Origin of the sequence: Ochrobactrum sp. MYb379 (assembly GCF_037479515.1) — a bacterium.
Lineage (GTDB): Bacteria > Pseudomonadota > Alphaproteobacteria > Rhizobiales > Rhizobiaceae > Brucella.
The window spans coordinates 1-230,686 of record NZ_JBBGYW010000004.1 but is presented as its reverse complement, the minus strand read 5'-3'; the positions used below and the strand labels follow the sequence as shown (position 1 = coordinate 230,686).

Genomic DNA, 230,686 nt, shown 5'->3' with positions numbered 1-230,686 from the left:
CTGCTGCTCGTTTTGCACATTGCCTATGCCTTTGTACCTCTTGGTTACATTGCGATCGCTTGCTCAGCGCTTGGCCATCTCAATCCATTTTCCGCACTTCACATCATGACGGTGGGTGTTATCGGTTGCATGATGTTAGCCGTCATGACGCGAGCCACACGCGGACATACAGGCAGACCATTGACGGCAACTCTAACAACACAAATTGCCTATCTCTGCATTATTCTCGCGGCACTTACTCGCCCATTTGCAGAAATGATGCCGAACTTCTTCCATACATTCCTCGCAGGCTCAGCACTGCTATGGATGCTCGCCTTCGGTCTCTATGTTCTCGAATATGGCCCAATGCTCTCACGCAAACGAAAAACGTGAATATAAAACTGGATTGAAGAACGACTGTATTATGAAACTGTCGCTTCTGCATCACTATTATGTTCGGTGCATCAATTTGAGAATGATCGAGTTTAGCGATAACTTATCGTCTGCTCGTTTCAAATCACGAACCAGTAAGCAGCTTTGCTGCTTTAGTGTCCTGGCGGCTTTGAGCAATCACATGAAACAATTATGCGTTCTGATCAATTGAGTGGCATGACCATCATTTTTACGCTTTTTGCCGACGGAGGTTAGAAAGAAACTATCTTTGCACATCGGGACTTGCTTATTCATTAGCATCAACTATCAGGATCACCTTGTGCAATATGAGTGTGACTGACCCAGCACAGTGCTTATTATAAAATAGTACCGCCCCCAAATCAGATCCGCTTAAGATTTATGGGGAGCTGGGAGGATTTAAATTCCAAGTCTAGAAACTAACACAGCGACGTCACTTTGGTACACCGAGGAACAATTCTGGATTGGAGTGCTGTAACCGTAAATATATTACAGCCAATCTCCCAAAGCATTCCCTCGAGAAATCACTGCCTTATCAATGATGGATCAGATTAATTTGCAGTTTCGACCCTGTGGCCTCTGCGTACCGACGCAATGTCGAAATGGACGGAGAAACTTTACCACCTTCAAGTCTAGCAATGGCCGATTGGGTCGTGCCAATACGTTTCGCTACATCGGCTTGCGACATCTTTGCGTCGGTTCTCGCCCTCACAAGAGCTTCGACAAGAGCAAAATCTGCATCCGCTTTTTCATATTCCTTCTGAAATTCCGGATCGCTCATAAGGCGCTTTTTAAGGTCTGCTATCCTGGTCATGGCTTTACCTGCTTCATTCGCTGCCTCGCTAAATTTAAGGCGCTCTTAGGTGTTTTCTGCGTTTTCTTGACAAAAACATGAAGAATGACAACGCGGCGTCCGGCAACAGTAACGTAAAAACCCCGCGCAATTCCTTCCATTGCTTTAGCGCGAAGCTCCCAGAGCTTTCCCTCTAGGTGCTTAACATGAGGTTCATGCAGTTGTTCTAAACCAACATTCTCGACCATTTCCATTAAACGGATGAGTCGTGCCTGCAATCCAGCGGGAAGCTCCTCGATTTCAGCATCCACAGTGTCGTCAAGCGTTTCAACTATCCATCGCATATTTGCTATATAGCGCAAAAGAGATAGTCTTTCAAGCCGAAATGGACGCATTCAACCAATGCAGAATTCAATGCCCGAGTTTTCCAATCGTACTGCTCCGCATAGTTTGGAATATTTGATCGCCAGTCAGGATTCTCAATCGCCACCTACCGCACTAACGACTACAATGAACCATGCAAAAAGAAGTTTACCCAATAGGTTTGGCCGTATGTCTTTTCAAAGATCTGATGTCAAAACGGCTTACCACTACGCTCACTTCAATCGTCAATGGCCATAAGCAGAGCCAGATCGACCAACTATTACCATGAAATTATACCGGCGCGGTGGGAGTGAGACACACTTACCATTAAAGACCTTGCTGCACCATTTGCATGCTGCATCACTGGGTTTGACTTGCTTTCCCCACTGGGAAATCTCGGATCCGTGAGATTTGAGCGATGCGTCCGGCGTGCTTGATTGCGGATTTAAAACATGGCCTTATCTGCATCGGCGATACTCAAATGGCCGATTTTAGCATTGGGTTTTTAGCTTGTCAGTCTACTTACGTTCTTCCAAAAGCTTGATAAGGCGCTCGTGCGTTTTCTTCATATCGTAGAGATGCTCTATAACCATGCCGAGGCAGATCAATACCAAGCCTGATAAACATAAGCTCATGCCGCAAGACAGCAGAACAAGCCTGTCACTCCCCGTCGTCGCAACGCCGAAAACAGCAATCGTCAATCCGGGGATTATTGCCAGTATTCCGATAATTTTTATGAACATGCCCATAATCACCCCCTGTTTGCCGTAAGCTGGCAGAGGCGCGGCGGGTGGTCAAGCACAAGCTTATGGTTTCAGGATAGTTCGAAAGTGAGTCTGCATAAAACTATGCGCCTCTCGCTATTGTTCAGGCGACCCGTGCTAGCATCTTGCCTGCGGTCTAAATCTGGTTACTACTAACTGGATTGGCGATGAGGGGTTCATATGCAGCCGTTGGATATATTGTGGGTCGGCCTCGGAGGCGGGCTTGGCTCGTTGTTTCGGTGGTGGGTTGGTAAACTGGCTGGTGAAAGCTATCAGGGGAAATTTCCGCTCGGAACATTCTTGATCAACGTAACAGGCGCGTTTGCCATAGGTTTTCTGTCAGTGTTGTTTTCTGTCGAGTGGTATGAGCGCTTTGGCGATATCTTGAAAGCTGGCATTCTAACCGGCTTTCTCGGCGGTTATACGACGTTCAGTTCGATGCAGCTCGATGCAGTGAAGCTGGCGCGTGAACAATACCAGAGTTTGGCCATCGTTTATCTTTTCGGATCTGTTATTGCCGGTTTGGCCGCAGCAGCCTTCGGTGCCTTGTTAGCAAGATGGATAGGGTGAGGGTGTCGCGATGATTAATACAATCATATTCGTTTTCGTCGGCGGCGCTGTGGGTGCCATGCTCCGTGAATTTCTAATGTTGGGCGTGCCAAACCTTTCAGATGGCATTCCGATGTCAATCCTTGTCGCTAACGTCGTTGCTTCTTTTGTGCTCGGACTTACGACCAGCCTTTATCAGAAAGGCACGCTCAGCCAAGGCGTTAACACATTAGTAGCGACGGGCATAATGGGTGGGCTTTCGACCTTCTCCAGCTTTGTTTACGGGGCATATGTGCTCATGTCAGGGTCGACAGTCGGAATGATGTCAGCGTTGCTCTATTTGGCGTTGAGTATCGTGCTCGGTTATATCGCTGTCACTCTAGGCTTGCGCTTGGGTAATCGTAGTTAGGCATTGCGCTTCCCAGTGAGGAGTTTCCCAAGTGAAGCGGCGTGAACAAGGATTCTGATGTCAATATAAGACAACAACCATCACCTCGAAAAGGCCTTGCCGGTGCATGCCGTCCGGCAATATTAGCAGAAAAGGATTCCAGTTTATTGCCAGTCTCAATCTTGCGGGAGCCCGTAGGATGAACGCGGTCTGCCAATTTCCGCGAGCAGGTTGCTCCGGTCTAAGCAAGGTCTCCAGCCTGCGTCTCTCGTGCGTCCACAGCGAATGACTGCCGATTTACATCATGGCCTTATCTGCGTCCGCAACGGTCAATACGGCTCCATCTGATCAACGTGAATGTTGCCATCATTGTAGATTTGGATTGTCAAATCAGGATTGCCTTCGATGATTTCATATTCAACCCCCTGCCGCATTTTCCATTGATAGCCCTTTTCAGGATGGCCCGAAGAAACAGGCTCCCATTTCATTTCAGAAATTGGCTTGCCTTCGCCCCACCTATTTTCTTTGCTGGCAAATACTTTGCTCGGAGTGTCGCCCTTATCCCGCAGGTTGAAATCGTAATAGTTCTTACGGTCTTGCAACAGAATTGCTTTTGCATCGGTGAGCTTAACGCCCTTGCTATCGACCTTATCCTTCTCACTGATATGAGCAGTGTAGCTATCAATGAGCTTAGGTTCAGCCGTTTGCTGCGTGCGTCGGTATATGTGGTGAACTGCTGCCTTTGGACGCATCATTTGTTGTACATGCCGTGATCGATGCAACTGCGCAGATGCCTACAGTGATTAGAACCAATTGCTTCATGGTAGCCCTGTTTTCCACAAGCTGGCAGAGGCGCGGCGGGTGGTCAACGGTGAAAGATAGCTCCAAACCAGCGAGGGCTGGGCTGGTCCGCGGGTCTATTTTGCCACTGAAATGCTTAATCGCTCATGACCACCTTGGAAAAACAAGCCGCGAGTTTCTCGTTGGCGCCGAGGTCCTTTGCAAATTTCACCAGCTTAGGCCCGTCCCCGTCATCAGCCATACCGCCCCAAACATCTTTGAACGTCGGCTTGCCAGAGGAATTGTCAAAGAAAAAATATCCGGGATCGGCCAAAGGCGTTGTGGCATAAACTACAGTCCAGTCACCCGACTGCATAAAACTGTCAACTTCGACCTTGGCTGGTTTGACCTTTTCTTTGAGGCTTTCAGAGATAAGTTTCGCGTATTTGGTCTTTCGGTCTTTCGTCAGTTGTTGATCTACTCCTGTGCAATCCACTGCTGCGGTCGCCGGGTGTGTGAACAGTGAGCCAGCCAAGACAATTAAAGCGAACCTCGTTATTGTGGACATATTCCGACCTCCTAAAATGCCTTTAAAGCGAACAGACTTGAGCCTACCGCTTGTTCGGTCGGATGAGCAATCGAAAAACCAAGCCAAAACAAAACCCCGGTGATTGGGCTGGGGCTTGTTTTATCAGGGGGGGTATAATTGGTTTTGTCGCAAACTTTTCATGTCTTATGATCTGTGCAACGAATTTTGTGGATTTCAGATTGAAGCGAGGCATTGGGAATGGTCGATTTCAAGGGGGCGCATCTCCCTTCAAGTGTCATACTTCATGCCGTGTTCTTTTACGCACGTGACCTGGTTTCCTATCGTGAACTTCAGGAAACAACGGCTGAACGTGGCGGAGAGATTGACCATACAACATTGAACTGATGGGTTGTTAAATACTCGCTGCAGATTTCGGCTCACGCACAAAGACGTAGACGGCCAACACTGGGTTGGTGGCGTTTTGATGAGACCTATAAAGGTCAAAGGGAAATGGACTTATCTCTAGCGAGCTGTTGATCGGGATGGCCAAACCCTTGATTTTATGCTCTCTGAGCGCCTGAACCTCGGCGCTACATGGTATTTCTTTAGAAAAGCCATCGTAAGCAATGATGTTCCGCACAAGATCGCCATTGATAAAAGCGGGGCCAATTTGGCTGGCGCACAGGCCATAAACACTATCCTGAAGATCGCGGGTACGGACAAGCTGATTGAATCCTACAGGTCAAATACCTCAACATTCTTGAGCAGGATCAGCGTTTCATCAAACAGATCATCAACCACATGTTGGGCTTCAAAGCCTTTCCGTCAGCGTCAGCTACAATCGCTTGCATCAATGTTGCTCAAATGATCCGCGAAAAGCAATTCGCAAACGACAATCGTTCGCCATTCGAGGTTTTTGCCGAGCTCGCAGCATAACTGTGTCCAGAGATAAGACCGCTTATAACACAATCAAAAATCTGCGACAAAACCCCACTGGCCCGCCTATCGGAACGCGACCTGCCCAAATTGTCGTGCCCGCTCGTCGAGGAAAACACCGCTTGATAACTGTGACCACAGTTTGGGTGACGTCGACCCATGTTCTCAGTGCGCGACAACACATAAGCGTTGCCGCTGCGGAAGATACCGACTTCGTTACAACGAGCCCGGTGTTGCCGGTTTGACGGGGATGGTCTATCGAAGATAGCTCGGACGCCTGCTGACACACGATAGAAAGACAATAGTTCTATGGCACGCAAGAACAGAGAAGATTTAGCTTCGCAGGACGTGGAGGCGGAGCCCGTCATCTGTGCATTGTGCGAGCGATCAATACCAGCCGAACAGATCGAGGACCACCACCTTATTCCCAAGAGTAAAGGTGGTAAAATTAAGGTTCCGTTGCACCGCATATGTCACAGCCACATCCACGCTGCCTTTACCGACGCTCAATTGGCGAAGAAGTTCTCGACGATTGCTGCTATTCTTGAGGACCCCACAATTCAGAAGTTTGTCGTTTGGGTGAAAACAAAATCGCCCGGCTTCGAGGACGAGGCAGAGAAGCGTGACCGCCGTCGCTGAAAGTTGGCCGCCAGACGACGCTGGATGATCATTTAGCTGAACTCTCGGCAAGTGACTATTCGGGGTCATCATATCACCGGAAGATATTCCCCACGCGCGAAACCGCCCCTGCCCGCTAATTCGGGAGGTTGAGTTCTTCGACGAAGGCGCAGCGCTGCGCGGCGTGTGATGTCAAGCTCTGCAGAAACAGGGGAAGGGGCAAGAGCCTTTCTACCGAATCTCAGGGGCGACAACAGGTAACCGAGGTAGATTTATAGGCGGTGATTTTGTTTTTGAGTCAAAGTCAAGAACATCGCTCGCGCAACCGCAAAAACAGAGTTTTGGCTAACTTATGAGCCAACCCGTTACTTCCATTGGCAGCGACGCCACTATTTGGCCTAAGGCGGACCATTGTCAGACGGATACTACGCGATTGCTGATGCCTCCCTCCCCGACTTGCGTGGAATACCCCCTTAAATATGTCGTGAACCAATCAATGAAGACGCGTGTCCGTCCGTTGAGCCTTCTCGATGGAGGATAGATGACCGAAACAGGTTCAGACAAGGTTGACCACTCATCCAACACAGTGATTAGCTCGCCGGATGCTAAAAGAGATTTCACCGTCGATTGGAAAGTCTGACCGATCCCCAGGCCGGTACGGATCATGTTGACCTGACCAGTGCTCTCGTTCGCCTGAATGTTTACCTTTCTGATTTCGATGCGCTCCCCTTCCTTCTCAAAAACGAGAGGCCGAGATTCCCCTGTTAGAGCGGAAAAGTATCCGATCAGCGTATGGTCCTTTTTAAGATCGGCGGGAGTGGAAGGTACCCCTTGATCTTTAAGGTAAGCGGCACTTGCGCAAGTTATTATACGGTCATCGTATATTTTACGGGCAATTAGAGTTGAGTCATGCAGTTTGCCCATGCGTATAACGCAATCAACACCTTCTTCGATAAGGCTGATGGGGCGGTCGCTGATGCCCACAGCAATCTGGATATCTGGATACAGAGCCTGAAACTCAGAAAGGGCGGGTATGAGCACCATATTTGCCATTGATGAATGTAAATCGACACGAACGCGACCACTTAAGCGATGACCTCGATTGCGCAGAGTTTCATCGACCTCTTCAAATCGAGAAATCAGAGGTGCGATGAGAGCATAATATTCCTCGCCTTCCTCCGTAAGTGACAGCGACCTGGTAGATCGCTGAATGAGGTTGGTTCCCAAGTCGGCCTCCAGGTCCGCGAGAAACTTGCTTGCAGTGGATTTTGGCATGTCCAACGTGCTGGCTGCGCGGCTCAATGACCCGGCTTCGACGGTACGAATAAATATACGAACAGCATTGTAACGATCCATCACGTTAACTTAAACCGCCACCGAGTAATTGTCCATACTCATGGATATAGAGTCCATCTGTTCGATCTTGTGGATAGTTCATGCAACTTCTACCTCTGCACCAACGAGTATTGGAGCAGTTATGTCTATGTCACACGATCACGACGCACTCTTATTTCAACGCTACGGCGACCAGTCCAAGCCCCACAATATTATCTGGAATCCGGTCACAGAATTACAGATCGCTCACAAGTCTGTCCGCACCTTCCTTCCCAAGCCACTGCCAGAAGGAGCGCTGGAAACGATGGTGGCTGCCGCTCAGTCGGCGTCAACTGGCTCAGCATTACAACAGTGGAGTCTGATATCTGTCACGGACAAAGCATTGAAGCAAAAGCTTTCCGACACCATCGCCCGAACCGTGCCAACGGATCGCATCCCATGGATTGAAGAATGTTCCGCCCTTCTTTTGTGGGTAGCCGACGGTTCACGAAGTGCGGAGATCACGGAGGAGAACGGTGAAGATGCCGTGGTTCTTGATCATCTGGATTCCTTCTTGATGGCGACAGTAGATACATCGCTCGCAGCGCAAAACGCTGCCTTGGCAGCGGAGTCCATGGGACTTGGCTTTGTCTATCTCGGTGTCATGCGAAACGCAGCGGAGGAAGTTGCGGACATCGTCGGCCTCCCACCTAACAGTTTTATCCCTTTTGGTATGGCTTTGGGCATCCCCGATCCGGCACGGCAAAGTGTACAACGTCCGCGACTGCCACAGTCTGTCGTGCTTCATGAGAACACTTATAACACAGATGAAGGCGGTGAGATTTTGGCTGACTACGAAGAGGCTTATCTGAGCTTCCGTAGCGGTCAACGCATGCGTCCACGAACATGGGCCGCAAGTGTAGTCGAGGCGATGACCAGTATGGATTACATGGGAGGCCGACAAAACTTGCGACGTTTTGTGGAGAAGGCCGGATACAAGCTGAAATAGCTTGACCGTTGCAACGTTCGCTACTTTTTTAAAAGGAATACAATAGTGAAAACTCTCTTCGATGAAGTGCAACTGGGCGATCGCCGCCTGAAAAACCGGGTTGCAATGGCTCCACTGACCCGTGCGCGGTCCTCTATACCCCTGGGATTTACACAAAGGAGCAAATTAATGGCTGGCGCTTGGTGACTGACAGTGTTCATGCGCTGGGAGGAACAATTTTCGCACAGCTCTGGCATGTAGGTCGCGTCTCTCACGTCTCAATCCAGGAAGATGGTAAATGTCCGGTAGGCGCGTCTGACAAAATCGCAAAGCCTGCGTGGACCTACGCCTATCAGAGCGACGGTACACCGGGTAAAATCGCTGCGTCGGAACCACGGGCGCTGACAACGGACGAAGTCAAGCGTGTGGTTCGTGACTTCGCAAATGCTGCCGCAAACGCGATTGAAGCAGGTTTTGATGGTGTCGAAATTCACGGGGCAAATGGGTACTTGCTTGAGCAATTCATGAACCCAAAAGTCAACGATCGAACAGACGAATATACCGGCGCAACCGTGGATGACCGACTAAAGTTCCCCCTTGAAGTTGTTGACGCAATCATCGAGCGCGTCGGTCGAAATCGAACTGCGATCCGAATCTCACCATATGCTAGATTTCGGCATGCCTCTATTTAATGATACAGAGGAAACTTTCGCCGTTTTTGTGAAAGAATTGGGAGCAAGGGGTATCGCCTATGTCCACGTCATGGATCATACTGAATCGAGCGTCAACGCTCCCGAGCCGTCGCCGCTCGCAAATCGGATCGAAATAATATTAAGGAATTACCGTTCACTGCTGCCGAAAGAAACTGTTCTCATGGTGGCAGGCGCCATGACTCGCGAGCGTGCAGATCGGCTTTTGGCTGAAGGTACGGTCGATATCATCGTGTTCGGTCGTTGGTTTATCTCTAATCCCGATTTAGTTGAGCGACTTCGCAATCATTGGCCGCTTAACGAGCCCAAACCTGAGATGTTCTACCCAAAGCCTCGAACATCCACGGATAAGTTGGGTGAGGGATACACCGACTACCCTCCCTTTATTCCTCAGAGCGATATGCGCTCGACTTAGAGAGAGTCGAGACGTGAATACCAAAACACACTAAAACCAGATACGATCACAGCGCGCATACTTGTTCGGCCGTGTTCGGTAAACGCGAAGGCGGAATTTCGCTCAAAGCAGAAGCAATTTATGTTGCCGGCTCCAAAAGCTGGCTTCATTGCACGAGCTACGATCTGTCAGCAGATCGCTTACGGTTTCCTTTGATTGATCAGTGTGTCAATGCATTAGCTTTGGCTGGAAAGCCAGTCGTGAAAGACATTGACTTCATATCGACGCAGGGCTTTAGTCGATGCGACGACATAGTAAGCCCATTTGACGGGCCAGCGGATGTTGGGCATGAGATGCCTTACCTTCGTTGGAAATAAGAAAACGTTCAACGTCTCCCTTCCAAGGCTCAATCTTAGGAAAAGGTTGATGTTCCCGTTTGTAAGAAAACTCCGTCGCATCAGATCGCAGTATTTTGCGAACCGTATTACGAGAAACATGAAGCTCTCTGGTGATCTTCTTTACCGTCCAGCCTTGAACATGGACGGCGCGGCGGACACGAGCAATCGTATCCACTCTTTTCAACTCCCTACTCCATCCGCTGACTAAAAGTCGGATACTCGGTTGAAATCTAGCAGGGGTCAAAATTGAATAAGTATTCGCCCGCTAGTGGGGTCAATATTCCCCGCCGAAACACAACCTACGCACAGCCAATCTATTTCCGTACCGGACGCGGTCAGGATCCTGCCGTCTACGAGATAGGAGAGGAATTCAAGATCGGCAAGGCAAAGGTTCATGAACTGGGCCAAGACGTCACCATCATCGCTTGTGGTATGGCCGTCCATGGTGCCAAGGCTGCGGTCCAAGCTCTGAATGAAATGGGCCATTCTGTGGGTCTTATTAATATGCATACGATCAAGCCGCTTGATGTCGACACTGTGCATGAAGCCGCGAAATATCCAAAAATTATCCTGTCCGTCGAAGAGCATAATATCCTTGGCGGACTTGGCTCGGCAGTTGCTGAAGTATTGGCTGAACAGCCTTCAAAGGCAAGGCTGGTACGTCACGGAATCATGGACGAATACAGCCTCATCGTTCCTCCGACCCACCTCTATCGCCATTATATTAGATGCTGTGGGGATTGAGGAAATCGCAAAGCTGCATCTTTAAGTAGCGCTTGATTTTAAGGTATGAATATAACACCGGTGAGCTATCATCTCACCGGAAATGAAACTGATTATTTTGCAACTTTTTCGCCAATTAACTGCGCCAAAATTCACGTGCTCCCGTTAAATTAGGCCACTCAGAGCTGGAATTTTATACCTATGATCCCTAATCTGGGAGAAGAAAGTTCCATGAAAGCATCAAATTTCTCGGAAGCGCAGATTGCGTTCGGTTTAAAGCAGACAAATGAGCTTACGACTATCTGGTTGCTTTCCCGTCGTTTACAGAAATAAATGAGCCCGTAATATGAACATGCTTTCCGCTGATTAGAATACGTTACTGCCTGCCATTCCTAAGTTCTTTCGTTATCAAGATGTCAGTTTCTGTGATCGCGCGCATTCAAGATGATTTATGACGTTTTAAGTCGGTGGTTTCGCTATCTGGAACACCAACGAAGCCGCCTGAATTCAATTCTATATCGCGTAAAACAGTGACGTAGGAATTATGACCAATAATCGTTATTGTAACATACCTAATGGAATCCATTCTTTGCTTTAATATATTTCTCCTATATGGGCAAATTGCGTAGCACAATATGCGATAAAATATGAGGAATTTAAAAAGTAAATTTTAACTCTCTAAATTATATGAGATAATTATACTTCAGAACGAGAGGATTAATTAGAAATATGTCGGGAATTCTTTATTATTATCTTGAGAAACAAAAAGAGGAAGCGGGAATGGATCTTCTAGCGCACAATCATTCAGAAAGTGATAAAGTTGTTGTAATATCGCATCCACCAGCATCTGAAAATGGTGCATTTGATGTCAAAATGAATGAAAATGGAATCTATGTAGAAACTATTATATCAAAAAATACCGAGGATAATAAAGAATAGATCTCAAAATAATTATTTACCTTCAGATTTGATGTCATAACAGATGTTAATTGGCCTGAGCCCAAGTTCCTTCCAGTTTTTGGTAGCAAAATAGCACCAGAAGAAGGTGCCCCCGCCATGCCATATGCCTGCGGGGGTATAACTAGCGATCAGAACCTATAATTTAATCCTACTTTAAACGTATGCATATCAAGCGAATTGGCCGCCTTTCGACCATTTGTGATACTCGATGAACCTTGGTGGTTGACCTGTTCATAAACTGGCTGTGTATATGGCTTACAGAAAAAGTCGTCAGGATCTGAAACGCATATTTCATTATCAGGTGGCAGGATCGGGGGCTTAACCTCTTCCCCAATTGGGTTATTAGTTGTGTAATCTTTGCTGGTACCTGCTTTTGCTGTGTCGAATTTAATATTTGTTTTGCCAAAGCGACTGTAGGAGTAATCTCCACGGATAGACCAATGCTCATTTAGGGCGTATTCCAGACCGCTACCGAGCGTATAACCAATCCTTGTTTTGGAAGCGCTTTCAACGCCAGACGCATCTGTTTCATAACCAAATGGCTGGTCTGATGAGTAAGCATTGGATTTATACTGCGTTCGATACTGAGACTCTTTCAAAAGAGCCAGACCACCTGAAGCGTATGCCATAAATCTGTCGTTGAACGCATACCCCACCTTAGGCTGTAAAGTAGCTATCCAGTCGATATCGTATTTTATGCTGGCATCTCGATAGTTGTCCTTAGCAAGTGTTGGATCCAGCGAGAACACATCCTCTTTGGTTGGTTTACCATAAAACTTGCTGGCATTAGCTTCGAGGCCAAGAATAACTCCATTTTTGAACTGCCAGTTATACCCAGCCTGCAATCCAAACATTGCGCCATTCAATGCTACGTCATCAGCGGACTCTCGCAAAGCATTGTCGGCATAAGATCCATCGAAACTCGTCGTCCTGCCCCATGTCGTACCAAAGCCGCCGCCCGCATGGGCCCCAACATACAGACCTGTCCAGTCAATCTGTTTGGATTCGGAGTTCCTATTGCCACGAAGGTTCGGCAGGAACGAAAGAGCGGACATAAAGTTTGTCTCGCCGCCAAATGATCCGGTTAGACCCGCATAGAATGTGCGCCCAGGCCCTGGCTGTGTGACAAGACCAAGCGGATCAACATAAAAGCGATCAAACAAGTTCTCGACCCGGAAGTCAGCAGTCAGGCTATCGCTGACCTTGTACTGCGCAAAAAGGTCAACGAGCGTGTAAGGCTCCCAACGCGTTTGTGCAATAAACTCTAGCGCTCCCGTTACAGTTACATCGCCATGACCCACTGCACGCGGTCCAATATGTGTTACACGTCCGCCGAGTGTTAACCTCTCCTCTAGCAACTTTTGCGACAGCGAGAGGTTAACCATGTACTTTGGCTGCACATGATTTGTCGCGTAATCAGCATATGTTGTTTTGTTAACGCAGCTATTCGCGGTCTTACAGTACTCTACGCCGAGAAAATAATTAGCAGACAGGTCAGCCGTAAATCCATCGTTCTCATATCGGCTCGAAAACTCCAGACCAGAAAAGCGAGCACGATCAAAATTCGAAATCTTCAGTATGGAGGCACCACCATCGGCCTCACGACCGATATAGTCTTTAACATCCCAGTTGAAGTAGCCAAATTTAATCATTGCACGATCGGAAGAAGCAACGACGTCCTCTCCGGTCAGATTCACGCCTAGCTCCCAGTTGTTGGAACGCTCTGGACGAACATCCAGGTTTGCTGGCGTGCTAAATGCCGCCACAGTTTCCATAATACTTGGCGCGCGCATTGTACTTGAATAAGTGGAGTAGAGTTGCACACCTTCCAGGGGATCAAGTGTCAGACCAACGGAAGGGCTAAAGCCACCATCGCTAAAACGTGAGCCTAGTCCACCCAGTGCAATTCCGACTTTCTGTTCAGGATCAATCCTATCTTCGGTCCAGAAATGCGAATAGCGCAGGCCACTGTTTACCTTTAGCCAATCGGTGGGTGACCAGACAGACTTTATATATGCCGCGGCTTCATGCCGGATAGCATCTCTGGCTGGTGACAACTTGTCCAGAACATCTGAATATTTGCTGCCGCGTGTATTTTCTCCACGATAAGAGACGCCGTAAGTCAGATCGATATCGCCGTATGCGCTGTAGAATTTCGACAGGTTATTGATATCAGCGCCCCAGAGATCGCTATCGGAACCCACACGAAATGTTGAAGGTAACCCCAGGGTTTCTGGCTTCAGTGCCGTAAATTCCACTCGGATTGGATTGCGTAATGTCAGATGCGTCCAATATGCATTGGCGTTCAGATGAATAAGATCATTATCCTCAGGATCCCAGTTATATCGCGCTGTGAAACTGTCAACACTGGTCCCTGCGGTCTGCGATTGCTGTGTCGCCTGACCCTTTTCTCCCGTTAAACGAGATGCGGTGCGGTCGCCAGCTTCGCTGCGAAAGTTCGTATATCCCAGTTGCAGTTTCTGACTTTCAGTGAGCTGCGTTGAAATCTTCGCGAGCCAAGAGCGCGTTTCAAGCTGCGTGTTGAGGACTTCTTCACCGCCACGATAGTTCACGAGGCCTTTATTAATGTAGTAATTGTCCCACTGATACCAACTAACCTTCTGCGGACCAGTTCCAAAGGGCTCTACACTTGGGCCATATTTTCCAGCATGATAATTGCCTTGCTTGCGCTGAGCATAACCCACCAGAAGCTCAAGACGGTCATCATCCTTGTAAGCGGCAATCATACTTCCCGATCCACGTGTCGGCGAGAACGCTGACGGCCTGTCCATTCCGGTTGCAGATAGGATAGGGATCTTACCCAATGAATCATAAGGCGTCGCGGGCCAATAATATCCGGCTTTATCACCAGCATGGGGTGTGGAGCTATTCGTTCCAACTTCACCTTTTACTCTTATACCCCAATTATTGCCCGGTTTGATAATGTCGTCAGCATTGACAGTGCGCATGGCGACTGAACCTGCATTCCCCCAGTTCTGCGTATCCGAACCCTTGGTAATATCAATGCCACCAATAAAATCAGGATCTACATATGTTCTGTTCGATACACCCTGATAACCTTGATAAACACTCAGCGAGTTTTCAGCGCCGTCGACCGTTGTCGTCACGCGCCCCATCCCTTGCATGCCGCGAATGTTAACGTCGATAGCACCGGCACCATTTCGCGCCTCGCCAGACATTACGCTCGGCGTGCCACGAAAAATATCTGCAGGGCTCGAACCGCGATAGCGCTCAATCGTTACGGAAGAAATGTAATCTGCCGGTGCAGCCGTATAATATGGCTCCTCACTCGGTGTTACGCTCGCTCCACCAGTAACTGTAATCGTGTCGAGGATTGTGCCGCCGCCATCATCAAGCTGTGCATCATTCTTCTGCCCCGTTGTAGATGTAACCAAGGCTGCGGTGGAAGCACCAGAGATGCTTGCACTAACACCCGTGCCTTGAAGCAATCTATGCAAAGCTTGTGCTGGAGCCATTGAACCGTTAACGGCAGTCGATCGTTTTCCCTTCACTGCTTGAGAAGTGAAACCTACTTCCCATCCAGAAATACGAATGAAAGTTGCTATCGCTGAAGACAACGGCTGAGCTGGAATATTGTAATTACCCGGAACGGTCGCTTGCTGCTGCGTATAGCCTGCAGTTGGTACTATCAGACCCAAGCTCGCGAGGCACGAGGACGCGATTAATAGCCCGACAAAACGTTTTCCCGTAGAGTATTTGGCTGAACTATTTGCAACTTTTGTGCTCAGTAGGAACGCCTTATGCCTCATCGCAAGCCCTCATGCATGAATTAATTGACCAATCTGCTTTGCAGAATTTTGGCCTCTAATCCTTTGACAAACGAGCTCAGCAAATCTTGCAAAAAAAGTTGAATATTTAATGCAAGATTATAATTCCACCCGGAATTTGCGTTATATCGGCCCCGGCAGCCTCTGCTAGAGACTGAATCACACGCACCGGATCATCGATGCGATAAGTACCATTGATCTTCAAACTACGAAGGTCTGAGTTAGCGATTATGATCGTGTGCGCGTAGTATCGAGCGATTTCATCGATCACATCGCCAAAGGGTTGATCGTCAAACACAAACCGTCCCTGTTGCCAGGCTAGAGCAGTTGTTAGATCAACTTTCTCCACTGACGAAAGCTGTGTTACCGACGCAGTGATAGTCTCACCAGCTTCCAGATTTGCCGTATCGCTCACTGTTCCACGATGGGTTACACTGACATGCCCATGCTCAAGCACAATAGTATCGTGGTCTGATTGCTTGCGCACCGAAAATGCTGTGCCCTTAACTTCAACGTCAGAGAATGCAGAAGCAACTTTAAAGGGCCTTGATGCATCGGGAACAACGTCAAAATACGCCTCACCTTGGAGCAAACGAACCCCGCGCTTACCTTCTTCAAAGTCAAGAGCGACTGCTGAGCCGGTGTTCAATGTCATGCGCGAACCATCAGGCAATGTCACTTCTTCACGGGTACCGACTGCTGTTAGATAATCAGCCTGCCATTGCAGCATCATCTCTGGATATTTTTGCACGCCAATGGCTATGAGTATGAGTATGACGGCAGCAGCGGCAATAGATGCTTGAAAAAACCTATTTCGATTGGCTTTTTTGAGACGGGCGGGCGCGATTGAAATAATCGGATTTTGCTTTCGGTAGCCTGAGGCAAGCGCAATATCTTGTGCGATGATCTCCATTTCAGGCAGCTTCCAAGCCTCCGCAACAACTTCGAAAGCTTTTGCGTGTGCAGGATCAGCTTTTTTCCAGTTTTCGAATTCTTCCAATACCACATGATCATCGCTGGAAGCCTGAAGACTAAAAAACCAATGAAGGGCTTCCTCCGTCGCTTGATCGCTATGATCGGAGCCATTTTGGTTAGAACGGTCTTCTTTTTTCTCTTCTGTCACTCAGTCGGTCCGGTCCAAAAACACGCCAGTTGATGCCTATAATATATAAGACAAGTGACGGTGTTAAATCTTACAAAAATAAATTCTCAGCCGAGTGAATTTAGAAATCCAATAAAGCTTCATCGATCTCGGCGCATTACCGATCAACTTTTGCCAAAGCCTCCAAACAAACTGCATGCGCCTTTTTCAGATCGTTGAACACAGTATGTGCAGAGACTCCGAGATGCTCGGCAATTTTTGTATGGGTCCACTTCTCAATATGGCTCAGCATCCATGCAGTCTGTGTCCGTTGAGGAAGCTTGGCAATGGCATCACTTATACTTTGCAATCTCTGCCGTTGAATTAAACTCGCTTCCTGAGAAGGTACAGCGGAGGGAACTTGAGCGAGCTCCGCATCATCAATATTCTCAAGTTCAAATCTACCCCGCATCTTTTGGCGACGCTTGTGATTAAGCGCAAGATTTCGTGCCGTCACATAGAGGAATGCCTCAAGGTGCTGAATGGATCCTCCCTCTAGCGCCTTTTTTACTTGAACATATGATTCTTGAATGATGTCTTCAGCCGTCTGTGGATCGCCAACAATACTCATGACGCGCCACATTAATGGCTTGCGATTTGTCATAAAAATATCAGTTAGACTCTGGCGCACAGCTATAACAAAAGACCTAAAAAGCTCGCTTCGTGATGCGAACGGACATCGATGGCTTGGCAAGCCAATAACTGAATTGACAGATTGTCGCAACCAAAAAGTGTCATTGTCCCACGGCGAGCCGCAAGCGCTTCTTTCAAGATTTAGCCCTGTGAAAGAGGGAGAAACGTCTAACAATGTGCACAGCAGTGGACACCATGTCATTGAGTGGCGAGTTTATTATTTAAACGCAGAAAGTATCGACTGCCTTTAAACAGAACGACGCCTTATTGTCATTAAGTGTCGGACGATACTGATCTGGAGCGTGTCGCGCCTATTTATATTCACTACACTCACTCTTACTCTTTATTGTTGGGTATGTCGTTGTCGGTAAGCTGTTTCCTACTTTTCCGTGACTTGCTTTAGATTTCAAGTCAAGAACATGATGTTCGGCACCATGCCAGGAGAACGTCGATGCCTTTTGCACAGATTGCAAGTCAAGAAAATACAACTGCAAAACTGAACTCTCTGTCGTCTTAGATGACACACTCTATAGACCTTTTCCAACTGTACGCTTTAAGCGTGCCCTTGGGGCTAGCCGTCCATTGGTATTGCCATCACGCCCTAATGCGCAGTGGAGCCTGGATTCCGTCAGCGGCGCTTTCTCCGATGGCAACAGTTTCCGCATGCTGACGGTCGTTGATGATTTCACACAAGTGTGCATGGCGTTGTTTGCGGAGACATTTCCGTCGCGTCGGAGGTTTATCAGGAATTGGGATGCAATCATCACAAGAAGGGGCTGGCCTCGAACGACTATTTCGGACAAAGGCACGGATATGACAAGCTGGGACCGCTTGAAAGGGTGTAAGGATATTCATGTCCAATGGCACTAAATCGCACCCGGCAAGCCGATGCAAAACGAAATTGTGGCAAGCTTCAACGGCAGTTTTTACGATGCATACCACAATGAGACTCTGTTCTTGATACGGGTATTGAGATCGCCGCATTGAAGGAGGATTACAAACCCAAGACTCTCCCCAAAAACTGGAGAGAGCCTGGGGCTGGGGTCAAGGTTTGAGAACACTATTTTCAGAACGACAAGGCTAAAAAAAGCCATAGCATGAAATGTCAAATCCGAGCTTTGCACGAACCCGGATTAAGTGTTAGAATTTTGCTGTCAAACTGGCCCGCACCGTTCTGCCCGGCGACGGCATGAGACCAAGCGTCAATGCATCCATGTAATAGACATCGGTTGCGTTATCGACCGCAAAATCAAACGTCGTTTTATCATTGATCTTATAGCTGCCGAACAAATCGAGCAGAGTGTAGGATGTCCAGTTGACCGCAGCAGTATAGAACCCGCTATTTGCACTTGAAGTGTCTGTCGCACGTTTTCCAGTATAAGATACACGCCCGCCTAGTTCGAGTTTTTCGTCAAACCAGCGGGTGCCCAGCGTTATTGAACCCGTCATCTTTGGTGGAAGATGCAATTGCGCAAAACCATTGGATACACCACCCGGACGACACGCTATGATGCTATAGATTTCTTCTTCCTTCGTGCAGAATTCCATGTGCTTGTAATAAATACCGGATGCTTGCGTGAAAAAGCGCCCGTTGTCATATTCAGCAGACGCCTCAAAGCCACGGAATTTGGCATATTTCAGATTGCGCATAGCAACTGATGGCACATTGGCGCCTTCGGTAACGGTTTGCGTGGTTCGCGTGAGATAATTATCAATCGTGTTGTTGAAATATGCCGCCTTAAAGCGAACCTTATCGCCACTGGTGAAGACGTCATCTTCAAGAACGTTGAAGCCAAACTCCCAGTTTTTGGCATGTTCTGGCTTTACATTGAGTGTTGGTGCTGCGCCGAATGACCAGCCAGAGGTCGATTCAAACAGGCTCGGAGAACGGATTGCTTCCGCATAGCGGCTGTAGAATTGAATACCCTCTATTGGCTCAACAGTAACCGCAAAAACCGGCGCAAAACCAGAATTCGACTGGTCATTATTCATGTAGGTATCAGTTCGGACAATCCGTTCGGGATTGTTGTCGTAGCTATGGCTCCAAGTATATCGAAGTGCAGCTTCCAGCTTCAGCCAGTCCTGCGGCTTACACTCAGATGCAACAAAGCCGCTAGCCTCGCGACGCCAGCCGTCGCGTGTCGTTTGAAGTGCCGTAACACCAGATGCTCCCAGATCAATATCGTCTGGCGGTGCAAGCGTTTCATAGGTGTACGATCCACCATAATTCAGGGTGACATCACCCCATGCGGTCGAGATCAGGCTCTTGTTAGAAAGGTCAAAGCCTGTTCTCTTGGCGATGTCCCAATAACCATCGCTCATATCAATGCCGAAGAACTCGTAGGGTGTCAGAATCTGCGTTTCGGTATTGGTATGCCAGAGATTAGCCGTTAGATTGATGAGATCAGTATTATCCGGGTTCCACTCATAGCGCGACGTAAAGGTATTTACCGTCACTTCACTCAACGGTGCCTGTACAACGCCTTCGCCACGTACAATAACCGATGGCATCAACTCACCAAAGTGGCTGTTATAACGCATATAGCCGAGTTTAAGCGAATGGCCGCCCTCAAATGTCATTTTGCCTTTAAGAAGGTATGACGTGTTGTCTTGCGAAGTGTTGAGCACTTCTTCGCCACCACGATAACGATTGAGCCCCGTGAGACGGAAAACCGTGTTCTCGACCCAGCGCCCTCGTGTGGCCGGAACACGTTCAACGATGCGCTCAATCTCTGGAACGTCCCCATGTGTGCCGGAATAATAATTGCCCGTCTTACGTCGCGTATAAGCGGCAACGATTTCAGCATTTTCCCAGCGCGCAGCAAAAGCTACACTGCCAGAGCCCGATGTCGGCTCTAAAAATGCCGGACGATCCATGCCAGTCGGTGACATATAATCGTTGATATTTGGCAGCGTTTCCGGTGCAACGACCGGATTGCATGCCCAACTACAATCTGTGCGGTAAGATTTGTCCGAGTAACCATAAATGCCACCGGTCGTACCTTCAGGTGGAGGACTTGAGGTGTTTGACATGACACTGCCACGAACACGGATACCCCAGTTTTTATCACCCGTAATAATGTCGTCAGCTTCAAGCGTGCGCATCACTGCGAGACCACCTGTAGCTCCAACACCATAAACACCAGTAGTTGGCCCTTTTTCGATCATCACGCCGCCGATCATGTCAGGATCGACGTAATTCCGCGAGGCAACACCAGAATAGCCACGATAGACAACATTCTGCTGTTGAGCGCCATCAATAACCACCGGCACACGACCAAAGCCTTGCATACCACGAACATTAATATCAACGGCACCGCTGTTGCGGTTATCGCCCGAAAGAACGCCAGGTGTCCCTTTCAGGAAATCGCCAACAGAAGTCCCACGAAAGCGTTCAATCTCCTTTTCGGAAATATAATTGCTGGAGCCTGCTGTCTGATAAGGCGCATCAGCAAGTGTTGCACCCAATCCGGTTGTAACTGTAATTGTGTCGAGCAGCGTCGTACCTTCGGCACTCATCGTCTGAGGCAATGTGGGCTCTTTGCTGCGAATGGTGACAGTGTTGACACCTGTGAAGCCATAGGAAAGACCGCTACCATTCAAGAGGCGCGCAAGCGCTTCTTCACTGGTCATTGTTCCCGAAAGTGCCGGGGAATTTGTGCCCGATGCGACCGATGTCTGATAGGCAAGCTGAATGCCGGACTGATCAGCCAGAAGCCTTAAAGCGCGATTGAGCGGCTGGCTCGGAATATTGAACCGATGCGTCTGTGTTGTCTGCGCATAAGCGGCCTTGGGCATTGAAGCGGGCACGACTGCAAGACAAAGCGCTGTACTTGTCATCAAACTCGCAAGCAGGCCACGACGCATGTGCCAAAAACCTGCAGAAACTGCTTCAGTAACTATCATCGAACGTCACAATCCTTCTTACAGACGTCAAAGTTCCGGGCCGAAAAGCCCGTTGTAAGGATTGTGGGTGAAATGCTGCCTGAACCCTCTGATATGTAGACGCGCTACAGCGCGATTTGCCCAAAGACAAAAATGTACAATTTAAAAAATTATATCAGGCAATAAGAATAACGACGCCGGGAACACGATGAACGGAGAGTCCCTGCGTCTGTGATAAGGCACGAATGGCGGGCAAAAGCTCACTTGTCGCGAAAATTCCGCTGACCGGCACGTCCGAATTGACACCCGGACCAAAAACAATCCGTTCAGGCAGATAACGGCCAATATCAGCGACCACATTGCCAAAAGGACGACCTTCAAAAATCAGTCGCCCAGTTGTCCATGCAAGCTCTGTATCCAGATCAACACGATGCGTGCGCATTGGCAAACCACCTATGTCATAGCTTGTTTGCTCACTGGCGGTCAGCAAGACACTACCTTTGTCACTCGCGGTTGAACCAGAAGATACGCGAACTTGTCCCTTGCTAACAGTCACTGTGGTCGTCTTATTCGTTGCATGAACCGTGAATACGGTTCCTAGTGCATCACTGTTACCATCTTGCGAAGTGACCCGAAACAGTGTCTTTTCCTGAGCAACACGGAAATCGACTTCACCTTTGAGAAGGTGAACGAGACGAAAATCCGGACGAAAATCGACAGAAATTGCACTGTCTGTATTCAGGAAAGCTACAGAGCCGTCTGCAAGAGGCACTTCTGCCTGTTGTCCAACACCCGTTGCGAAATCAGCTTGCCACCATGTCCGTAACGTTGGAAGATTAAATGCTGCTGCAGATGCAGCGAGCGCCATACCTCCTCCAGCCAAAAACGCTCTGCGTCCGATCCGTGGTTGCGATAGAGCTATTTGATCTGGCTTGAGAACAGGCGCTACAGGCTTTGCATCCAGCACCTGCAACTCCTGCCAGAACACACGCTCACGTTCAAATACCTGCCGGTTTACGTCTGATGCATCCCGCCATACCTTGAATCGCTTCAGGTCCGCTTCACTCACATCGCCTGAGGTCAGCCGCACGATCCAGTCGCGCGCATCCATGGCGGTATGACGTTCATTGTCGGAGCGTTGTTCAGGTTCGGCCATTATAACTTTGCAATCTGGTCCCACACAAAACGTAGGAAATTGAATACTCTCATACTATAGACGTTTAAACGCGGCATTTATCAAAGAGAAATTCAAAAAAATCAGCAGTTAAACTCATCACGAAATCTGGCAAGATGTTCAAGCGCGCGCCTTATATGATAATAAACTGCATTGTCGCTCATTCCCATCTGCTCGGCTATCTTGCGATGAGGCACCCCTTGCATACGATTGAGTAGAAAGATTTCACGTGTCTTGTCAGGAAGCTCATCAAGTGCGTTGCAAAGCAAGGCAAGGTTTTCCTGGTCGATCAGCATCTTTTCAGGCGAGATTGTATCAACGCTCTCCCATAATATCTCGGAAAGCTCCTGATCAATTTCAGAGCGTCTGCGCTCTTTTCTGAAATGATCGGTAACGGCATTATTGACGACACGGGATAGATAACCGCCGACATTATCAACGGGAGTACTAGCGTTGGCAGCTTCAAGCTTCAGCCATGCATCTTGCACAACATCTTCAGCGATTGAGCTATTGGATGTCCGCATCCGCGCGGCCGCCTCAAGACGTGGTCGAGCCTTCATAAAGGCTGAAAGAAGATTGCCGAGTTTCAACTTGTCCACATTACCTATACGTAAACTAACACGCACCTGTATTATTGAGGATGCGCTCGACTTAGTGGATCAAAAAAACATATGCAACTAAAATCATTTAGAGTCATTCTAAGTCAATGATCTTGCGCTATTTTACCAACCATTCCCTATATTAAGCAAATCGTTCTAACAACCGAAATTGCATATACCAGCCATTTTCGGAGAGCGAGCATTTAGCATCCTCTCTTCTTTTCTCCTTCCTGATTTCTACGCAACTCTGACAGTCTTGATTTTCGCCGATCAGAGTGATTAAGGTGTACCGAACTAACCGTATTGCCCTAAAGTTTTATTACGAGTGAAAATTATTCCGTATTCTACGACTTAGATAATCAGTCAAGGGTCGGAGCGGTTGTCCCTTACTGACGACAACGTGGTACCTTATATTTTTGAAGGGAACTGATCCTACAACCAGCCAGTGATAGGGATAGTTAAACAATTACTGACTATCAATAGCCCACGAACTGTTGTTAGAAATCAAACAGCCCAGTCTTCTACCCGTAAACCAGGAACACGATCAAACTCTCTGCGATTGTTCGTAACCACAATCAGACCACGTGAGCGGGCGTGGCCAGCTATCAATTGATCGTATGGGCCTATAGGAGTTCCATGACGCGCCAATTCGGCACGTAATTGGCCCGTATGGTTTGCTGCCGGTTCATCATACGATAATACTTCAAGGCGAGCTGCGAACCCCTCTACGACTGCAAAGTTTTTTTCGGGATTGGCGGATTTTTCCGCCCCGTAAATCAATTCCATCAAGCTAATCGAGCTAATGCACAATTGATCGTGGAAGCGGTTAAACGCTTCCCGAACTTGCTGTGGTCGGTTCTTAATCGTAAAAATACATATATTAGTATCCAGCATGTACTTCAGCATTACAGCGCCTCGCGTTCCTGCGATGCAGGCTGATCACGCTCAATCATAAAGTCGGATGTCGGCTCAATACCTTCAAACCAGCTATCCCACACTTCACCAGCAGGTGCAATAATTCGAGTGCGCCCCACAACAACAATATCAACGCGCTTCACGTCGGCAGGCAAAGCTACTGACTTTGGCAAGCGGATAGCTTGACTTCGGTTGCTCTGGAATACTGCTCCCTGTTCCATTTTCGTAATTCCTCATTATCCAAACTGATATCATATCGATAGCTTACTGTCTGGGATATGTCAACGGGATATACTTTTAGATGTCAATGAGGCTGCCTTTTTGAAACTTAAGGCCATCAATGAAATTCCCATATGCGCGTACAAGGCCGGAAAAACCTGGCCTATAATCCAGTGGGTATCCGCAGCATTCAGAGTGCCAGTTAAGAACATTCTTAATGAGACTGATTGGTTCACTGGAGGAACTTCTCCAACCTAGCCACAATCCCAAGGATAACCAAAGCAAGTTCGTTGGATTTAAAACAACGCCAAAATCTTTGTTACTCTTTTGCGAAAAACAGCATAATTAGCTACCCTCAGCAGAAGCATGTAGCGTACAGAGTAGCTTCTCCACCCGTACATTACCCTGGGCGGCGTGGAGGACGGCAACTACACCATCTTGCGTACCGCACATTGCTATCATTATATTGTAGGCGAGCGGTTATAGTCCCGGCCATCCTGCCCCCATCCTATGTCAGCAATCCAATGAAGCACATCTATAGATCGAATAATTCGAGTTAGAAAAAACACTCGAGAAATAGATGTAAGAGAAATTGAAGTGGTTCTATACGTGATGCGTTAAAATAAAAAATTGTATCAGTTAACTAGATTTATGAACATTTCCTATCAATAATTACTCCATTTGAGTTTAATTATTATTGCTATCTTGTTAATTGGCCCAAATTCTCGCCGATAATGGGCAGTTCGAGGAATGTTGTCAAAGGTCACAATGACCGCGACCAGACCTTTGACTTTCGCTTGGATCGCTTCTCATGTCACTCAACTTGTCACACCAATAAGCAGATGGACGGATATGATGTCAGACTATCCATTCGAGCATGTCAGAAAAGGCAATGCCAAGTGTGACAATTAATAAGAGACAATCAACACAGTGCCAATATGACCGGAGTTTTGGGCATTGAGCGGGCTCGCATGGTCAATGAGAACCAATTGCAAATCATAATCGCTTTTAAAAGTGTGTGGGGCTATCAGTATAATTGTAGTGTGCAACAAGGCAGCTATTAGTAGCATAAATTTTTGCGATAGAGCCACTCAAACGCATTAAACAAGCCCCGGATTTCCGGCTGTTCTTTCTTACAGTTTGGCCACTTTTTTCAAATCACCCACCGCGCCTGGTGCAGCAACGAAAACCTTGCTACCCTTGGTCAGTTGCTCGCCTTCCGTTGGAAATGGATGCGTATAACCGCCTGCCTCACGCACAAGACAGAAGCCAGCCATGCAATCCCAGGCGTGCATATATGGCTCGTAATAGCCCACCAGACGTCCCGCTGCCACATAGGCAATCATCAGCGCGCCAGAGCCATTGCGAATAAATGTGCCGCCTGCTTCAAGCAAATCTTCGACAATCTTCGCAACTACCTGTGGCGTTACGTAATTATTGGCACCAATACCTGTCACCGCGTTACGAATTGTACGCGTTTCATCAAGCATCAGCTTCTTGCCGTTGAGTGTTGCGCCCTGCCCCTTGGCGGATGCGTAAAGCTCATCAAAGCAAGGCGCCTTGATCACACCGATCACCGGCTCGCCATCTCTCAGCACGGCAATGGAAACGCACCAGTTCGGCATTCCGTTCACAAAGGGGCTGGTGCCGTCAATGGGATCAACCACCCATGTATAGCCTGAACTACCCGCATTCAGTCCATATTCTTCACCCAGAAAACCATCGTCGCTGAAAGCTGCCGATACACTTTCATTGATCAGCTGTTCCACATTGCGGTCAGCAATGGACACCACATCCTGCGGGTCGCGCTTGGTTTCAATCACCAGCGTCTCGCGGCGATTGAAATAGTCGAGTGCCAGCGCACCAGCCTCGCGCGCAATGTCCTGCGCAAGCTTAAACCGTGCTTCAAGCTCTTTTGAAATGTCTGAGGTCATGCCTGGTTTCCAGTTAGAGGGAATGAAGATGCATGGTTCATGTGCTCAATTGTTGATGATGGCAAGGCCGCGCGGCTTGAAATGTATAGCCACATCCGTTTGTGGCGGAAGCGCTTCTTCCACGGCCGGATCGACAATGAAAAGCTTGCCGTGTTCAGTGTCGATTTCATATTCGATATGATCACCGAGATAAGCGGAATGGGTCACGCGTCCCGGGAAGTCTCCGCCTCTCTGGGCTTTCAAGCTGACCGCATTTGGTCGGATCGCAAGCTGTGCGGGTCCCAGCCTTACATGTGACGATGCCAGTCGATGACTGAGTTTTCCAATACGAATGACAGCTTCTCCATTTTCTGCGCTGACGACTTCACAGGGCACGACATTGGCCTCACCCATGAAGTCTGCAATGAAGGCAGATGCGGGAGACTCATAAAGGTCACGCGGACTGCCTTGTTGCGCTATATCGCCGTCTTTCATGACAATAATTGTATCAGACACAGCCAAAGCTTCGTCCTGATCGTGTGTGACATAAACTGCAGTAAAACCGAGCCTTTGCTGGAGTTCCCTGATTTCCGTTCTCACACGGCGGCGCAGACGCGCATCAAGATTGGAAAGTGGCTCATCAAGCAGCAGTACCTGTGGTTCCAGCACCAATGCGCGTGCAACTGCAACGCGTTGTTGCTGTCCACCTGAAAGCTCTGCAGGCAGGCGATGCCCCATGCCAGCGAGGCCAACGAGCTTGAGTCCGTCCTCGGCCCGTTCGCGCGCTTCTCTCTTCTTTAACCCGGAAGATTCAAGCCCGTACGCAACATTGTCGAGTGAAGTCATATGTGGAAACAGCGCATAGGATTGAAACACCATGGACACGTCGCGCTCATTGGCAGGAAGCATGGTCACATCCTTTCCACCGATCAGAATACGACCCGATGTCGGATGTTCAAGCCCTGCCAGAAGGCGCAGGGTCGTGGTCTTGCCACAACCCGACGGACCAAGCAGCGTAACAAGCGTTCCGGGTTCGACTGTCAGCGACAAATCAGGCAGAGCGGTGAAATTGCCAAATTTCTTGGTAACATTTTGAAAGGTAACGGAGCCGGGACGGATCTTGGTCATACGGCTTTCTCCTGTTGAACAGTTTTGATCGGCGTGAGCGTGGCAACGCGGTTTTCACGTCGTAACCGGCGTTCGCCGACAAGAAGCTGGAAGCCGGCAATTACGACCACCATCACCAGAATGAGTGCAGAGGAGTAAGCAATCGCCACGCCGAATTCGCCGTTCTCAACGAGGCCAACGATGTAAGAAGTCGCCATATTATACTCCGCCGAAACAAGGAAGATCACGGCGCTGATTGATGTAATGGCACGCACGAAGGAGTAGACGAGCGCGGCTCTAATGGCAGGCCGCAACAGCGGAAGAATTACTTTGCGGATCGTGCGGAAACTGCCTGCACGCAACGTAAGCGACGCTTCATCAAGGCTTTTGTCGAGCTGGCTCATGGCAGCGATACCTCCGCGCACGCCAACCGGCATATTGCGGAACACAAAGCAGGCAATCAGGATCAGCGCCGTGCCGGTCATTTCAAGCGGCGGCAGGTTGAATGCCATGATGTAGCTGACGCCAATCACCGTACCAGGAATGGCAAAGCTCAGCATCAGTGCAAACTCAAACACGTTGCGTCCGAAGAAGCGCTGCCGTACGATCAGATAGGCGGTGAGCAATCCTACTCCAGCAGTGAGAGGTGCCGAGATCAGCGATATTTCCATGGTCGTCCAGAAGGAGTTCCAGGCAACACCGGTCCATGCAAAACCACTATCGGTCCATGCCACCGAGAAAGCACGGCGATAATGATCGAACGTCAGCGAATTATCGAGACCCCAAGTGCGCACAAAACCACCGACAAGGATCATGAGATAAACGACCACGGTGAAGATCATCCATGGAATGACAAGGGCATAAACGCCGATCTTCAATTGTTTTGGCAAACCGGCATGCATACCTGAATCGCCTTTACCGGTGACCGTCGCAAAGTTCTTGCCCGATAGCCAGAGCCGCTGAATAAGGAATGCCGACAGTGTGAAACTGAGCAAAACAATCGCGAGAACAGCAGCACGCGATGGATCGTTTTGTGCACCGACCACGGCAAAGAATATCTCGGTTGAGAGCACTCCATGACTGCCACCCAGCACCATTGGATTGCCGAAATCGGCCATGCTTTCAATAAAAGCGATCAGGAATGCATTGGCCAGTCCCGGTGCCATCAACGGCAGTGAAACACGGTTGAAAGTACGCCAGCGGTCAGCACGCAAAGTTTGTGATGCTTCTTCCATGGAAGGCGATACACCTTCTACGACGCCGATTAGAACCAGAAATGTGATGGGCGTAAATGACAACACCTGTGCAATCCAGATGCCTGTGAGACCATAAAGCCAGCGGCCCGGCTCGACGCCAAAAATATTTGAAATCTGCTCTGTCACCACCCCAGCGCGACCAAACAGCAAAATTAGCGCCAGACCGATAACGAATGGCGGCGTGATGATCGGCAGCACCGTAAGAATACGCAGCCCTTTTTTAAAGGGAAAGCCCGTCCGCGTCGCAACAAGTGCAAATGAAAGCCCAAGCACGGTTGAGCCAGTTGCGGTCATCAGAGCGAGCCAAAGTGTGCGCCATGCCACACCACAACGCCCATCCCCGATCACACAAGCAAGGCTCCAGATCGAAGAATCCTGTATATTTCCAATGAAACCATCCGGCTTGAAGGAACCGTCGAAATCCTGAACGGAAGCGCTAAACATGCTGAAAATCGGATAGAACACAAAGACGCTGACAAGTGCTACCAGCAGGGTGATGGAGGAAACGACAAAAGCATCACCTTTCATCACACCACGTTCGGCAAGAGCGAACGAGAATATCAGCAGAAAACAAAGGCCTGTCAGGACGGCGCCTGCGCCAAAAGCCGGTTGTCCGACGGCTAGCTGACCAAATAATATTTCGCTAAAGGCCCAGTTCCAACCTGTGAAACCAATGGCCAATCCTTGCAATGCGAGAAGTCCAGCGCCGAGAAGACTTGCACTGATCAAAACGGACGTTCGTTTTTCGGCAGACATTGCAAAGCGAGCAAAACCACAAACGAGCATCAGCACCGCAATAACAGCAAGCCAAGGTCGGCCATAAACGAATATTTGCAGAATACCCGGAGCATCTTCCGCCTGACTGAAAATCCCTTGCAGCCAGTTGAAATTGAAGAACCCTTGCTCAATGCGATACCAAGGCAGGATAAAGAACGCAGCAAAAGCAAGCGCCAAAACTACATCAAGCCGTCGATTATGTTGTTTCATATTCTATCCGCTTTTCTGCTCAGTTTTTGCTCTTGGCCTGCAAAGTGGATGCAATTAATTGTTCTTCCGCCAAACAACCGGCGGAAGGTTGATAAAAATGAAGGCTTGCTTACCGCAAATGCGGCTATGTTTTAGTTGGCCTTTGCGCCGATTTCCTTATCCCAACGCTCAAGGATTTCCTTGCGCTTGGTCGGTTCGCCATAGGTTTTGAAATCGTAGTCGATCAGCTTGATGTCTTCAAAGCGTGGTGACTCTTTCGGCACTTCAGCGTTCTTGTTGGAAGGAAGCTGAAAGGATTTCGCATCTTTCATCTTTGACTGCACATCTGCTGTCAGAGCCCAGTCATACCATTTCTTGGCGTTATCGAGGTTGCGAGCGCCCTTGATGATTGACATAGAGCCGATTTCATAACCTGTGCCTTCACAAGGTGCGACGGATTTAATGGGGAAGCCTTCGGCAGTCATCGCAACCGCATCATGCATAAACACAATACCGATGCCGTTTTCGCCACGCGCAGCAGACTTTACGGGGGCAGATCCCGACTTGGTGTATTGCGAAACATTGGAGTTGAGCTTCGACATATAATCAAAAGCCTTATCCTCACCCATCAACTGAACCAGAGTGGCCAGCGCCGTGTAGGCCGTACCAGATGAGTTCGGATTGGCCATCTGGATTTCGCCCTTATAGGACGGGTCGAGTAAATCAGCCCAACAGAGTGGTTCTTTCAAGTTTTTTTTCTTTAAAAGATCGGTGTTATAACCCCAGCCAAGCGCGCCGGCATAGACACCCACGGTGCGAAACTCTGAGCTTTCGGCCTGCTTCTTCGCCCAATCCTGCAGCTGGTCAAGCATCGGTGATTTATATTCAAGTGTCAGACCTTCTGAAGCGGCTTGCAGGTGTGGATCACCCGTACCCGCCCACCAAATATCAGTCTTCGGATTGCGTGCTTCAGCGCGAACCTTTGCATAGGTTTCGCCAGACGACAGTCGCACCATATTGACCTTGATATTGGTTTCCTTCTCAAAATTATTCTTCATCTGCTCGCAAATTACGACATCCGCCGAACAGATAAGATTGAGATTACCAGAAGCCTGTGCCGAAACCGCAAATGATGAAACGCCAGCGGCAAAAACCGCGGCCAGAAGTGCTGAACGCATCATTATTCCTCCCTGTAGAGCAACTTAGATCTGTTTGAACCCAATCCGCGCTCTAACTCATTTGTTTTACAGCGCCTCCACGCTGCGGCTTCTTGCAAGCCTGTGCACAATCTTTGCCTTTTAAGCTTATGTGTCAACGTCTGATGTAAAATTTATTCTGAAAATTATAAAATTAAACCAATAATTCCATATCTCAGTTTCTTATAAGAATTTGATGTGCTCGGGCATGCCTAAAAAGCGAAACAGTAGATGATGGGTGAGAGATACACCTTGCCAGCTGGCATATGGAATTCAGTGATATCAGTTAGCCATTTCTCATTCGGCGTTGTGGCCTGGAAGTCGCGATTAATAAGGTTCCCGGGTGCCGGACTGATTTCTCCCAGATAGGAGCGGTATCGCCGCCGCTTTGGCGTGGCAACGATCAGGTTCTCCTGTTTCCTCAAGCGCTGCAAAACCTTCTTTGAGATTGTAACGCATTGTTTGGCCAAATGACGCCTGTAGCCTGCGGTAGCTATAGCATCGACGGTTGGCTTCGACGATTTTGGTGATGGTTTGTTGAATAGTGATGTACTTGTCGGTCATCCTCATGCGGGCTTGATGATAAAAATATGAGCTGCGCGCCAGTCCCAACAGAGCAAGCAGATCGCAGAGTTGATAAAGATTTTTTTGGATGTCAACCAACAGCGTTTTCTCCCGATTACTCAGAAGTTGCAGATCGACGCCCAGGTCTGCATACGCCGAGCTTTTCGGCCAGAGCCTGAGCACTTTCTTGCCGATTATAAAGTCCAATGACGCCAGCCTTCTTCAATGCGTAAGGGTATCGTGGACATCCAGTTTTTCCCGTGACAGCTTTGCTCGTTTCGGGAAACGCCTCACGAGCCCATGCTGTCAACGTTGCACAACCGGGATAGCCCTAAGCGCGCATCGTTGCAGAAACACAACGACCATGCGTGCGGTAGTGCTCAACAGCCACTTCCATCTGCGCCTGTGTGAACTTGGGGGTTCGGGGCACAAATCCTAAACACAGATCAAGATGGTGCTCATATTCGTGGTACCAGCCCTCCAAAGAATTCTTGCTTGGATAGCCCAACTGGCGAATAGCCGCGTTTGGGCGCTTGCTCAGCTTGATGTAAAGCGCAACAGCTCGCATCCGATCTTCGTAGGAATACATGAGGTCGGAGTATCCAGAAGCCGCACAATTCCAGATAACCAGTCAAGATTCTCGGTAGCTGCACTTCGCCGTCGGCCAAGAGATTGATAACACTTGATGGGATTTGGACCTTGCAACCGTTGCTATTTTTTCGGCTGGAATCACGTGCCAAGCTGTCCGATTGCTATCCTCGCGTCCCGGCAAAAAATGGCGAACCTGCCTATAACAATACAAACAAAGTCATCTAGCCCATATCATTCATTCATAAAAAAATACTGTTGAACAGGGATGATATTGACTATAAATTTGTGATAATTACGTTTTTTCCATTTGCGGGATTCTGCCATGGGAGATCTTACCGCCGCAATACTGAAAGTATATGATTATTCGACTACGTGTACTGACTGGTCAGGGGCACAATCAGCACTTTACAATCTATTCCGCGCTAATCACGGAACACTTCGAATAGGCCGAATAGACGGCAGCTCAGTAAATTTATTAAATCCTTTTGCGCAGTTTGAAACGCTTTATGCTGAAAAGTATCAGTTGATTGATCCAGTTCGATCTGCTGCGAACCGTCTTTATTCAAATATGCCTTCAACTTTTCAAGCTTATACTGCGACTGATTTGGTTGCAGAAACGACTTACAGTCGCTCTCAGTTTTACCGAGAATTTGCCGTTGAGCACGGACAAAATCACATGTTGCTGGCACCGGTTGGAGATAAGGAAAAGACCATAGTTTCGTTCTTTCGTGACGATTTAGCGTTTGCGGAAACGGATAAGCAGCTACTTGTCGGACTGTTGCCTCATCTTCAGAGAGCAGTTCAAATCAATCGTCAGTTTCAGCAAAAGCAGTTAGAAGCTGCTTTAGGGACAGCTACAATTGAATCCTTATCGGCGAGTGCTGTTGTCGTCGATGTTAATTTGAACGTCCTTCTTGCAAATAACGCGGTTCTATCGATGGTTTCTGCGCGAAATCATCCACTGAGTTTTACTAATCCAAGCAGGCCGACAAAAGTCGGGAAAACTGTCCTTAGTCTCAATGACCGTGATGCCAGTCTGAAGTTAAATGTATTGGTGAAAGACGCTGCCACAGGCGGAAGTGGCGGCTCAATGCGCGTTGAGTACCTGGATGAATGGGAAAATCAGCGTCAGCTGGCTATACTAGTTTCCCCGAATCCGACTCAAATTGCTGGTTTGTTCGGCGTGCAGAATACAGTTGTGATATTTTTTCGAGACCTGTCCGAAATTAACCTCCCTTCAGACGACCTTCTGTGCGCTTTGTTCAATCTGACAAAAACTGAAGCTGCGGTCGGTTTAGCTTTATTGGGTGGAAATAGTGCTGAAACTGTATCTCGTATACGTAACGTTTCACTAGAGACCATTCGAAGCCAAATTAGAGTTATACTGCGAAAATCTGGCGCCAATAATCTGCGGGATTTCGAACGAATTGTCTCGTTAGTTACGATCCGTAATAACTCATGAGTTCCGGACATCCGCGTGTTACCGAAACGCCTCACCATTTCTGGTGATGTCACGTAGTTCGTGAAGTCATACCGTGTAATTGAAAATTAACTGCTCTTCCAAAAACTCGAACAAGATTTTTTCACTAATTCGCACGGAGATAAGTATGAACTCTGTAATAAAGCTTATGGCGTTGAGCCTTGCAGTAGCAGTTGCCTCCCCTGCAGGCGCTGTCACAATGAAAATAGTTGTTCCAGCCACACAAAATAACAATATCATTCAGATTGCGCAGGGATGTCCTGCAGGAATGTGGCGTGGTCCATGGGGCCACTGCCGCGATACGCCTTACTCGGGTCCGCTGCCAAACAATACGTGGGTTGGCAATCCACCTCCTGCTTTCAACTATTTGGGTAACGGATGTCCTCCCGGTATGTGGCATGGTCCATGGGGGCATTGTCGCGACACGCCTTATCAAGGAAGGCTTCCTGACGGTCAGTGGAAAAACTAAGCCAACAAGTTTCAATCCATTTTATTGTGAGCAAGTAATATGACCATGAGATCTCTGACTTCATTAACTCTCTCCACTTCAGTCGCACTGTTTTCCTTGCCCACCTTTGCCCAAGACAAACCTGCTGAAACCGCTCGTCAACAAGCACCTGAAATTGTTGAAATATATACCGCAGATGATGCAGCCGCAGTACTCGATGCCCGGATTATAGCGCTAAAGACAGTTCTGGCGCTGAATGATGATCAGCTAAAAAATTGGGACACTGTTGAAAAAGCAATTCGGGATATTGCTGCTAAGGCTGCTGAACGTAAGCATGAACGATCAAAAGCAACACCACCTGGTAACATTGCGGATATATTGGAACGCACTGCAGATGCTGAGATTACACGCGGTGAAGAGCTTAAGAAACTTACGGCTGCTATGAAACCACTCGTTGAGAGCCTGACATTTGAACAACAGATGAGAATTCCATCATTCCTGGGAATGAAAGAAAGCTCAAATGGTTTAGCTCAGCCGACGTCGGAACTCTGGATTTTCGAAGAAGAACAATGACAATCTTAATTGGGTTTCTACCGTTTCTAATTTTCGCTGTAGTATCCACAACCCACGGTGCGTTTGCTGGTCTTCTGGCAGGCGCAGTTGTGTCTGCGGTACTCACTGTTAAAGCTTTCCGGAATAAAAATGAGGTTAGAATTCTGGAAGTCGGGACACTCATACTGTTTCTTGTCCTTGCTATTTATGTAAAGCTTCAAGGTCAGGATCTTTCGATATTCATCGTCAAATTTTGGGTAGATATCGGCCTCTTTGTCATAGCAGTAGCTTCAATGGGTTTAAGACAGCCATTCACGATGCAATTTGCCCATGATCAGATTGACGCCAAGTATTGGGGGTCACCAGAATTCCAACGCAAAAATTACGTTATGACTGGAGTGTGGGCACTTATATTTCTCGTAATGGCAGGTGTCGAAGCAATTGTTGGTTTCGGCTCAGATCTGTCTGTAAATATGGGAACTGTGCTGGTTCTGACTATTCTGGGATTTGGTATATGGTTCACAAAGTGGTTCCCAACCAGATCAAGTTCATGATCGGTCACGACAATAATAACACAAAAGAGCGCAAAATTTTAGTTCATTTCGCCAAGTGAGGACGTGCGGTCCAAGGCTGCGTGCTATCAGTCCGCGTGGCATTTCAATGCCACGCGAAAAGGCCGGAGATATCATAATTATGAAAACCTTAATCGACGGTCTTCCCCAAGGTGTCGGCCACGAACGCGCCGCGGTTTCCCATAGGCTGCGGCGTCCCCGTGGTAGAGTCGCAAGCGGTTTGGTGCTCCAGCTCTGCGTTAAGTTCAGCACCGACAATCAATATAATCACTGAGAGCCAGATCCACACCATCATGCCTATAAGTGCGCCGAGCGCGCCGTAGGTCGCGTTGTAATTCGCGAAGTTTTCAATGTAAAATGAGAACAGGATTGATGCAGACATCCAGAGCAGTGTGCTAAACACCACGCCCCAGTTTAACCACCTGAATTTTGCCTGTTCGCGGCTGGGACCAAAGCGGTAGATTACGGCGATACCACAGCCGACCAGAACAAGAACGAGAGGCCAGCGCGCGAACCGCGCCAGGAGCTCCTGCCATCGATCCAGCGAAAGATAAGACAGAGCCGCTGGAAGCACTCCGATGGCCACGATAAGAACGATGGCGATAATAAGCCCACCGAATGTAAATGTCAGAGAGAGGAAGTTCAGGCGTACAAAGCTCCGTTTCTCCTTTTCTTGATATGCAACGTTCATAGCATCGAATATCGCCTTCATGCCACTGTTGGCACTCCAGATCGCTACAACAAGACCAGTAAGGAACGCAAAGCTCAGCGTAGATGTTTTTTGCTGTGTGAGAGCAGTCAACTGATTGAGTATGACGTCGAACGATCCAGGTGGAAAGACACTTGCCAGGAAGCCAATGTGTCCCATAATTGTTGAGGGGTCGGCGACGAATCCGTAAAGAGCAACAAGTGCAGCCAGCGCCGGAAATAGTGAGAGCAACAGATAATAGGTCACACCTGCCGCGATAAGCGTTACGCGATCGACCATCACAGCCTCAATGACGCGCCAAAAGACGTCCCTAAGGCCCCTTGGCGGTATATCTCCAGGCGATTTGGCATCCCGTCCACGATCAGAACCCACACTCTCTGGTAAAATACGCTCCTGGCTATATTTCATTCTTAAGGATCCTGTTTCAGCTGAACCCTTAACGTGCAAAACCGCATGATGTTTCCGTCTGTCTTCGGGAGAAGTTCTTTTTATTTGAGCACCGATTGCGGGGATGTCAGGGGGTCTTGCTGTCGTGGCATAGGCCAACCATGTTGAGTTTTTTACTAGTCTTCGTCCACACCCCCATGGGTCAGTTCACAGCGGCAATCAACACGCGAGGCCTGTAAAGACCACTTAGGCATTCTCGAAGCCATCGAGAACAAAGCTTTCGAATTCGCGTCAGCTTTACTAAGACGCCATATCAGCCGCTCGGGTGCTGAGAACGTTTAACGTTTATAGTTGGCAAGAATACCTAATTTAAGCATTTTCTATGAAATTCAATCACCAAGCATCTGGTGTGAGACGTAAATCGCAAAATTGAAACATTTCCACTTCGATTTACGCAGATACCAACCGGCTATCACTCAACAGTCCCGCCTCTTCGAGTATTGGATGCGCGACCGAAACAATATGAGCATTAATACGCTTTAGATCGCGTAGCATATCGAGATGGATAGAGCTTGTGCGAAGGCTTTCGATCCTTCCGTCACGAAGTCTCGCAAGATGCTGTTCGGAGGATAATTTTTCCATACGGCGAACTTCGATTTTAATCTCCATAAGTCGCTTAGCGAGATGAAAGTCTCTCGTCGCAAAAATAGTCTGAGCAGTACGTATATTTTCGACGGTCAGATCAAATAATCGCTCGAGTTCGCCAAAGCCATCGTCAGAAAAATGCAGGCCAAGTGCCGCTTTCTTCGCTAATGAAGGCACCAACCCCTTCTCGACTATGTCGCCTATATGTTCAAGATTGACGGCATAGTCGATGATTTCCAGTGATCGACGGTCATTTTCTTCAGTCAAACTTTGGCGACCGAGATTGGACAAATAGACTTTCACTTCCTGCTGGAGAAAGTCGACACGCTTTTCAAGTAAAGAAATATCAGTTGAGGCAGAAGGATCGTTTTTCTGAAAAGCTGAGGACATCCGCATCAGCATGCGCTCCACGAGATCGCCTATACTCAAAACTTCGCGCGTTGCTCCAGCCAATGCCATCACTGGCGTCGAAAGTTGCTGAACATCGAGAAACTTCGGGCCCATATCTGACTTCTGCGGATCAGGAAGTAACCGGATCATCAAATCGGATAACAAGCGCGAGAATGGCCATGCCACGACCGCCAATATTAAATTGAACGCAAGATGTGCATCCACGGGCAGTTTACTCGCTGGAAGTGATAATGCCGCCGCCAAATCGGCCCCGTATTGAGCGAGTGGAAGTGCAATCAAACATCCAATTCCCCGAACAATTAGATTGCCCAATGTAACTCTTTTTGCCGCAACCTCTCCTCCCACAGAAGCGATCACCGGTGGAATTGCTCCGCCAAGGTTCGCGCCAAGGACAAGGACGATGAGGAGTGCCGAAGGTAATACGCCGGTAGTGGCAAGGGAAAGGATCAGGACAACCGCTGCCAGACTTGACGATGAAATGAAGGCAATCCCCGCCGAAAAAAGCAATGCCACGGGCCATGCATTATTCAGCATACTCACGAAGCTTGCTATTGCGGGTGAATGGCGGATTGGCTCTGTGGCCAAACCAAGAAGGTGCAGCGAGAGCAACATCAGCCCTATGCCAACCAGCATAGTCCCAATACCACGGCGATTTCCGGCTCCTTTTTTCAGAAGTACTATGCCAGACAATATCAATAATGGCGACAACCACTCTATTCCGGTAGCAACAATCCAGGCGGTTACTGCGGTGCCAACATTTGCGCCCAAAAGCACAATTTGAGCCATACGCTGTTGAATGAAATCACGTTCAACAAATGAAGCTACCATCAAGGCGGTTGCTGTCGAACTTTGGAGACCAATTGTAGCCACAAAACCAGAAATGAAGGAACGGGGGCCATTGCTCGTGCCACGGGCAAGCCCCGATCGAAGGCTGGCGCCAAATGCTCGCTGAACGCCATCCTTAACCTGCGCAAGCCCAAATAACAGCAGAGCCACGGCACCGCACAAATTGATTATGACGATTGTGGATTCCATCATAAGGCTCCGATGGTTTTATCTGCAAACAATTGGTGCTTATTTCATCAGACGGAGCCGAAACCTCCGTGGCGATACGCCTCTATTCAAACTTCAAGGCGAAGAGGCTTTCATCGTCTAAAGGCGTCTGGCCGAACCAATTCAACCGGCTGACACAAACATTGCCACGATCCAGCAGATCATTATCATCTCCATCGGAAGCGCTATGTGCACGGCCACGAGGGATTATAATCTCCGTGTTTTGCCCGTCAGATGACAATATATCAGCCCGAATGCCAATTTTGTCACGACCGATCCGTGGTTGTGCAATCGCTGCCGGCAGACGCTCAGGCAAATTGACACTGAGCCAATGCCCTTCCAGAAATATGGTATCGCGCTTGTTGAGTATCTGTCTGACGAAGTTTACAAGCCAGTCAATATCGCTGTCAGCTTCTGCGGCTTGCTTAACGCGCGAAAATCCAATCGCCGGAACACCCCAAAACGTTGCCTCTCTGGCAATTCCGAGTGTGCCAGAGTACACAAGGTCTTCAGCGACATTACGACCATCATTGATGCCCGACAACACAAGGTCTGGCTTCTTCTGACCATCGAAGAGCCATGTCATCGCAGCAACCACGCAATCCGCAGGCGTGCCTGAACAAGAATAGCGACGAATTCCCTTTTCCACCATAGTAAGCGGGCGGGCAATCGTGATGGAGCCACTCGCTGCTGTGCGCTTGCCATCAGGTGCAACAACCCACACATCATCGCTAAGCCGTTCCGCAACTTGCGTTAGCCGCGCAAGTCCAGGGGCATCAATGCCATCATCGTTTGCTACGAGTATTCTCATTTCATCTCCATTCAGATTGAAAACTGCAAACCAGTTAAAGCTGTCGTATTGAGAGTTGTCAGATAAGGTTTGAGTTCTTCAAGCTTATCGAGTGCGCAGGAGTGACCAAGTGCGGCGGGCTTTCCCGCATTTTGCCAGAGTTCTAAGTTCTCCGACCGGGTGGGATGGGTAGGAAGTCGTATCCAATTCGCCAGACCTTGTTCCAACAGAGATTGCGCCGGTGTGTTTTCTGGTACATGCCCCGTCAGCAGCACAGGCACATTTTGCTCTGCCGCTTGTCGCAATGCTTGTATAGAGGGGCCCACACTACCCATGCCGTCAAAGGTCAATAAAGGACAATCAGGCAAATCAGCGTCTTCACTCCAATCAGTTGCCCCTTTGAGTTTTGATCGCAACGACCGGGCAACCTGTGATGAGAACGCATTTGGGACATCAAGCTGCGCTTCCAGTGAACGACGCATCGCGTGATGGATTGCAAAACGGTCTGGAAGAATTGCCATCAATTCGAGTGGCTTCCCGGAAACCGGCACAGGGATCACCAGTTTACCATTATGCGCGTCAATAAAGCTCTCGATCTGGCAAACACGGTCCTTCGCAGAAACCGGATCACCACCATAGGACGCATCGAGGATGACAAGATCACAATGCGGTAGCGGGTCCATCAGAAAAACATCGCTTTTGGGGACGACATCCGCACAATAAACAACGCGTTTCGACTGCGTTGTTACCGAAAACCAAACACCTCCCGCTACATGCCCCGATCGCCCTGACGCAACCTCTGTCTGACCGACACGAATGGTTTCGCCCGGGACGAACACTTTGATTGAAATGTCGGCCAACGAGTTGGCTTGCTTATGCAATGGGTCAGCATATTGACTAAGCATTGACCCTGCATCGTCAAGGGTTTCCTGCGTCATATAAAAGGTGCCCTTGAACCCATTGGAATTCAGCCAATACAGCGCACCAATGTGGTCTTCATGTGCGTGGGAAATAAAGGCTGCATCAAGTGCTGAGACAGCCTGTTCCGCAATGGCCGGATAATAGTCACGCCCCTTCGCACCTACTTTAATGCCAGCATCGAATAAGAGTTTGCTATCAGTGCTTATGCCAACACTGGTTCGGCCCTTTTCTCCAAAGCCACCGTACAGATCGATCAACATTTCTCTACTGCTCCCTCTGGAATTACCCAACCGGAGTTAATGGCTATGTTAATCGTATCGCCTTCCTGTCCACCGGCCATATCCGGCAAATCAAAAGTGAGTTCGACGGAAGGATGATTTACCGGGTGCGCTTCAATACGAGCCCCACCGCCACGATAGATGCGACGCTTGACTGTGAGTGCTATGCCATCACTGTCCCGCAACTCTATGTTCTGAGATCGTATGCATATCTTTGCTTCAACATTTGACCTCTGCCCCGGAGCGCAGCGCAACGCTGCTTTTTGCCCGAACACTTCAACTTCACAGTGCCCATTATTTTCAGCGCTCAAGACGCGTGCAGGCAGAACCATTCCATTGGCGATAAACGACGCCACCATCTCGCTCTGAGGTCGCTCATAGAGCTCCCGCGGAGTGGCAAACTGGATCAGCTTTCCTTTATCCATCACCGCTATACGATCAGCCAGAGCCATCGCTTCCGCCTGATCATGCGTAATATAGACAATCGTGGTGCCCGTACGTTTATGAAAAGAGGCAAACTCATCCTCCATCGAAGCGCGCAAGTGCACGTCCAGATTGGCAAGAGGTTCATCAAACAAAACCAGTGATGGCGTAGCAACCAGACATCGTGCAAGCGCCACACGCTGACGCTGACCGCCCGATAAATTAGCGGGTCTGCGGTCTCCAAGTCCGGTGAGATCAACAAGCGCAAGTGCCTCTTTTACCCGTCGCTCCAGTTCCGGTTTCGCGACCTTTGCCACACGAAGACTGTAACCGACGTTTTCAGCAACAGTCATATGGGGCCAAAGCGCATAGTTCTGAAAGACAATACCAACACGGCGGTTTTCAGGTTCGACGTGACTATCGATAGCTGACATTACCTTATCACCAACACAAATTGTGCCGTTGGTGATTTTCTCAAAGCCAGCAATTGCCCGTAGCAGAGTTGTTTTTCCGCAGCCTGATGGCCCAAGGACAGCTACAAACTCTCCGTTCTTGATATCAAGCGTGACATCAGAAAGGGCGTCGAAATTGCCGAAGTTTTTAGTGACATTTTTAATGTTTAATCCCGCCATGGGAGCACTCCATCAGGCAGACGCCGCGCGAAAAGGTTCGTCGACAGCATGAGAAAAATCGTTACCAATATCGTTACAATCGATGTGGCAGCGGCATATGTGGAATCCCCTCCCTGCTCGAAGGAGAAAATAACGACTCCAATGGTTTCAGATCCTGACGCCCAAAGAAGAGCCGAGACGGTCAGCTCGCTAAATGCCGTCAAGAAGATCAGAACTCCGCCAGCAAGTGTAGCTGGCGCGACCAATGGAAATATTATAGTTCGCAAGCGCATGAACAGGCTGGCACCAGCCACCTGTGCAGCTTCTTCAAGCGAGCGATCAATCTGGTGAAGTCCACTAACGGTCGGCCGTAAAGCGAGAACAAAGAACCGAGCCAGATAGGCATACAAGATAATCCAAATCGTATTGTAGATGTGAAAGCCAAATATCGGCATCGGCTTTAGAAATAGCAGCAAAGAGGCAATCGCCATGACCACACCCGGCAGGGCGTAAGGGAGTTCGGCAGTAAGATTGAACAGCCTCGTCCACCAACGTTTACGCCATGTTGTGATATAAGCCAAAGGCACAGCAATCACGACAGCGAAGAAAGACGCCGCCAGCGACAACCCAAAGCTGTTCAGGAAAGCGCGTTCGGTGGCTGCGTGTTCAAAGAGGATGAAACTGTAATTGGCAAGCGTCGCAGTTTCCCATGTCAGTGGCGTGCCATAGGCGCTAACCAAAGACGTCAAAGCAAGACCCAGAACAGGTAGCCCCAATACTGCAACAACAATCAGCAACATGACGGCTTCGATCCAAATACGCCAACGTCCGAGCTCAAACGGGCTTGCGGGGAGCGACGTTGAGGCAATTCTATAATCGCGCCAGCGTGAGACATATTCTTGAGCGACTATACCAACGATTGCTATCACGCCGATCAAAGTAGACAAGGTTGCCACATCTGTAAGAACAGCTGGCCCGCCACCGCTCAGACGCTGGTAAATCAGTGTCGGTAAAACAAGATAGTTGGCCGGGATCCCCAGGAAGGCTGGGATACCGAAATTACCAACACAAGAGACAAATGTGAGTGCGGTCGCTCCAATGATTGAGGGCGCCATCAGGGGAACGATGATGGTGCGCAAAACTGTCATTTTTTTCGCTCCGCTGCTCAACGCGGCCTCTATGAGTTCGCGTGGCAACTTGCGCAGTCCCGCACGCACAATGAGAAACACAAGTGGCCCGTATTGCACCCCAAGCAGCAGAATGATCCCTGTGCTTGAATAAAGCGGGTTACGCGATCCCAATGGCGGCGCCATTCCGATCATCTTGAGGAAAGGGCTCGCAGGGCCAAACAACTGTAGCCATGCGAGCGCTGTAACCTGCGGCGCAATCAGCAATGGTGTTACGTAGAGAAATATAAAAACGGACCGCCCGCGAATATCCGTGAGGCTAACCAGCAAGGCCACACCTGTTCCCAGAATAACAGCGAAAATCGTCCCGAAAACCCCGACATACAGTGAATGCCAAGTCGCGGTCCAAGTCGCTGAAGAGGAAAAGACGCGCCCAATTGCCTCAACCGCCGTACCTTTGGCGGGCATGGCGACTTCAAGGAGAAGCCGTCCCATTGGGAGAAGCGACAGCAGAGAAACGATAATAATCGTCCCTGCAATCAGAGCCTTATCCCGGCTCTGATTGTTTGTCTCGGATATTTTTTGCATAGGTCTCTAGGCCCTAACCGCCAAACATTTCTGTGAAACGCGACTTGTCTTCGTCAGTTTTTTCCAGAACCTTTTGCGTATCTATCGGCATAATTTTAACGGACAGCCCCTCAGGCATCCAAGCAGGCTTCCCTACAGATGACTTGGCGGGCAGATAGCCCTGCCTCAGAGCAAGATTTTGGCCTTCATCCGAAATGATGAAGTCAATGAACTTCTTCGCGTCATCAGCGTTTTTGGTCGTTGACATGATAGCGACCGGCTCAGTCACAGCTGGTACGCCTTCTTCAGGAAAGACGAACTCTACAGGTGAGCCTTTTGCTTTAGCATTTAGCGCCATAAAGTCGACAAGGACACCATAGGGTTTCTCGCCGCTGGCAATAGACTTAAGAACCGCACCATTGCCTCTGACGCTTACGACCTCATTTTCTTTGAGAGCGTCAAAAAACTTCCAGCCGAGACTATCATTAGCCACAAATCCACTCAGCAGATATGCTGCGGCACCCGAATAAAGGGGACTAGGCATAACAATCATGCCTTTATATTCTGACTTTTCAAGGTCCGACCAGTGCTGTGGTTTTTGTTCAGCCGCAGAATTGTAAGCGATACCAGTCGTAATCAGCTTGCTGCCAAAATAGTATTTTTCCGGATCAATTGTTCCAGCCTCAAAACCGTCGACGTTTGCGTCAGAATACTGCATCAACCGGTTATCGGCTTTTAAGCTCTCCATGCTGACAGCATCAGCAATGAGCAGCACATCAGCCTGTGGTGCGCCAGCTGAAAATTCTGCCGCTAGTTTGCTCATGATATCGCTCGTGCCCGAACGGTATACCTGAACATCGACGTCCGGATTGAGTTTGCGGAACTCTTCAACGGTCTTGGCCGCATCAGCGTCGGGCTGTGAAGTGTAAAGCGTAAGTGTTCCAGCCAGAGCTGTCCCGGCAAACATAATGCTCGCAAAGCAGGCCGTGAGGACACCTATCCTCCGGGTTAAATCCTTCATTTATTCCTCCCATAGGAACGCCATCGCGGGCTGTTCCTGTTCCTCCCAGTAGTCGGGCAGTTTGATGCCCTTAAATGATATAATAATGTTCATTTGTTCTTTGTCAAATACATTTGAACAGTTGACGCAAGGGGCACTTTTTTTGCTATAACTTATGCAGGTTTAGAAATTTGTGGGGGGAGCGAGACAAAGATGACGAGCAAAAGCTGGCCGTTGAGATCATCAGACCTCAAGGTGAAGACAGTCTGGCTGTACTATGTAGAGGGCATGACGCAGGAGCAGATCGCCGAACAGCTGGGTGTCAGTCGCGTCAAGATAATGCGTACACTCGCCGCCGCAACTGCCGAAGGAATTGTCGTTACACGTATTAATGCAGCCACGACCGCCCAGATCGAGCTTGAGCGCCGTCTTGAAGAAAAATGGGGGCTGGCATCTGCAATTGTCGTCCCTACTCCCGAAAACAGCGAGAACCTTGAGAAAGCGCTCGGTAATGCCATTGCCGCATATCTGGATCAGGAAATGCAAGATGGAATGACGCTTGCGATCGGAGGAGGTGCAACACTCTATGCCAGCGTCCAGTTCTTGGAGCATCGTAAGCTTCAAGATGCATCCGTTGTCGCCCTTGTAGGAAGCCTTCCACACTCACGCTGGATCAACCCTTCTGTTGTTGCCGCGCGAGTAGCGGAGGTCTACGAAGTGGACAGCTATCAGATTACAGCGCCGGTCGTTCTCGATGAACAAGGGTTACGGGAGACTTTATGGCGCCAATCGGAACTACGTAATCTCCAGCAACGTGCAGCTCAGGCAGATATTGCATTACTGACAGTAGGTGCAGTTTCGGAAGACGCCACGATCTTTCGGCATGGGATCGTTTCGTCTGATCTCATAAAGCCGTTACATGATTGCGGAGCGGTCGCCAACATACTCTGCTATTTCGTCGACAAGCACGGAAAACTGGTTGATCACGAGATCAATCAACGTGTGATGTCGATCGACCTGCACACGGTAGCAGCAATCAGCCGCGTCGTATTAGCAGCCGGCGGCACCTCTAAAGTTACGGCAATCCACGCCGCACTCAAAATTGTTCCGGCAAGCGTCCTCATTACCGATAGTCAAACGGCAATAGCCCTCCTTGATGACTGACGGTCCTCGAGGGGAAATTCTGTAGCTCTTAATTCAAATGTCAGGCTTTACGGCTGCGCAAGAAATCTAACAGGCCTACATGTGTAATTGCCTCGAACTCATTGGTGACTTGCTCAAAATGTCGTTTCTGAGCTTGCATCATCAACAAGACGGCACGCATTTCTGCAGAAACGCCGAAGCGCTCCCAGCGTTTGGCGACATGCACAGGAATATCGGCGGCCTCACAAAAATTCGATATATCGCTGTACCCAAGCTCATTCAGCACCACGCCTAGATCGGTCGCAGACATACGCTCTTCTACAGCATGATCATGAAGGCGCTCAGCAACAAGCTGAATATCGCGTGGCGAAGATTCAGCAAGTCGCGTTAAAATCCCTCCAACTTCAGTCAAAAGTTTTGACACTTCAGGTTCTCCTCAGCATGCCGGCGAGCCTTACCGGCTCTTATTATCGCGTGCTAAACATTGATTGATTGATAATTTTAATCAAGCGTCTTTCGAAAATCCAATCCAAAACGTCACCCTTACAAGGTTGCGTCATAAGATTTTCATGTCTGATCCAATGTGTACCAGTGTTGTTGACCCAGTTTTTGTGCCGTGGAATAACAAAGATTGTAGGAGAGGGCGGCTTTCCGCCCTCCATTCGTGACCTGCGAAATAGTTAACGGGAGTTGATCGTCCAGAAATCCTGCCAATCCTGAAGCTTTGAGTAATCGCTTTCGGCTGTTTCGGAATGCGGGACGTAAAGCTGGTCAATGACATTGACGATTCCGGACACTTCACCTTCAGGAATTTTCGCGCCCTTATTCGACGAGATTTTACCATCAGCCAATTGTGGTGCCATGCCTTCTCCGGTCATCATATAATGCACGAAAAGTTTTGAGGCATTCGGGCTTTTTGTGCCGGATGCGATGACGGCAACGCGTGGCGTAAGCTGCCCTGCCCAAGGCTTCATGCCCGCACAGATACCCATCGTATAGCCATTCTTCTTGGCATCGCGGAAGATCGAAGTGCTGAGGAAGCCCATAAAGGGCTTTTCCTGTCCTTTTGCACCAATGATCGGACCAACTTCGGTATCACTGCGGGTAACGCTTGGACGGTTCTTAGCGAAACGCTTGACCCATTCCGCGGTCGCGCTTGCTTCATCGGTTTTCAATGGCTCACCGAAGAACTCTTCATATGCCTTGCGCATGGCTTCATCGTCATGCTCGGCAATCTGATTGAACCAGAACATGGTTTCGTTGCGCAGAAGCGGATCTGGAATAGCAATGCGGCCCTTCCATTCTTCCGTGGTCAATGCCCAAATATTGTCGATTGGGCACTTATCGCCATGGACATCCGAGTTATACGCCCAGACCCATGGGTTAAGGCTGGTGATGGCCGGGTTCTGATATTCCGCGGGCACCTGATCTTTGAGATCGACAGGAAGCCAGCTGAGACCTGCGCCCTGAACGATGATTTCCGACGTAACCGATGGCAAATTGCTCATGTTGAAGACGTCCGTGCGAACATTGTTCGCAGTAGCTTCACGCAGAATGACCTGCTCCTGGTTTTGGCCGTTCATCTTCACGCCCGTAGCCTTCACACCGTATTTTGCGGTGAAGGCTTCGGCCATTGTCACGATCTTGCCAGTGGCGTCCACAACGGTAATGCCCGGCTCTTTTTTTGCGGCTTCAATAAGAGCTTCGAGCGAGTAATCCGCATCCTTGATGCCGATTTCAGCCACAGGCTCTGCGAAGGCAGCCGTGCTTGCCAGAAGTGCGGCGCTCAATGAAAGAGCCGCACAGGTGCGCAAATATACAGTCATCGTTTCCTCCTAGTTGATACTTTTTGAGAATATGTTGCTCAGCGATTAGCCACTGATGCGCATGCCTTCTTTGTCAAACACATGGACGTGGCTGCGTTCGACATGGAACCAGATTTCATCACCGGCCTTACGGATTGGAGCATCTGCAGCGATCGCAAAAAGCTGCTCGCCATGAACTGACAGCTCTACAATCCAGCTACCGCCAGTGGGCACGATGTCGATTACTTTGGCCACACACCCCTGCTCGACAGGCGTATCGCTGAGACGCACCGATTCCGGCCGGATACCGACAGAGCCAACACCGTTTGTGGTGAAGTCTTGTGCTTTCAGATAATCGCGTGCCCATGTGGCCATCGCGCCGTTATTATTGTCGTTAAGCTCGGTGATGTTGATTGGCAGATTGCCAATGAACTCCGCCACAAAGCGATTAGCGGGACGCTCATAAATATCGTCAGGCGTGCCAAGCTGCTGCAACTCACCTTCGCTCATCACCGCAATCGTAGTTGCCAATGTCATGGCCTCCCACTGATCATGGGTCACGAAGACAACCGTCGAACCTATTTCCTGATGAATACGCTTGAGTTCCGCACGCATTTCCAAACGCAGTTTCGCATCGAGATTGGAAAGCGGTTCGTCGAGCAGAATAATATCGGGCTTAAGCGCCAACATACGCGCCAGTGCTACACGCTGCTGCTGTCCACCCGACATTTGTGCGGGTAAGCGATCACGGTAGCGCTCGATTCCAAGCTTTTGCAGCACATCATCAATGATCTGGTCACGTTCGACTTTTGCTACCTTGTGCAACTTCAAACCGAACTCGACATTCTGCTCAACTGTCATATGCGGCCAGAGTGCATAGTTCTGAAAAACCAGACCCATGCCACGCTTTTCTGGCGGCACGTAGATACCGTCATCGACCGAGACGATCTTCTTGCCATCAACGAGTATCTGGCCTTCGGTTGGATATTCAAGGCCAGCAATCATGCGCAGCGTGGTGGTCTTGCCGCAACCTGATGGCCCGAGCAGGCAGAGAAATTCCGACTTTGGGATTTCAAGTGAGAGTTTTTCAACGGCAGCACGGGTGGCTTTGCCGTAGCTCTTTCTGACATCGCGAATAGTAATGCTCGACATTATTTGCCTCCCAATCCGTCAGACAATTTGCTGTTGGTGAGTTTTTGAACGATGACCGTGCCGCCGAAGGCGATAACGCAGATCATCAAAACGACTGCATTTGCGGCCTGACTGTAGCTGTAATCAACAAGGCGCAATGCATAGGTGGTGAGAACGTCTGTGCCGGGAACAGCCAGCACGACGACAAGGCTCAGACCTTTGATGCCAGAGATAAATGGCAGCAGAATTCCTGAAACCAGCGAACCTTTCTGAATGGGGGCGACAATCAAAACGAGCCGACGCCAGAAACCAGCACCCACAACCTGAGCAGCTTCCTCCGGCGCTTTGCCAAGCTGCATCATCGCCGAAATACCTGCACGTGATGCAAAAGGCATCTGATCAGCAAGGATGGCGAGAACCAACAAGATCGGGGTTCCGTAAAGAGCCGGAAGTGGTCCGCGTTGCACGGCAAACATTGTGAGATAGGCGGCAGCAAAGGCAATGCCGGGAACCAGATATGGCAGGAATGTCACCTGACGCAGGAATGTTCCAACAATTGCCACCGGCGTGCGCGCCACAACATAACCGACCAGCAGACCAAGAATACCGGCACCCAATGCAGCCGAGCCGACGATCCAGAGCGTGTTCCAGGTCGCTTTCCAAAATTCACCTGTCAGCAGAATCCCATTGCTCATCGCGGTGGTGTTGAGATTAGTCCCGATCCAAAAATCCAGGGTAAAATTATCCAGCGCGAAAACGCCCGGCACACGCATAACCGTCGTCAGCAGAAGCGCCATCAGTGGAATGAACGCGCTGACAACGAACATCAGTGCAGCAAAGCTGAATGCAGGTACACGGAAACGTCCGAGGTCAGTCTCGCGGTTCATCGAACCCTTGTTGCCAATGGTCACAAAGCGGCGTGCTTCTTTGAGCAGATACATATCGAGAAAGATCGAAATACTGCCAAGAACGACAATCGTCGCCGCGAGAACTGCACTCATGCCAGCCTGACTCGTCGAGATTGCGCGAAACAGAGACGTTGCCAGAACATCGAAGCCGACCGGCACGCCAAGAATATAGGCAACACCAAAGTCACCGAGGCATTTTGCAAAAATCAGTGTTGAAGCAGACACAAGCGAGGGCAGCATTAGCGGCAAAATGATGCGACGCGCAATCAGTAATTTTCCTGCACCCATCACACGGGCTGAGTCTTCCAGTGTGGAATCAAACTGCCGCAACGCATTGCCGAAAAGTAGGATCACAAACGGCGTATAGTGCATGGCCAGAATGAGCGTGATTGGCAACATGCCATACGCAAGCCAATCAGGTGGCGAGAAACCCAAGGCTTCCATCCAGCTTGGCTGACCACCTGTGGTACGGTTTTTAAACAGGGTCAGCCAAGCCAGTGCGAAGGTCCACGAAGGCAGCATGTAAGGAACGATCAATGCTGTCGAGAACCACTTCTTGCCCGGTAAATTTGTGCGGCTCAAAAGCCATGCCAGTGGAATACCCGTGACAAGCGCAAAGACAATCGAACCAACAGCAATCATAATTGTGTTGGAAAGCGGTCGCCAGAACACATCTGTTGCAATTGCGGAAAAGAATGCACGATTGAAGTAGTAGAAGGTCAGTTCGCCAATTTGCTGGCCCGAGCGTGCCCGATCAGCAAATTGGACAATCACTGCATCTGACAAGAGCAGCACGATTGGCGCCGCGATCAGATAGGCAAAAGCGATTGCCAGCAAAACCCCGATCAGTGTCGTAGGGTCTGCATTGTAGACCTTATATTTGTAGGTTAGTTGCTTGTAAAAACTCATTATTTTATCCACTTTGAGCCGAAGTGATCCCTACTGAAACCCATATGGATTGCAGTTGACTGTGTTCTGGCTTGCTGCGGGATCTGGCATCCGAAAATGCCGCGCGAATTGTCCGCTTGATTTGAAGTGAATTATGGAGGCGGTGCGCCAGCCTTCTCGCTCACCTCACGCACCACGGACCATGCGGGGCCATATTCAATGGAGATGAAGTGATCATCGCCTTGAAACTCGGATCTCATTTCAGGCGTGAATGAGAAATTGAAGAAGCAGCGCTTCATCTCCGCCACGAGGGACGGCGCGAGATTATGAGCATAGGCAAATGAGGAAGTTGGAAACAAATCGCTCTGATAGATCAGACGAACACCATCACGCTTCACAAGCCCTCGCTCGATCATGCGTTCAAGCACATCGGAGGCAACAGCCGCCATATCGTAATCACCAGCAACAACACCGAGGATCGATTTATCGTGCCCGCCCGACATGATGGGCACATATTCCTGCCCCGGCGTAAGACCTTCTTTTGGAAAGAGCGCGCGTGGTGCGACATTGCCGGAATTTGAGAATAGTGAAGCATGGGCGATGCGACGCCCTTTAAGATCATCCAGCTTTTCATAGGGTGAGTCCGCGCGCACGACAGCAACCAGCCGATAACCGCGCATCTGATCACCAGTGCCTTTGGCGGCAAAAGGAACGGCACCTGCGCGATTGACCGCCTCAATAGTCGGCCCGGTCGAGAAGCCCGCAAAATGCAGGCGTCCTGAACGCATCGCCTCAACTTCATCGGCACTGGACTGGATCGGATAATAGACAATCTGCCGTCCGAGGCAGGCTTCAAGATGCTGGGTGAACGGTTTGAAGAGCCGCGCATAAACCGCCGGATCTTCTATAGGCGTATAAGCCCAGACAAGCGTTTGCGGGTTGCGCAGTTGCGATGGATCAAGGGGAGCGTCAGCGACAAGGTCGCGGTTCTCGTCGCAATAGCGCTCATCCAGCGCACCACGATAAGCGCAAGCAGCTCCAGCGGCATTCGCGCAAGCGATGCTCAACAGTAGCCCAAACAAAGCTATGCCTAAGCGGCATACCAACTCGCGCCAAAACATTTTCTCTCCCCTGCACTCTTGCTATGATACAAGTGCTGCAGCCTCTTCCGTTATTTTGAAGACTATCAATTCTAGCTGTCAGAATCCTGTCATCGCCAAAACGCTAAATCGAAACATTGAAAACAACATGCGCATCCTTCTCGTAGAAGACACTATCGACATTGCGTTCGCTATCGCATCGAAGCTTGAGAAGGAAGGCTATGTAGTCACAACTGCTTATGATGGCGTGCAGGGCGAAGACTTGGCCGTGAATGGTTCTTTCGATGTCGTCGTACTTGATATAAATCTTCCCGGCCGCGATGGGTTTGCAATTTTACGCAGCATGCGCGAGCGGTCATTGTCCTGTCCTGTGCTGGTCATTACAGCGCGCAACCAGATTGCCGACAAACTCGATTTGCTAGAACTTGGTGCAGACGATTATCTGGTGAAACCTTTTGACCTGCGAGAGCTTGTAGCGCGCATTAGAGCCGTTGCACGGCGCCATATGGGTGTATCGCAGCCACTCCTGCACATCGGCGATTTATCGATCAACCTTACTCAAAGATCGGTGATGCAGGGTGATGAGCCGTTGGATTTCGGGCGACGTGAATTCGACGTTCTTGAAATGCTGGCAACCCGTATCAATGTCGCTGTGCCCAAAGATATGCTTGTTCTCAAGCTTTTTGGTCATGATGACACCGGAACCCCCAATGCGATAGAATTGCTGATTTCCCGCGTCAGAAAAAAGCTGGAGAGCAGCAATTTGGAAATCGTAACGCAGCGTGGCGTTGGCTATTTGCTACGCCCGAAATTACAGCATCCGTGATGGTTCGCACATCTGAACACAAAGAATACTCGATCCAACGCCGCATTCTGGTGGGCAGTGGATTAACGCTGCTTGCAGTGACTATCCTATTGTTTTTTCTTGGGCGCTGGTATGCCCATCGGGCAGCCGACGAGGCGTTTGATCGTGTTTTAGGTGCCGCCGCACTCTCGATAGCTGACACAATAACTTTGCAGGATGGAGCACTCAGCGTCGATCTTCCCCACTCTGCATTTTCAATTCTTGGCACCTCACGGCTTAACCGGATTTTCTATCGTGTCGTCGCCCCTGATGGCAGTCTGTTGACCGGCTCGCCTATTCTGGGGCTGGAAATTCCACATGGCAGCAACAATCATGTTCGCCTGAGCGACAGTATTTATCGCGGTGAAAAAGTCCGCGTAGCTGCTGTTGCCCGTTATCACAGCGACGCGAAAGGCGGTGGCTGGGTTGATGTTTTGGTGGGTGAAACCCGTGAGGCGCGACAACAACTTACGTTGCAGCTAAGCCTCAACACAATATTGCCAGCACTTGGAGTTGCTATACTGGCTTTGGTTCTTATCTTGTTGGCGATCCGGTTTGCATTCCGTCCATTGCGTACCGTTGAATCTGATCTTCGCCGGCGATCATCATCCGACCTTAACCCTGTTTCAGGCCCCATTCCTAAGGAAGTCAGCGCACTCGTTGCAGCGCTTAACGATTTCATGGATCGGCTGAATAATGTTCTTGCCGGATTAAAGCTCGTAACGGCGGACGCCGCGCATCAGATTCGCACGCCGCTTACTGCTTTACGTGCGTTGACGGAATTGTCGCTCGAAGAAACAGACCCGGGCAGAAAACAGGAAATACTTTCCCGCATTCACGCGAATTCCATCAGTGCAAGCTTGCTCGCAAATCAGCTTTTATCAGAAGCAACAACGCTACACAGCATCCAGTCGCGAAAACTCGAAATTCTTGATCTGCGTCAGGTGACCCAAGACGCCATCAGACGATTGCGTGCTGAGGGAAGCTATCAGGACTTATTGCAAACGCTCAGTTTCGATAATGCCAATGAGCCGGTTTATGTGAATGGCGAAACCATCAGCCTGCGCGAAATGATCCGAAACATCATCGAAAACGCGCTCATTCACGCTCCCAGCCCGATTACCATCAATCTCTCTCAAAAAGATGGCATCATAACGCTTGGTATTCACGACCGAGGCGCGGGACTTACGCCTGAAATGAAAGATATAGCCTTCGAACGCTTTGTACGCGCAGATCAGAGCAGACCAGGTTCGGGGCTTGGTTTATCGATTGCAAAAATGGTTGCGGAAGCACTCGGCGGGCATATTGAATTGAAAGATAGGCAAGGCGGCGGGACGAGTGTTCTGGTAGCTTTGCTGGCGGCAACCCCGGATCAAAATCCATGAAACATCTGTTCTCTTATTTTTTTTCCGTTGTGATTGTCATGATATCGTCGTCATATAACGCACAAGCGCAGAACAACTCTCCTCCAAAACCTCAGTTCAGAATTGTTGGCGATATTGCAGCTGAAACGTTAGCACCTATCAAAAAGGGGCTAGCTGAACACTTATCCGGAGTTGATATAACATATCAGCAGATCCGGCCAAGTGAATGGACATCCCGACTTCTCGCTGGTGCAGCTGAGGCAAATGCTGCCGATCTTGTTATCCTTTCAACACCAGATCTTGCAGTCCTGATCGCGAATGAGGGGAGTGCGCAGCAAAGAAGCCGGATTGCCCGTAATGCTGGACTTACGCCACAGGCACACTGGCGCAGTGAATTATTCAGCTTCGGTTTTGATCCAGCGGTTAGTGTTGTCAGACGTAGCGCCATTGATAAAAATTTGCCCACAACCCGCATTGAACTTGCGCGACTGCTTGAGCAGAACGCCGTGCGCTTTCAAAAGCGCGTTGGCATTGTTAATATTGGCATCGATAATGTCAGCTATACACTAGCTGCGCAGGACTCTATCCGGTCGCCGTTGTTCTGGCGAATTGTCCGCGCCTTCGGTGCTTCACAAGCACGTATCTTTGATACAAGTGAAGAGCTATTAGGGGCCTTATCGGCTCGCAATATCGATCTTGCCTATAACGTACCCTTGTCTGAAGTCAGTAAATGGAAATATGACGTCGAGGATTTTTCAGTGATCGTTCTGAAAGATTACGTCGTCGCTTTACCTTGGACTTCCCTCATCCCAAACAAAAGCAAACACGCAAATATCGCCGAACAAGCGATCACGTTTCTCTTGTCGACTGACGGACAAACCATCGTTCGACAGACGGGGTTGGTAGCAAAAGCCAGCCAATCTGGCGGTAGGCCGCTGCAAGCTGTCGAACTTGGGCCGGAGCTTCTGGTTTATCTCGACGCGTTGAAACGCAGCCGCTTTCTTGATACATGGTTTCAGCTCGTCGTACATGAGTGAATATCGTTACGTTGACATTTTTGCAGATCAGACATTTGAGCGGACCTGATCGACACTTCGCGATAGTGGCTATAGAATAACTTTTGCAAACCGCCACTTAGCGAACCGACTTGCTGTCCGCCCCACCTCCTCAAGTGGCCAGCCGATGAGTACCGAGCTTTTCGCACTGCTTTTGGGGGTAGCTCGACGTTGGCGTGATGCTGGATCGTTGCTATGATTGCGAAGGTGAGCATAATGATCAAGACATGGCTACGCCACCCAAGCTCGGAACGGGCTGCGGGATGTTCGAGATCGAAGTCATTCTTTGCCGTTTCGAAGCTGCAGTCGATCATAGACCGGTGCTTATCGACCCTTTCCGAGTTTGCAATAGACGTGCCCCTTTCTGCCTACGAGTTGCATACAGATCTGGGCTGAATGCTGATAACTATGCGCATGGAAATATTGGATCGAAGAAGTATCTCTTACGCCACAACTGGAACTTGGCGAGAGTCAAGCGCGCAACCAATCATTCGATCGATAAAGATCTTCTTTTTAAACGGGGCCGACATAATACAATAATATATATGTTTCGCGTGCACCCGAGAGGGTGATTGTGCAGGAGCTAGCTGCTGCCAAGTCAGCAGTTTGGAAAGAAGATAATCGGCCAGCGATGCAAAGTTCTAATGTTTACGCCAAAGCAAATGGCTACCGCTCGAACGTTATCGTCAATTCTAAAGGTGAGGTATGACGTTTATACCAATTCGAGTGGACACTATGCATTGCGCTAACAACATTGATTGCCAGCAAGAGCTGCCTCTATTTGTGCATAATTTTGTTAAAGTCAGCCACGCCAGCAAAGCGTGCGGCACGCACTTTTCCAAGCTTACTCTCATCAATAACCAGATATTTCTGTAAAGCGCGTTGCATTGCCATCTGCTTGACCGGCACTTCATGAAAATGGGAACAGGTTACGCCGTGCTGTTCATCAACGCCGCCTGCGGACAAAAATGCTTTGTTTATATTCAAGCGCTTAAGCACCTCAATGCCTTCATCACTCGAAAAAGACGCTGCTTCCGGATGGTAGATGCCACCGAGAACAATCAACCGAACATCGTTCCGGCGTGAAAGAATCTCCGCGACATTCAGCGAATAGCAGACAACCGTCAGGTGCTGGTTTTGTGGGATAAAATGCGCGAGATGTGGTGTCGTAGTGCCGCAATCAATAAAGATAGTATCGTGTTGCTCAATAAGAGCTGCAGCCGCAGTACAGGCCTCAATCTTACCGCTGGCATGACAATCTTTTTCAAAATCAAAGATATAATCGCTGCCATTTACGCCATCTTGCACGGGAATAATGTAACCACCCAAACAATTGAATGGTCCCGCATCGCGACTAATATCGCGCCGGATCGTCATTTCGGAAACGCCCAGTTTTATAGCTGCATCCCGAAGACGTAACACCCCGACCTCTTCAATGAGAGCTGCGATTTCAGCGATCCGCTCATCTTTTCGACTGATCCTGCTCACTGATTCCCCATTTCCGTTGTGGTGCGGTTTGATTTAGCCCGCCCCCCGAGTTTATGCAATTGTGATGGATTACACTTGACAGGTCAAACAGTAATATGAAACGATCCAAACATAATGATGCGATCATAACATTATGGTCTGTTTTTATGTGGAGGATACGACAACAGCTTTGGTCGCAAGCACTAGGATGTCTTGCAGCCATTGTCGGAAAGAGGATTTTGCAGCTAACCGAAAATGGCGGCTGCAATGGAGGAGACTCTGATGTGAGCATCGCATTGCGGAGCATCAGCGTAAAATCAATGGTCACCAATCCCGTTTGCGCAATTGCGTTCCAGCGGGAACTATCGTTTCCAGGGAGGAAATACCGGTGAAGAAGTTTATCGCGTCCATGGCTATTGCCATGTCTGTTGCTGTGCCACATGCCTTCGCGGAAGGTGTGGTCGATACATCAAAGGTCAACCAGGATCTGATCGCTGCCGCAAACGACAAGAAATACACCATTGCGACCGTTGTTAAAGTTGACGGCATTGCTTGGTTCGACCGCATGCGTGATGGTGTTGAGCAGTTCAAGTCCGATACTGGCAACGATGTATGGATGGTCGGCCCGAGCCAGGCAGACGCCGCCGCTCAGGTGCAGATTGTTGAAAATCTTATCGCTCAGGGTGTTGATGCCATCGCTATCGTTCCGTTTTCGGTCGAAGCAGTTGAGCCTGTTCTCAAAAAAGCCCGTGATCGCGGCATTGTCGTCATCAGCCACGAAGCATCAAACATTCAGAACGTCGACTTCAACATCGAAGCTTTTGACAACAAGGCTTATGGCGCGAACCTGATGAAGGAACTCGGCAAGTCGATGGGTGGCAAGGGCAAGTATGTCGCAACCGTCGGCGGTTTGACTGCAAAATCGCAGATGGAATGGATCGATGGTGCTGTTGAGTATCAGAAGGCCAACTTCCCTGAGATGGAACTGGTGACCGAGCGTCTCGAAACCTATGACGATGCAAACACGGATTACACCAAGCTCAAGGAAGCAATGACTGCATACCCAGACATCACAGGCATTTTGGGCGCTCCAATGCCAACCTCGGCTGGTGCAGGTCGTCTGATTGCTGAAGGTGGCCTTAAGGGCAAGGTATTCTTTGCAGGTACGGGCCTCGTTTCGGTTGCTGGCGAATATATTAAGAACGACGATATTCAGTATATCCAGTTCTGGGACCCGGCAGTTGCTGGCTATGCCATGAACATGCTGGCCGTTGCAGCGCTTGAAAAGAAGAACGACCAGATTAAGGCTGGGCTGAACATGGGTCTTCCAGGCTATGAAAGCCTGCTGGCTCCCGACGCTTCCAAGCCAAACATGCTTTATGGTGCGGGCTGGGTCGGTGTGACCAAGGAAAATATGGATCAGTACGATTTCTGATCGCTTCTGAACAGGAGAGAGAGGCGCCTGCCTCTTTCTCCCCACTCCATCTGCATCTGCAGCCTTGCATGAGGCCTCTATGACTGAAAATCTGATCGAATTGCGCCATATCGGCAAGCGTTTCGGCGGCGTTAAGGCATTGGACGATGTGTCCTTTACGATCAAGCCGGGCGAAATTCACTGTCTTGCCGGCGAAAACGGCTCCGGCAAATCCACAGTAATCAAGATCATGTCCGGTGTTTATACGCCCGAAGACGGTGAAATCCTGATCGATGGAAAAGCCGTTGGCAAGCTTGATCCCGTCAAATCCGTGCACCATGGCATTCAGGTTATTTATCAGGATTTCTCCCTGTTCGGAAACCTGACTGTCGCTGAAAATCTGGCGATTAATACCTTCCTTATGGAAGGCCGCAAAGCTGTTGACTGGAAGCGCGTGCGCGAACTTGCGCAGCAGGCGCTTGATCGTCTTGGTATTAAGATGGATCTGGATGCTGATGTAGACAGCCTGCCAACATCCGGCAAGCAGATCGTAGCAATCGCGCGCGCCGTTATGGCCGACGCGCGGCTTCTGATCATGGATGAGCCAACAACTGCCCTCACAAGGCATGAAGTTGATGCGCTGTTTAAGATCGTGCGCGATCTTCAGGCACAGGGTATCGCTGTTCTTTTCGTTAGCCACAAGATGCGCGAAATGCTGGAAATCAGCGAACGGCTAACTGTTTTTCGCAATGGCAAGAAAGTTGCTGAAGGCCCGATTAGTGAATTTGATGAACCATCCATCACTCATGCAATGACCGGTCAGGAACTGACTGCGCACAGCTATCACTGGTCGCGGCGTGAAGGCGCAACCGACATGCCAAGCCTTAAAGTCGAAAATCTGACCGTTGCGGGTTCTGTTGAAAATGCCAGCCTGACACTTCACGCAGGCGAGATAGTTGGAATCTCCGGTCTTATTGGCTCGGGCCGTACAGAGTTGGCGCTGGCCTTGTTTGGTATGAAGCCTGATTTCACCGGCTCGATACAGATCGAAGGCAAACACGTTCATCCGAAAACTGTTCAGGAAGGTATCGCCTGCGGCGTTGCTTATGTGCCGGAAGATCGTCTCACCGAAGGGCTTTTTCTCACGCAATCCATTGAGCGCAATATCATTGTCACCTCAATCGATAAATTCGTACGCGGCTTGTTCATCAATCGCAAAAAGGCTGATGCGACCACCCGCGATATGTTCTCGGCCATGAACATTATCGCCCCCGGCCCACATACGCCAGTCAATCATCTTTCCGGCGGCAATGCGCAACGCGTTGTGCTGGCGCGCTGGCTTCTGACAGGTGCCAGAATACTGATTCTCAATGGCCCGACGGTCGGCGTCGATGTCGGCTCGAAAGCGCAGATTCACAATATTATCCGTAAACTCGCACAGGACGAAGGTCTGGCTGTGCTGATGATTTCGGATGATGTGCCCGAACTGGTTCAAAACTGCAATCGTGTGCTGGTGATGCATCGCGGACGTTTCGTCGATGAACTTTCCGGTGAAAACATGACCGAAGATGCCGTCAATGACCGGCTCAAGACGTTGAATTGAGGAACCGGCATATGAAATTCTTTCGCAGTACCGAATTTATCATTGCCTGTGTGCTTCTCCTCGCAATGATCACTATTGGCCTTATTAATCCAGCCTTTTGGTCACTGGATAATATTTTTGGCCTCCTTCGCTCCAATGTCGTGATCGGCATCATGGCGCTCGGTGTTTTGCTGGTGATGATTTCCGGCGGCATCGATGTCTCGTTCACCGCCTTCGCCATCGCGGCCATGTACCTGACCGTCCGCGCTATGGTTTACTTTGGCTATGATGGGGTTTTCATCCCATTTGTAGCGGCAACGCTTATCGGCCTGCTGCTTGGGGCATTCAACGGCTTCATCATTCACCGTTTCAAGATGATCCCACTGATCGTGACGCTTGGCACCGGCTCCATTGTACGCGGCCTTGTGTTGGGTCTCGTCGGCACCAGCATCGTTAATATCAACAAAATGCCGAAAGAACTCATTGAGTTTGGTAAGACGGATGTGATTTCGCTGACATCAGCCACAGGCACCACGTTCGGCCTGACAGCGATGTTCGTTGTGTATCTCGCAATCGCTCTGATGATCCATCTGATCCTCAGCCATACAATGATCGGGCGAAGCGTCTATGCCTATGGTGGCTCACCGGAAGCAGCCAAGCGCGTTGGCTTCAACACACGCCGCACAATTTTCTTCGTTTATTGCGTGGCTGGTGCGCTTGCAGGCTTTGCAGGGCTTCTGCATTCATCAATGATCTGGCTTGCCAATCCGCGTGATTTTGTCGGTCTGGAACTCGATGTCATTGCAGCCGTGGTTCTAGGTGGTGCCTCCATCTTTGGCGGTCGCGGCACCGTACTTGGCACCCTCATGGGCGTTTTCATGCTCGTGATGGTCAAAAACTCTCTCATCATCATGAAGGTCGATACCACATGGCAGCGCGTCGTGGTCGGTCTTATCATCATCGCAGCTACCGCCATTACAGCATGGCGCGATCGCAAAAGCATCGCCTGAACGGAGAAAGCGACATGAAAAAGTCTTTCGACATGCGCCGCATCCTTGGCGCAGACAACAATATCATCCAGCTCATTGTCATCACGATCATCGTATTCGCACTAATGACGTGGATGAATCCAGACAAGTTCCTGCGTTATTATAATTTTGAATCCATCAGCTATATCATGCCGGAGCTTGGCATCCTTTCCATCGCCATGATGATTGCAATGCTGACCGGCGGCATTGATCTTTCTGTTGTCGGGATTGCAAATCTGGCAGGTATTGTGGCCGGGGTTTATTTCCATTCAAGCATGGTGCAGGCGGCGCAGACATCTGGCTCCAGCATGCTGTTCTACACGATTATCGGAATCCTGATCGCTATGCTAATCGGACTTTTAGCCGGGCTGGTGAATGGCCTGCTGATCGCGAAACTCCGCATTACGCCAATTCTTGCGACTCTCGGTACGGGTCAGGTCCTGATGGGACTGGCGCTGGTGCTCACAGGTGGACCTGCAATCGTCGGTTTCCCCGAAGCGTGGAACTGGGTTGGCAATGGCAAGATCATGGGCATAGCTACGCCATTCCTGCTGTTCATCGCTGTTTGTTTTGTTGTCGGAGTTCTGCTGACTCGTACCACGCTCGGCATCAATCTGATGCTGATCGGCACCAATCCGCGTGCAGCAGTTTTTGCGGGTATCCGCAAAGAGCGCATGATCCTTTATTCCTACATGCTGAGTGGCGTTCTCGCTTCGCTTGCCGGGATCATCCTATCGGGACGCACCAATGCGGCCAAGTCTGACTACGGCGCATCCTATCTGTTGCAGGCGGTTTTGATTGCAGTGCTTGGTGGCACCAATCCGGCTGGCGGTAAAGGGCGTGTGCTTGGCATCGCAATTGCACTCGTCGCCCTGATGCTTCTTTCCTCCGGCTTTCAGATGATGCGGTTCTCCAACCATTTGATCGACTTCATCTGGGGCGCATTCCTCATCATCGTTATCGCGATTAACGCTTCGCGCAATCAAGGCAGGTGATCCCAAATGGCGGATATTGAATTTCATCTTCGTCGTCAGGATTTTACTGAGCAGCCACATGTCATTGCCAGTGCAGACGGACTGAGTGTTACAGCGTTTCGCTATCCAAGCAGCATCGAAGCGCTGCTGATCGAAAACGAACGTGGCAATCTCATCGTGCTGCCTTTTATGGGACAGATGGTGTGGGGTGCGGAATTTGACGGTGTCGATCTCACGATGGGTAACAGCTTCTCCATGCCACGCCCTGCGACCACTATTGTAGAAACCTATGGCTGCTTTGCTTTTCATAGCGGCATTTTGCGCAATGGATGCCCTTCGCCGCAGGACGATCACCTTCTGCATGGCGAAATGGCTTGTGCGAAGATGGACAAGGCAGGGCTTTTGTTCGGCAATGACCAACGCGGTGCTTATGTCGAACTCACTGGAGAATATGAATACGTGATGGGCTTTGGCGCGCATTATCTTGCCCGCCCGAGCATTCGTCTCCATGCACAGGATACGCTTTTCGACATCACAATGGACGTTGAAAACCTGTCATCGGCACCAATGGAGCTCATGTATATGTGCCACGTCAACTTCGCCTATGACGAAGCTGCACGTATCATTCAGCCAGTTGGCTTCTCACCCGATCACGTTGAGGTTCGCACTGCCGTTCCAGGGCATATAACGCCTAATGACGATTACCTGGCCTTGATCAATCACCTGGCCGCCGATCCGTCAGCGATGGAAGTGCTGGACGAGCCAGAACGCTACGATCCTGAGCAGGTTTTCTACATTCGCGATCTGCCGAGCGACGCTCTTGGTCAAACGCATCAAATGATGCAACTCACCGATGGTGATGGCTTTGCGATCTCCTATCCTGTTGAGGCTTTCCCAAAAACCGTGCGGTGGGTTCTTGTCAACGGTGATGCGCAGGTTGCAGCTTTTGCTCTACCATCGACCTGTGAGCCGGAAGGTTATCTCGCTGAAAAAGCCAAAAACAATTTGCGGGCATTGGCATCGGGTGAGCGTGCCATCTTCCCTGTGCGCGTTGGCTATCTCGATCAGTCCGCCGCAAAACAATTTGAAGCCAAAATCAGGGCACTCTGAATTTTCCAAGGAGACGTCTTATGACCAGAAAGATCGGAGTGGTGGGGTCCAACATGGTGGATCTCATCACCTATGTGAACCGTATGCCCGGCCCTGGCGAAACGCTTGAAGCACCAACGTTCGAGATCGGTTGCGGTGGCAAGGGTGCTAATCAAGCCGTTGCAGCGGCGCGACTGGGTGCCGACGTCTTGATGGTAACGCGGGTTGGCGATGATGTCTTTGCTGACAACACTATCCGCAACCTCAACAGCTTCGGCGTTGATACGCGACACGTCGTAAAGGTTGCTGGCAAATCGAGCGGTGTGGCACCTATTTTCGTAGAACCTTCAGGCGAAAACTCGATCCTCATCGTCAAGGGCGCTAATGCCGATCTTCTGCCTGCAGAAGTGGATAAGGCTGCAAACGATCTGAAAGGATGCGGCCTCATTCTCATGCAGATGGAAGTGCCGGTCGAGACGGTGTATCACACAATCGCTTTTGCTGCCGAACACGGAATTGAGACCATTCTCAATCCAGCACCTGCTGCTGCAAATATTGATCCAGAGCTTATTCGGCAGGTAACATTTCTTGTTCCCAATGAGAGCGAGCTTGCGCTTCTCTCCGGTCTGCCAACAGATACCGACGATCAGATTGTCATTGCTGCCCGATCACTGATCGCGCGGGGCATTCGTACCGTTATCGTGACGCTTGGTGGACGTGGTGCACGCATGATCACCGCAACCGAGACCGTCAATATTCTGCCAGTCAAAGTGACACCGAAAGATACAACCGGCGCAGGGGATGCCTTTATCGGCTCGTTTGCTCGATTTTATGCTCAGAACGGTGATGTGGAAGCGTCGCTCACAAAAGCTTCACTTTATGCAGCCCATTCCATCACCCGACCCGGAACACAAAAAGCCTATGCCAGTGCAGATGAATTTGAAGCGTTCTGCCGCATCCACGCGCCAGAAGCTTCATGAACCCTACAGACGGACAATAAAATGAGTGAAACTTTTCCCCGCAATACTGGCACATCGCTCAAGCCTGACTGGTTTGAAGATGTTGTTGTGAACCGGAGTGCATCGGAGCGGCGGGCTTCTACGCTCGCTGCACGTCGTTCGATCAAGAAGGAATATCAGGCTGCATGGCTTGTGCGCGCAATCCAGTGCATTGATCTCACCACACTTGCCGGTGACGATACCGAAGGCCGTGTGCGCCGACTTTGCACCAAGGCGCGCCGTCCGGTTCGTGATGATATTCTTGAAGCACTGGGCTTGGCTGATGCGGGCATCACCACGGGTGCGGTCTGCGTTTATCCAACCATGGTTCCCTATGCGGTCAAGGCGCTGCAAGGTTCTGGCATTCCAGTCGCATCCGTTGCAACCGGCTTTCCAGCAGGCTTGACGCCGCTGCCGTTGCGCCTTGCCGAAATCACCTATGCGGTTGAGCAGGGTGCGGATGAGATCGACATCGTAATCACCCGCGAACATGTTCTGACACAGAACTGGTCAGCGCTTTATGATGAGATTGCCGCCATGCGTGAAGCCTGTGGCGATGCGCATATGAAAGCCATTCTTGCGACCGGCGATCTCAACACGCTCACCAACGTCTATCGCGCTTCGATGGTTGCGATGCAGGCGGGCTCTGACTTCATCAAGACCTCGACCGGCAAGGAAGATGTCAATGCGACGCTGCCTGTCAGTCTGACCATGGTTCGCGCCTTGCGCGATTATGGCGAGCTTTCTGGCCAGATTGTTGGCTTCAAGCCAGCCGGTGGCCTGAAATCCGCAAAGGATGCACTCGCCTGGCTGACTTTGATGAAAGAGGAACTCGGCAATCGCTGGCTCCAACCGGATTTGTTCCGCCTGGGCGCTTCGTCGATGCTTGGCGATATTGAACGGCAATTGGAGCACTTTGTGACTGGACGCTATTCGAGCGCCAACCGTCATGCTGCTGCTTAAATTTGGAATTTCGCATTCTCCTACTCAGAACCGCTTCGCGCTTTTGCTGGAAATGCTCGTAAGGAAAATAAAATGCGACCCATCAAGGACATTCTGAAGACCATGGAATATGGACCTTCCCCTGAAGCAAACGGCGATGTGAAGCAGTGGCTGGAACAGCATGGCCGTTCGTTTGGTCATTATATCAATGGCGCTTTCGTCAAGCCTGAAGGCAACAAAGTGATTGCCGTCAATAACCCAGCCAATGGCGACAAGCTTGCAGAGATAACACTTGGCACAGAGCAAGATGTCGATCAGGCGGTGAAAGCCGCACGCAGTGCCTTTGGCAAATGGTCGAAGCTTTCCGGCCATGAACGCGCCAAATATCTTTATGCCATCGCCCGTCATGTTCAGAAGCGCGAACGCTTTCTTTCAGTTCTGGAAACCATGGACAATGGCAAGCCGCTGCGTGAAACGCGCGACATCGATATTCCATTGGCTGTGCGCCATTTCTACCATCATGCCGGTTGGGCAGAGATGGTCGAAGACGAGTTCAAAGGCTTCTCGCCGGTTGGTGTCTGCGCTCAGGTCATTCCGTGGAACTTCCCATTGTTGATGCTGGCATGGAAGATCGCACCAGCCTTGGCTGCTGGCAATACCGTGGTGTTAAAGCCTGCCGATCTCACACCACTCACAGCTATTGCCTTTGCAGAAATCTGCCATGAAGTTGGCCTGCCTGCGGGTGTGGTCAATATCGTGCAGGGTGACGGCACCACAGGTTCGAGCGTCTGCGGCCATGAAGGTGTCGATAAGGTTGCCTTCACGGGTTCCACGCAGGTGGGCCGTATTATCCGCGAGCAGATTGCCGGTTCTGGCAAGAAGCTTTCGCTGGAGCTAGGTGGCAAGTCGCCGTTCATCGTGTTTGAAGATGCTGATCTTGATGCAGCCGTCGAAGGTGTGGTCGACGCCATCTGGTTTAATCAGGGTGAGGTCTGCTGTGCGGGTTCGCGCCTTCTGGTGCAGGAAGGCATTGCCGATCGCTTCTATGCCAAGCTGAAAAAGCGTCTTGAGACCTTACGCGTTGGTGATCCGCTGGATAAATCCACCGATGTTGGTGCGATTGTTTCTCCCACGCAGGTGAAGCGCATTTCTGATCTCATTCAGAAAGGTATTGAGGAAGGCGGACAGCTTTGGCAGACGCCAAATCCGCTGCCTGCCAAGGGCAATTACATTGCTCCGGGTTTCTTCACCGAAGTTGATCAGGCGGCAACGGTTTGTCAGGTGGAGATTTTTGGACCGATCGCCGCTGCCACAAGCTTCCGCACGCCCGATGAAGCAGTCGCTCTTGCCAACAATACACGTTATGGCCTTGCTGCTTCGATCTGGTCGGAAAACATCAATGTCGCGCTTGATCTTGCAGCCCGTGTGAAAGCCGGTGTTGTCTGGATCAACTGCACCAATATGCTGGATGCAGGTGCAGGCTTTGGCGGCTATCGTGAAAGCGGTTATGGTCGTGAAGGCGCACGCGAAGGGCTTTACGAATATCTCACGGCTGATTGGGAAAAGGCGCTTGGCTCATCCAAGGCGGCTGAAACCTTCGTGCCATCCGCTTTGCCATCCGGTGAGGCAAAGATCGCAATCGGCGGCATTGACCGCACGATGAAGAATTATATTGGCGGCAAGCAGGCGCGTCCTGATAGCGGTTACAGCTATTCGGTCACTGGCAAAGGCGGAGCGATCATCGGTCAGACGGGCATTGGCAACCGCAAAGACATCCGCAACGCGGTTGAAGCCGCAGCCAAGGCTTCAAGCTGGGGCAGTGCAACGGCGCATAACCGGGCGCAGGTGCTTTACTATCTCGGCGAAAATCTTGATGCACGTCGCGAAGACTTCATCAAAGCTCTCATCGAAAGCACTGGCGTCAGCGAGAAGAAAGCGACTGATGAAGTCGAAGCATCGCTGCGTCGGATATTCTATTACGCAGCACAGGCGGACAAGTTCGATGGTGCGGTCCATGCAACCAGGTCACGCCATGTGACGCTGGCCATGAATGAACCATGGGGCGTGATGGGGATTGTCTGCCCGGATGAGGCACCGCTCCTCTCACTCGTCTCGCTTGTGCTGCCAGCCATTGCCATGGGCAATCGTACCGTCGTTGTGCCGTCAAGCAGTCATCCGCTGATTGCGGGTGACTTCTATCAGTTGCTCGATACGTCCGATGTTCCGGGCGGTGTTGTCAACATCGTCACCGGCGAACGCGATCTGCTCACCAAAACACTGGCCGAGCATGATGAAGTGGCATCGCTTTGGTACTTCGGCTCAAAGGAAGGCAGTGGCATGGTCGAAAAGGCTTCTGTCGGAAACCTGAAGGCCACATGGGTCAGCAATGGCCGTTTGCCAAACTGGAACAACATAGCCGAAGCGCAGGGGCGCGATTATTTGCGCAGGGCTATTCAGGTTAAAAATATCTGGGTTCCATACGGCGCTTAAACAAACAAAGGCCCGGTTGAACGACCGGGCCTTCTATTTCTGATCAACCATTCATTTGAAAAGCATGACATTGAACTGTTCTGCCCACGTGTTTGATCCTAAGTTTTGATGGTGCACTATTTTCCCGTGCCTGGACGGATGCACTATGGGACACATTTTACACGGCAGCGCCACGCGATTTCCAGACTACCGGTGGTCAAGGGCGACAAGCCGATGGCAGCAGGCAATCTTGACTGGCCAACAGGGGATAAACTTTTATACAACCCGGCCGCCCCATCGAGGGATAACTTGCTAAATTATCCACTGCTGAGACAATGCGCGTCACAATTTGAGCGGCAGCGTCGGGATTGTCTTTGCTATATAGGCACCTATCTGGTCGAGCCGACGATTGGCGCGGCGTGTCTAGCGTAAACTAGGAGCAGTCATGCGCGACGACCATCCCCAACATACTTCGCTATGACGCTGCCCAGCTCTTCCGAAGTAGCGAATTCCTGGCGATCCGCTTCTGCGATTCGTGCTTGAATCTCCGCCAATTGCCATTCTTCCCGGACGACATAGTCTTCGATAGCTTGTGCGGCAAGATAAGCACGTGATCTATCAGACAGCGCGGCGATTTTATCGAGCTTTCTGGCGACGTCGTCCTGCACACGGACCGTAAACGCAGCAGTCATGATTAGCTTTTCCTTGGTTCATTCAGATTATTTATGAACCATTGCGGTTCGTCAAGGCAGCACAATTTTACTTCATTCTCAACCACTCACGCTTGTGATTTGCGCGCAATAATCGAGAACAGGTCGAGGATTGATTGCCAGTCAGGATTCTCGGCGATTACCTTCTCCTCAGCAGCAATATCTCGCGTCTATGTTGAAGAGAAGTGAATTGGCGTCCCGTTGTTCCGCGGCTTAAAGTTCGCCCCCTAGCTGGTGGGGATAATGTCTGGCCATTCCTGTGCGCCATGAAGTACGCGGAGATACGAACCGCCGATTGCGTTACAGAATAAGCCGCAACGTATGGGGTACCTTTTATAACCATCTCTCGCGTTCCGGCAATTCTACCAACACGACCACTCGCCGGAAAATCGATTAAGCGACGAGCAGCGGCAACGATACGTTCGTCAACCATTATTGCAGATGAGGGATTATCCGCCTCAATAAATGTGAAGATGGCGTCTCGATCTGATAAAGCAAATGCGGACCAGATGAGCTTCACTATTTAAGCGCCGCTGCTTTAAGGCGCGCTGCCGCCCGTCGTCTTTCGAAATGAGCGGTGACTTCATCATCCGGCACGTCGGGTCGCGTGTCGTGAAGCGCTTCCAGAACCTTACTGCGAAACCAGGCATCGTGCGCTTCGCTGCCTGATATAAGTTCGAGCGGTAATGCCCCCTCTTTCGCCGTCCGGGTGAGTAAAATACGGACTACTTCTGACACCGTAAGCCCCATACTTTCAAGCACCGCGGAGGCACGATCTCGAACTTCGGCATCAATGCGAGTTTGAACGAGTGCGTTCGAAGCCATAGGTATCTCCAACATAAATCTTAATTGTAATGCATATGAATTACACTGTCTATAGAGGATTTCCATTGGCGCCAAGCCGATGCATCTCTCGCCTTGGGAGGATATGAACTACTTGCCCCTATCACTGGATCGATTGCTGATAACCAGTCAATATTCCCGGCTCCAACCCAAAGCCGACGAACCACGTTGCCAAATGCGTTAAAAGCAGAATTGCAAAAAATTTTGCTTCGACATGCCATAAGGGAAGGCATGATGCACCTGGGGCAGCTTTTCCATGTTGCTAATACTACCCGACTTGCCATTCCCCTGCGTCCTCGGGAATGGTTGGAAGATCGTCGTACACGAATGGAAAATGGGTTGGCGCAGCGCGCAACGGGACATCTCTGGTGGAACCATCAACACGCTACGAGTGAAGGGTTGTATGTTTACGCTTCTGAGCCTGATCTGCAATCTGCGGCGCGTAACGAACAATCCAATGATTCAATGTTGCATGGTCAACGTCCACTCCACGCTCGGCCAGATCTCCTGAAGATCACGATAAGAAACGGAATAAGGAACATAGAAGAACACCGCATAAAGGATGACACTTTTGGGGAAATGAAAACCTTTGAAATCAATCGCCATAGCCAGTCACCTCACTCAATTATTCCCACCGAAACGACAATAGCGCAGCAGAAATGAAAAATCCGCGCCAGAACCCGGGGAAGTGCTTCGGCTACAGAGTCCTCCCCGAACTCATATTCCGATCATTCGCAGAACGGAGCCTGATCTCCCCTCGTGGCGTCTGTTATTGATTTTCACGGAGTGACCTCATTCAGATTCGAAATTCATTGAATAAGATTGGTTTTCATGACACAATGCGAGTGAAAAAGAATTTCATGGGAAAGTATCAAAAATCATGCTTCCTGGGCAAAAGAAGCCATTTTCAGGCCAGGCAAGCTTTTTTCACGACCGTCGCTTGCCGGAACGAGCAATTCCGGTCGGATACGCGTCCCTAATCGACGCTTTCGAGCTCGCTGTTCCCGTGCCGATCAACCTCGCCGCCATCGGTGCGCGCCACAAAGTCTATCAAGCTGACGACTGGAAGCTTTATACGCCACGCCACCAACCAGACGCTAGTCTCACAGGCCATTTGACCTTCGCTTTACGTTACGAAGGTCTGGACCTAGCCGTCCTTAAAGCCCTGTTTCAGGCTACTGGGCCAAGGCCACTTATCGAGATCGTGCATGCAGCGCCGACCGGTGCGTATGCGCGGCGTCTCTGGTTTCTTTATGAATGGCTGCTCGACACTAGGCTCGATCTCGATGATGCAACCCAAGGCACATACGCCCTGGTCGTCGATCCCGATCTGCAATGGGCAATCGATGGGACGACATCCTCTCGCCATCGGGTGAAGAATAATCTGCCGGGCACACCCGCCTTCTGCCCGATGATCTTCCGCACACCCAAGCTGGATGCTTTTATCGCCCGAGATCTCGGCGAGGAGGCTCGGCGCCTGATCGCTGAGGTGCCGGCGGATTTGCTTGCTCGTACTGCGGCCTTCCTGCTCCTTAAGGATTCACGGTCGAGTTTCCAGATTGAAGGCGAAGACCCTCCACCGGACCGCATTCAACGCTGGGGACAGGTTATCGCGGAGGCCGGTCGCCATCCAATCGACCGTGCCGAACTGGAACGATTGCAGCGCATCGTTATTGGCGATGCGCGTTTCGTGCACCTTGGCCTGCGCGCTGATAGCGGCTTTGTCGGAGAGCATGATCGCCTGAGCGGCGCGCCCATTCCGGATCATGTCAGCGCCCGGCATGACGATCTGCCGACTCTGATCGAAGGATTGACCGCATTCGACCGCGGTGCAGCACGGCAACTGGACCCGGTATTAGCCGGGGCCACCCTTGCTTTCGGCTTAGTCTATATCCATCCGTTTGAGGACGGAAATGGACGCCTGCATCGTTACGTCATCCATCATGTTTTGGCGGAACGCGGTTTCAATCCGCCTGGGTTGGTGTTTCCTGTCTCGGCAGTCATTCTCGACCGCATTGATGAGTACCGGCACGTCTTGGAGACCTATTCCCGTCGCCTGTTGCCTTTTGTCCGCTGGCGACCGACCGAGCGAGGCAATGTCGAGGTGCTGAACGAGACGGTCGATTTTTATCGATATTTCGACGCAACGCCCCATGCGGAATTCCTGTTCGAATGCGTGGCGCGTACCATTGATACTGACCTGCCAGCAGAGACCGCCTTCCTGAAAACCTATGATAGTTTCAAGAATGAGGTCTCGCGGATGATTGACATGCCGGACAGGCTGCTCGATCTCCTGTTCCGCTTTCTAAGCCAGAATGGCGGTAAGCTGTCGAAGCGTGCTCGCGAAAGGGAGTTTGCCGGCCTGGCTGAAGAGGAGGCTGCGCGTATCGAGCTCATCTACACTGAATTGCTGCAGTCCTGATTGGGCTTTACCAACGATACGGCTAGGTTCGCCCGATTAAACGGTGCGAATTGGTTGGCCTGTTTCTGATTTTGAGTTGGGGTCGAGAAATCGCATTCGCCGTAAACCGCAGAAAAAGGGGCCGAGCGCTCCCCACATAGGGATATTACCGAGTGAACCCGGCTTTTAATGTACACTTTTATTCTCGCGGAACATCGATTTTTCGTGTACATAAATTTACATGAAGATCGTATGGGACGAACCCAAGCGCGAAGCAAATCTCGCCAAACACGGAATGGATTTCGCTGACGTTGTATTTTCGGATGGGAGACAGCCCTTATTACCGGGAGCCACACTAACCGAATGAAGGCAGTTGGCTATTTCGAAGACGGTACCGCGGTTGTAATCTATGCGGAACTTGGCACTGAGGCGATTTCGATCATCAGCTTTCGCCCTGCGAACCAGAAAGAAAGGGGCTTAATCTAATGGCTATCAAATTTCGACCTGAACATGCTGCTGAACACGGTTACACCAAGCAGGATTGGGATGCTGTTGACAGCCCTTCTCTGACCGAGGAGGAAATCAAAAGCCTCAAACCAGCTAAAGAAATTTTGCCGACTGCCTTTTTTGCAGAACTCGAAAAAGGCAGAACTACGCGTGGTCGCCCTCGCATCGATAAACCAAAAGAAGCCGTAACTCTTCGTCTCGATCCTGATGTAGTTGCCAAGTTCAAAGCCAATGGAAAGAATTGGCGCGCCAATATGAATGATGCTCTGCGGAAGGCCGTCGGCCTATAACAAAACCCCGCTCAATAATGGCGCTCATGATATCGGTTGCAATTTTGTAACGTTGGCTCATGCTTAACTTCGGGACAAGTCCACTCATTTTGACGTTGAAAAAGTGATAGATGGCGTCGAGCATGGCGACGTAACGGGGCAAATTTCTTGGCATCGGTGTTTCTGATTCCAAGTCAGAAACATTTATTCCTTCAAAGCGGCATGAACTGGCTAATTTGAAACTGGTGCCGAATTGTTGGCGCGAACTGATCCGTGGTATGCGCTTCCCCAAAGATTTTGACGTAGAGTCAAGAACACGCGCCCATCAGCCATTGCAGATTCCCAGTCAAAAAATTCTGGCTCTGATTCAAGCCCATTGGACAACCTTTCCATCTGCAATGTAAACAAGCCTGCGAAAGTGATCCGTCTGCAGGACTTAAACACAAGCATGATGCACTTGGGCTAACTTCTCCACAGTTGGAGTAGCTTTTCCAACGGGCAAATTGTTGGATTGGTTGGGCCAAACGGAACCGGCAAATCCACGCTTATCAATACTGTCGCCGGATTATTGCATTATTCAGGGCGTATCACATGGCAGAACGAAATTGTTAATATAAAGAACGTTGGTTTCATGCCGCAAAACTGTCAGGTGCGCGCAGAACTGACGGTGATCGAGACCGTGCTTCTGGGAATGCACGAACAACTTGGTATTCGCGTGTCGTCTGATCTGGTCGATCGGGCTATCAATATTCTCGAAGATTTTAGCATAGCGCATTTGCATGCCCGCTCAATGCACAATCTTTCTGGTGGACAGCAACAGCTCGTCATTCTGGCGCAGCGGCTTATTCGCCAACCAAGTCTATTGCTCTTGGATGAAGCCACGAGTGCTCTCGACATCCGTCATCAGATGCAGGTTTTTGATCGATTACGTAATTACGTCGAGAAAACAAAGGCGCTTGTTGTGATTGCCATTCACGATCTTAATCTGGCAGCCAGGCATACAGAAACCATTGTTTTGCTAAACGAGCGCGGGATATTTGCGAAAGGAAGCTTCAATTCAGTCATCTCCGAGAAAACCTTAAGGGACGTCTACGGTATAGATTCAGAGATTGTTCAATCGCCAACCGGCAGAGTGGCAATACTTCCTATTAGTTCGGCGTATTAGATAAGTTGTTGACCCCCAAGAAAGTATGATCTTTAATAAGATTCGTCATACTTTCTTGGGGGTTTAAGTGAATAAATTCATTCGTTCGCTCGCGATGTCACTCGCGCTAACAATTTCTGTTGGCGGTGTAGCAACAGCAGAAAACAAGCTTAATTTTGCATGGCCCGTTAATGTTGGCCCTCTTAATCCGCATCTTTATACGCCCAATCAGATGATGGGGCAGAATATGGTTTATGAGCCCCTGGTTCGATATATGAGCGACGGCTCAGTACAGCCATGGCTCGCGGAATCCTGGGACATTGAAGACGGCGGAAAAACCTATGTTTTCAAACTCCGTGAAGATGTAAAATTCTCCAATGGTGAGATTTTTGATGCTGCCGCCGCCAAAGCAAATTTCGATGCTGTTCTTGCAAACAGAGAACGGCATGCCTGGCTCGAGCTGGCTAACCAGATTACCTCGGCAGAGGCACTTGAACCATACAAGCTTAAGTTGACCCTTAAAGACGCATATTACCCCATCCTTCAGGAATTGGCCCTGCCGCGCCCATTCAGGTTTATTGCACCTTCGCAGTTTAAAGACGGTGGCACAAAAGACGGCATCGTTGCGCCGATTGGCACCGGGCCCTGGAAGCTCGTCGAAACAAGGCTGGGTGAAAAGGATGAGTTCGTTCGGAATGAGGGCTACTGGGGGGATAAGCCTGAATATGAGCAGATCACTGTCAAAGTTATCCCTGATCCACATACCCGCGCCATTGCTTTTGAGACCGGGGAAGTAGACTTCATCTACGGTCTAGACGGCCCGCTCTATCCTGATACTTTTCAGCGTTTTAAAAACATGGGTGTCTATACGACAGAACTGTCCGACCCAATGGAAACCTGGGTTTTTGCGATTAACACAAAGACCGGAGCAACGCATGACCTCGCCATTCGCAAGGCAATCAACCATGCTGTCAACAAAGACAAGATGATAGATAAGGTGCTCTACGGCACGCAAAAGCGAGCAGATACGCTTTTCTCAACCAATGTACCCTATGCAGATATTGGTCTTAAGCCCTACGAATATGATGTTGAGGGTGCCAAACGCCTGTTGGATGAGGCCGGATGGAAAGCAAACAGCGAGGGAGCCATTCGCCAAAAAGATGGTGAAGCACTAACCGTTGAACTTAATTTCATCGGAACGGATGCTATTGCAAAATCTATTGCCGAAGTCGTTCAGGCAGATCTTCGACAGATCGGCATCGATGTAAAACTTACCGGGGAGGAAGAAAGCAGTGTCTACGCCCGTCAGCGCGACGGGCGATTTGGCCTGATCTTCAATCGCACATGGGGCGCGCCATTTGATCCCCATGCCTTTGTCAGCTCCATGCGCATTCCTTCACATGCTGATTATCAGGCACAGCAAGGGCTGACGGATAAGGCCGAGATTGACGCAAAAATTGGCCAAGTGTTCACAACGGGCAATGAGGAAACCAGAAAGCAACTCTATAAGGACATCCTGACCCGTTTGCATGAGGAGGCCGTTTATCTTCCGCTAACATTCGTCACAGCTATTGCTGTTGCAAAGCCAGAAGTTGGTCCAATTCCGTTTGGCGCAATGTCAAGTGAAGTGCCGTTTGAACAACTGAAGCCAAAGGCAGATTAAGTGCCATGCCAGCTTTTATTCTCAGGCGAGTGCTTCTTCTCATACCGATGTTGCTCGGTGCATCACTTTTCATATTCTTAACTTTGAGGCTGGGTCCAAGTGACCCAGCAATGGATTATCTCAGACTATCCAAAGTCCCACCGACACCACAAGCACTGGAAAATGCCCGGCAAATGCTCGGGCTCGATCAACCGATATTTGTCCAGTATTTTGAATGGTTGTGGAATGCTCTTCGGTTAGATTTTGGCATATCTTATGCTACGCAACGGACGGTATTGCCCGATATTCTGCATTTCCTCCCAGCCACTTTGCAACTCGCCGGTTTGGCACTTCTTTTAACCATCGGTCTTTCTATTCCACTTGGAATGTGGGCTGCGCGTTATCGCGAGAAATGGCCAGATCAATTCGTGCGGTTCATTGCTTTTGTCGGTGTGTCGATGCCGAATTTCTGGCTGGGCTTTTTATTGGTACTGGTGTTCTCCGTTCACCTTGGTTGGCTGCCACCGATGGGTAAAGGGGGCATTTCCCATATCATAATGCCTGTTATAGCAATCTCATTCATGTCTCTGGCAATCAACGCGCGGCTTTTGCGCGCCAGCATGCTTGAAGTTAGCGGACAGCGTCATGTACGATATGCACGTTTACGCGGATTATCAGACCGGCGTGTTGAACATTCACATATTCTGCGCAACGCCTGGCTCCCGATCATTACAGCTATTGGCATGCATATCGGCGAACTCATTGGTGGTGCACTCATCATCGAAAGCATATTCGGCTGGCCGGGTGTCGGTCGATATGCGGTATCCGCAATCCTCAACAGAGATTATCCGGTAATTCAGTGCTTCACGCTGCTCATGGTCGTGATTTATGTTCTATGTAATCTTATCGTCGACATCATCTATGCCATCGCAGATCCCCGGATCCGCCTATCAGCGGAGGGTGTACAATAATGATGCAAAATCAAGTCACCGCACAAAGCGTGTCAAAAACCTTAAGCCGCAATTTACTTCTCTGGTTTTCATTCGCAGTCGTCAGCCTGATTGTGATCGCAGCCATAGCAGGGCCTTGGATATCGCCTCACAACCCTGATTTTGTCGACATTGGCCGAAGACTGCAATCACCCGATGGCACATTCTGGCTGGGAACCGATCATCTGGGACGAGACATATTCTCTCGTTTGATTGCAGGTGCTCGTGTCTCACTCGGAGCTGTCGCAATCACTCTGCTCATCATCCTAACTCTCGGCATCAGCATTGGCGGTTTTTCGGGTTTTGTCGGTGGGCGCACTGATCAGATTATTATGCGCGTAACAGACGTCTTTCTAACCTTTCCCACACTCGTTCTTGCACTTTTCATGATTGGTATGCTCGGAACTGGCATCGTCAATGTAATCATCGCCATCGCTTTGTCACACTGGGCCTGGTACGCGCGCATTGTTCGCGGCATTGTTCTCTCACTTCGTCACCGGGAGTTCATTCTTGCTGCACGGCTAAGCGGAGCCAGTCGACTTCGCGTCTTCATGAAGCATTTGTTTCCCGCAACGATTGCGCAGTTGATGGTGCTGGCAACCTTGGACATCGGGCACATGATGCTTCACGTCTCCGGCCTGTCTTTCCTTGGTCTGGGTGTTGCTGCGCCAACGGCTGAGTGGGGCGTCATGATCAATGATGCACGGCAGTTTGTCTGGACATCGCCAATGCTGATCTTCTGGCCCGGCCTCATTCTCTTTTTTAGCGTGATGGCTTTCAATGTCTTAGGCGATGCCCTGAGAGACCGCCTGGATCCTAATCTGAGGGCAGAAACGTGTCATTAAATTCGCAGACTCTGGAAATTCGTAATCTCTCCGTCGGTTACGCGCACGAGAACCACATTCACCTGATTGTTGCTGATCTTTCGCTCACGATCGAACGCGGCAAAATATTAGCCCTTGTTGGTGCCAGTGGCTCGGGCAAGTCAATGACATGCTCCGCAGTCCTTGACGTATTACCGCCTGGCGTAAGGACGATTTATGGAGCAATCTGGCTTGACGGCAAACAAGTAAGCGCGAAAGAACTGCGCGGCAATCACGTTGCAAGCATCATGCAAAATCCGCGTAGTGCGTTTAATCCCGTACGAACGATGCGGCAGCATATTGCAGAAACGCTTTCAGCACTCGGTCGCAATAGTCGTCATGAAAAGGCCGATATCAAAGAGGCTTTGCTCGCCGTCGAGCTTGATGATCCTGATCGAATACTTGATCTTTACCCATTCGAAATGAGTGGCGGCATGTTGCAGCGCATGATGATTGCAATCGCTTTGCTGAGTAAATCAGAATTTCTTTTTGCTGATGAACCAACGACTGACTTAGACTTGGTTGTTCAGATGAAAATTCTGGACCTTATCGAAAAGCTGGCCCGAGAAAAAGGCTTAGGCGTTCTGCTGATAACGCACGACATGGGCGTTGTTGCAAAAATAGCAGATCAGGTCGCAGTTATCGAAAATGGGATATTGGTTGAGAAAGAGCTGGTCGAAAAGATCTTTAACTCACCCAAAGACCCCGTCACACGAATGCTGGTGTCTGCCCACTTATCGTTATACGGCATGGAGTTGGCTGTCTGATGCTCTTGCAAGCAAAAAATATCGGTAAATCTTACCAGACGCATTCTCTGATGGGATCGAGCCCTGCGCGCCTCATTCTTGATGATGTATCGTTGAACATTCAAGAAGGTGAGACGATTGCCCTGTTGGGACGCAGCGGCTGTGGCAAAAGCACACTTGCAAGACAGCTTTGCGGATTGGAATATCCTGAAACGGGCGAGGTACTTTACCAAGGCTCATCGACCCGAAAGCTAACGCGTGAGCAAACGCGCTTATTTCGCCGCGATGTGCAAATGGTCTTTCAGGATTCACCCAGTGCCGTGGATCCGCGCATGACGGTCAAGTCCATCATTGAAGAGCCGTTGAGGCACCTTACTGAACTCAAAGGAGAGCAGAGGCTCACGCGCATTGTCGAGCTTCTTGACATGGTCGAGTTGACAAAAGATCTGCTCAACAAGCTACCCTCGCAGATCAGTGGTGGTCAGTTACAACGCGTGTGCATAGCTCGAGCGCTTGCGGCAAATCCCAAACTGATTATTCTCGACGAGGCTGTTTCAAACCTTGATACGCACTTGCAAGCCTCTGCGCTAAAACTACTCACAAAATTGCAAGACAGCCAGAAGGTTTCGTATCTCTTCGTCACGCACGATTTGAGGCTCGTTGAGCGCTTTGCAGACCGAATTCTCGTGATGGAAAATGGCCGTTTTGTAGAAGAGCAAAATAACGGCGATATAGAGATGCTTTCTCATCCAGCATCTATCGAGCTCAAAAACGCAATCCTGCCCGCCCTACCCCAGAACAAATTTGAAATGGAAGTCGCTTAAGCGAGCTTGTGAAGAATTGCGGCATCCCGAAGAAACTACAAAAGACCAGGAAGACGACTTAATGAGATCAGCTATCTCATTAAGTCGCTCATAAATTTAGTCTAGGCCCATCTACGAATTGTTTGGCAGTGCGATTAAGTCTCGCATTTTTCGCAGAGCGACATCGTGGTCTTCCTGATACTTTATTATATCATGAAAGCGGCCTCCCTTTTCTAACAGAAATATAGAGGCCGTGTGGTCCATTGTATAATCACCATCCTGAAGCGGTATTTTAGCAGCGTAAATTTTATAACTCTTAATAGCGTCTTCAATGTTTGCTTCGCTGCCGCTTACACCCATAATGTGGCTGGAAACATTGCTAACATAGGTTTTCATAATCTCCGTTGTGTCACGGCTTGGGTCGACTGTGATGTAGTAGACCTTCAACTTGTCCCGATCAGCTCCCAAATCATTCATTAAACCGTCGAGCTCATACAACGTTGTTGGGCAAACCTCCGGACAATGTGTAAAGCCGAAAAACACAGCAGCCGGGGTCGATCTTAAGTCCTGCTCTGTGAACGCGTCTCCATTCATCGTGACAAGTTTGAGAGGTCCGCCAAATGGCTCTCCTGCAGCTTGTTTGTCGATGTAATGATTGATCGATGCAGCAGCCACTATGACCACCATCGATAATCCAATTAAGATCGGAAGTAGTTTTTTGATCATGATTTTAAACCCGGAAGAAATAACAATATTCTGTCATTTCTGAAAACTTTGAAACTTGTGGACATTCCAACGCTCTGAGTATTTCTTTTCAGACTTGCGACGGCGGTTCGGATTTAAGTCCGTCCGAACGCCGCCGTGCGAATGTTAGAATGTCAGCTGATTAATCATTCAATGGGAAGAATGATCGTCCGAACTATGACCCGATTTGCTGTGATCATGTGCGTCACTCTTGGCTCCGCCCATAGCATTGACAGCATATTCCACGTCCACGGTGCCTGCCTTTTCGAAAGTCAGTGAGCCCTTGAACTTCTCACCCTCTTTGAGACCGTGTTTCAAATTCATAAACATGATGTGATACGAACCAGGCTTCAACTCTGCCTTACCATCTGCAGGAATTTCAAGACCATCAGACAAAGGTCGCATGGTCATGATCCCTTTGTCATCGACCTTCATTTCATGTATTTCAGTTTTTCCCGCGATTTCGCCTGTGGCAGCGATCAGTCTGTCTGCTTGCTTGCCGTGATTGTTGATCACAAGGTAACCGCCTGCGACTTTAGCACCTTCAGGGGTTGCGCGTGACCAGGGATGAACGATCTCCAATTCCCCTTTTTTAAACTCATGCGCAAATAAGGGCTGCGTGAAAACAAACAATGTCAGCAAAGCCAAGGAGGCAATACCAATCTTTTCTTCAATAGAACGGAAACGAAGTGCTGGGTGGGCTTCAAGAAAACTAGCGAACGAATTTGAAAACGAACGTGACATATTGATAGCTCCGATTGAGCGCAGATCAAATTGAACTGCGCGTTCTATAATTAAGTCTAGCGATTTAACTTAAATATCAATCTGCGGAGGTGCTCGAGGACGACCGGGGTCGCGTGTGGTTGGATGACCAAAGAACCCTGTTTGTTGAAAGGAAACGGCTGCGTCATCAAAACGAGCCGTAAGAGCAACTATCTGACCACTGTCTGGCGCGGGTAATAGGGGTGAAACGCTGCTACATCCGAAAGTGCAACAATTTGGCAGTTTCGAATGAACTGGCTCTTTGCCATCCGGCTCTGTCAACGAGCTCGTTATACATAAAGGATTGCCAAAAGCATCCAATATTGGTTGGGAAGCAACGCCTGCACTCGCGTAAGCCGCGAAGAAAGACTGCATGAAAAGTACGCAGGCAGCAATAAAAGCGACGTAAGCGCTTAGATGATGCTTCCTACGTTTCATTGCCCCTCCAGAACGCTCAGCACCGGTTATTAGCCACTGAACTGCGACTTTGTCGAGCAAACACTAACGTGAGAAAATCGCAACAGCAAGCAGAACTCGTCTCCTTGTTTGTTCTGTCGCAGTGACATTATGTCGGCACTGTGGCAGAGCGTACCTATGCGAGCATTAAGGCGATCATTACGGGACAATCAGATAGCGACAACATTTATCGCCATTATCTGTGCGTTCCTGATGCTTCAAGGCATGCTGTCCGGTTTTAGCCGTAGTGCTATGGCCGATACTGAATACGAAAATATATTCGGAGTAATCTGCTCTACCGATGGAGCGGCGCACGCTTTCACGCAAGGCGATGATGGCCAGTCTCCGCAAAAAATGACTGATTGCCCCTGCGCCTCCTTATGCCGATTAGCATCGGGTGCATTGCAGGCTTTGCTTACGCCGGACTTCATTCCCGTCGTACAAAAGCCGCTGATTTCCTCGCGGATCCGATATTCATTTAAGACAAATAGCGTAGCGATATCGGAAAACTACCACTCCGAAGCGAGAGCACCACCATTTTTTCCTGACGTTTAAATCACCTGGCGCGATGCGCCTCATGATGTTCAGGAGAATTCTATGACTGAAGCTACTCTTCCAAGAGAGGGTGCTGCACGTTCTACGTCAGCATCATCCGATCTTTACCGCGCCGTTTGGCGTTGGCATTTTTACGCCGGCCTGCTCGTTCTGCCATTTATGATTACGCTTGCAATCACAGGTGCACTCTATCTCTTTAAAGACGAATTTGATGCAATTATCCACGCCGATCTCAAACGCGTTGAAATTCAGGAAAGCGTTGCAAAGGCAACGCCTACAGCAATGGTCGAGGCGGCAGTAGAGGCTGTTCCTGGAACGGCGATCAAATTCACTGATCCAGCAACGCCCGACAGTTCTGTCGAAGTTACAGTCAATACGGCTGAGAGTGGAAAGATCGCCGTTTACGTGGATCCTTACTCAGGAGCAGTTCTTGGTTCTCTTCCAGATCGCGGCACAGTGATGTGGACCATCCGATACTTCCATAGTCTCAAATATTTCGGCTCATACGCTCGCACGGCTATCGAAATTGCTGGCGGCTGGGCAATACTTCTCGTCGGCACCGGCATCTATCTTTGGTGGCCACGCAAACAAAGTGGTGGAGTGGTCAGTGTGCGCGGTACGCCATCAAAGCGAGTATTCTGGCGGGATACACATGCTGTAACAGGCCTGTTTGTCGGCTTTTTCATTGTTTTCCTGGCGATCACGGGCATGCCCTGGTCAGGTGTTTGGGGTGGAAAAGTCAATGAATGGGCCAATGGCAACAGTTTTGGATACCCGGCGGGCGTTCGTGTTGCGGTACCAATGTCAGACGAGCACCTTGATCATATCGCAAAGACGAGCTGGTCGCTTGAGCAGGCCAAAATACCCTTGTCGCCCCAGAATACCCATGGTGGTGCACCTATCAGTCTCGATAAAGCCGTTGATGAGTTTGATAAACTCGGACTTCACCACGGCTATGCGGTCAATATCCCTACGACACCAACGGGCGTGTTCACCGGATCCGTTTATCCAGACGACATGTCTCAACAACGCGTTGTTCATCTCGATCAATATTCGGGCAACATCCTGATCGATATGAGCTATGCCGATTATGGTCCATTGGGCAAAGCGCTTGAATGGGGCATTAATACCCATATGGGACAGCAATTTGGTTTGGCTAATCAGATCATTCTGGCAATTGCTTGTGCGGGGATTGTTCTTCTGGCCGTTTCTGCAGGGATAATGTGGTGGAAGCGTCGTCCTGACGGCTCACTTGGCGTTCCTCCAATGCCAAACGACAGACGCGTCTTCAGGGGACTTTTGCTAATCCTCGTCATTGGTGGAATCATATTTCCATTGGTGGGTGCGTCTCTGGTTGTGATGCTGGTTCTTGACTGGCTTTACACGCAAACGCGTGAGCGAGCGCGGGTCAAACGAAAATCGCGGGCCTGAATCCAGTCAAAGACTAGGTCTCTGGTACGGCTAAAATCTCTTCGAGTTTACCCGTCATATAAACACATCATCCACCTGCATTTCGAGCGTTTTAGATAGCGCTCTTTGAGGAACCACATCCATGCGTCGGATTAAATTAATGCTCGCTGTATCAACAGCACTCACCACACCTGTTTTTGCGCAAGAGCAAGCAGACACAATTCTAAAACCAATCATTATTGAGGCTATAGGCGGCGAAGGAATAACGGAAACGACCGCCGGTAACGTTCAGGGTTATCGTGCTCTCACCGCGGCGTCTGCGACAAAGACAGTTACACCGATTGAGCGCATTCCACAGAACATTCAGGTCATTCCGAGGAAACTGCTTGATGACCAGAGCACTAATTCTGTCAGCGAAGCGCTCAAAAATGTCAGCAACGTTCAGCCGCAAGATACACGCAGTATCGGAAATGTTGAACAAGTGCCAATGCGTATTCGCGGCTTTGGCGCGGAGCGGTTGACGGATGGATATCCGGGAAATCTATTCGGAGCCGGTGATCGGGACGGACTGGTCAACGTCGAACGCATCGAAGTTCTAAAGGGCCCTAATGCGATCCTTTATGGCGGCGGCGCAGGAGCGCCCGTGGGTGGCGTCGTTAACGTTATTTCCAAACTTCCATCCAATACGGCCAGCTATGAAATTGGAGGCAGGATCGGTAGTTACGGTTATTGGAGCCCATATTTTGATGTTAACCAGCCATTGAACAAAAACGGTACCGCCCTGTTCCGTATGACGGGCGAATATACCGGAGCCGACAGCTTCATCGATGTCCTGGAAAGCAAACGATACAGCCTCAATCCCACACTGACACTGACCAACAATGACACTACTTCGCTGACAATCCAGGCATTCATGTCCAATCACAAGCAACAGGCATATCCGGGCGTACCCGTCTATGGAACAATCCTGGGCGATGTTCGCTTTGATGATCGGCTGTTTTTCGGAGATCCCGGCATTGAGCCGAGTCACGCGAAGCAACACGGCGTAACAGCAACTTTTGACCATGAATTTAACGACGTCTGGTCCACCAACATAAAAGCGCGCTGGAGCAAGTCTGAGATTAATCAGCTGGCACAGGCAGCACTGATGGACCCGACTGGTACCGGAGGGTTTCCGGCAATACCGCCGTCGACATTTGACGTCAATAATATGGAGCATTTTGACGAACAGCGGGAATTTAGCATTAATCCCACAGTTCAGGCGAAGTTCAGTGCAGGACCAACGGAGAATGTGCTGCTGTTTGGTGCCGACTATGCGCGTACAACCGACAAAGGCTTCATGACGATGGGGCTCGTACCGGGCGTTGTCGATCTGGAGAACCCAATCTTCCCGAGATATACGCGGCCGGTCATCGGTGTCGATGGAATGGCGTTCTTTGACTTTGACGTCAACTATGTCACCAAAGGCATTTATGGTCAGCTTCAATCCTCAATCTATGACCGTATGCACGTTCTGTTAGGCGGCCGATTTGGTTCATTGGATGTCAGCTACGACGAATTGTCGAGCGGCACGCCGGTCAACTACAAAACCGAAAAGACAAAGTTTCTTCCAAGAGCCGGCGTTATGGTTGACGTACTCGACGGGCTTTCGGTTTACGCTAATTACAGTGAGGGGATGAAATGGGTACCGTTCTCGACCTTCGTCAGTCAGCCAGAACCTGAGCTTTCCAAAAGTATTGAATCTGGAATTAAGTTTAATGTCGATGACACGCTGACAGGTACTTTGGCAGTCTTCCAGATTGATCGTGAAAACGTTCCCTACCAGATTTCTCCCGGCGTTGGAGGAGTGTCAGAGCAAAGATCTCGTGGGTTTGAAGCGGATATTCTCTATCAGTACACCCCAAATTGGAGCGTTCTCGCGAGCTATGGTTATACGAATGCGAAGTTCATTGACGCGACCAGCACTGTGGCAGCAGATACGCGCGTTCCGATGGTGCCGGAACACTCCGGTCGGATTTGGGTAAATTATGAGTTTGGTCCTGACTTCATGCCCGGTTGGAGCGCAGGTGCAGGCATCTATGCGGCCTCTGATCAGACAATTAACGCTCCATATGACTGGAAGACTGACGGGTATTTCACAATCGACGCCAAGATCGGATACGAGAACGAGAAAATGCGCGCCTCACTTTCTGTCCAGAACGTCACTGGCGAAAAATACTTCACTCCATACACCTGGTTTGGTGGTCAGGTTGCACCGGGCGCACCGCGCACACTTTACGCTCAACTTGGCTTTAAACTTTAAGGAGCAAACCATGACTTTGACACGTCGACAATTTGCGGCGGCAACGCTGGCCGCAGCTTCAGCAATCGTTTCAACATCATCGGTATCTGCACAGGAGAATGAAGCTACTTCCCACAGAGACCAGCAACCAAAACCAATTCCTCATGACATGTCGTCAATGCCTGATGGCTGGGTAAAGAACGATCAGATTGCAATTTTGATCTATCCAGCAATGACCGCTCTCGACATGGTCGCTCCACACTACACCTTCGCATCCCTCATGGGTGCGAAGGTGCATCTTGTTGCCAAAACACGTGATCCGATTGTGTCAGACAATGGTTTGACAATAATGCCAACGGCAACGTTTGATGAATGTCCACAAGAACTCGATGTAATATGCATTCCCGGTGGATCATCGGGAACACTCGCTGCGATGAGAGACGACAAAACGCTGGACTTCGTCGCAGACCGAGGAGAAAAAGCAAAGTTTATAACGTCAGTCTGTACAGGCTCTCTGGTTCTTGGAGCCGCTGGCCTGCTAAAAGGTTATCGCGCAACTTCACACTGGGGCGCACGGGATCTGTTGAAAGAATTCGGAGCCGTACCAGTCGATAAGCGTGTCGTCATAAATCGCAACCGTTTAACGGGTGCAGGCGTCACTGCTGGAATGGATCTCGGTCTGACAGTCGTTGCACAGCTTCGTGATGATTTCTATGCTCAAGGCGTGCAGCTGATGGCGGAATATTCACCAGAACCGCCCTATAATGCTGGTACGCCGGCCACCGCTCCTGAACCCGTGCATCAAATGATGGCAGACATGTTTGTTGGCTTCGTCAGTGAAACCTCTCAAGCAGCTAAAGAGATTGTCGCGCGACGATTTTAACGAAAATTTTATAGTTATCAGTTGAATCCAAGACTGCTCCCTATCTCAAAAAAATACAAACTATCCTTCAAAAGATAGCTCAGGCTCCCCTTACGAAGGGAGCCTTTCAAGTTGCATATCATTTCTGGTTTTGTGATCGTTCAGCGATACCTTTGAAACGCGCATGCGCGCTTTTGGGCAACTTATTGGGAAGAGCTAAAGTTGCTATCGGGTGCTCACCCACCTGGATCAGCATCACCATACCCATATCGTAATGAGGAGTGCACTTTATCCCATAAAAGCCGCCTTCCGTGAAAACGACTTCGATTTCCTCGTTGATCTTTCCTTTAAACGGTTCAGCACTTTCCGGATAAAAATCTGCAATACTGGCAGCGTTATGTCCCCGCTGCGTTGCGACAAATTTCACACGGTCGCCTGGTGTAATGCGCAGGTAGTCCGGCTCGAAGACCATTCCGCCTGTGGCATTTCCGTTTAACATTTTGACCTCGAAGGTCTCAGCCCCTACAGAAACTGCGCCGCAGGCAATGAGGATTGCTGTAAGTGACGCCTTAAACAATATCTGTTTCATGGGCATATCAGTTAAGCTGTTCGACCGCGTCGGCGACTGCTTCAATGCCAACCGGGATCCGGATACCGGCATGAATTGCATGAGCATCTACAATAACAATTCTGTTATTCTTCACTGCATCCATTTCCCGCGCAACCGGATCGGTTTTCAGAAAATTGAGCCTCACCTCATAATCATCTGCCTCAAACCGGCGCCGGTCCATCCGTGCGAGAACGATGATTGAGGGGTTCGCCTTAGCAATTGTTTCCCAGCCCACCGATGGCCACTCCTCATCCGTTTCAACAACGTTGCGGATTCCAAGGGTCTTCATGATATAGCCCGGTATGCCTTTCTGACCGGCCACAAACGGATCGAGTTCAACATCAGGGCTTGAGAACCAAAAAACTGCCGAGATATTTTTGCCCTCAGCAACTTTTGCCTTCTGGCTTGCAGCAGCAATCCGATCCTGAAGTTGCTTCTTCAGTTCAGCGCCGCGCTCCTGAACGTTGAATATCTCCGAAAACTCATCGATAGCCTGATAAGCCGTCACGATATCAAAAGCCGTCTTTCGCGCGCCATCTCCACCGATAAGGTTGTCCTTGCCCACACAGTCAGCAGGCATTGCATAAACATTTATACCGAGATCGTTGAACTGGGAGCGGTTTCCTACCACCCCCTGAGGCCCGACATGAACCTCAAATTGGGTCATTACCAAATCGGGCTTTTTTGAAACAACATTCTCAAAGCTCGGATGATTGTCGGCAAGCCGTTCCACTTTGCTGTTTGCTTCTTTGTAATCTGGAAGAATCTCGTTGAACCAGACGGAAGTGCCTGTGACTTTGTCGCCAAGCCCAAGCGCATATAACAATTCCGTCGTTGACTGGCCGATAGTGACTACGCGTTCTGGCGCACTGTCAAACCTGATATCCTGTCCACAATTACTTAATTTCAAAGGATACTGTGTTTCAGCCGCATACGCGTGAGATGAGAATGCACATGCTGCAATAGCGAAAAGCGAAACAATCTTAAGTGACTTCATTGGTTCCAATCCCGACCAGATTAGCCGGAGAAACGCTGAGGATGGAGCCAACTGAAAACGACACCAAAATTGATGTGTTGCAGACTGCCATTCCCCGGACACCCCGCCGACGATAAGTTCATTTTTCGTCGGCAGGTCTCCTGACTGACGGATCAGTGCCCTGCTCTCCTTCCCAGGCTTAACACCCAGTGGATAGTGAGAAAGGCTAGCCGCTTACAGTTGCGGGGGCAGCTTCATTAAGTAGTCAGAACTACTGTGAATTCCCTCTTCGTCCCTCACGGGAACCGACACCATAAAGCTAGATTAATCGGTCGTTCAGGGCAAGGACCTGTAGCGCATCATTCCGGCTTGAATGCACTCAGTACAAAGTATCTGATTAGTTTGGTATCATCATCGTAAACCGTGCCATACGGATGCAGAGGGAACAGATCCTGCCAGGCTTTTGAACCTGTAAAGCCTGCAAGTGAAAGCAGTTTAAGCGCATCATCTTGCGTCACACCGTTGTAGAACGGTAGGTTAGCACCAAAAAGCTCGAAACTGTCGTTTTCGCGGTGCTCAAACCACATCCCGTCGGATAGAATAATTTTGCCACCCGGTCGAAGGATGCGTTGTGCAAGAGCGATTGCGCCTGCGGGATTTTCAAGCGTCCATATAACATTTCTCAGAGTGACAACATCCGCACTTTCGTCGGCGAGCGGCGCGTCATCCATGGTTGATTGTATAAACCAGATATCAAGATCACTATCGTCAGCGGCTTCAGATGCAAGCCGCAACATTTCCCGTGAGCCATCGACGCCAGTAACACGATGACCGAGCTTTGCCAGTAAAAGCGAACAGGCACCTGTGCCACAACCCAGATCAACAACATCAACAGAATTCGGACCAAGCACCTCTGAGAATAAGTTGAGCCAATCCTTTTCGTGGCGAACATGCGAAGCTGAACCATTGAACCGATGTGCCCGGTTGTTCCAGTGCTCTGACATTGCGTCTGCGACTGAAGGGGATGATGCGCGCATTCTAAGCCTCATGTTGTGTAACTTTATTTGTCAGATTTCCACTCACGAGTGGTTATCAGCAGCCTTGTTTCTGGTCAGCAAGTTTGGATCCTTCAGGCGAAGCGCTCCTGGCGTAAATAGTGCCAGAATTGGGGCTGAAACGACAAGACAGCCTGCAATTGTCAGCGTTATATTTTGCCCAACAATGTTTATAAACAACGGCATCAAAGCCAGCGCCAAAGGGGCAGCGCCGTACGAAACCAGAAAATCGATCGATGTTACACGACCTAGAAATGGTCTTGGAACCTCTCTCTGTATCGCCGTAAACCAGGGGATATTGAATAGTTCAATGCCAAAACCACCCAGAAAATACGCAACAACGATCAAGTGGGTCGATTGGGATAACAGCGCGAAAGGAACAAGGCCATAAAGAGCCAGTCCTATAAATGCTGGCAGGCCTGCGTATTTCGTCCGCCACTTTGCTAATATAATACCACCAACTAATGCTCCAATTGCATAGGATGCGAGAGCGTAACCCATAAAACTGTTACCTCCCAGTGCTTCTCGGCTAATGATCGGAAGCAAAAGTTGCTGAGCACTGCTCCCGATACCCAACCAAACCAGCAATGCAAAAATTCCGGCAAGAAACCATCGATGCTTCCTTGCCTCCGAAAATCCTTGCCGCACGGAACAAAGTAGACTTTCTGAGGGAGTGTGATTTTCTCTGGTCATAGGCACAGATCTGACACCAGAAAAAATGATAAGAGATGCAGCTATCCAGCCGATAGAGGCGAGAGTTATAACGATATAAACGCCTGTCACTGCATAGAGCATCACAGCGAGCATCGGTCCGGCAGTCTGTATAATGCGGCCACTCAACGTCGACAGTGCGTTTCCCGGCTGCAAAAGATCATCTGGCAAAATATCCGGCATGATAGATTGATAAGCGCTTCGGAATGCACCTTCGCCGCTTCCCGCCAAAAAGAGGCATGCCGTTACTGCAATAAGATTGCTTCCAGTTAACCAGGCAATAGCGAGCGCAGCCCCCCCTCTTATGAGACAGGCTATCGCAAGTACATTCCTTCGGTCAAACCGATCAGCTACGTTGCCGCCAATCAGAGCACCTGCAAGAAAACCGAAAGTTCGCCCCGACAATGCAATGCCAAGGGCCCCGACGCCTTGGTTCCAATCCAGTATCCACAATGTCAGAACCGTTGGTAGAACAGTCGTTGCAGCTATTGAAAGACTGTAGGCGACCCAGACCGACGCGAAGTCACGATTGCGAAGCGGAGCGAAAAGAGCCATCTTATAATTTCACATTAACATTCAGACAATAAACGCCGGAAAACGCGAGCACCAAATTGCAGAGCGTCGACAGGCACACGTTCATCAACCGCGTGGAACAATCCCCAAACGTCGAAGTCAGCGGGGACTTTCATCGGCACAAAACCGTAGCCGTTGATCCCAATCTTTGACAGAAGCTTGTTATCGGTTCCACCTGGTAGCAGATACGGAATAACGGTGCCTTCAGGATCCTCCGCCTTTATGGCTGCTGCCATTTTTTCCATGAGGGGCGTATCGACCGGCGATTCAATCGTCCAACCAAATGTCCATTCGATATCGATATCGGGCCCAACGAGAGATTCAACTTCTTTCACAAACGCGTCCTGAGCGCCTGGCAGTACGCGCCCGTCGATAACAGCTTCAGCAGATGAAGGAATAACGTTACGTTTGTAGCCCGCGTTAAGCATAGTTGGATTGGCAGTATTGCGGAGTGAAGCTCTTAACGTCGAAGCAAAAAAGCCCAGCGGTTCGAGTTGTTTATCAATGTCGCCTGCACCGAATTCTACACCTAGAAGCTCGCCTAAACCATCGAGCATTTTGTTGAGATGCGGAGTGCGAACAATTGGGAAGACATGATTACCGATCCGCGCCACAGTCTCTGTCAGACGTGTGATGGCATTCTCAGTATTAACAAGTGCGCCGTGGCCAGCCGTTCCTCGGGCGGTAAGTTTAACGCGTGCGACGCCTTTTTCAGCGGTTGCAAGCGGATAAGCGCGCTTTCCGTTCGGAAGGGTAATCGAAAAGCCACCGACTTCACTGATCGCTTCAGATGCGTCATCAAATAGGTGGGGCTCCTTCTCGGTCAGCCATTGTGATCCATAAACACTGCCGTTTTCTTCATCGGCAAACCACATAAAAATAACATCACGCCGAAGGACAATGGCTTCGCGTGCCAGATCGCGAGCTATCGCCAGCATCATGCCTGCCATATTCTTCATGTCTACAGCGCCACGGCCGTACAGCATGCCGTTATGGATCTCGCCTGAAAAAGGCGGAACAGTCCATTCTTCATCATTGGCAGGCACGACATCAAGATGAGCATGCAGAATGAGCGCAGCTTGAGATTTATCAGTGCCGTTAAGACGATAAACGAGATTTCCTCGCCCCGGGGTCGGTTCGAGATAGGTGGACTTCAGTCCAAGTTCGCTCAGTTTATCGCGAATAAACGAAGCAGCGACAGCCTCACCATTGCCGATCGTTTCGGGATTACCCGTATTCTCAGATCTTATTCGAATGAGCGCCTGAACAAATTCGACTGCTTCCTGCTCAAGCAGGCGCGTGCTCTTCATATCGATGACTTTCTGCATCGTAAAATTCCCTGCAATTTCGGATTTCTAGAGCACTCTGGAAAGGAATGCCTGTGTGCGCGGATTCTGCGGCCGGTCGAGGACTTCATCCGGCAAGCCCTTCTCGACTATTCTGCCCTGATCCATAAATACAACGGTATCCGCGACTTCTTTGGCGAAGCCAATTTCGTGAGTAACAACGACCATCGTCATCCCACTTTTTGCCAGATCTTTCATGGCCTCGAGAACTTCACCAACGAGTTCAGGATCAAGTGCAGATGTTGGCTCGTCAAATAGCATAAGGTCCGGTTTCATTGCCAAAGCGCGCGCTATCGCAACGCGTTGCTGCTGTCCACCTGAAAGCTGCGAGGGATATTTCAATGCCTGTTCCCGCAACCCTACTCGTTCAAGTAACGATCTCGCGAGAACTTCTGCCGCTATCCTGTGCTGGCCTTTTACCAGCAATGGACCCGACATCACGTTTTCCAATGCTGTCATATGCGCAAAGAGGTTGAACCGCTGAAAGACCATCCCAATATTGCGACGCTGAGCGGCAATCGCAGCTTCGGTCAGACAATAAAGTCGTTCTTTTTTTTCTTCGTAACCGATGATGGCCCCGTTAACGGTTATTTTGCCAGCACCGATAGTTTCAAGATGATTTATGCAGCGAAGAAGCGTTGATTTTCCAGAACCAGATGGCCCCAGCACAACACAAACCTCACCTTTGCTTATGCTGAGATTTACATCGTCAAGCACCTGAAAAGCACCGTAGAACTTATGAACGCCTGCGATATCCACGCATATAGACGGGGATTTAGAAAGTTCGATACTCATTGGCTTTCCTTCGCTAGTATTGTCGTTTGCGAACGATCAACGCCGCGACCGAAATAGCGTTCGAGATAAGACTGACCCCACATCAGCAAGGATGTTATGGACAAATACCAAATGCCGGCCACGACTAGCAGTGGAATGGGCATATAGAGCCGGTTTGATATCGTGTTCGCTGCAAAAGTAAGGTCGTATGCAAAGGGAACAGCCAAAACCAGCGAAGTGGTTTTCAGCATGCCTATGGTTTCGTTACCGGTCGGCGGTATGATCATTCGCATTGCCTGTGGGATAACGATGCGAAACATCGTTTTCATCCGCCGCATTCCTAGTGCTTTGGCAGCTTCTGTCTGTCCCTCATCGACAGCTTTAAACCCTGCCCGAAAAATCTCAGCAAGATAAGCGGACTCATTGAAAGCAAGCCCGGCGATTGCTGCAATTGCGGGGGTAAAGATGTCTTTTGTTCTGACATCGAAGACTGTTCCCACCAAAGGCAAATCAAGTGAGAACCGCGGATAAAGCACCGCAAGCAATCCCCAAAAGACAAGCTGGGTGTACACTGGAGTACCACGGAAAAACCATACCCATAGCCAGCTCAACGTCGAGAGAACAGGGTTTCCGGAATCACGCATAATGACAAGGGTGGCGGCGATAGCGATAGACACAGCCATTGCCACCACCGTCAGAGCAAGAGTCCAGCCAACTCCCCTGACGATCTGCGGATCAAAAAGGTACTGCCCCACAATATCCCAGTGGAAGTTTTTATTGGTCGCAAGACTACTCGCAACACCAATGGCTAGAAAAACCAGAACTGCGGTAAGGGCCCATCGTCCATAATGTTTAACAGGAACGGGTCGGTTAAACACAATTTTTGGCTTAATTTCTGGAGAGGTCATTTCGCATCCTGTTTAAATAATAATAGGCGACAGGCGTCCATACGTTTATTCGTCAACCTTTGGATTGACCTCTGCCTTCTCAAGCGCTGCAGCCTGAATGCCCCACTTCTCCATAACCTGACCGTATGTGCCGTCCTTAATCAGAGCGTTCAGCGTGTCCGCCACTAGTTGAGACCACTGTGTTTGGCCTTTGGCAACTGCAATGCCGTTGGGAGACGGATATGTGATCTCGCCGATAGTCTCGAGCTGACCATTTGTCTGTTTGACAGCATATCCAATATTGGTGGAGCCAGCATAAATTGAGTCAACAGCGCCGTTGATCAGCCGTGTGATAAGATCGGTCTGCTTTGGCATCGATACAATTTCGATTGAGGGCTTGTTCGCTGCCTCACATATTTTCTGAAACTCGCGCACAGCCTTTTCACCAGTGGAACCAGTCTGCGTGCCGACGATCTTGCCACACGGATCATTCGGATCAAATTTAGCAGGGTTACCCGCCTGAACCGCCCATTGTTTGCCAGCATTAAAATAGCTAACAAAATCAACAGCATTGTAACGCTCGTTAGTTATCGTGAAAGCGGAAATTCCAAGGTCATAACGCGGACCAATCGCTGGCAAGATGCTGTCAAACTGCGCGGTGAGAAATTCAAGTTTGACGCCCCATTTAGCTGCCATGGCTTTGGCAAGATCAACATCGATCCCTTCCGGGGTTTGACCATCGGGGCCACCCAAAAATTCAGCTGGCGGATAAGTGGTATCTGAACCGATTGTCAGCGTGCCCTTCGACTTGATTTCGGCAGGCAGCCGGCTCGCAAGTGCATCATCTTTGCTAATCGAAGCGGAATCGAAATCAGCTTTTGCAATAACGACCGAAGCTACAAGAGTTAAGCTTGCGACAAGCGCAGTGGAGAGATGCAATTTCTGAATGCGGTGTCTTTTTGTGAACATTACGTTCCCCTTTTCTGTCCCTTGGCCAGAAGCGCGTTACTCTTTTCGTTGGCACGCGTCTTTGGCATAAGGAGATCGTAATTTTCGATTACGAACAGAACAAGGGAACCTGCATCATAACTTCATGCTCAGATGTTATGATATTGCTTATCGGCTTTCCATGAGGGACGTTATGAAATCTCGCACGAGCAACGACTTAGGCTTTGCAGGTGGAAGAATAAGCAGACTTTTGATTTGCACTCCCGGCTCGAACGGCTTGAGTACCACTTTGCTTCTGTCAAGTGATCCCAAAACATATGGGCTTACCAGTCCAATTCCGACGCCTTCGGCCACAAGAGAACAGACGGTCGAAGCATAAATCGTTTCTACCACGACGTTTGGCTTAACCCCGTCAGCAGCCAGAATTGCTTCAAATCGCTGTCTGGCCCTATCTTCAGAAACGTATGCAACGAATGGATGAGTTGCAATGTCGACAGGTCTGATTGTCTCTTTATTCGCCAAAGGATGGTCCACGGGCATCGCAATCATGGCATTGGGCGATAAAAATAATTGGTGCGCAACACCCGAAACGTCAATTTCATCAGCAGCCAAACCAACATCAAATTGTCCGGACGCCACAAGATCCCTTACATCACGTGATCCTAAAACATGAAGAGTCACATTAATGTCCGGGTGGCGGGCGCGAAAGCGTGCGATAGCCTTTGGAACGAGCGTTGATCCAAGGAGCGATAGAGACGCAACTCTTAAGCGACCCGTTCCCTGATCCCGTATCCGGGCGGCTTCCGATTTTATCGTATCAAGACCGCGGAAAGAGGCATCAACAGATTTATAAAGCTGCCAAGCTTCTGGTGTTGGGACTAACCGCTGACGAACCCGGTCAAAAAGTGTGAAACCCACATCTAACTCAAGATCCGACAATGCACGGCTGGCAGCGGGTTGTGTAATTCCCAGGAGTTCTGCAGCTTTTGAAGCTGTACCTGCCCGCATCACGGCAGCGAAAATTTCGATCTGTCTAAAATTCATATCGCCGTCATTATCTTTGGCTTCGCCATTTCGATACAGGCAGAAATACAAAATGAGATCAGCCACAGAACGAAAGATACTCGCTCTGTGGCTAGATGCAAACCGTTATCACAGAACGCTTACTGCAGTTTTGCAAGCATTTCCGAAAGGTCCTGCCAGAGTTCCTGCTCGTCTTCCAGTCCAATGCTGATACGCAGAACGATCCCCTTCGACGTCCAGGGATTAACCGTGCGTTCCTCTTTAAGTGCAGTCGTCGCAATCAAACTTCTCGTCCCGCCCCAGGATGCCCCAATTGCAAAAATTCTAAGCTCGGTCATGGCGCTTTCTAGATTTGCTTCTGCTTCTGGTTTCAACACCACGCTAAAAACGCCGGCAGACCCTGCAAAGTCGCGTTTCCAATATTCATGTCCAGGACACGATGGCAAGGCTGGATGCAAAACACGTTCGACGACGCTGCTCTGCTGCAAAGCTTGTGCAAACTCTTCGGAGACCTTCCCGACATGACGCAGCCGGACGCCAAGTGTTTCAATACCCCGCAAAGCAAGACCAACTTCATCCGGGGAAACACCGATGCCCATATCCCTTAGCACTAATTTGATCTTTTGCCGCAGTTCGATATCCGCAACTGTAATTGATCCAAGCAGGAGGTCAGAGTGACCACCAATATACTTCGTTAAAGCTTCGACAGCAAAATCTGCACCGTGAGCCAAAGGCTTGAATAATAAAGGCGAAGCCCAGGTGTTGTCACATGCCGTCAAAGCGCCTTTAGATTTTGCAGCCTTAATGATCGCAGGTACATCCTGAACTTCCATCGTGCCTGAACCAGGAGATTCAATCCAGACAAGTTTGGTGTTTTCGTCAATTTCGTCAGCAATTTTTGCGCCAATAAGCGGATCATAAACCCCGTATTCTATACCGCGCGGTTTCAGATAATCTTCGCAGAAATACCGGACAGGCGAGTAAACATGGTCTGGAATGAGAACTTTGTCACCAGGCAACAAGAACGTGAGCAGGATTAAAGACGCTGCGGCCTGCCCCGAAGGTACGAGGATGGAACGTACTCCACCATGAAGCAATGTGAGCTGCTGTTCGAGTACACGAGTGGTCGGTGTTCCATGAAGGCCATATGTGTAACCGTCGAAACCTCTTTTCCCACGAGCGGAGAAAGATTTCGCGTCTGGATAGACGATTGTCGAAGCCCTGTAAGTCGGCACGGCCAAACTTTTGAAGCCTTCGTGTGAAACTTCTGGGTGATGAACACATCGTGTTGAATCGTGCATGGAATTTCCTTCCTCAGTTGAGAAAGGTTTTAAGCTCTATTCATTCGGGGCATCAATCCTTACGCGGGCATGACTTCATAACCAAATCTTATATTCTGGTTATTCGGAGGTATGACCTGTAAACAAGCGATACCATGTCGAAATTGAATTATGCCGGATCAAGGCTACACAGGTTTAAAACGAAAGGCCCCACTAAAATTGCTTAACCACATGACTCCATCAAAGGCGTGACGCACTACGAGTAATTTTTCAGTAGCGCACTGCACCTATCTCACTAGCAGCGTATGGTTTTGTGTCGGACAATCGTCAACGCCGCTGTGTTTCAATAATCTGATTAAACCGAAATCTACTGAAATTAAACGATGCTTAGTAGAACAGACTGTAAAATTGGAATGTTTGTTTGAAATCAAAGTGAAGTGTGATTAAAGCCTATAAAGCTCCTGACGTAGAGGGAAATCATGGACGGAAGCTCAAAAGGCACCGCCTTGATAGTTTAACGATTTCAGGGCGATGGCATTAAATAGGCAGATAGTTAAAGAAGCATGGTTGCGAATCTTGTGCGCAACTGTGTTGATTTGCGTCGGCTTTGCCCATCAACCAGTATTCACTGCTGCAAGCACTGATTTTCAAGAGTTTTCTGAATATGTTCTGCCAGATGGCAGCATGCCCGTTATCTGTATATCAGATTGGGAGGGCGGTGATAATTCACATCCTAGTGTTAAGTATTCGGGGCAGAATTGCGAAGCCTGCCGTCTGAGTGCGGGCGCAATTTTGCCTGCTCCGGCAACGCTGAATAATGAGCCAGCACCTCAAAAAGCCTTGAGGTTTATGCCTTATGACGATGCGATTTTCTCTGAACCCTTAAAGCATGACGCAGCACCGCGCGCGCCGCCTGCAATTCTCGCACTTGTTTGATTTAACCAAACAGCTCTGCGATTTCGTTTGTAAGCTTGGCATCGTTTGTACGAGCCGAAACGCAGCACTGCTTGCCAAGTGAACACATCACTACGCTTGCTCTCGCAATTATATTGCGTGCAGGCAGGTGCTCATGGATATGCGATGTATAAAATTATTCTGAAAACTTCTGTCAGCGCGCTGGCGGTTGCCGTGGTATTTGCGACCCTTCCTGCCTTCGGACAAACAGCAAAAAAGATAACGGACAAACAGACACCTGATGAAGTTCTGCTGAACACAATTATTATAACTGGTACAGCTGATACAGATCAGACTGGTTCCTATACCAGTGATGCAGTGACTGTCGCGGGCAAGCTTGCAACCAAAAGAATTGATGTTCCCCAATCGGTTTCAGTGCTGACCCGACAGCAGATCGAGGATCAGCAGCTTACAACTGTCGATCAGGCGCTTGCCCGCATCCCAGGCGTTACAATGATCTCCAACAGTGCAGAACAAAGTCAATATTACATACGTGGCTTTAGTCCGGAATCCATGGTTGATGGCGCTCCGGCACTCGGTGGACTAAACGGCTATCAGCAACTCGATATGGTTTTATATGACAGGTTGGAAGTTCTCAAAGGTCCTGCGGGATTATTGATGGGACAGGGCAGTCCCTCAGGTGTCGTCAACTTTGTAAAGAAACGACCACGTGATACATTTGGTGCATCCATTCTCACAAGTTATGGCTCATGGAACAACAAGCGGCTTGAGCTTGATGTGACGGGGCCGATTGATGCGGAAAAGCGCTTGCGTGCACGTGGGATTTTTGCCGGAACAAACAAAGATTTCTATTTCGATCATGCCCATGATGAGAAATGGATTGGGGCTGGTTTCGTTGAATTTGACCTCTCGCCTCAGACGATGATTTCATTCTCAGCGACCTATCAGCATGATGACGGGCCGTCGTTCTCTGGCCTTCCGGCATATGCCGCAACAGGTCAGTTTATCAATGTGCCGCGCTCAACCAACCCCTATCCGCAATGGGCTTACAATCGCTGGCAAACACATGAATATTCTGGCGCACTTGAGCACCATTTCGATAACAACTGGACTGCAAAGATCAGTTACACCCGTCGTTTACAGGATCAGGAATTCAAAGATGCCTATCCAACAAGCGGTATCAATACATCAGGCGATGCGCCCTATGCGCGCCGGTGGAACGACTGGAAATATGACAGGCAATCGCTTGATGCCTTCGTTCAAGGTCCCATAGAGTTTCTTGGCAAAGAACATGAGGTCTTGCTGGGCGCCAATTATGCGTCATGGATTTCCGAAGGCAAGCGCGTCACCTATTCGAGTGTGACGGGTAATATTTTCCACCCGGATCAAACAGTGCCAGAGCCATTTGGCGACTTCACCAGTGGAACAAGATCCAAACAAGACCAATGGGGTGTCTATGGACAAACCAAAATCAACGTCTTCGATCCCCTTTCCATCATGTTAGGTGGACGGCTTTCGTATTTTGATTCAAAATCGCGCAGCGTTTTACCGAGCACACCGACAGACTGGTCACAGGGAGCACAGGCCAAAGGCGAATTTACGCCCTATGCCGCAGCTATTCTCAAGCTCACAAACAACATAAATGCCTATGCGAGCTATTCAGATATATTTGCACCTCAAACGCAAAAAAAAGCGGATGGTGGCATTCTCGATCCACGCATTGGGTCACAATATGAAGTTGGCTTAAAAGGTGAGTTCCTCGATGGTCGATTGCAAGCTTCTGCTGCTGTCTTTTACATCGAAGACAATAATCGCTCGTACCAGGATGTCGACAATCCTGGCTATTTTCTCAACGCTGGCAAAGCGGAAAGCAAAGGTCTTGAGCTGGAAATATCCGGCGAAATCATGCCGGGATGGCAAGGCATGGCTGGCTACACTTACAATCATACTGAACTGGTTAAAGCTACATCAGGTCAGGGAACCCCAATCAGCAACTGGCTGCCAGAACATTCGTTTAAGCTTTGGCAGCAATACAGACCTCAGCATGCCAATTTCGATAAATTTACCTTCGGCATGGGGATGGTTGCTTATTCAAAAACTTCAGACAATGCGGCTAAACCTGTCCGGTATCAGGACTCGTATGCACTGATTGATCTGCAAGTCGGCTATGATTTCAGTGACAGTTTAAAAGGAACGTTTTCGGTCAATAATGTATTCGACAAAACCTACCGCACACGCGTCGGCGGGACGAATACATACAACACTTATGGTGACCCAAGAAACTTCCAGGTTTCGCTCAAAAAGACCTTTTAAAGTAAAAACAAGGCTGATCGTGCCACCTTTTGAATACACCAGAAGGTGGCACAGACGTCGAGGCTAGCGACAACCGTGCGCATTCATTTTGAAATGCAATTGTTATGAATACACTTTCTGCTTTTGTAACGCTCGTTTTGCCGTTCTGGAAAGGCCGCAAAGCAACTGGGCTATGGTTATTGCTCCTCGTAACGCTGTTTTTCGAGCTCGCCTTTGTTCAGGTCAGCATTTGGATCAATACCTGGAACAAAGAGTTTTACGACGCTTTAACGGTGTTTGACGGGCAACTACTTAAACCTCTTGTGCTTGAGTATATTGCTTTCATTTTCCTAATTGTCGCGACCATCGTCTTGAGCAGCTGGTTTGGGAAGAAGCTTTGCTTTTCATGGCGTAATGTCATGACACAAGCCTTCCAAAAGCGATGGTTGCATGCGCATGCCCATTATAAAATACGCCTTGGACAAGAGCCAGATAATCCAGATCAACGCATTGCAGAAGATATTGCTCTGCTGTCTGAGATGAGCAGTCGTCTCATCAGAAATCTTGTCCTCAATATTGCAAGATTATCAGCGTTTATTACCGTTTTGTGGACGCTCTCTGGCGTTCAAACCGTGCGATTATATTCCATCGATATTCAAATCCATGGCTATCTGGTCTGGATTGCTCTTGCTTATTCCATCATCGCCACAACGGTTATGCAACTCATCGGACGTAAGTTGCAGCCGCTCAATATCGATCGGCAGCATCGTGAAGCAGATTATCGCACCACCCTTCTGCGGGTTAGGGAATATGGCGAACAAATCGCCTTTCATCGCGGTGAACCTGCCGAGATACATCGGATGGACCGCGAGTTCGCACACATTCAAAAAAACTGGAAAACTCTGATCTTTCAGGAACTCAAGTTGGATTCGTTTTCTGCTTTACAGTTCCGAATTGCTTGGTTTGTACCGCTCGTTGCGACCATGCCCTTATATCTTGGAAAGGTCATCACGCTGGGCGATATGATGCAGGCGCAAAATGCCTTTACTGCAGTTCTCGCTGGATTTAACTGGTTCCTTAATAACTTTAAAAACATCAGCGAATGGTCGGCAGTTGTAAGCCGTCTGGATGAGTTCAACAAGTCGCTGGATACCGTTGATGACAGAACTCCCAATCCACCAGCAGATACCAAATTTAAAGTATCATCACAGAATCTGTCTATCTTTACGCGAGATAAACGAGAATTGCTCCATCATATACAGTTCGAGGTTCATGCATCACAATGGCTTTTACTTGATGGTCCGAGTGGTGTGGGAAAGACTGCACTCCTTCGTGTTTTTGCTGGCATGTGGCCTTATTACTCAGGAGGTTTCGAGCTGAGTGAAAATGTAATGTTTCTACCTCAGACCACTTATATTCCGCACGGCAACGCGAGGCACGTCATTTCTTATCCGCGATTGGAACCATTTGAAGACGAACCAATTATTGCTGCCTTAAACGATGTCGGGCTTACACATCTCATATCACGGCTGGATGAGCCATGGCATAACAGCCTTTCCGGCGGCGAACGTCAGAGATTGGCGTTTGCGCGATTGATATTACACGCACCAGACATTGCGATAGCCGATGAACCGACCAGTCAGTTGGACATTCCATCTTCTCTGACTCTGATCAGAGTTCTGAAGCGCCGCTGTCCGGAAATGACTTTTATTGGGACAAGCCACCAACCGGAAATCAAACAAGAGTTCGACGGAGTTGTGCATTTGAGCCACAGAATAATTTACGACAAATCGGAAGCTGCCTGATAGCTGCTTGATGTAACCTTATTCCTGCCCCGTTTGGAGATGGCGGTCTTCTACAGCGTGCCAGTCAAAATCAAATTTGGACAACATGAGATGCCGATCGTGTAGCAAATCGTAATTTGCGCTCATACGACTATTTGACCCTACGGTATATGATCCTGGTTATGAAACTGACGAAGAAAATTCGTACATGAGTCGAACTGGTCGCTGTTGGTTTTTAAGCAAAGGGAAAAATATTTACCTAAACTCTGGCATTTGATGCAGACCAATCATTAAAACATAACGGCCCCAATATTTGAAATGATTGTTTTCTTATCGTGGAGCATGGACCGTTCGCTCCTGACTATCAATGAGATGCGATGGCGCTGCAAAGCGTTTAAGCTTTTCATTGTTTACGATCCTGACAGTTGATGCTTCGACACTCACTCCATGCAGTCCAAGACTCGCAAAGCTCCGCGAGAGATTTTCTGGAGTCATGCCGAGATACGCCGCTAGTATCCGCTTTTCATAAGGAATTACGACAACATCCGGCTCAACGCTGGTCAGCGCTTCTTTTAAAATCCAATTTGCCAGGCGTTGAACGCTGCTTCTAAGCTTTTGGGTTTTTAACTCTTTGACCAAACGCCGGTAAGCACGTGCAGTTTCGAACACAATCGCACGCATAAAACCGGCATCCTCACTCATCAATGCCCGCACCAACGTTGATGGAACCATCAAAACGCGCGTCGGTATGAGTGTCTGAGCAGTCTGTAGACAAACATCATCATTGAGCACTGCCGCTAGAATAAAAACATCAACTGAGCGCAAAATCTCAAGCGCAGTCTCCCCCTCGTTCGATTTTGCTGACATCAGCACGAGACCATCAAGAATTACATAAAGAAAATCAGCACGTTCGTTTTCTTTCAGCAAAACTGTTTTCGGCGGAAATGACTGCATAAAGCTTGGGCTTAAAATGCGCTCAAACGTCTTTTCATCAACATCTGCGAAAAGGGGTAAATTGCGCAGCACATCAATATCTTCTTTTCTCATTAAACCATACTCGTAATATCAAGTTTAAAACTCAAGTCTAACATACTTGATAAATATCAATTGATCAAGCGTATTTGATCAATACTTGACATTAACTAAATCTATTTGTCACATTAACATGCGAATACATCTGAATATTCTTTGAGAATCACCATCCATTGATCTCGATCAATGTATTCAACTGACTGAGGTTGCATATCTGCAATCGAAACCTTTCACGGTATTCAAGTCGGAGTCCGCCTATGACATATGCCGCTGGAGACACTACCCACCGGAAACAGACGACAGCACTAACAATGAGCACGGTCGCGTTTACGACATGCTTTGCCGTCTGGACGATATTCGCAATCATCGGCATACAAATCCGCTCGGAACTTGGTCTAAGTGAGACGCAGTTCGGCCTGCTCGTTGGAACGCCGATCCTCACGGGATCGCTGATACGCGTTATTCTTGGGGTTTGGGCGGATCGTTATGGTGGGCGGGCGATTTTTGCGCTCACGATGCTGCTTTCAGCAGTGGCTACCTATTTCCTCACTTATGCAACAACCTATCCGCAGATGCTGATAGCGGCTTTGGGTGTTGGCGTTGCGGGCGGCTCATTCTCAGTCGGTGTGGCGTATGTCTCGCGCTGGTACCCGCCTGAAAAGCAAGGGACCGCACTCGGTATATTTGGCGCGGGCAATGTCGGTTCGGCTGTCACAAAATTTTTCGCACCTATGGTCATGGTGGCTTTTGGCTGGCATGCGGTTGCTGAAATCTGGGCGGCTGCGATGGTTATCATGGCGCTGGCCTTCTATTTCACCACAAGCGACGATCCCGTTCAGCTTGAACGAAAGCGCAAAGGCGAAAAGCCAGCGAGCACGCTTCTCGAACTGGAACCACTCAAAAATATACAGGTCTGGCGCTTTTCACTTTATTACTTCTTTGTGTTCGGCGCTTTCGTGGCGCTTGCACTATGGCTGCCGCAATATCTGATCCATGTTTATGGCGTTGATATTCGCTATGCCGGTATGATCGCTGCCTGCTTTTCAATCCCTGCCAGTCTGTTCCGCGCTTATGGCGGACATTTGTCGGATGTCTATGGCGCCCGCAAGGTCATGTATTGGACCTTCCTTGTTGGGCTGGTGGCAACATTCATTCTGTCCTATCCGCCAACCGAATATATTATCCAGAGTGATAATGGTCCGCTGCGCTTTACCGCAGAAATGGGCGTGGTTGGTTTTACTGTAACCGTATTCATCCTCGGCTTCTTCATGGCTTTGGGCAAGGCTGCCGTCTTCAAGCACATTCCGGTCTATTATCCCGGCAATGTCGGCGCTGTCGGCGGTCTGGTTGGCATGATCGGTGGGCTTGGCGGCTTCATCCTGCCTATCCTGTTTGGTGTTCTACTTGATCTCACAGGCCTCTGGACAAGCTGCTTCATGCTGCTGTTTGTGATCGTTGCTGTTTCATTCGCGTGGATGCATGTCTCGATCCGCCAGATGGAACGTGCAGCACACGGCACCACCACGGAAGAACTTCCAGCCTTTGCCGAATTGCAGGGCCTTAAAAAGCTTGAACTCAAGCCAGCGCGTAAAAGCGAAGCCGTGCTGACCGAATGGGAACCAGAAGACAAAACATTCTGGGAACAAAAGGGCAAACGCATTGCCAAGCGCAACCTCTGGCTCTCCATCCCTGCTTTGCTGCTGTCATTTGCAATCTGGCAGGTCTGGTCGGTCGTCGTTGCAAAGCTGCCACTGGTTGGCTTTAAATTCACAACGGACGAGTTGTTCTGGCTAGCAGCCCTCCCCGGCATTTCGGGCGCGACGCTGCGCATCTTCTATTCCTTCATGGTGCCGATCTTCGGCGGACGTCTCTGGACAACGCTGACCACATGGTCACTGGTTATTCCGGCCATAGGTATCGGCTATGCCGTGCAGCATCCGGATACGCCTTACTTCGTATTCCTTCTGCTTGCTTTGTTCTGCGGCTTTGGTGGCGGCAACTTCGCCTCGTCAATGTCCAATATTTCCTTCTTCTTCCCGAAGGCGGAAAAGGGCAATGCAGCAGCATTGAATGCTGGCCTCGGCAATCTCGGTGTGAGCGTCGTGCAGTTCGTGGTGCCGCTGGTGATTACCGCTGGCATCTTCGGCAAGCTTGGTGGCGATGCAGCATTTGTTGCAACAGAGGCTGGCAGTTCGCCGCTTTGGTTGCAGAATGCTGGTTTCTTCTTCGTACCGTTCATTATAATCACAGCTTTTGCCAACTGGTTCGGCATGAATGACATCGCATCGGCAAAAGCTTCTTTTGCAGATCAGGCTGTCATTTTCCGCCGGAAGCACAACTGGATTATGTGCTGGCTTTATACCGGAACTTTCGGTTCCTTCATCGGCTACTCGGCTGGTTTCCCATTGCTGACCAACATCCTGTTCCCCGAAGTCAATGCGTTGCATTACGCCTTCCTCGGACCTTTGGTCGGTGCCTTGTCGCGCTCTGGTTCAGGCTGGCTTGCGGATAAGTATGGCGGCGGGCGCGTCACCATCTGGGCCTTTGTACTGATGGTGATTGGTGTAAGCGGCGTGCTCTGGTTCGTTGGCATCAAGGATCAGCCCCATGCATTCACCGGCTTCTTCGCCTCTTTCGTGCTGCTGTTCTTTGCGACCGGTATCGGCAATGCATCCACCTTCCAGATGATCCCTGCGATCATGTCGAAGGAAATGGATCGATTGATGCCAAAGGCAACGATCGAGCAGCGTCGTCTGGAAGCAGGCAAGGAATCAGCTGCCATCACCGGCTTCACATCGGCCATCGCTGCTTTCGGTGCCTTCTTCATTCCAAAAGGCTACGGCACCTCAATCAGCATGACCGGCGGACCGGAAGCCGCTCTCTGGGCATTTCTCATCTTCTACGTGACCTGCCTCATCATCACATGGGCCGTCTACACCCGCAAAGGTGGCCTTCTCTATGACGTCGAGCACAATCGCAAATCTGCGACTGCTGCCGCCTGATAACTGAACTTATTGAGAGGACAAAATTATGAGTCTACTCCTCGACCGATTGAACTTTCTTGCCCGGAAAAATGTCGGCACCTTTTCCGAAGGACATGGTGTCACCACGGTTGAAAATCGTGACTGGGAAGATGCCTATCGCAAGCGCTGGCAGCATGACAAAATCGTCCGCTCGACCCATGGTGTGAACTGCACCGGCTCCTGCTCGTGGAAAGTCTATGTGAAGGGCGGCATCATCACATGGGAAACCCAGCAGACCGATTATCCGCGCACGCGGCCTGACCTTCCCAATCATGAGCCACGCGGCTGTCCGCGTGGTGCGAGCTATAGCTGGTATGTCTATTCGGCTAATCGCGTTAAATATCCGCTGATCCGCTCGCGCCTTATGAAACATTGGCGCAAGGAACGTGCGCTGAAAACACCCGTGGCTGCATGGGCTGCCATTCAGCAAGACCCGGAAAAGCGCTCCGATTACATGAAAGTACGCGGCCTTGGCGGTTTTGTTCGCGCTACATGGGATGAAGTCACCGAAATCATCGCGGCCGCCAATGCCTATACGACCAAAACCTATGGCCCTGACCGCGTGGTTGGCTTCTCGCCGATCCCGGCCATGTCGATGGTGTCTTATGCAGCCGGTTCGCGCTATCTGTCGCTGCTCGGCGGCGTTTGCATGTCTTTTTATGACTGGTATTGCGATCTGCCACCCGCCTCTCCAATGACATGGGGCGAACAGACCGATGTGCCGGAATCTGCCGACTGGTATAATGCCGGCTTCCTGATGCTGTGGGGTTCGAACGTTCCGCAGACCCGTACGCCAGATGCGCATTTTTACACCGAAGCCCGCTATAAGGGCGCAAAATCGGTCGTTGTTTCGCCCGACTATTCGGAAGCCGCAAAATTCTCCGATCTTTGGTTGCATCCCAAGCAGGGCACCGATGCAGCACTTGCCATGGCGATTGGTCATGTCATTTTGCGCGAGTTCCATCTGGATCGTCAGGTCGAGTATTTTGAGGATTATTGCCGCAAATATACCGACTTCCCGATGCTGGTGCGCCTGACCAAGAAGGACGGCCATTATGTGCCGGAACGCTTCATCCGCGCATCCGATTTTGTCGATACATTGGGCGAAGGCAACAATCCTGACTGGAAAACCGTCGCTTTCGATAAGACGTCCGGTGCCTATGTCGCGCCAAGCGGTTCAATCGGCTATCGTTGGGGCGAAGACGGCAAGTGGAATTTGGAAGAAAAAGACGGCAAAGGCGATGCGGTCGATCTCGCCAAGACCTTTATAGACAAGGGCGAACATGATGTTATCGCCGAAGTCGGCTTCCCGTATTTTGGCAATCGCGAGCATGATTATTTTGAGGGCACAGATCACGACAGCGTTCTTGTGCGCAAGGTCCCTGCCCGCAAGGTAAAGCTTGCCGAAGGCGAAGCCATGGTTGCGACGGTCTTCGACCTTTTTGCAGCCAATTACGGCCTTGATCGCGGTCTTGACGACAAGAATTCTGCAAAATCCTTCGACGAAGGACTGCCTTATACGCCGGCATGGGCTGAAAAAATCACCGGCGTTCCGCGTGATCAGATCATCGCAGTAGCACGCGAATTTGCCCATAATGCTGAAAAGACCAATGGCCGTTCCATGGTCATTCTCGGTGCCGGTCTCAACCACTGGTACCACATGGATATGAGCTATCGTGGCATCATCAATATGCTGGTGATGTGCGGTTGTATCGGTCAATCGGGCGGTGGCTGGAGCCATTATGTCGGTCAGGAAAAACTGCGTCCGCAGACCGGCTGGACAGCGCTTGCTTTCGCGCTCGACTGGAACCGTCCGCCACGTCACATGAACTCAACCTCGTTTTTCTATGCGCATACCGACCAATGGCGCTATGAAACTGTGAAGGTCGATGACATTCTGTCACCGACTGCGCCAGAGGGCGAATGGGGTGGAACGCTGCACGATTATAATATTCGTGCAGAACGTATGGGTTGGCTGCCATCCGCACCACAATTGCAGACCAACCCATTGGAATTGGCAAAACAGGCGGCGGCATCGGGCAAAGATGCCAAGGATTTTGTTGCCGAAGCGCTCAAATCCGGCAGCCTCAACATGTCCTGCGAAGACCCTGACAATGAAGCAAACTGGCCGCGCAACATGTTTGTGTGGCGTTCCAATCTGCTTGGTTCTTCCGGTAAGGGCCATGAATATTTCCTCAAGCACCTGCTTGGCACCTCTAATGGTTTGCTCGGTAAGGATCTTGGCGAGCAAGGCGCACAGGAATCGCAGGAAGCCGTCTGGCATGATGAAGCGCCGGAAGGAAAACTCGATCTGCTGGTCACACTGGATTTCCGCATGTCCACGACCTGCGTTTATTCAGACATCGTGCTGCCAACTGCCACCTGGTATGAAAAGAACGATCTCAACACGTCCGACATGCATCCCTTCATTCATCCGCTGTCGAGTGCTGCCGATCCCGCGTGGGAAGCCCGGACCGACTGGGATATTTTCAAAGGCATCGCCAAGAAATTCTCGGATGTAGCACCGGAAGTTCTGGGCGTCGAAAAGGACATAGTTCTTGTTCCAACGCTGCATGATACGGCGGGCGAACTCTCACAGCCATTCGATGTGAAAGATTGGAAAAAGGGCGAGATTGAACCGATCCCCGGCAAAACCATGCCAACGGTCGTTGTGGTCGAGCGCGATTATCCGAACCTTTACAAGCGCTACACGTCAGTCGGACCATTGCTCGAAAAGCTTGGCAATGGCGGCAAGGGCATCGGCTGGAACACCGATCATGAAGTCGAACTTCTCGGCAAGCTGAACGGTAAAGTCACTGATCCGGGTGCATCCGAAGGTCGTCCGCGCATCATGACCGACATTGATGCAACGGAAGTCATTTTATCACTTGCACCAGAAACCAACGGCGAAGTGGCCGTGAAGGCATGGGAAGCGCTGTCGAAATTCACAGGCCGCGATCATGGACATCTTGCAATCCCGAAAGAAGATGAGAAAATCCGCTTTCGCGATGTTGTAGCGCAGCCACGCAAGATCATCTCGTCGCCAACCTGGTCTGGTCTTGAATCGGAAAGCGTTTGCTACAATGCAGGTTACACCAATGTGCATGAATTGATCCCATGGCGCACGCTGACAGGCCGTCAGCAGCTCTATCAGGATCATTTGTGGATGCGTGCATTCGGTGAAGGCTTCTGCGTTTACCGCCCTCCAATCGATACCAAGACGGTCAATCCGGCCATTCGCGAAAAGGCCGATGGTAAGCCGCATCTGGTGCTTAACTTTATCACGCCGCACCAGAAATGGGGCATTCACTCGACCTATTCCGACAATCTGTTGATGCTAACGCTCAACCGTGGCGGTCCGGTCGTGTGGATTTCTGAACCGGACGCCAAGCGAGCTGGTCTGATCGATAATGACTGGGTTGAAGTCTACAATGCCAATGGCGCCATCGTGGCGCGTGCAGTCGTTTCCCAGCGCATCAAGGACGGTACAATGTTCATGTACCACGCGCAGGAAAAGATCATTAACGTGCCCGGCTCACCTCTCACAGGTCAGCGCGGCGGCATCCATAACTCGGTCACACGTATCATCACTAAGCCAACCCATATGATCGGCGGCTATGCCCATCAATCTTATGGTTTCAATTATTACGGAACTGTTGGTGCAAACCGCGATGAATTTGTCGTGGTGCGCAAGCTGGAGAATGTCGACTGGATGGAAGGTCCGCTTGATGACAGCACCCAACATACACCGCACAGCAAGGAGGCAGCAGAATGAAAATCCGCGCACAAATCGGTATGGTTCTCAATCTGGACAAGTGCATCGGCTGCCATACCTGCTCCGTGACGTGTAAGAACGTCTGGACCAGCCGTGAAGGTGTTGAATATGCCTGGTTCAACAATGTTGAAACCAAGCCCGGCATTGGTTTTCCAAAAGAATGGGAAAATCAGAAGAAGTGGAATGGTGGCTGGGTCCGCAAGAAAAACGGCAAGATCGAACCCAAAATGGGTGCGAAATGGCGCATTCTTGCCAAGATTTTCGCCAATCCCGACCTGCCGGAAATTGACGATTATTACGAGCCTTTCGACTTCGATTATGGACACTTGCAGTCAGCACCTGAAAGCAAGACCATGCCGACCGCACGTCCGCGTTCGCTGATTTCCGGCGAACGGATGGAAAAGATCGAATGGGGTCCAAACTGGGAAGAAATTCTCGGTGGTGAATTTGCCCATCGCTCGAAAGACTACAATTTCGAAGGCGTGGAAAAGGAAATCTACGGCCAGTTCGAAAACACCTTCATGATGTATCTGCCGCGCTTATGCGAGCATTGCCTCAATCCGACCTGCGTTGCAGCCTGCCCATCGGGTGCGATCTATAAGCGTGAAGATGACGGCATCGTACTGATCGATCAGGAAAAATGCCGTGGCTGGCGCATGTGCGTCTCTGGCTGCCCTTATAAGAAGATTTACTACAACTGGAGTTCGGGCAAGTCAGAAAAGTGCATCTTCTGCTATCCGCGCATCGAAGTCGGACAGCCGACCGTCTGCTCGGAAACCTGTGTTGGTCGTATCCGTTATCTCGGCGTTATTCTTTACGATGCCGACCGGATTTCGGAAGCAGCATCGACTGCCAATGAGCAGGACCTTTACGAAGAACAGTTGAGCATCTTCCTTGATCCAAACGATCCAAAAGTGATCGAACAGGCGCGTAAGGATGGTGTGCCGGATGCGTGGCTTGAAGCCGCCAAGCATTCGCCGGTCTATAAGATGGCAATGGAATGGAAAATTGCCTTCCCGCTGCATCCTGAATATCGCACATTACCAATGGTCTGGTATGTGCCGCCGCTTTCGCCACTTCAGTCGGCTGCTGCCGCTGGCAAGCTCGGCATGGATGGCCCGCTACCGGATGTTCGCTCGATGCGTATTCCGGTTCGCTATCTCGCCAATCTTCTGACCGCAGGCAAGGAGGAGCCGGTCGTTTCCGCGCTCGAACGCATGTTGGCCATGCGCTCCTATATGCGCTCAAAGACCATTGACGGCGTGATTGACGAAGCGATTGCAGAGCGCGTTGGCATGGATAGTCAAATGATTGAAGACATGTATCAGTTGATGGCGATCGCCAATTACGAAGATCGTTTTGTCATCCCGACTTCGCATCGCGAAGTCACCGAAGATGCCTATGATCTGCATGGTTCGTGTGGCTTCACCTTCGGCAACGGCTGTTCGGGCGGTTCGTCCACGGAAGACCTGTTTGGTGCCAAGCGCCAGAAGGTTGTCCAGACACCAACCGATATTTTCAGGGAGCAAGTGTAATGAACAAACCTCTGAAAATCCTGTCGCTGCTTCTCTCTTACCCGTCCCCTGAAATCAGGGCCGGGCGAGAAGAGCTGAAAGCAGCTGTCTCAGAAGAAACAAGCCTGCTATCGCCGGGGATTATAAAACTCCTCGACAATCTGATTGATGACATCTGCAAGGGCGATCTCTATGAGGCGCAGGAGCGTTATGTGCATCTGTTTGATCGCACGCGTGCGCTTTCGCTGCATCTGTTCGAGCATGTGCATGGCGAAAGCCGTGATCGCGGTCAGGCCATGGTCGATCTGCTGAAAATGTATGAAGACAATGGTTTCGAAATTGATGCCAAAGAGCTTCCTGATTATCTGCCGCTGTTCCTCGAGTTTCTCTCGACCCGAACGCCGGAAGAAATTCACGATCTTCTGGCACAAACAGCTCATATCACAACGGCGATTGGTGAGCGTTTGCGCAAGCGCCGTTCGATCTATTCCAATGCATTTGCAGCTCTCGCCCATATCAGCCGGGCTAAGCCCGACGAAAAGCTGGTTGGAGAATTGCTGCGTCAGGCAGAGGACGACCCCAATGATCTGGAGGCACTTGACCGCATCTGGGAAGAAGAGGCCGTAACGTTCGGCAGTTCCAATGCTGGTGAAAATGCCTGTGGGCCGGATCGTCTGCGTATGCAGGTGCGTGCCGCACGCCGCAATCCGGCTGCGCCATCCAACCCCAACCAAATCTAGGAGACGGATGATGGCCAATCATATCAATACGTTCCTGTTCGGAATTTACCCCTATATCGCGCTGAGCGTGCTGGCACTGGGGTCTATTGTCCGCTATGACCGCGAACCCTATACATGGCGTGCCGGGTCCAGCCAGCTTTTGCGCCGCAAGCAGCTGATGTGGGGCTCGGTGCTGTTTCATGTTGGTGTTCTGGTGATTTTCGCTGGCCACTTCGTCGGCCTTCTAACGCCAATCTGGATTTTCGACACACTCGGCATCAGCCATGAAGCCAAGCAAATCCTCGCTATTGTTGCAGGTGGTATAGCCGGTGTGATGGCAATCATCGGTGCAACGCTTCTGGTGCATCGCCGTCTGTTTGACCCGCGTATTCGTGCATCATCACGCCGGACTGATACACTGATCATCATCCTGTTGTGGATTCAATTGCTGCTCGGACTTGCGACAATTCCGGTATCGCTCCAACATCTTGACGGCCATGAAATGGTGAAATTCATGAGCTGGGCGCAGGGCATCTTTACGTTTAATCTGCAAGCCTCAAGCTATGTGCTGGATGCGTCGCTGATCTTCAAACTGCATATTTTCCTTGGCCTGACGATCCTGCTTCTGTTCCCGTTCACACGTCTCGTTCATATGTTGAGCCTGCCTGTGCGCTATATCTGGCGGCCCGGCTATCAGGTTGTGCGTAAGCGCAACCACAGCGCAGTCCCATCCCGTAAACGCGTTCAGATGGAGCAAAACTGATGGCCACACTTTTTGACAGCAAACAGCCGTCAGGCAATTCACATTCGCATTCGCATGCACATTCTGGTGCAAAAGGCAGCTACTCCACGTATCAAGAGCCGGACACACGCGTTCCACCGAAACCGCGCCCTATTTTTGATGCCGTTTCGGTCAATGGTGTGGAAATTGCCGAAAGCGATATTCTGACGGAAGCGCAAAACCATCCGGCAGAAAATCCCGGTGCAGCCTTGCTTGCCGGTGCCCGCGCCCTTGCGGTACGCGAACTTCTTTTGCAACGCGCAAGAGAAGTTGGCATCATAGCGCAGCCTGAAAAAGATGAGGAAGGTCGTCTCGAAACTGATGAAGATGCGCTGGTGCGTATGGTCATCGATCAAGAAGTGGATGTGCCTCAGGCATCGAGCGACGAATGCTTGCGCTTTTATGAAAATAATCGCCGACGTTTCACAAGTTCGCCGTTGCTGGAAGCCAGCCATATCCTGATTGCAGCAGACCCTGCTGACCCAAAAGCGCGGGAAGCCGCACGCGGCACAGCATCTTTTCTGGCAACGTCTGTAATTGCTGATCCGGCAAGCTTTTCTTCGATGGCTCGCGAATATTCGGCATGTCCGTCAGGCGCACAGGGGGGTAATCTCGGCCAGCTTACGCGGGGAAGCACAGTACCGGAATTGGAACGCGCACTTGAGCGACTTTCACCGGGCGATATCACGGCGGCACCGATTGAAAGCCGTTTTGGTTTTCATATCATCAGGCTTGATCGGCGTGTTGATGGCGAAGTACTCCCCTTCGATTTCGTATCCGAACGCATCGCGGGCTGGCTTGAAGCCTCCACATGGTCAAAAGCGGTTTCGCAATATATTGCTATTCTGGCCGCTGACGCAGAAATTACCGGAATAGACCTGCTGTCCAGTGAGGGAGAAAGTCAATGACTTCACAGCCGATCCTTGCAGCAATTCTGGCCGACAAGGATATTTCGGTCGATCCGCTTCTGGCGGCCGTTGCGGCACGGGCCGTGGAATGTGGTTTCAAGGTCGCGGGTTTTTTGCAGCACCGCGGCCCTGAGACGGATGAATGCTGCCGTGAAATCGTGATTGAACGTCTTGGCTCAGGCGTAAGGCAGATTATCTCGCAGCCGCTTGGCTCGGGCTCGCGTGGTTGCAGGCTTGATCCGTCAGCACTTGCGGATGTAGCAGGTTCGCTGCTTGCAGAAATCGAAGCCGGAGCAGATCTGCTCATCCTCAACCGTTTCGGCAAAGGCGAAACGGAAGGTCAGGGATTTCGGACCGTTATCGAGCTGGCGTATGCAAAGCAGATACCCGTGCTGACAGTCGTGCGCGAAACCTATGTTGAGGGCTGGAACGAGTTCGCAGGCGATTGCGGAGTGTTACTAACAGCCGAACATAAATCTGTCTTAGCGTGGATTAATCAGGTATACCAATGCTTTAAGCAGAATTCAATCATATGAATGATGTTAAGACGTATTTTGGTTCCACATTGAGCGAGAGCGTCTTTGCAACTGGGAGAAACCTTGCTGTTTGCGCTTCATATTAGAGAGATTGATGCCAACGAGCATGATACTACCTCAGTTTTGAATTTGAAGCCGAGCATAAAGCGTATTTGTCGTGTGATAAGTCGACGGCCTTATTCAACTGTGTTATTAATGGGAAGCGCATTTTTATGCGCGTTAACGCTGAAAATACGGATGCATAACTATCATTGTTAGCGACAATATTGTAGCCGCAAAGTTAGAATGTCCTGCTTCTGCAAAGTAGAAGTGTCACACTCCCCCAGTCTGAAAGACGTCTGGGAGACGAGCAGATGGGATTGATAGCGATGAGCGAGCAGGATCTGAGCGAATCCGAATGGCGTGTCTTGAAGGATTTACTTCGGATTGAAGCCGTCAATCGGGGACGCGGGCGTCGCCCGGAGCAAAATCGTGCAATTATCAACGGCATATTTGGGAGACTTCGCTGCGGTACGCCGTGGCGGGATGTTCCGCCCAAATGCGGCAATTGGAATACGATCTATCGACGATTTCGGCGCTGGAGCGAGGCCGGGGTGTAGGAGGCCGTTTGGCACTTTTACGTTAACTGGAGTGCAGACGTAACTCAATCTTTGATGCATCTGTCATGCGGACTTCAGGCAAGCGATTTCGCGCCACATGTCAGTGGCGGCTTGACGTAGCTCTCGGTGATTGTCTGAACTGATTTGATTGCGTGGGAAATAATGAAGATTGTAAATCGGGTCATGTATCGACGTTAAATTTTGCACATGTCGCGCCGATTTCAAGCGCTTAATAACCCGCTCGCGTCGTCGGATCGGCTGATGCGAATTCTCTGCCCGATTGTTCAAACCCTTATGCTGGCGATGATCGCAAACGCTAAGGCCTATAGCTCGTTTGGCAGCCCCATATGATCGTAGTTTATCGGTGACCATAACCCGCGGTGCACAGCCCTGAGCAGAGAGAAGCTTGCACATGAAACGCTTGGCGGCCTTGCGGCGTTTCTGGACCAAAACATCTAACACAAAACCGTCCTGATCAACCGCCCGCCAAAGAATGTGATGCTCACCTTTGATAGATATTACGCACTCATCCAAGTGCCATTTATCGCCAAGCCGCGGTGTGCGACGACGGATATTACTCGCATAAGCTCGTCCGAATTTCTCTGCCCATTCGTAAACTGTCTTATGTGTAACGAATATCCCGCGATAAGCCAGCATATCTTCGACCATACGAAAGCTCAGTGGAAAGCGGAAATACAACCACACCCCCTCTGCAATAATCTCAGCAGGATAACGACGGCGGTGGTAAAGTGAAGAAAGAGGTTCGATCATCACCCGTTATCGCCAACAATGTTTACGCTTAGGTTAAGGTAACTGTGCCGATAACTCAGCTGCGCGCCACGAGTGATCAGCTAGGTGCAGGCCCACTGGCTCGCCATCAAACCTCAGGCCGCGCCTGTCGCGGAATGCTCAAGCCGTTCGGGCTCAGCGCCCAGTCCGGCGCCTGCGCGGTAATGCGCCGCCTTGTCTGCAACACGTCGCGCGCAATGGTCAGAGCATGACTGGGGGAATGGATATCGCGCGCCGCTTCATGCAGGATGAGATCTTCCATCTCGACCAGTTCGCCATCGAGCCAAAGCGACGCGGAGGCATCGGCAAAATGAAACCGTTCGATCAGTCGTGTGCCGACCGGCGAATAAACAAGAGTTTCGTCGAGGCATGCCAATGCCTCACTCGCGCGCGCCAGCGGCGATAGGTACGTGGGGCAAATCCGGTGGGAAGTTTCTGATTTAGAGTTGGAGTCAAGAACTCCCGTGCTTCAACCCGACAGCTTCAAGCGGTTAACAATCGGCAACTTCCTGCACCGTCACGCCAGGGCGCAAGCTTTCCGAAACAGTCCGGCCTGTCTACAAGTCAAGGATGTAGGCGAATATTGAGCGCCCTCATCTCGCTCGTTCAATTTGCATCAAGGCTGGTCACTCGAACATTTTGGCGATTACGGCTTGTTCGGCTTCCTCCCATCGACGAACGTCCTTAGTCACGTGCTCAATCTCTTTGTCACTGAGGTGGTGCGCACCGTCCTGGTCGATACGACACAGACTGAATGGCTTACCGACGGTAGGGGACGAAAGGTCAAGCGCTTCCAAAACACGCAGGACGGTCGCGCAACCGAAGCGCATCGACCGATCGGTCAAATTGAAGTGAGACAGAAGCGAGCCGGCTTGCTGTGCCATGGCCGCACCGCTGCCGATCGCGTGGAATCCGATATCAGCGTAGTGCCCGATCATGCCAGAAGGCGTTATCTCAACAATCCACGGCTCACCTTTGCGCCACCCGGCAGCCATCACGTAGGCCGATGGCGAGCCGCCACCTTCTTCGCCCGGAACGTCCGAGATGAACGTGTCGTAGTGATGGCGCAGGATCGGGAGAACCTGTTCTTGCAACGCGCGGCCGATATCCGGGGCCTCCAGAATAGCCGCACTGTTTTCATTGAAACACCGTTCGACGTCGACCAGCACTGATCGCGCGCCACTTCCGCCCCAAGCCGCTAGCTCGCCCAAAGGGTGCAGTTTCTCGGCCGGGTATGTCATGCCTCTCCCCTTGTCCGTAATCTGAGAGTCAGAGCCAAGCACGACTCCATCTTGGCAAACGGTAGCAAGGACGACGGTCATAATTTAAAACCTCTCGAGTCGTGTGTTTCGGAAAATTCGGCGGGATTTGCATTAGCCGCAGTTCGCTTTATGACGACAGCGCGATGCAGACTGAAGTTGTGCTTAATAGGAATAACCCATTTTCCCTTCTCGATTTTGAGTGTAGAGAAAACACGCGTGTAGTCGTATCGTTCCCACATTATGTAGTCTAAAGGTGCTGGCAAGGCTCTCGATAGCAAGGCTCAGTAACTGAACACAATCAGGCCGGCGTGCGCGTACAACCTGTTTGCAATGACATACACCGGCCTGTTATAATCTCATCCCTATATGAAATTCGTGGAAGCTATCGAGCCATTTGTGTTGTTATCGTTTGATACAGGTAAGTTGATAAGCTGTTCCAAACAATCCCGGGAGTTCGCGAAATACTTATGAAGGCCACGTGGGAAACGTCGCCTACCTCAGATTTTCTTCAAGTCATGCTCGGTCGTTTGAACCGGATAAAAAAATGCTGTCTTCCTTTTGTATCTTCATCAATGATCATGGCGTGACGACACATAATTTCACATTCCTATGAAATGCAAAGATATAGCCGACTATCTAGATTTGACAATTGAAACGCTCAGCAGATCATTTATCAAACTGCGCACCTAAAATGTGATAAAATCAAATGACTAAAGCCCTATTGAAATTATGCGCGTTCGTCGCTGGTACACATTGCCGGGATTGCATTGCGTTAATACGAGATATGAATACTCTTTGTCCGCATGCGTTCTATAAAAGCTGACGTGCCTTTGATTGAAACTGAAAGGGTTTTGGTCGACAATTAGGAGAATGAAATAATGGTATCACAACCCACAAAACACGTTCATCTTCCAGATGACTTGATTACCTATGGTCGTTCGCCCGAATTTGATCAGGACACATTACCAGCCGCACTTCAAAAAAAGCATACGACAAAGGAAGGTTCGTGGGCATTAATACATGTGATGCAAGGGCGGTTGCTCTATCGAATTCTCGAACCGTTTTCAGAAACGGTGCTTGAATCAGGAAAACCTGGCCTGATCCAACCACGTCAACCGCATGAAGTCGAAATCATCGGCCCCGTTCGGATGTTCGTTGAATTTTATTCAAAACCATAGTGGGTAGTCCTCCTAAGGAGCCCCCCGGTAATTCTTTCATAGTTCGAATAGGGTCGCACCGCCACTCATTCCCGCACCAGCAGCGGTCATCAATAATTTCTGACCAGGCTTTAAAGGATTATGTCTATGAAGAATTGATAGTGAGAGCGGGATGGTTGCAGCAGATGAATTTCCATAGTTTCTGATGGTGCTCATCATTTGGGAAGTATCAAATCCGAGATTGTGCCTGACCGCATCACAAAGACGGATATTGGCCTGATGAGGAATAAAGTGATCAATTGAAGAGGCTGTAAAACCGGCATTATTCATGACCTCCATTGATGTTTGGGTCATTAATTCAACGGCTCTGGAAAACACCTCACGTCCATCACGCATTGTCATCAAAAATTCATCCCGGGGGATGTGGGGCGAAAACGGTGTATTGCTGCCACTTGCCGGAATGGTGATCAGGTCATAATTGCTTCCATCTGAATTCAGTGCTGTCGCTTTCAGTCCGCTCTGTAGGTTATTGCATGGTGCCAGAACCACCGCACCAGCAGCATCTGCGAACAGAACACTGCTTGCGCGTTCAGCTGGATTGATCCTTCGGCTGAGAATATTGGCAGCGACAATGAGTACAGGTTTGTTTTGTGTGCGAACAAAGCCATCGGCAAGTGACAGCGCATAAAGGAAGCCAGAGCAAGCACCTGAAAGATCGATAGCACCGGCATTTTTTAGTGCCAGCTTATGCGCCAGAAGTGGTGCGGAAGGTGGTAACAGATGATCTGGTGTAGACGTCGCAAGTAGAACAAGCGCAATCGCGTCGCGGGGAATCCCGGCTTGTTCGAGTGCCATATTACCGGCATTTGCGGCAAGGCTGCTCAATGTTTCGCTTTCAGTTGCCCAGTGTCGGGATTTTATGCCGGTACGACGCTCGATCCAGCCATTTTCAAGGCCGAGGCGATTTTCGATTTCCGCATTAGTGACAATCCGGGCCGGTACGGAATGACCAAATCCGGCAAGACGCGAGGAAAGTGCCGTCATTGCATGATTTCCGCTAAAGCCAGCGATACAACTTCATCAATGGCATCATATGTGAGTGAGATATCTTCTGAATTCGAGCAATAAGGCGGCATCAGGTAGATAGTATTTCCAAGTGGACGGAGCAGAATGAGCTTTTCCCGAAAGAGCTGACGTAAGCGCGGTCCGATTTCAGCCAGATAACCCTCGGCAGGCACCGCAACGTCAAGAGCAGCAATGGTGCCGCATTGTCTAACACTGGTAAATCTGTGATCATTTTCAAAACGTTGCAGATGATGGGCATGTTGCGCTGCGATCGTATGAAGGCGGGCCTCTACCGGTTCGTCACGCCAGATTTGCAGGTTCGCCACAGCTGCCGCGCAAGCAATCGCATTGGCAGTATAAGAGCTTGAATGAAAGAATGTCTTTGTTCGATCATGCGATAAATGCGCCTCAAAAATCTCAGGCGTGCAAAGGGTAGCCGCGAGTGGCAAAGCCCCGCCTGTAACTCCTTTGGAAGTACAAAGAATATCCGGCGTGACGCCAGCGTGATCGCAGGCAAACCGCTTGCCAGTGCGTCCCCATCCGGTCATCACTTCGTCTGCAATGAAGAATACTCCATAGCGGCTTGCAACTTGCTTCAGCGATTGGAGCACTGAATGGTCGTAGATTTTCATGCCACCAGCGCCAAGTACCAGCGGCTCCACAAGAATAGCGGCTATTTTTCCTGAACGACAAAGTGCTTCAAATCTGTCCAGAGTTTGTTGCTCATGACCCAAATTGGGGAATGGCAAAGCATCCACCCCAAAAAGTAAAGACTCAAAGGGCGCATTGAAAACGCCGCGTTGACCCACAGACATCGTACCGATTGTATCGCCATGATAGCTATGCTCCATCACGACGATACGATCGTGAGCAGCACCACGATTGTGAAAGCTACCAAGCGCCATCTTGATAGCAACCTCTACGGCAGTCGAACCGCTATCCGAATAAAAGACGTGTTTGAGCCCTGGGGGCGTGAACTCGAGAAGAGCTTTTGCAAGGTTTTCTGCGGGTTCATGGGTGAATTCCGCAAAAATAATCTGATCATAGGATTCTGTTGCTTCTCGGATCGCGTTCATGATCCGTGGAATGCGATGGCCATGTGTCGTGACCCACCAGGATGAGATTGCATCAAAGATGCGGTTGCCCTCATCATCGAAAAGATATGCGCCTTCTGTTGCAACAATCTGTTTCATGCGCGGCATGAGCGCATGTTGCGTGAATGGATGCCAAACGGGAGACTGAGTCAAACACCTGCCTCCACGAATGAGGCCAGATCAAAATTGGCATGAAAAGCATTACTGAGACTATCTCTGGTCAGCTCTTCCAAAATAGGAAGGCGACCGAGTTGTTTCACATTTCCAATATCGGTGATGATGGATTGCGTATCAGTATTCTCATCTCCAATGAAGACAACACCATGAAGCGGAATATCACGGCTGCGCAATGCCGTAATCGATAGTAATGTATGATTGATTGTACCAAGTGAGGTTCGCGCACAAAGAATGACAGGGATATGCCATTTCGCAAAAACATCTGCAAACAGCAGTTTTGATGTAAGCGGCACCAACAGCCCTCCCGCCCCTTCAATGATGAGCGGGTCGTTTGATGCTGTTGGCTGGAGCGCTGCTTCATCGATTTCCACTTGTTCAAGCCGTGCGGAAAGATGCGGCGATGCTGGTTTCTTCAAACGATAGGCTTCCGGCAGAATCTGCTCACGCGGTACACCGCTGAGACGTGCAACAATCTGACTATCGGTTTCCTCGATCAGTCCTGATTGTATCGGCTTCCAGTAATGTGCATGAAGAGCGCCTGTCAGAGCAGCTGAGAATATTGTTTTTCCAACACCAGTATCCGTTCCCGATATAACAAAGCGTATCGTCATTTTCTGATTTCTTTCATGAGACCGGCAAGGCAGTCCAACATATGTGCGATCTGTTGCTCGTCGACATTGAGGGTAATCGAGAGGCGCAGACGCGCCGTACCTTCCGGGACTGTTGGTGGGCGTATGGCGCGAACGTCAAAGCCGTGCGCCTGAAGTGCTTCGGCAATTCTCACAGCCTTGGCATTATCGCCAATAATAATTGGCTGAATATGCGATCCACTCGGTACAATACTGAGACACTGCGTTAATGCTTGAGCGGTAAAGGCAACGCGATGATCAAGCGCATCCCGCCGTTCCGGTTCGTCGGCAACGATACGCAAAGCCTCCCGCACCGCCGCTGCCATTAATGGCGAGGGAGCAGTCGAATAGATAAATCCACGCGCGCGATTGGTGAGATAGTGGGCAAGTATTGAGGGCGTAGCGAGCAATGCGCCGGATGCACCAAGGGCCTTACCGCATGTATGTAAAACCAGTATGTTCTCGCGTCCTGCAAGCTCAGTAGCCAATCCCTTTCCGCCAGTGCCAACGACGCCGGTCGCATGTGCCTCATCAATGACGAGAAAACCCTCGTGGCGTTCGGCTATCTCGGCAAGCTCAGCAAGTGGTGCTCTGTCGCCATCCATCGAATAAAGGCTTTCGACTGCGATCCACGGACGTCCCCTCCCACCGCTTTTACGCCAGTTGCGGATGGTATTGTCAAAAGCATCAGCATCATTATGCGCTATGCTGATAGAGTTTGCCTTACTTGCGGCAATACCTTCATGGGCGCTTGCATGGATCAGCGCGTCATACAGGATCAGGTCATCCCGTCGCGGCAAAGTGGAGAAAAGCGCTACATTAGCAATATAACCGCTGCCGAAATAAAGCGTACGTTGTGCACCGAAGAAGGTGGCGGCCTCCACTTCCAGACACTCGTGTTCTGCGTGATTGCCCCTTAGCAAACGAGAGCCTGATGCACCGCATGGAACACCTCTTTCAATCGCGTCCGTAATCGCCATTTTCAGACGCGCTTCACTGGCGAGTGCCAGAAAATCATTGGACGTAAAATCAATTCCCCCCAATTGTGTGAGGCTACGCAATCGCGCTTTCCGCCTGAGTGCCTGCAGCTGCGCAGCATAGTCAACAAGTATAGTCATGACTGCGCCACAGGCCTTGATGACCTAGATTCCAGAGGCATGGGTGAAATGCCAAGGCGCTGAAAAAGCACTGTGTCATGATCTTCGCCGGGATTATCTGCAGTCAGTAGGGTTTCGCCAATAAAGATCGAATTTGCGCCCGCGAAAAAACAAAGTGCCTGCATCTCGTCGCTCATTTCAGTGCGCCCTGCAGAAAGGCGCAAATGCGAAGTTGGCATCAGAATGCGTGCCAGAGCAATTGTCCGGATAAAATCTATAGGGTCGACCCGAATTGCATTGGCCAGTTTAGAGCCAGGAATAGGGATCAGTTGATTAATCGGCACACTTTCTGGCGGCACAGGCAAATTGGCCAATGTCAGCAACATGGAAATGCGATCATCAATTGTCTCCCCCATGCCCAAAATCCCACCCGCACATAATTTGATGCCAGCCATCCGCGCAGTCTCAAGCGTATTCAGGCGGTCATCAAAGCTGCGAGTGGTGATGATCTCTGGGTAAAACCGTTCAGACGTATCAATGTTATGGTTATAGTAATCGAGACCAGCCTTCGCAAAACCCTCTGCCTGTACCTCTGTCAGCATGCCAAGCGTCATGCAGGTTTCCATACCGAGCGCCTTAACACCTTCCACCATCGCCACGAGCGTTTCCATGTCGCGATCTTTAGGACTGCGCCACGCTGCGCCCATACAAAAACGCGTAGCACCTTCGTCTTTGGCTTTTTGCGCCTGCGTAAGAACCTTCTCAACCTCCATCAGCTTTGAAGCTTTCAAGCCGGTCGAATAATGCGCGGACTGACTGCAATAGCCACAATCCTCAGCGCAGCCGCCAGTTTTAATAGATAGAAGTCTGCTCATCTGAACAGCATTTGGGTCAGAATGGGCGCGATGAATACTCTGAGCGCGGAATAGCAGGTCACTGAACGGTAAATTATAGATAATTTTAGCATTTTCTATAGAAATCGCGCCATTCATCAAACAAATCTCCTCTTATATGGCCGAAATCATTATGCGAATCCGCACATTTCCGTCAGCCAGAATCAAAATATAGATAAAATTACATATTGTTGATAATTTGGAATTTGTCACGATATTAATGAAACATGCGGTGACAATGCGCACTGGGCTTACGATATCAACCCAATAACTCTGATTGGAAAGGTTGTTGGACGAGAGTAAGTCGAGGCTAAAAGCCCATTTTCGATCTCGGCGTAGGACTAACCATGCAACTTCCTAAAGGAAACGGCACGACCATTTGCCAAGGTTTATGCTGCGTAAAATCATCTAAGAGGAAATATCCAAAGGTCAGATTGTATTTATTGATCTGGATTAAGAGTTTTACGGAAAGCTGCCGCTCTGCATCCTGGCAATGACCTTATGTCGCCGGTCTCTTCCATACCGCCACAACCCACTTTCTGCTGAGGGCCTCACCCAGTAGTAAAACAAGGCAGAAAGAAAAGTCCGGCTGCGTCGGCTCACAGCTCATACCTTCAGCGTTGTGAGCCGATCGTCACGATTGCCGAGGAACGCGCCTGGAAAAAGTCGTATTCAAGCGAATTTTTTGACCATGAAGCAGTGATGCTTTTTGCGGTATTGTCCCTTTCGAGTCTTTCAGGTGTTCCGAGGTGTTTCGATAAACCGTCGAGAAGGCCTGCCGCATTCCGGCTCGAATATGAGCACAGTTTAAGACGAAGTGTACGAGTAGCAAACCATAGAACATCAGGCAGCCCTATTGTTTTGTTTTGCCATCCTACAATTTCGACTGAATCTGGATTATAGCCGATTAAAGCATCACGCAACTCGTCTTTTTCGGCGCCTGTCATCTTCTGCCAGCCAAGCACGTCACCCTTCTTACCTGCAATTTGTGCGGTGGATGACGTACAGATATCCAGAAGCTTCTCCGCTGTCATATCGGTGGGTTCGGCAGCTTTGCCAGATTTTATATTCAAAGATGCAGCACAGATCGCGCCCACAATCATGCAAAGAAGATATTGGCGCGGGCGGATATGCTTCGTTTTAAACAATCGTATTCTCTTGAAGAGGCAGTGCAACGGGTTGGTATCTCCACATTATCACTGTCATGTAAAACCACATCAAAAGGATGGGGCCGAATAAACCGGTGGCAACAGTGTCAAACGGTTAGCGATAAAACTCTATTGGCTTTTCACCAGCAAGACCGAAAGGCCATAGCCCGCTGAATGCATATCTACCCACCCGTTCGAAAAATCGAAGTAATAGAACATACCGGGCATTGCTTCGGTCGAAGTCCAGAATTTTGCCCCTTCACCAAAGTTCGATGCCTCGGTTGAGGGGAATGCAACGGTGTTAACCCTGGGACCATCGCAACAGGAAACAAGGAGCGTTTCCAACTCCTCTCCCGTCGGAACCCGCCACCCTTGCCCGGCAACCGCCGCGGCCTCTTTCGCAGTTTGTTGATTTAAAGATTCTGGTTGGCCACCGCAGGTATTTTTCGCCGAATCCCAAACCATACCTACCGCGCAACGTTTCCATATCAGACCCGTTTTACCGTCCTCAGCTTCATCCCCTTTGAATAAAAAGTGTTTCTCGGGTTCCTTGATACAGCCTTCAGCTGCGACCGCGTTGGTTGGAAACATTAGTAAAAGCAACAGATATCGTAACAAGTCAGCCTCTTAACCGCGCATTGGATCACAGGCGATAAAGATGGTTTGTGACGAAAAACTGACATTCGTAGCGTGTTCTGAAATTGGTTAGCGCAAATGGTCAGTACCGCATTTTTACACGGCTGGCATCAGTTGGCGTCAGCGAAACCTTGACAAGCAAAACGAAACTTCAACCCATTGCACAACGCCTATTTTGCCAAGCTGGCGATAAATGCCTTGAGTGCTGGCAGAACTACCACCTGTATCAGTGCCAATGGGTAATTTGTTGATCTTCAGAAGGCTCCTTTGCTGACGCGGAATTTTTTGAGTTCAGCCATTAATCCTGGAAAATCGACGGGCTGTCCCTCTCCAAAGCCGAAATAGGCCTTTTTGTAGAACTCATATAACTTTTTATAGCCAGCTACATGAGTAGCTCGTGGATAGAAAACACGCGCTTCGGGTGCCATAGCTTTCTGCGCGGTCTGAATGTCCGGGTGCAACCCGACTGCAACGGCTGCGAAAATGCATGAGCCTGTGCCAACAGGTGAAACAGACGGCACATAGACTTCCTTGTTCAGAACGTCGGCATAAATCTGATTAAGAACATCGTTCTTCTGCGGAATACCACCCGCATTCACGATACGATTGGGTTGCAGACCACCCTCACACATACGGTCAATGATGATACGCACATGCAGCGCCATTCCTTCAATGGCAGCATGAAGCTCGTCCCGCGCCTCGTGATTGAGATCCCAGCCCAGCGTCACGCCTGACAGATCAGAGCGCACCAGCACGGTGCGGTCGCCATTGTCCCAGTTCAGCCGCAGCAGTCCGGTTTGGCACGGCGCAAAATCTTCAATGCCCTGTGCAAGCGTTGCAACATCGCTTGAAGCTCGCTTTGCAATGGCACTGAACACATCGCCTGTGGCTGACTGACCTGCTTCAATACCAGCGTAGCCAGGCACCACACTGTCCGCTGCAACACCGCATAGTCCCTCAACAGGATCAAAGTTGGCCGGTCCCATCGAGATAATACAGGTTGAGGTACCGATAACGTTCACAACATCACCGGGTTGGCCGCCGGACCCGATCGCATCCCAGTGCGCATCCAGAGCGCCGACAGGAATGGGGATGCCTGCGGCAAGCCCAAGCTTGCCCGCCCACTCTTCGCTCAGATAACCAGCAATAGCATCGGACGCGAGATAACGGCCAGCCATTTTGTCGAGGATGCCTTCAAACAGTGGGTCAACGCGGCTGAAAAACGCCTGTGGCGGAAATCCACCCCAGCGGATGCCATACATCCATTTATGCCCGGCACCGCAGAGGCTTCGGGGGAGTTCATCGCGCTCTGTGATGCCGCACAGTGTTGCTGCTACCATGTCGCAATGCTCAAGTGCCGTATAGAACTCAGCGCGCTTCTCGGGATTGTGGCGGAGGAAATGAAGTACCTTGGCAAAGCCCCATTCATGGGAGTAAGTGCCGCCGCACCAACGCAAAGCTTCAAGTTCTTCAGCCTGTCCCAGTCGTGTGATTTCGCGCGCTTCTTCATGGGCCCGATGATCGCACCACAGATAGTAATCAGCCAGCGGACGTAGTTTATCGTCAACCATGACGACACTCGATCCGGTAGTATCAATGGCCAGTGCCCGAACGTCACTGCCCGGAATACCAGCCTTCTGCAGGGCCTCATGCATCGCGGAGGCAAGTCCCGCCATATGATCATCATGAGACTGCGCACCCATCAATGGTGCCGCTGCGCTGCGCTTCAACTCATAGCCAGCGCTAGCTCCCGCAACTACAGAACCATTGTCGCTGTCCATCAAAGTAACACGCACGCTCAATGTACCGAAATCGACTCCAGCGACAATTGCCATCGTCAGTCCTCCCGAAAATCAAGGACGGCCAGTTTCTCTGTCCGTTGCTTAAAAGAATAAAAACTTGTCTTTAGTCGGCTTACTGCCCGTAAGTTCGAGCTGGGCCGTGTTTGCGTTTGTAATGGCGATCAAGCAAAGCTTGCGAAACAGATTTCGCGCCAGGGTTGATGGACAGAACATGCCAGGCCATACGGGCTACTTCTTCAAGAATAATGGCGTTCCAGAGAGCTTCATGCGGTGTTGCACCCCAAACGAAGGGTCCATGACCAGCAACAAGCACTGCTGGAATAGCTAGCGGATCGGTGCCTGCAAATGTCTCGATAATGACATTGCCAGTTTCGAGCACATAGTCGCGCTCGATTTCCGCATCAGTCAATGGACGCGTGACGGGAATTGTACCGTAAAAATAATCTGCATGGGTCGTACCGAGCGGCGGAATGGCCATATGCGCCTGCGCCATAATCGTCGCATAAGTAGAATGCGTATGAATAACCGCGCCAATGCCTTCAAAAGCCCGATATAGCGCAGCATGCGTGGCGAGGTCAGATGATGGCTTCATTTTATTGTCGAGCACTGCGCCAGTCATGTCGCAAAGTACTAAATCTTCGGCCTTTAGATGATCGTAGTTGACACCGCTCGGCTTTATAACGATCTGGCCGCTGTCGCGGTCTATGCCGCTTGCATTGCCAAAGGTTGACAGTACGAGGCCATGTTCTACGGTGCCAAGATTGGCTTCGAGAACAGCCTGCCGAAGCGCGGTATGTGCCATTTGTTCATTTCCTGAAATAAAGATACCCAAAGCGCAAACGGTTTTGCGCTTTGGTAATTATTGCGGGCAGAGGCCCGATTAACGTGCAGTCCAGCCCGTGTAGTCTTTTACGTTTTCACGGGTGATCAGAACCGGATCGATCAGGACAGTATCCTTCTCAGGCTTGTTGCCCTTGAAGAATTCGTAGCCCATGCGGAAAGCCTGACCGGCCATGCTGTATGGATCCTGCGAGGACGTTGCACGGATCAGGCTCGATTCATTCTTGAGCGCAACTTCGGTATCTGGAGCACCATCAACACCGGTGATGATGAATTCCGAACGACCCTGCTGGCGCGCAGCAAGATCAGCACCCTGTGCCATCGGGTCGTTAAGAGCAAAGATGCCATCGACCTTGTTGAAGCGCGTGAGCAGCGACTGAGCCGTGTTCAGACCACCATCGCGCGATGCGCCACCGTTCTGGTCTTCGGACAGGATGTTGATACCTTCATTGGCTTCAAACACAGCCTTACAGCCCTTATAACGATCCTGAAGCGAAGAAGAACCAGGGCCGTTGATGATGATCACATCGCCCTTGCCGTTAAGCTGATCGACGATGTACTGGCAGGCCTTCTGACCAGCCGCCACATTGTCAGTCATGACAGTGATGTCAGAACCCGGTGCGGAAACGTCGAAAGACGCCACAACAACACCCGCATCCTTAGCGCGCTTCACAGCTGGAGCGATTGCGTTCTGATCGACTGCATTAAGCATGATCATATCAACGCCAGCTGCGATGAAGCTGTCGATCTGCGAGCTCTGCTTGTTCAGCTCATAGTCTGCCGAAACGGAAGTGATCTTCACGTCTGGATTAACCTTACGCGCTTCCGCTTCGATGCCCTTGATGGCAGCTACGAAGAAAGGATTGCCAAGAAGACCAACGGAAATGCCGATGCTTTCCAGATCCTTTGCACTGACAGTCGAAGCTGTCATGCACAGTACACTTGCGCAGGCGATAAGTTTTGCGAATTTCATGTTTCCTCCTCCTCGGAGTTTTTATGGATAGCGGGTGATAGTTTAAGCGTAGTTCCTGCACTTACGTGCGGGCGCCGCCTTGCAGGCGAAGCCGATCAAGCGCCACGGCGGCGATGATGACGAGACCCTTGATGATGTACTGCCAGATGTCAGACACACCGACGAGGATAAGACCGTTTGAGAGTACAGCGATGATCAGCGCACCAATGAGCGTTCCCCAGATAGAGCCGACACCGCCAACAAACGAGGTGCCGCCAAGAATGACCGCTGCAATAGCGTCAAGCTCGTAAGACGTACCCAGCTGCAGACCATTGGCTGCATAGAGACGTGCTGCCGACATAACGCCACCAAGGCCGGCATAGAGGCCCGAAATTCCGTAAACGAACAGCAGAACCAACGAAACCCTGATGCCTGTTAGGCGCGCAGCATCCGGGTTGCCGCCGGTCGCATAAATCCATGTGCCAAGCACGGTACGGCGCAGAATGAACCACGACAGAACAACAACTGCCAGCGCGATGATCGCAAGCATTGGCATGCCGAGAATTTTGCCGTTACCTAAAAACTCAAAGGCCAGCTCAGCGTTAAAGACAGTTGTATCTTGTCCAAGCAGACGCGCCACACCGCGCGCAGCGGTAAGTGTTCCCAAAGTCACAATGAAAGGCGGCAACCGGAGGAAAGCAATAAGTGCACCGTTGATCAGTCCCCAGCAAAGCCCCATGGCAAGCGCACCGGGCACACCGAGCCAGCCAAGATCGGGAAAAAGCGACAAAATCATCGCGGTCATTGCCGAAACAGCAAGAATTGACCCCACCGAAAGGTCAATACCACCGGTGAGGATAACAAATGTCATGCCCGCAGCCAGAACTGTGTTGATTGACGCCTGCTGCAACACAATCGAAAGATTGTTGACGCTCATGAAGCGGCCGCTCATGAACTCAAAACCGATGGCAAGCAAGATCAGAACCGGCAGCATACCAAGAATGCTCACCATGGCTCGGACATTTGCTTTCTGGGCGGCGGCGTTAGGGGTTGAACTGCTCATTTGAAGGTCTTTCCTATTGCATTCGAGCGGGTGAAACTCAGGCCGAATTTACAGCGATCGCTCATCTGACTGTTTTTTGCAGAGTTACTTCCGATAACTACTGGCGTTTCAAGCCTTTGTTTTGGACCCTGATCCCGTGGATAGAGCCATTATCTTTTCCTGAGTAATCGGCTCCTCCGCCGTCGCGGTAATCTCGCCGGTTATGACACCTTCATGCATGACCATGACGCGATCAGATGTACCGATAATTTCTGCAAGTTCGGATGAAATCAGAATGACGCTCACGCCGGACGCCGCAAGATTATCTATAAGCTTGTAAATTTCGGACTTCGCACCGACATCCACACCACGGGTTGGTTCGTCAAGGATGACAACGTCCGGCCCGGTCTCAAGCAGACGCGCAATCAGCACCTTCTGCTGATTACCGCCAGAAAGTCCCCCGACGTTTTTGTTTGCAGAAGGTGTTTTTACACCCAGCTTCGTGATCGCTTCAGCAGCGCGCTGTGCCGCACGTGCAAAATTCAGAAGACCTCCGGGACGAGCATCTTTTGCAACAACCCCGATATTCACATTCTCAGAAATCGACATATCCAGGAAAAGGCCAAGTTTTTTACGATCTTCCGTAAGATAGGCAATGCCTGCGTCCAGCGCCTGACGCGGGCTTGCCATATCGACAACGCGTCCGTTCAGCGTAATGTGACCGGATTTCTTAGGATCAGCCCCGAAAATCAGACGAGCCATTTCGGTACGGCCCGATCCGACAAGGCCTGCTACGCCCAGAACTTCGCCACGATATAGATCAAAGCTGATGCCCTTAACCATGCGATTGTCGGAAAGGTTCTCGACCCTCAGTACCGGCTCGCCGGAGCGGTCAACCTCGCTATGGGCTTTTTTATAGAAAGTGGCGATGTCGCGACCGACCATCATCGAAATGAGCTTTGGCGCATCGATTTCATCACGTTCAAGGGTGCCGACATAAACGCCATCACGCAGCACCGAACACCGATCAGACAAGGCATAGATTTCTTCCATGCGGTGACTGATATAAATGATTGCAATGCCTTCGGACTTCAACTGTGCGATGACATCAAATAGACGCTCGGTTTCACGCGATGACAACGATGTGGTTGGCTCATCCATCACGATAAGACGCGCGTTGGTGGTTAGCGCGCGGGCAATTTCCACCATTTGTCGCTCGCCGAGCGAAAGCTCGCTGACTTTCGTGCGCGAATTGAACCGCACATTCAGTCGGTCAAGAATGATCTGCGCACGCTCAAGGCTGGCGCGCCGGTTTACAATGCCTGCACTGGAGATTTCGCGGCCAAGAAACATGTTCTCGCCAACGGTCAGATTGGGCGCTAGCGAGAGCTCTTGGTAGATAACCGCCACCTCACCTTTCGCCTCCTGACGCGGAAGTCCATTAATCAGAATTGTTCCGCCGGGATCAGCTTTATAGGCACCGGATAATACCTTCATCAAGGTAGATTTTCCGGCGCCGTTTTCACCCATAAGCGCATGAACTTCGCCTGCCCGCACATCGAGATTAACATCCCGAAGAGCCTTCACTGCACCAAAAGTTTTGGAAATATTACGCATTTCCAGAACAGTCGAACCGCTTTGCGGCGCAGATGCATCATGAACGGCTGTAAGCTGAGCGACTTGTTGCATTGGCTTCTCACTCATTGTCATTGTCTGAAGAGGCAATTGTGTAATTGATCCCGTAGTCATCCAGCACTTTTGCATGGCGGTCTGTGAGACCATCATCCGTAATGATGCGGGTAATGTTGGCTGCAGGAATGGCTACGGGTAGCGTATCGATTTCAAACTTGCGGCTGTCTGCAAGCAGGATCACTTCAGTCGCATTACGGCTCAGATAAGCCGACTGATGGATAAGCAAGGGATTCTGTTCCAGTGCCCCCAACGGAGAAACACCGAGCGCGCCAACAAAGAATTGCGCTGCGAAGAACGTGGCCTGTCCGGCATCCGGCGAATAAAGAATACCGGGATCTTTATGGAATTCGCCGCCGCCGACCTGCAACTGGCAGGTTCCATTTTCATAAAGATAAGATGCAAGCGGCATAGATTGCGTGAAGACAAATACGTTACGGCGCGCAATCTCACAACCAAATGCAAAACATGTTGATCCGCCGTGAACAATAATGCGGCTGCCATCGACGACGAGTCGCGCCGCTTCACGGGCAATTGCTTTTTTAGCTCTGACAGCAATATCGCGGTTTTCAGAGAAGCCGAGGGAGAAGGCTTCGAAGCCGGTTCCACTTGCTTCATTGGCTGTCGCACCGCCATAGACTTTACGTAATTTGCCCAGCCGATGCAGCTTATCAATATCGCGTCTAATCGTTGCTGACGAAACATGCAAAGCATCCTGAAGTTCGCGCACACTCACAAAGGGGCGATCTTTCAGATATCCAGATATCAAATTGTGACGATCAGAATCGTTCACTGGTTGCTCCTCCTGCTTCAAGAAAATCACAATCATTGCAAATCAATGATTTACCTGACGCAAAACTCTACCCTTATGAGCGAAGTCGCTCATTCCTCGAGCGGTTTTTATCATGTTACGGCAAAACCGCAAGCTGGTTTATTCGACTGCCGTTCTATTAAAAAATTTGTGGTTCGCTGGAATGAAAAGGCAATACCTACGTTGGTCATGCTTAAATAGGTGAGGAATCCGCAAAACTCATTGCTTATGACCACGCACTCGGTACGCTGTGGGTTGACCTGGCAGCTCTCCTACAGAATGGATGATGTATTGCCTCAATCGACAAATGGCCCTGTACGCGCCTGAGCAGGGGCATCGAAATGCGGTCCTCCGCCCTGCGTGGCTATCCACACAGTTTCTCAATACAGATGATGGCATTAAGAGAAAGTTTTCTTTATGTTCGCATAATGCGGGTGATTTGCTGACTTCATGTCAGAAATATTCCCAGGGAATAGCCTCAGCGGAGCACGAACATGCAAACCGAATTCGACAGTCTTCTTCAGCAATCCGGGCTGTCAGTTGCAGACGCTGCAGAGATTCTCGGCTATTCCGAGGGGCATATCTACCGCTGGAGACGCGGCGAGGAAACCCCACGAAAAGCGGTTGTGAATGTTTTACGCAGTGAAGCGGAAAAACGTCGTCAGCCATCGGTCGATAGTTCGTTCACCTTCATCGATCTCTTCGCAGGTATTGGCGGATTGCGGCGCGCGATGGAAAGTGCGGGCGGGCGCTGTGTATTCACATCCGAATGGGATAAATACGCTCAGAAGACCTATCACGCCAATTACCGTGATAACCGGCCAATTGCTGGCGATATACGGGAAGTGTCAGCTGATGAGGTGCCTGACCATGATGTGCTGGTAGCAGGCTTTCCATGCCAGCCCTTCTCGATTGCCGGCGTTTCTAAGAAAAATGCTCTGGGCCGCGCACATGGGTTCGATGATGAGACACAGGGCACGCTCTTTTTTGATGTATTGCGTATTCTCAAGCATCATCGTCCGTCAGCATTTCTTCTGGAGAACGTGAAGAACCTGAAGAGCCACGATAAGGGCCGGACATTCAGTGTAATCCGGCGTAAGCTCGAAGAAGAGCTTGGCTATTCAATCCACACCTGCGTGATTGATGCAGGTCATTTTGTGCCACAGCACAGAGAGCGCATTGTCATTGTCGGCTTCCGCACACCGGTCGATTTCAGCTTTGATGCGCTTGAACTGCCTGCCTATGGCGCAAAGCGTCTTAATTCAATTTTACATCCGGAAGATGGCAGCGAAAAGCCGGAAGGGGAGTTCACAATGGGCGCCTCTGCTGAGGTCAATAAAAAATATATCCTCACAGACAAACTCTGGCAATATCTGCAGGACTACGCTGCCAAACACAAAGCGAAGGGCAATGGCTTTGGTTTTGGTCTTGTTGGCCCTGAAAACATCGCACGCACGCTTTCAGCCCGCTACTATAAGGACGGATCAGAAATCCTCATCAGCCGTGGTGAAGGCAAAAGCCCGCGCCGCCTGACACCGCGTGAATGTGCGCGGCTTATGGGATATGATGATGATTTCCGTATACCTGTGTCTGACACACAGGCCTATAAGCAGTTCGGCAATTCGGTCGCTGTTCCGGTCTTTGCCGAAGTTGCACGGATTATGCAGCCCTATATTCTGGATCTGATTGCGCAAAGCAGAATACCGGCACGTAAGGTTGGCTGACGTTCATGATAAAGCGACGCGCAGCCGCAACATGGCTGCGATACGCGCCACCAACACAAAGCCGGAACTGATCATCCGCAAAGGATTGCATGCCAGCGGGTTCCGCTACCGCCTGCATGGAAAAAAACTTCCCGGCAAGCCAGATCTTGTGCTGGCAAAATATCGCGCAGTCGTATTCATCAATGGATGTTTCTGGCATGGGCATGATTGCCATCTGTTTCACTGGCCTGCCACACGCGAAGCGTTCTGGCGTGAAAAGATTGGTGGCAATGTTGCCCGTGATGAGCGCAATCTGACAGAACTGAGAAATGCCGGTTGGCGGATTGCGCTCATCTGGGAATGCGCGCTGAAGGGAAAGACCCGCAGATCCGCCGGGGAAGTGATTGACACTCTTGGCCAGTGGCTTTTGACTGACGACAGAGAATTACAGATTCGCGGCGTAGAGATTTAGACGGCAAATTGGGGCGGACTGAACGTGGCTGGACGGGGTTATTTATCGGGATATTTTATCGGTGCTGGTGCAAAGGTTCTTCGCGGTACCGAAGTTGATCCGGCTATCTCCAACGGGCACGAGTTTCAGGGTGTTGATATTTTCCGGGCCTTTGTCGGCACGCCGATTGAGAAAGAAAAAATCCCCCTCACCTATATCTGGATGGATGACGAACAGGACGAACCACTGCGACTGGAACTGACCGGCACGTGGTACAACAGCCGTAAGAGACAAAAGCATCGCTCGCCGGAATATCGTCTCTTTTACCCGGCAGCCGCAGAAAGTATCGTCTACCGCGCAAAAGCTGGCGATACACTCTTCCTCTGCATGACAGCGGAGCGCAAAGTCCTTGCAATCCTGTGTCCGGCAGGAAGCTCGATCGAACAAAAGCTGTTGTGGCTGTTCGGATTGCAGCTCACCACCGATTTTAAACTCTCACAGCAGGATATCAGCAATGATGGCGGTCGTGACATCGATCTTGCCGCAAAGTTTATTCTGGATGAGCTCGGCATTGAAACGGAAGAACCCGAACCCGATGCGCTCAGTCTGCTGATTACCCGATTTGGCAACATCTTTCCCGGAACAGCTAAGTTTTCAGAGTTCGCCCGCAAAACGCTCAAAGATGTCGATCCGCTTGCAGATCCTGACAATGCGCTCACCGCATGGATGGAGCATGAGGAAGCGCTCTTCCGCCACATGGAGCGTGTTGTCGTGGCCGAGCGGCTGAAAGCAGGCTTCCTGCAAAATGGTGATGCGGACGTTGATGGCTTTCTGTCGTTTTCATTGAGTGTTCAGAACCGGCGCAAGTCACGCGCCGGCTATGCATTTGCTCATCACGTGGAAGCAGTTCTGAAGGCACGCAAGGTTGCCTACAAACGTGAAGCAACCACTGAAAAACGCAATGCAGCGGATTTTCTGTTTCCCGACGAAGCGTCCTATGCCAATCCCGCATTCCCCGCAGAAAACCTCCGCATGCTGGCAGTCAAGACAACCTGTAAAGACCGCTGGCGACAGGTGCTGGCTGAAGCAAACAGGATTTCAGAAAAACATCTCCTGACGCTTGAGCCGTCAATCTCCAGAACCCAGACCAGTGAAATGCAGGCGCAATCGCTGCAACTTGTTCTGCCAAAAAGCATCCATACCACCTATCATACCGATCAGCAGGAATGGCTGATGAATATTGGAGAGTTTCTGGAAACCGTCGGGTGATGTTCAGTGTGAACGCTTTTGGGCAGACGTTGAAAAGTAAGGCCATTTACTTCGGGTTGTGACTGTTGAGAAGGCAAGACGTTTTCGGACTCAGCATGCTTCATGAGCGTGATTTCAACACAAGGTAATAAAGTGAAAGTGGGGCAATCGATAAACTCGGCCTTGATAAGAAGTGAAAGTCCCTTCGATCGTATGTAATCTCGACTCTGGTGCCTGCAACCCCGATGAAATTGAACGCCTGATGAAGTTGGATAACTTCGATGTCAGAACAGACTGTCGACTACATGGCAAATTCTACTCAACCCCTGATAAATTGGTGATGGGGTCATCAAATGCTTCAAGCAATGGATTGGCTGTCGAGGGAGCATAGGTAACAGGTTGGGCTGAAGCAAATATTGAAAGCCGGGGCCCGGGCCTCATTAAGCAGCTTTCAGGCTGGGGTCGGAACAAATTTAGTTCCAATTCGTACGCTAAGGACGAACAAAGATGGAACTTGCATTGTTCCAAACCGACGTAACAAAAATTGCTGTTGTTCAAATATACAAATCTATATTTTCGCAAATGTGTTTTATACTTGTCCGAAAACGTGCGATTGAGGACATACTACTGATAATTAGAAAGAATTTCGTTAGCGTACAAATTGGAACTAATCTAGCTCCAACCCCTATATCAGTGCCCGCTTAATGTTCATGACCTTTTATGCTTTATTCGCAAGTGCTGTCGGTAGATAGGGAGCATGCTGATGGACCATCTCCAGCGGATACTCATTTTCGGTAACGGCGGCACAGGCAAGACGTGGCTAGCAAGAGAGATCAGCGGCATCCTGAATTACCCTGCAATCCATCTCAATGACCTCCGTTGGGCGCCAGGTCAGTACGGATTCGCACGAGACAAAAAACTCGTTTTCAATGAAGTCGATGAGGCGGGGAAAGCGGATCAAGATATCACCTGGCGCACGAAGCCCAATCGAATATCGAATCAATCTTGGCATTGTGACGTACAATCAGTCCAAGTTATTATCCGCACCCCCCAGTCGGCGCATTCGGCGAGCGATAGACCCGGCAAAAGAGGAGACAGGCATGAGCGGTAAAGCAATCAACCGACCGGCGCGCGAACGCAGTGATATCGTCACAGGAACAATGCCTGCAGCAACTTCCGGATTCGGCCTTGCCAAGACCGCGAAGCTCTCAGGCATTGCCACCACGATCGGGGTGGCCGCCTACGGTGTGTTTTAAGCGACGGCAGATCAGGTGACTATGGTCACGCAAAAACCAAGCGACTTCAAAACGCCTCTGTTGGACGATGGCGGTCATGGTCGCTACGACACGACTGCGCAGCTTGATGCGTCACTTCAAGCCATTTCGGCGATGGCCCACAATATTCGCATGCCCAAGTGGTAAAGCCTCTCTACCGTCGCCCATCCACCGGAACCGACACGTGCGCCTCGGTCGCATGATATTTCCGAGGCAGCACCGATGACTGGCGCTACCCTGACAATCGGGCAGCCATTGATCGCGCACGTATCTCGACTGTCCTCGATGTCTCAGCCAATGGCAACATGACGCCGATCTATGTTCAGGAGTTGGCGCAAACGATCGTCCAGACCGCCACGAGTATCGTCGACGAAGTGAAGGCGCAGTTGGCACCGGTCTCCGCAGTCTCTTCAATCGCGACGGTCCTTTAGCAGATGACAGAGCCCGTCCAGCATCTTGCTGGGGACATCAATCGGCAGGTCTCCAATGTTCTCGATGGTTCTGATGTGATCGATCTTCTCAATCGCGCGGCCGCGCCGATTATGTTCGCCGCCCATTCTGTCAACGATATTGTTGCCGGCCCGCCGGGAGTGTCTGGCGAGATAACCGATACGGTGGCCGCAACGGTCGGCGACATTGCGCACGCAGTCGGTCAGATCGCGGACATACCGACTTCGATCCTGAGTGGCTATCATGCGAAGGGGGACAGCTGAAAGACCTGTTTTACGACGATGGAGAAGCATCAGGCTCTTCGGCGATCATTCCGGCTCTGGATCTCCCCGAAATCGGATTCGCCGGCCAGCCGCTTGATGTGGCCTCTGAAGGGGGACTGTCAGTTTCATCGCATTGCCGAGACTTTGAACCGCCTCAATGCTCGTAATAAAGGCCGGCACCCTTATGATCGCCGGCCCTTTGCATGTTGTAATAGCCTCCAGATTACATCTTCGGCAGAAGCACCTTGTCGACGACATGGATGACGCCGTTTGACTGCTTGACGTCAGCGATCGTGACATGGGCGACGCCGCCCATTTCGTCGGTCAGCGTGATCTTGCCCATGCTTTCCTTAGCTTTCAGGATGCAGCCCCCCACGGTCTTCACGTCATGGGTACCCTTGTCGTCCTTGATCATCTTCTCGATGGTCTTGGACATGGCATCGGCGGCAACTACGTGGCATGTGAGGACCTTGACGAGCTGTGCCTTGTTTTCCGGCTTGAGGAGGGTGTCGACGGTGCCTTTCGGCAGTGCATCGAAGGCTTCATTTGTTGGCGCGAAGACGGTGAACGGGCCTTTGCCCTGAAGCGTTTCGACAAGGCCAGCGGCCTTCACAGCGGCGACGAGCGTCGTGTGGTCCTTGGAGTTCATCGCGTTTTCAATGATGTTCTTGTTTTCGTACATGGCGGCACCGCCGACTTCCGGATTGGCGGCATAGGCGCCGGCTGCCGTGCCGGATACGAGCGCTGCAACTGCAACGGCGCGAAGTGCGGACTTGAACATGATGGTTTCCTCTTCCTCTAAACGCCCCGGCGCGGGCTCGCGCCTCCCAGGCCGTCCCCTTTGGGTGACACAACAAGAGACGAGCACGTGAGAAAAAGAGTTTCAGCCGAGGCAATAAATATTTGCGAATTTTCTTCTGACGATCGCGAAACTATGTCTTGGCTCGCCGGAATGGCCAGACGAAAAGGTTTCCAGCAAACAGAGCCACCAATACCAGAGAAGGTTGCAAAGGCAGACGGACCAGATGATAGAGCCATTGCCACGGTGAGGCAGTCGCGGCCCCCAGCCCGTCGATTGCATGCTTGATATTGGCGGGGAATACGCAGACGCTATAGAGCGCCAGGCCAATAGCTGCAGCTTTGCGCAACTGCGGCACCAGAAGTCCGACCGCGCCAGCGATCTCACACAGGCCTGTCAGGAAAATGACAGTCTCCGGCTCGGGAACCCAGGCAGGTGTAATGACGAGAAAGGGTTTGGGTAGGACGATATGCAGAATACCCGCGAGGCCATAGAACGCGGACAATACCCAACGGCACCGCCGCTGCCATACATCAATCTTTGCCATCATTCGCGATCCGCCGCTCGACATCCCGCTTCACGCCAATCAGATTAGCCTTTCGACCAGCAACAGTTTCGATCGCTGCGATTGCCAAGTCGCTGGCCACGAAATCCGACTTGTGTCCGAGATTGTGGACGACGATCAGGCGTGCGTCGCGAATATCTCGGGCAAGATGCCGGGAGTGGATCTCCGGTGACACGATCTCGTCCGTGTCACCTGTTATGATCACCGTTGGTGCTTCGATTTTGCGGTAGTTTGCCGACGCCGTTTTGGCCCAGGAGCTCAAAGCGGCAACCTCTCTTGCATTATGCCGAAACGCCAACGGCCGCAGCGCCTGCCTTGCTCTGGTCTGTTCGAGATAGCCTGGCGGAACCGGGTTCGGCGCGAAGACACCTTTGGTCGCGCTATCAATCGCCAAAACGCCGATTGGTGGCGCGATCAGGGTGCTGAACAAAGCGCCTGTCACCGGGGCGCTGGCAGCCTCGTAGTACCAGGAAATCCCGCCATTCCACGGATAGACCGCAGGGGACAGGAAAACGAGACCAGAAACCATATTCGGATAACGAACCGCAAAGGATGCGGCAATCGCCCCTCCGAAGGAATGCCCGACGATGATCGCGCGCGTGATGCCACGCTTCTTCATCAGCACCGCAATAGCGTCCGCTTGGCCATCGGGCAAAACATTTTGCTCGCCGCCGATGTCGGATTTGCCGTGACCCGGGCGATCAACGAAGAGCAGCTTCGCCCGCCCCTCCAGCTTCGTGCGAAAGGAAAACATCGGGTCGTAGAGACTGGCGCTCGCGCCATGAATAAAGACGATTGGCGGGAGGTCCGCTTCCCTGCCCGCTGCAAGAAATACGCTATTGAGCTTGAAGCCCCCTACATCGATACGAACGGGCTGTTTTTCCGTTATTGGAGCAGCAACTGCGAAAGAAGCAAAGAACCCGAAGGAACCAGTCATTAGGAGCGCCGCAAACAGGCAAAGTCTTCGTATCAGCATATCCTAGAGCTGCCGCGCTGTGCCGCTGGCGACAATTGGACCTGTGGGAAGCCCGGTGAGCGACCCTCCGAAGGGTTCGAGACTGACAGCGAGCGTAGCACCGGCGCCAATTGTCTGTCGCAGATCGGCCGGAATCAGCAACTCGCCGTCGGCATTCGGCTCGAAGACGCCAAGCGACTGCGGATTACCGCTACCCGGCACGAACCAGAGCTGCAGTGATTTTTCTCGCGCACCGGCCGCGACCGGAACGATCCTCAAGCGACCACTGGACGCATCGAACGAGGCAAGCAGATTGACCGGATTGTCAGGAGCTGAAAGCTGCGCCACGACCGGAGCCCGCGGCGTGGACGGCTGGAACACGCCGGATGCGTAGACCAATGCCGCGACCGCCACGGCCGACGTGCCGAGCGAGACCCAGCGCCAGAAGCCTGCGGCGTTCCATATCCCGGACGCGGCGGGCGATGGCGGTGCGCCGAACAGCCGGCCTTCGATCTGCGAGAACACAGCCGCTCCTGGCGTCGCCTGCTGATAATCCTCATCGAACGAGGAGAGGTCCGACTGCCAGCGTTCGACAAGCAGCGAGAAATGCCGGTCGCTCTTCATCCGCTGCTCCACACGTTGGCGCGCTTCTGCCGACAGGACACCCAGCACATATTCGCCCGCAATGACTTCGTCCAGTGCCCGTCCGCCGTCTTCGATGTGATCGACCGATGTCATCGCTGCATGCACTCCCTGAGCTTCAACAGGCTGCGGCGCAACCAAGTTCTAACCGTGTTTAGGGGAACATTCAGGTCGTCGGCCAATTCGAGATAGCTCAACCCTTCGACATAAGCTCGCCTCACGGCGCCGGCATGGATGGCATCCAGTTCGCGCATGCAGTTTTCGATGCGGCGGCCTTCATCAGCCAGCACCATATGCTGTTCAGGCGTGGAGATCGTCTCGTCGGCTAGATCGTAAGCCTCGTCAATATCATTGGTGACCGGTTTACGGGTACGGATCATATCGATGGCGTGATTGCGGGCAATCGCCGAAAGCCAGGTGGATGGTGACCCAGAACCTGTAGCAAAGGTCTTCGCCCGTTGCCATACCTTGACATAGACTTCCTGAAGCGCTTCTTCCGCGTCAGGCCGATGTCTGAGGATTCGAAGACAGATCGCAAATAGTCTCGGACTGGTGGCCTGATAGAGAGACGCAAATGCGGCTCGATCTCCGATGGCAACCCGATTGATCAAATCTGCGATGTCATTAGTTTGCATTCGGGAATACCTCGCCGCCGACCTTTTATAAAGCTCACCGAATTTAAAAGGCAAGGAGGCGGTGGCAATAAATGTCGGCGCCGGCCGATCGCTGTCGAGCGATGTATTCGAAAGGCGACGACCATCGATCATCTGGATGTTCCCGATATTGGACTCTCGCCGCATCCAAAAATGCGGATCGCAATCAAGCAACCCGTTGCGGCGGCCGCTGCGGAGAGGATCGTTCCCCAGACGAGATCGGCGATGGTCAGCATCGTAGACCGTTTCTTGAGCGTCGCCTGATTGGTCAGGTCATATGTCGCATAGGCCGTAAAGCCAAGAACCGCTCCACGGAATTCAGCCCATGGCGGCGAGCCTTTTTCCAATCGGGGCGTGACGGCCAGAAACGTCAGTCCAATGACATTAAGAAGATAAAAGGCGATGGCCGGCGCCAGCCTGAAATCCGTAATCAGCATATTGCCCATGACCACCTGATAGAGACTGCCTGCCATTGTGCTCAACCAGGTAAAGTCGATCGCTACGAAGACTATGTGCGTCACTTTATAGGAAACAAAAATACGCTTCACGCCAACCTCCTTCACGGCTCGGTCCTCCACAATCAGTTGATCCGGGTCCAATCGATGCCCTTGCACAGAAGTCCGGCCACGATGCACCCTGTCGTGGTCATCTTGTCTCTTTTCACCGCCACCGTCAGCTTGTAGCTCATGTCGCGCTGCGGATCGAAGGCCGTGCCAGAGTAGACGCCATCGGCGCCCCGTTTGATGTTCATGACCAGCTTGTCGCCCTTCTTTTCTTTTGGCGTACCTGGCTTGATCCAAGTGTTTGTGGCGCAGATGTTCGATCCGCAGGACGCAATGCGAACCTTTGCATTTCCATCGCCTCTCGCCCACTGGCCTTCGATGTCGGCGGCTTGGGCTACAGCCGAAAGGGCCGTGAGTGACGCAACCGTCGTGGCTACCATCATCTTCATCATGTTGGCGTCTCCTTTTCGCAGTGAGTTACGAATGCTGGATCGTGTAGAGGCCGACATCTATGCTACCGTCCTCAAACCCTGCCTCGCAGTAACAGAGGTAGTAGTGCCAGAGCCGCTTGAATCGCTCGTCGAAACCGAGTGCGGCAATCACCGGCCAGCGTGCATGAAACCGCGCCCGCCATTCTCGCAGCGTTCGCGCATAGGACTTCCCGAAATGTTCGATCGTGACGAGCTTCAGTTCGGCGGCACTCACCGCGGCCTCGAGCGCCTTGTCGGACGGCAGGAAGCCGCCGGGAAAGACGTATTTTTGGATAAAGTCGATGCTGCCGCGATAGCTTTCGAAACGTCGCTCCTCGATGGATATGATCTGGAGGACGGCACGGCCATCCGGTTTCATGCAGCGCTTCAGGGTCTCGAAATAGCTTGGCCAATAGGCCTCGCCCACCGCCTCGAACATCTCAATCGAGACGATGCGGTCGAATTGGCCGTCGGTGTCGCGATAGTCCTGAAGACGCAGATCGACCTGATCAGATTTTCCAGCCTTTTTGACGACGTCTTTCGCCCAGGCGAGTTGCGAGGGCGACAACGTGATGCCGACTACATCGGCCTGGGAATTGGCGGCGAGGTCGGCGGCCAAAGTGCCCCAGCCGCAGCCGATTTCCAGCACGCGTTCACCGCCTGACAGCGCAAGCTTTTCGCGGATGCGGTCGAGCCTATTGCGCTGCGCCGCCTCCAGTGTCGGCGTCGTCTTGTCGAAGATCGCGGAGGAATAGAGCATGGAAGAGTCGAGCCACTCCTTGTAGAAATCATTGCCCAAGTCGTAATGCGCTTCGATATTACGGCGGCTGCCGCGCTTCGAATTGGCATTCAGAAGATGGCCAATGCGGTTCATCAGCCGCATGAAGCCGTTTCCGTCGATAGCCAACGCTAACGATTCGCCGTTTAAAGCCGCTAGCCGGATGACGGCCGTCAGGTCGGGCGTCGTCCAGTCTTCCTGCAAAAACCCTTCGGCGAAGCCAATATCGCCGGCCGTCAGCACACGACGCAGCATCCGCCAACGGCGCAACACGATGACAGCGTCCGGTCCGGGCTCAGATCCGCCCGCCTCCACCACGGCACCAGTTGGCAATATGACCTTCAGACGCCCATGACGAAGGCGTCCAATCAGGCGTTTCATCAGCCGGCCGCCAAAACCGAGATCTTCGGTCTCCGAAGTCAGACCCATCGGGATCCCCGGGAAATCGTCAAGATGGCTCATGCAATCCTGCCTTCCTGAATGATGTTTCACTGTCGCCCTCCGATTTGCGGACATGGGAAACCGGATCTTCGGGAGGATGTGAGCGCGTCCTCAGGCGAACACCCTTCAGCCAGATCTCGAGAGCGTCCCAGTGAATGCCACCGACGACACGCAGCGTCAGCAAGGGGATAGCGAAGAATGCCCGCAAAAGAGCAGCGTTGGTAAGTTCCGTCCGCTTCGCCAGGTGCGCGGCCTTAAGCACTAGGCCCTCGCGGTCGTAGGATTCGTTGCGAATTGTCAGCCTACCCTTCGGGGCTGAGACACGGAACGTGTAGCGAAGGTTAATGTCCATGAAGGGCGATACGTAGAATCCCTTGTCGCAACGCTGGACGATCTCGTCGCCGGAACGATCGCCACGATCTTTGACAAAGAACGAAAAGAGGTTGAAGCGTTCGACCGAAAACAATCGCAGCCGGCGATCGAGGATCTCAAGTTCGTCGATATCGATCAGCAGCGAATAGAATCGATAAGCGAGCTTTTGCTCCTTAGGCCTCGGCCGCGAATGCGTCACATGACCGGGGACAAGAGCAGATTGAAGTGTGGCGCTCATACCGTCACCTCCAGTCCGACCGGCAGATTAAGAGGTCTCACGAGCGGTTTGCGAACGATCCGGGCGCTTTCCTGTGCGACCTGCCAGGGCCGGCGCAGACCGCCGAGATCTTCGGCGACGGCCAGCCCCGCCTGAATGCCGTCCTCGTGGAAGCCCGAGCCGAAATGCGCACCACAGAACCATGTATTGCGCACGCCTTGGAGCGACCAGATCTCCTGTTGCGCCCTGTCCATGGCGAGATTGAAGACCGGATGCTCGTAGATTTCACGGCTAATCACGGTTTCCTCACGCGGCGCACGTTGCGGGTTGAGCGTGACAAATGTCGGTGGCGCCGTGCCGAGTGGCTGCAGCTTGTTCATCCAGTAGGTGATTGACGGCTGGACCGGCTCGTCGCATGCGCCGCACCTGTTATCGGCCACGTAGTTCCAGCTCGACCATGCGGCATGGCGTTTCGGCATCAGCGCGGTATCGCCATGCAGCACTGCCTCGTTGCGCGTATATCGGAAGGAGCCGAGCACGCGCCGCTCGTCATCACTCGCATCGGGAAGTATGCGGAGCGCCTGATCGGCATGAGTCGCGATCACGACATCGTCGAACACGTGGCTCCGACCATGCGTGTCGCTCAGTTCCACCCGTCCCTCAGTCCTGCGGATAGACTTTACCGTTGTCGAAAGCCGAATTTTGTCAGCAAAGCGGCAAGTCATCCGCGCCACATATTCGCGGCTACCACCCTTTACCGTTCGCCAGACCGGACGGTTCCACAGTTCGAGCAGGCCATGATTGTAGCAGAATTTTACAAAATGGGCTGCGGGATAGGCGCCGACCTGCATCGCCGGGGTCGACCAGATCGCCGCCGCCATCGGATAGAGGTGATCGTCGCGAAACGCGCGACCGTAGCCGTTGCGATTCAAATAGTCGTCGAGCGACATGTCGCCCATGATCGCCAGGTCGCGCGGCGCAGTCCTGTAGAAACGCAGGAGGTCGCGCATCATCGACCAGAAACGCGGATTGGTGAGATTGGATTTCTGGGCGAGAAGACCGAAGCCCGTGCCGCCGGCATACTCAAAGGCCCCGTCATTCAGCGAGACCGCGAATGACATGTTCGACGCCGCCGTCGGTACATGGAGGGCGTGAAACAGGGCGGTCAGGTTGGGATATGTGATCTCGTTGTAGACGATAAAGCCGGTATCGACGGCAACCGGGCCGGTCGCGCTTTCGAACTCAACTGTGTTGCTGTGGCCACCGATCCGGTCTGACGCCTCGAAAACGGTCACGTCATGCGACTGTGAGAGCAACCACGCCGCCGACAGCCCCGAAATTCCACTGCCAATAATTGCTATATTCAAACGTCTGTTGCCTGCGTTTCGAGCGTGATGTCCCATCAAATCCGGATACCTCGGCGTTTTTTTCGTGACCTAACGATCCCAGTTACGACAGCCGACCCGAAAGAGTTTCACTTCGTGCAGACAAATTCCGAAAGTTTTTTTGCGCGAGCCGAAACTAAGGCCTCCCGTTTTCCGTTGTTGATGGCAGATCACCTTCAAGCAGGTGCACGGCCAGACAGATGCACGAGCAGAAAGGCGCATGGAAATCCATATGGACATCTCGCTTCTGATCATCATTGCAATCTGGATGTCGCTCGCCATGGCGAGCGCCTGTGCCATACAGCGCTTTAAGGGTCAGAGCGGCGGGTTCGACACGATTTGGTCCGCGACGGTCGGCATCGGAGCCTCGGCGATCCGGCTCGGCGGCCATATCGGCGTGCGGACTGGAGAGGGCGGTGAAGATCCCCGCTACGCCAGGCTCATCGAGGAATGGGGCACGGGCGTATCTTCAAAATTGTTCATGTTTCTCCAGATCCAGACACTTGTCGCATTCATTCTGGTCCTCGCCGTTTATCGCGCGGCGGCCAACAATGCTGCCTTCCCGCGGACGATCGATGGCCTTGCGATCGCAGTCGCGCTCGTTGCGCTGGGCGGCGAAGCCGTAGCGGACGCGCAGCGCGCACGGTTTCACAAGACCCAGCAGGCGAAAACATCTGTCTGTGAGGTCGGCCTATGGCGCTATTCCCGTCACCCGAACTGCTTTTTAGAGTGGCTATTATGGTGCTGCTGGCCGCTTGTCGCTCTTGCAGCGCCGATCTGGAGCTGGCTGGCGTTTCTGGCGGCGCTCCTCATATATTGGTTGCTGCTGCATGTGTCGGGCATGCCGCCGCTTGAAGAACACATGCTTCGTTCGCGCGGCGAACAGTTTCGCGCCCTTAAACGTCACGTCAACGCATACTTTCCCGGCCCCCGCAAATCCGACCTCACAAATCAAGGATATCAGCCATGAACATGCTGGCCTTCGCCATCAACACCGCCGAGCGTGCCCCTCTCACCGACGGCATGACGCTCGCCGGGATCGATTTCCTCTGCGGTCGCACCAAGCGGCGGCTTGCGGAAACAACCGCAGACGTGGAAAGGCAGTTCGTCGAAACGATGGGAAGCTTTCCAGTCGCGACCCATACAGACGAAGCCAATCGACAGCACTACGAGGTGCCGGCCGAGTTTTTCGCTCTCGCGCTCGGCCCGCAGCGAAAATATTCCTGCTGCCTTTATCCCACGGTGGAGACGACACTTGCCGAAGCCGAGACTGCCGCACTTGCTGAGACCGTACAGCACGCAGCCATCACTGATGGCATGACGATCCTGGAACTGGGCTGCGGATGGGGTTCTCTTTCGCTTTATCTTGCACGAAATTTTCCAAACTCCCGTATCGTCTCGGTGTCGAACTCGACGTCGCAGCGCGCCTACATCCTCGACATTGCGCAGAAAGACGGCCTGACGAACCTCGACGTCATCACCGCCGACATGAACGACTTCACGACATGGGATCGGTTTGACCGTGTCGTCTCCGTCGAAATGTTCGAGCATATGTCGAACTGGCGAACGCTTCTGGAGCGCGTGCGCGGTTGGGTGAAGCCGGACGGCAGGCTTTTCCTGCATGTTTTCACCCATAAGGATCGGTCCTATCGCTTCGATCAGGATGATCCGGGCGACTGGATCGCCCAACATTTCTTCACCGGCGGCATCATGCCGGCACACGACCTGCCGCATCGCTTCGGCGACCTCTTCCAGGTCGAGCTGGAATGGCGCTGGTCCGGCACGCATTATCGCCGCACAGCTCTTGATTGGCTCGCCAACTTCGATCGTGAGATCGACCGGATCCAGCCGATCCTAAAGGCCGTCTATGGCAAGGACGCCTCGCTCTGGCAGCGCCGCTGGCGGCTGTTCTTTCTCGCGACCGCTGGCCTGTTCGGTCACGAGAACGGCAATGTCTGGGGCGTCGGGCAGTATCTGCTGGCGCCGACTGCATGATGTCCAACAAGGGTATTCAGTTAGACCCCATGGCCCAAGCGACGGTCACAATCGCTTGGGTGGTTGCGCTGAACAAGCCATTATATCCGCTCTATGTCTGGTACCTGGTAGGCAATGGCGTGGCGGCGTCGCTTTGCACCTTGCTGTCGGCGCCGTTTTTTCTCGCCATTCCATTCATTGCGCGCCGGTTCCCGCTTGCGGCTCGGATAGCGTTGCCGCTGGTTGGAACCCTCGACACATTGTTCGAGACTAAGCTCTTCGGTCCTGGCTCCGGCACGGAACTTTTCTTCGCGGCTTGTATCATGCTGGTGGCGCTCGCATTTCGTCCCGACGAAAAATGGTGGCAGCGGGGATTGGCGGGACTGGTATTCATCGTCTTTATGTTCTCACGCAGCTTTATCGGGCCGCCATTGCATGTGTGGGCCGACACAGAGCTCTACACGCTCTTCAATCTCAACGCATTTGCCGTCGCCAGTCTGATGGCGTTCGTTGCCCTGCGCTATTCCGGGATCGAAAGAGATCGCGAACCGAAAAGCCCGGATGAGAGTTAGGACCGTCAGGGTCTCAAAGAAAAGGAAACAGGAGGGAAGCATGCAGAGAGTTTTCAAGACGATCAATGTCGCGGCACTGGTTTTCATGGCCTTTTCCGGCTCTTCGGCACCGGCATGGGCCGAGCCTAAGCCGGTTGCCGTCGGTATGGACCATTATCGCGGGACCTGGCTTGAAATTGGTCGGACACCAATGTGGCTGACCGATGGTTGCGTCGCCGGATATTCGACATACAGGCCGGGCAAGAAATGGGGCGAAATCGCGGTGGAAGACGGATGTCATGTGAACACTCCGAAAGGCCGCCTGAAAACCGTCGAGGGAACGGGCCGTATCCTCGATCTCGGATCGACCAACGCTAAAATGCGGGTTCGCTATCCGCTTCTCATCACGTTCAATTACTGGGTGCTCTACAAGTCGCCGGACAAATCATGGTTCATCAGCGCAAATCCGGGCATGACCGACCTATGGATTTACGCGCGCACCATACCGTCCAAGGCGAAACTGAAGACGATGGTGCGCAAGGCGAGCCAACTCGGCTACGACGTTCGCAAACTCGAGTTTCCGGCACAACGGTAGCGAAAAAGGAGCCGGGAAGAATTGGTTATCTGACCATCCGCTCCTGTCCATAGCTCTGCCGACCCGGTCGTCGATCGCCTCTGCCAGCCGGGACCGGTCTTCCAGTGGCAAATCGGGTACAAAGGCAACCGCCCGTTTCACGATCGCTTCACGTATGGCCAGATCGGCCATGCAAGCGTCGTGCAAGGCTGCGAATTGCGCATCCCTATCGACGTTAGCTTGTCCCGAAAAAGTCGCCGCCGAAGCTTTCGCCTCGCGCCGTTGGCAATGATATCCAACAGGCCGCCCGTGTCTGGCACAGCGCGGCGCGAAAGGGCGGCACTGCTCCGGCGGCATTTCGGCGCCCGCCAGCAAGGATCCGGTATCGATGATCCGATGGCCAAATTTTTGCCAAGTGGCACCTCCTACGACCGATCTGACGAGAAAAAATAGAGGATGATCAGAACGGTGAGGATGAGACGAGTTCTGGTTATCATATCAATTATCCCCATCATCGACATCGCGGAAGATCGTCGTTGTGTAGCTTTGACTGGACCGGCTCGATCCCATTGCTCTGTCTGTGGCGCGGTTTTGAATTTTACAGGCAGCGGGTCCGTTTTCCAGACGCCAAGAATGCCGTCGAGTTTTCTTTCTGCGTCGTGAGTGGCCTGCTCCTCTGGTACCTACACAGTGATCCGGGCCGCGTCCCGACTGGCGGCTGGCCATCTGTTTATCATCGAAAAGGGAAATCCACGAATGACTCCATATCGCTGAGAATTGGATTAGTTCCAAGTTTGTATTCTTGGGATAGGTTGTGAATTGGCGACAAATTGCATTCACGAACAAGAAGTTTCGGCAGTGGCTTTACGCGGAATTTCTGGGGCTCGTTCCGCGGATCAAAGCTTACACCAATAAAACATTCATAAAATCGCTACAGACCTTCCCTAACGCGCGCCGACGACAAAAGTAGTAAGCCGAGCAGGGGGGTAGCGCATTGGTTTTTCTGATTTCACCTCAAGAACTTGATGTTCGGCACCATGCCAGGAGAACGCCGATACCTTTTTCACAGATTGCCAGTCAAGAATGAGGTTTGTGGGTGCGGCGACGGATTGCATTGGCGTAATATCGTCCGGTCTTATCAGACAACTCGTGCACTGTTTCTCGCGTGTTGATGATCCCTCATATGCGAGCCTGAACCTTCAATACGAAAAATCTGCAGGAACCTGAAATACAGCCACACTGCTTCAGCGATAAGTTCAGTCGAGAACCGATGACGGTGATAAAGCGAGGGGCAACTCTCGTGCATGCCCTCTTCCCGGCTCAGCTCAGAAGGGACTGAAGGTCACGCGCGCCGTGCAAGATGCGCAGCACTTCGATGCGTTCGGCATTGTGCGTGAAGAAGACGAGATAGCGGTGATGGCGCGCGACGCGCAGGCCCTCTCCGAGGTCAGGTCGTGCCGGGAAGCTTTCCGGCCGCACCGCAATTGCGCTAAAAATGAGCGCTTCGAATTCCGCGATAAAGGATATGGCCCGATCCGGGTTGTCGATCGCGATGTAATCGCCGATCTCGATAAGGTCTGCCTGTGCCGCGGGACGAATGAAGGGCGTCATTGTCAGGCCTTGGTGTAGCGGGCACGCAGGGCTGCAAAGACTTCTTCAGCGGGGATAGCGGGGCCGCTCTCCAGCCCTGTACGAATAGCTTCCCGCAAGGCTTCAAGATCCCGACGTTCGGTGTCGTGCGCACGCACCCAATCGCGTAATGCCTCACGAATGACTTCGCTTGTGGAGGCGTATTCACCGCCAGCAACGGCATCGCGCACTGTAATTGCCATTTCTGTAGGCAGGGTAATGGTCAAACGTTCCACTGAAGACATAACTAAGCTCCGTTTACGCATACTTTATCATACTTAGTAATCAGGTCAACAGCAGAAGCCGTCAGAGTAGCTGCCTTGGCTAGTTGGTCCTGGGAGGGCAAGCGCTGCCTAGCCCTCTGGCCCGCGCCTTGTAACTCTATATTCGTTTTCAGTGCAGGCAGCGCGAAAGCCGTAGAAGTTGGAATGATTATATAAATTCAGTTTCGGATTATTTTGGATCGCAGAAGAAGATGGCGATATCATCGCAAGTGCTTTGAGGCGCGGTTAAAGGGGCGTCTCTGACCCGAGGGTTGAGTAAGTTTTCTCCATCCCGGATCGCAATGCGATTTAGACAAACGTCATCGTTGGGTTCCGCACAGCGCCGAGCACTGCGCAACCGAATGGTCGTCCACACAAATACGTCGACAAACGCGATCATCATCGGCTTACAGCAGACATTATCTAAGACGTAAATGCTCCGGGGATCCGAGGGAAATCTAATGTCAGGTTTCTGATCTAGAGTAAGAGTCAAGAATATGAAAAGAGGCTTTGGTGGTGAAGTTCACCTTGTCCGATCTTGTTAAGGTCGTGACTTGGCAACTGTCAGACTATACCGGCTTCATGCCTGACTCCTCTTTCAGCCAAGCGATAAAATCCTGAACTGCTTTCCGCTTGGTAGTATCCGGCAATGTGACCGCATAATAGGTGAACTGGGTCGGCCATGGCCGATCCAGTGCAAAAGCCAGGCGACCTGATTCAATTTCTTCGACCGCATAGACATCCCGCACCAGAGCAAGGCCCTGGCCGGCGATGGCCGCGCGAACCAGAAGATAATCGTCGTCGAACGCCGCACCACGCTCGGCGCGTGGATCATCAGCCACGCCAACAGCTTTAAACCATAGCTGCCAATTGGCCCGATCAGAATCCTGAAGCAGCGGCCAATCAAGGCAGTCCGACGGCTGCGTTATCGCTGGCCCAGCAGCAAGCAGCCCATTGATCTATGGGATGCCTGGTGCAATGCGTGGCGCTGATTTGCTTCCCAAGCCGGCAATCGGCCGTATCCCACTCATCGTTACAGGATCAAGCCGGCAGACGCCCGAATGAGTGGCAAAACACGCGGATGGCTGGCTGACATACCCGCAACAAACGCATACGCCGGAAGGGCCGAAACGCTTAGGGCAGAATATCCGTGGCTGGCGCGAGCAGATTAAAGATGTTGGATTCCGAGCACACATGACGAACGAATGGCTGGATCTGGTTGCCGATCCGAATTTCCCTCGCACGCCCTTGCAGGGAGGTTTCGTGCTCAGAACAGGGCGGAACGGGCTGATCGACCTGTTAGGCGAATAGCGGAATGCGGGCGTGAACCATGCGGCTCTTGGCATCCAATTCTCACAGCGTCCTGCGGCTGAAATCATACAGGAATTGGCCGAAGAAGTTCTGCCGCTGTTCCCTTCCCATGAAGGACCTGCACCACTGGCAGCGAAATGGTGAGCCTGACAACAGAAGAAACGAAACGCAATGACCGCCCAAGACAACACCGCCGCCCGTAAACTGTACAATACCTTCCATCCCACACTCGATACAAGCGATGAAATCACGCGCGGGAGAGAACATCTAGGGCCTGACCACAGTTCGCCTTCGAATTAATGAAGAGCGCGCAAAAATGGTCAGGCAAATCCAATGCTATTGCAGCTTTAGTGTCCAACGACAGTCGAGTTCGACAGACGGGCGCCTGGGGTAAATCCATACTCTCTTGCAAACCCAGCAATAGCGAGTGCGATAAACAGCAACACAGTCAACGCCCAGGGAAAAGCGACAGGGCCATAAGAATCCAACAAAATGCCACCCAAGATCCCAGCGCCGGCGATCGCGCTGTTCCAGGCGACGACGTTCATAGAGAGTGCGACATCGGCACCATCACCAGCAGCATCTGCCAATGCTGTTTGCAGTAGCGTTGCGGCCCCGCCAAAGGTAAGACCCCATATGGCAACGCCGGCATAGATGACGCTCGGCACCATCGAAGCCATTCCAAGCACCAACGCCACCAAGGCAAACGTTGCAAGACTTATCAACACAGTCGCGCGCAGGAATCTATCGACCAGCTTTCCAGCAATCCAGATCCCAACGAGCGCAGCAAGTCCAAAAATCAGAAGCACAAGGTCTATTCGCTTTTCTAGTCCGGCAGGTTGAACGAAGGGTGCGATATAAGTGTAGAGAATATTATGGGCGAGCATCCAGGCAATAACCACTGCAAGCACTGGTTGCACTCCTGGCGTTGACAATACACGGAGCAAAGGCATGGCTTCGCCTCTCTTCTGGCCTGGATAGTCCGGCACTTTCGACACAACCCAAACAATCAGGACTAGCGTCAACAGCGACATAATCCAAAACGCTGTGCGCCAGCCGACAAGCGATCCAAGCCAGGTTCCCATCGGCAGACCCAGTGAGAGCGCGATTGGTGTACCGACCATTGCTATCGCCATCGCCTTGCCCTGTTGGTGGACGGGCACCATCCGTCTTGCATAGCCCGCCAGCAAACTCCAGGCCAGGCCAGCAGCCATCCCGGCAAAAAAGCGCGCGGCGAGCGTCAATGCATAACTCGATGATAACGCCGTCACAGAATTAAAGACAAGAAACCCGTTGATCGTGAATAAAAGAACCCGCCGACGGCGCCAGCTGCTAGTGGCGATGGTCAGCGGGATTGCCGCTATCAGCGAACCCAACGCGTAAACTGTTACCATCTGACCGACGAGCGATGGAGAGACACTCAGGCCATTACTGATTTGAGGCAAAAGCCCTGCAGGCAGTGTCTCCGTAAGAATGCAGATAAAGCCGGTCATGGCCAGAGCCATTAGCGCGGCAACAGGCAATCGTTCAACGTCTTCCGTGGGTCGGGTTAAAGTCATATTAGTCAAGCACCTCAATATATGGATCATTCAGTCCATATATTGAGGTAAATTGCGCTTGGCAAGCACTTCTGGATCGATTAGTATAGAATAAGTTTATGGAGGGCCTCATGGCGCGAACGGGACGTCCAAGGGCGTTTGATAGAGAACAGGCACTGGATGCTGCGATGAGGCTGTTCTGGGCACAAGGCTATGAGCCGACCTCTCTCAATCAGCTTAAGGCGGCCATGGGCGAAATTTCACCGGCTAGTTTTTACGCAGCCTTTGGCTCCAAAGAGGCCCTCTTTGATGAGGTTGTCCGCCGTTATCAGTCCTCCTACGGTCAGGTGACAGCAAGCCTGAAGGACGAGGATCTGCCGCCGCGTGAGGCTATCGAAAGTGCCCTCAGGCGGTCTGCAAGAATGCAGACTGATCAAACTCATCCACCTGGATGTTTGATAATACTGGGCGCCAGCAATTGTTCACCGGAGAATCGACACGTGGATGATGTGCTCGTCGCAGACCGGGCGCAAAACCGTATAAGCATTGAAGCCTGCATCAAACGCGCGATTGACAGTGGAGAGCTGTCGCCCAACACCGACATAATCGGCCTAGCAACCCTATTTCACACTTTCCTGATGGGGATCACATTTGAGGCTCGTGACGATGTCCCTACCAATCATCTTGATGCTGCTGTCACAGCGCTTATGCAAGTATGGGACATGAACAAAGCATCATAACGAGATTTGGCTGCGGTGCGCGCTACCCACTCCGCTGCCTATTGTATCAAATTCTCCGATTGCCAGTGCTTCATGAGCATTGAAAGAGCTTGTAAATGCTATGCCAATGTTTGGAATGAGATTGCAAAGCCCACATTTCCCAGCGGCACGCCTCCTCTCCTCTGATTGCCTAATACAAACTTTGGTTCGTAATAAGCTGCGATAATGTAGTAACAGCGGTTCTCCATCAGCCATCCACTTATAAGAACGATGTCTGCGCCTAAGCTCATTAAAATAGTTAAATCTCGTCTGACGTTGATAATCTGGCCAGATATGGGGCTGGAATTTGCTTTTGATTCAAAGCCTCTAATATGTGCATCACATTCCAGATGTACCAGGCTGCGATTGCAGGGTGACAGTCAAAATCCTTAGCGTGCGTCTTGCACGAACGCCAACATAGCCCGTAATTTGTAGATTGTTGCCCGAAATCAAGCTTGCTTTTGATTTCGGACTGGCCTCTATGAGGACGTTAATTGAATTTAATTTCAATAGAATATATGTATCGAGTTGGATAAAACCAAACAAAAAAGCCGCTGCAGATTCAGGCCGAATTCAACAAAGCAATCATCGTAAATACCTTCTTCTAATATTAGAGCTGCGCGCGGATTGACTGTTTTGACATGTCGGAGAACACCCGACGGGTATTCAGAGGTGAACCTTTGCCACACCTGTTCCATCTCCTGCCGAAGCATTTACCTTAACACACAGCGCTATGAGCAATGCGGCAAGCAGCATCACCAGGCTGCCACCTATGAACACGCCAACAATACCGCTTAAGCCGAACATGAGACCTCCGGTTGCAGCCCCGGCAGCGATGGCGCCTTGCACCGAGGCAACCACCATTCCACCGGCGCTTTCCGCCTGATCTGGAACTGTTCGGGCAACCCAGGTCGACCAGGCGACGGGTACACCGCCGAACGTCAATCCCCAGAAAGCCACCAGAAGGGCCAGCCCAAGGCCCGAGACAGGTAGGAAGACAAGAGCCAGACCGGCGACGCCAACAAGCATTGGCATGAGCACAAGTGTGAGGTGCAGACTGCGCTCCATCAACCAGCCTCCTAGAAGTGTGCCAACAAAATTCGCTATGCCAAAGCCCAGCAGCATCAAAGCGAGCGCATCCGGCCCAACGCCAGCGGTGCTTTCGAGAAATGGCCTTATATAAGTGAACAGTGCATAATGCCCGGTGTGCGCGAGAATGCAGCCCAACATGCCAATTGCAATACCTGGACGCAGCACGACATCGAGCACTGTTCTAAGACTGGCCGTCGTTTTACTTGGCAAAAGCCGCGGTAGGGTAAAAAGCTGAAACAACATTGTCACGAGCCCAATAGCCGCCGCTGCATAAAAAGCACTACGCCACCCGAATAGCTCCCCCAGATAGCTGCCTAGCGGCACCGAAACAACTGTCCCCACGGCGATGCCACTAAAGACGATAGAGAGAGCGCGCGGAAGGAGTGCGGGAGGCACAAGCCGCATTGTGACAGCCGCGGCCATAGCCCAGAAACCACCAAGAGCAACACCCAGAAAAACTCGCATGATCAACAAAATTGTTATGCTGGAGGAGACAGCCACCAGCAAGTTGGAAGCGATCATCAACGTGGAGAAGGCCAGGAGAACTATGCGCCGGTCGAACCCTCTTGTCAGAACCGGAACAAACAGACCGGAAAATAGCGCCACCACTGCGGTGACTGTAACGGCCTGCCCTGCCAGGGCCTCGGACACCCTAAGCTCGGCGGCCATAGGTGTCAGCAGGCTTGCCGGCAAATACTCTGCCGTCAGCAGACCGAATACGCCCATTGTCAGCGAAAACACTGCAAGCCACGAAGCAGATACGGGTTCTTCAAGCATTACGCCATCAGGCTCTGTGTTTAATCCGTTGCAGCAAGTCATATCGGTCATCCAGTTTCTTTCCGCTTTCAAACAATTTGAACCGGAACCTAGACATCAATCATCGGACGATCTATGACTAACAGGCCTGAATAATTGATAGAAACTCCTGATATGGCCTTTCAAAATTCCTTCGCGATATCCTCTGACCTCCTAAGCGAGTTGCTGTCCGGGATGCGACTGCGCGGGGTTCAATATCGCCGCATACAAACGGGCCCGGAGTTCGGCATGAGTTTTGATGCCAGACCGGGTCATGCCTATTTCCATTACCTTGCCGTAGGCACAGCACTGCTAAGAAGCGCAGATGGAAGTCTTCACAGGCTACCGGCAGGCAGCGCCGTTCTCATGCCTCAAGGCGGAGAGCACGCGTTGCTGTCCGATGATCATGTCACGGTGCAACCTATCGACAGCTTTGCCACAGCCGCTCTTGGCGACGCGGTCTGCGGGGTGGACACCTGCCCGAGTACCAGCACGATACCCAGCGCCATTCTATTTTATGGCTGTATGGAGTTCGATCTGGGCGGAATGCAGGGGCTTGGTCCGCTGATGCCGCCCTTCATGCTGGCCGATGCTCAAAATGGCAGTTATCCCGGACTGGAGCCCATTTTCACCAGTATGAAGAATGAAATCTGCTCAGGACGGATCGGATTTGCAGGCGTACTCGCGCGACTGGCCGAAGTCATGGCCGCCATGATCGTGCGAAGCTGGGTGGAATGCGGCTGTGAAAATACCGCTGGTCTCGTGGCTGCTTTGCGTGATCCGCGTTTGGCGCGCGCTGTTCTTGCACTGCACCGCAACCCTGGCCATAATTGGTCGGTTAAAGAACTTGCGGCTGAATGCAACATTTCCCGATCTGTTTTTGCCGGGCGCTTTCAATCAACCATTGGTATTCCGCCGCTTCGCTATGCTTCCGAACTTCGGATGCGGCTTGCCAGCCAATGGCTGAACCGGGACAGGCTGGCGATTGACACTGTAGCGTATAAGCTTGGTTATACGTCTCAAGCTGCTTTCAGCCGCGCATTCAAGCGTGTCACTGGCCGTCCACCGGGCGCAAGCCGACAGTTAACCGCGAACTCTAAATAGATGTATCCCAACCATTTTTTAATAGTCGCAATTACATCCTGCCATGGTCATTGGTAACATAAATAATGAGAAGACAGTTTTGATTGTCATTCGAGAACATGCGCGTCATGTTCCCAGCAGGTTTATCCAACTGGGATTTCGGATTACGCGACGAAATCAAAGACCTTCAAGCTCAATTCTAAATCGCCCAAGATTGCGCGCTTCTGTTCGCTTCCATAAAAAGCTTTGAAACAAACGTGAAGCTCACCAGACCTCTCTACCCTCGACCCACACACGCACAATATCATCTCTGCTGGCGTTCAGTACGATCTTTGCAGCTGTTTCTTCGAGGGTGTCGATCCCCGGCCAAATTTTAATAGGGCTATTCGGGCGATTGGTTTCAATGAGGACTGCATCGAAGCGGAAGCCTGGCGCGAACTTTCCAACCTGAAGTCCGATTGCTTCACCTCCACCGGCGGTCGCCAGCCAGAGCATTTCCGCAACCGTTACCGGGGCACTGGATACGCCTCTGGTGGCTGCTGGCGTCGTTGCATCAACACCACTTCCATGAGCCCGCGATGCTATGAGGCCATGACGACACGCATCAAGAACTGAGGGGCTATGACCACCGGAAATGTCACTACCCAAGCCCGTCCTCACATCCATATCGAGTGCGCGTCTCAGCGGAAACACCGCATTGGCGAAATAGAAATTCGACAACGGACAATGAGCGACTGCTGCGCCTTTCTCGCGAATAAGCTGGAGGTCCTGTTCGGTGACGAAATTCGAATGTGCGAGCACTGTATGTTCACGTAGCAACCCAAAGTCACGTAACACCTCACTGTCAGTACGACCATGTCGTTCAAGAACAAAGTCACGTTCCCAATCACTTTCCGAGCAATGTGTCTGAACGATGCATCCGGTTTCGGCAGCCAATTCTCCTAATCCTTGCAGAAGTTCATCGGTACAGCTCGGGATAAAACGTGGCGTAATAATCGGCCTGACTAACGCGTCTTCTCGTCCCGCCAAAGCACGCACACGATTAATGAAACTACGCGTGTCCTCAATAGCATTTTGAGCACTCTGATCACGGTAATACTCAGGACATTGCGCGGCATCATCCATCGCCACTTTTCCGACAAAGGCGCGCTGACCTTCATCAAGGCAGATTTGGGCTAGCTCTACTGAGGCTTCTACATGCGTCGTTGCAAAGTAAACCGCGGTTGTCGTGCCATGTGCTAACAAACTGCGCACCAGGTCACGATAGACCGTGCGCGCAAAATCAACGTCTTCATACCGGGCTTCGAGCGGAAACGTATATTTCTGCAGCCAGACTTCGAGTGGTTCGTCTAAGGCTTTGCCAAGTTGCGGCCATTGCGGCGCATGAACATGCAGGTCAACAAGGCCTGGCATGAGAATGTTTCCATGAGCAAGCTCAGTCAACCTGCCTGAATCTCTCGCGCTCGAGACCAACTTGTCGAAATCGGGTGTGCCATCTTTCTGGACATCGGTAATGACGCCATTTGAATCAACGGCTATCGCCACGCGATCCATTGTCTCTATACGACCGCGCTCCGGGGTGTGAAAAGCTGCACCGCAAATTACAAGATTACGCATAAAAATCCTCTATGCCGCCGGTTAGCGAAGCTTCGGGAAAGCGGCAACAAAACATGGGATAAACCAAAACCTAGATGAATCTTTTAAGTGAATTGTTGATGCATTTCTATATTAAGATCGAAGGCTACTAAAGCTCTTAGCAAATAATGGCCAACTTGTACCCAAGAGGGACGTATAATGGAAACACAACAAGCATACGAGGGTGCGCTCGTCGCCGGACCTGAGGACAAAATCCCTCCTGCTAAGGCAGCGTTTCTCGGTCTTCAGCATGTGCTGGCGATGGATGTTTACATCGTACCGTTTATCATTGCTTCTGTGTTGGCCTTTAACGTTCCGGACTCAGCGGCCTTCATCCAATCGGGTTTTCTGGCAGCAGGTATCGCAACTCTTATCCAATCGCAATGGGTCATGCGCATCCCCATTGTTCAAGGCCCATCTTACGTACCGATCGGAGCTATTCTTGCTATAGCTTTCGGTGCTGGTGGTGGCGTTGGGGGTCTGTCGACCGTCATCGGCGCATTAATCCCCGGAGCAATGATTATTGCTCTGCTGGGAATAACCGGTGTTTTCCATAAAATTATTGGCCGGTTGGTGCCGCCATTGGTTGGCGGAACAATCATCATCGTTGTGGGCATCGCTCTCATGCCGGTTGCGCTGCGCGAAAGCGTATTCGCTGTTCATGGAACAGGGACTCTCAACCAGAATATAGCGCTTGCAGCAACATCGGCTGTACTGCTCGTTGCCTGCATTGTCGTGGGACTTAGCATGGGAGCCAGAGGCAATTGGTTGCGTGTCTCGTCAGTCATCATCGCACTCGTCGGCGGTTGCATTGCAGCCTCTTTAATGGGGCGTTTCAGCTTACAGCCTGTATATGACGCGGCATGGTTCAGCACTCCTCGCATCGCATTTGTTAACTTCGATGTAAGCTTTTCGATATCCGCAATACTGACGATGATTGTAGTGTATCTCGTAGTTTTGGCTGAAACGACGGGAACGTGGTTCGCGATCAGTGCCGTAACCGATAAACCGCTAACGAACGAGCAGCTGGACCGCGGTGCAGTAGGTGAAGGCATCGGCTGTCTCACAAGTGCATTGCTCTGCAGTACGCCTGTGACGGGATATTCGTCGAATGCAGGTATCATTGCAGTAACAGGGATTGCCAGTCGTGTGGCCTTCGCCGCAGCCGGTATCTTCCTTGTGCTATTCGGTTTGATCGGCAAGTTGGCGGCGGTGATCGCAGTGATACCGGCGCCCGTCATTGGTGGTGTTTTTGGTGTCGTGTGTGCTGTCATTGCGATCAATGGCTTTCGCGTCGTGCGTCACTGCGCGCTGACCGAACGCAATATGCTTGTGGTTGGCCTGCCAATCCTAATGGCACTTTTTGCAACCTTAGTTCCTAAAGAATTTGTGGATGGCCTGCCTGATCTCGTGCGTTATTTGCTCGGCTCGTCAATCGCATTCGGCGCTATCTTCGCGATCATTCTGAACTTAATACTGCCTCAGGAAAAGTCACAAAGAGCCTGACGAAAGTGAACCTCTACTCGCCCCTCCTCCAACAAAAACCTGGAGTGGCGAGTTAAGTATTTAAACGCAGAAGGAAGCTGCTTCATGCTTTTTCGTGACATGATTTAGATTTCCAGCTAACAAACCCCGCACCACAGGGTCGCGGGCGTGTCGCTGACGCTGCAGACCACCGAAGCTGTAAAGCCATAACGTCTGTTTTCGTGTATCATTGTGACAACACTAACTGCAGAGCCGAGGCGCGACATGCCATTGCGAAACGCAGCTTTGTCTACATTGTCGAAGCGATGGTTGATAAAATTTATGTCGGCCTCTTGCAACTCAGCCAGGACTAGGCCGAAAGCTCTCTTCTGATAATTTCCGCACCTGCACTTAAAGCACCCAGTTTGCCTCGTGCAACATGACGAGGCAGTGGCGCCATACCGCAATTTGTGCATGGATAGAGCTTATCGGCATCCACGAACTGAAGTGCTTTTCTCAAAGTGTTAGCAACTTCCTCAGGTGTTTCGACATTTTGAGTTGCAACATCAATGGCCCCCACCATCACCTTTTTGCCCCGCAGCAATTCAATCAGATCTATCGGAACATGAGAGTTATGGCATTCAAGCGAGATGAGATCGATATTGGATTTTTGCAGTTTGGGGAAGGATTCCTCATATTGACGCCATTCGGAACCAAGACTCTTTTTCCAATCGGTGTTGGCCTTAATTCCGTAGCCATAGCAAATATGGACAGCTGTTTCACACTTAAGACCCCCGATTGCTCTTTCGAGGGTCGCAACGCCCCAATCATTCACATCATCAAAGAAGACGTTGAATGCCGGCTCATCGAACTGAATAATGTCGACGCCAGCAGCCTCCAGTTCCCTGGCTTCTTCATTAAGTATCTTTGCAAATTCCCACGCCAGCTTTTCACGGCTCTTGTAGTGAGCATCATAAAGCGTGTCGATCATGGTCATGGGGCCAGGCAAGGCCCATTTGATTGGCTTCTGGGTCTGCTGACGCAAAAACTTGGCGTCTTCGACAAAAACTGGCTTTGGGCGCGATACCGCACCAACGACTGTCGGCACACTCGCATCATAGCGGTTGCGGATTCTGACTGTTTCACGCTTTTCAAAGTCAACACCGTCGAGATGCTCGATAAACGTCGTGACAAAATGCTGGCGCGTTTGTTCCCCGTCACTGACGATATCGATACCTGCGTGTCGCTGATCGTCTAAGGACAAGCGCAGAGCATCCTGCTTACCTGCGATTAATTCCTCACCTTGTAACTTCCAGGGTGACCAAAGTTTTTCCGGTTCTGCAAGCCAGGAAGGCTTTGGCAAACTGCCAGCGGTAGACGTGGGCAATAGTCTTTTCATGATAGGCTACCTTATCTTTTGGCTCATCAACGGGTGTAATTGGCAGACCATTGCTCAAGTACGGTCTTATACGGTGTCATGAAGTGCTTCTCAGCAAACTTTCCCTGCTCGACAGCAAGCCGACTACGCTCGTCACGATCGTAGTCGATGCGCGTCAGCGAATAGTCCTCATGCTTGAGGCTAGGCTGATAACAGACGCCAGCTATTGAATTCGCGTTATAAATCTCTGGTCGGTAGATCTTTTGAAACGATTCCATCGTGCTAATCGTGCTGATGAGCTCGAGATTGGTATAATCATCGAGAAGATTGCCGACAAAATAGAAGGCAAAAGGCGCAACACTATTCGGCGGCATGAAGAAGCGGACATGCAACCCCATTTTCTGAAAATATAGATCTGTCAAAGACAATTCATTTTGCTGATATTCAGCACCCAAAATCGGATGGAAATTGCCCGTCCGATGATATGTTTTACTGCTGGATGCACTCAAGCAAATGACAGGTGGCTTACGAAAACTCTCTTTATAAGCATCCGAGTTAAGGAAGGACTTGAAAAGTTTTCCGTGCAGATCACCGAAGTCACCCGGAATGCTGAAGGTGGGGCGATCCTTGTTATAAGCCGGCAGAACTACGCTGAAATCGTAATCCCGAACGTACGAAGAGAAATTATTACCGACGATACCGTCAATACGTTCACCCGTCATTTGATCAAAGATATTGGTTTTTAAAATTTCAATCAGAGGAAAAGTATTTTTAGTACCTTCTGCATCGATGTTCATTTCGACCGAGATAATCTCAAGCTCCACAGAATAACGATTGCCTTCGGGATTGTCCCAAAACGCCAGAGCGTTAAAACGATTGTCAACCATTCTCAAAGCGTTACGAAGGTTCTCCTGGCGGTTTTCCCCTCTGGCCAAATTAGCAAAGTTTGTCGTGATACGCGTATTGTCTGAAGGATGATAGTGTTCATCAAAACGCTGGCTTTTAAGACAAAACGTGAAGTCGCGATGCCGCGAGCTCTGCTGGCGGTCAAAAAATGGCTCGCCGTTAGCGGCGACTGGTATTACGGCTTGAGACATAGCTCACCCCAATAAGTTGGGGGCATGGGTAAGCGAACGCATAGCGATACAGACCGCTAAGCGGCCTTCGCTACGGCACACCGGGACACCCCGCCCGTGGACGTTATTTTGCCAAGGCAGGTCTCCTGGCTCACGGGTCATCGCTAGTGTCCGTCTTCCCAGGTTGAACCCAGTGACATTGTAGACAACAGCTTGCCGCTTACAGTTGCGGGGGCAGCGCCGGCTTTCCCGAATAACAGGGCACCGACTTCCCTCTTAGCCCCGGCGTGTCAGAGCGACAACCGGAGAACCTAGGCAAAACTATAATCCCGCATAAGGCCCGCCATGTCAAGATCATATAAAGAAATGTTTATATCTTTAAGCGGAAGACAACGGATTGCCGGTACCCGATGCGAAATTGCTCCACTTGCTTCAGGTGCTTTCCCCACAGTCTTCTCAGCCCAGGAAGGCTGTGAGGCAGCACACACCTCCTTTTGATGGCCCGAGCCAAAGATCAAGGATTAAAATGCAGGATGCATTCCTATCTATTCATCGCGAAATGGCATGGCGTATCGTTTCAGTTTGACAGAAGCTGGTACCAGTGATGTTTCTCATCACGATACAGGTGCCGGAGGAAACTCCGGGTAAAAGGGAATCCGGTCGGGTCAAACCCAAATCCGGAACTGCCCCCGCAACTGTAGGCGGCAAGCGCACCCGATATGCCACTGGCGCTATGCGCGCCGCGAAGGACGGGTGAAGCAAAAAACCGCAAGTCAGGAAATCTGCCTGGATCGTCCACCTCTTCTGACCGCGGGCGGCGTGTCAGGCACGGCTTCTCCGTATGGGTGATACCGGCTTCGTACATTCTTTCGTACGGAGCCTTTGTTCATTCATCCGTTTGCATCTTTGCGGTCGGCTCGGAGGTGTGTCACGATTATGGAAATTCAAATGCCCGAATTAATCTCGCCTGGCGGAGAAAAAAAGTGCTCCTGCATTCGTGTTGCGCACCTGCTCCGGCGAAGTGATGGAAGCGATGCTCGCGTCTGGCACTACTTATGCGACTTTCTTTTACAACCCCAACATCCATCCATAGCGAGAATACCTACTGCGCACGGACGAGAACATCCGTTTTGCCGAAAAACACCGCGTTGCATTCATTGATGCCGATTATGACAAGGACAATTGCTTCGCCCGTGCGAAGGGGATGGAATGGGAGCCGGAACGCGGCGTCCGCTGCACTATGTGCTTTGACATTCGCTTTGGACGGACCGATCTTTATGCCCATGAGAATGGTTTTCCGATCATGACTTCATCGCTCGGCATTACACGTTGGGAGAACATGGTGCAGATAAACGATTGCGGCAAAAGAGCCGCAGCACTTTACGAAGGACTGTCCTATTGGGAATATAACTGGCGTAAGGGCGGCCGCTCTGCCCGAACGATTGAGATTTCCAAACGCGAAGAATTCTACCAACAGGAATATAGTGGATGCGTTTACTCCCCTCGCGACACCAGTAAGCATCGCCGCGAGCAGGGTTGGGACTCCATGCAACCAGCTAAGCTTTAATACAGCAATAACAAATCGTGAGCCGGATGATCTATCAAACCTATCCCTCAATCAAATCGCAATGGCCTCAGCCAGGTCAGCGGGCATTTTTTGCCGGAAAGATTTCGCGTCTGGATAGACGATTGTCGAAGCTCTGTAAGTCGGCACGGCCAAATTTTTGAAGCCTTCGTGCGAAACTTCGGGATGATGAACACATCGCGTTCAATCGTGCATGGAATTTCCTTCCTCAGATGGGAAAGGTTTTAAGCTCTATTCATTCGGCGCATCAATCCATGAGCATGCATGACTTCATAACCAAATCGTATATTCTGATTTTTAAGACGTATGATCTGTAAAGAAACGATTTAGAAATTAAATCTGCATCACTTCAAAATGAGGCTGGGCCTGAATGAGTGTCAGTCAAGAACTGATCCCGATAATGATTGGCAACAACAGAAGTTAGAAAATACCGTAACTGTCTATCAATCATATCTATAAATAACTGCCGTTCCTCTCTGCAATACCATAGACCGCGTTCAACCAATGCAGTTATTAAAAGGCTTCTCAATGAACAGCGAATGCGACGCTTTCACATTGTCATAATATGACACTTATTAACTCGGACAAGCGGACGTTATTTCGCTTCACGTCCTATTCAAATTCCCCAACTAATGCGGATGTTCCTCGTGGCACTATAGTCACGACGGAATATTATTATTCTAAAGACTGATCTGATCCACTGGCAAATTCGTATTTCGAGATGCCCTCAATAATTTGGGAGGTCCGGTAAAAGTCCGGGTTTAGGGAGGAGAATGAAATGATGCGTTTTTCGAAACAGGCACTCACAGTCGCCGCTATTTTTTCCGTGATCTCTACCGCAGCATTTGCTGAAAATCCGAACGTCGGCGGAGCAGCAATGTATGACAACAAAACCATTGTCGACAATGCAATGAATTCCAAGGATCATACAACGCTCGTCGCTGCCGTTAAAGCTGCAGGTCTGGTCGATACGCTCAAAGGAAAAGGGCCCTTTACAGTTTTCGCGCCAACCAATGAAGCTTTCGCTGCCTTACCAGAAGGAACAGTCGATACTCTTCTGAAGCCCGAAAACAAAGATAAGTTGACGAAGATCCTCACCTGTCACGTTGTTGCCACCGCCGCGATGTCAAAGAATATCACTAAAATGATAGCCGACGATATGGGAACACACGACATCGAAACAGTGGGCGGCTGCGTTCTAAAGGCCAAAGAGGCGATGGGCAAGATTACGCTTACCGATGAAAACGGAACAGTTGCTCACGTAACAATAGCAGACGTAAAACAGTCAAACGGGGTAATACACGTTATTGATAAGGTGCTGTTACCTAAAATGTAACAGGTTTCAATGTGAAAAAACGGCTCCGACCGGATAGCCTGTCCGGCCGGAGACACTAAAATGCGTCCGGTTACGCATGTTTTGAGGATGGCGATGAACATACAGGAGAATGCAATTTCTTTTGATGTGGGAGGTTTTCGACTAAACAGCATTCTTATCGCCTCCAAGTCTTTAGCGGCGGGGAATACGGCGCTATTCATTCATGGAGCGAGTACCAGCCTTCTTGATCCTCTTTACACATTTCATAATAAGCGCTTTGACGATATTCAGATGCTTTTTGTAGACCGGCCCGGACATGGACAATCCGAACAGGGACCTGCTGAACATATTCGCCCCGACGCTCAGGCCGATGCGATAGCCACACTCATGCAGAGACGCGGGATCGACAATGCAATCCTCATAGGCCACTCTTACGGTGGAGCGGTCACAGCCGCTTTGGCTGTTCGTTATCCCCAACTCGTAGGAGGTTTAATTTTCTTATCACCAGCGGTCTACCCGTGGGTTGGCGGCATATCATGGTATAATAATCTGGCAAAAGCTCCTATAATTGGAGCCTTGTTCAGTTTGTTGGTTGCACCAACAATTGGGCTATTAAGTCTAAGAACAGCCATGAAATCGGTCTTCACGCCGAATAATTATCCAACCGGATACACGTGCTGGACAAAGGCATGGCAAGCATTGCGGCCCCGCGCCTTCCGACATAATGCGCGAGAACTCGGCGCATTATGTGACTGGACTGAAACTACTCATGAACAATACAAACGGATCGCTGCTCCAACAATTATAATCACGGGTGACACCGATGATATTGTATCGCCTGATGTGCATGCCCGACAACTCGCCAAAGACATAGCACGATCAGAGCTTCTGGTGATCAAGGGTATGGGACACAAGTCTGACTATGTTGCACAAGATCTAGTCGTAGCGGCCATTGAAAAGCTTGCGGGGAGAAAAATAGATTTGAGCTTTATCGCGGCTCAAGTGGAGCATCAGATTATCGATGAGGAAAAAAATGGAAAAGGGCCGATTTGAAACCGGCCCATTCCTGAAATTAGGACGCAGGCAAAATAGCCACATCGCGGATGTTGCTTTCCAGTTTCTCAACCGTGCCGATTTTCGTGGCAGCGCCAGTTTCAAGATTTACCGTGTAAACAGTATTATCTGCAACGAGATAGGCCATGTTCTTTCCTTCCGCCATTCCATGAATATCGAAGGCGTACATCTCTGGGCTTCCCTCGATTTCAAGCTTGCCGATCGTTTTCAGCGTTCCGTCATTTGGCTTCGTTTGCTGCACAAGTGTTTTATTGCCAGCATCGATATTAAACATAGCGGTCTTTTCGGGCTTACCGATTGAGTTGGTGTAAGCAGCAGCGACAATTTTGCTTTCACTGCCCTCACCTGCATCACCGTTTTCATAGGCCAGCTTGCCATCGACCGTGACTTCACCCGTATCCGGATGCACACGATGATTTGTCGTGCCGGTCATGAAACGCAACCGGTCAGCCATCGGATTAAAATCAACAACGACGGCTTGCCCTTCAGCCATTGGCAACATCGTATTCATTTTGGCGATTTCTGTTGTCGCTCCACTTTCGAGATTGATTGCAACGATGCGGTGATCGCCTGTAACGCCAATGACGGTCTTATCGGCAGGTCGAAAATCGATTCCAACCAGATTTTCCACGCCATCAACTTCCATCGTCTTTGTGACTTTGCCGTCATCTGTGTCAAACATCACCAGCGTCTTGTCACCGACCAGGCCGAGCGCAGGTGCGGCTATGCCATGAATAATAGAAACGCCAAGAATTGTGGATGTAGCCAGTGCCAGCTGAATAATACGCATCATTGTTCTCCTTTGTTTCACCGTTCGAAGCTGCCGTTAGGGTCGTGGATACCAGCGCCTCTGATTGTCAGACACATGAGACAACCGGTTTGGATGCAGTGGAGAAAAATAAAAAAAGCAAACGCATCTGTTTGCCTGTTTCCTGCGTATAGGAATTAGGGTTAGGTTAGCTGTCGGATGAGGAGATATGTGGAATGGGCGGGCAAACGGATGAACTGGCAAAGGCTATTGCTGCCTGCGTGCGGCGTGATCGCTCAGGACTCCGTGCTATCTTTGATCAGGAATCAGGACGATTGCTGGCTGTTGCGCACCGCATTCTTCGTCGCCGCGAACTGGCGGAAGAAGTTTTGCAGGAAACGCTCATTCGAATATGGACCCACGCACATCAATATGCGCCGGATCAGGGCTCAGCTAAGGGGTGGATTTATGCAATTGTTCGTAACCGAGCTTTAAATGCATTGCGCGATGGCAAACGTGAGCAAACAGTGGATGATGTCGACGCTTTAAGCGAAGCCGAACATTCAAAAGAAATTTTGACAGCCTGGCATCAACTTGATCAAACGAGCCAGCTCAGAGATTGTCTTAACGCTCTCGATAAAGACAAACGGGATGGCATTCTCATGGCTTATGTCGGTGGCTACACGCATGGTGAAATAGCTGGTCGATTACAAATACCGTTGGGCACCGCAAAATCCTGGGTAAGACGCGGTCTGAGCGCATTGCGGGCATGTATGTCATGATAAAATCATTCGATAATATTCCGGAACTTGCCGACGAATATGTTCTCGGTCTGCTTAATCCGGACGAAGTCCTTCAGGTTGAAGCCGAAATCAGCCGCAATGAAGAACTGAGGCATGGCGTTGCCCGCAGCCGTGAGCGATTTTTGGCGCTGGATACATCCATACCGCCGATGATCGTTGATGAACGCGTTTGGGAAGCTGTTCAAAATCAGCTTCCAGATGGCCCTGCCGCGGAAATAAGAACGGTCCGAAGTGATAACGATAATAAGTATGGCGTGAATCCCTGGCGATTTGCAGCGCTCTCAGCATCTGCGGCATCGATCCTTCTTGCTATTGGTCTCGGATGGTCGCTTACAAGAACTGTCGAGCCAGTCGTCATTGCTGTTTTGCTGGATGATACTGGAGGTGTTCAGGCCATTGTTGAAGATTTCGGCAATGAAAATGCGCGCGTCCGCCTGTTAAACAATGTCGAAATTCCATCAGGTAAAACCATTCAGGTTTGGACGCTTCCTTCAAAGGAGATGGGGCCTGTCTCAATGGGGTTGCTTGAAGGCGCGCATTCAGCTCGGTTGAAGGGGCCGGATTTGCCTCTTCCGCGTGGTGAGCAGCTTTATGAGCTTACATTAGAGCCTGCGGGCGGTTCACCTACGGGACGCCCGACAGGACCAATTCTCTCAAAAGGCTATGCAAAAACACCGTTGTAAGCGCAATCGAATTATCAATGTCTTGTTCCACCACCTGCAAAAGAATGTAATGCTCACCTTTGATGGATATCACGCATTTATCCAGACGCCATGTGTCGCCAACGCGTAAGGTACGGTGACGTATTGTATTAACATGGGTCTGCCCCAAAATCGCAGCCAATTGGTAAAGAGCGGCTGAAAAAACTTCAAGCGAGGTCGGAACACGAGGTCCGACTAAGGAAATTACACCATGCCAGCCGCAGCGGCAGCACCTGGGAGAATTCTACGTGGCCAGGACGACAAGTGTCCATCTGCCATTTCACGTTTAATCTCCAAACCCACCATCAGAAAAAATACGGCCATAAGTGCATCATTGATCCTATGATGCAGTGATAAAGCACCTAAGTAAGCGTGAAGTGTATTAAAATATGTGTCTGACAGCGGGGAGTTGGCAGTAACTAGCGCCAATATCGCGGCAGCAATTAGCAGCAAACCGCCGGCGGATTCATTATCCAGAAAATTACGTATATTATTCCGCATGCGACGAGCCATAGAGCTCCCTGATAGAAACAGTTATGACGCTTGTTGAACGCAAAAGTCGTTATTGCGTCCTCATTAAAAACAACAGTCGGCACTCAAAGCCTATCATGAATAAAATCATTCAGGCCTTTGCTGCACTGCCTTATCACGCACGTCGAAGTTTTACCTGTGATCGTTGTTTCGAGTTTATGGCGTATCGGGCTTTGGAGGATGGAATGGGAGCTAAAGGCTGGTTTTGTGACCCAAACTCACCCTGGTAGAAAGGCGCGATTGAGAACATCAACAAGCGCATTCGACGGTATTTGCCCAGCAACACGGACCTGACACAGGTCAGTCCGGCGCAGTTGACAGCCTCGCCCATAATCTCAATGCAACCCCGCGCAAGTGTCTTGGATTTAAGACACCTGCCGAGGCTTTTGCTACACTTTTGCAGGATGCAGCTTAATCAAATACGCTCACTACCGGCATGATGCACTTGGAGTAGTTTTTCCAAAAGACATTCATACCTTCATGTGCGACACGCGTCGCAATATCTGGGTTGATGCCCCGCCGAAATGCAGCTGGAAGGATATAGTGTTCAATCGGTTTCCTATGATTTTCCCATAAAAAAGCTGCCCAAAAGGACGGCGGTTAATCATCTTATATGTTGACAAAAACATGTATCACGTTATGATACATCCATAAGGAGTTCAGTATGATCCGATCTTACAAAGACAGCACAACGGAGATCGTCGCGAGTGGCAAATGCCCAAAGGGTTTCCCGGCTGATTTAGTAAGAGTTGCGGTTCGTAAACTGACAATGATTGAAAGCGCCGTAACAATTGATGATCTTCGTTCGCCGCCCGGCAACCGTTTAGAGGCTTTGAAGAAGGATCGCATTGGACAGCACTCAATTCGGATAAATGACCAGTGGCGCATCTGCTTTGTTTGGACTGATGCGGGCGCTGAACAGGTCGAAATTGTAGATTACCACTGAAAGGAAAAGCCATGACCAGCATACTGCCTCCCGTGCATCCCGGCGAAATCCTTCGCGAGGAATACCTTATTCCACTCCATATGAGCGCAGGAGCGCTTGCCAAGCAGTTGAACGTACCTCGTACTCGTATCGAGCGCTTAGCAAACGAACAGACAGCCGTTACACCCGATACCGCATTGCGCCTCGCAAAGTTTTTTCGCACTACACCGGAATTCTGGATGAACATGCAAGCAAGCTTTGACCTCAAGATTGAAGCCGCTGCGATTGAGGGCGATTTGGCTGCAATTCACGAACTTGAAGCCGCATAATCAATGAGGGGCGACACCGTCTGCCCCTTATTATTAGGGATACTGATTAGAGCCAGTCGTCATCTAAGTTCTCACCAACTTGGAGAGACAGATGAGACTGAGTTTTTTGATTACAACCTATTTGGTACTATGCGGACGTCTGAGCAACGCGTCAGCATGTAATACCAATCTGGTTCAGATTTCAAATTGGTCCATCAAGACTGATACGCTGCAAACACAACAATTTCTTTTCCAGTGAATTTCAAAATCGAAAAAAACTATAAAATCTCTGGATGCATCGGTAATTATCGAGGACATATCGGGCAACCTCCTATTCTCATCATTCATCGATAAAGAGCTACGGATAAAGCCAAATGAGATTTTCATTACTATCGATACAATATTGCCGAAAGAGGCTCTTGATCTTAGCATAAAGACAGCCTGAACGCTTATGTTTGCTCTCGCAGCGCCGTTATTAGCGATGGCACCACGCAGCCATACGATTGAGACCCTCCCAATTTCTAGCGCTACCTATTAGCGCGGGTCATAGAATAAGTTCCCTCCGTTTGATCGAGGGGACTCATGGATCTAATTAGACAACTGCCTTCTGCTATTGTTGTTTCGCTCATTGCGCTTGCGTTTGTATATCCAGTTGTACGGGTATTAAAAAGAATGGGTTTTGCACGGTGGTGGGCTCTATTCTTTACTCTACTTTTCTTTCCCATCATTGGTCTTTGGATATTGGCCTTTGCTAAATGGCCTAACTGTCCCAAAATGAGAATGAATAGAGTGTCCAATCGATCATTTGGATGTTTCAGAATTCCATGCGTCTGGAGATATCCGGGCGAAGCCACTGCGGTCAGTCTCCAGTCAGGCCCAATCCTCACCGCAATCATATCTTATCACTGGCTCTATGTCATCGGGCTATGTGCCAATAACCAGTCAAGAACAAACCCGACGCTTTTGCGTCGGGTTGAGTGGCTTATCGCCATTATGCCTTTGAGGCTGCAGTCGATGGAACAGGCTGCACTTTTGAAGTGATTGCCATTACAATAATCGCTGACATCAACATGACCCCACCAACGATGAACATTGGCATTTCATAATTTCCTGTCATATCCTTCACCCATCCAGTGATGTATGGCGCGGAAAAGCCTGCGACATTGCCTATCGAATTTATGAGAGCAATCCCGGCCGCAGCGCCCGCACCAGATAGAAAGCGGGTTGGAAGAGACCAGAAAGTTGGTAGAGCCGCAAAAATCGAGATCGCTGTAATGGTCACAACTGCAATGGTTGCTTCAGGCGATGACATTAGCAGTGCAACAGGAATGCTCAATGCACCTACAAGCGCTGGTATACCGATATGCCAGGTTCGGACACCGCGCCGCGTTGCATCCATGCTCCAGAGATACAGACCAATGGATGCACCAAGATATGGTATCGCAATAATCAGCCCCTTCTGCATCACGTCGAACTTCGTGGCAAACTTGGCCTCAAAGCCAGCAATAATCGTCGGCAGGAAGAAGCCAAGCGAATAAAGGCCGTACACAAGACCGAAATAGACAGCCGAAAGCAGCCAAACACGACCATTGCGAAGAGCGTCAAAAACTGCGCTTGCGCTATGGCTGTGGGACTTGGCTTTTTCTTCACGCGAAACTGCGTTCAAGAGCCATTTCTTTTCGTCACTGGTCAGCCACTTAGCATCATTTGGGCCGTCCGGAAGATAGAACCAAGTAATGAAGCCGACAATTATGGCTGGAACCGATACACCCAGAAACATCACCCGCCAGCCCTCAAGGCCAAACAACCCATGTGCGTCAATGAGCCAGGACGCAAACGGTGCTCCAATGACAGTCGAGAACGGCTGCGCCACATAAAAGAGTGCTAAGATTTTTGCGCGGTGCGTGGCAGGAACCCAGGTGCTAAGATACAGGATTGCACCGGGGAAGAAGCCCGCTTCAGCTACACCAAGCAGGAAGCGAAGCCAATAAAGACCCTCAATAGAACTAACCCAGGTGAACAGCAGGGAGACGACACCCCATGTTACCATGATACGGGCCAGCCAACGGCGTGCACCGACGCGCTGCAAAGCAAGATTGCTTGGGATTTCAAGTATAATATAGCCGACGAAGAAAATGCCCGCGGCGAAGCCAAACTGCGCTGCAGTCAGCCCCAAATCATCATTCATCCCATTGGGACCCGCAAATGAAATCGCTGTACGATCAAGAAAGTTGATTAACGACATAAGCGCAAGGAACGGTACCAGCCGCCAGCAAATTTTTCGAATTGCGCTTCTTTCAATATCTGTCGTAACGACAGACCTATCTAACTGTTCCTGCACTTTAGTTCCTCCCAAAAGTGAATAGATGTCATTTCTCATCTCGATCCGGAACATGCGTATCCACGCCATTGTTTTGACAAAGCGCAGCAGCTTCGGCCAAAGGTGTCTTACCGTTTGTCCGAATAATGATTTCCAGATTTTCGCCGTACCAGCCGGGTTTTAGAGCCAAAAAGACCCGACCCGACCCGACAGTTCATATTATTCAGCGAGTTGTGCCGCTTAAAATAACGATCAACGCACCGTTTCTGTTGCAGCAGAAACATTCTCGAAAAGCTTCGGGGTCTCTGACAGAAAATCGCTACCAAACCCAGCATCGAGCAACGTCTGAAGGGCAGTTGTCACACCGTTTGCAGTGCTGCGCTCCGCCGAAACATCCTCTGCCATTTGCATGTAATAACTGAGATCCTTGTGCGCATTTGAAACAAAGAACTTCATTTTCGAATTGTCACCATTAAGGACAAATGGGCTGACGCGATCAAAAGCGGCTCCATAACCGCCACCTTTCGCCAAAACTTCCGTAAAGATTTCAGGAGAAATACCACCCAGCTTTGCACAGGCTGCGGCTTCCCCCAGCAATGTCACCATACCGAGCGACACATAATTATGAAGGAGCTTCAGCTTGTGTCCCGATCCAACCTTGCCTGCATGGAAAATGTTCTCGGCAAAGGTTTCCAGCAATGGACGGATCGTGGCAAACAGCTCGTCATCGGCTCCAACCAGAAGGTTCAACCTGCCCTGAGCTGCTTCAAGCGGCGTCCTTGTCATAGGAGAGTCGACGAAACGGCCCCCTGCTGCTTCGGCCAGTTGCGCAATTCGTGTAGTCGATGATGGAATGGCGGTGGAACAATCGATGATGATCGTACCCGGCTTAATTGCCTTCAATATTCCGGTCTCACCAAGCAGAACGTCTTCCACCTGGGGAGTTCCACTCACACACAGAATGATGATGTCACTCTGCTCTGCCAGGTCCTGTTTATTTGCAAATTGCAGGGCACCGCCTTCGAGAAGATCATCAACAGGCTGGTTTCCCGGATGATCAAGGAACCCCAAGGACCAGCCTTTTTTCACCACGTTCAGAGCAATACCGTGACCCATCAGGCCAACGCCGATAATACCGACTTTCTTGTTGGTCATCTCTCTTCTCCTTAGGCCAATGCGCGACAGATTGCGTCTGCCATTTCGGTACATTTTGCAGTTCCTCCGAGATCCGTTGGAACAGTTTGGCCGGCAGCAAGCACACGGCCAACGGCACTTTCGATACGGTCCGCAGATTCCATAAGTCGTTGGTCGCCCTTCTTGTCACCAAGCCAGCGCAGCATCATCACTGCAGAAAGAACGGTCGCGACAGGGCTTGCTATATTTTGACCGGCAATATCGGGTGCTGATCCGTGTGCACCTTGGAAGAGTGCGTATGTGTCACCGATCTCACCCGAAGGCGAAATGCCCATTCCTCCGACTGTCGCAGCACCCAGATCAGAAATGATGTCGCCGAACATATTTTCTGCGACAATCACGTCGTAAAAATCCGGCTTTTTAACCATATGGACCGTAATCGCATCGGCATAAGCATAGTCGATTTCAACGTCCCGATAGCCTGAGTGGACGTCGTCACAAACCTTCCGGAAAAATGCATAGCTTCTAAGAATATTGGCTTTATCGCAGACGGTAACACGTGATTTTGCGTCACGCGGCGCACCATTGCGTTTCTTCGCGAGTTCGAAAGCAAATTTCGCCACGCGCTCTGTCCCCTTGCGGGTGATCACGAGACTGTCTGATGCAAACTCATCGCGCAGAACAACTCCTGCACCACGGCTTGCATAAAGTCCTTCGGTGTTTTCGCGAATGATCACATAGTCAATTCCACCACCATCAAAAGCACGAAGTGGTGACAGCACGCCGGGCAAAAGCTTGACCGGTCTAACATTTGCATAGAGGTCCAGTTTGAATCGTAGTCGCAGATGCAAATCATTTCCGACCTCGGTACCATCCGGATAGACGACACCTGGCAATCCGGCTGCTCCATGCAAGATAGCATCTGCGGAACGGCAGCCCTGATAGGTATCATCCGGCAACACTTCGCCTGTTTTCAGATAGTGGTTAGAACCACCATTGAAAATTTGAAAATCAAGCATGCTTTCACCAACGGCAGCCTTGAGCACTTTGATAGTCGCGTCAGTGATTTCTGGACCAATACCGTCACCGGCGATTGTCGCAATTTTATAGTTCGTCATGGTTTTTATCCTGTTTCGACAATCTTACCAATTGGTCGCGATGTACTTTGCTTCCATGAATTCCAGCATGCCGTGATGTGCACCTTCGCGCCCAAGACCGCTCTGCTTCACGCCACCGAAAGGTGCTGCTGGATCGGAGACGAGCCCGCGATTGAGAGCCAGCATACCAGCCTCAATCTTTTCGGAAACCCGCAGACCACGCGCCAGATCACGCGTATAGACATAGGCAACCAGACCATACTCGGTATTGTTAGAGCGCTGGATTGCTTCTTCTTCCGTGTCGAAAATATAGATCGGTGCAACGGGTCCAAAGATTTCTTCTGATGCCAGGTCCGCAGTATCGGGAACATCTGCAAGAACAGTCGGCAGGTAGAAGTGCCCTTCGTTCTCCAGAGCCTTTCCACCGCAGGTAATGCGTGCACCTTTGGCAACAGCATCATCCACCAGTTCCGCCACCTTCTTAACGGCGGCGGCATTCACCAATGGACCGCAATCCGTCGTCTCCTCTACTCCTGCCCCAACCGTTAATGCGGCCATGCGTTCGGTCAGTCGGACAGTAAAAGTCTCAGCAATCCCACGCTGGACATAGATACGATTTGCTGCGGTACAAGCTTCACCACCATTGCGCATTTTAGCGATCATTGCGCCTTCGATTGCCGCATCCAGATCAGCATCATCAAAAACGACAAACGGAGCATTTCCTCCCAATTCCATTGAGGAGTGGATGACCTGGTCGGCGGCTTTACGCAATAGCACACGTCCGACTTCGGTTGATCCCGTAAACGACAGTTTCCTCACGCGTGGATCATCAAGCATCGCATTAACAACTTGGCTTGTTGTCGAGGATGTAATGACGTTTACAACGCCAGCGGGCACTCCTGCCTCAGCAAGGATGGCAGCTACAGCATAGGCCGTCAGGGGTGTTTCAGTTGCGGGTTTGAGAACGCAAGTGCAACCCGCAGCAAGAGCTGGAGCGATTTTGCGCGTTGCCATAGCAGCAGGAAAATTCCAGGGCGTAATGAGCAATGAAACGCCAATTGGCTGATAATTCACGAGAATACGATTAGCGCCCGAAGGAGCGGTTCCCAGATCCCCATGACCACGTACGGCCTCCTCTGCAAACCACCGGAAAAATTCGGCAGCATACGCAACTTCGCCACGCGCATCCTTCAGTGCCTTACCGTTTTCAAGCGAAATAAGCCGTGCGAGCCTCTCACTGTCGCGCATCATCAGTTGAAAACAGTTGCGCAAAATTTCCGAACGCTGACGCGCAGGCGTGGCGGCCCATCCGCCCGCAGCAACTGCTGCTGCATCCACAGCACTTAAAGCGTCTTCAGGAGAAGCATCAGCGACAGCACCGAGAACGGTATTATCGGACGGATTATAAACATCGATCCGATTATCACGACTGCCAGCTTTCCATTCGCCACCAATGAACAGATCAGTCGGCCATTTTTGTTGGATGTTCATCTAAATTTCCTCAGTGAGAGCGTTTTGTTAGCTTGCCATAGCGTCAACAAGAATGGATTTAATCGCGTCTGGAGAAAGAGTACGCGGGTTGTTCTCAATCAGGCGAGTAGCGTTCATCGACAACTCGGCAATCTGGTCGAGTTTGGCATCTGTCACGCCGATTTCGCTGATAGTCGCTGGCATGCCGACACGCGCAAAAAGTGCAAATAGCGCATCAATGCAAAGCCCTGCCGCGTGCTCATCCGTTTGGCTTTCCGTAGCCACACCTATGGCTCGCGCTATTTTCGCATAATCAGCCGCAGCCACTGGCGTATTAAAACGCATTGTATAGGGAAGGAGAATACCAACACCCAGACCATGTGCGGTATGTGTTTCAGCGCCAATCGGGTATTGGATTGCATGGGCTGCTGCCGTTCCGGCGCTGCCAAATGCCAGTCCCGCGAAGGTCGAACCCAGCATCACCGCAGAACGTGCTTCAATGTCATCGCCGTTATCAACGGCAGTTTGCAGATGCGCAAAAATGAGCTTGATCGCTTCCAGGGCGTAAAAATCGGATAGTGAATTTTTCCCAACAAAAACACGACTGCATGCCAAGTCACTGTTTGGTTCACGCCGAACAGCCGCAAAGGCTTCAATAGCATGCGCGAGAGCGTCAGCACCCGAAATAGCGGTCAAACCTTTCGGGCATGTCAGCGTGAGTTCAGGATCGCAAATTGACGTATGTGGAATGAGATATGGGCTGGAAATGCCGACTTTCATAACTCTCTGCGGATCTGCAAGAACAGCAACAGGCGTCGCTTCTGATCCTGTGCCCGCGGTCGTTGGAACTGCAATCACAGGACAAACAGGACCCGGCACTTTGAATTCACCATAATAATCCGATAGTGACCCCGGATGCGTGAGGATCAGGCTGACCAACTTTGCAAGATCAAGGCAGCTTCCGCCACCCAAACCAATCACCATATCTGGCTTGAAATCCCGATAGCGTTGCGCACAATTTGTAACGCCCTCCAAAGGCAGTTCTGGTTCAGTCTCGGCAAAGACCTTTACATCGATGCCGTGGGCCTTCAGATCCTCTATCACCTCCTGAAGAAGTGGAAGCGCGCCAATTCGGGCATCTGTACACAATAGAGCCCGCTGACCAATATCTGCTGCCAACCGTCCAAGTGCGCGGCGCTGACCTGCACCAAAAACCAAACGCTGCGGCGCGCGTGTGACGCCATACTCAAACTGCATGAAACTTATCTCCTTAATTAGCTGGCATCCGATCAGTCTGAGCAAGGTGCTGGATACGCTCCCACACTTCTGGTGCGATGTTCAGCCCTTCCTTCTCAGCGCGGATGCGGGATTTTACAGAGCGGTCACCAGGAACACGAACCGGGTTTTCTGGGTCAGATGGAGGCGTATCGCGCAATGCATTCAAGTAATCTGAAATGACGCTAGTCATGCCCGATGCCGGCTCCATGACGATAAATAGATCGCCCTTGTTGCAAGGATGTGTAGAATCGAGAGTCCCACGAACGGCAGTTCCAAGCGATGAGCCAGTCAGAGCCGCAACCAGCACCTCAAAGGCCAATCCGAGGCCATATCCTTTTGCACCGCCAAAGGGTGCTATGGACCCCGCCTTTGCCTTTTCAGCATCGGTAGTAGGCAACCCTTCCGCATCCAACGCCCAACCGGCCGGGATCGGAGCGGCACGATTGGCGTGGTCATGGATCTTGCCCATTGACACCAAACTGGTTGCCATATCGAAAACAAATGGTTCAGGTTCGGCGGGCACCCCGATTGTCAATGGATTGGTGCCAATCATGGCACGCCGTCCTCCCCAGGGATGCACCAAAGCTTCGCTGATTGTCATTCCGAGCAATATCTTGCCCTGACGAGCCAGGTTTTCTGCGTACCAGGCAAGCATCCCCAGGTGATCACAGTTCCTGATAGCAACCACACACGAACCTGCTGACTTCAGACGCTGGCTTGCTGCGTCGAGCGCAGACATAGCCACAACAGGACCTAAACCATGCTGGCCGTCCACCTCAAGAAACGCTTCACCACGCCAGCTATGAATGCCTTTGGCGAGAGGATCGGTCACACCATTCAACACGCGCTCAACAACGCGCGGCAGCCGAAGAAGGCCGTGGGATGGCACTCCCCTCATCTCGGCATCCAGGAGCAAAGACGTCTGAATTTCTGAATGATTGCGCGGTATTCCAGCTTTTTGAAGAGCCGCAAGCGCAGCTTGCTCAACCTTGGCAACAGTTTGCATATGTTGTCCTAAAACCTTGTGTTCCGGGAATGGAGAGAGCTTCAGAGGCGGAGGAAAATCTCACAATGGGCTGCTCAACCCCGCAGACTGCAATCCGACATATAAAAGTCAGCGATCTTTTATTGGCGAGCATATGCATTGCAGCAATTACTCTCGCTTGCTGATCGTATCCGTTTTATCAATATGTGCGTTTCAGCTTGTAACGGTAAGCAAAAGAAAGCTCAGCTGCAAAAGCACCCGAGCATTTTTTCCTGCCAATAATCTGACATAAGTCCTCCTTTCTTTTATCCCGCACACCCCTCCTCGGGTGCTCAACACTTGCTGAGGTGATAAATCATATCGGATACGATAGAGGTATTAATTCGCAGGTCAAGCCAGTTTTTATAGCTATCTTGCAGATTTCCCAATCACTGCTTTTCCATAACTTGATCTTTTTGAATTATCGCTATGAGTATAATAGCTTGTTTATAAACATAATTTATCAAAAGAAACTGTTATTTATTCGACACGAAAAAATGGAAGATAAAATTGCACCGTACTAAAAAATTTCTCCAAAGCATTCATTTCTCAGTTCTAATGAATCAAAGAAAGACGGTTTACACCAATAATCCGATACGATACGGTGTTTCAAAATCTGACCTCACGATCACGCCGAGGGATGAGAGCCATGTCAGGGAGGACATATAATGGCGAAGGAAGAAGTGCTCAGCACGGTTGACCCTGCCATTATGCCAGGTGATAGAGACCCTATAAGACATCCGATTGGCGACACCATTTACAATGCGTTGTTTGCCGACCTGATTGCGTTGCGTATACCACCGGGAGAGCGGCTTTCTGTCGATGCTTTAGCGCGACAGTTTGGCGTTTCCCAAACCCCAATCCGCGCGGCGCTGATCAGACTGGAATCAGAGGGTCTTGTTGCCCAGAAATTTAATTCTGGTTTTAGTGCTGCTGCGTTGCCGGAAGGCAAGCATTTTCGGGACGTTTATCAGACACGCGACCTCCTCGAACCCGAAATGGCTGCTTTAGCAGCGATAAAAGCGACAGCAGACGACATTGTTTCGATTGAAAAACTCTGCAACGAAATGGCGGAGCTTGCTGATACAAATAATCAGGAAAACTTCGGGCGCTTTGCCGAACGTGACAATGCGTTTCACACCTGTATCCTTCAAATCGCAGGCAACCAGGTTGTCGCCGAAGCAATGGCGCGTCTTTATATTCATGCCAATCTATTTCGGATTCGGTATCACACAAAAATTACCACCGATGCCGTAACCGAACATAAGGCCATCCTTGAGGCGCTTCGCATGAAAGATGCTTTTGCGGCACGCAACGCGATGCGCGCTCATATCTACAATTCGCGTCTGAGGGTGGAACCATTCTTTATTGAAGAGTAGCGCATTCATGTCCGGCGTCATCTGGCGACGGAATTTTATCTGGAGGAAAATATGGCACTGGATCAACTGATGTGGATCGATTCCACCAAGGTCTTTATCAACGGAGAATGGGTGACTCCCGCCGGCGGAGAGACCATTGCGGTTGAAAACCCATCGACGGGTGAAGTTATTGGGAAAATTGCCCGCGGTACACCTGCGGAAGTGGATGCAGCCGTTTCTGCTGCAAATGCGGCGTTGAACGGTGAATGGGGTCGCATGACCGCGACGCAACGCGGACGCATTCTCATGAAAATGTCAGAATTGGTGCTCAAGCGAGCTGAAGAACTCGCAATGATTGAGACACTGGATGTTGGCAAACCGCTGAACCAATCTCGAAACGACTCGATTGCGCTCGCACGCTATCTCGAATTCTACGCAGGTGCCGCGGACAAGCTGATGGGTACGACCATTCCCTACCAGGAAGGCTTCACCGTTTATACCTTGCGCGAGCCACATGGAGTTTGTGGGATAATCATCCCTTGGAATTACCCAATGCAGATTTTGGGGCGCGGCGTCGGCGCAGCTCTTGCGGCTGGCAACACCTGCGTTCTTAAACCCGCAGAAGATGCCTCTTTGTCATCATTGGCTTTTGCGGCAATCGCACACGAAGCTGGTTTGCCGGCCGGTGTTCTCAATGTTGTAACGGGTTATGGCGCAGATGTAGGCGCAACTCTTTCAAGCCATTCCGGTATCCAGCATATCTCCTTCACTGGTTCCGTCGGAACCGGCGTTGCCATTCAGACTGCAGCAGCGAAAAATGTCGTTCCAGTAACGTTGGAACTTGGCGGAAAGTCACCACACATCGTTTTTGACGATGTTGACCTGGAAAAGGCCATGCCAGTGCTTGTGGGTGCCTGCATGCAAAATGCCGGCCAGACCTGTTCAGCAGCATCACGCGTTCTCGTCCAGCGTGGCATTTACGAAGATGTGAAGCGACGCATGATCGAAATTTACGAAGGTCTCGTGGTTGGACCTGCCGTTGAATCGCACAATCTTGGACCTGTCGTTTCCAAGAAGCAGAAGCAAATCGTATCCGATTTCATCGAGCGTGGAAAAGCAGAGCTCAACATCGCCGCACAGGGCAAACTACATGCCGACGCCCCGGCCGCTGGAAACTACGTCCTGCCAACACTCTTTTCGGAAGTAGAGCCGGATCATGCACTTGCGCAGCAGGAAATTTTTGGGCCAGTTCAGGTGCTCATTCCCTTCGATAGCGAAGAAGACGCTTTAAGGATCGCCAATGGCACCGAATACGGTCTTGTAGCGGGCGTTTGGACTCGTGACGGTGGTCGCCAATTGCGCATGGCGCGCAAGCTTCATTCCGGACAAGTCTTCATTAACAACTACGGTGCTGGGGGTGGTATTGAGCTACCTTTTGGCGGCGTTGGTAAATCCGGGCATGGGCGTGAAAAAGGATTTGAAGCGCTATACGGCTTTACGCACGTCAAAACTGTGACGATCTCGCACGGCTAAGCTGCGGGCTGAAACCCTGGTGAACACCACACAGTAACATGTGTGAACCATAGACCTCAGGACAACCAGGGGCGGGGTATTACCCTACCCTTGGTGCATATGATTGAATTGCCTGATCAACAGTACAAATTACATGCCTTTCAGAATGACCGTCAAAAAAATACGGACGGCGTGAACCGCCCGTACTTTATATGCATTGGCGCCGCAAGAGCCTATTAGAACTTGCCAATAAAGTTCACGAGGTATTGCCAGGTTGTTCGATGTAGGCCGCAGGAACGCTTTAAGCTTTTGCTCATTCGGTCATTTCAGCGGTGTAGTCATGCCATAATGCAAATGCACCATTATTTGCTTGGCGGTAAGCACGTGCTCTGAGTTTATGGCGACGCGAATGGAAAATCAGGTTGATCTGATCATGAGCGACAAGGAACCTTTGCGCATGTCGCGCTGACTTGAACCGGCCAAATATCTTCTCGCGTTTTCGCGTTGGCCTATGCGAGACTTCGATGGCGTTATTCAAGCCTTTATGGGCTCGGTGGTCCGCATCTGGTGAAAGGTTTTATATCGGCTTAATGGAACTGCGCAGCTTATCCGTCACGACCACACGTGGTTGACCGAATTGCTTCACCAGTCTGGGAAAAACCGTTTGGCAACCTTAGTGTTACGACAAGTTTGAACCAGAATGTCAAGAACATCGCCGTCTGCATCAATTGCCCGCCAAAGTCAGAACTTCTTTCCGCCGATGATGATGACGACCTCTTCGATGTGCCCTTTGTCATTTGGCTGTGGTCGGCCCTTGCGGATACAGTCGGCAAAATGGCGGCCGAAGCGATTAATCGAGACGCGAACGGTTTCCGGCTGACAAACACGCCACGCTCAGCAAGAAGATCTTCCACATCGGCCGTGCTTAACGCAAATCGATAATAGGTCCAGACAGCGCAGGCAATAATTTCACCCGGAAAACGAAACCCCTTCGCCCAGGGAAAGGATCTGGGTGATTTCATGCCAGTTCAATACCGGAAACGCCAGGCTCAAACAACTTGGCCATACCAAGCGCGTACTGCGTCTTGGCTCTTATTAGGATTTTCGCCGAAAGAGACCAAAGCCGATTCAGCCGTAGCGGTTCAAATGCCCAGCTTCGATCACAATCGGCGAGACCCACATAGTCCGACTATACCCCTGCCATATTAGTATGATATTTATACTTGTATTTACAAAATCCGAAAGCGGTTTTGGATGCTTTCGGCGTGGATAGTATCGCTCCTACCCCTTTCAACCCTATTCGTATCTCTGCTCGTTCACACGGGAGCTGGAGGCGCGATCTTGGCCTTCGGATAATCGGTTGAAACATCAACTCCGGAACCGTAACCCATGGCTATAATGGTGAAGCTGGTTCCGGAATCGACACCGCAGGACGCAACTGCAACCGTGGCGCAGAGGGGCAACCTGTGTCTGTCGAGGTCGCAGAGCCAGCCACCGAAGTCGATCAAGCCGTCGAGCCTGCCGAACCAGTCAAAGTGGCGGAACTTGAACCTAAAGCGGAATTGCCGGAAGGCTTTCCAATTCCTCTCACACGTCCAAAACGCGAAAAGCCCGAGGCCTCCTCGTAGATCGTCGAGGAGATCAAAAAGCCGAGACAGAGGAGTGTCGAGCATGAGCCGTCGCAGGATTCTCCGTTGACCGAAGAGGTTACGACGATCGTGACTGCGAGCACGGCACCACAATATGGATCGGGAGGTGAGGCACGCGGCGTTCGGGCTGAGCAGCGTTGGCTTGGACAACTGGCTGATCACCTCGAGCGACTAAAGCGATATCCCCATGCTGCACAGTCCCGTCGATTGGAAGGGGCGTGCGCGTTCAATTTCTTGTTCTTCCAGACGGAAGTGTCACATCCGTCAAGCTGATCAGTTTATCCGGGATAAGCGAGCTTGATACTGAAGTGCCTGAACTTCTCGAACAAGCGTCCCCGGTCGCAAAACCTCCGACGCACGTGAACCCGTTCATCACCGTTCCAGTTAGTTTTTCTATTCGGCGCTAAGCACAACACACCGCGTCAATTCTTTACGAACTTGACGAACTTATCCAAGTTAACTACATTAAGTCTCCACAAGGAAACAGACAGATGGCATCTCCAAAAACCAAGACGGCCATAGGCAACGGATCAGGCAGACGCGATAGAGTCGGCGCGCAATCGATCGGATTTCTGCTGACGACAGGCGGCGCGGGTATTCCGAAGGGTGCGACCGGTTTTCAGATCAAGGTTCCGGACAATGCCTCTAAAGTGCTGTCTGGGAACACTGCCCGCATGAAAGCACTGCTGCAGGAGTACGGTCAAGCGATTGCAAAAAGTCGGGCCGTCGGTCATCCAGTTAGTTTTCGCGTCGATGTCGATCCTGAAGGGGAGATGATCGTAACCCCGGTCGAGGACGCTGCACCGGCCACGGCTACAGTATCGCAAGATGATGGCGAACCGGTTGATGCTGAACTTGAGGAGGCGTTATTGGCAGCTCGGACACGCGGCCGCTCGAAAACAGCGGAGATCCTTGAGCGAGCCGATATGCTCAACGCCGACGCCTTCGCTCGCCTTCTCGGAACATCACGAGTGACTATCAACACCAAACGCCAAAGCGGTCAGGTGCTTGGGCTTGATGGTGCCAAACGCGGTTATCGTTTCCCCGGGTGGCAGCTTGATAGCGACGGGAAGCCGTTTGCTGCGCTCCCAGCCCTCCACGAGCGGCTAGGTGGTGCATGGGCAGTCTATCGCTTTCTCGTACAACCCCATGGGGAGCTGGATGGCATGACAGGGCGCGAGGCTATGGAGAAGGGTAGGCATGAACAGGCGCTGGCGGCCGCGGAAAGCATAGGGCGAGATTTCCGCTAAATGACTATTGTACGGCCGCCTTCTGGCTTCAAAACATCAAGCCTGCACCTGCATGTCATTGCGCCCGGATCACGGTTTGGCCGCATCTACCTTGCTCGATACCCTGATCCGCTTGGTTTCGGAAAAACGCCGAGCAGGTTCAGTGATCCACGCCGTCGCAAGGCCGACAATCGCTTCGGTATTCTCTACCTCGGGGATACCGTCAAGGTCTGCTTCCTCGAGGCCGTGCTACGGGACCAGCGCGACGGACTGATCGGAGATCTTCCAATCGCAGAGAGCGAACTCCACGACAGACAATACGCGCAGATTGAGGTCGTCGAGCCGCTGAAGATGGTCGATCTGCGCGACGATGGTCCGATAAAGATGGGTGTGCCGACAGATGTGGCGAAGTCATCCAGACAATCTCTCGCGCGCGAGTGGGCTGTCGCTTTCCATGACCATACCGATCGAATTGATGGTATCATCTACCCGTCGCGACTGAATGGACATACCAATCTTGCCGTTTTCGACCGGTCCGTCGGCAAACTGAAAACGGTCGGTGCGACGAGCCTGATACGAGCGCCGGGTCTCGCCAGCGTTCTCGATGACCTCGATGTTGCAATTGTCGATCCCTGATATCAGGACTTGATGCGCGAACCTTTTTCTGGCCGCCGATCCGCGATAGAACGATCCTGATCCCTGCTGTACCGATAGTTTTCTCAACTAAATCCGTCAGGTCACCCTCGGCAGGTTCGCGGGATCAGTTTCCAACCCATTGGCCTTGTGATCCTGATCGGGGATTAGCCTGCCTGGATCCTCCGCCTGAAACACGTCCTGACCCTCGAAATATCCTGTATTCCAAGCGTAAACGGCATCTTCTAAGACTTGCGGGAACACTTCCGGGTTCGTGGGATTGCCAAACATTTGCTCACCATACGAAGGATCCTGGCGAACAGGCCTGTTCCTTTGCGCAGATTTTCACACGGATCAACAAGATCAGTCTTGAGTTCGGAAATCTCTTTGACCCCGACCCCGACCCCGACTGGCAACTGCGTTATTTCGGCGCGAACAACCGCACGTCCGACGTGTTCTCTCACCACATCCATGGCCTCATCTACCGATTTCGGCTTCGGGATCAGAACGAGCCGCCCTCCGGATTTGACAGTAATTGCAAGCGGGTCAACCGAACCGGCCATCATGACCAACTGCTCGACAATGGCCGATTTCAGGCTCGGATCAGCGCATTCCTTGATAAAGGCGAGGTCCATATCTTTCTCTCCAAACGATTAGGTGTTGAAAGAAATCACGAGAGGGATACCAACAAGCTCAGTCCAGGCCTTCGCACTCGCGCGCTGAAAAGCGACAATGTTGCTGCCGGTAGTCCACCAACCATTCCCCATGGGAACGATCACATCCGGCTGCTGCAACATCGACTGGAGAATGGGCCAGAGGATCAGTTGTTCGTAGCAGATCAATGGCGCGATGCGTTTTCCGGCAACGTCAACTGCAGAGTTCGCAAAGAAACTTGCACGAGCGCCTCCGGCCAGACCAAACCAGTGTTCCCATGGACGCCACATCGACACCGGAACCGGTATCCGCTCGTGATAAAGGATAGGCCCGCTTCGCGCATCGTTGGCCACCATGACATTGTCGTAGCCATCGGGCTCGATGACTGCCGCGCCCGCGATAACAGTGATCGAGGTACCTTTCAGTTGCTTGTTCCAGAACTTTCCAAGGATCGGTGTCCAGAAACCCAAACTGCTCTCAGGAAGAACAATAACAGTCTTGTCCTCTTTTGGCAGCTGCGAGAACGTTCTCCAATGCGGATCACCGGGCCCATAAAGGCTTCGTCGCAAACTTTTGATGTCAGATGATCTGTGCGAAGAGTACGGTTTATTTGTTTTGGAGGTGAGGCATTGAGCATGGTCGGTTTCAAGGGAACGCATTTCCCCAAAAGTGTGATCCTTTATGCAGTTTTCTTCTATGTGCGTTATTCAGTTGCCTATCTTGATCTACAGGAAATAATGGCTGAACGCGGCGTAGAGATTGACCATGCAACATTGAACCGGTGGGTTGTTCGATACTCACCCCAGCTTTCTGCTCATGCGCAAAGACGCAAACGGCCAACACTTGGCTCGTGGCGTGTTGATGAGACCTATATAAAGGCCAAAGGGAAGTGGACTTATCTATATCGTGCTGTTGATAGAGACGGCCAAACCCTGGATTTTATGCTGTCTAAGCGTAGAGATTTCGGTACCGCACGACGTTTCTTTAGAAAGATAATCGCTAGCAATGGCATTCCGAACAAGATTGTTATTGATAAAAGCGGAGCCAATTTGCCTGGTGCACATGCTATAAATACTATCCTGAAGATCACTGGTACGGGCAAGCTGATTGAAATCCTACAGGTCAAGTACCTCAACAACATCCTTGAACAGGATCATCGCTTCATCAAGCGGATCACCAAACACATGTTAGGCTTCAAAGCCTTTCATTCAGCGTCTGCCACAATCGCCGGCATCGAAGTTGCTCATATGATCCGCAAGATGCAATTCGCCAACGACAATCGGTCGCCATTCGAGGTGTTTGCGGAGCTCGCTGAATAACTGTGTCCAGAGATAAGGCCGCTTATACCCCACTCAAAAATTTGCGACAAAACCATGTAACGTCTCTGGTCGAGCGGGTGAACCGCTTCACGGTTTTGTTGCGCAATAATGATCGTCAATCAAAGCCGTTGATGGAAGGTGTGATTAGAGCACTCCAGCCCCTGCCCCAAATGGCCCGCCGATCAATTACGTTTGATCGTGGTACTGAGTTTATAGAGTGGTCCTATCTGCAGAATGGGATAGGGGTCGCAAATATGGTTCTGCGATCCGCAATCACACAGGCAGAAAGGCACCGTTGAAAACACCAACAGACGCACAAGATGCTGGCTCCCACGAGACCTTGATCCGCTCACCCTCAGTGATCAAGACCTCGCATTCATCTGTCATCGCCTCAACAATACACCGCGCAAATGTTTAGCGTACAAAACGCCTGCAGAAGTCTTTCAGCAGAAACTCTTCGCAAACAGACATCGTTTTGCGTAAACTCAAACCGAAAGTCGCGCTTCAGCCTGACCTCACACACGTCGAAGTTTTACCTTTGATCGTGGTTCCCAGTTTATGGCGTATCGGGCTTTGGAGGATGGAGTGGGAGCTAAAAGCTGGTTTTGTGACCCAAACTCACCCTGGCAGAAAGGCGCTATCGACAACATCAACAAGCGCATTCGACGGTATTTGCCCAGCAACACGGACCTGACACAAGTCAGCCAGGCACAGTTGACCGCCCTCGCCCATAATCTCTATGCAACACCGTGCAAGTGTCTTGGATTTAAAACACCTGCCGAGGCTTTTGCTACACTTTTGCAGGAAGCAGCATAATCAGATACCCTAACCACCGGCATGATGCACATGGAGTAGCTTTTCCAAAAAAGCCTTGAATGATTGTTTTAACTTGCTACCAAACGGTGTGATACATTTTTCACGACAGTATAATGATGCAATCCTTCAGATCCGCCTTCGCGGCCAAGCCCGCTGTCCTTGATGCCGCCGAATGGCGTTTCAGCAACAGAAGCTTCAAGCGTATTGATTGAGACATTTCCTGCCTCAAGTCCGGTCATCAAGTGATCAACGTTCTGCGCAGAATTGGTGAACCCGTAAGCAGCCAAACCAAATGGAAGAGAGTTTGCCTTTTCAATAGCTGCATCCAGAGAAGACACCGGATTGATCAAGGCGATTGGGCCAAAAGGTTCTTCCGACATAACACGTGCATCATCCGGAAGTTCTGCCAGCACCGTTGGCGCAAAGAAATAACCGTTGTTCTTCAAACGCTGGCCACCCAAAAGTACTTTGCTGCCTTTGCTTTCAGCATCACCGACCAGTTGTTCCAAGGCAACTATACGTCGATCATTTGCGACAGGCCCCATATTGATTCCCGTTTGCATACCGTTTCCGACACGAATTGACTTTGCCGTTTCCACGAAAGCCAAAGTAAAGCGTTCATACTGGCTGTCGTGAACAAAGAACCGCGTAGGTGAGGTGCAGACCTGACCGGAGTTGCGATACTTCCTTCGTGCTGAGGCAATGCCAGCAGCGACAGGGTCGGCATCATCACAAACGATCACGGGAGCGTGCCCACCCAACTCCATAAGAGCTGGTTTCATGTGCCGCGCAGCAATCTCGGTCAAATGCTTCCCGACAACCGTTGATCCGGTAAAAGCAATTGCACGAATTTCCGGTTGCGGGATCAAGAACTGCGATATATCCGCCGGAACCCCAAAGACCAAATTCAGCACGCCAGCTGGCAGTCCTGCATCCTCAAATGCGCGTGCTATATGCGTAACGGCAGTCGGCGTTTCCTCTGACGCCTTCAATATAATAGAACAACCTGCCGCTAAAGCGCCTGCTATCTTGCGCGCAGGCTGGCTCATTGGGAAATTCCAAGGCGCGAAAGCCGCGACCGGACCGATCGGTTCGTGCAACACAATATAACGAATGCCAGGTGCGCTGGGAATAATACGACCGTAAAAGCGAATACATTCTCCGGCATCCCATTCGAAAAACTCACATCCGCGAATAACTTCAAGCCGGGCTTCAGCTATTGGCTTCCCGTTTTCCAACGTGATTGAGTGGGCTATTTCTTCTTGCCTCTCACGCATAATTGCGGCTGCCTTCATAATGATTGCAGCGCGGGCGGATGGGGCAAAATTACGCCATGACTGATAGCCGTTCCAGGCCGCCTCAAGAGCAGACTCCAAGTCTTTGCGTTCTGCAACCGCTACGCGACCGATCTCCGTTTCATCTGCAGGATTTATAATTGGAAGTGTATTGGCGGTTTTACGCCATTCTCCGCCTATGAAAAGCTGCACGTCAGATTTTTGCATCAGAAGGCCTCTGCGATATTATATTCGGCTTACATTGGGGCTGCGCCCAGATCGTCGTTGCAATCAGAATGAAATATTTTAATTCATGCGACAATTCATATTAGAGCAATATATCCATGAGGATAATTACATGAATTGGAGTGAAAGCCCGCATTTTTGCTTGTGCAAAAATTACAGCCGAGCGATGCAGCACGGCTTTTCAAGGTCTGGGTCGAGATCAAAATACTTAGCAAATACGTCGAATGCCCGCGAGCAAAGCCTGGGACATTTCGGTTTCAAGCAAACACCAGTCCATCAGGATATTGTAATGGTTGCGGTTAAAGACCTCGATCATTTGAACGTCTCCACCTGCCGCTTCCCAGCTCGTGGCATAGGCTTGTGACTGGCGTTTGAAGCCATCTGGCTCAGCCTCAGACCATGCCACTGTAATCGGACAACCGTTTGTAGGAATATGTCTTATTGGACTTAGCAGATTAACATCGTCAGAGCTCAGATTGAGCCATTCCTGTGGGAACGTTGCTGCGATGGGGGCAAGTTCGAACAACCCGCTCACTGGCATTCCGAATTTTATAACGTCTTGCGGCAATCCAAATTCATCGTGCCATCCTTTGGCGAGAAGCGCTCCAACAAGATGACCACCGGCTGAACTTCCGCCGACCGTTATCCGGTCTGGGTCAAGGCCATAGTCACGCCCATGGCTCCAAACAAAGGAGAGCGCCGCACGGACCTCCCGCGTAATTTCGCCGAGCGACACTTCAGGCGATAGGCGGTAATCAACAACAACCGTAGCAATCCCCTCGGCCGCAAGCATTCGAGCCATCATAGCGGAATCTTCCTTGGACAAAGCGCGCCAATAACCGCCGTGAACGAAAACGAATACTGGGCTTAATGCAGCGGGAGACTGTGGACCGAAAATATCAATCCGCTGTCCGCTTTTCACGTCATAAACGACATCAAAATGCCGTCCCCATTTTTCACGCGGGGTAATACTCGCATCTCTGTAGCGTTGTATTTCGGAGGCAAACTCCTCCGACGAAACGGTCGCCTTGGCGTTGTAATCACGCTCAAGACGTGCTTTCTCAAAATGTGCTTCCTCGGCCAAATTATGCATAGCATCCTCGTTCTCAAACATTTTTAACTCCATAACCGCTTAGAGGTCATTGGGGTCACTCTAAATGACCGTGGTCTCAACTCGGTTTTCGATTGTCCGAGCGAGGTTAAGAGCTGTCATTTCAGACGATTTCGGATTGGTTGAGAGCGGACTGTTTTCAAAACGCAGATGCATCTTACCAAAGTCACCTTCAGCAATAATCTCATGCGTATTAAGATGAGCTGTCGGGTCTGCAATCAGCGTAACAAGCGTTCGATCAAGTCCAATTCCCGCAAGAGATGTGATAACAGCGACATTCGCGTTTTGCGGAAAAGCGTCAGCCGCATCTCGTGCGCTACCTTTAAAGAAAACAGTAGCTTCACTGATTTGATCAAGCTTTAAGAGTTGACTAGCGAGTGTGCCTGCCCACGCCTTTGCAGGTTTGATGATACGGTGTTCAACACTTTGCATCGATAACCGGCTCGCTGCCGATAGCGCATCCACACCACCCAATGCACCGGGCGGAATAATCAGCTTAGTGCCATTTCGAGTAGCTGTTTTGTTCAAACGTTGAAAAATCGCATCGTCAACGAAAGACGATGTTGACGAAACCACAAAATCCATACCAGCAGAAAGTGCCGCCTCGCCCCATGGCAAAACACTGGCACGCCCCGCAGCTTCAATTGCAAGACTTGCATGAATTAACCCGAGTTCAGCAGGGTCTTCAATAAGAATAGCTTCCGCTGGCAAACCGTCGCGCGCAATCGTTTTATCGCGTACGGCGACAGCAACAATTTTTGCCGAACTTTTCCGTTCGGCCAAAAGTTCGGCGACGCGCTGACCAATAGCGCCCCAGCCAATGAGGACAATTTTCTCAGATGCCGACATAGGCATGCACCTGATCATGATCACGTTCGAGATCAGCACTCGTGCCGCACCAGACAGTCCGGCCTTTCTCGACAATATAGTGTCGATCCGCAAGACGCTTCAAAACCGCAATATTTTTGTCGATCAACAGAATGGATTGCCCCATTTCTCGCAATTGCATGATGCAGTGCCAAATTTCCGTGCGAATGACAGGAGCAAGACCTTCTGTTGCTTCATCGAGGATAAGAAGATGCGGATTGGTCATCAAAGCACGTCCAATCGCCAGCATTTGTTGCTCACCACCCGAAAGTGTGCCCGCAGTTTGACTTCCACGTTCCTCCATGCGTGGAAAAAGCTTGTATATTCTCGCAAGATCCCAAGGTGACTGCCGCTTGCAACGGTTTGACGCGGTTGCAATCAGATTTTCCCTCACTGTAAGGGTTGGAAATATCTGCCGCCCCTCGGGAACAAGACCTACACCGAGCCGTGCCACTTTCTCCGGCGTGTAACTCGTAGTATTTCGACCTGCAATCTGGACACTGCCTTTTTGAGCCGCAAGTAAGCCCATCAATGTGCGTATAGTGGTAGTCTTTCCCATACCATTGCGACCCATAAGGGTAACCAATTCGCCCTCATTCACTTCGAGCGAAACATCGAAAAGCACCTGTGAATGCCCATAGGCTGATTGAAGTCCGTCAATTTTCAGCACAGTTCCTCCTCCCCGCCAAGATAAGCCTCGCGCACAGCTTCGCTGGCCCTGACATCTTCTACGGTTCCTGTAAGAATGACGCGACCATAGACCAGCACCGTAACCTGGTCGGCTAATGCAAACACTGCGTCCATGTCGTGCTCAACAAGCAGCATTGAAACCTTTCCGCGCAAACCCTGAAGAAGTTCAATCATTTCCTGAGTTTCGACATGACCGAGGCCAGCCATTGGTTCATCCAAGAGCAAAAGCCTAGGCTTTCCAGCCAATGCCATCAATAATTCCAGCTGCTTACGCCCGCCGCTGGGCAAGTCGCCTGCCAGTTTTTCTGAGTGATGAGACAAGCGACTTGATGCAAGTATTTCGTCAACCTCTTGCCAGATGGCATCGCGACTTTTGAGACAATCCAGAATACGGAAATTGTGCTCTTCCCTTGCTTGCACAGCCATCGCAATATTTTGTCGCACACTCATCTCGTTGAGAAGCGTGGATATCTGAAATGTACGCCCGAGACCACGTGCCACACGTTTGGCCGCAGGTAGGCTCGTTATATCCTCACCCATCAGGTTTATAGTCCCTGATGACGGCATTAGTTCACCGCAAAGCTGGTTGATGAGTGTAGATTTACCTGCCCCATTTGGACCGATCAAGGCGTGAATATGACCTTCACTTACATCAAGCGAGACATGATCGGTGGCGACCAAACCAGCAAAACGCTTCACCAGATCGCGGACCTGCAATATTGCGGTCATGAGGACACCTCGATTTTGCGGTCTTTGCGAGATTTATGGAAAAGCGCGCGCCAGCCGCCGACCATTCCGCCCCTTGTGCCCATAACCACGAGCAGCAGAATAATTCCCATAAAAAGCTGCCAGTGTTCAGTCCAGGAGGCCAGATAGGTTTGCATTATAAGGAAAGCAGCCGCTCCCCAGATGGGGCCAAAAAAAGTTCCGACGCCACCCAAAATCACCATCACCATCAACTCACCAGACTTTGTCCAGTGTAGCGTATCCGGACTTGCAAAACGCATGAAGATTGTCAGAAGCGCTCCAGCCAGACCAGCGCCCATTCCGGCCAGCACGAAGCCATAAAGCTTATAGCGATAAGTTTCGATCCCCATCGCCGTCATGCGGCGCTCACTCTGGCGAATGCCAGAAAGTACCGCGCCGTATGATGAATGCACGACACGCCAAAGAAAGCAGAAATACAGGATCATAGAGACGAGAATGACATAATACATCGTCGTCTTATTGCGCAGACTAAGACCAAAAAGATCATTCGCCTGACGCACGATAATGCCGTCCTCCCCTCCATAGGTTTTCAGCGAAACAAAGAAAAAGAAGAGCATCTGGGCAAAAGCCAGCGTGATCATGATAAACTGCACACCTGAAGTCCGCAGTGCAAGTGCTCCAATCACCAGCGCTGCAAGTCCTGCAACGAGCATTGCGGCGGGAACTGTAATTAGGAATTGGTTGGAACCGGGAATGAAGCCCAAAAGAAGCGTTTCTTCCGCATGATGAAAGTAGAGAATCCCGACAACATAAGAACCAATCCCGAAAAAAGCCGCATGACCAAAAGAAACCATACCGCCATAACCAAGGATGAGATTGAGGCTCGCCGCAGCTATCGCATAAATCATAATCCGGGCGACAAGGCTGGAGGCAGCCGTTTGCCCCAACGCGTCAGCGCCAAGGGGAAATAGGGAAAGTGCAACACAGCCAAGACATACAAATAGAACACGATATGACATGGTTTAAGCTCCTACCGGGAAGAGGCCTCGCGGGCGGAACAGAAGAACAATAGCCATGAGCAGATAAATGCCCATGGAAGCTATACCAACGCCCAGAGCGTCAGCTTCAGCACCAGCCATAAATTGACGCAAAATGGACGGGAGAAATGCGCGTAAACAAGTGTCGATGATACCGAGTGAAATACCGGCAATAAATGCGCCTTTAATGGAACCGACACCACCGATAACCACGACGACGAAGGTTGCGAGTAATATCTGCTCCCCCATTCCAACCTGTACTGCGAGAATTGGTCCCGTCATAAAACCAGCAAGACCAGCAAATGCCGCGCCAAGTGCGAACACCAATGTATAAAGCAGACGAATATCTACGCCGAGTGCGCGCACCATATCGCGATTTGTTGATCCTGCACGTACCAGCATACCCAAACGCGTCCGGTTGATAAGCAAATATAGACCACCAGCAACCAACAGACCCGCCGCAATGATGAGAAGACGGAACGGAGGATAACTCAGGCCCGAAAATAGCTCGACTGGCGATGATAGCGACGCGGGAAGTTGCGTGAAGATTGGCTGACGACCGAAAATCAAAACCGTCAGTTCATTGAAGATCAGAATGAGTGAAAACGTGGCCAGAACTTGGTCTAAATGATCCCGTTGATAAAGCTTTCGCATAACACCAAGTTCAATCAGGATGCCAGCGATTGTAGCCGCCAGGATCGCTGCAGGCAGACCTAGCCAGAAATTTTCGGTCTGCACGGCTACCCAGGTCCCAATAAAGGCGCCCATCATGTAAAGAGAGCCATGGGCAAGGTTAATCACGCCCATGATCCCGAATATGAGGGTCAATCCCGCGGCAAGAAGGAACAACATGACACCGTAGAGAAGGCCATTTAAAAGTTGTTCGAAGATGAGTGTCATTGGATGAAACGACCTTCAAAAAAATTAAAAGAAGCTCGGCGCACACGGATGTGCGCCTTATGGCTGGTGTCAGAGTTTGCACTCTGCTGAGTATGAATCACCGTAATTCTCGATAAGCTTCGATTTAATTTTGGTTGTTGGATTGCCGTCTTCACCTTTGACGATATCGAGGAGATACCAATCTTGCACCGGATGCTGGTTCGGGCCGAAGGAAAAATTGCCGCGCACCGACTGGAAATCGGCCTTGCGTAGTTCTTCACGAACGGCATCGATGTCCTCAATGCTACCGGTTTGCTTGAGTGCAGAGCCAATAAGACGAGCCACGTCATAACCTTGCGTAGCATAATAGGTCAGCGGGCGATCAGGATAGACAGCCTTCCATTTTGCAACCAGTTCCTTGCTTGCGTCATTATCCATATCCGGGCTCCAATGGCTGGTTGCCATGAGACCAACAGAAGCATCCCCCAGTGACTTGAGAATTACGGCGTCGCTGGACGGCTCAGAGAGAACCATAGGAATATTGCCTAGCAAGCCAGCCTGCTGATATTGCCGCAAAAACGCAATGCCCATGCCGCCAGGATGAGACTGGAAAACGACATCTGGCTTTGCAGCACGAATCTGGGCCATCTCGGCTGAATAGTCCGTTTGATCAAGCTGGGTGTAGATTTCTCCGACAACCTCTCCCTTAAACCTTCTTTTAAAGCCTTCCAGCGCGTCTTTTCCGGCCTGATAGTTCGGCGCAAGAATGAAGGCGCGCTTGTAACCTTCCTGTTCCGCAGCGAGGCCAGATGCTTCATGAAGAGAGTCATTCTGCCATGAAACAACAAAATAGTTTGCGTCACACCCCTTCCCTGCCATGTTTGACGGCGCGGCATTGGCACTAATGTAGAGGCTATCATTATCAACGATGTCCGGCACCGTTGCACCAGCAACGTTGGAGAAGATGATACCAGTAAAGAGCTTCACACCGTCTTCCAACATGAAGCGTTCGGCAATTTGACGTCCGTTGCCAGGCTTGGCAGCATCATCCTCGACCTTGAGTTCTACTGGAACGCCACCAAGCTTCCCGCCTTCTGCATCAATGGCCAGCTGCATACCATCGCGCACATCCTGACCAAGATACCCGCCGGGGCCAGACAAGGTCGTTATTACACCAATCTTGACCGGCTCAGCGGCGACTGCGCCTCCCGTCAAACCTGCTAAAAAGCCGAGCATTAGAAGTTTGTTTTTCATTCCAGTTCCCCATATTTTTATTGATTATGCGCAATCCGGTTAGGCGCATTTTTTTCGTTAAAGCGCTACCCAGCCTTCCGGCGGATTTTTACCGGGGTGAACCGTTTTGCAATGTGGGCAGGTCCGCAATTTCTCATCATTGTAGAAAGCCGCGTAAAGCGGTGGCAGATCGTCAACGATGGATTCCAAATCAACCTCTGCACGATGAACAAGGCCACTACATTCAAAGCAATACCATTCAACAGCATCCAAAGCGCCCTCTGGACGCGCTGGCTCAATCACCAGACCAATAGAACCTTCTTGTGGACGCTGAGGTGAGTGCCGAATATGCGCAGGCAGGAGAAAAATATCCCCTTCACGAATTGGCACATCGTAAAATTCACCGGTCGACGTATCGTGCAACTTCAGAAGCATATCGCCCTTGAGCTGGTAGAAAAACTCTTCAACCGGATCGTCATGATAGTCAGTGCGCTTATTCGGCCCGCCGACGACTGTCACCATCAGATCAGCATCCTTAAACACCAGTTGGTTGCCTACTGGCGGCTTCAACAGGTGCTTGTGTTCATCAATCCATTTTTGAAAATTAAAGGCGCTTAGTTTTGCCATTCTTGTTCCCCTTTTCGTTGATCAATTAGGACGTTTTCAGACCGCAACGATCAAATGCTTCATGAATTTTTGACTTCTCTGCATCGGTGAGTTCAAGCATTGGTGCGCGAACAGGTCCACCAACCTGCCCGAGCAATTCCTGCCAATATTTCTGATGTGAAGTGGGCTTTTCAGCCGGGCGTGTCGATTTGAACGCATGACGCACAGGCTCGAGGCTCTGCCATACAGCGCGTGCATCCGCAGCTTTGCCTGCAAATGCCAAGTCAGTATAATCACGCATGCGACGATCAAACTTCGTCTGCAATGTATAGGGCGGCGAAGAACAGAGATAAAGCTGCCATCCCAGCTCGAGAATGTTATCAAGCCACTCGGCTTCCGACGCCGTTGAAACGAGTATCCTATCGCCCGCAAGCTCAGTGAGAGTGCGATACATATCGCGCGGAACTGAATATTTGATAGCTACCACTGTTTCAATATCAGCGAGACGATTGCACAATTCCGGGCTCATGAGATATCCGCTATCAGGGTGAGACCACAATGCAAGACCGATATCAACCTTTGAGGCAATGGTTTCATAATATCTCAAGAGAGTTTCGTCCTGTTTGCGCAAGAAGTGCAAAACAGGAGCGTGAACAACAATGTAATCAGCGCCGCAAGCTTGAGCGTGTTTGGCCAGATCTATGACAACATCCATGTTCTGATCCGAGCAGGACATGATTGTCTGTGCCTTGTCATCAGCGGCCGATACTGCCAGATCGAACATGCGCTTGCGCTCATCGACCGACATTGAGAAAAATTCACCCTGCTTCCCCGCAACGAAAAGACCATCAATGCTCAGCTCATTGACCCAGTGATCGACATTCTTACGGAAGCCCGCTTCATCAATCGACCCATCTTCGTTGAAAGGCGTGTTTGCCGCAGCCCATATGCCGCGCATTGTAGCGCGTGAATAAGACTTGGCATTTCCACGATCGTACTTCATCGGAATCCTCGCTTTATAAGCAGGTTATGTAAAACCCGAGTTTTCCCGATCAGAACCGACTTTCTTTCATTCGTAAAGTATTGTAAGTAGAATATATTCATAAATAAAAACTCATGAATGATGCGATGCGCCCAACTCTCCGACAGATAGAATGCTTTCAAGCGGTGGTCGAACTCGGCAGCTTTTCTCGCGCAGCCGAGCGCGTCAGTACAACCCAGGCTAACCTGTCTCACACAATCCGTGATCTTGAATCCGTGCTGGATGCGCGGCTTTTCGACCGCACGACACGTCGTGTCAACTTGACGGATGCAGGTCGCGCTTTTGCAGACGGTGCCCTCGCTGGTCTTGCCGAAATTGATCGCGCTGCGGAAATTGTTCGTGACTTGGGAAAGCTGCGGCGCGGTCAGGTCAGCATAGCCGCCCCACCATTGTTATGCACAACAGTACTTCCACATCTCGTTCGTCGGGTAGCTAATGAGCACCCTAATCTTGTTATAAGGATAGAAGACGTCGGGCCTGAAACTGTCATAGAACAGGTTCGCAACGGGCGTTGTGATCTTGGCGTGGGCACTTTTTCTGGTGATAATCTGGATGTTGAAAGTCAGACCGCGCTCAGCGATCAGTTAATGGTTTTCATTTCACCCGATCATGACTTCGCCGGATATGACCAAGTCCGCTGGAGCGAACTCGAAAGCCAGCCAATCATCACGCTGACACAGAAAAGCAACATCCGACTTTTGACTGAAATTGGGTTCGAACAAACAAACTTGGCGCTGCGACCCCATATGGAAGTCAACCAAATCCACACGATTTTATCATTGGTGGAAGTCAATGCCGGTATAGCCGTTTTACCGGCCTATGCTTTCACCGCTTTGCGTGGACGTGGCATCGTCGCACGCCCTTTAGTAAATCCCGCACTTGTACGTGAAGTCCGCTTGATTACACCCCGCGACCGCGAACAATCTGCAGCTACTGTAGCTGTTCGCACAATCTTACGAAACCTGCTGCGCCAGATGATTCCAGAAATTCCAGGGACCCGCTAATACCGCAAACCACGAGTTTATTGAAAGCTAAACATATATTTGCAGGCTGTGCGCGATGCCGTATTTTTGGTTATACCATTACCGTGGCATCACAGAGCTCTACGGAGCTTGTCCGGGTTTGGCGTCATCAATCAACAGTAACAGTCCTAGTCACCTGAATCTAAAGTTCGGTTCAATGTTTTCTGGCAGAAACGCTTGCCGATGCTCGACCTTAACCTTATCACAGCCTGAGGCGGTTAGTGCCAGATCGAGCGTATCGGTGACGTCCTTGACTTCCATGCTGGTGCACAGTTTCCAAGGGCTCTGTTGCAAAACTTCAATCTGAACGGAGCACGGCCTATCCCTGGACGTAGTTATGCAGCGAGTGCTTCGAACTGTTGTTTGATTGAGCGTGCATTTACCGCTGAAAAGATGCCTTGTTGTTTACGCATCAAGTGAATGAGTTCTATACCGGCGAGCGTTATGCCCGCTGCAGTTTGTGACTTGAAACCAAGCATGGAGCGTGTGCGTCGTTTGCTGCGATCTTATCGCAACGCATCGGATCCTTACGGATCAAGTCGCGAACACAGTCACTCGCGTTCGAATAGCGTCCTGTTTTGGCCTGAGCCTCAACCCATTCTTTCATAGGGTGAGGGAGCGATACATTCATCATTGCCATCAAACTCTCCTATCTCTACAAGCCAAATTCACAGATTGGCAAAGTTTGTCCATTCATTCTCCGCTCTTCCCCTTGTGTTGTACGCAAGCCTATTGACGCTGATTGCCAGTCAGGATCAGGGACATCGCTTCGTCCTTTCTAACCAACTGACCAGAATTTGTATATAATCTTTCGAAATAGGAGAACCCATGCCTGATCCGAGGTCCGATACACTTGAGCAAGTTTACGCGCGGATTGCCGCCGGAGCTCCTTCAGGCGTATGGTCTCGTGCCGATTTCCTCAATCTGGCCAGCCCGAACGCAATTGAGAAGGCGCTACAGCGACTGACTAATCGAGGCGATATCCGCAGGCCGCACCGTGGCCTTTAAGACAAACCCTCTGTCAGCAGGCTCACAGGAAAGCTTGTTTTCCCACCACGTGCGTCCTTCGTCGATGCGATAGCTCGCCGAGACAAACCACGGATCCTCGTAGATGGAATGACCGCAGCAAACGACCTCGGCCTAACCACCGCTGCTCCTGCACGATCAACCATCCACGCAGATACTTATCGTCGAATGATTGAGATTGATGCGACTGCAGGGGGTACCCAAGAAAGTACCCCAGTTATCTACAGGCTCGACTTCAAGAGAGCTTCGGCAAAAGCCGCGTTCTGGGCCGGCCGGCCAGCAATGCGCATCGTTCAAGCGTTGGCTTGGTTGCGCGACGATCGCAGCAGCCTTGAACCTGCGATAAATGGAATTATCCAGAAACTAAGAAATAGCCAAAGCCGGCAAGCGATCTCGGATGATCTCCGCTCGAACCTCGCTGCTATACCGGCATGGATGTATCCCGCTGCGCAAGAGATCGCTGACGCTTTGGCGCCGAACGGTAACCGTAACGGACAAGAAAAGACCACAGATGCAGACCACATTCATTGAAGTTCTTCGATCGAGCCCTGATGAACGGCGTGCGCTCTATGCGGCGGCAGCGGCCGGCCTCCAGACACGTGCAGAGAATGTCGAAAAAGATCTTTATGTCTGCTGGATACTGGATTTCTTATTCAATCAGCGAGAAGGCGACCCGGTCAACCTCTACTTAAGAGACCATTTTAAAACCATCGCCGCCATGCGGTCTTATGTGCAAGTGCCATGGTCTAACCTCAATTTGTCCGGTCGATCTTTCCGCGCTTTTCCCGCAAGTGTTTGCCGAAGCGCGTAAGAAGAATTTTCATGAATGGGCCGCTGAAATTGCCGCGCGGGGTCGGGTTCGGATCGAAATAGTAAGACCGTTCCAACACATCATAATTATATTCACTGACTGTAATCCAACCGGGTTTATAATCAGCAAGTCCTGCACGGCGAAGCTCAAGCGCCGGAATTTCAATTGCATCCTGATCGCCTTGGGGCGATTTTGTCGAAATAGGCAGGATGATCAAATGTGTTATGCCCTGCGCTTCATCCTTTATGACCATGGAGAGACAAGCCGTACGGGACTTTTCGGCATTAACTTGTCCTTCCTTTGCGTGTCTGCTCCAAAGATATTCATAATTGACGATCTGACCGGCTTTAAACTTATCTCTCATGCCGATTCGTCCGGTGTGCTTGCCAGATAATCGTCAATTTCGCTCAAGAGCATTTCAGCCATATCGGGCGGCGTCTCGCTCGTCGTGTAAACCTTGCGGGGATCTTCTGCGTTTTTGGTCATGCGGTTATAAAATTCGGCCGGCACGACAACCACGGATGCCCTGCCGTGACGTGTCAAGGTTATAGGTTCTCGCATGGCTTCGTCATGGTATCGTCCGAAGTGGCGAACAAATTCAGCAGTTGAGACTTTTTTTTCGCTCATGGGTTTGAGCCTCGCAAATAAAAATAACAGAGTTTCTGTAAATTACAGAATTTCGACAAAAAGTCAAGTTTTTCTGTTCAGTAAGACTCGTCATGATCTTTTGAAATGATGAGTCCCGATGTTCTTTTCTGGTTTTTGCCCTGCCTCTTCCAGCATGGAAATAATAGCCCCATGTTTTAATCCGACAATTTCGCAACCTTTGTCGCGGGCTTCCTCGACAAGCGATCCAGCGTGGGAAATTCCTCAAGAAATGTTCCAAGCCAGATTTCGGGTTCTTCAAAATCGTCATCCTCGGCAATAAAGCATTGCAGGAAGAACGTGCGCAATCGCTTAGACTAATTCTTGGTTCCAGAAATGACGTCATCAACATTCTCAGCAAACATACTAATCTCAGCAAGTGTCCTCAACTGCAATTTGGGACCATCATATGCCTCGAAGAGATCATGATGCCCTTTGAAACTGGATGAAGAGGTACGGTGGCGATATTCACTTACCCACTCGATAAGGGTTCTGATGGGATGGACGCCCCTCCGACGGCCTGATGTGGCAGAATGGGTTCGTTGAGCACCATTGAGGAGGATGCGTCCATGGAAGAGATTACTACAATCGGTTTGGATCTGGCGAAGAACATATTTCAGATCCACGGAAGTGACAGTGACGGACGCGTTGTCTTGCGCAAGAAATTACGACGAGAACAATTGCTGCCATTCTTCGCCAAACAGCCCGCTTGCATGGTGGCGATGGAGGCGTGTTCCAGCAGTCATCATTGGGGGCGGGAGATTGGCGCTCTGGGGCATACAGTTCGATTGATCCCGCCCGCTTATGTGAAGCCATTTGTGAAGCGCCAGAAGAATGATGCGAGTGATGCGGAAGCTATCTGCGAAGCTGTTTTGCGCCCTACGATGCGGTTTGTTGCTGTAAAAAGTGAACAGAGCCAAGCTGCAGCTATTGTGTTTCGAACACGCGATCTTCTGGTCCGGCAGAGAACACAGATTATCAATGCTTTGCGTGGACATCTGGCTGAGTTTGGCATTGTGGTTGCCCAGGGCCCTGCACATGTTAGCAAACTGGTGATGGTCGTTCAGGATCCAGAGCGGTCTTTGCCGGATATCGCCCGACCGGTTCTGGGCGTACTTGTTGATATGCTTGCTACACTGGATGAGCGTATCAAAGTTTTAGACAAAGAGATTGCCCGTCGAGCCAAAGAGGATGAAGTCGCTCATCGGTTGATGACTATTCCAGGTATTGGCCCGGTGATTGCTACAGCCCTGACAGCATTGGCTCCTGCGGCATCGACCTTCAAACGCGGGAGGGATTTTGCTGCCTGGCTTGGCCTCACCCCTTTACAGCATTCAACCGGTGGCAAACAGCGGCTGGGTCGTACATCCAAAATGGGTGAGCGAACGTTACGACGCTTGCTCATTATCGGAGCCAGCACTGTTGTGCGTTGGGCTGCGAAAAAGGGATCGGATGCGGGTACGTGGCTTGCCGGTATGCTTAAACATAAGCCACCTATGCTGATACGTTTTGCACTGGCCAACAAAATGGCACGGATTGTCTGGGCATTGATGGCGAAGGGCGGAATTTATCGGGCTCCGGTCGTTGCAGTATGAAAACGCAATGAACCGGTGGTTGTCGGAGGTGTAAGAAGGTCAAAAGGAAAGTTATGGCGTAACAGTCGATGAGACGAGATCAGGAAAACCAGATTGCAACGAAGTGCTAAAAGCACGCGGTTCTGAATTGGACCTGATCTGCGAATTCCCATACGGGCCAGCAGCATGTTGATGGCTGCATCACAGGCCGGATACATGTCAGCACCCGACTTACACGCTCAAACCATTCCGAAAGATTCTTCTTGCAACCAATGGGGCGTCCATACATGTTGCAAACTTTTCATGTCTGATGATCCGTGCAAGGGATTGTGTCTTTTGCAGATGGAAGCGAGGCATTGATCATGGTCGATTTCAAGGGGATGCATTTTCCTAAAAGTGTCATCCTGTATGCCATGTTCTTTTACGTTTGTTACCCAGTTTCCTATCGTGACCTTCAGGAAATAATGGCTGAACGCGGCATAGAGATTGACCATGCAACATTGAACCGCTGGGTTGTTAAATACTCGCCGCAGATTGCGGCTCAGACACTCAGACGCAAACGCCCAACACTTGGCTCGTGGCGTGTGATGAGACCTATATAAAGGTTAAAGGGAAATGGACATACCTGTATCGAGCTGTTGATCGAGATGGCCAAACCTTGGATTTCATGCTCTCTGATCGCCGAAACCTCGGCGCTGCACGACGTTTCTTTAGAAAAGCCATTTTAAGCAATGGTATTCCGAACAAGGTTGTCATTGATAAAAGCGGAGCCAATTTGGCTGGCGCACAGGCTATAAACAGTATCCTCAAAATCACGGGTACGGGCAAGCTGATTGAAATCCTACAGGTCAAATACCTCACAACGTCCTTGAACAGGATCATCGTTTCATCAAGCGGATCACCAAACACATGTTAGGCTTCAAAGCGTTTCATTCAGCCTCAGCTACAATCGCTGGCATTGAAGTCGCTCATATGATCCGCAAGAAGCCATTCGCCGACGACAATTGTTCGCCATTCGAAGTCTTTGCGAAGCTCGCTGCATAACTGTGTCCAGAGATAAGGCCGCTTATAAACACTCAAAAATTTGCAAAAGAACCAGAACACACCATAAAGGATGGCACTTTTAGGAAAATGAGCCCCTTTGAAATCAATCGCCATTCCTCTTTACCTCACGGCATCATCCATAGTGACCAGCGCTTAACGCAACAAATCGAAAAATTTTGCGACAAAGCCATTGCGCGCTCCATCCTTCTCCCTCCAGTCGTGAGCTCGCAAGGCTTTCGTCAATTTCTTCTGAACGAGCCGCTGACGCGTGTCCGCTCATAAACGCTAAGATGCCCTATCATAACATCAACGCCAAGCTTGATGGACGATTATTCACGCTTATAACCATGCTTGCATCTAGTGCTTTTCTGATGCGCTTTAAGTGTACAAAGCCGCACACGATGTAAGATAATATCCATATCAAAGTTGCAGCTGCCAAATGGGTGTCGGGCATGTTTCAGCACACCCGCATGCCATTCGACGCTATCCGTTCCGAAGCGCTTAATCTGATTTCTCAATTAGAGTATTTAGTTCTCGTGTGTGATTGATGATTTAAGTTATCCATAACCAGACGCCTGGCTTCATGATTAGATCGCAGTTTGTCGCAAAGATGCGTTTTGGTTCATCCCTGCAGCTTCATGAGTCGGAAGATGACCATACAAATAATTCGTCTATTCAATCCGGCAGTCGCTGTCTGCGCCAATCTGTTGCATCAACGAAGCGACCGCGGCCTCCAATTGCGGGTCTTTATGAATACCGTAGGTGTTTGGATCAAAAGGCACCACAATATCGGGTGTGATAACTTCGTTTTCGTATTTTCGACCATCGACATGGCGGTAAGGCATGACGGGAAAATTATATTGCAGCCCTGGAAGCACTTTACTATTAACGGCAATCACGGATGTGCCAGTATTAAGCAGCACGTCACCTATAAGTTTACCTATCTTTTGATCTTGATAAGCCTGCGGGAAGATCGATCCATCCGAATAACTGAAACTGTCAACCAGCACAGCGCTCGGCCACAACCAGACATTATCTGGTCCCAAATCCCAGGCGCGGCCATCGACACCATAACTGAAGGCTGGCTTGCCATTTAAGAAACTAATCAATTCGCGGGAAAGATTGCCACCATTATTTGAACGCACATCAATGAGCGCAGCTTTCGCAAGTCCCCGCTGTGACGTCAAATTTCCGATCAATGACAGGTAGTTATCATTATCCATGGAATATAGCGGTTGATAGACAACGCACTGTCGCGATAGTTCACTTACCATCGCACTGCGCTTATCACTCAGATTTTTACTGGCCAATATCAGCTCATCAAACCAACCTATTGGCTTCACTTCAATGAAACGCTCTTTATCTGTTGTGCCATCTGCAAGACCAACGACGACTTGTCTTCCCGCATTTATGTCCAGCAAACGTGCAATTCCACCTGCTTCCGGGATCGCCTGCCCGTTGATAGAGGTTATAATATCACCAGCACCAACATGAAGGTTCTGCTGATCCATTGGACCGCCAGGCAGGATCGCAGCAATCTTTCGCCCTGCTCCGGTATATGCATCATCCAGATAAATGCCCAATGCATCATTCTGGGTGCCCATGCCAATCAGTGCAGAATTAGGCTGGGTGATTCCAGTGAACAGATGGGAGGCGGATAATTCCCCAAACATAGACGCAATCAATCGCTCAAGATCGCGGTGACCGGCAATGGAAGGCAAATAGGCACGATATTTATCGCCTATTTTCTTCCAATCACGATTTTCGTGTGCAGCATCATAGTAACGATCATTCACATCTGCCCAGGCTTGTTCAAAGGTTGCAACAAGGGCCGCATCTTCATCACGCGTGAAGAGGATGTCGAGCGGAATTTCGAGCCGCAGCGCTGGATCGTTAATGGAGGAGCGAATGATCTGATTGGCTGTTTTCACATCAACGGCCTGTAGAGCAGCATTATACCGGATGAATTGCACTTGCTCCTGATCGGGAACTGGAATTTGAGCCACTTCTTCCAACTCACCGTTATCGAGACTAATCAATCTGACAGAAAGCTGTTGATCGTCCGTAAAAATGGCAAGAAGGTTTTTCCCGTCCGGCGACGTCGTCAACACTTCTGGGCCAGGTAAATTGCTCGTCAGCCGGCCCTCAAGCATATTGCTGCGCTGACGATCCGCTACGTAGCGCGTGATCTCCACTTCTGGCAGCTGATCTGCCGGGTCATCGGAGTTGTTTTGATCCTTGAGAGCACCGAAATAATCTTGTCGCGCCTGAGTTGACAAAAATACGCGGTACAAATCCAGATTAGAACCGTGATGATGGTTATTGGCGGTACGGGTTGTATAAAGGGTCGTATAGCCGATTAACTGTGTTCCATCAGCACTCCAGAAACCACCATAAAAATTGGGCACTTTTACCGATAGCGGCTGCATTGGCCCACTTCCATCAGCAGGTGCAATCGCGACGCGGTTCAGCACAGAACCGTCAATGCTGCGCCATTGCACCAATAAGTCTTTTGAAGTCGGTGACCAGCTAAAATCACCGCGTTTATCGAAATAATCTGAGTTATAATCTGCTGGACGGTAAAGCGTGGCAACATCGCCTGACGCCAAATCCAGAACCTTAACCTCCCGGCGATCAGACCAAAAAGCCAGCTTGCTACCATCTGGTGAAAACTTGGGGTCGAGCGCATTGCTATTATCAGAAACTACAAGAGGAACTTCCTGATGAGACAGACCGAGTTTGCCGCTCTGCTGATCTTCCGACAGATCAATGCCGTAGATGCCCCATTTGTTATTGCGCATTGCAGCATAGACCAAAATCCGGCCATCCGGAGAGAACGCAATGTCCCGCTCCTCTCCGGGCGTGTTCGTTAGCTGTCGATAGTTTCCTTTGAGGTCAATCAGAAAAACATCTGTGTTGGCAATCACTGCAAAATGTTTGCCATCCGGGGAAGACTGGAAATCCTGGCTGGTTGAAGCTTTATAATTGGGGAGACGGTGCATCCCCTGCTCCAGTGTATTGATCTCAATTTCTTCCGACTTGTCAGCACCTGATACGAGTGTTTGTACCTGACCATTCAATAAAAACGCTATTGTACCGTCATCGGCGACTGACAAATCGCGGACTGGTGTGTCTTCGAAATGCGTCAGCTGGGTTTCAGCACCAGTTTTCCAATCAAGCTTCCAGACATTAAGCCAACCCGACGCTTCAGACAGGTAGTAAAGCCACTGACCATCGGCACTCCAATGCGGGTCAAACCTGTCCGTTCCGTCTACATCGAAGATACGATTATATTTGTCGGTAGCAGGCTCATAAAACCAGAGTTGACGCGCGTTGGCTGCCACACGGTGCTGGCGTTCCTGCGGGTCGTTTGAAGGATCATAACTATAGACGAGCTTGGTCTGATCCGGGTTCCAACGGGCCTGACGGGCCAAATTAGGAAGAACAAGCCGTTCCCGGCCGCTTTGCGTATCGACAGCATAGAGCTGCGGCTTCCAGCTTTGCGCCGCCTGGACGCTGCGTTTTGCATCCCCTAACCTGACAGCTGTGAAAAGCACACTCTTGCCATCACGTGAAAAGCTGGTCGGAACCTCTTTTGCGGACGAGTAAGTCATGCGTTGCAGTTTTCCCGAGAAGTCAGCAACATAGACGTCATCATCGCCATTCACATCAGAGGCAAAGGCCAGTCGTTTGGAATCCGGAGCCCATACAACACTATGACTATAAGCATCAGCAGGTGAAACCGGAAAGGCCAGTCCGCCATCATTGTCCGTTAAAAAAATCTGACCGCGATGCGTGAACGCGATCAGTTTTCCGTCTGGTGAAAGTGCCGGGTTTTGAATCCAGCGTGCTGGCTCGCCAGTAAAATCAGCTTTTCCCTGACCTGTAGCAAGGCCCATCAGTGAGAGCGATAGTGTTACAATTCCGAGCCAGCACTTCATCGCCAGATGCACTCCGTCAGAACTTCATTCTTAGATTAGCATTCACGCCATTTTGCGTGACACCCGATCCGAACTGTCCCTGATAAGAGACATTCAACAAAGCAGATTTGCTCAGTTCAAAATCGAAACCACCCGAAACCAACGCCGTGTCTTTCCCAATGCTGGTTCCTCCAATGACAAAGCCATCAGATCCGGCAAAGCTTGCAAATGAGTTTGATCTGTCATCACCAAAGGCATGCCGCCATCCAAGATCTGCCCGTGCTTTGACGGGAATAACCTTTTCGTTCAAAGTCGCTGTCGCGCGGAAACCAAGCGTCGAAAGCGTGGTGTTCATCGAGTTTTCGTCGACGTTCAGCCCTGCTCCCTGAGTGCCCGTTTCTGAGAAAGCATCTGTTTTCAGTCGAACATATGCGAGATTTGCGTATGGCTCGAAGCTCGCCTTTTGAGTGAATGGAAGCTTATAGCCCAATTCGCCAAACACCTGGAAACTGCCAGCATCATAGCTTGATGACAGACGGTCATCGAAGCCAGCAAATGCAATTGCGCGCTTCATCTCAATGTTGTGCCATGTATAGGACAGGCCCGAGCGGAATGCGACAACGCCCTGTGCCACAGGCATTTCGGTACCAGCATAAGTGCCGATTGTGTAATCATCACTTGTGCCCGAAGACATCCGCTCATTGAGACGGAAATTTGTCTGGCTGTAGCTGGCCAGCACACCCAGACGCCAGTTATCAAAAACCTGCGCATCTATGCCCGAGACGAAACCACCAATACTGGATTTCGAGCGTGCTGCATTGCCATCACCAGACAGGTTCGTCCAGCCGCCAAAGCCGTGCCCCCAAATGGTTGGCAAACGCCCATTCTCTGAAAGCTGGCTACGTTCAGCAGATGCCGACGCGAAAGCCTGCGACAGATTGTTGTAAACTGCCGAGCGCGTATAGGCACTGTTGTTGATAAATGTCGACTGGATCGACGCATAGGCTTCGCCAGAGAGTTGATCATAAGCCTGTCGGGCATCTTGCTGTGTCAAAAACAGGATGTGATCATAAAGCGTGCCGCCGCTACCCTGACTTTCCAGCGCTACAGCGGTTGAGAACTGGTTTTGGCTGTTTGCGATATCAGCAAATGCAACATCTGAGCGGCTTGTATCGAGAAAGACATTGTTGGCATCATAATCGAGCGCGAAATCGATAAAGCGCGCATCCTGAACATATGAACCAGCGATCTCGCCATAAGTGCCGTTCACGCCGCCCGTTGCACTGAGCAAAACGGAACGCGATGAGGCCTGTGCGCCCGAAGAAAATCCATTGTGCACCAGTTCGAGCGAACTGCCATCCTGAAGATCAGCGGCTCCATCGACAACAATCTGATCAACACCAGCATCTGGCCCATTTCCTGCAATGAGATCCGCCAGATAGGTTGATCCCGCTTGCTGCGTGAATGTTCCATTAACAGTGAGCGTGCCAATGGCATTGTCTGGGTTGAATGCACTGCCCGGCGCAACGTTACCACCGTCAAACAAGGTCAATTCGCCAACAGCACCAAGTCCGGCAATCGTGCCTTCTTCAGACACATCTGTGGGTGAAGTGATACTGCCATTCACCTCAAGAACGCCACCAACAACGCTGGTTCCACCCTGATAGCTATTGTTGCCATCGAGAACGAGAATACCTTCGCCACGCTTGGTCAGATCGCCAATGCCCGAGATTGAGTTTGACCAGATCGAAGAATAGCCTTTTGTATCGACGTCAAAAACGCCGGTATAGCGAAATGCCATAGGGCCATCGACAGCAGCACCGAGATTCAAAAGCCCCTGCCCGAACTTCGCTTCGTCTTCAAAACCTTCTTTGGTCGCTGTTGTGAGGATTGTTTCAATCGTCTGACGCGCGTTCAGATAAGGAAATGCTGATCGCACCACGGCTGCAGCGCCTGCAACATGCGGCGATGCCATTGAGGTACCATGCGAATATTTATATTCCTGATTGCCATTCGTCGGATCACCTGCTGGCCAGGTTGAGTAGATGCCTTTTGGATCGCCTAGTTTCGTCATCGCCCCACCGGGGGCCGCCAAACACCATTCTGCCGCCTCGCCACATTCATTGCTGTAAGGGGCCATTTTCCCGTCTGGCCCCACCGAAACAACAGCTATAAGCGACCCCTTGAGATCAGAGAAATCCATGTCGTCGAAATCAGGATCTGCCGGATCCAAAAATGTATACGTTGACGCATCATCGAAATCGAAATCAGGAGCGTCGGTGTCGATAAACCTGATGTTTCCGTCGCGGATGAAATCCGGTGTAATGAGTGGAAACATGCCATTTCCAGCAGGAATAGACGTGGCATAGCCCGGCTGATCGCGGCGGCTATTGCCCGCAGCAAAGACCAGCACAACGTCTTTTTCCGCCGCATATTTCAGCGCTTCATATGTTTGCTCCAAATAAACCGGATCGCTATAAACGGGTTGATAGTCGAGAATCTGATAATTCGGATTGAGCTCATCATCAACTTTTGGATATGGGCCGATATTAGGGCCATAACTGCCATTTAGAACCTGAGCACCATGGTCAGCAGCATAAACAATAGCTTCATTTTCTGGAAGGAATCCGGGGTTTCTGCCGCCGACTTCAATGGCGCTTAGCGGCATGATTGTTGCATCATAAGCAACACCTTGCATGCCAAATCCGTTTCGCCCGGCACCGATAGTCCCGGCGACATGAACGCCATGCCCGTTCAGCGAGCCATCAGGTTTACGCAGAGGAAAAACATCATCGGCCGCCGGATTGCTACCAAAATTGTACAAAAACGGTGAGACACGTCCGGCGAATTCGGGATGATTCACATCAAATCCTGAATCGACAACCGCAACGACCACACCCTTGCCTGTGAAGCCCTTCTGATAGGCTGGCAGGGCGTTGATCATATCAAGCCCCCAATTGGCATAATATTCGGCATCAGCAAGATTTTCGGAGGCTAGAGGCACATTCTGCGCAAAAGCAAAATTCGGCGTCATAAGCGCCGTTGATAGCAGCAGAAATTTCAATCCACTCTTAAAAGAAAACATGCCCGCCCCATAAAACTCGACAAATCAAATACCCCCTGAAAAGAGGGCCCCAAAATATAATATTACTAAAGAAGAATAAGTAATCCCTGAAATTGGTGATAACGGTATCAATGATTGATTGAATTCATACCAGCCATGACGAACTTGGAAAATTCATCGCGTCTTTCCGTCATCCCAATGCAAGCGATCAGATCCTCAGTGGTCGGCCCTAACCACGTTGATGACTATCCGGAAGATTTCTTGAAGTTGTCCGCGGACAACCTGGTCATTTCAGACCAGATAGAAAGGATGAAACAAAGAGGAGCGGACCTTGATCTCGCCTTCCCCTTGCATCATCGTGGTATAGTTAATCATTTGTAAAATGTTTACGAATCGGGCTTACTATAAACTGCGCAGTTATTGAAAAACGCCAATCATTTGCGAAGTTGAAAGCCGAGAATGTTAACAAGTCATCACCCGCTTAGCGAACAAGAACATCTTCCAACGATGTTGTCCGCGGATTCACTTGAACTGTCACGCCAACTTCAATTGCATCAGCAAAAGATTTTCCCGCCTACAGCGCAAAAAACCATTCGCCAGTTCACCCCAGCAGAAGCTGCTAGTTTCATTGGGATAGGTGAGGGATATCTCCGGCAGGTTGCCGCCGACGGGTTTGGACCTGAGCCGCAGGCGAATGGTCGCCGCATGTATACGCCAGACGACATGGATCGCATCCGTGCCAGTCTCGATGAAAAAAATGGCGCGCCAAAATATGCGCCAGGTCGCCGTGCGGGTGAAAAACTACAAGTCATTGCTGTCATGAACTTCAAGGGTGGTTCTGCGAAAACAACGACATCCGCCCACCTCTCCCAATTCCTTGCCCTGCGCGGATATCGCGTGCTGGCGATTGATCTTGATCCTCAGGCATCGTTGTCCGCTCTCTTTGGCCACCAGCCCGAGCTGGACGTTGGGGAGGGTGATACGCTGTATGGGGCAATTCGCTATGAAGACCCGCGCCCGATCACGGAAATCGTCCGTGCGACCTACACACCGAACTTGCATGTCATTCCTGGCAATCTTGAGTTGATGGAGTTCGAACACGAAACACCAAGGGCGATCACAGCGGGTCGCGCTGAAACTATGTTCTTTGCCAGGATCGGCGAGGTAATCGCTGATGTCGAGAGCCTGTACGACATCGTCATAATTGATTGTCCACCACAGCTTGGCTTTCTGACCATGTCTGCACTTTGCGCTGCAACCGGTGTTCTGATCACAGTACATCCGCAGATGCTTGACGTTATGTCGATGAGCCAGTTCCTTGCAATGACCAGTGAGTTGATGTCCGTGGTTGAACGGGCTGGGGGCAGAACCAGCTATGACTGGATGCGCTATCTGGTGACCCGCTACGAACCCAATGACGGACCACAAAGCCAGATGACAGGCTTCATGCGGGCTATATTCGGCAACCGCATGCTACAGAACCCGATGTTGAAATCCACCGCAATCTCCGATGCGGGGGTCACCAAGCAGACACTCTATGAAGTGGAGCGGTCTCAATTCATTCGCGGCACTTACGACCGTGCGATGGATTCTCTGAATGCTGTGAACAGCGAAGTTGAAGAGCTGCTGAGATCCACCTGGGGAAGGAAATAAGCCATGGCGAGAAAAAACCTTATAGAAGTCTCCCGGGAGAATGACGAGGCTACCAACCACGGATCAAATACAGACCTCACACATTCCCGCCCTCTGGCAGGGTTTGTTCCCGCAGCGCGGACAACACCGGTTGGTGGGATTTCGAAGTCGCTGGGTAACATCACACACAAAGTCGAACGCGCCGATGCACTTGAGAAGCAGCTCGCCGAGGGACAGATCGTTGTCGAGCTCGATCCGTCGCTCATTGAGAACTCATTCGTATCTGACAGACTGAGCATTGACCCGGAGCAACTTTTTGAACTGGTTGCACAGATCCGTGATAACGGCCAGCTCGTCCCAATTTTGGTGCGCCCGCATCCCGAGAAGGCTCAGCGCTTTCAGGTTGCCTTCGGTCACAGACGACTGGCGGCAGCGCGTGAACTCGGCATCAAAGTTCGGGCAGTTGTTCGATCACTGACTGACGAACAGCTCGTGGTTAATCAGGGTCAAGAGAATAACGCGCGCGCCAATTTATCGTACATCGAACGTGCAATCTTTGCAGCACGCCTGGAAGATCGTGGTTTCAGCCGCGAGGTGGCGATGGCAGCACTGGGCATTGATAAAGCAGCAATCTCAAAAATGCTTTCAGTGGTCCGGGCGACAGGTCATAAACTGATTGAAAAAATTGGCTCAGCTCCTGAAGTCGGCCGGCGGCGCTGGCTGGAACTCTCAGAAAAACTCGATAGCAGCCAGGTCGATACACTTTTGGCTGAGTTGTCCGCGGACAACCTGGCGCATTCAAGCAGTGACGATAGATTCCAGTTTGTTACAGACTTCCTCAAACACAACAAACCAGCATTTAAGTCCACCCCTCAGCCAGCCAACAAACAGCTGCCAAAATCCTGGAACTCTACCGATAACGCGGTTCAGTTTACAATGAGCAAAAAAGCCCGAAGGATTGCTATTGAGCTATCCAACACAAATGCTGCGGCTTTTGGTGAGTGGATATCGAACCATCTTGATCGTCTGTACGAAGAGTACCAGACATCGGAAGAAACAGAAACTGGAGATTAACCCGCAAAAGAAAAAGCCCCCACAAACGTCAGTCTGCGAAGGCCATTTCGTTTTTCTGTAGCAAGATACGAATCGCATTTCTCGGAATCAGTGTCAAGAGTCATTGGCGTCAATTTGGCGGGTAAATTTCTTTTGCCTTTAGAAAGGTAGAAGAAAATGCAAGTTCTGGAGAATTTAACGGCTGCGGTTCGCAGTCGAATGCCTTCGCGCGCGCCGTCTCAGCAGACCAGCGCGGGGATTAAGAAATGGGAATTGTATAAGAACCTGTGCGTTGCCAAGTCTGTGTATGGGCTTAATGATCGTTGTCTGACAGTGCTAAACTCACTGCTGTCATTTCTGGCTGATGAGGTGATAACCACAAGATCCAAACTCGTGGTTTTTCCTTCCAATAAGCAGATTGCCATCCGTGCGCATATGATGCCTGAATCCACGCTCAGACGGCATCTGACGTCGCTGATCGAGGCTGGCATCATCACACGCAAAGACAGCCCAAACGGCAAGCGGTACGCACATAAGAACGGAGCGGGGGAAGTCGCACTTGCTTTCGGCTTTGACTTCACGCCCTTCTTTGCAAGAGCCTCGGAAATCAAGCAAGCCTCAGATCGCATTCAGGATGACATGCGTGCGGTGAAGCGGTTACGCGATGAGGTCTCTGTCTTACGCAGGGCATTAGCCCAAACCTTTGATGAGAAGCGTGAACTGGCCACCAACGGTCTATTTACGCAATTTCGGAACGTTGTTGATAGCATTCCACGGCGGGCATCGCTTGCTGAATTGACCACAATAAAGATGTCTCTCGAAGCACTGACATCGGAATTGGCTATCACACTGAAAAATAATGATAATGTAGAGAATGTAAGCGCCAATGATGCTCAATATAAGCGGCATCACAGAGAGTCACTTTCAGAATCCCTTTTAAAAGAAAAGATTGAATTTTCAGATTTGAAAGAGACTGCATCAAACACTTCGGATCAAAAGCCAGCTATTTCAAAAGCAGAAGCGATATCATTAGATTTGGTTCTCAGAGTCTGTCCGGATATCAGTGCTTATGCAACCTCTGGCATCAGGACCTGGCGGGATCTGGTGGATGCCAGCCGCGTTGTCTCGTCGTTCCTCGGGATTTCTCATGCCGCTTATATCGATGCAATCCGCACCTTTGGCCTTGAAACAGCATCCGCTGCGATTGCCGCTATTCTGCAGAAGGCAGGTGAGATTGCCTCTCCCGGAGGATATTTGCGGTCTCTGGTGCAGAAGGCGAAGGGAGGTCGGTTCTCAGTTGCTGAGATGATGATCAGCGGGCTTAAAGCAATGAAACCTGGATATCCATAAAGTCTGACTATTTGATAAAGTGGGTTGTAACAATGATAGTCTTTGCAAGGTGAGTATGTAGACGCAAAACAGCTCGGAATGATGCGCAGTTCTCAACTGAGAACTTGCCTCGTCGCCCGCACCTTACTTCAGGCGTATCACAGGGCATCAATGAGGCTGCTTCCGGTCTGTCGCACCAAGCTGGTGCGTTGAGGAAAAAACTTTGTGACGGCAATGCAATTGTCGATCTTGATAAAGAAACCATGGAAGCGTTTTTTGTATCTGATCGACTTCAAGACTACACCTCAACCAACCTTAACGCCTTATTTGAAAGCATTCGAGAAAATGGCAAAACCGTTCCTATTGTGACATGTCCGCATCCAGACAAAACAGTCCGTTATCAGTTGGTATACGGGAACGGCGCATTGCAGTTCTTAATCAACGGGGGGTAATGGTATTCATAATACAGTCGTTCTTCAATTTAGTTTTATATTCACGTTTTTCGTTTGCGTGAGAGCATTGGGCCATATTCGAGAACATAGAGACCGAAGGCTAGCATCCATAGCAGTGCTGAGCCTGCGAGGAATGTATGGAAGAAGTTCGGCATCATTTCTGCAAATGGGCGAGTAAGTGCCGCGAGAATAATGCAGAGATAGGCAATTTGTGTTGTTAGAGTTGCCGTTAATGGTCTGCCTGTATGCCCGCGTGTGGCTCGCGTCATGACGGCTAACATCATGCAACCGATAACACCCACCGTCATGATGTGAAGTGCAGAAAATGGATTGAGATGGCCAAGCGCTGAGCAAGCGATCGCAATGTAACCAAGAGGTACAAAGGCATAGGCAATGTGCAAAACAAGCAAAAGCTTTTCGCGCGCCACACTCCAGCCCCGCCAACGATAGAGCCGGATTGTATGAAGAACGGCAGTGATGATAGCGAGAATGGCAGTGACTGTAGATTCAGGCATCGCCACCCAGGCAACGCAGGTCACTGCTCCTACAATAATGCACAAGCCGTCATAGCGGTTAAACGAGGTTGGAAACTGCGTTAATCCGGCTTTGTTGAGCCAGTTGCGGGTGAAGCTTGGAATGATGCGACCACCAATCAGCATGATCAGAAGCACATAGGCACTGACCCCAATACGGTTTGCCATCGCCACATCACCGCCGCTCAGTGCCAGATAGTGAAAGGTCAGATTAGCAAGCGTAACGACAGCTACAGCAATCAAAACTTTAAGGTTTTTCCATTGACGACCTGCAACGATTTCACGCGCGCAGATGAAAAGCAGTAAGGGCAGGAAGAGGCTCTCAATGGTAACCGCGACATAGATGTTCGTTATATCCGGATTGAGAAACACCAACCGACCGACAAACCATGCTCCGAATAGCAGAGCGAGTGGCATGCCGGAAACGGGTAATCTGCCGGTCCAGTTGGGTACTGCGGTCAGCAAAAAGCCAGCAAGAACTGCGGAAGAAAAGCCGAACACCATTTCATGGGCATGCCAGTTGAGCGCGCCATAGGCACCGCCGACCGAAAGGCCTATGGTGAGCGAGAATATCCAGAGCAGCATGGCCAGAACTGCCCAGATAGCTCCACCCAGAAAAAATGGGCGGAAGCCGTAGCTGAAAATTGCGGGTCCGGTCTTTTTAAACCCCCGCGCAATTGCGCCGCGTCGTTCGGAGGGCATCGCTGCGGGGGTGGCCAGCAGGCCTTCCTGTCTTGTCATAATATCCTCGTCACCTGACCAATATCTGCAATCTCCAACAGCCTGTTACTGTGCGCTGGCGATTGCTTTCTCGAGTCTCGCCTGCACTGGTTTTGGCTTCCTGGCTGCAACGATCTGTTCCAGGTTTGAAGGGTTGTCGCCGACAACCAGCAGAGCCACCATGCCCATGGCATAATGCGGTGTGCATTTAACGAAATAAGCGCCGGGTTGTGTGACGTTCAGTGTGTAATTTTCATTGATCTTACTTTTGAAAGCTTCAGCGCCTTCGGGGATCATTCCTTTGATCGACTCGACATTGTGGCCCTTGTCAGTGGGAATAAACGTGATCGTGTCGCCGGGATTGGCCTTAATGTAAGAAGGCTCGAAAACCATGGCGCCGTCTGCGCCTTTGTTGAGCATATGGACTTCGATATTTTCAGCCATAACGGGGGCCACCATCATCAGGCTAAGGGCCGCTGCGGCGAAGGAAATAGCACATTTACGCATTTTGTTGATCTCCAAAGCTGGCTTGGGCAGTTTCGGAAAGATGCCATTCACCAGTGCGATGAAAATTTAGAATGCCTTTCGGTCGCGCTCTTTGATTGGGATCAAACAGATTTCAATAGTGGAGAGAAAAGATCAGAAATCGCTGGTCGCTATGTGTTTCAGTCGCTTGAGTTCGCGCGCAAGCAGAAAGCTTAGATTTTGTCGGGATCCAGAAAGTTGCCGGTCACATCATAGACTGCGTGATTGCAGCTGGATCTCTACGCTCCGCAGTTGCTGTAGGATTGAGTAACAGCGGGTCATATTCTGCGGGAATGGTGCTTGGGGTGACATCGTGCCGAACACGTGGACATTAGCAATGCCTTAAATTGATGTTATGCTTTGTGCAGATGAGACCTTGTCCTGCCATCAGCGTTTTTTCGTGCTTGCTGCGAACAGGATCAGAAGCTCGACTTTATTGAAGAGCGAGGGAAATATTTCCCTTTAGTCACAACGGTGACTGAGCCATCAATCTTGTGCGCGCAGGCGATAGCCGACGCCTGTTTCCGTCAGAATATAATGCGGCTGATCGGGAGATTTCTCGATTTTCTGGCGCAGCTGACGGACATAGATGCGCAGATATTGCACATCGGCCGCTGGTCCCCAAACATGGCTCAAAATATATTGATGCGTCAGCACCTTGCCGGCGTGCTGAACAAGCAAACGCAGGATTTCATATTCCTTGGGCGAGAGCTTTATCTCCGCCTCATCAAGCTTCACGATGCGCCTGACCAGATCGACCGATAAACCATCGCTCTGAAAAACCGGTTTCTCGCCCTGCTGATGCAGTTTATGGCGCAGCGCCACCCGCGTTCGTGCAGCCAGTTCCTTCATACCAAAAGGCTTGGCTACATAATCGTCCGCACCGGATTCAAGTGCGCGCACAATGCCTGCCTCATCGGTACGGCTTGAAAGGATGAGGACTGGCAGCGTCAGGCCCCGTTTCCGCCACAGACGCAGAAGTTCGTGGCCGTCCGTATCGGGCAAGCCAAGGTCGAGCAGAACGAGATCGGGCTTTTCGCTCTCAAGCAACAGGTCTGCTTCACGCGCATTGGCCGCTTCAATGATCGTATAGCCTTCGGTCGTAAGCCCCACCCGCAGCAATTTGCGAATGGGTGGCTCGTCATCGACGACCAGAATTTTCGGCTTTGGATCGTTCATGAGTTCCTGTCTATCTCTTGAAGTGGCAGCGGTATGGTTATCGTAAAACGGGCGCCGGAACCCTCAGCCCTGTTTCCGGCCCGAATAGTTCCACCCATTGCTTCTGTGAAGCCGCGGGCAATGGAAAGGCCCAAGCCTGTTCCTGCCTGTACGTGATCACCCTTGCGAACGCGATAGAATGTATCGAAAACCCGTTCAAGATCGATATCGGGAATACCGGGACCATGATCGCTGATTTCAAGCACCACATGACCACGCACGACATGCGCTTCAAGCGCGATTTCTGATCCCTGCGGCGCATATTTTGCGGCATTATCAAGAAGATTGAACAATACCTGCTCAAACAAGACCGCATCAAGCCGCAGCATGGGAAGATCGGCTGCGACCGCCACCTGAAGCCTGTGATGCGCGAGAATCTTGACCGCGCGATGCAGCGCTGCTCCCACAATATCGCCGAGATAATGTAGCGACAGATTGGGTTCCATGGCACCTGATTCAATGCGTGTCATATCAAGCAGATTGGCGATGAAGCGGTTCAGCCGTTCGGATTGCTCGACAATGGTCGATAGCAATTCGGTGCGGTCGCTCTCGGGCAGCGAAACGGAATAGTCGCGCAATGTGGTGGCGGCCCCCATGATGCCCGCAAGTGGTGTTTTAAGATCGTGCGATATGGAGGTGAGAAGCGCCGAGCGGAGCTTGTCTGCCTCTGCTGCAAGCCTGGCGCGTTCAACATCGCCCACAAGCTGCACACGCTCGATGGCAATGGCCGCCTGATCACTGAGCGCTTCAAAAAGTCTCTGCTGTTGAGGTGTCAGGATTGGTCCCTGCCGATCATTATCGAGCCCGATCACGCCGACAGACGTGCGCGCCGTCTTGAGCGGCAGATAAAGCCGCCTGGCACCGGGCAGCGTATCCGCTCCCCGACCGGCTGGCAGTTCATGTTCCCAAGCCCAGTGCGCTGCAGCAATATCGGCATCGACAAGACTGTCATCGGGCGGGTAACCCGCGCGAACTGCAATGCTTTCACCTTCGGGAAGCAGGATGACAACGCGCACTTTCAGCATGGAGGCGATCTGAAAGGCGGTTGCCCAGAGCACATCATCAAGCGAACCAGTTCCCGCCAGCTTCTTGCTGAAAAGATAAAGATCCTCGGTCATGTTTGCGCGCTGCCGTGCCGCTGCTGCCTGACGCTGCACGCGGCTTGCCAGATTACTGGCGACAAAGCTGACAAGCAGAAAGAACGAAAGCGCCACCACGCTTTCTGGGTCTGCGATAGACAGCGTGTAGAGCGGCGAGAGGAAGAAAAAGTTATAGGCAAAAGCGCTTAACACCGACACGAACAGCGCTGGCCAAAGACCGAGCGTGACCGCAACGCCAAGAACGCCCACAACGAAAACCAGAGCGATGCTTCGCACATCCAAAAACTGGTCGAGCAGAAGCCCGACACCAAGCGCGCAGGCCGTGACCAGCGAGGCCGCGAGATAAGGCTTGATGTTGAAGGCGCTCGGTTGACTTGCGGTTTTGACACCACGCGTTGTCTCCGCCTTGTCGCGGTCGGCAGTCGAGGTGATATGAACATCGATCGCGCCTGAATGGCGGATAAGATCATGCCCGACAGAGCCTTCGATTGCCCCGCGCCAGCGCGACTTTGCCGATTTTCCGGCCACGATATGCGTGTAATTATGGGTTGAGGCGTAACGCACCAGATCTTCGGCAATATTCTGGCCGGGAATAATCACGGTTTCGCCGCCAAGCCTTTCGGCAAGGCGCATGGTTGCCGAAATCCGGTCCTTTGCTTCATCGGACAGATTGACTGAGCGCGGTGTTTCAATGTGAATGGCAGCCCAGGGCGCCCGCATCCGATCGGCAAGCCGTCGCGCATAGCGCACCAATGAAGCACTGCTTGTGCGCTGGTCGATGGCAACCAGAACACGATCACCCGCAGCCCATGGCCCTTCAATGGCATGTGCCCGCATATGGGTCCGCAATTGTTCGTCAACCCGCTGTGCGGTGCGGCGAAGTGCAAGTTCGCGCAGGGCAGTCAGATTGCCGGGAGAAAAATAGTTGCGGATTGCACGCCTGGCGGTTTTCGGCAGATAGATCTTGCCCTCGTCAAGCCGCTTGATGAGATCGTCCGGCGTGAGATCAATCAGCTCGATATCATCGGCCCGGTCGATAATACTGTCGGGCACGGTTTCGCGCACGCGGATGCGGGTAATCTGCGCCACCACATCATTGAGACTTTCGACATGCTGAATATTGAGCGTGGTATAAACATCGATCCCGCGCGCCAGAATTTCTTCGACATCCTGATAGCGCTTGGGATGACGGCTGCCCGGTGCATTGGTGTGGGCCAGCTCATCCACCAAAACCAGTTGCGGCTGCCTTTTGAGGATGGCATCGATGTCCATCTCATCGAGCTGGTGGCCATGATAGGACACCGGCTTGCGGTCAATGATCTCAAGTCCATCGACCAGCGCTTCCGTTTCCCGTCGCCCATGCGCCTCAACAATGCCGATCACCACGTCAATGCCGTCCGCTTTGCGCGCACGTCCCGACAGCAGCATTTCAAAGGTCTTGCCGACGCCGGGTGCTGCTCCCAGAAATATCTTGAGACGACCACGCGTTTCGCGCTCTGCCTGTTCAAGCAGCGCATCGGGGGAAGGCCTCATATCGCCAAGGCGAAGATCGTCCGATATCAAGCGTTGTTCCTCAAAATGAGAAGGCAGCAGGCAAGCCCGCCGGTAGAGCGGTTTCATTTTTAGCAGAATCGTTGAAACCGCTCTATTTCTTTGTTTTCACGCATTATCCAACACAAAACCGCGATGCACTTTTGCTGGAAATGCTTTGATCTACTCTAGTTAATCCCGGTTCTGTCCAGAACCAGATTGAGCTTGAGCACATTGACGACCGGCTCACCAAGAAAACCAAGCTCGCGCTGCTCGATCTGCTGTTCGACGATACCGCGAAGGCTCGCCGCATCAAGCCCGCGCGCTTTGGCAACGCGAGGCACCTGAAAAAGCGCTGCTTGCGGTGAGATATGCGGATCAAGCCCGCTTGCCGATGTTGTGACGAGATCAATCGGCACTTCGGCATTGGGTGTACCCTGCCGCAATGCGTCGGCATCGGCTTTGATGCGTGCAATCAGTGCCGGATTGGTTGGCCCAAGATTGGAGCCACCCGAGCTTGCAGCATCATAACCTTCTTTGCCAGCCGCAGAAGGGCGGCCATGGAAATAGCGCTCGCCTGCAAATTTCTGGCCGATCAGTTCAGAACCGATCACCTTGCCATCCTTTTCGATGAGGCTGCCATTGGCCTGTTGCGGAAAGATGGCTTGTGCAAGGCCGGTCATGCCAAGCGGATAAATCAGCCCTGTGATGACAGTAAGAGCAACGATCATGACGAGTGCTGGACGCAGTTGTTTCAACATTTTCTTGTTCCTTAAACGAGGCCGAGGGCGACGATGGCCATATCAATGGCTTTGATGCCGATGAACGGAACAATGACGCCGCCAAGGCCGTAGATCAGAAGATTGCGCGACAGCAGTGCGCCTGCGCCGACAGGCTTATAAGCAACGCCCTTCAGCGAAAGCGGGATCAGCGCGACAATGATGAGTGCGTTGAAGATGATCGCCGAGAGGATCGCGCTTTGTGGGGTCGCAAGCCCCATGATGTTGAGCGCGCCAAGCTGCGGATAAAAGGCGAGAAACATCGCGGGAATGATCGCAAAATACTTGGCAATGTCATTGGCAATCGAGAAGGTCGTGAGTGCGCCGCGCGTCATTAGCAATTGCTTGCCGATCTCAACAATCTCGATGAGCTTGGTTGGATCACTATCGAGATCGACCATATTCCCGGCCTCGCGTGCGGCAACCGTACCCGTATTCATCGCAACGCCGACATCGGCCTGCGCCAGGGCTGGCGCGTCATTGGTGCCGTCGCCGCACATGGCCACAAGCTTGCCCCTGGCCTGTTCCTGCCGGATAAGCTCAAGCTTGTTTTCAGGCGTTGCCTGCGCCAGAAAATCATCGACGCCTGCTTCTGCTGCAATCGCCGCCGCCGTCATCGGATTATCGCCAGTAATCATCACCGTGCGGATACCCATGCGGCGCAATTCAGTGAAACGCTCGCGGATGCCGCCCTTGACGATATCCTTGAGGTGAATGACGCCAAGCAGGCGTCCATCCTTGCTGACGGCCAAAGGTGTTCCGCCGGTTTTGGCGATTGTGTCGGCAATGGCTTGCAGTTCATGGACGGTCTTCTCATCCGATATTGCATGTTTGAGCACGGCATCAACCGCGCCCTTGCGGATTGACGACCCGTCAACATCGACACCGCTCATCCGGCTTTGCGCCGTGAACGGCACGAAGATCGCATTCAGGCTCTGCATATCGCGGCCGCGCATGTCGTATTTTTCCTTGGCAAGAACGACTATGGAGCGGCCTTCGGGCGTTTCGTCGGCAAGCGAGGCCAATTGTGCGGCATCGGCAAGGGCCAGTTCATTCACGCCGCTAACCGGCATAAAGGCTGTGGCCTGACGATTGCCGAGCGTGATTGTGCCGGTCTTGTCGAGCAAAAGCGTGTCAACATCACCGGCAGCTTCCACCGCACGACCAGACATCGCAAGCACATTGAAGCGCACCAGACGGTCCATGCCGGCGATGCCGATTGCCGACAAAAGTGCGCCGATTGTGGTCGGGATCAGGGTGACGAAGAGAGCAACCAGCACGATGACGGGAATATAACCGCCCGCATAGGAGGCAAAGCTCGGAATCGTCACCACAGCCAGAACAAAGATCAGCGTCATGCCTGCAAGCAGAATGTTGAGCGCGATTTCATTTGGCGTCTTCTGGCGTTCAGCCCCTTCGACAAGGCTGATCATCTTGTCGATGAAAGTCGAGCCCTGAGCCGCCGTGATGCGGACCTTGATCCAGTCAGAGAGAACCTGCGTACCGCCGGTGACAGCAGAGCGGTCGCCGCCCGATTCACGAATGACCGGAGCGGATTCACCTGTGATGGCTGCTTCGTTGACGGAAGCCACACCTTCGACGACTTCACCATCCGATGGAATGATGTCGCCTGCTTCAACGAGCACCACATCGCCGACCTTGAGACTTGTACCAGGTACGGTCGTAAAGTCTTTCTGGCCTGGATCACGGAGCAGTTTGGCCTGGGTTTCCGTGCGGGTGCGGCGCAGGGATTCCGCCTGTGCCTTGCCGCGACCTTCGGCAACAGCTTCGGCAAAATTGGCAAAGAGTACCGTGAACCAGAGCCACAGCACGATCTGGAACGAAAAGCCGATATCGGTTCCGCTGGTCGCAACATCCTTCAACAGAAGAACAGTTGTAAGCATCGAGACCACAGCCACCACGAACATCACCGGATTGCGTGCAAGGCTTTTGGGATTAAGCTTGCGAAAAGCGTCACCAATGGCGGGAATGAGGATGCGCGCATCTAGGATGCTGGCCTTAACGACTTTGGCGGATTGGGACTTGCTCATAGGGAACTCCAGAAAAGCGGACCCAGAAATTCTGCAGCAAGTACGATCATCAGCACTGCTGCGAGGATGAGGAGAATGAGGTTTGATGGCCTAAAACTCCGTGCATCCGAATGGATGCAAAAAGGAGTTATTAACTTGCTGAATATGTGCATTAGAATGTCTGCCCGTTGATAAGCGCGAGATGTTCAGCCACAGGTCCGAGTGCCAGTGCGGGGAAGAAGATCAGACCACCCACAACGAGAATGACACCGATCAACAGACCGACGAAAAGCGGTCCGTGGGTCGGGAATGTCCCGGCGGATTCGGGTGCAGCCTTCTTGGCAACCAGTGAGCCTGCAATTGCCAGTGCCGGTACGATGACCAGAAAGCGGCCCATCAGCATCGCAAGACCGATGGTGATGTTGTACCAGGGCGTGTTGCCCGAGAGACCACCAAAGGCCGAACCGTTATTGGCGGTGCCCGACGTATAGGCATAAAGGATTTCCGAAAAGCCATGCGGCCCCGGATTGGCAATCGAGCTTAGACCTGCCGGAATGACTGTGGCGATTGCCGTAAAGCCAAGGATCGAAAGCGGCAGGCAGAGAACGGCGAGCATGGCCATCTTCACTTCTTTGGCCTCGATTTTCTTGCCCAGATATTCCGGTGTGCGTCCGACCATCAAACCGGCCACGAAGATTGCCACGACGACAAACAGGATGATGCCGTAGAAGCCTGCGCCCACACCGCCGATAATGATTTCACCCAGCATCATATTGATCATGGGGATCATGCCGCCAAGTGCCATCATGCTGTCATGCATGGCAATGACTGCGCCACAGGAGGCGGCTGTCGTCACCACTGCAAATAGCGCCGACATGGTAATGCCGAAGCGGGTTTCCTTGCCTTCCATATTGCCGCCATCAATGCCAAGCGCATGGATCAGCGGATTGCCCGCAGCTTCTGCCCAATAGCAAATGGCAACACCGGCCACAAAGAGCACGCCCATTGCAGCAAAAATCGCCCAGCCCTGCTTTTCATTGCCGACCATGCGGCCAAACACATTTGTAAGGCCCGCACCGATGGCAAAGATCGCTACCATCTGGATCATGTTCGAAATGGCATCGGGATTTTCAAATGGATGCGCGGAATTGGCATTGAAGAACCCGCCGCCATTGGTGCCGAGCATCTTGATGGCAAGCTGAGAAGCGACCGGACCAAGGGCTATGACCTGACGCGCGCCTTCAAGCGTGGTGGCTTCGACATAAGAGCCGAGCGTCTGCGGTACACCGAGCGCCACAAAAGCAAGCGTCATGACCACACAAATGGGCAGCAGGATATAGAGCGTGCAGCGTGTGAGGTCACACCAGAAATTGCCCAGCGTCTTCATCGATTTGCGCGAGAAGGCGCGGATAAGCGCAATGGCTATGGCCACACCCGTTGCAGCCGAAACGAAATTCTGGACTGTAAGACCTGCCATCTGGGTGAGATAGGACATGGTGCTTTCGCCACCATAGTTCTGCCAGTTGGTGTTGGTCACAAAACTTGTGGCCGTGTTGAAGGCGAGATCGGCAGGCACATTGCTCATGCCCATCGGGTTGAAAGGCAGGGAACCTTGCGCGCGCTGCAGAAAATAAAGCAGCAGAAAGCCTGCAAGATTGAACAGCAGCATGGCGGCTGCATAGCTCGTCCAGTGTTGCTCCTCACGCTCGCTTGTTCCTGCCAGACGATAAAGGCCCCGTTCGATGGGAACGAGGACAGGCGACAGAAACGTGCGCTCGCCATTGAAAACGCGCGTCATGTAGCTGCCAAGCGGCTTTATGAGCGCGATGATGATCCCGCAAAATATGAGGATCTGTATCCATCCATTGATTGTCATGGTTTTTCCCAAGCCTGATTAGAGCGCGTTTCGATCTGATTGAAACAGATCCGCGCTCTAAATCTTTGGTTTAACGCGCATCGTATCCGAAATTGGCTTCCGACTTTTCGGGATGCGCTCTAGGCTCAAATCGGCTGCTTATTCAGAACCGTTCCGGACGAATGAGCGCGTAAAGAAGGTAGGCGGCAACGAAAGCCGCAACCAGGGCGCCTGCGATATATTCAATCAGCATGGCGGGTTCCTCAAAGCCTCTCGCAAAGGCGCAAATAGCCAAACAGCATTGCGAAGAAAGCGATGCCGATACCAAGAACGGCGATATCCATTGTCATTTCTACTGTGCCCGGCCTGATTACCTGTGGGCTCCCTGTTTCACAGCAGGCACTATGCTGCCGGAGCTCATAGGATTTCGAGAGAGGGTAAAGGGCGAAGAAATAAAAAAGTCATATATGTTTGGAAGACAATTTCACCATTTCAGTCGGTCAGTTTTTCCAACTTGATGTTGAATAATTGCTGCGATGAATAGTGCGGCTTATCTTTTGACGCAGTTATGCAGCGAGTGCTTCGAACTGTTGTTTGATTGAGAGTGCATTAGCGGCTGCAAAGATGCCTTGCTGTTTGCGCATCATGTGAATGAGCTCAATACCGGTGAGCGTGATACCGGTTGCGGTTTCTGACTTGAAACTTAGCATGGAGCGTGTGCGTCGTTTGATGCGGCGATGATCCTGCTCAATCGTGTTGTTCATGTATTTGCTGGAGCAATGACAATCGGTTTGCCAGCCTGGCTAAGCCGGATCTCCGCATCGCATTGCATTATAGCTATTCTATTTGTCTCGCGTCCATCAATGGTAATGCGCACTGGCCTGCCGTGGCGGGCGAGTGCCTTGCGGATAATGCATTTGGCAGCGCTCAGTTTACGTTGTTTGCTGAAACAGAACTCGACCGTGTCACCATTGCTATCGATGGCGCGGTATCAGTACAGCCAGTGGTGTTTGACGTTGATGTGCGTCTCATCAAGGTTCCATTTGCGTGGGACCTGACGCTTCCTCCGATTGAAACGTTCAAGCCATTTGGGGCTGAAGCAGATGACCCAGCGATGCAGGGTTAAATGATCGAGATCAATGCCGCGTTCCGCCATCATTTCCTTCAGATTACGCAGGCTCAGATTGTAAGCCAGATACATCGAACACACAGAAGGATGACAGATTTATCAAAATGGCGACCTTTGAACATCAAAAATACTCAGCTGATTAAAAGCCGGTATTCTGTCAGTCCATCCATTTACGAAAAGTTTGCAACAAAACCGTTTATCACAGGCGCATTTTTTGCAGGGCAAACGGTCTGAAAATTTTGAGATATGGTTTAATTTATTGCATCGTACCGACACAACATACGTGAGATATTGCAATGTAGATCTTATAGTCTACATTAACACTAATAAAAATGTAGATAGATTGAAGGATTGCGACAATGGCGATCAACATTACAAATGAAGAGGCGGACAAGCTAATACGCAAATTTGCCAAGCTCACAGGCCGCAATCTGACTGATGCGATTATATTAGCTGTGAATGAGGCAATTGAGAGTCGGGTTAACACGGAAACACCGATGGAAACAGCCGAACGTTTACGTAAAAAACACGGCATTCGGCTGACAGCTCAGGCGAGAGAACCCCTTCCCCCGTCCGTATTCAATGAAATGTGGGAAGACAAATAATGTATGTTGATGCTTGCGCCCTTATCGCATTGGCTACCAGTGAACCCGAAGCCGAACGCGTTTCACATGCTCTGACCAATGCAAAGAAGCGCATCACCTCCGCTGTGGCGATTTTGGAAACAGTAATCGCATTGACAAGGCCTGATAAATTCGATTGTACGCCCACACAGGCCGAAGCGTTTCTTATGGACTTGCTGGAGTCGCGAAATATCAAACTCGTTGATTTGCCGATTGCGAAAACGGCATCCAGTCTATCAATAAGTGCTTTTGAAAAATTCGGCAAAGGGGCAAGACGGCTTAATCTGGGTGATTGTTTGCATTACGCTTGTGCAAAATATTATCGCGTTCCTATTCTCGCGACCCATGATGAATTCCGTCAAACGGATATTGAAACCATACCTTAATAGGCGTTTCAGAAATGAAGATGATAACGTAGCGGTTCCCTATCCGCCGTTATCTGCTCGCCAACCCTGGTTCTGTTATAAACCACTACGATTTGATCAGTTAGGGAAATGCTCAAGGCCGTCATGTTGTAATTGTAGTTTTTGGGTATACCCATTGTGGAGTGCTGAAATCCGGTACTGTATGGTCCGTTATGACAGTTTATAACAGACTGGTACACGCAAATGGCCCTAACAGTACCGCAGAAGTTTCAGCCATCTGCTAGCGTCTACCAGTGAGCAGGAAGCATCGCGGGCGAGGGTATGCTGGACACGTTTGCACGCGAGCGGGTTGTGACCATTTGTAACTACAACACGGAGAATGAATCCGGTGCGCGGCTTGACCGGCCAGAATTGTTTCGTCTGCTGGATGATTGTCAGTCTGGTGACGTGTTGCTGGTGAAAGACGTTGACCGGCTGTCGCGATTGAAAGAAGACGATGGGCAGCGGTTGAAAACGCTGTTGCGTGAACGTCAGATCAAGGTTGTTGCTGTAAATGTACCAACAACATGGCAAAGCCTTTCACCAAACCATTCAGAATTTGACGCCCGTATGTTCGGCGTGATCGATGACATGTTGCTCGATATGCTGGCGGCAATTGCACGGCGAGATTATGAGCAGCGCCGCGACCGGCAAAAGCAAGGTATAGCTGTAGCAAAGGCCGCTGGAAAATATCAGGGGCGCAAGGCTGACATAAAGCGATACGTGGCGATTAACCGGATGCTTGCCAGCGGGAACTGGGCGCTGTAAACTGGAGACAACCCGCGTAATCATTGAACGCTGCAGGGTTGTCGGAGGTTTGATGATCGTCTGCGCTCGATGCGCAACCGATCATCTATATTTGCACCGCCGATATGCATGTGGCCATTGTCAGGTTGCTACACTCACATCAAAATCGAAATTAATACGCTCATAGGGGAATGAAATACCCTGTTCCCTTTTGTCGATCACACCAGCATTGATCAGCGTTGTCACGTCACGATGAACGGCCTGCACGTTACGCCCTACACGACGCGCAACTTCTCTGATCGACAAAGCACCCTGACCGGCCAGAGCCTTGACGATTGCGAGGCGGGAAGGGGCAAGCACCCGATGCATGTCATCATAGCTCAGAAAATTAAGAGACGGATCGACGGCCACCGCTTCACCTGTACGAGCCTGTTGTGCCGCCCGCAAAACCCTTGATTTGGTATCGGCATGTGATGCAATCCGAACGTTTAATGTGTTCATCGCATTATCCTTTCCATATCGGCCAGAAACGCGTCATAGAGCCCTTCGAGCGAGACAAATTCGATCGGTTCTTCCAGACCCGTCAATGTGCCGGTGATCGCCCTTGCCGCGCTCATTGTCATAGCGCAGAACGCATTCACCGCCCACAACCTGAGCCAGCTGGTATCGGAACGGATGCGCACTGCCTAAGACCGGTTCGGGCAAGGGCCAGAGTATAACCTCATCAAAGGCCGTTTCACTGGTCGCCGTTCGGGCCTTTTCTAACAGCGTGGCTGTCACGTTGTTATCGATAACAACATTGATGATTGTTGTCAGTAGAAACAACACTTACTTCCATACTAAAATGGCACAAAGAAACGTTAGCGTCGGATTCCGCCCCTTCCCGCAAGCGATGCCATAGACAGGCAAGGTTACCCGCACCAGAGCGCATATGTGCGGCGAAGTGCGCCACGCACGCACTTCGCGACGTCGGATTTGACAAACTGTCAGCCTGCCCCGAACTTTCTGGCCATATCGCTCAGTCTTGCCAGTGCTTCGTCGAACCGCCCTTCGGCTTCAGCGTGTCGCTGGAATGCCACGCGCGAAACAAGTATTTCTGCCGGTGTCGGCTTCTGTGAAAACAACGCCATGACCTCATCCGTAAATTCTGACAATGGCTGGTAGCCATCACGTGTCTCCTGACCGGGCGTGAGTGTTGTCTGCACTGCGGGCGGAACCAACTCGATGACTTCAACCTGCCCCTTCAAAGCCTCACGCAATGAAATGGTATATGAATGGATTGCTGCTTTGGTCGCATTATAAGTCGGAGCGCTAAACAGCGGAACAAATGCCAGACCTGAACTGACATTCACTATTGTTGAATCTGGCTGCGCCACAAGATGATTGATGAACGCATTGGTCATACGGATGGTACCAAGCAAGTTTGTCGTGATCATTGCCTCAGCATCAGTAAGATCACGCTGATGATCCAGAGTTTCAGACCGCATGATGCCTGCATTGTTAATAAGAACATTTATGCTTGGATACTTTCTGATAACATCGATAGCAAAATCAGAAATGTCTGGGCTACTTTCAACATCGACTGTTATCGCAAGCATATTATCGCGTCCGATGCACGCTCGTTCAAGTGCATCCAGGCGCCGTCCGGCAATGATAACAGTGTTGCCCAAATCGTGAAAGCGGTGCGCTAATGCTTCCCCGATACCTGACCCGCCGCCGGTAATCAGGATCGTATTGCCAGTTATTTTCATGCAATTTACTCCGCTAGAGCGCATGCCAAAAGTGTGAAACAGCTATAGGCATCGCGTTAAAACAGCTTGTTAGAGCGATGATTTGGTCCCACAGATCGAACCAGCCTCCAGGGCCACTGGTGCTTAAATGAGCTTATTGCTATCTGATGGAAAGAAGGCACTTAAAAGAATTATACTTACCAAAAAGAGAGTATTGAATTGTCCGGTTTGAAACACACGATGCCCTCAAGTCCCCTAGAGAAAAGTCAGACAAGAGCGCCGGATCCAAAAGTCGAGGCACTGGTCAATGATCTCATTGGCCGGGTCGCGGATAAATGGACGATGATTATTCTCGAAATGCTCAATGGGCATGAAGAATTGCGCTTTACGCAGCTTGCGCGCCATATCCCGAATATTAGTCAAAAAATGCTGACGCAAACACTGCGCCAGATGGAGCGCGATGGACTGGTGTCGCGCACAGTGCATGCGGTTGTACCACCCCGCGTGGACTACCGACTGACCCTTCTGGGTATGAGTTTAGGAGCAGCCTTCTGCGGCGTTTGGATTTGGGCAGAGGCCAATCTTCAGACAGTTGAGACTGCGAGGCGGAAATTTGAGGAGCAGCGCCCCTGAGTGATAAAGCTCACTTCTATTAATCATATTTTCTAAAATAATGAGCTATAGAAATGGACACTATCGCTCGTGACCTGGAACAGGACACAACCGGACTGGCCCAATTTCCACTATGACGCTGCACAGTCTGGAGCAACAATTCCTGCTGTCATCCGGCGAAGTGATCGGCGCGGTGCGCCATATCAATCCGGCCGAGCGCGATCTGTTGCGTATCGAACTTTTGAGTGATGAAGCGATCAAAACAAGCGCCATTGAGGGCGAGACTTTAGACCGGCTCTGTGTGCAGTCGTCACTGCGGCGGCAATTAGGCCTGACGACCGACCGGCGATCTGTGCAACCGCGTGAACACGGCATCGCCGAATTGATGATCGATGTGAATGGCAGTAAGTAACGCTCTGTTGCAAAACTTCAATCTGAACGGAGCCCGGCCTATCTCTGGACGTAGTTATGCAGCGAGTGCTTCGAACTGTTGTTTGATTGAGCGTGCATTTACCGCTGAAAAGATGCCTTGTTGTTTACGCATCATGTGAATGAGTTCTATACCGGCGAGCGTTATGCCCGCTGCAGTTTGTGACTTGAAACCAAGCATGGAGCGTATGCGTCGTTTGATGCGATGGTGATCTTGCTCAATCATGTTGTTCATATATTTGCTGGAACGAATGGCAATCGGTTGGCCAGTCTGTCTGAGCTGGTTCTCTGCATCGCATTGCAATATAGCTATTCTGTTGCTCTCCCTTCCATCAACGGTAATGCGCACTGGCCTGCCATGGCGGGCCGGTGCCTTACGCAGAAAGCGTTTAGCAGCGGTTAGATCACGATGTTTGCTGAAATAGAACTCAACCATAGCGCCATTGCTATCAATCGCATGATATAAGTACAGCCACTCACCTTTGACCTTGATATACGTCTCATCAAGGTTCCAATTGCGCGTGACCTGACGCTTCTTCCGATTAAAACGTTCAAGCAGTTTTGGGCTAAAGCTGACGACCCAACGATGGACGGTTGAGTGATCGAGATCGATGCCACGTTCCGCCATCATTTCCTTTAGATTGCGAAGGCTCAAATTGTAAGCCAGATACCAACGAACACAAAGCAGAATGACGGACTTATCAAAATGGCGGCCTTTAAACATCTGAAATACCCGGCGGATTAAATGCCAGGATACTATCAGCTCATCCATTGACGAAAAGTTTGCAACAGATCCCGTCGGCTTCTGGACTTCTAATAGGCGTTGACCAGTCTCCAATCCGCATCTTCATAACGGACTAAGCATATTCTTGGGCAAGTGCCCGATCCCACTGAGCTGGTGAACGGATATCAGGGTGTTGGCCACCAAGCCATCGGCCACATTTCAGAATGCCATAGTAGTTGCTGGTCAAGGTCGATCGAGCAGCGGTCGTCCGCGACCAGAACAACACCGTAGGGTTCATTGCGACTCTCCGAGAAACTTTGGCTTCAACCAGCATTTTTGTCGCAACAAAAACTTCCAATCAATATAAAAATCATGTAAAATAAATCAATTATGGCTGATTTGATAAGATGTATACGCTAAATAATTGTAAATAAACATCAAAATTGTTACAACAAATTTAAGTGTTTATTGCTGCCTCGGAGCGAATATCTGGATAGTCTCTAGAATTGGAGTTATGCATTGCTGATGTCATTTAAAAATTATGCGTCCCTTATGAAATCCAGCATTGAACATTTGCCACTCGCGAAACAAGAGGAACTGCATCGAACAGTTCAGATCTTGTTGGAGGAGCTTGAAGATGCGTTGAAGCCTGGGTCAGCAGAGTTTAAAAAGCGTGGGCGTATCTTGAAGATCATTCTCTTCGGATCATACGCCCGCGGCGACTGGGTTGATGAGCCGCATACATCCAAGGGATACCAATCTGATTTTGATCTTCTGATTATTGTCAATGACAGGCGACTAACGGAATTTTCAACATATTGGAATAAGGCAGATGACCGCCTTATCCACGCACAGGATTTGAAGACCCCTGTTAAGTTCATCGTTCACTCGAGACGAGAGATCAACAATGCACTTAAGCAAGGACAGTACTTTTTTGTCGATATCAGACGCCAGGGAATTGTGCTCTATGAGCTCGATGATGAGCCATTGGCCGAACCGCGGCCAATATCAGATCGTGATGCATATCAAATCGCGAAGGGGCATTTTGAGGATCGCTTGCCGCATTCAAGAGTGTTTCTCAAAACTGCTAGGTTTTGCGTCGCACAGGGGGACTTTAAAGAGGCTGCATTTCTATTGCATCAAGCCATTGAGCAAGCTTATTCCGGTTTGCTTCTCACGTTGACCAATTACACGCCTGCTTCGCATAACATTAAGTTTTTACGGAGCATTGCGGAAAGCCAGGCGCCAGGTTTGGCGGATGTTTGGCCGCGAGATCAGCAGCGCTATTCCGCATGGTTTAATGTGGTAAACGAAGCTTATGTCAAAGCGCGGTATTCAAAGCATTTTGAGATTAGCCAAAAAGCTTTGGAGTGGTTGTCAGCGCGTACGCAAAAGTTGATCGACGAAGTCGATATTATTTGTCGGGATCATCTGCTCAAGTTGAGCCAGGCCGCAGAAATTTAGTCTGTCATTTTTTGAGAATACTCAAACTCAGGATGTACAACCATTTTTTCTTGTGCGCAGGGGTGAGGCGGGGGAACTGAAATCCCTCTTAAGGGTGAGATTTGGCTCATGCGGGCAAAAGCAATGAAAAATGAGGGATTACCGATCGGCTGCTCTTACAAAGCTTCTTTTCTGGTAGGTGATCGCATTGCCGTCGTGAAGGGCGCTCCCAATCTAACGCGGCAAGGCCAGTTGCGATTGTAAGCGGGGCAGATTTGTTGGGGGGGTCTTTTATTTTTGAGTCAAAGTCAGAAATGCTTTTTACTCAAGACTTGTGCATAACGCCGAAGTTCGTCGATCATTTTGAGCCCGAGGATTCCTGATTTTCGCAAATCATGATTCTCTGTTGAGATGCCGAAGAGAACGCTTCCCTCGCCCAAGCATGCTGACACGCTTTCACTGAACGCGTTGCGCAGTCTGGTCACGGGTCTGGTTGAGAAGGCAGAACGTGCAGAAGTTCGCCTTGAGAAGCTGGAAGCTGAAAATGCAGCACTCCGTAAGGAGAATGCCGAGCTCCGTCTGGAAAATACCCAGCTTAAAGTTGAGAACCAACTCCTTCGCGATGAGATTGCGCGACTGAAAAACC

The 230,686-nt window shown here is 50.8% G+C and carries 207 protein-coding genes, 25 pseudogenes and 3 riboswitches (1 of these 235 cut by a window edge); of the genes and pseudogenes, 105 read left to right on the top strand and 127 right to left on the bottom strand.

Features of this window, described 5'->3' with window-relative positions; translation table 11 throughout:
- Positions 1 to 372, top strand: the final stretch of a protein-coding gene (locus tag WH356_RS11060; RefSeq protein ID WP_339510711.1) for an NnrS family protein. Its footprint begins 861 nt before the window's first position; only the last 372 of its 1,233 coding nucleotides appear in the window; the start codon falls outside the window, past its left edge; its stop codon occupies positions 370 to 372.
- A gap of 553 nt (positions 373 to 925) precedes the next feature.
- Here the strand turns inward: WH356_RS11060 and WH356_RS11055 are convergent.
- The 3 genes from WH356_RS11055 to WH356_RS11045 form a co-directional block, all read right to left on the bottom strand.
- On the bottom strand, positions 926 to 1,204 hold the full coding sequence (locus WH356_RS11055; RefSeq protein WP_339510709.1) for a helix-turn-helix domain-containing protein: 279 nt from the start codon (positions 1,202 to 1,204) through the stop codon (positions 926 to 928).
- Positions 1,201 to 1,578 (bottom strand): type II toxin-antitoxin system RelE/ParE family toxin, encoded by a 378-nt coding sequence (locus tag WH356_RS11050; RefSeq protein WP_339510707.1) that lies wholly within the window; start codon positions 1,576 to 1,578, stop codon positions 1,201 to 1,203. Before WH356_RS11050 ends, WH356_RS11055 begins: the two co-directional genes overlap by 4 nt.
- 486 nt (positions 1,579 to 2,064) lie before the next feature.
- Positions 2,065 to 2,295, bottom strand: coding sequence for a hypothetical protein (locus WH356_RS11045; RefSeq protein WP_339510706.1), 231 nt, complete (start codon positions 2,293 to 2,295; stop codon positions 2,065 to 2,067).
- Positions 2,296 to 2,490: 195 nt separating this feature from the next.
- Here WH356_RS11045 and crcB point away from each other — a divergent pair, with 195 nt between their 5' ends.
- On the top strand, positions 2,491 to 2,880 hold the full coding sequence (gene crcB, locus WH356_RS11040) for a fluoride efflux transporter CrcB (RefSeq protein ID WP_339510704.1): 390 nt from the start codon (positions 2,491 to 2,493) through the stop codon (positions 2,878 to 2,880).
- A 10-nt stretch (positions 2,881 to 2,890) separates the two neighbouring features.
- Entirely contained in the window at positions 2,891 to 3,268 is a 378-nt protein-coding gene (locus tag WH356_RS11035) for a CrcB family protein (RefSeq protein WP_339510702.1), read from the top strand.
- Positions 3,269 to 3,576: 308 nt separating this feature from the next.
- Here WH356_RS11035 and WH356_RS11030 read toward each other — a convergent pair whose 3' ends face one another.
- Together WH356_RS11030 and WH356_RS11025 are read right to left on the bottom strand one after the other, a co-directional pair.
- On the bottom strand, positions 3,577 to 4,002 hold the full coding sequence (locus WH356_RS11030) for a hypothetical protein (protein WP_339510700.1): 426 nt from the start codon (positions 4,000 to 4,002) through the stop codon (positions 3,577 to 3,579).
- 182 nt (positions 4,003 to 4,184) lie between these two features.
- A complete protein-coding gene (locus tag WH356_RS11025) occupies positions 4,185 to 4,595 on the bottom strand; it encodes a hypothetical protein (RefSeq protein WP_339510698.1) in 411 nt (136 codons plus the stop codon).
- 219 nt (positions 4,596 to 4,814) lie between these two features.
- Here WH356_RS11025 and WH356_RS11020 point away from each other — a divergent pair.
- Both WH356_RS11020 and WH356_RS11015 read left to right on the top strand, forming a co-directional pair.
- Positions 4,815 to 5,492, top strand: a pseudogene (locus WH356_RS11020) (IS6 family transposase).
- A 309-nt stretch (positions 5,493 to 5,801) separates the two neighbouring features.
- The gene (locus tag WH356_RS11015; protein ID WP_339510696.1) at positions 5,802 to 6,131 is read left to right on the top strand and encodes an HNH endonuclease; all 330 of its coding nucleotides are present in this window, start codon (positions 5,802 to 5,804) and stop codon (positions 6,129 to 6,131) included.
- 393 nt (positions 6,132 to 6,524) lie between these two features.
- On the opposite strand, the gene WH356_RS11010 is transcribed toward WH356_RS11015, so the two are convergent.
- On the bottom strand, positions 6,525 to 7,466 hold the full coding sequence (locus tag WH356_RS11010; protein WP_339510694.1) for a LysR family transcriptional regulator: 942 nt from the start codon (positions 7,464 to 7,466) through the stop codon (positions 6,525 to 6,527).
- A gap of 121 nt (positions 7,467 to 7,587) precedes the next feature.
- Here WH356_RS11010 and WH356_RS11005 point away from each other — a divergent pair, with 121 nt between their 5' ends.
- The 3 genes from WH356_RS11005 (at position 7,588) to WH356_RS10995 (ending at position 9,537) form a co-directional block, all read left to right on the top strand.
- On the top strand, positions 7,588 to 8,433 hold the full coding sequence (locus WH356_RS11005; RefSeq protein WP_339510692.1) for a nitroreductase family protein: 846 nt from the start codon (positions 7,588 to 7,590) through the stop codon (positions 8,431 to 8,433).
- Positions 8,434 to 8,615: 182 nt separating this feature from the next.
- Positions 8,616 to 9,104 (top strand): oxidoreductase, encoded by a 489-nt coding sequence (locus WH356_RS11000; protein WP_445253658.1) that lies wholly within the window; start codon positions 8,616 to 8,618, stop codon positions 9,102 to 9,104.
- Positions 9,091 to 9,537, top strand: a complete 447-nt coding sequence (locus tag WH356_RS10995) for an oxidoreductase (protein WP_339510691.1) — start codon at positions 9,091 to 9,093, stop codon at positions 9,535 to 9,537. The genes WH356_RS11000 and WH356_RS10995 overlap by 14 nt, the downstream gene beginning before the upstream one ends.
- 273 nt (positions 9,538 to 9,810) lie before the next feature.
- Here WH356_RS10995 and WH356_RS10990 read toward each other — a convergent pair whose 3' ends face one another.
- Complete coding sequence (locus WH356_RS10990) at positions 9,811 to 10,089, bottom strand: helix-turn-helix domain-containing protein (RefSeq protein WP_445253657.1); 279 nt, start codon at positions 10,087 to 10,089, stop codon at positions 9,811 to 9,813.
- A gap of 71 nt (positions 10,090 to 10,160) precedes the next feature.
- Between WH356_RS10990 and WH356_RS10985 the strand changes: the two genes are divergently transcribed.
- Together WH356_RS10985 and WH356_RS10980 are read left to right on the top strand one after the other, a co-directional pair.
- A complete protein-coding gene (locus tag WH356_RS10985) occupies positions 10,161 to 10,658 on the top strand; it encodes a transketolase C-terminal domain-containing protein (RefSeq protein WP_339510687.1) in 498 nt (165 codons plus the stop codon).
- A gap of 708 nt (positions 10,659 to 11,366) precedes the next feature.
- Complete coding sequence (locus WH356_RS10980) at positions 11,367 to 11,576, top strand: hypothetical protein (RefSeq protein WP_339510685.1); 210 nt, start codon at positions 11,367 to 11,369, stop codon at positions 11,574 to 11,576.
- Positions 11,577 to 11,725: 149 nt separating this feature from the next.
- Here WH356_RS10980 and WH356_RS10975 read toward each other — a convergent pair whose 3' ends face one another.
- The 3 genes from WH356_RS10975 to WH356_RS10965 form a co-directional block, all read right to left on the bottom strand.
- Complete coding sequence (locus tag WH356_RS10975) at positions 11,726 to 15,277, bottom strand: TonB-dependent receptor domain-containing protein (protein ID WP_339510683.1); 3,552 nt, start codon at positions 15,275 to 15,277, stop codon at positions 11,726 to 11,728.
- Positions 15,278 to 15,494: 217 nt separating this feature from the next.
- Entirely contained in the window at positions 15,495 to 16,529 is a 1,035-nt protein-coding gene (locus WH356_RS10970; RefSeq protein ID WP_339510681.1) for a FecR family protein, read from the bottom strand.
- Positions 16,530 to 16,665: 136 nt separating this feature from the next.
- The gene (locus WH356_RS10965) at positions 16,666 to 17,178 is read right to left on the bottom strand and encodes an RNA polymerase sigma factor (protein ID WP_339511171.1); all 513 of its coding nucleotides are present in this window, start codon (positions 17,176 to 17,178) and stop codon (positions 16,666 to 16,668) included.
- Positions 17,179 to 17,762: 584 nt separating this feature from the next.
- Between WH356_RS10965 and WH356_RS24060 the strand changes: the two genes are divergently transcribed.
- Positions 17,763 to 18,050, top strand: a complete 288-nt coding sequence (locus tag WH356_RS24060; protein ID WP_445253656.1) for a DDE-type integrase/transposase/recombinase — start codon at positions 17,763 to 17,765, stop codon at positions 18,048 to 18,050.
- A complete protein-coding gene (locus WH356_RS24055; RefSeq protein ID WP_445253665.1) occupies positions 18,051 to 18,167 on the top strand; it encodes an integrase core domain-containing protein in 117 nt (38 codons plus the stop codon).
- Positions 18,168 to 18,320: 153 nt separating this feature from the next.
- Here the strand turns inward: WH356_RS24055 and WH356_RS10960 are convergent, their stop codons facing one another.
- The 10 genes and pseudogenes from WH356_RS10960 to WH356_RS10915 form a co-directional block, all read right to left on the bottom strand.
- Complete coding sequence (locus WH356_RS10960; RefSeq protein WP_339510679.1) at positions 18,321 to 21,086, bottom strand: TonB-dependent receptor; 2,766 nt, start codon at positions 21,084 to 21,086, stop codon at positions 18,321 to 18,323.
- A 154-nt stretch (positions 21,087 to 21,240) separates the two neighbouring features.
- Positions 21,241 to 22,221, bottom strand: coding sequence for a FecR family protein (locus tag WH356_RS10955; protein WP_339510677.1), 981 nt, complete (start codon positions 22,219 to 22,221; stop codon positions 21,241 to 21,243).
- A gap of 101 nt (positions 22,222 to 22,322) precedes the next feature.
- A complete protein-coding gene (locus WH356_RS10950; RefSeq protein ID WP_339510675.1) occupies positions 22,323 to 22,838 on the bottom strand; it encodes an RNA polymerase sigma factor in 516 nt (171 codons plus the stop codon).
- Positions 22,839 to 23,342: 504 nt separating this feature from the next.
- A complete protein-coding gene (gene vapC, locus WH356_RS10945) occupies positions 23,343 to 23,744 on the bottom strand; it encodes a type II toxin-antitoxin system tRNA(fMet)-specific endonuclease VapC (RefSeq protein ID WP_339510673.1) in 402 nt (133 codons plus the stop codon).
- Positions 23,744 to 23,974: a type II toxin-antitoxin system VapB family antitoxin gene (gene vapB, locus WH356_RS10940; RefSeq protein WP_339510671.1), complete on the bottom strand. Its 231-nt coding sequence runs from the start codon at positions 23,972 to 23,974 to the stop codon at positions 23,744 to 23,746. Before vapB ends, vapC begins: the two co-directional genes overlap by 1 nt.
- A 1,131-nt stretch (positions 23,975 to 25,105) precedes the next feature.
- Positions 25,106 to 25,906, bottom strand: a complete 801-nt coding sequence (locus tag WH356_RS10935; protein ID WP_339510669.1) for an inositol monophosphatase family protein — start codon at positions 25,904 to 25,906, stop codon at positions 25,106 to 25,108.
- Between the two features lie 45 nt (positions 25,907 to 25,951).
- Positions 25,952 to 27,013, bottom strand: a complete 1,062-nt coding sequence (locus tag WH356_RS10930; RefSeq protein WP_339510667.1) for an ABC transporter ATP-binding protein — start codon at positions 27,011 to 27,013, stop codon at positions 25,952 to 25,954.
- Complete coding sequence (locus tag WH356_RS10925) at positions 27,010 to 29,235, bottom strand: ABC transporter permease (RefSeq protein ID WP_339510666.1); 2,226 nt, start codon at positions 29,233 to 29,235, stop codon at positions 27,010 to 27,012. The genes WH356_RS10930 and WH356_RS10925 overlap by 4 nt, the downstream gene beginning before the upstream one ends.
- 131 nt (positions 29,236 to 29,366) lie before the next feature.
- Positions 29,367 to 30,392 carry an ABC transporter substrate-binding protein gene (locus WH356_RS10920; RefSeq protein WP_339511169.1) on the bottom strand — a complete coding sequence of 342 codons (1,026 nt, stop codon included), beginning with the start codon at positions 30,390 to 30,392 and terminating at the stop codon, positions 29,367 to 29,369.
- 239 nt (positions 30,393 to 30,631) lie between these two features.
- Positions 30,632 to 31,563: pseudogene (locus tag WH356_RS10915) on the bottom strand (IS3 family transposase); the annotation flags it as partial.
- Positions 31,564 to 31,887: 324 nt separating this feature from the next.
- Here WH356_RS10915 and WH356_RS10910 point away from each other — a divergent pair.
- The 4 genes from WH356_RS10910 (at position 31,888) to WH356_RS10895 (ending at position 34,599) form a co-directional block, all read left to right on the top strand.
- Positions 31,888 to 33,027, top strand: a complete 1,140-nt coding sequence (locus WH356_RS10910; RefSeq protein ID WP_339510664.1) for a helix-turn-helix transcriptional regulator — start codon at positions 31,888 to 31,890, stop codon at positions 33,025 to 33,027.
- Between the two features lie 145 nt (positions 33,028 to 33,172).
- The gene (locus WH356_RS10905; protein WP_339510662.1) at positions 33,173 to 33,514 is read left to right on the top strand and encodes a GCG_CRPN prefix-to-repeats domain-containing protein; all 342 of its coding nucleotides are present in this window, start codon (positions 33,173 to 33,175) and stop codon (positions 33,512 to 33,514) included.
- Positions 33,515 to 33,553: 39 nt separating this feature from the next.
- A complete protein-coding gene (locus WH356_RS10900) occupies positions 33,554 to 34,066 on the top strand; it encodes a Spy/CpxP family protein refolding chaperone (RefSeq protein ID WP_339510660.1) in 513 nt (170 codons plus the stop codon).
- The gene (locus tag WH356_RS10895; RefSeq protein WP_339510658.1) at positions 34,063 to 34,599 is read left to right on the top strand and encodes a hypothetical protein; all 537 of its coding nucleotides are present in this window, start codon (positions 34,063 to 34,065) and stop codon (positions 34,597 to 34,599) included. Before WH356_RS10900 ends, WH356_RS10895 begins: the two co-directional genes overlap by 4 nt.
- Before the next feature lie 148 nt (positions 34,600 to 34,747).
- On the opposite strand, the gene WH356_RS10890 is transcribed toward WH356_RS10895, so the two are convergent.
- The 7 genes from WH356_RS10890 to WH356_RS10860 form a co-directional block, all read right to left on the bottom strand.
- Positions 34,748 to 35,734, bottom strand: coding sequence for a YihY/virulence factor BrkB family protein (locus tag WH356_RS10890; protein WP_339510656.1), 987 nt, complete (start codon positions 35,732 to 35,734; stop codon positions 34,748 to 34,750).
- A gap of 429 nt (positions 35,735 to 36,163) precedes the next feature.
- Positions 36,164 to 37,804, bottom strand: coding sequence for a Na/Pi cotransporter family protein (locus tag WH356_RS10885; RefSeq protein WP_339511167.1), 1,641 nt, complete (start codon positions 37,802 to 37,804; stop codon positions 36,164 to 36,166).
- 82 nt (positions 37,805 to 37,886) lie between these two features.
- The gene (gene surE / locus WH356_RS10880) at positions 37,887 to 38,633 is read right to left on the bottom strand and encodes a 5'/3'-nucleotidase SurE (RefSeq protein ID WP_339510654.1); all 747 of its coding nucleotides are present in this window, start codon (positions 38,631 to 38,633) and stop codon (positions 37,887 to 37,889) included.
- Between the two features lie 11 nt (positions 38,634 to 38,644).
- Positions 38,645 to 39,793 carry an MBL fold metallo-hydrolase gene (locus WH356_RS10875; RefSeq protein WP_339510652.1) on the bottom strand — a complete coding sequence of 383 codons (1,149 nt, stop codon included), beginning with the start codon at positions 39,791 to 39,793 and terminating at the stop codon, positions 38,645 to 38,647.
- Complete coding sequence (locus WH356_RS10870) at positions 39,787 to 40,866, bottom strand: ABC transporter ATP-binding protein (RefSeq protein ID WP_339510650.1); 1,080 nt, start codon at positions 40,864 to 40,866, stop codon at positions 39,787 to 39,789. The genes WH356_RS10875 and WH356_RS10870 overlap by 7 nt, the downstream gene beginning before the upstream one ends.
- On the bottom strand, positions 40,854 to 42,560 hold the full coding sequence (locus tag WH356_RS10865) for an ABC transporter permease (protein WP_339510648.1): 1,707 nt from the start codon (positions 42,558 to 42,560) through the stop codon (positions 40,854 to 40,856). Before WH356_RS10865 ends, WH356_RS10870 begins: the two co-directional genes overlap by 13 nt.
- Before the next feature lie 13 nt (positions 42,561 to 42,573).
- Positions 42,574 to 43,560, bottom strand: a complete 987-nt coding sequence (locus WH356_RS10860; RefSeq protein ID WP_445253655.1) for an ABC transporter substrate-binding protein — start codon at positions 43,558 to 43,560, stop codon at positions 42,574 to 42,576.
- Positions 43,561 to 43,752: 192 nt separating this feature from the next.
- Here WH356_RS10860 and WH356_RS10855 point away from each other — a divergent pair, with 192 nt between their 5' ends.
- Positions 43,753 to 44,703: a sugar-binding transcriptional regulator gene (locus WH356_RS10855; protein WP_339510646.1), complete on the top strand. Its 951-nt coding sequence runs from the start codon at positions 43,753 to 43,755 to the stop codon at positions 44,701 to 44,703.
- A 40-nt stretch (positions 44,704 to 44,743) separates the two neighbouring features.
- Here WH356_RS10855 and WH356_RS10850 read toward each other — a convergent pair whose 3' ends face one another.
- From WH356_RS10850 to phnD, 5 genes are all read right to left on the bottom strand, one after another.
- Entirely contained in the window at positions 44,744 to 45,106 is a 363-nt protein-coding gene (locus WH356_RS10850; protein WP_339510644.1) for a hypothetical protein, read from the bottom strand.
- Between the two features lie 256 nt (positions 45,107 to 45,362).
- Positions 45,363 to 46,508 (bottom strand): ABC transporter substrate-binding protein, encoded by a 1,146-nt coding sequence (locus WH356_RS10845; protein ID WP_339510642.1) that lies wholly within the window; start codon positions 46,506 to 46,508, stop codon positions 45,363 to 45,365.
- A gap of 45 nt (positions 46,509 to 46,553) precedes the next feature.
- Entirely contained in the window at positions 46,554 to 47,639 is a 1,086-nt protein-coding gene (locus tag WH356_RS10840) for an ABC transporter ATP-binding protein (RefSeq protein WP_339510640.1), read from the bottom strand.
- Entirely contained in the window at positions 47,639 to 49,435 is a 1,797-nt protein-coding gene (locus tag WH356_RS10835; protein ID WP_339510638.1) for an ABC transporter permease, read from the bottom strand. Before WH356_RS10835 ends, WH356_RS10840 begins: the two co-directional genes overlap by 1 nt.
- Before the next feature lie 131 nt (positions 49,436 to 49,566).
- On the bottom strand, positions 49,567 to 50,535 hold the full coding sequence (gene phnD / locus WH356_RS10830) for a phosphate/phosphite/phosphonate ABC transporter substrate-binding protein (protein WP_339510636.1): 969 nt from the start codon (positions 50,533 to 50,535) through the stop codon (positions 49,567 to 49,569).
- A 127-nt stretch (positions 50,536 to 50,662) separates the two neighbouring features.
- On the opposite strand from phnD, the gene WH356_RS10825 reads away from it, so the two are divergent.
- The 4 genes from WH356_RS10825 to WH356_RS10810 all read left to right on the top strand — a co-directional run bounded on the left by WH356_RS10825 (position 50,663) and on the right by WH356_RS10810 (position 54,486).
- Positions 50,663 to 51,340, top strand: coding sequence for a response regulator transcription factor (locus WH356_RS10825; RefSeq protein ID WP_339510634.1), 678 nt, complete (start codon positions 50,663 to 50,665; stop codon positions 51,338 to 51,340).
- On the top strand, positions 51,340 to 52,743 hold the full coding sequence (locus tag WH356_RS10820; RefSeq protein ID WP_339510632.1) for a sensor histidine kinase: 1,404 nt from the start codon (positions 51,340 to 51,342) through the stop codon (positions 52,741 to 52,743). Before WH356_RS10825 ends, WH356_RS10820 begins: the two co-directional genes overlap by 1 nt.
- Positions 52,740 to 53,759 carry a substrate-binding domain-containing protein gene (locus WH356_RS10815; protein ID WP_339510630.1) on the top strand — a complete coding sequence of 340 codons (1,020 nt, stop codon included), beginning with the start codon at positions 52,740 to 52,742 and terminating at the stop codon, positions 53,757 to 53,759. Before WH356_RS10820 ends, WH356_RS10815 begins: the two co-directional genes overlap by 4 nt.
- Before the next feature lie 586 nt (positions 53,760 to 54,345).
- Positions 54,346 to 54,486, top strand: a complete 141-nt coding sequence (locus WH356_RS10810; RefSeq protein WP_339510628.1) for a type II toxin-antitoxin system CcdA family antitoxin — start codon at positions 54,346 to 54,348, stop codon at positions 54,484 to 54,486.
- Between the two features lie 68 nt (positions 54,487 to 54,554).
- Here WH356_RS10810 and WH356_RS10805 read toward each other — a convergent pair whose 3' ends face one another.
- Complete coding sequence (locus tag WH356_RS10805; RefSeq protein WP_339510626.1) at positions 54,555 to 55,265, bottom strand: DeoR/GlpR family DNA-binding transcription regulator; 711 nt, start codon at positions 55,263 to 55,265, stop codon at positions 54,555 to 54,557.
- Between the two features lie 367 nt (positions 55,266 to 55,632).
- Here WH356_RS10805 and WH356_RS10800 point away from each other — a divergent pair, with 367 nt between their 5' ends.
- From WH356_RS10800 to WH356_RS10765, 8 genes are all read left to right on the top strand, one after another.
- Positions 55,633 to 56,679: an autoinducer 2 ABC transporter substrate-binding protein gene (locus WH356_RS10800; RefSeq protein WP_339510624.1), complete on the top strand. Its 1,047-nt coding sequence runs from the start codon at positions 55,633 to 55,635 to the stop codon at positions 56,677 to 56,679.
- A 79-nt stretch (positions 56,680 to 56,758) separates the two neighbouring features.
- A complete protein-coding gene (locus tag WH356_RS10795; protein ID WP_339510622.1) occupies positions 56,759 to 58,261 on the top strand; it encodes a sugar ABC transporter ATP-binding protein in 1,503 nt (500 codons plus the stop codon).
- Between the two features lie 11 nt (positions 58,262 to 58,272).
- On the top strand, positions 58,273 to 59,250 hold the full coding sequence (locus WH356_RS10790; RefSeq protein ID WP_339510620.1) for an ABC transporter permease: 978 nt from the start codon (positions 58,273 to 58,275) through the stop codon (positions 59,248 to 59,250).
- Positions 59,251 to 59,264: 14 nt separating this feature from the next.
- Positions 59,265 to 60,263 carry an ABC transporter permease gene (locus WH356_RS10785; protein ID WP_339510618.1) on the top strand — a complete coding sequence of 333 codons (999 nt, stop codon included), beginning with the start codon at positions 59,265 to 59,267 and terminating at the stop codon, positions 60,261 to 60,263.
- 6 nt (positions 60,264 to 60,269) lie between these two features.
- Positions 60,270 to 61,352, top strand: a complete 1,083-nt coding sequence (locus WH356_RS10780) for an aldose 1-epimerase family protein (protein WP_339510616.1) — start codon at positions 60,270 to 60,272, stop codon at positions 61,350 to 61,352.
- A 20-nt stretch (positions 61,353 to 61,372) separates the two neighbouring features.
- Complete coding sequence (gene rbsK / locus WH356_RS10775; protein WP_339510614.1) at positions 61,373 to 62,311, top strand: ribokinase; 939 nt, start codon at positions 61,373 to 61,375, stop codon at positions 62,309 to 62,311.
- A gap of 21 nt (positions 62,312 to 62,332) precedes the next feature.
- Positions 62,333 to 63,292, top strand: coding sequence for a deoxyribose-phosphate aldolase (deoC, locus tag WH356_RS10770; RefSeq protein WP_339510612.1), 960 nt, complete (start codon positions 62,333 to 62,335; stop codon positions 63,290 to 63,292).
- A gap of 72 nt (positions 63,293 to 63,364) precedes the next feature.
- A complete protein-coding gene (locus tag WH356_RS10765; RefSeq protein ID WP_339510610.1) occupies positions 63,365 to 65,761 on the top strand; it encodes an aldehyde dehydrogenase family protein in 2,397 nt (798 codons plus the stop codon).
- A 422-nt stretch (positions 65,762 to 66,183) separates the two neighbouring features.
- Here WH356_RS10765 and WH356_RS10760 read toward each other — a convergent pair whose 3' ends face one another.
- The 4 genes and pseudogenes from WH356_RS10760 to WH356_RS10745 all read right to left on the bottom strand — a co-directional run.
- The gene (locus WH356_RS10760; RefSeq protein WP_339510608.1) at positions 66,184 to 66,432 is read right to left on the bottom strand and encodes a CopG family ribbon-helix-helix protein; all 249 of its coding nucleotides are present in this window, start codon (positions 66,430 to 66,432) and stop codon (positions 66,184 to 66,186) included.
- 245 nt (positions 66,433 to 66,677) lie between these two features.
- Positions 66,678 to 66,970: pseudogene (locus tag WH356_RS10755) on the bottom strand (type II toxin-antitoxin system RelE/ParE family toxin).
- On the bottom strand, positions 66,970 to 67,275 hold the full coding sequence (locus WH356_RS10750; RefSeq protein ID WP_339510606.1) for a type II toxin-antitoxin system RelB/DinJ family antitoxin: 306 nt from the start codon (positions 67,273 to 67,275) through the stop codon (positions 66,970 to 66,972). Before WH356_RS10750 ends, WH356_RS10755 begins: the two are co-directional and overlap by 1 nt.
- 406 nt (positions 67,276 to 67,681) lie before the next feature.
- Positions 67,682 to 67,899, bottom strand: a pseudogene (locus tag WH356_RS10745) (IS6 family transposase); the annotation flags it as partial.
- 274 nt (positions 67,900 to 68,173) lie between these two features.
- Between WH356_RS10745 and WH356_RS10740 the strand changes: the two are divergent.
- From WH356_RS10740 to nikE, 9 genes and pseudogenes are all read left to right on the top strand, one after another.
- A complete protein-coding gene (locus WH356_RS10740) occupies positions 68,174 to 69,715 on the top strand; it encodes a Fic family protein (protein WP_339510604.1) in 1,542 nt (513 codons plus the stop codon).
- 220 nt (positions 69,716 to 69,935) lie between these two features.
- Positions 69,936 to 70,180: pseudogene (locus tag WH356_RS10735) on the top strand (BrnT family toxin).
- Positions 70,180 to 70,491 (top strand): BrnA antitoxin family protein, encoded by a 312-nt coding sequence (locus tag WH356_RS10730; protein ID WP_339510602.1) that lies wholly within the window; start codon positions 70,180 to 70,182, stop codon positions 70,489 to 70,491. Before WH356_RS10735 ends, WH356_RS10730 begins: the two are co-directional and overlap by 1 nt.
- 475 nt (positions 70,492 to 70,966) lie before the next feature.
- Positions 70,967 to 71,635, top strand: a pseudogene (locus WH356_RS10725) (ABC transporter ATP-binding protein); the annotation flags it as partial.
- Positions 71,636 to 71,729: 94 nt separating this feature from the next.
- The gene (nikA, locus tag WH356_RS10720) at positions 71,730 to 73,277 is read left to right on the top strand and encodes a nickel ABC transporter substrate-binding protein (RefSeq protein ID WP_339511163.1); all 1,548 of its coding nucleotides are present in this window, start codon (positions 71,730 to 71,732) and stop codon (positions 73,275 to 73,277) included.
- Between the two features lie 5 nt (positions 73,278 to 73,282).
- On the top strand, positions 73,283 to 74,227 hold the full coding sequence (gene nikB / locus WH356_RS10715; RefSeq protein WP_339510600.1) for a nickel ABC transporter permease subunit NikB: 945 nt from the start codon (positions 73,283 to 73,285) through the stop codon (positions 74,225 to 74,227).
- Positions 74,227 to 75,090, top strand: coding sequence for a nickel ABC transporter permease subunit NikC (gene nikC, locus WH356_RS10710; RefSeq protein ID WP_339510598.1), 864 nt, complete (start codon positions 74,227 to 74,229; stop codon positions 75,088 to 75,090). The genes nikB and nikC overlap by 1 nt, the downstream gene beginning before the upstream one ends.
- Positions 75,081 to 75,875 carry a nickel import ATP-binding protein NikD gene (locus tag WH356_RS10705; protein WP_445253654.1) on the top strand — a complete coding sequence of 265 codons (795 nt, stop codon included), beginning with the start codon at positions 75,081 to 75,083 and terminating at the stop codon, positions 75,873 to 75,875. The genes nikC and WH356_RS10705 overlap by 10 nt, the downstream gene beginning before the upstream one ends.
- Positions 75,872 to 76,678, top strand: coding sequence for a nickel import ATP-binding protein NikE (gene nikE / locus WH356_RS10700; RefSeq protein WP_339511159.1), 807 nt, complete (start codon positions 75,872 to 75,874; stop codon positions 76,676 to 76,678). Before WH356_RS10705 ends, nikE begins: the two co-directional genes overlap by 4 nt.
- Positions 76,679 to 76,789: 111 nt before the next feature.
- On the opposite strand, the gene WH356_RS10695 is transcribed toward nikE, so the two are convergent.
- The 3 genes from WH356_RS10695 to WH356_RS24050 form a co-directional block, all read right to left on the bottom strand.
- Positions 76,790 to 77,380 carry an SCO family protein gene (locus WH356_RS10695; protein WP_339511157.1) on the bottom strand — a complete coding sequence of 197 codons (591 nt, stop codon included), beginning with the start codon at positions 77,378 to 77,380 and terminating at the stop codon, positions 76,790 to 76,792.
- 171 nt (positions 77,381 to 77,551) lie between these two features.
- A complete protein-coding gene (locus WH356_RS10690; protein WP_339510596.1) occupies positions 77,552 to 78,145 on the bottom strand; it encodes a copper chaperone PCu(A)C in 594 nt (197 codons plus the stop codon).
- Between the two features lie 69 nt (positions 78,146 to 78,214).
- The gene (locus tag WH356_RS24050) at positions 78,215 to 78,601 is read right to left on the bottom strand and encodes a DUF2946 family protein (RefSeq protein ID WP_445253653.1); all 387 of its coding nucleotides are present in this window, start codon (positions 78,599 to 78,601) and stop codon (positions 78,215 to 78,217) included.
- Positions 78,602 to 78,730: 129 nt separating this feature from the next.
- Here WH356_RS24050 and WH356_RS10685 point away from each other — a divergent pair, with 129 nt between their 5' ends.
- The 4 genes from WH356_RS10685 (at position 78,731) to WH356_RS10670 (ending at position 83,748) form a co-directional block, all read left to right on the top strand.
- A complete protein-coding gene (locus WH356_RS10685) occupies positions 78,731 to 79,174 on the top strand; it encodes a DUF2946 family protein (protein WP_339510594.1) in 444 nt (147 codons plus the stop codon).
- 42 nt (positions 79,175 to 79,216) lie between these two features.
- Complete coding sequence (locus WH356_RS10680; protein WP_339510592.1) at positions 79,217 to 80,605, top strand: PepSY-associated TM helix domain-containing protein; 1,389 nt, start codon at positions 79,217 to 79,219, stop codon at positions 80,603 to 80,605.
- A gap of 139 nt (positions 80,606 to 80,744) precedes the next feature.
- Positions 80,745 to 82,886 (top strand): TonB-dependent siderophore receptor, encoded by a 2,142-nt coding sequence (locus tag WH356_RS10675; protein WP_339510590.1) that lies wholly within the window; start codon positions 80,745 to 80,747, stop codon positions 82,884 to 82,886.
- Between the two features lie 10 nt (positions 82,887 to 82,896).
- Positions 82,897 to 83,748: a DJ-1/PfpI family protein gene (locus WH356_RS10670; protein WP_339510588.1), complete on the top strand. Its 852-nt coding sequence runs from the start codon at positions 82,897 to 82,899 to the stop codon at positions 83,746 to 83,748.
- Between the two features lie 118 nt (positions 83,749 to 83,866).
- Here WH356_RS10670 and WH356_RS10665 read toward each other — a convergent pair whose 3' ends face one another.
- From WH356_RS10665 to metC, 10 genes are all read right to left on the bottom strand, one after another.
- On the bottom strand, positions 83,867 to 84,316 hold the full coding sequence (locus WH356_RS10665; protein WP_339510586.1) for a pseudoazurin: 450 nt from the start codon (positions 84,314 to 84,316) through the stop codon (positions 83,867 to 83,869).
- A 7-nt stretch (positions 84,317 to 84,323) separates the two neighbouring features.
- Entirely contained in the window at positions 84,324 to 85,334 is a 1,011-nt protein-coding gene (locus tag WH356_RS10660; RefSeq protein ID WP_339510584.1) for an ABC transporter substrate-binding protein, read from the bottom strand.
- 113 nt (positions 85,335 to 85,447) lie between these two features.
- A riboswitch (cobalamin riboswitch) is annotated at positions 85,448 to 85,638 on the bottom strand.
- Between the two features lie 34 nt (positions 85,639 to 85,672).
- Positions 85,673 to 86,350 carry a class I SAM-dependent methyltransferase gene (locus WH356_RS10655; RefSeq protein WP_339510582.1) on the bottom strand — a complete coding sequence of 226 codons (678 nt, stop codon included), beginning with the start codon at positions 86,348 to 86,350 and terminating at the stop codon, positions 85,673 to 85,675.
- 42 nt (positions 86,351 to 86,392) lie between these two features.
- Positions 86,393 to 87,634, bottom strand: a complete 1,242-nt coding sequence (locus WH356_RS10650) for an MFS transporter (protein ID WP_339510580.1) — start codon at positions 87,632 to 87,634, stop codon at positions 86,393 to 86,395.
- 14 nt (positions 87,635 to 87,648) lie between these two features.
- The gene (locus tag WH356_RS10645) at positions 87,649 to 88,980 is read right to left on the bottom strand and encodes a M20/M25/M40 family metallo-hydrolase (protein WP_339510578.1); all 1,332 of its coding nucleotides are present in this window, start codon (positions 88,978 to 88,980) and stop codon (positions 87,649 to 87,651) included.
- Positions 88,981 to 89,007: 27 nt separating this feature from the next.
- Positions 89,008 to 89,793, bottom strand: a complete 786-nt coding sequence (locus WH356_RS10640; protein WP_339510576.1) for an amino acid ABC transporter ATP-binding protein — start codon at positions 89,791 to 89,793, stop codon at positions 89,008 to 89,010.
- Positions 89,790 to 90,680, bottom strand: coding sequence for an amino acid ABC transporter permease (locus WH356_RS10635; RefSeq protein WP_339510574.1), 891 nt, complete (start codon positions 90,678 to 90,680; stop codon positions 89,790 to 89,792). Before WH356_RS10635 ends, WH356_RS10640 begins: the two co-directional genes overlap by 4 nt.
- A 45-nt stretch (positions 90,681 to 90,725) precedes the next feature.
- Positions 90,726 to 91,628, bottom strand: coding sequence for an ABC transporter substrate-binding protein (locus tag WH356_RS10630; RefSeq protein ID WP_339510572.1), 903 nt, complete (start codon positions 91,626 to 91,628; stop codon positions 90,726 to 90,728).
- A gap of 147 nt (positions 91,629 to 91,775) precedes the next feature.
- Complete coding sequence (locus WH356_RS10625) at positions 91,776 to 92,717, bottom strand: LysR substrate-binding domain-containing protein (RefSeq protein WP_339510570.1); 942 nt, start codon at positions 92,715 to 92,717, stop codon at positions 91,776 to 91,778.
- A 53-nt stretch (positions 92,718 to 92,770) separates the two neighbouring features.
- The gene (gene metC / locus WH356_RS10620) at positions 92,771 to 93,931 is read right to left on the bottom strand and encodes a cystathionine beta-lyase (RefSeq protein ID WP_339510568.1); all 1,161 of its coding nucleotides are present in this window, start codon (positions 93,929 to 93,931) and stop codon (positions 92,771 to 92,773) included.
- 663 nt (positions 93,932 to 94,594) lie between these two features.
- Between metC and WH356_RS10615 the strand changes: the two genes are divergently transcribed.
- The 3 genes from WH356_RS10615 (at position 94,595) to WH356_RS10605 (ending at position 98,922) form a co-directional block, all read left to right on the top strand.
- A complete protein-coding gene (locus WH356_RS10615) occupies positions 94,595 to 94,846 on the top strand; it encodes a hypothetical protein (RefSeq protein ID WP_339510566.1) in 252 nt (83 codons plus the stop codon).
- 144 nt (positions 94,847 to 94,990) lie between these two features.
- Positions 94,991 to 97,138, top strand: coding sequence for a TonB-dependent siderophore receptor (locus WH356_RS10610; RefSeq protein ID WP_339510564.1), 2,148 nt, complete (start codon positions 94,991 to 94,993; stop codon positions 97,136 to 97,138).
- A gap of 104 nt (positions 97,139 to 97,242) precedes the next feature.
- Positions 97,243 to 98,922 (top strand): ABC transporter ATP-binding protein/permease, encoded by a 1,680-nt coding sequence (locus WH356_RS10605; protein ID WP_339510562.1) that lies wholly within the window; start codon positions 97,243 to 97,245, stop codon positions 98,920 to 98,922.
- A gap of 309 nt (positions 98,923 to 99,231) precedes the next feature.
- On the opposite strand, the gene WH356_RS10600 is transcribed toward WH356_RS10605, so the two are convergent.
- The gene (locus tag WH356_RS10600) at positions 99,232 to 99,948 is read right to left on the bottom strand and encodes a cyclic nucleotide-binding domain-containing protein (RefSeq protein WP_339510560.1); all 717 of its coding nucleotides are present in this window, start codon (positions 99,946 to 99,948) and stop codon (positions 99,232 to 99,234) included.
- A gap of 242 nt (positions 99,949 to 100,190) precedes the next feature.
- Between WH356_RS10600 and WH356_RS10595 the strand changes: the two genes are divergently transcribed.
- The 8 genes and pseudogenes from WH356_RS10595 to WH356_RS10560 form a co-directional block, all read left to right on the top strand.
- Positions 100,191 to 102,935, top strand: coding sequence for a nitrate/nitrite transporter (locus WH356_RS10595; protein ID WP_339510559.1), 2,745 nt, complete (start codon positions 100,191 to 100,193; stop codon positions 102,933 to 102,935).
- A gap of 28 nt (positions 102,936 to 102,963) precedes the next feature.
- On the top strand, positions 102,964 to 106,731 hold the full coding sequence (locus WH356_RS10590) for a nitrate reductase subunit alpha (protein WP_339510558.1): 3,768 nt from the start codon (positions 102,964 to 102,966) through the stop codon (positions 106,729 to 106,731).
- Entirely contained in the window at positions 106,728 to 108,266 is a 1,539-nt protein-coding gene (gene narH / locus WH356_RS10585) for a nitrate reductase subunit beta (RefSeq protein WP_339510556.1), read from the top strand. The genes WH356_RS10590 and narH overlap by 4 nt, the downstream gene beginning before the upstream one ends.
- Positions 108,266 to 108,985, top strand: coding sequence for a nitrate reductase molybdenum cofactor assembly chaperone (gene narJ, locus WH356_RS10580; protein ID WP_339510554.1), 720 nt, complete (start codon positions 108,266 to 108,268; stop codon positions 108,983 to 108,985). The genes narH and narJ overlap by 1 nt, the downstream gene beginning before the upstream one ends.
- A 10-nt stretch (positions 108,986 to 108,995) precedes the next feature.
- Positions 108,996 to 109,727: a respiratory nitrate reductase subunit gamma gene (gene narI / locus WH356_RS10575; protein WP_339510552.1), complete on the top strand. Its 732-nt coding sequence runs from the start codon at positions 108,996 to 108,998 to the stop codon at positions 109,725 to 109,727.
- Positions 109,727 to 110,653: a peptidylprolyl isomerase gene (locus WH356_RS10570; protein ID WP_339510550.1), complete on the top strand. Its 927-nt coding sequence runs from the start codon at positions 109,727 to 109,729 to the stop codon at positions 110,651 to 110,653. Before narI ends, WH356_RS10570 begins: the two co-directional genes overlap by 1 nt.
- Positions 110,650 to 111,189 carry a DUF2478 domain-containing protein gene (locus tag WH356_RS10565; RefSeq protein ID WP_339510547.1) on the top strand — a complete coding sequence of 180 codons (540 nt, stop codon included), beginning with the start codon at positions 110,650 to 110,652 and terminating at the stop codon, positions 111,187 to 111,189. Before WH356_RS10570 ends, WH356_RS10565 begins: the two co-directional genes overlap by 4 nt.
- 368 nt (positions 111,190 to 111,557) lie before the next feature.
- Positions 111,558 to 111,785, top strand: a pseudogene (locus WH356_RS10560) (transposase); the annotation flags it as partial.
- 66 nt (positions 111,786 to 111,851) lie between these two features.
- On the opposite strand, the gene WH356_RS10555 reads toward WH356_RS10560, so the two are convergent.
- The 3 genes from WH356_RS10555 to WH356_RS10545 all read right to left on the bottom strand — a co-directional run bounded on the left by WH356_RS10555 (position 111,852) and on the right by WH356_RS10545 (position 113,818).
- Positions 111,852 to 112,559 carry an IS6 family transposase gene (locus WH356_RS10555; protein WP_339510543.1) on the bottom strand — a complete coding sequence of 236 codons (708 nt, stop codon included), beginning with the start codon at positions 112,557 to 112,559 and terminating at the stop codon, positions 111,852 to 111,854.
- Positions 112,560 to 112,665: 106 nt separating this feature from the next.
- On the bottom strand, positions 112,666 to 112,953 hold the full coding sequence (locus WH356_RS10550; protein WP_339510541.1) for a hypothetical protein: 288 nt from the start codon (positions 112,951 to 112,953) through the stop codon (positions 112,666 to 112,668).
- A gap of 250 nt (positions 112,954 to 113,203) precedes the next feature.
- Positions 113,204 to 113,818, bottom strand: a complete 615-nt coding sequence (locus WH356_RS10545) for a proteasome protein (RefSeq protein WP_339510539.1) — start codon at positions 113,816 to 113,818, stop codon at positions 113,204 to 113,206.
- Between the two features lie 630 nt (positions 113,819 to 114,448).
- Here WH356_RS10545 and WH356_RS10540 point away from each other — a divergent pair.
- Together WH356_RS10540 and WH356_RS10535 are read left to right on the top strand one after the other, a co-directional pair.
- The gene (locus WH356_RS10540; protein ID WP_339511155.1) at positions 114,449 to 114,529 is read left to right on the top strand and encodes a hypothetical protein; all 81 of its coding nucleotides are present in this window, start codon (positions 114,449 to 114,451) and stop codon (positions 114,527 to 114,529) included.
- 188 nt (positions 114,530 to 114,717) lie between these two features.
- Positions 114,718 to 115,017 carry a DUF1971 domain-containing protein gene (locus WH356_RS10535; protein ID WP_339510537.1) on the top strand — a complete coding sequence of 100 codons (300 nt, stop codon included), beginning with the start codon at positions 114,718 to 114,720 and terminating at the stop codon, positions 115,015 to 115,017.
- 36 nt (positions 115,018 to 115,053) lie between these two features.
- Here the strand turns inward: WH356_RS10535 and WH356_RS10530 are convergent, their stop codons facing one another.
- The 13 genes from WH356_RS10530 to WH356_RS10470 form a co-directional block, all read right to left on the bottom strand.
- Complete coding sequence (locus WH356_RS10530) at positions 115,054 to 116,040, bottom strand: beta-ketoacyl-ACP synthase III (RefSeq protein WP_339510535.1); 987 nt, start codon at positions 116,038 to 116,040, stop codon at positions 115,054 to 115,056.
- Complete coding sequence (locus tag WH356_RS10525; protein ID WP_339510533.1) at positions 116,037 to 117,308, bottom strand: adenosylmethionine--8-amino-7-oxononanoate transaminase; 1,272 nt, start codon at positions 117,306 to 117,308, stop codon at positions 116,037 to 116,039. Before WH356_RS10525 ends, WH356_RS10530 begins: the two co-directional genes overlap by 4 nt.
- Positions 117,305 to 117,943: a dethiobiotin synthase gene (gene bioD, locus WH356_RS10520; RefSeq protein ID WP_339510531.1), complete on the bottom strand. Its 639-nt coding sequence runs from the start codon at positions 117,941 to 117,943 to the stop codon at positions 117,305 to 117,307. The genes WH356_RS10525 and bioD overlap by 4 nt, the downstream gene beginning before the upstream one ends.
- Positions 117,940 to 119,079: an 8-amino-7-oxononanoate synthase gene (locus WH356_RS10515; protein WP_339510529.1), complete on the bottom strand. Its 1,140-nt coding sequence runs from the start codon at positions 119,077 to 119,079 to the stop codon at positions 117,940 to 117,942. The genes bioD and WH356_RS10515 overlap by 4 nt, the downstream gene beginning before the upstream one ends.
- Entirely contained in the window at positions 119,076 to 120,050 is a 975-nt protein-coding gene (gene bioB, locus WH356_RS10510) for a biotin synthase BioB (RefSeq protein ID WP_339510527.1), read from the bottom strand. The genes WH356_RS10515 and bioB overlap by 4 nt, the downstream gene beginning before the upstream one ends.
- Positions 120,051 to 120,565: 515 nt before the next feature.
- On the bottom strand, positions 120,566 to 121,099 hold the full coding sequence (locus WH356_RS10505; RefSeq protein WP_339510525.1) for a hypothetical protein: 534 nt from the start codon (positions 121,097 to 121,099) through the stop codon (positions 120,566 to 120,568).
- A 129-nt stretch (positions 121,100 to 121,228) separates the two neighbouring features.
- Entirely contained in the window at positions 121,229 to 121,717 is a 489-nt protein-coding gene (locus WH356_RS10500; protein WP_339510523.1) for an Lcl C-terminal domain-containing protein, read from the bottom strand.
- A gap of 272 nt (positions 121,718 to 121,989) precedes the next feature.
- Positions 121,990 to 123,570, bottom strand: coding sequence for a ribulokinase (locus tag WH356_RS10495; RefSeq protein ID WP_339510521.1), 1,581 nt, complete (start codon positions 123,568 to 123,570; stop codon positions 121,990 to 121,992).
- A 79-nt stretch (positions 123,571 to 123,649) separates the two neighbouring features.
- Positions 123,650 to 124,339, bottom strand: coding sequence for an L-ribulose-5-phosphate 4-epimerase AraD (gene araD / locus WH356_RS10490; protein WP_339510519.1), 690 nt, complete (start codon positions 124,337 to 124,339; stop codon positions 123,650 to 123,652).
- 78 nt (positions 124,340 to 124,417) lie between these two features.
- Positions 124,418 to 125,350 (bottom strand): ABC transporter substrate-binding protein, encoded by a 933-nt coding sequence (locus WH356_RS10485; RefSeq protein ID WP_339510517.1) that lies wholly within the window; start codon positions 125,348 to 125,350, stop codon positions 124,418 to 124,420.
- A gap of 61 nt (positions 125,351 to 125,411) precedes the next feature.
- A complete protein-coding gene (locus WH356_RS10480) occupies positions 125,412 to 126,392 on the bottom strand; it encodes an ABC transporter permease subunit (protein WP_339510515.1) in 981 nt (326 codons plus the stop codon).
- A 108-nt stretch (positions 126,393 to 126,500) separates the two neighbouring features.
- The gene (locus WH356_RS10475) at positions 126,501 to 128,075 is read right to left on the bottom strand and encodes a sugar ABC transporter ATP-binding protein (RefSeq protein ID WP_445253652.1); all 1,575 of its coding nucleotides are present in this window, start codon (positions 128,073 to 128,075) and stop codon (positions 126,501 to 126,503) included.
- Positions 128,068 to 128,853: a DeoR/GlpR family DNA-binding transcription regulator gene (locus tag WH356_RS10470; RefSeq protein WP_339510513.1), complete on the bottom strand. Its 786-nt coding sequence runs from the start codon at positions 128,851 to 128,853 to the stop codon at positions 128,068 to 128,070. Before WH356_RS10470 ends, WH356_RS10475 begins: the two co-directional genes overlap by 8 nt.
- Before the next feature lie 512 nt (positions 128,854 to 129,365).
- Here WH356_RS10470 and dcm point away from each other — a divergent pair.
- The 7 genes from dcm (at position 129,366) to WH356_RS10435 (ending at position 134,260) form a co-directional block, all read left to right on the top strand.
- Positions 129,366 to 130,595: a DNA (cytosine-5-)-methyltransferase gene (dcm, locus tag WH356_RS10465; protein ID WP_339510511.1), complete on the top strand. Its 1,230-nt coding sequence runs from the start codon at positions 129,366 to 129,368 to the stop codon at positions 130,593 to 130,595.
- 31 nt (positions 130,596 to 130,626) lie between these two features.
- Positions 130,627 to 131,046 (top strand): very short patch repair endonuclease, encoded by a 420-nt coding sequence (locus WH356_RS10460; protein WP_339510509.1) that lies wholly within the window; start codon positions 130,627 to 130,629, stop codon positions 131,044 to 131,046.
- A 24-nt stretch (positions 131,047 to 131,070) separates the two neighbouring features.
- Entirely contained in the window at positions 131,071 to 132,294 is a 1,224-nt protein-coding gene (locus WH356_RS10455; protein ID WP_339510507.1) for a type II restriction endonuclease, read from the top strand.
- Positions 132,295 to 133,036: 742 nt separating this feature from the next.
- Complete coding sequence (locus tag WH356_RS10450; RefSeq protein WP_339510505.1) at positions 133,037 to 133,384, top strand: hypothetical protein; 348 nt, start codon at positions 133,037 to 133,039, stop codon at positions 133,382 to 133,384.
- Positions 133,374 to 133,529, top strand: a complete 156-nt coding sequence (locus WH356_RS10445) for a hypothetical protein (RefSeq protein ID WP_339510503.1) — start codon at positions 133,374 to 133,376, stop codon at positions 133,527 to 133,529. The genes WH356_RS10450 and WH356_RS10445 overlap by 11 nt, the downstream gene beginning before the upstream one ends.
- A 21-nt stretch (positions 133,530 to 133,550) precedes the next feature.
- Complete coding sequence (locus WH356_RS10440; protein ID WP_339510501.1) at positions 133,551 to 133,694, top strand: hypothetical protein; 144 nt, start codon at positions 133,551 to 133,553, stop codon at positions 133,692 to 133,694.
- A gap of 287 nt (positions 133,695 to 133,981) precedes the next feature.
- Entirely contained in the window at positions 133,982 to 134,260 is a 279-nt protein-coding gene (locus WH356_RS10435) for a hypothetical protein (RefSeq protein WP_339510499.1), read from the top strand.
- Positions 134,261 to 134,483: 223 nt separating this feature from the next.
- Here WH356_RS10435 and WH356_RS10430 read toward each other — a convergent pair whose 3' ends face one another.
- From WH356_RS10430 to WH356_RS10385, 10 genes are all read right to left on the bottom strand, one after another.
- On the bottom strand, positions 134,484 to 135,041 hold the full coding sequence (locus tag WH356_RS10430) for a fasciclin domain-containing protein (protein WP_339510497.1): 558 nt from the start codon (positions 135,039 to 135,041) through the stop codon (positions 134,484 to 134,486).
- A gap of 151 nt (positions 135,042 to 135,192) precedes the next feature.
- Positions 135,193 to 135,609 carry a DoxX family protein gene (locus WH356_RS10425; RefSeq protein WP_339510495.1) on the bottom strand — a complete coding sequence of 139 codons (417 nt, stop codon included), beginning with the start codon at positions 135,607 to 135,609 and terminating at the stop codon, positions 135,193 to 135,195.
- Positions 135,593 to 136,561, bottom strand: coding sequence for an alpha/beta fold hydrolase (locus tag WH356_RS10420; RefSeq protein WP_339510493.1), 969 nt, complete (start codon positions 136,559 to 136,561; stop codon positions 135,593 to 135,595). The genes WH356_RS10425 and WH356_RS10420 overlap by 17 nt, the downstream gene beginning before the upstream one ends.
- A 42-nt stretch (positions 136,562 to 136,603) precedes the next feature.
- Positions 136,604 to 137,317 (bottom strand): anti-sigma factor, encoded by a 714-nt coding sequence (locus WH356_RS10415; protein ID WP_339510491.1) that lies wholly within the window; start codon positions 137,315 to 137,317, stop codon positions 136,604 to 136,606.
- The gene (locus tag WH356_RS10410; protein WP_339511151.1) at positions 137,314 to 137,856 is read right to left on the bottom strand and encodes a sigma-70 family RNA polymerase sigma factor; all 543 of its coding nucleotides are present in this window, start codon (positions 137,854 to 137,856) and stop codon (positions 137,314 to 137,316) included. Before WH356_RS10410 ends, WH356_RS10415 begins: the two co-directional genes overlap by 4 nt.
- A 128-nt stretch (positions 137,857 to 137,984) precedes the next feature.
- On the bottom strand, positions 137,985 to 138,422 hold the full coding sequence (locus WH356_RS10405) for a DUF2177 family protein (RefSeq protein WP_339510489.1): 438 nt from the start codon (positions 138,420 to 138,422) through the stop codon (positions 137,985 to 137,987).
- Between the two features lie 32 nt (positions 138,423 to 138,454).
- Positions 138,455 to 138,829, bottom strand: coding sequence for a DUF2147 domain-containing protein (locus WH356_RS10400; RefSeq protein WP_339510487.1), 375 nt, complete (start codon positions 138,827 to 138,829; stop codon positions 138,455 to 138,457).
- A gap of 25 nt (positions 138,830 to 138,854) precedes the next feature.
- A complete protein-coding gene (locus tag WH356_RS10395) occupies positions 138,855 to 140,087 on the bottom strand; it encodes a class I SAM-dependent methyltransferase (RefSeq protein ID WP_445253651.1) in 1,233 nt (410 codons plus the stop codon).
- On the bottom strand, positions 140,074 to 140,676 hold the full coding sequence (locus tag WH356_RS10390) for a DUF1365 domain-containing protein (protein WP_339510485.1): 603 nt from the start codon (positions 140,674 to 140,676) through the stop codon (positions 140,074 to 140,076). Before WH356_RS10390 ends, WH356_RS10395 begins: the two co-directional genes overlap by 14 nt.
- On the bottom strand, positions 140,673 to 142,058 hold the full coding sequence (locus tag WH356_RS10385; protein ID WP_339510483.1) for an NAD(P)/FAD-dependent oxidoreductase: 1,386 nt from the start codon (positions 142,056 to 142,058) through the stop codon (positions 140,673 to 140,675). The genes WH356_RS10390 and WH356_RS10385 overlap by 4 nt, the downstream gene beginning before the upstream one ends.
- Before the next feature lie 202 nt (positions 142,059 to 142,260).
- On the opposite strand from WH356_RS10385, the gene WH356_RS10380 reads away from it, so the two are divergent.
- The 4 genes from WH356_RS10380 to WH356_RS10365 are packed head-to-tail and all read left to right on the top strand — an operon-like array spanning position 142,261 to position 145,160.
- Entirely contained in the window at positions 142,261 to 143,010 is a 750-nt protein-coding gene (locus tag WH356_RS10380; protein ID WP_339510481.1) for a DUF1295 domain-containing protein, read from the top strand.
- Positions 143,007 to 144,035, top strand: a complete 1,029-nt coding sequence (locus tag WH356_RS10375; RefSeq protein WP_339510479.1) for a cyclopropane-fatty-acyl-phospholipid synthase family protein — start codon at positions 143,007 to 143,009, stop codon at positions 144,033 to 144,035. Before WH356_RS10380 ends, WH356_RS10375 begins: the two co-directional genes overlap by 4 nt.
- The gene (locus WH356_RS10370; protein ID WP_339510477.1) at positions 144,032 to 144,586 is read left to right on the top strand and encodes a hypothetical protein; all 555 of its coding nucleotides are present in this window, start codon (positions 144,032 to 144,034) and stop codon (positions 144,584 to 144,586) included. Before WH356_RS10375 ends, WH356_RS10370 begins: the two co-directional genes overlap by 4 nt.
- A gap of 40 nt (positions 144,587 to 144,626) precedes the next feature.
- Positions 144,627 to 145,160 carry a lipocalin family protein gene (locus WH356_RS10365; protein WP_339510475.1) on the top strand — a complete coding sequence of 178 codons (534 nt, stop codon included), beginning with the start codon at positions 144,627 to 144,629 and terminating at the stop codon, positions 145,158 to 145,160.
- 1,299 nt (positions 145,161 to 146,459) lie between these two features.
- On the opposite strand, the gene WH356_RS10360 is transcribed toward WH356_RS10365, so the two are convergent.
- From WH356_RS10360 to WH356_RS10350, 3 genes are all read right to left on the bottom strand, one after another.
- Positions 146,460 to 146,750: a type II toxin-antitoxin system RelE/ParE family toxin gene (locus WH356_RS10360; RefSeq protein WP_339510473.1), complete on the bottom strand. Its 291-nt coding sequence runs from the start codon at positions 146,748 to 146,750 to the stop codon at positions 146,460 to 146,462.
- A 2-nt stretch (positions 146,751 to 146,752) separates the two neighbouring features.
- Complete coding sequence (locus WH356_RS10355; RefSeq protein ID WP_339510471.1) at positions 146,753 to 147,013, bottom strand: type II toxin-antitoxin system ParD family antitoxin; 261 nt, start codon at positions 147,011 to 147,013, stop codon at positions 146,753 to 146,755.
- 587 nt (positions 147,014 to 147,600) lie between these two features.
- Positions 147,601 to 147,927 carry a LysR substrate-binding domain-containing protein gene (locus tag WH356_RS10350; protein ID WP_445253664.1) on the bottom strand — a complete coding sequence of 109 codons (327 nt, stop codon included), beginning with the start codon at positions 147,925 to 147,927 and terminating at the stop codon, positions 147,601 to 147,603.
- A 169-nt stretch (positions 147,928 to 148,096) separates the two neighbouring features.
- Between WH356_RS10350 and WH356_RS10345 the strand changes: the two genes are divergently transcribed.
- Positions 148,097 to 148,342: a hypothetical protein gene (locus WH356_RS10345; RefSeq protein WP_339510469.1), complete on the top strand. Its 246-nt coding sequence runs from the start codon at positions 148,097 to 148,099 to the stop codon at positions 148,340 to 148,342.
- 12 nt (positions 148,343 to 148,354) lie between these two features.
- Positions 148,355 to 148,486, top strand: coding sequence for a hypothetical protein (locus tag WH356_RS10340; RefSeq protein ID WP_339510467.1), 132 nt, complete (start codon positions 148,355 to 148,357; stop codon positions 148,484 to 148,486).
- Positions 148,487 to 148,689: 203 nt separating this feature from the next.
- Here the strand turns inward: WH356_RS10340 and WH356_RS10335 are convergent, their stop codons facing one another.
- Positions 148,690 to 149,901 (bottom strand): MFS transporter, encoded by a 1,212-nt coding sequence (locus WH356_RS10335; RefSeq protein ID WP_339510465.1) that lies wholly within the window; start codon positions 149,899 to 149,901, stop codon positions 148,690 to 148,692.
- A gap of 110 nt (positions 149,902 to 150,011) precedes the next feature.
- On the opposite strand from WH356_RS10335, the gene WH356_RS10330 reads away from it, so the two are divergent.
- Positions 150,012 to 150,620 (top strand): TetR/AcrR family transcriptional regulator, encoded by a 609-nt coding sequence (locus WH356_RS10330; protein WP_339510463.1) that lies wholly within the window; start codon positions 150,012 to 150,014, stop codon positions 150,618 to 150,620.
- A gap of 684 nt (positions 150,621 to 151,304) precedes the next feature.
- Here the strand turns inward: WH356_RS10330 and WH356_RS10325 are convergent.
- Complete coding sequence (locus WH356_RS10325) at positions 151,305 to 152,558, bottom strand: MFS transporter (RefSeq protein ID WP_339510461.1); 1,254 nt, start codon at positions 152,556 to 152,558, stop codon at positions 151,305 to 151,307.
- 102 nt (positions 152,559 to 152,660) lie between these two features.
- On the opposite strand from WH356_RS10325, the gene WH356_RS10320 reads away from it, so the two are divergent.
- Positions 152,661 to 153,629, top strand: coding sequence for an AraC family transcriptional regulator (locus tag WH356_RS10320; protein WP_339510459.1), 969 nt, complete (start codon positions 152,661 to 152,663; stop codon positions 153,627 to 153,629).
- Between the two features lie 243 nt (positions 153,630 to 153,872).
- Here the strand turns inward: WH356_RS10320 and guaD are convergent, their stop codons facing one another.
- On the bottom strand, positions 153,873 to 155,225 hold the full coding sequence (gene guaD, locus WH356_RS10315) for a guanine deaminase (RefSeq protein ID WP_339510457.1): 1,353 nt from the start codon (positions 155,223 to 155,225) through the stop codon (positions 153,873 to 153,875).
- Between the two features lie 177 nt (positions 155,226 to 155,402).
- Between guaD and WH356_RS10310 the strand changes: the two genes are divergently transcribed.
- On the top strand, positions 155,403 to 156,749 hold the full coding sequence (locus WH356_RS10310) for a solute carrier family 23 protein (RefSeq protein ID WP_339510455.1): 1,347 nt from the start codon (positions 155,403 to 155,405) through the stop codon (positions 156,747 to 156,749).
- 328 nt (positions 156,750 to 157,077) lie between these two features.
- Here the strand turns inward: WH356_RS10310 and WH356_RS10305 are convergent, their stop codons facing one another.
- Complete coding sequence (locus WH356_RS10305) at positions 157,078 to 158,106, bottom strand: methionine synthase (RefSeq protein WP_339510453.1); 1,029 nt, start codon at positions 158,104 to 158,106, stop codon at positions 157,078 to 157,080.
- 26 nt (positions 158,107 to 158,132) lie between these two features.
- Complete coding sequence (locus WH356_RS10300; protein ID WP_339510451.1) at positions 158,133 to 159,182, bottom strand: DUF1852 domain-containing protein; 1,050 nt, start codon at positions 159,180 to 159,182, stop codon at positions 158,133 to 158,135.
- Positions 159,183 to 159,280: 98 nt separating this feature from the next.
- Positions 159,281 to 159,491, bottom strand: a riboswitch (cobalamin riboswitch).
- A 276-nt stretch (positions 159,492 to 159,767) separates the two neighbouring features.
- Positions 159,768 to 159,965, top strand: a riboswitch (cobalamin riboswitch).
- A 132-nt stretch (positions 159,966 to 160,097) separates the two neighbouring features.
- Between WH356_RS10300 and WH356_RS10295 the strand changes: the two are divergent.
- The 3 genes and pseudogenes from WH356_RS10295 (at position 160,098) to WH356_RS10285 (ending at position 163,114) form a co-directional block, all read left to right on the top strand.
- A pseudogene (locus tag WH356_RS10295) lies at positions 160,098 to 160,728 on the top strand (epoxyqueuosine reductase QueH).
- A gap of 796 nt (positions 160,729 to 161,524) precedes the next feature.
- Positions 161,525 to 162,082 (top strand): fasciclin domain-containing protein, encoded by a 558-nt coding sequence (locus WH356_RS10290; protein WP_339510449.1) that lies wholly within the window; start codon positions 161,525 to 161,527, stop codon positions 162,080 to 162,082.
- A gap of 60 nt (positions 162,083 to 162,142) precedes the next feature.
- Complete coding sequence (locus WH356_RS10285; protein WP_339510447.1) at positions 162,143 to 163,114, top strand: alpha/beta fold hydrolase; 972 nt, start codon at positions 162,143 to 162,145, stop codon at positions 163,112 to 163,114.
- 19 nt (positions 163,115 to 163,133) lie between these two features.
- Here WH356_RS10285 and WH356_RS10280 read toward each other — a convergent pair whose 3' ends face one another.
- Entirely contained in the window at positions 163,134 to 163,925 is a 792-nt protein-coding gene (locus tag WH356_RS10280) for a DUF4394 domain-containing protein (protein ID WP_339510445.1), read from the bottom strand.
- Between the two features lie 194 nt (positions 163,926 to 164,119).
- Here WH356_RS10280 and WH356_RS10275 point away from each other — a divergent pair, with 194 nt between their 5' ends.
- Positions 164,120 to 164,665, top strand: a complete 546-nt coding sequence (locus WH356_RS10275; protein WP_339510443.1) for a sigma-70 family RNA polymerase sigma factor — start codon at positions 164,120 to 164,122, stop codon at positions 164,663 to 164,665.
- The gene (locus WH356_RS10270) at positions 164,653 to 165,369 is read left to right on the top strand and encodes an anti-sigma factor (protein WP_339510441.1); all 717 of its coding nucleotides are present in this window, start codon (positions 164,653 to 164,655) and stop codon (positions 165,367 to 165,369) included. Before WH356_RS10275 ends, WH356_RS10270 begins: the two co-directional genes overlap by 13 nt.
- Positions 165,370 to 165,594: 225 nt before the next feature.
- On the opposite strand, the pseudogene WH356_RS10265 reads toward WH356_RS10270, so the two are convergent.
- A pseudogene (locus WH356_RS10265) lies at positions 165,595 to 165,900 on the bottom strand (Na+/H+ antiporter NhaA); the annotation flags it as partial.
- Between the two features lie 20 nt (positions 165,901 to 165,920).
- On the opposite strand from WH356_RS10265, the pseudogene WH356_RS10260 reads away from it, so the two are divergent.
- From WH356_RS10260 to WH356_RS10250, 3 genes and pseudogenes are all read left to right on the top strand, one after another.
- Positions 165,921 to 166,333 (top strand): annotated as a pseudogene (locus tag WH356_RS10260) (IS30 family transposase); the annotation flags it as partial.
- 249 nt (positions 166,334 to 166,582) lie between these two features.
- Positions 166,583 to 166,864 (top strand): type II toxin-antitoxin system RelE/ParE family toxin, encoded by a 282-nt coding sequence (locus WH356_RS10255; protein ID WP_339510439.1) that lies wholly within the window; start codon positions 166,583 to 166,585, stop codon positions 166,862 to 166,864.
- A gap of 11 nt (positions 166,865 to 166,875) precedes the next feature.
- Positions 166,876 to 167,172, top strand: coding sequence for a HigA family addiction module antitoxin (locus WH356_RS10250; RefSeq protein WP_339510437.1), 297 nt, complete (start codon positions 166,876 to 166,878; stop codon positions 167,170 to 167,172).
- A gap of 779 nt (positions 167,173 to 167,951) precedes the next feature.
- Here WH356_RS10250 and WH356_RS10245 read toward each other — a convergent pair.
- From WH356_RS10245 to WH356_RS10215, 7 genes and pseudogenes are all read right to left on the bottom strand, one after another.
- Positions 167,952 to 168,050: pseudogene (locus WH356_RS10245) on the bottom strand (LysR family transcriptional regulator); the annotation flags it as partial.
- Positions 168,051 to 168,142: 92 nt separating this feature from the next.
- Entirely contained in the window at positions 168,143 to 169,492 is a 1,350-nt protein-coding gene (locus WH356_RS10240) for an MFS transporter (RefSeq protein WP_339510435.1), read from the bottom strand.
- Positions 169,493 to 169,723: 231 nt separating this feature from the next.
- Positions 169,724 to 170,626 (bottom strand): NAD(P)-dependent oxidoreductase, encoded by a 903-nt coding sequence (locus tag WH356_RS10235; RefSeq protein ID WP_339510433.1) that lies wholly within the window; start codon positions 170,624 to 170,626, stop codon positions 169,724 to 169,726.
- 11 nt (positions 170,627 to 170,637) lie between these two features.
- Positions 170,638 to 171,723: an isocitrate/isopropylmalate dehydrogenase family protein gene (locus WH356_RS10230; protein ID WP_339510431.1), complete on the bottom strand. Its 1,086-nt coding sequence runs from the start codon at positions 171,721 to 171,723 to the stop codon at positions 170,638 to 170,640.
- Between the two features lie 24 nt (positions 171,724 to 171,747).
- Positions 171,748 to 173,193: an NAD-dependent succinate-semialdehyde dehydrogenase gene (locus WH356_RS10225; RefSeq protein ID WP_339510429.1), complete on the bottom strand. Its 1,446-nt coding sequence runs from the start codon at positions 173,191 to 173,193 to the stop codon at positions 171,748 to 171,750.
- A gap of 27 nt (positions 173,194 to 173,220) precedes the next feature.
- A complete protein-coding gene (locus WH356_RS10220) occupies positions 173,221 to 174,429 on the bottom strand; it encodes an iron-containing alcohol dehydrogenase (RefSeq protein ID WP_339510427.1) in 1,209 nt (402 codons plus the stop codon).
- Between the two features lie 13 nt (positions 174,430 to 174,442).
- Positions 174,443 to 175,456: an Ldh family oxidoreductase gene (locus WH356_RS10215; RefSeq protein ID WP_339510425.1), complete on the bottom strand. Its 1,014-nt coding sequence runs from the start codon at positions 175,454 to 175,456 to the stop codon at positions 174,443 to 174,445.
- 686 nt (positions 175,457 to 176,142) lie between these two features.
- On the opposite strand from WH356_RS10215, the gene WH356_RS10210 reads away from it, so the two are divergent.
- The gene (locus WH356_RS10210) at positions 176,143 to 176,853 is read left to right on the top strand and encodes a GntR family transcriptional regulator (protein WP_339510423.1); all 711 of its coding nucleotides are present in this window, start codon (positions 176,143 to 176,145) and stop codon (positions 176,851 to 176,853) included.
- 51 nt (positions 176,854 to 176,904) lie between these two features.
- Positions 176,905 to 178,365: an aldehyde dehydrogenase family protein gene (locus tag WH356_RS10205; protein WP_339510421.1), complete on the top strand. Its 1,461-nt coding sequence runs from the start codon at positions 176,905 to 176,907 to the stop codon at positions 178,363 to 178,365.
- A 292-nt stretch (positions 178,366 to 178,657) separates the two neighbouring features.
- On the opposite strand, the pseudogene WH356_RS10200 reads toward WH356_RS10205, so the two are convergent.
- Positions 178,658 to 179,366 (bottom strand): annotated as a pseudogene (locus tag WH356_RS10200) (IS6 family transposase).
- A 444-nt stretch (positions 179,367 to 179,810) separates the two neighbouring features.
- Between WH356_RS10200 and WH356_RS10195 the strand changes: the two are divergent.
- From WH356_RS10195 to WH356_RS10185, 4 genes are all read left to right on the top strand, one after another.
- Positions 179,811 to 179,972, top strand: a complete 162-nt coding sequence (locus WH356_RS10195; RefSeq protein ID WP_339510419.1) for a hypothetical protein — start codon at positions 179,811 to 179,813, stop codon at positions 179,970 to 179,972.
- 239 nt (positions 179,973 to 180,211) lie between these two features.
- Entirely contained in the window at positions 180,212 to 180,400 is a 189-nt protein-coding gene (locus tag WH356_RS24045) for an energy transducer TonB family protein (protein WP_445253650.1), read from the top strand.
- A gap of 267 nt (positions 180,401 to 180,667) precedes the next feature.
- Positions 180,668 to 181,243 (top strand): XRE family transcriptional regulator, encoded by a 576-nt coding sequence (locus WH356_RS10190; RefSeq protein WP_339510417.1) that lies wholly within the window; start codon positions 180,668 to 180,670, stop codon positions 181,241 to 181,243.
- Positions 181,244 to 181,858, top strand: coding sequence for an RES family NAD+ phosphorylase (locus WH356_RS10185; RefSeq protein ID WP_339510415.1), 615 nt, complete (start codon positions 181,244 to 181,246; stop codon positions 181,856 to 181,858).
- A gap of 28 nt (positions 181,859 to 181,886) precedes the next feature.
- Here the strand turns inward: WH356_RS10185 and WH356_RS10180 are convergent.
- Together WH356_RS10180 and WH356_RS10175 are read right to left on the bottom strand one after the other, a co-directional pair.
- Positions 181,887 to 182,490 (bottom strand): annotated as a pseudogene (locus WH356_RS10180) (TraH family protein); the annotation flags it as partial.
- A gap of 18 nt (positions 182,491 to 182,508) precedes the next feature.
- A complete protein-coding gene (locus tag WH356_RS10175; protein ID WP_339510413.1) occupies positions 182,509 to 183,168 on the bottom strand; it encodes a nitrilase-related carbon-nitrogen hydrolase in 660 nt (219 codons plus the stop codon).
- Between WH356_RS10175 and WH356_RS10170 the strand changes: the two genes are divergently transcribed.
- The 3 genes and pseudogenes from WH356_RS10170 to WH356_RS10160 form a co-directional block, all read left to right on the top strand.
- A complete protein-coding gene (locus tag WH356_RS10170; protein WP_339510411.1) occupies positions 183,145 to 183,828 on the top strand; it encodes an IS6 family transposase in 684 nt (227 codons plus the stop codon). The two genes, WH356_RS10175 and WH356_RS10170, sit on opposite strands and share 24 nt — an antisense overlap.
- A gap of 35 nt (positions 183,829 to 183,863) precedes the next feature.
- Positions 183,864 to 184,311 (top strand): annotated as a pseudogene (locus WH356_RS10165) (IS30 family transposase); the annotation flags it as partial.
- 39 nt (positions 184,312 to 184,350) lie between these two features.
- Positions 184,351 to 184,644, top strand: a pseudogene (locus WH356_RS10160) (IS30 family transposase); the annotation flags it as partial.
- Between the two features lie 68 nt (positions 184,645 to 184,712).
- On the opposite strand, the gene WH356_RS10155 reads toward WH356_RS10160, so the two are convergent.
- From WH356_RS10155 to WH356_RS10110, 10 genes are all read right to left on the bottom strand, one after another.
- Positions 184,713 to 186,146 (bottom strand): NAD-dependent succinate-semialdehyde dehydrogenase, encoded by a 1,434-nt coding sequence (locus tag WH356_RS10155; protein WP_339510409.1) that lies wholly within the window; start codon positions 186,144 to 186,146, stop codon positions 184,713 to 184,715.
- 226 nt (positions 186,147 to 186,372) lie between these two features.
- Positions 186,373 to 187,278 carry an alpha/beta hydrolase gene (locus WH356_RS10150; protein ID WP_339510407.1) on the bottom strand — a complete coding sequence of 302 codons (906 nt, stop codon included), beginning with the start codon at positions 187,276 to 187,278 and terminating at the stop codon, positions 186,373 to 186,375.
- A gap of 39 nt (positions 187,279 to 187,317) precedes the next feature.
- Positions 187,318 to 188,124 (bottom strand): aspartate dehydrogenase, encoded by an 807-nt coding sequence (locus WH356_RS10145; protein WP_339510405.1) that lies wholly within the window; start codon positions 188,122 to 188,124, stop codon positions 187,318 to 187,320.
- Positions 188,111 to 188,812, bottom strand: a complete 702-nt coding sequence (locus tag WH356_RS10140) for an ABC transporter ATP-binding protein (protein ID WP_339510403.1) — start codon at positions 188,810 to 188,812, stop codon at positions 188,111 to 188,113. Before WH356_RS10140 ends, WH356_RS10145 begins: the two co-directional genes overlap by 14 nt.
- Entirely contained in the window at positions 188,806 to 189,561 is a 756-nt protein-coding gene (locus tag WH356_RS10135) for an ABC transporter ATP-binding protein (protein WP_339510401.1), read from the bottom strand. The genes WH356_RS10140 and WH356_RS10135 overlap by 7 nt, the downstream gene beginning before the upstream one ends.
- A complete protein-coding gene (locus tag WH356_RS10130) occupies positions 189,558 to 190,559 on the bottom strand; it encodes a branched-chain amino acid ABC transporter permease (protein WP_339510399.1) in 1,002 nt (333 codons plus the stop codon). Before WH356_RS10130 ends, WH356_RS10135 begins: the two co-directional genes overlap by 4 nt.
- 3 nt (positions 190,560 to 190,562) lie before the next feature.
- The gene (locus WH356_RS10125; RefSeq protein WP_339510397.1) at positions 190,563 to 191,477 is read right to left on the bottom strand and encodes a branched-chain amino acid ABC transporter permease; all 915 of its coding nucleotides are present in this window, start codon (positions 191,475 to 191,477) and stop codon (positions 190,563 to 190,565) included.
- A gap of 69 nt (positions 191,478 to 191,546) precedes the next feature.
- Entirely contained in the window at positions 191,547 to 192,710 is a 1,164-nt protein-coding gene (locus WH356_RS10120) for an ABC transporter substrate-binding protein (protein WP_339510395.1), read from the bottom strand.
- Between the two features lie 57 nt (positions 192,711 to 192,767).
- Positions 192,768 to 193,316 (bottom strand): 3-hydroxyanthranilate 3,4-dioxygenase, encoded by a 549-nt coding sequence (locus WH356_RS10115; protein WP_339510393.1) that lies wholly within the window; start codon positions 193,314 to 193,316, stop codon positions 192,768 to 192,770.
- Positions 193,317 to 193,341: 25 nt separating this feature from the next.
- Entirely contained in the window at positions 193,342 to 194,298 is a 957-nt protein-coding gene (locus tag WH356_RS10110; protein WP_339510391.1) for a dihydrodipicolinate synthase family protein, read from the bottom strand.
- 125 nt (positions 194,299 to 194,423) lie between these two features.
- Between WH356_RS10110 and WH356_RS10105 the strand changes: the two genes are divergently transcribed.
- Positions 194,424 to 195,341, top strand: a complete 918-nt coding sequence (locus WH356_RS10105; protein WP_339510389.1) for a LysR family transcriptional regulator — start codon at positions 194,424 to 194,426, stop codon at positions 195,339 to 195,341.
- 353 nt (positions 195,342 to 195,694) lie between these two features.
- Here WH356_RS10105 and WH356_RS10100 read toward each other — a convergent pair.
- A pseudogene (locus WH356_RS10100) lies at positions 195,695 to 195,862 on the bottom strand (IS6 family transposase); the annotation flags it as partial.
- Positions 195,856 to 195,999 (bottom strand): annotated as a pseudogene (locus WH356_RS10095) (ribbon-helix-helix domain-containing protein); the annotation flags it as partial. The pseudogenes WH356_RS10100 and WH356_RS10095, both read right to left, overlap by 7 nt.
- A 188-nt stretch (positions 196,000 to 196,187) precedes the next feature.
- Here WH356_RS10095 and WH356_RS10090 point away from each other — a divergent pair.
- Both WH356_RS10090 and WH356_RS10085 read left to right on the top strand, forming a co-directional pair.
- Positions 196,188 to 196,916, top strand: a pseudogene (locus WH356_RS10090) (DUF6088 family protein).
- A pseudogene (locus WH356_RS10085) lies at positions 196,897 to 197,079 on the top strand (nucleotidyl transferase AbiEii/AbiGii toxin family protein); the annotation flags it as partial. The pseudogenes WH356_RS10090 and WH356_RS10085, both read left to right, overlap by 20 nt.
- Before the next feature lie 58 nt (positions 197,080 to 197,137).
- Here the strand turns inward: WH356_RS10085 and WH356_RS10080 are convergent.
- Positions 197,138 to 197,560, bottom strand: a complete 423-nt coding sequence (locus tag WH356_RS10080) for a hypothetical protein (RefSeq protein WP_339510387.1) — start codon at positions 197,558 to 197,560, stop codon at positions 197,138 to 197,140.
- On the bottom strand, positions 197,557 to 197,823 hold the full coding sequence (locus WH356_RS10075; RefSeq protein ID WP_339510385.1) for a type II toxin-antitoxin system prevent-host-death family antitoxin: 267 nt from the start codon (positions 197,821 to 197,823) through the stop codon (positions 197,557 to 197,559). Before WH356_RS10075 ends, WH356_RS10080 begins: the two co-directional genes overlap by 4 nt.
- 587 nt (positions 197,824 to 198,410) lie before the next feature.
- On the opposite strand from WH356_RS10075, the gene WH356_RS10070 reads away from it, so the two are divergent.
- Positions 198,411 to 199,436: an IS110 family transposase gene (locus WH356_RS10070; RefSeq protein ID WP_339510383.1), complete on the top strand. Its 1,026-nt coding sequence runs from the start codon at positions 198,411 to 198,413 to the stop codon at positions 199,434 to 199,436.
- Between the two features lie 341 nt (positions 199,437 to 199,777).
- A pseudogene (locus tag WH356_RS10065) lies at positions 199,778 to 200,459 on the top strand (IS6 family transposase).
- 671 nt (positions 200,460 to 201,130) lie between these two features.
- Here WH356_RS10065 and WH356_RS10060 read toward each other — a convergent pair.
- Together WH356_RS10060 and WH356_RS10055 are read right to left on the bottom strand one after the other, a co-directional pair.
- Entirely contained in the window at positions 201,131 to 204,400 is a 3,270-nt protein-coding gene (locus WH356_RS10060; protein ID WP_339510381.1) for a S41 family peptidase, read from the bottom strand.
- A gap of 16 nt (positions 204,401 to 204,416) precedes the next feature.
- Complete coding sequence (locus WH356_RS10055) at positions 204,417 to 207,464, bottom strand: autotransporter domain-containing protein (RefSeq protein WP_339510379.1); 3,048 nt, start codon at positions 207,462 to 207,464, stop codon at positions 204,417 to 204,419.
- A 438-nt stretch (positions 207,465 to 207,902) separates the two neighbouring features.
- On the opposite strand from WH356_RS10055, the gene repA reads away from it, so the two are divergent.
- The 4 genes from repA to WH356_RS10035 all read left to right on the top strand — a co-directional run bounded on the left by repA (position 207,903) and on the right by WH356_RS10035 (position 211,909).
- Positions 207,903 to 209,096: a plasmid partitioning protein RepA gene (repA, locus tag WH356_RS10050; protein ID WP_339510377.1), complete on the top strand. Its 1,194-nt coding sequence runs from the start codon at positions 207,903 to 207,905 to the stop codon at positions 209,094 to 209,096.
- A 3-nt stretch (positions 209,097 to 209,099) separates the two neighbouring features.
- Positions 209,100 to 210,149, top strand: coding sequence for a plasmid partitioning protein RepB (repB, locus tag WH356_RS10045; RefSeq protein ID WP_339510375.1), 1,050 nt, complete (start codon positions 209,100 to 209,102; stop codon positions 210,147 to 210,149).
- Between the two features lie 156 nt (positions 210,150 to 210,305).
- Entirely contained in the window at positions 210,306 to 211,478 is a 1,173-nt protein-coding gene (repC, locus tag WH356_RS10040) for a plasmid replication protein RepC (RefSeq protein WP_339510373.1), read from the top strand.
- 104 nt (positions 211,479 to 211,582) lie between these two features.
- On the top strand, positions 211,583 to 211,909 hold the full coding sequence (locus WH356_RS10035) for a hypothetical protein (RefSeq protein ID WP_339510371.1): 327 nt from the start codon (positions 211,583 to 211,585) through the stop codon (positions 211,907 to 211,909).
- A 41-nt stretch (positions 211,910 to 211,950) separates the two neighbouring features.
- Here WH356_RS10035 and WH356_RS10030 read toward each other — a convergent pair whose 3' ends face one another.
- The 9 genes and pseudogenes from WH356_RS10030 to WH356_RS09990 all read right to left on the bottom strand — a co-directional run bounded on the left by WH356_RS10030 (position 211,951) and on the right by WH356_RS09990 (position 223,450).
- Positions 211,951 to 213,183 carry an NnrS family protein gene (locus tag WH356_RS10030; RefSeq protein ID WP_339510369.1) on the bottom strand — a complete coding sequence of 411 codons (1,233 nt, stop codon included), beginning with the start codon at positions 213,181 to 213,183 and terminating at the stop codon, positions 211,951 to 211,953.
- 45 nt (positions 213,184 to 213,228) lie between these two features.
- Positions 213,229 to 213,669, bottom strand: coding sequence for a pseudoazurin (locus tag WH356_RS10025; protein ID WP_339510367.1), 441 nt, complete (start codon positions 213,667 to 213,669; stop codon positions 213,229 to 213,231).
- Positions 213,670 to 214,173: 504 nt separating this feature from the next.
- On the bottom strand, positions 214,174 to 214,866 hold the full coding sequence (locus tag WH356_RS10020) for a response regulator transcription factor (protein WP_339510365.1): 693 nt from the start codon (positions 214,864 to 214,866) through the stop codon (positions 214,174 to 214,176).
- Positions 214,863 to 217,538, bottom strand: a complete 2,676-nt coding sequence (locus WH356_RS10015) for a DUF4118 domain-containing protein (protein WP_445253663.1) — start codon at positions 217,536 to 217,538, stop codon at positions 214,863 to 214,865. The genes WH356_RS10020 and WH356_RS10015 overlap by 4 nt, the downstream gene beginning before the upstream one ends.
- 185 nt (positions 217,539 to 217,723) lie before the next feature.
- The gene (gene kdpC / locus WH356_RS10010; RefSeq protein ID WP_339510363.1) at positions 217,724 to 218,296 is read right to left on the bottom strand and encodes a potassium-transporting ATPase subunit KdpC; all 573 of its coding nucleotides are present in this window, start codon (positions 218,294 to 218,296) and stop codon (positions 217,724 to 217,726) included.
- An 11-nt stretch (positions 218,297 to 218,307) separates the two neighbouring features.
- Positions 218,308 to 220,365 carry a potassium-transporting ATPase subunit KdpB gene (gene kdpB / locus WH356_RS10005; RefSeq protein ID WP_339510361.1) on the bottom strand — a complete coding sequence of 686 codons (2,058 nt, stop codon included), beginning with the start codon at positions 220,363 to 220,365 and terminating at the stop codon, positions 218,308 to 218,310.
- A gap of 151 nt (positions 220,366 to 220,516) precedes the next feature.
- Complete coding sequence (gene kdpA, locus WH356_RS10000; RefSeq protein ID WP_194779783.1) at positions 220,517 to 222,220, bottom strand: potassium-transporting ATPase subunit KdpA; 1,704 nt, start codon at positions 222,218 to 222,220, stop codon at positions 220,517 to 220,519.
- Positions 222,221 to 222,362: 142 nt separating this feature from the next.
- A complete protein-coding gene (gene kdpF / locus WH356_RS09995) occupies positions 222,363 to 222,452 on the bottom strand; it encodes a K(+)-transporting ATPase subunit F (protein ID WP_036567035.1) in 90 nt (29 codons plus the stop codon).
- 313 nt (positions 222,453 to 222,765) lie between these two features.
- Positions 222,766 to 223,450 (bottom strand): annotated as a pseudogene (locus WH356_RS09990) (IS6 family transposase).
- A 237-nt stretch (positions 223,451 to 223,687) separates the two neighbouring features.
- Here WH356_RS09990 and WH356_RS09985 point away from each other — a divergent pair.
- The 3 genes from WH356_RS09985 (at position 223,688) to WH356_RS09975 (ending at position 225,123) form a co-directional block, all read left to right on the top strand.
- On the top strand, positions 223,688 to 223,933 hold the full coding sequence (locus WH356_RS09985; protein ID WP_339510356.1) for a type II toxin-antitoxin system VapB family antitoxin: 246 nt from the start codon (positions 223,688 to 223,690) through the stop codon (positions 223,931 to 223,933).
- The gene (locus tag WH356_RS09980) at positions 223,933 to 224,337 is read left to right on the top strand and encodes a type II toxin-antitoxin system VapC family toxin (RefSeq protein WP_339510354.1); all 405 of its coding nucleotides are present in this window, start codon (positions 223,933 to 223,935) and stop codon (positions 224,335 to 224,337) included. The genes WH356_RS09985 and WH356_RS09980 overlap by 1 nt, the downstream gene beginning before the upstream one ends.
- Positions 224,338 to 224,637: 300 nt before the next feature.
- The gene (locus tag WH356_RS09975) at positions 224,638 to 225,123 is read left to right on the top strand and encodes a recombinase family protein (RefSeq protein ID WP_339510352.1); all 486 of its coding nucleotides are present in this window, start codon (positions 224,638 to 224,640) and stop codon (positions 225,121 to 225,123) included.
- Positions 225,124 to 225,243: 120 nt separating this feature from the next.
- On the opposite strand, the gene WH356_RS09970 is transcribed toward WH356_RS09975, so the two are convergent.
- The 3 genes and pseudogenes from WH356_RS09970 to WH356_RS09960 form a co-directional block, all read right to left on the bottom strand.
- A complete protein-coding gene (locus WH356_RS09970; RefSeq protein ID WP_339510350.1) occupies positions 225,244 to 225,603 on the bottom strand; it encodes an HVO_A0114 family putative DNA-binding protein in 360 nt (119 codons plus the stop codon).
- Positions 225,600 to 225,882, bottom strand: a pseudogene (locus WH356_RS09965) (toxin-antitoxin system TumE family protein). The gene WH356_RS09970 and the pseudogene WH356_RS09965 overlap by 4 nt, the downstream one beginning before the upstream one ends.
- A 206-nt stretch (positions 225,883 to 226,088) precedes the next feature.
- Entirely contained in the window at positions 226,089 to 226,853 is a 765-nt protein-coding gene (locus tag WH356_RS09960; protein WP_339510348.1) for an SDR family oxidoreductase, read from the bottom strand.
- Between the two features lie 219 nt (positions 226,854 to 227,072).
- Between WH356_RS09960 and WH356_RS09955 the strand changes: the two genes are divergently transcribed.
- Both WH356_RS09955 and WH356_RS09950 read left to right on the top strand, forming a co-directional pair.
- The gene (locus tag WH356_RS09955) at positions 227,073 to 227,465 is read left to right on the top strand and encodes a winged helix-turn-helix transcriptional regulator (RefSeq protein ID WP_339511143.1); all 393 of its coding nucleotides are present in this window, start codon (positions 227,073 to 227,075) and stop codon (positions 227,463 to 227,465) included.
- A 69-nt stretch (positions 227,466 to 227,534) separates the two neighbouring features.
- A pseudogene (locus WH356_RS09950) lies at positions 227,535 to 227,841 on the top strand (DUF4172 domain-containing protein); the annotation flags it as partial.
- 69 nt (positions 227,842 to 227,910) lie between these two features.
- Here the strand turns inward: WH356_RS09950 and WH356_RS09945 are convergent.
- Complete coding sequence (locus tag WH356_RS09945; protein ID WP_339510346.1) at positions 227,911 to 228,597, bottom strand: IS6 family transposase; 687 nt, start codon at positions 228,595 to 228,597, stop codon at positions 227,911 to 227,913.
- A gap of 133 nt (positions 228,598 to 228,730) precedes the next feature.
- Positions 228,731 to 228,895, bottom strand: coding sequence for a hypothetical protein (locus WH356_RS09940; RefSeq protein ID WP_339510344.1), 165 nt, complete (start codon positions 228,893 to 228,895; stop codon positions 228,731 to 228,733).
- A gap of 227 nt (positions 228,896 to 229,122) precedes the next feature.
- On the opposite strand from WH356_RS09940, the gene WH356_RS09935 reads away from it, so the two are divergent.
- From WH356_RS09935 to WH356_RS09925, 3 genes and pseudogenes are all read left to right on the top strand, one after another.
- Entirely contained in the window at positions 229,123 to 230,061 is a 939-nt protein-coding gene (locus WH356_RS09935; protein WP_339510342.1) for a nucleotidyltransferase and HEPN domain-containing protein, read from the top strand.
- Between the two features lie 93 nt (positions 230,062 to 230,154).
- Positions 230,155 to 230,301: pseudogene (locus tag WH356_RS09930) on the top strand (ABC transporter substrate-binding protein); the annotation flags it as partial.
- A 150-nt stretch (positions 230,302 to 230,451) separates the two neighbouring features.
- A pseudogene (locus WH356_RS09925) lies at positions 230,452 to 230,686 on the top strand (IS66 family transposase); the annotation flags it as partial.

Bases quoted from the DNA above. Each gene is read 5' to 3' on its own strand.
- WH356_RS10900 (WP_339510660.1), top strand. From the start codon at position 33,554: ATGACCATGAGATCTCTGACTTCATTAACTCTCTCCACTTCAGTCGCA.
- WH356_RS10175 (WP_339510413.1), bottom strand. From the start codon at position 183,168: ATGCGTTCCCTTGAAACCGACCATGCTCAATGCCTCACCTCCAAAACA.
- WH356_RS10655 (WP_339510582.1), bottom strand. From the start codon at position 86,350: ATGCGCGCATCATCCCCTTCAGTCGCAGACGCAATGTCAGAGCACTGG.
- WH356_RS10215 (WP_339510425.1), bottom strand. From the start codon at position 175,456: ATGCAAACTGTTGCCAAGGTTGAGCAAGCTGCGCTTGCGGCTCTTCAA.
- WH356_RS10630 (WP_339510572.1), bottom strand. From the start codon at position 91,628: ATGTTCACAAAAAGACACCGCATTCAGAAATTGCATCTCTCCACTGCG.
- WH356_RS10125 (WP_339510397.1), bottom strand. From the start codon at position 191,477: ATGACACTCATCTTCGAACAACTTTTAAATGGCCTTCTCTACGGTGTC.
- WH356_RS10300 (WP_339510451.1), bottom strand. From the start codon at position 159,182: ATGTCTCAAGCCGTAATACCAGTCGCCGCTAACGGCGAGCCATTTTTT.
- WH356_RS10360 (WP_339510473.1), bottom strand. From the start codon at position 146,750: ATGACGCCCTTCATTCGTCCCGCGGCACAGGCAGACCTTATCGAGATC.
- WH356_RS10130 (WP_339510399.1), bottom strand. From the start codon at position 190,559: ATGTCATATCGTGTTCTATTTGTATGTCTTGGCTGTGTTGCACTTTCC.
- WH356_RS10760 (WP_339510608.1), bottom strand. From the start codon at position 66,432: ATGACTGCTGCGTTTACGGTCCGTGTGCAGGACGACGTCGCCAGAAAG.
- WH356_RS11035 (WP_339510702.1), top strand. From the start codon at position 2,891: ATGATTAATACAATCATATTCGTTTTCGTCGGCGGCGCTGTGGGTGCC.
- WH356_RS10145 (WP_339510405.1), bottom strand. From the start codon at position 188,124: ATGTCGGCATCTGAGAAAATTGTCCTCATTGGCTGGGGCGCTATTGGT.
- WH356_RS10565 (WP_339510547.1), top strand. From the start codon at position 110,650: ATGACTTCACAGCCGATCCTTGCAGCAATTCTGGCCGACAAGGATATT.
- WH356_RS10115 (WP_339510393.1), bottom strand. From the start codon at position 193,316: ATGGCAAAACTAAGCGCCTTTAATTTTCAAAAATGGATTGATGAACAC.
- WH356_RS10185 (WP_339510415.1), top strand. From the start codon at position 181,244: ATGACTATTGTACGGCCGCCTTCTGGCTTCAAAACATCAAGCCTGCAC.
- WH356_RS10310 (WP_339510455.1), top strand. From the start codon at position 155,403: ATGGAAACACAACAAGCATACGAGGGTGCGCTCGTCGCCGGACCTGAG.
- WH356_RS10330 (WP_339510463.1), top strand. From the start codon at position 150,012: ATGGCGCGAACGGGACGTCCAAGGGCGTTTGATAGAGAACAGGCACTG.
- WH356_RS09970 (WP_339510350.1), bottom strand. From the start codon at position 225,603: ATGAACACATTAAACGTTCGGATTGCATCACATGCCGATACCAAATCA.
- WH356_RS10275 (WP_339510443.1), top strand. From the start codon at position 164,120: ATGGGCGGGCAAACGGATGAACTGGCAAAGGCTATTGCTGCCTGCGTG.
- WH356_RS10270 (WP_339510441.1), top strand. From the start codon at position 164,653: ATGTATGTCATGATAAAATCATTCGATAATATTCCGGAACTTGCCGAC.
- WH356_RS10235 (WP_339510433.1), bottom strand. From the start codon at position 170,626: ATGACCAACAAGAAAGTCGGTATTATCGGCGTTGGCCTGATGGGTCAC.
- WH356_RS10960 (WP_339510679.1), bottom strand. From the start codon at position 21,086: ATGATAGTTACTGAAGCAGTTTCTGCAGGTTTTTGGCACATGCGTCGT.
- nikB (WP_339510600.1), top strand. From the start codon at position 73,283: ATGCCAGCTTTTATTCTCAGGCGAGTGCTTCTTCTCATACCGATGTTG.
- WH356_RS10290 (WP_339510449.1), top strand. From the start codon at position 161,525: ATGATGCGTTTTTCGAAACAGGCACTCACAGTCGCCGCTATTTTTTCC.
- WH356_RS10825 (WP_339510634.1), top strand. From the start codon at position 50,663: ATGCGCATCCTTCTCGTAGAAGACACTATCGACATTGCGTTCGCTATC.
- narI (WP_339510552.1), top strand. From the start codon at position 108,996: ATGGCCAATCATATCAATACGTTCCTGTTCGGAATTTACCCCTATATC.
- vapC (WP_339510673.1), bottom strand. From the start codon at position 23,744: ATGCTGAAGTACATGCTGGATACTAATATATGTATTTTTACGATTAAG.
- WH356_RS10665 (WP_339510586.1), bottom strand. From the start codon at position 84,316: ATGAAACAGATATTGTTTAAGGCGTCACTTACAGCAATCCTCATTGCC.
- WH356_RS10110 (WP_339510391.1), bottom strand. From the start codon at position 194,298: ATGAAGTACGATCGTGGAAATGCCAAGTCTTATTCACGCGCTACAATG.
- narH (WP_339510556.1), top strand. From the start codon at position 106,728: ATGAAAATCCGCGCACAAATCGGTATGGTTCTCAATCTGGACAAGTGC.
- rbsK (WP_339510614.1), top strand. From the start codon at position 61,373: ATGACCAGAAAGATCGGAGTGGTGGGGTCCAACATGGTGGATCTCATC.
- kdpF (WP_036567035.1), bottom strand. From the start codon at position 222,452: ATGCTGATTGAATATATCGCAGGCGCCCTGGTTGCGGCTTTCGTTGCC.
- WH356_RS10980 (WP_339510685.1), top strand. From the start codon at position 11,367: ATGTCGGGAATTCTTTATTATTATCTTGAGAAACAAAAAGAGGAAGCG.
- WH356_RS10080 (WP_339510387.1), bottom strand. From the start codon at position 197,560: ATGAGAGATAAGTTTAAAGCCGGTCAGATCGTCAATTATGAATATCTT.
- WH356_RS10685 (WP_339510594.1), top strand. From the start codon at position 78,731: ATGTCGGCACTGTGGCAGAGCGTACCTATGCGAGCATTAAGGCGATCA.
- WH356_RS10015 (WP_445253663.1), bottom strand. From the start codon at position 217,538: ATGAGGCCTTCCCCCGATGCGCTGCTTGAACAGGCAGAGCGCGAAACG.
- dcm (WP_339510511.1), top strand. From the start codon at position 129,366: ATGCAAACCGAATTCGACAGTCTTCTTCAGCAATCCGGGCTGTCAGTT.
- WH356_RS09955 (WP_339511143.1), top strand. From the start codon at position 227,073: ATGCCCTCAAGTCCCCTAGAGAAAAGTCAGACAAGAGCGCCGGATCCA.
- WH356_RS09985 (WP_339510356.1), top strand. From the start codon at position 223,688: ATGGCGATCAACATTACAAATGAAGAGGCGGACAAGCTAATACGCAAA.
- WH356_RS10495 (WP_339510521.1), bottom strand. From the start codon at position 123,570: ATGGCAATTGTCGCTGGAGTCGATTTCGGTACATTGAGCGTGCGTGTT.
- WH356_RS09975 (WP_339510352.1), top strand. From the start codon at position 224,638: ATGCTGGACACGTTTGCACGCGAGCGGGTTGTGACCATTTGTAACTAC.
- WH356_RS09945 (WP_339510346.1), bottom strand. From the start codon at position 228,597: ATGTTTAAAGGCCGCCATTTTGATAAGTCCGTCATTCTGCTTTGTGTT.
- WH356_RS10070 (WP_339510383.1), top strand. From the start codon at position 198,411: ATGGAAGAGATTACTACAATCGGTTTGGATCTGGCGAAGAACATATTT.
- WH356_RS11030 (WP_339510700.1), bottom strand. From the start codon at position 4,002: ATGATGCGTCCAAAGGCAGCAGTTCACCACATATACCGACGCACGCAG.
- WH356_RS10190 (WP_339510417.1), top strand. From the start codon at position 180,668: ATGAAAGCACTGCTGCAGGAGTACGGTCAAGCGATTGCAAAAAGTCGG.
- WH356_RS10635 (WP_339510574.1), bottom strand. From the start codon at position 90,680: ATGACCTCTCCAGAAATTAAGCCAAAAATTGTGTTTAACCGACCCGTT.
- nikA (WP_339511163.1), top strand. From the start codon at position 71,730: ATGTCACTCGCGCTAACAATTTCTGTTGGCGGTGTAGCAACAGCAGAA.
- WH356_RS10605 (WP_339510562.1), top strand. From the start codon at position 97,243: ATGAATACACTTTCTGCTTTTGTAACGCTCGTTTTGCCGTTCTGGAAA.
- WH356_RS10545 (WP_339510539.1), bottom strand. From the start codon at position 113,818: ATGACATACCCGGCCGAGAAACTGCACCCTTTGGGCGAGCTAGCGGCT.
- WH356_RS10220 (WP_339510427.1), bottom strand. From the start codon at position 174,429: ATGCAGTTTGAGTATGGCGTCACACGCGCGCCGCAGCGTTTGGTTTTT.
- WH356_RS10935 (WP_339510669.1), bottom strand. From the start codon at position 25,906: ATGACCTCAGACATTTCAAAAGAGCTTGAAGCACGGTTTAAGCTTGCG.
- narJ (WP_339510554.1), top strand. From the start codon at position 108,266: ATGAACAAACCTCTGAAAATCCTGTCGCTGCTTCTCTCTTACCCGTCC.
- WH356_RS10280 (WP_339510445.1), bottom strand. From the start codon at position 163,925: ATGCGTATTATTCAGCTGGCACTGGCTACATCCACAATTCTTGGCGTT.
- WH356_RS10305 (WP_339510453.1), bottom strand. From the start codon at position 158,106: ATGAAAAGACTATTGCCCACGTCTACCGCTGGCAGTTTGCCAAAGCCT.
- WH356_RS10835 (WP_339510638.1), bottom strand. From the start codon at position 49,435: ATGAGTTTTTACAAGCAACTAACCTACAAATATAAGGTCTACAATGCA.
- WH356_RS09935 (WP_339510342.1), top strand. From the start codon at position 229,123: ATGTCATTTAAAAATTATGCGTCCCTTATGAAATCCAGCATTGAACAT.
- WH356_RS10885 (WP_339511167.1), bottom strand. From the start codon at position 37,804: ATGGAATCCACAATCGTCATAATCAATTTGTGCGGTGCCGTGGCTCTG.
- WH356_RS10485 (WP_339510517.1), bottom strand. From the start codon at position 125,350: ATGAAATTCGCAAAACTTATCGCCTGCGCAAGTGTACTGTGCATGACA.
- WH356_RS10530 (WP_339510535.1), bottom strand. From the start codon at position 116,040: ATGACGGCACTTTCCTCGCGTCTTGCCGGATTTGGTCATTCCGTACCG.
- WH356_RS10930 (WP_339510667.1), bottom strand. From the start codon at position 27,013: ATGACCAAGATCCGTCCCGGCTCCGTTACCTTTCAAAATGTTACCAAG.
- WH356_RS10675 (WP_339510590.1), top strand. From the start codon at position 80,745: ATGCTCGCTGTATCAACAGCACTCACCACACCTGTTTTTGCGCAAGAG.
- WH356_RS10230 (WP_339510431.1), bottom strand. From the start codon at position 171,723: ATGACGAACTATAAAATTGCGACAATCGCCGGTGACGGTATTGGTCCA.
- WH356_RS10320 (WP_339510459.1), top strand. From the start codon at position 152,661: ATGGCCTTTCAAAATTCCTTCGCGATATCCTCTGACCTCCTAAGCGAG.
- WH356_RS09940 (WP_339510344.1), bottom strand. From the start codon at position 228,895: ATGAACCCTACGGTGTTGTTCTGGTCGCGGACGACCGCTGCTCGATCG.
- WH356_RS10595 (WP_339510559.1), top strand. From the start codon at position 100,191: ATGACATATGCCGCTGGAGACACTACCCACCGGAAACAGACGACAGCA.
- vapB (WP_339510671.1), bottom strand. From the start codon at position 23,974: ATGGAACAGGGAGCAGTATTCCAGAGCAACCGAAGTCAAGCTATCCGC.
- WH356_RS10765 (WP_339510610.1), top strand. From the start codon at position 63,365: ATGCGACCCATCAAGGACATTCTGAAGACCATGGAATATGGACCTTCC.
- repA (WP_339510377.1), top strand. From the start codon at position 207,903: ATGTTAACAAGTCATCACCCGCTTAGCGAACAAGAACATCTTCCAACG.
- WH356_RS11015 (WP_339510696.1), top strand. From the start codon at position 5,802: ATGGCACGCAAGAACAGAGAAGATTTAGCTTCGCAGGACGTGGAGGCG.
- WH356_RS10740 (WP_339510604.1), top strand. From the start codon at position 68,174: ATGCTTCCTGGGCAAAAGAAGCCATTTTCAGGCCAGGCAAGCTTTTTT.
- WH356_RS11055 (WP_339510709.1), bottom strand. From the start codon at position 1,204: ATGACCAGGATAGCAGACCTTAAAAAGCGCCTTATGAGCGATCCGGAA.
- WH356_RS10135 (WP_339510401.1), bottom strand. From the start codon at position 189,561: ATGACCGCAATATTGCAGGTCCGCGATCTGGTGAAGCGTTTTGCTGGT.
- WH356_RS10365 (WP_339510475.1), top strand. From the start codon at position 144,627: ATGCAGAGAGTTTTCAAGACGATCAATGTCGCGGCACTGGTTTTCATG.
- WH356_RS10860 (WP_445253655.1), bottom strand. From the start codon at position 43,560: ATGAAGGATTTAACCCGGAGGATAGGTGTCCTCACGGCCTGCTTTGCG.
- repB (WP_339510375.1), top strand. From the start codon at position 209,100: ATGGCGAGAAAAAACCTTATAGAAGTCTCCCGGGAGAATGACGAGGCT.
- WH356_RS10785 (WP_339510618.1), top strand. From the start codon at position 59,265: ATGAAAAAGTCTTTCGACATGCGCCGCATCCTTGGCGCAGACAACAAT.
- WH356_RS10450 (WP_339510505.1), top strand. From the start codon at position 133,037: ATGGACCATCTCCAGCGGATACTCATTTTCGGTAACGGCGGCACAGGC.
- WH356_RS10995 (WP_339510691.1), top strand. From the start codon at position 9,091: ATGCCTCTATTTAATGATACAGAGGAAACTTTCGCCGTTTTTGTGAAA.
- WH356_RS10205 (WP_339510421.1), top strand. From the start codon at position 176,905: ATGGCACTGGATCAACTGATGTGGATCGATTCCACCAAGGTCTTTATC.
- bioB (WP_339510527.1), bottom strand. From the start codon at position 120,050: ATGAATGGCGCGATTTCTATAGAAAATGCTAAAATTATCTATAATTTA.
- WH356_RS10255 (WP_339510439.1), top strand. From the start codon at position 166,583: ATGATCCGATCTTACAAAGACAGCACAACGGAGATCGTCGCGAGTGGC.
- deoC (WP_339510612.1), top strand. From the start codon at position 62,333: ATGAGTGAAACTTTTCCCCGCAATACTGGCACATCGCTCAAGCCTGAC.
- WH356_RS10420 (WP_339510493.1), bottom strand. From the start codon at position 136,561: ATGACTGGTTCCTTCGGGTTCTTTGCTTCTTTCGCAGTTGCTGCTCCA.
- WH356_RS10460 (WP_339510509.1), top strand. From the start codon at position 130,627: ATGGCTGCGATACGCGCCACCAACACAAAGCCGGAACTGATCATCCGC.
- WH356_RS10380 (WP_339510481.1), top strand. From the start codon at position 142,261: ATGGAAATCCATATGGACATCTCGCTTCTGATCATCATTGCAATCTGG.
- WH356_RS10425 (WP_339510495.1), bottom strand. From the start codon at position 135,609: ATGATGGCAAAGATTGATGTATGGCAGCGGCGGTGCCGTTGGGTATTG.
- WH356_RS10955 (WP_339510677.1), bottom strand. From the start codon at position 22,221: ATGGCCGAACCTGAACAACGCTCCGACAATGAACGTCATACCGCCATG.
- kdpA (WP_194779783.1), bottom strand. From the start codon at position 222,220: ATGACAATCAATGGATGGATACAGATCCTCATATTTTGCGGGATCATC.
- WH356_RS10075 (WP_339510385.1), bottom strand. From the start codon at position 197,823: ATGAGCGAAAAAAAAGTCTCAACTGCTGAATTTGTTCGCCACTTCGGA.
- WH356_RS10535 (WP_339510537.1), top strand. From the start codon at position 114,718: ATGGTATCACAACCCACAAAACACGTTCATCTTCCAGATGACTTGATT.
- WH356_RS10660 (WP_339510584.1), bottom strand. From the start codon at position 85,334: ATGAAGTCACTTAAGATTGTTTCGCTTTTCGCTATTGCAGCATGTGCA.
- WH356_RS10555 (WP_339510543.1), bottom strand. From the start codon at position 112,559: ATGATCGAACCTCTTTCTTCACTTTACCACCGCCGTCGTTATCCTGCT.
- WH356_RS10250 (WP_339510437.1), top strand. From the start codon at position 166,876: ATGACCAGCATACTGCCTCCCGTGCATCCCGGCGAAATCCTTCGCGAG.
- metC (WP_339510568.1), bottom strand. From the start codon at position 93,931: ATGCACGATTCAACACGATGTGTTCATCACCCAGAAGTTTCACACGAA.
- bioD (WP_339510531.1), bottom strand. From the start codon at position 117,943: ATGACGATACGCTTTGTTATATCGGGAACGGATACTGGTGTTGGAAAA.
- WH356_RS10645 (WP_339510578.1), bottom strand. From the start codon at position 88,980: ATGCAGAAAGTCATCGATATGAAGAGCACGCGCCTGCTTGAGCAGGAA.
- WH356_RS09960 (WP_339510348.1), bottom strand. From the start codon at position 226,853: ATGAAAATAACTGGCAATACGATCCTGATTACCGGCGGCGGGTCAGGT.
- WH356_RS10060 (WP_339510381.1), bottom strand. From the start codon at position 204,400: ATGAAGTGCTGGCTCGGAATTGTAACACTATCGCTCTCACTGATGGGC.
- WH356_RS10155 (WP_339510409.1), bottom strand. From the start codon at position 186,146: ATGCAAAAATCTGACGTGCAGCTTTTCATAGGCGGAGAATGGCGTAAA.
- WH356_RS10790 (WP_339510620.1), top strand. From the start codon at position 58,273: ATGAAATTCTTTCGCAGTACCGAATTTATCATTGCCTGTGTGCTTCTC.
- WH356_RS10480 (WP_339510515.1), bottom strand. From the start codon at position 126,392: ATGAGCAGTTCAACCCCTAACGCCGCCGCCCAGAAAGCAAATGTCCGA.
- WH356_RS10020 (WP_339510365.1), bottom strand. From the start codon at position 214,866: ATGAACGATCCAAAGCCGAAAATTCTGGTCGTCGATGACGAGCCACCC.
- WH356_RS10025 (WP_339510367.1), bottom strand. From the start codon at position 213,669: ATGCGTAAATGTGCTATTTCCTTCGCCGCAGCGGCCCTTAGCCTGATG.
- WH356_RS10105 (WP_339510389.1), top strand. From the start codon at position 194,424: ATGCGCCCAACTCTCCGACAGATAGAATGCTTTCAAGCGGTGGTCGAA.
- WH356_RS10210 (WP_339510423.1), top strand. From the start codon at position 176,143: ATGGCGAAGGAAGAAGTGCTCAGCACGGTTGACCCTGCCATTATGCCA.
- WH356_RS11045 (WP_339510706.1), bottom strand. From the start codon at position 2,295: ATGGGCATGTTCATAAAAATTATCGGAATACTGGCAATAATCCCCGGA.
- WH356_RS10865 (WP_339510648.1), bottom strand. From the start codon at position 42,560: ATGCAAAAAATATCCGAGACAAACAATCAGAGCCGGGATAAGGCTCTG.
- WH356_RS10335 (WP_339510465.1), bottom strand. From the start codon at position 149,901: ATGACTTTAACCCGACCCACGGAAGACGTTGAACGATTGCCTGTTGCC.
- WH356_RS10610 (WP_339510564.1), top strand. From the start codon at position 94,991: ATGTATAAAATTATTCTGAAAACTTCTGTCAGCGCGCTGGCGGTTGCC.
- WH356_RS10515 (WP_339510529.1), bottom strand. From the start codon at position 119,079: ATGACTATACTTGTTGACTATGCTGCGCAGCTGCAGGCACTCAGGCGG.
- WH356_RS10670 (WP_339510588.1), top strand. From the start codon at position 82,897: ATGACTTTGACACGTCGACAATTTGCGGCGGCAACGCTGGCCGCAGCT.
- WH356_RS10905 (WP_339510662.1), top strand. From the start codon at position 33,173: ATGAACTCTGTAATAAAGCTTATGGCGTTGAGCCTTGCAGTAGCAGTT.
- WH356_RS10730 (WP_339510602.1), top strand. From the start codon at position 70,180: ATGGCTATCAAATTTCGACCTGAACATGCTGCTGAACACGGTTACACC.
- WH356_RS10225 (WP_339510429.1), bottom strand. From the start codon at position 173,193: ATGAACATCCAACAAAAATGGCCGACTGATCTGTTCATTGGTGGCGAA.
- WH356_RS11010 (WP_339510694.1), bottom strand. From the start codon at position 7,466: ATGGATCGTTACAATGCTGTTCGTATATTTATTCGTACCGTCGAAGCC.
- WH356_RS10385 (WP_339510483.1), bottom strand. From the start codon at position 142,058: ATGGGACATCACGCTCGAAACGCAGGCAACAGACGTTTGAATATAGCA.
- WH356_RS10795 (WP_339510622.1), top strand. From the start codon at position 56,759: ATGACTGAAAATCTGATCGAATTGCGCCATATCGGCAAGCGTTTCGGC.
- guaD (WP_339510457.1), bottom strand. From the start codon at position 155,225: ATGCGTAATCTTGTAATTTGCGGTGCAGCTTTTCACACCCCGGAGCGC.
- WH356_RS10840 (WP_339510640.1), bottom strand. From the start codon at position 47,639: ATGTCGAGCATTACTATTCGCGATGTCAGAAAGAGCTACGGCAAAGCC.
- WH356_RS10875 (WP_339510652.1), bottom strand. From the start codon at position 39,793: ATGTTGATCGATCTGTACGGTGGCTTTGGAGAAAAGGGCCGAACCAGT.
- WH356_RS10120 (WP_339510395.1), bottom strand. From the start codon at position 192,710: ATGAAAAACAAACTTCTAATGCTCGGCTTTTTAGCAGGTTTGACGGGA.
- WH356_RS09980 (WP_339510354.1), top strand. From the start codon at position 223,933: ATGTATGTTGATGCTTGCGCCCTTATCGCATTGGCTACCAGTGAACCC.
- WH356_RS10055 (WP_339510379.1), bottom strand. From the start codon at position 207,464: ATGTTTTCTTTTAAGAGTGGATTGAAATTTCTGCTGCTATCAACGGCG.
- WH356_RS10475 (WP_445253652.1), bottom strand. From the start codon at position 128,075: ATGAGTGAGAAGCCAATGCAACAAGTCGCTCAGCTTACAGCCGTTCAT.
- WH356_RS10285 (WP_339510447.1), top strand. From the start codon at position 162,143: ATGCGTCCGGTTACGCATGTTTTGAGGATGGCGATGAACATACAGGAG.
- WH356_RS10410 (WP_339511151.1), bottom strand. From the start codon at position 137,856: ATGCAAACTAATGACATCGCAGATTTGATCAATCGGGTTGCCATCGGA.
- WH356_RS10640 (WP_339510576.1), bottom strand. From the start codon at position 89,793: ATGAGTATCGAACTTTCTAAATCCCCGTCTATATGCGTGGATATCGCA.
- WH356_RS11005 (WP_339510692.1), top strand. From the start codon at position 7,588: ATGTCTATGTCACACGATCACGACGCACTCTTATTTCAACGCTACGGC.
- kdpB (WP_339510361.1), bottom strand. From the start codon at position 220,365: ATGAGCAAGTCCCAATCCGCCAAAGTCGTTAAGGCCAGCATCCTAGAT.
- WH356_RS10690 (WP_339510596.1), bottom strand. From the start codon at position 78,145: ATGTCACGTTCGTTTTCAAATTCGTTCGCTAGTTTTCTTGAAGCCCAC.
- nikC (WP_339510598.1), top strand. From the start codon at position 74,227: ATGATGCAAAATCAAGTCACCGCACAAAGCGTGTCAAAAACCTTAAGC.
- WH356_RS10170 (WP_339510411.1), top strand. From the start codon at position 183,145: ATGGTCGGTTTCAAGGGAACGCATTTCCCCAAAAGTGTGATCCTTTAT.
- WH356_RS10820 (WP_339510632.1), top strand. From the start codon at position 51,340: ATGGTTCGCACATCTGAACACAAAGAATACTCGATCCAACGCCGCATT.
- WH356_RS10390 (WP_339510485.1), bottom strand. From the start codon at position 140,676: ATGAGCGCCACACTTCAATCTGCTCTTGTCCCCGGTCATGTGACGCAT.
- WH356_RS10150 (WP_339510407.1), bottom strand. From the start codon at position 187,278: ATGTTTGAGAACGAGGATGCTATGCATAATTTGGCCGAGGAAGCACAT.
- WH356_RS10435 (WP_339510499.1), top strand. From the start codon at position 133,982: ATGACAGAGCCCGTCCAGCATCTTGCTGGGGACATCAATCGGCAGGTC.
- WH356_RS10415 (WP_339510491.1), bottom strand. From the start codon at position 137,317: ATGACATCGGTCGATCACATCGAAGACGGCGGACGGGCACTGGACGAA.
- WH356_RS10815 (WP_339510630.1), top strand. From the start codon at position 52,740: ATGAAACATCTGTTCTCTTATTTTTTTTCCGTTGTGATTGTCATGATA.
- repC (WP_339510373.1), top strand. From the start codon at position 210,306: ATGCAAGTTCTGGAGAATTTAACGGCTGCGGTTCGCAGTCGAATGCCT.
- WH356_RS24050 (WP_445253653.1), bottom strand. From the start codon at position 78,601: ATGAAACGTAGGAAGCATCATCTAAGCGCTTACGTCGCTTTTATTGCT.
- WH356_RS11025 (WP_339510698.1), bottom strand. From the start codon at position 4,595: ATGTCCACAATAACGAGGTTCGCTTTAATTGTCTTGGCTGGCTCACTG.
- WH356_RS10615 (WP_339510566.1), top strand. From the start codon at position 94,595: ATGCCCGTTATCTGTATATCAGATTGGGAGGGCGGTGATAATTCACAT.
- WH356_RS10650 (WP_339510580.1), bottom strand. From the start codon at position 87,634: ATGGCTCTTTTCGCTCCGCTTCGCAATCGTGACTTCGCGTCGGTCTGG.
- WH356_RS10030 (WP_339510369.1), bottom strand. From the start codon at position 213,183: ATGACAAGACAGGAAGGCCTGCTGGCCACCCCCGCAGCGATGCCCTCC.
- WH356_RS10570 (WP_339510550.1), top strand. From the start codon at position 109,727: ATGGCCACACTTTTTGACAGCAAACAGCCGTCAGGCAATTCACATTCG.
- WH356_RS10750 (WP_339510606.1), bottom strand. From the start codon at position 67,275: ATGGCTTCGAACGCACTCGTTCAAACTCGCATTGATGCCGAAGTTCGA.
- WH356_RS11050 (WP_339510707.1), bottom strand. From the start codon at position 1,578: ATGCGTCCATTTCGGCTTGAAAGACTATCTCTTTTGCGCTATATAGCA.
- phnD (WP_339510636.1), bottom strand. From the start codon at position 50,535: ATGTTTTGGCGCGAGTTGGTATGCCGCTTAGGCATAGCTTTGTTTGGG.
- WH356_RS10895 (WP_339510658.1), top strand. From the start codon at position 34,063: ATGACAATCTTAATTGGGTTTCTACCGTTTCTAATTTTCGCTGTAGTA.
- WH356_RS10540 (WP_339511155.1), top strand. From the start codon at position 114,449: ATGAAATGCAAAGATATAGCCGACTATCTAGATTTGACAATTGAAACG.
- WH356_RS10680 (WP_339510592.1), top strand. From the start codon at position 79,217: ATGACTGAAGCTACTCTTCCAAGAGAGGGTGCTGCACGTTCTACGTCA.
- WH356_RS10890 (WP_339510656.1), bottom strand. From the start codon at position 35,734: ATGAAATATAGCCAGGAGCGTATTTTACCAGAGAGTGTGGGTTCTGAT.
- WH356_RS10400 (WP_339510487.1), bottom strand. From the start codon at position 138,829: ATGATGAAGATGATGGTAGCCACGACGGTTGCGTCACTCACGGCCCTT.
- WH356_RS10855 (WP_339510646.1), top strand. From the start codon at position 43,753: ATGACGAGCAAAAGCTGGCCGTTGAGATCATCAGACCTCAAGGTGAAG.
- kdpC (WP_339510363.1), bottom strand. From the start codon at position 218,296: ATGTTGAAACAACTGCGTCCAGCACTCGTCATGATCGTTGCTCTTACT.
- surE (WP_339510654.1), bottom strand. From the start codon at position 38,633: ATGAGAATACTCGTAGCAAACGATGATGGCATTGATGCCCCTGGACTT.
- WH356_RS10445 (WP_339510503.1), top strand. From the start codon at position 133,374: ATGAGCGGTAAAGCAATCAACCGACCGGCGCGCGAACGCAGTGATATC.
- WH356_RS10920 (WP_339511169.1), bottom strand. From the start codon at position 30,392: ATGCGTTCAGCACTTCTGGCCGCGGTTTTTGCCGCTGGCGTTTCATCA.
- WH356_RS10440 (WP_339510501.1), top strand. From the start codon at position 133,551: ATGGTCACGCAAAAACCAAGCGACTTCAAAACGCCTCTGTTGGACGAT.
- WH356_RS10325 (WP_339510461.1), bottom strand. From the start codon at position 152,558: ATGACCGATATGACTTGCTGCAACGGATTAAACACAGAGCCTGATGGC.
- WH356_RS10370 (WP_339510477.1), top strand. From the start codon at position 144,032: ATGATGTCCAACAAGGGTATTCAGTTAGACCCCATGGCCCAAGCGACG.
- WH356_RS10780 (WP_339510616.1), top strand. From the start codon at position 60,270: ATGGCGGATATTGAATTTCATCTTCGTCGTCAGGATTTTACTGAGCAG.
- WH356_RS10925 (WP_339510666.1), bottom strand. From the start codon at position 29,235: ATGAAACAACATAATCGACGGCTTGATGTAGTTTTGGCGCTTGCTTTT.
- WH356_RS10395 (WP_445253651.1), bottom strand. From the start codon at position 140,087: ATGAGCCATCTTGACGATTTCCCGGGGATCCCGATGGGTCTGACTTCG.
- WH356_RS10430 (WP_339510497.1), bottom strand. From the start codon at position 135,041: ATGTTCAAGTCCGCACTTCGCGCCGTTGCAGTTGCAGCGCTCGTATCC.
- WH356_RS10600 (WP_339510560.1), bottom strand. From the start codon at position 99,948: ATGAGAAAAGAAGATATTGATGTGCTGCGCAATTTACCCCTTTTCGCA.
- WH356_RS10355 (WP_339510471.1), bottom strand. From the start codon at position 147,013: ATGTCTTCAGTGGAACGTTTGACCATTACCCTGCCTACAGAAATGGCA.
- WH356_RS10870 (WP_339510650.1), bottom strand. From the start codon at position 40,866: ATGGCGGGATTAAACATTAAAAATGTCACTAAAAACTTCGGCAATTTC.
- araD (WP_339510519.1), bottom strand. From the start codon at position 124,339: ATGGCACATACCGCGCTTCGGCAGGCTGTTCTCGAAGCCAATCTTGGC.
- crcB (WP_339510704.1), top strand. From the start codon at position 2,491: ATGCAGCCGTTGGATATATTGTGGGTCGGCCTCGGAGGCGGGCTTGGC.
- WH356_RS10845 (WP_339510642.1), bottom strand. From the start codon at position 46,508: ATGACTGTATATTTGCGCACCTGTGCGGCTCTTTCATTGAGCGCCGCA.
- WH356_RS10375 (WP_339510479.1), top strand. From the start codon at position 143,007: ATGAACATGCTGGCCTTCGCCATCAACACCGCCGAGCGTGCCCCTCTC.
- WH356_RS10910 (WP_339510664.1), top strand. From the start codon at position 31,888: ATGGGAGATCTTACCGCCGCAATACTGAAAGTATATGATTATTCGACT.
- WH356_RS10590 (WP_339510558.1), top strand. From the start codon at position 102,964: ATGAGTCTACTCCTCGACCGATTGAACTTTCTTGCCCGGAAAAATGTC.